Origin of the sequence: Maribacter algarum (ex Zhang et al. 2020), assembly GCF_005885635.1 — a bacterium.
Lineage (GTDB): Bacteria > Bacteroidota > Bacteroidia > Flavobacteriales > Flavobacteriaceae > Maribacter_C > Maribacter_C algarum.
In genome coordinates this window covers 1671203-1901888 of record NZ_VATY01000001.1, presented here as the reverse complement: position 1 = coordinate 1901888, position 230686 = coordinate 1671203, and the positions used below count along the sequence as shown (strand labels likewise).

Genomic DNA, 230686 nt, shown 5'->3' with positions numbered 1-230686 from the left:
GAAGAATGAAAAATAAAATTGTCATATGGCAAAGCAGCCACTTTTATTTCATTGTTCCCTAAAATATCTGAAAAGGTATCTTCTAAAATGATGTCTATAACTTCCCTACGTTTTTCTAACAAAGATAAATCTGTAAAACCATCTCGGAGTTCAGGATAAGGCGCTTGTGCGTCAAGCACACGTTTAGCCTTAGCAACCATGAATGGGTCTTCACTTTTGGCCAACTCATCATAATATTCCATAAATTTATTGAAACTTATGACACGCTGAATAGGCATGTTTTCGTAGTTGTTTAAAGACATAGTATCCATTGGTCTACTTTTACCTCATAAAATTACAAAACGAGGTATAAAATTTTGTTAAGGAAATCTTAGTAAACCACCTCGAGGCAAACCCGCAAGTGATTAAAAGGAACTTAATTTCAGTTTTGGCGCTAGCATCAAGGTTTTAAATCTCGATTATCAAGCAAAAATGTTAAGGTATGGCGTGTTTTTCGGATATTTATAAAAAAATCGTCAATGTCATCAAGGTTTCGGTTATCTAGAGCGTATGAGCGGGCAAAAGTGATTCCTTTTGACGATAGCTCAAAATTCATTCTATTTAGTGATTGTCATAGAGGTGACAACAGTTTTGCCGATGATTTTGCGAACAATCGAAACATCTATTTTCACGCCCTAACCCATTATTTTAGAGATGGTTTTGAGTATTGTGAATTGGGCGACGGAGACGAACTTTGGGAAAACATACGATTTGAATCTATCTTTCAAGCGCATAAAAATGTCTTCAAACTTCTCAAACAATTTCATTTAGAAAAACGCTTGCACATGATTTGGGGAAACCATGACATGGTGTACAAAGACCCAAAATATGTGGAAAAACATTTATTCCAGTATTTTGAACCGGTAGAAGATTGCGAAAAAGACCTTCTTGAGGGTATTCAGTACCACGAAGCCATTGTCTTGAAACATAAAGAAACCCAACAAGAACTTTTTCTGGCTCATGGTCATCAAGCGGATTGGTGGAATTACACTTTTTGGCGTTGGGGCCGATTTTTAGTTCGAATACTCTGGAAACCCCTGCAAGTATGGGGAATTGCCGACCCTACGAGTCCCGCAAAAAACTATATCGAGCTTAAAAAAGTAGAGCGTCGCATTAAAAAATGGATTCTTGAAAAAAACCTCTTGATTACTATTGTTGGACATACCCATCGCCCACGTTTTCCAGAACCTGGGGAGATTCCTCTGTTCAACGATGGTAGCTGTGTACATCCCAGAAGCATCACGGGTATCGAAATAGTTAAAGGAACTATTGCGCTCATCAAATGGCAAATCGCGACCAAAGATGATGGTACACTTCAAATTGTTCGTGTGTTACTAGAAGGACCTCAGAGTCTGGCAGACTACCAGAAAGCAAAACAATAGATTTGTGGATGTTCTAGAACAACTTATAGAGCAAATTCCTATACGGCATAATCTTACTTCTAGTATTATGCTCATCGGCATAATTCAAAGCTTCTTCATAAGCATCGTAATTTTTGCCCGTTCCAAAAAAAATTATGCTATTAAGTATTTGGGGTGGTCCTTTTTCTTTAGTTCAATCGTCTTCTTCGATACTTACCTGTGTTACACAGGTCTCATGAAAAAGGTGCTATTTCTAAATGATTCTACGGAATTTTTGGTCCTTTTGGTTTTTCCATTTTCCTATTTCTCCGTTTACGGGCTTATTAAAAGAGCCCCGATTACACTCAAGAAACATTGGTGGCATTTTATATTGCCCACTGTATACTTTTTAACTCAAGTGCCTTTTTTCCTCGCTCCCCTGGCTGTGAAATACAATGCGTATTTAGGAGCTTATTTCCCAAGTTTTGAAACGGCAGAAGTTTCCGAATCTTTTAGCTACGGTTATCATGTCATCAAAGATATTTTTGACTGGTTGATTCTATTTAGCATACTTTTCTATACGCTAATGTCATTAAAATTAGTGCTTGCCGAAAGAAGCAAACATGATCCCAACAAAATCAAACCTAAATCTGGAAAATACATCTTCACAAGAAACACAGTGGTGGTTCTCCTACTTTTATTGATTTTCATTTTCGCAGTTTTTTATTCGTATGAAGATGATGGAGGCGACCATTACATTGTATTTTTTCAAACGCTTATCGCCTTTTCCACCACGTATTTGATAATGGCGGAATCTCGGTTTTTTGAAAAATCATGGATTGCGGATAAGTATGAAACTATCAGCAATTTGAAGAGTGATTTAGACTTTGAAAAAATTCAAAACTATGTTGATACAGAAGACTACTTCTTATCACAGCAAGCCTCTTTACACAATTTGGCCTCAATTTTAAAAGTACATCCAAACCAAATCTCCAAAATAATCAATCTTGAAAACGATTCTAATTTCAATGATTACATTAACCAAAAAAGAGTTGAAAAGGCTAAGGCCAGATTAGTAGATACCACATACGCCCATTTAACAATTGAAGCTATTGGAACATCGGTCGGATTTAAATCAAAATCGGCTTTTTACAGTGCTTTCAAAAAACATACAGGAACTTCTCCATCCGCTTTTACAAAGGAATCTTCTCCAAAATTGTAATTCAGGACATATAGCAGCTTCAAGAAATTTGTGCTCTAAAGGAAACTACAAACCTTTGACACAAACAAATACAATATGGATTCTAAAATAAGACGCTACGACATAGATTGGTTACGAGTAATCGTATTTGCACTACTCATTTTTTATCATGTGGGTATGTTCTTTGTGCCCTGGGGGTGGCACATTAAAAATGACATTACCTACGATTGGCTCCGTTGGCCTATGCGGTTTTTGAATCAGTGGCGATTACCTATTCTATTCGTTATTTCGGGAATGGGCACCTATTATGCCCTTTCCAAAAGGAATATCGGAACCTTTAGTTGGGAACGTATCAAAAGACTTGGCATTCCGTTAATTTTTGGCATGTTACTTATTGTACCTCTTCAAGTTTATTTTGAACGTTTGGATAAAGGTCAATTTATCGGTTCGTATTGGGAATTCTTCTCCACTATCGCCCATGAAGGCATTTATCCTGAAGGTAACCTAAGTTGGCATCACCTTTGGTTTTTGCCTTATTTGTTACTGTTCTCTTTACTCCTGGGACCGCTATTCGTTTATTTGAAAAAGAATAACACCGTATTGGTGGATTGGATTAAAAAGCAAATACAAAAACCTTTCGGATTTTATCTTTTTATAATTCCATTATATCTGCTTGAGGCATTCATGGAACCCTTTTTTGATATTACCCATGCCCTGATTGATGATTGGTTCAATTTTAGTTCCAGTATCGTATTGTTCTTTTACGGTTTTCTATTGATTTCTGCGGGAGATACCTTCTGGGAAAGTTTGAAAAAAACAAAAAGTAAAGCCTTGAAAATTGGGATACTCGCTTTTCTAAGCCAAGTATTTATTTGGTTTTTTTTAGAAGATGGCTATGTCGTTCATTTTACCGAAGCCCTATTAAAAGTCACTAATATTTGGTCATGGATTTTAGTGCTTTTTGGTTTCGCAGCAGAGCATCTAAACAAAAAAAGCAAATTACTTGCCTATTGCAATCGTGCGGTATATCCATTTTATATTTTACATCAGACCGTTACCATAAGTATTGCATTCCACTTGATGAACCTCGATTGGGGCTTCCTCCCAAAGTTCTGTGTACTAACTTTAGGTACCTTTCTAATTAGTTGGTTTATTTATCATGTCATCATTTTGCAAATTCCTTTGTTACATCCTTTATTCGGATTAAAACCAAAAAAGAAAGCAGATAAATAGTAAAATTTAAGAATACATTTAAATCACTATTTTTAGCACTAGATAAAACACAAAACCATGCTAAAAAAAGTAACCCTGATTACCCTTGTTTCTCTTCTATTTGTTTCTTGTTGGAAAGATAAAAGTCCTGAAGATTTAATTCGTCTGAAAGAACGCTTCAAATCGACCGTTTCCTCTTTTGAAAAAAAGAAAGAAAACGCGAACAAGAATGTCAATAAGGGACTCGAAACCTTAAATGCTTTGCAAAAGGCTTTGGAAGACACCAAGAACGAAGACAAAGAATTCGCGAAAGTCTATGGCGACTGGGAAAACGTAAACAAACGCGTAGAAAACCTGAACAAAGAGTATGAGGACTTAAAAAAACACGCTTCAAACCTCTTTACCGCTATGGAAACCCAAACCAACAGCTTAAGTGACGAAACCAGTAAAAAAACACTTTTAGGCGCCATTGAAAAAGCGCGCACCAAGTACAATGGTACTTTAGCCAATACCTCAAAAGCAATCGACAAACTTCGTTTGCTTCACGGCGATGCCGTTGAAGTGGTGAAAGCACTTGAAGTTGCCGCTGCGCTTAACTCTTTTGACAACATCAACGACCAAATGAAAAGCATTGAAGGGCGTGTTGATGGCATTATGAAAGAGTTGAATGTCGCCGTTGTAGAGAGCAAGAAGTTGTATGAAAAGAAGATTACGGAGTTGGGGGAGTAAAGTATCCCGCAAAAGCAACACCAAAAGTTTCTTTAGCAAGGCATATTGATAGATAAATGACAAAATTAGTTGTCATATAACAAGTTGTAAGTAAGGCGAAAAACGAAATATGAAAATAGTATTTATCATAATAGGAATAATTGTACTGCTAATCGTAATCTTTATGATTTACAGGTATTTTGCATTTAAAAGAGAAAGTGCAGAAACCAATAAATTGAGATTTGAACGGATTCAACCTCTTTATGAAAAATTGGAAAGTGGGAATGAAATAAGCAAAGAAGAAGTTTTAAAATACGCAAAGGACAATAAGACAAGAGAAATGACTTATCAAATTCTTTCGGAACATAAAAAAACGGAATTGTTTCCAAAGGAATATCTGACAATAGAAAGTGGAGCGGAAAGTAATTTAGTGAACTGGCTTGAATTTCCAACTGAATTAGATAAAGTGCCAGATGACATTGAACACTTGAAAAGAGTAACAATCAAATTTGACGGAAACGATGTTTTTTATCACGTTTTTAAATATATGACAAATGAACCTCATTGGGCTGCAGAAAACGGTTGGATGTTAGGAGTTGTTGGACCTTATTTCGATGATAGTAAACCTTATGACTTTCCTGCTGCGACATTTAGTAGATGTAGCAGTAAAGTTGGAGAAATTGAACCCGAAAATGAAGCAAAATGGGTTCATGAAAACATTGCTCTGAAAAGATAAAGCCCTACTTACAACATTGTATAAAAATAATAGCGGCTTAATCGCAAAAACGAAAGTAAGTAAATATATAAAAGGTCTGTGTTTAACCGAAAAGTTAGTGTGTGAAAATCCGCTACTATTCTTATACGAGACCGTTAAGAATCATCCCCTACTCGCCATAGTCTTTATCGCACTAACAAAAGTATCCAGCTCCTCTGTTGTGGTATATACATTCGGCGTAATTCTGCATCCTAAAACATTTTCACGATTAATACCTACGGTGAATATCTTGAACTCGTCTAGTAAGGTTTTGGCCAAATCATTGGGTTTCATATGACGAATTCCCACATTGGCTATTCCACAACTACGATGTTCTTCTTTAGGTGTATTGATAACCACATTTTTCATATCGCGTAATTGGTCGCTCCAGTAGCGCTGCAGATAGCGCATGCGCTTTTCTTTCCGCTCTAGTCCAATCATTTCCAAATAATCAATGGCATCGTTAATGGCCAAATCGGTATGTACAGGGTGTGTACCCGTATGATTCAATCGACTGATATCATCGGGTTCACGGTCATGTTCCGCCAACAAAGGCCATATTTTAGAGATTTTATCCTTTTTTACAAATAAGAGTCCCGCACCCAAAGGTGTACTCAACCATTTATGAAGACTGCTTCCGTAGTAATCGCAGTCGAGTTCTTTGATATTTACATCAATGTGACCCACACAATGTGCCCCATCGACCATCACCTCAACTCCGTGACCGTGCGCCATGTCACAAATCTTGCGAATGGGTAAAATATGGCCGGTGATATTGACCATATGGCAAACCATTATTAGTCTCGTTTTGGATGTTATCTGACTTTCGTAAAGAGATACAATTTCCTCATCCGATATGGGATGGTTCGGAATCGAAACCAATTTATTTACAATTCCGTAGCGCTTTGCCATCAATTTAAAATGTTCTTGCATGGCACCATAGTCCTGTTCAGCAAAAATAGCTACGTCCCCTTCCTGCCATGGAAAACCTCCTGTTATCAAATCGAGGGATTCTGTGGTATTTCGTGTGATTACCAATTCGTCAGACTCGCAATTCACCAGTTTGGCCAAACGATTAGCCACATTTTTTTTATTATCCCATTGTACGGTGCGCATGTAGTAAGAAGCTTCATAATTCACCATTTTCACATGCTCAATAAACTTCTCTAAGGTAGGTTTAGGCGCAAAATTATAGTAGCCATTCTCGAGGTTGATGTAATTCGGTTTTAAGGCATAATCTTCTCGAATGCGTTTCCAAAATTCTTCATCATTAACCGGATAGGGTTCCCATTCAGACTTTGTACTGGCCTGAGCAGTAAATGGCAAAAAGGGTGTTACCATTGCCGTCTGGCCCATACGTTTTAGAAAATCTCTTTTCAACATAACAAACGAGTTTTAGTCCCAACAAGATAACAAGAATAGCAACTGTAAACGTATGGTTGATTCATTAATTTATTGAAAACCTGTCTATTAGGTATTCATAATAAAATAATAATGCCTAAATTAAAGCTGAATTTAAATAATCATTAACTAAACCCTCGAAAAAATGAAAAAACTAATCGCAGAATTTATCGGAACCCTATGGCTTGTGCTTGGCGGGTGTGGAAGTGCTGTGCTCGCAGCAGGATTTCCGGAATTAGGAATAGGCTTTGTTGGCGTTTCCCTAGCCTTCGGTCTTACCGTTGTTACCATGGCCTATGCCATTGGGCATATCTCAGGCTGCCATCTCAATCCCGCAGTTTCTATCGGATTATGGATGGGCGGTCGTTTTGACGCCAAAGATTTGATTCCCTACATCATTGCCCAGGTTATGGGTGGTATTGCCGGCGCAGGAATTTTATATTTAATCGTAACGAATCAAGCTGGTTTTGAAGGTGTAGGTGGTTTCGCTGCCAATGGCTATGGAGAACATTCTCCTGGTGGATTTAATATGACGGCGGCCTTGATTACAGAAATAGTCATGACCTTTATCTTTCTTTTTGTGATTCTGGGAAGCACGCATTCCAAAGCGCCAAAATATTTAGCTGGTTTGGCTATAGGTCTTTGTCTCACCCTGATTCACTTGATAAGTATTCCCGTTACAAATACTTCTGTGAATCCTGCAAGAAGTACCAGTCAGGCGCTTTTTGCTGAAGGTGGCTGGGCAACCGGGCAATTATGGTTATTCTGGGTCGCACCTATTGTTGGTGCTATTTTAGCTGGTCTGGCCTATAAGTTTCTTTCCCCGGAAACAGATGACTAAAGGCATGTTATAATTTTGAAAATGCATTCTAGCCCAAGGTTAGGGTGCATTTTTTATTTGGTATATTTAGGCCTTACTTTTCAAAAACTCAACTAATGCCAATTGTTATTGTTATCACAGGAATTCTAATTTTATTCCTCCTAATTGCCCGTTTTAAACTCAACGCCTTTATCTCTTTTATTTTGGTTTCCTTATTTGTGGGGGTCGGCAACCAAATGGAAATACTCCAAGTGGTCAAGTCGATAGAGACCGGACTAGGTAAAACACTTGGTGGACTCATTTTAATTCTAGGTCTGGGTGCCATGCTCGGAAAGCTGGTGGCCGATAGTGGAGCCGCTCAAAAAATTACCACGCAACTGGTTGAAAAATTTGGCAAAAAGAATGTTCAGTGGGCTGTTGTGCTTACTGGTTTTATGGTGGGAATTCCCATGTTTTACACTGTCGGATTTGTGATATTAATACCATTGGTTTTCACGGTAGCTGCAGCTACAGGATTACCCTTGATTTATGTGGGATTACCGATGCTTGCTTCACTATCTGTAACGCACGGATACCTTCCACCCCATCCTGCTCCTACTGGAATTGCCGTGATGTTTAAAGCAGATATCGGTAAAACTTTGCTCTACGGAATTATCGTTGCCATACCGGCAATTATAGTTGCGGGACCATTGTTTTCTAGAACCATCAAAAATATTAAAGCAACTCCCCTGAAAGAATTCTTAAACCCTAAAGTGCTAACTGATGATGAAATGCCCAGTACGTTCACAAGTATTTTCACGGCTTTATTGCCCGTCATATTAATAGGGTTTGCAGCGATAATTGATGCAGTAACTCCAGACGGAAGTATGGTGAAAGAAGTTGCTTCAGTACTCGGCAACCCGGTTCTAGCGATGCTGATTTCCGTCTTAGTTGCAATTTACACTCTTGGTCTCGCGCGAGGTCGAAAAATGACAGAAGTAATGAATTCTGTTGCGAGCGGTGTTACAGGTATTACTATGGTTTTGCTGATAATTGCGGGCGCAGGTGCATTAAAAGAAGTTTTGATTGATAGTGGTGTTAGCGATTATATAGGCGACATGCTCAAAGGCTCTGCTATTTCACCTTTGATTTTGGCATGGCTTATTGCAACAGTCATTCGTGTTTGTGTGGGTTCTGCGACAGTTGCAGGTTTAACTGCTGCGGGTATTGCACTCCCCCTTTTAGGTGATTCAGGGGCGAGTCCTGAATTGATGGTTTTGGCCATTGGATCAGGCAGTTTGATGCTTTCACATGTGAATGATGGAGGTTTTTGGCTGTATAAAGAGTACTTTAACCTATCCGTAAAAGACACCTTAAAAACATGGACGGTAATGGAAACTACTGTGGGAGTTATGGGGTTACTTGGCGTTTTGGTATTAGATATATTTATATAAATTAGAGAGTTATGAGCATAGCTTCAGAAAGAATTAAAGAATTAGGATTGGTTTTACCACCAGCCCCACCTCCAGCAGGTTTATATAAACCTGTACTGGTTATAGACAATTTTTTATATGTATCAGGGCAAGGACCAATGTTACCTGATGGCTCACTATATAAAGGACGAGTTGGAGACAATTTAAGCTTGGAAGAAGGGAAGATTGGCGCCCGTCATGTCGGCTTGACCATGTTGTCTACCATCACAACCCACTTCGGAGATGTTGACCGTATTAAACGTTTGATAAAGACTTTGGGTATGGTGAACTGTCATCCTGATTTTGGGGACCAGCCTTTGGTCATTAATGGTTTTAGCGAATTGATGGCGGATGTTTTTGGTGCTGATAATGGAGTTGGTGTTCGAAGTGCTGTTGGTATGATGCTTCCTGGTGGAATTTCCGTTGAGATTGAAGCCATGTTTGAACTTCATAAATAAAATAGATGTCTGAAAATACATGGTATGCTTTAAAAGATACAAGTGGGGTCAACTCACCTTCACTTCTGGTTTATCCTGAACGTATTGAAGAAAACATCCGTGCCATGGTTGCCATTTCTGGGAGTGTCTCCAATCTACGCCCGCATATCAAGACACATAAAATGGCCGAAATTGTGCAGATGCAACAGCGGCATGGTATTCAAAAATTTAAATGTGCGACCATAGCCGAAGCGGAATTACTGGGGCAATGCGGGGCCCAGGATATCTTATTGGCCATGCAGCCGGTCGGAGCCAATATAAGTCGCTTTTTTACTTTGATGGATGCTTTTCCTCAATCTCGCTTTTCGACTTTGGTTGATAACGAAACTACCCTTTCCCAAATTGTTCAAAAAGCATCTGAAGCAAATAGAATTGCTTCACTTTATTTGGATATTAATTCGGGTATGAATCGAACAGGATGTATTCCTGATGAACGAGCTGTTTCATTATATGGTTCCATGGAAAACAATCCGAATATTGCAGCTCGGGGATTTCATGCCTATGACGGACATATTCATATTTCCGACCTCCATGAACGAACAGAAGCCTGTAATATCGCCTTTCAAAAGGTTCTGGATTTGAAGGATGCTATTAAAAAAGAAGGTATTATTGTTCCAGATATTATTGCAGGTGGCTCTCCTTCTTTTCCCATACATGGAAAACGAACGGGAGTTGATGCTAGTCCGGGTACCACCTTACTTTGGGATGCACGCTACTCGGAACTTTTCCCTGACATGCCCTTTCTTCATGCGGCCGTATTATTTATTAGAATTATAAGCAAGCCTGAGGAAAATATCATTTGTTTTGATTTAGGTCATAAGTCCGTAGCACCTGAAATGGGATTCCCAAGGGTACAAATATTAGGATTAGAAGATAGCGAGCAGATTGGTCAAAGCGAAGAACATTTAGTAGTACGAACCCAACGAGCTGATGAATTTGAAGTGGGAGATGGGTTTTACGCCATTCCTGTTCATATTTGCCCAACGGTAGCTAAGTATGAAGAAGTACTAACTATTTCAGATGGAGCAGTATCAGGAACTTGGAAAGTTGCCGCCAGAAACCAAAAAATCACCCTTTAGTTATGTTCATATTCGATGCCCATCTCGACCTTTCTATGAATGCCATGGAATGGAATCGGGATCTTACTTGGTCAGTAGAAGAAATCCGTGAAAGCGAAAAAGGGATGACCGACAAACTTGATCGGGGTAATAATACCGTTTCTTTTGAGGCAATGCGAAAAGGGAATATCGGACTTTGCATGGCCACACAAATTGCGCGGTACGTTCATAAAGATAATAAGCTTCCAGGATGGAATTCACCTCAACAAGCTTGGGCACAAACGCAAGCACAACTGGCTTGGTACAGAACTATGGAGGAGGCCGGTGAACTTGTACAAATTCGAAACAAGAAACAACTCAACACGCATTTGGAACGTTGGAAAACATCCGAAGGGAAAAAGCCCATTGGCTATATTCTGAGCTTGGAAGGAGCAGATTCCATAATTTCCATCGATTATTTGGAAAGAAGTTATGAGCAAGGATTACGAGCTATTGGCCCCGCACATTATGGCCCTGGAACTTATGCACATGGTACTAATTCCATTGGGGGAATTGGCACAAAAGGAAAAGCACTTCTAAAAGAAATTGAACGTCTAGGTCTTATTTTAGACGCAACCCATTTATGCGATCAAAGCTTTTGGGAAACGATGGATAATTACGGCGGTCCGGTTTGGGCAAGTCATAATAACTGCAGAGCACTGGTGGACCACAATCGCCAATTTGCAGATGAACAAATTAAAGAACTTATCGGTAGAAATGGAGTAATCGGAATGGCTTTGGATGCGTGGATGATGGTACCGAATTGGGTTCGCGGCGAATCCAACCCCAAAACTATGGGAGTGACCTTACAACAAATGGCCAATAACATTGACCATATTTGCCAATTGGCCGGAAACAGTTTACACGTTGGTATTGGCACTGATTTGGATGGTGGTTTTGGAAAAGAACAATCTCCGTCAGATTTGGACACCATAGCGGACCTTCAAAAGGTCCCTCAAATTTTGTCTGAAAGGGGATATTCCTCCTCGGATATCGAAAATATCATGTATGGAAATTTTCTTCGTTTTTTACAAAATGCTTTGTGATGAATAGAAGGGAGTTTACCATAACATCGGCATTAGGAATAACCGGAAGTCTATTGTTATGCTGTACTGAGAAAAATAAAATTCCCTTTAAAAAGAATCAGGTCATTGCATGTATTGGTGATAGTGTGACCTTCGGTGGAGGTAATGGCTATGTAGAACTCTTACAACAATTGTCGGATAAGAAAAGGCCCGACTTGAATCTCACCTTTTTGAACTGGGGTAAAAGTAGTGAAACCATTACCGGATTAACGGAAGCAGGTCACCCAGGCCCAAGACCTTATCTTTTCGAAAGATTAGATGAACTTTTAGAAATCAAATCGATTGACATACTTATCTTTTGTTACGGAATCAACTGTGGCATTTATGGTAAGCCCTCTCAAAAACTATTTGACAGCTATAAAATAGGTGTTCTTTCATTTCTTGAAAAAGCAAGGGCAAAAAATATCAAAACGATACTCTTAACGCCACCTCCCTTGGCTTTGGAAACGGTTCCCGTGGAAGTTGATTTGACCGCTAAATTCACTTGGTTAAATCCATATCCCAACTACGATAAAGAAGTTTTACAAGAATTTAAAAAGACCATTCTATCCTTAAAACATGATTCATTGTTAGCAAGCATTGATATTCATACCCCTCTTTCTAAAAGTCAGGCGACTTGTTATGATAAAGACCCAATTCACCCAAACATGCAAGGGCATCAGTTAATTGCCAATACGATTATCGAAAATTTGGCATTTTAACAGGGATTTAAGCCCCTCTGGCAGGGTATTTGTTATTTTTGAAGGGATTTAACGACCTTTATCGTGCTATGAAATTACTTTTTACATCCTTGCTTATTTTGATTCCATTCCTAGGGTGGTCGCAAGTTGGCGACCTACCAGATCAAAAGCCGCTGAAAATAGAGGCCGCCAATAAGCTAGATAAAGATGGAAAAAAAGATAAGGGCACTGCCCTTCGTATTCCCGATGTAATCAAAGAGCAACCTAAAATTAATTTCAAGGATTCAATGGGTCGCAAACCTGTCAAAATGTTAGATGACCGGAAGTTAGTACAAGCAGGTGCTGGTATGAAAATAGACCCCAAAGTTGGACCAAGAACAGCGAAAGAAGGTTCAAGAGACCATTTTCCAGATCAAAATTTAGGAGAAATTAAAAGTAATGGCGAATTCGTTGGTGTCGTAGCCCGCGACCATGAGTTCGTTGATGGTGATAGAGTGAAAATATATCTCAATGAAACTGTTGTAGATCCCAACATGCTATTGACAGGTGCTTTTAAGGGCGTAAATATTGATTTGAACAAAGGATTTAATAGAATAACGTTCGAAGCTTTAAATGAGGGTTCTTCATCGCCCAATACCGCGCAAGTCGATGTCTACGATGACAAGGGGCAATTAATTTATTCAAACAAGTGGTTGTTATCAGGAGGTTCTAGAGCTTCTTTAGTGATTACGAAGGAGTGATTAAATTCAAATTAGTCCAAACAAATCTAAATTATCAATCTGAGCTTGGTGAAGACCTTTTCCCAGGCACATAGGTTTCTTTAGCTCTTTTCAAAACATCTTCTTTGTAGTAGGGCACATCTTTCCATTTTACATCTGCATACAATTGAATTTGATCATCAAAGTGAGGCGAGTTCGGGTCTCCGCTCTGACCTCCCGCCAAAATACTTTTGGCTTTGACCTTATCACCAAACTCAACTGCTGCTACAAAACTATTGCCACGTGTTCCATATAGTTTTTTAGCTCCCTTAGTAGTATATCTTGCTCCATATGCGGCTAAGGCTCCCCAACGACCAGAAGCAAAACCAATAGGAATACTGGGCTTATTATCATTAAAGGCTTGTCGAACATCACCATTCAAACGTTGGTAGCGGTTTATTTCGCCCCAAGGGATGTTCCAAGAGCCGAAATCGTTTGTTAATTCATCAATTGTTTTTTCAAATATTTTTAGTTGTTCCCCTGGTTTATTGCCCCAAAAGTTAACGCGTTCCATTGGTGTCATTCCTGCAGGGTATTTTCCTTCTTGATAATACTTCGTTCCATAGAAATGTGCTAAAGTCATTGCAACAGATTCCTTTGATGTTTTATAATCCCATTCTCCCAAAATCTCGATAGCTTCTTGCAATTTTGGGTTTTTATCGTCATAACGATTATAGGCCTCCACCAATCCAGGGATCAAAGTTTCGAATGCTGGTAAATAGGAATCATGCGCCAGTTCAATCAATCCTTCCAAAGTATGATCCTGCCTATCCTTCAGTAAACCAATAGCATGAATTCCTCGAAAATTCTCCCTATCGATGGACATGTAATTCGGATAATCTTCTTTCTTCGGACTAAATTCCAAAGCCGAAGTAAATGGTGTAGAATTGCAATTTTGCAACCAGCCATTTTCTGGGTTCAACAGTTGAATATTCTCTGATTGCGGATGTAGGCCTTGCCAATCCGTTTTTGGATTCTTACCATCAACTGGTTTGGTATAGTCAAAAGATACATCGCGTTTAGGTACAAAATTGCCATGAAAATAAGCGATATTCCCTTCAGCGTCTGCATATACCGTATTATTGGAGGAGTTGGCCCGAATATTCATCATCTTCTGAAACTCTTCATAGCCGTCTTTTTTTGTTCTAGTAAAAGACTGGTCTAAAGCTTTTACTGGTTCCCACATCATTGCCGAGGCAGTCCATTGATTATCAATCATATGGGTAATCGGGCCGTGGTGCGTCCGATAAAAAGGAAACTTCTTTTCTTTTAAACCCTGTTCATCTTTATACTTTAAAGTCACTTCTTGCTTTTCAACTTTTCGCAATTCTTCTCCATACTCATAAAACAGTTTTCCGTCTATATTCACAACTTTTTCCTTGAACTCATCAATCACATCGGTATCGCCAGAAGTATGCATCCAACCTGTTTTTTCGTTGAAGCCCTGGTAGACAAAAAATTGTCCCCAAGTGACAGCACCATAAGCGTTTAATCCCTCCTCGGAAACCACATGTACTTCTCCTCTGAAATAGAAGGAAGTATGCGGATTAATAAGCAGCAAGGTATTTCCGGATTTCGTTAATTCTCCTGAAATTGCAATGCCATTCGACCCTTGGGGTTCTGCCTCCAGTTCTTTTTTCTCCAATTCTTGAAACTTCATTTCAGGAATTTCCATTCCGCCTTCATAAAAAGCACGAATCTTATTGGTTCGAATGCGTTCGATATCTCCCCCAATAGAACCTTCACTGAAGTACATAGGCATCCAGGGTTCAAAGCGATACAATAATTTGGGTGTTACTTCAGGATGGGTTTCTAAATAATAATTAATCCCATCCGAGAAAGCGACGCAAAGTTTTTTCAACCATTCAGGACTCTTCTCATAAGCGGCCTTGGCTTCTTCCTCGGTCATAAAAAGTTTGGCTCGTAAATCACTGTATAAAGCATCTTCACCTTCGACTTCCGCCAATCTTCCAGTAGCCCAAATGTAATTCTGCTCTACCCTATTAAAGTCGTCTTCACATTGCGCATAAAGTAACCCGAAGACCGCATCAGCATCTGTTTTTCCGTATATATGTGGCACGCCAAAATCATCTCGAATAATGGTAACGTTCTCCGCTTTCTCTGCCAAAGTAGGTCCCCCCTGGGTATTGGTCGATTCTGAATCTGTTTTGCAAGAAAATAATAAAAGAAATATTACAAATAATAGAGCTCTCATAAGGATGAAATTAGTATCCGTTAAATTAAGAGACTTGCTACTGAAATACTAATTTTTGCTTAAAAAACCGATGCCGGACAGTACTAGAATAGAATCGATGCTTTTTTGAACTACCTTGCATCCTTAAATAAATTTCTAACACCTATGGCTGAGAAAAAAGTCAGTATACTTACCGCATTTAAAACCATTATTTGGCCAAGACGGAATCTAGTTTTCATTGGTTTGTTATTGATAGTGATTAGTAAAGCGGCAAGTTTTGTAGCACCGTTGTCTCTTAAATATTTGATGGATGATATCATTCCGAACAAAGATGTTGACTTTTTAAAACTGTTGGTTGGTGCTGTTATTTTGGCCATTACTGTTCAAGCCACAACCTCTTTTTTGCTTACCAAAATACTAAGTGTACAAGCGCAGTTTTTGATTTCTGAATTACGGGCACAAGTGCAGAAAAAAGTGCTTTCACTGCCGATTAGCTTTTTTGATAATGCCAAATCTGGGGCATTGGTTTCACGTATCATGAGTGATGTTGAGGGTGTTCGAAATCTTATTGGTACTGGACTAGTTCAATTAGTCGGCGGTTCAATTACAGCTATTGTTTCTCTGATTCTATTGCTACAAATAAGTTGGCAGATGACTCTTTTCACGCTGATTCCGCTGGCCATTTTTGCTGTAGTTGCTTTAAAAGCTTTCAAAATCATACGTCCTATTTTTAGAAACCGAGGTAAGATTAATGCCGAGGTCACGGGAAGACTTACCGAAACTTTGGGTGGTGTTCGTGTCATAAAAGGTTTCAATGCAGAAGCCCAAGAAAATAGAGTATTTGAAATAGGAGTTGCCAAGTTGTTTGAAAATGTAAAAAAAAGTTTGACAGCGACCGCCTTTATGACAAGTTCTTCGACTTTTTTATTGGGAGTGGCAACTACCGGAGTTATGGGTCTTGGAGGTTACGAAATAATGAATGATAGTTTATCCATAGGGGAATTCTTAACCTTTACTTTCTTACTAGGATTAATGATAGCACCCATTGTACAAATGAGCAATATCGGAAGTCAACTGACGGAAGCATTAGCAGGACTAGACCGCACAGAGGAGCTCATGAACATGACTCCCGAATCGGATGAAGAAAATCGTACAATTGTTTTAGAAAATATCAAAGGGGATATTGTTTTTGATAATGTTTCCTTTGCCTATGAGGAAGATAAAGAGGTGTTACACAATATCAGTTTTAAAGCGAATTCTGGAGATGTTATTGCGCTAGTGGGAAGTTCTGGTTCTGGAAAATCTACCATTGCTGGATTAGCAGCCACTTTTTTGAATCCGCAATCAGGTATCATATCCATTGACGGAAACGATGTCTCCAAAGTAAACCTGAATAGTTTTAGAAAAAACCTTGGTGTGGTTTTGCAAGATGAATTTTTATTCGAAGGATCCATTCGAGATAATATTCTTTTTCCAAGACCCAATGCTGCTGAGGAAGAATTACAAGCTGCTGTGAGAGCCGCCTATGTGGATGAATTTACTGACCGTTTTGAAGATGGTTTGGATACTCTTATTGGTGAACGCGGTGTTAAGCTATCTGGTGGACAAAGACAACGTATTGCTATTGCAAGGGCTGTTCTGGCAAACCCGAAAATCTTGATTTTAGATGAAGCTACTTCCAATTTAGACACGGAAAGTGAAGCCTTAATTCAAAAAAGTTTAGCCACTTTGACAAAAGGCCGGACTACCTTTGTTATTGCACACCGTCTAAGTACAATTCGAAAGGCGAATCAGATTTTGGTTATTGAAAATGGTAAAATCGCTGAGCAAGGTACTCATGATGAATTAATTGCCAAAGAAGGAAGGTACTATAACCTGTTTACCTATCAGGCTAGGATTTAGAGTTCTTCTGGCGCTAATTGAACTTCCAATCCATCCATATCATCAGTAATGTGGAGCTGACAGCCCAAACGCGAGTTGTCTTCAACGTTAAAAGCTTCTGCTAACATAGCTTCTTCATCATCGGATTTTTCAGGAAGTACATGTTCGGAATTTACATAGCATTGGCAAGAGGCGCACATGGCCATTCCTCCGCAGATGCCAATCGTTCCTTCAGGAGCAAGTTCGTATGAGCGAACCACTTCCATAAGGTTCATATTCATATCGGTTGGTGCATCGACTTCGTGGGTTACCCCATCTCTATCTATAATGGTAATCCTTATATCAGTCATTTATTATTCTATCGCCTTTACTACTGCTTTAGGAGCTTCTTTTTTACTTCCGTCAAAACCAGTTACACCACCTACTGTGGTATATTTCATAACATACTTTTTATCTGGGAAAATTCTTTGATAGGCACTTTGGCACATTAAAGTTGCCTCATGAAATCCGCAAAGAATCAATTTTAATTTCCCGGGATAGGTATTCACGTCCCCGATTGCATAGATACCCGGAATGTTAGTTTGATAATCTAATGTATTATCTACTTTGATGGCGTTCTTTTCGATTTCAAGTCCCCAATCGCCGATAGGACCAAGTTTGGGAGATAACCCAAATAATGGAATAAAATTATCAACTTCAAAATTTATAGCACTATCATCACCAGTTTTTCGAATCACTACAGATTCTAAATGGTCTTTGCCGTTCAGTCCAACAATCTCTGCGGGAGTCATAAGGTTGATTTTTCCGGCATCCTTCAAATGCTGAACTTTTTCTACGGAATCTAAAGCGCCACGAAATTCATTTCTACGATGCACCAAAGTCACTTCGGAAGCAACATCCGCTAGGAAGATACTCCAGTCTAAAGCCGAATCACCACCTCCAGCAATCACCACCTTTTTATTGCGATATACTTCTGGGTCCTTGATGATATAAGCAACCCCTTTATCTTCAAATTTTGCCAAGTTTTCAAGCAAGGGTTTTCTAGGCTCAAAGCTTCCCAAACCACCAGCTATAGCTACTATAGGAGCATTATGCCTTGTGCCTTTATTTGTCGTTACAACAAAAGAGTCGTCCTCTAATTTTACTATGGTTTCAGCCCTTTCTCCTAAAGTAAACCCCGGTTGAAAAGGTTTTATCTGTTCCATCAAATTATCGACTAGCTCGCCTGCTAAAACTTCTGGAAAACCTGGGATATCATAAATCGGTTTCTTGGGGTAAATTTCAGAGCATTGACCTCCGGCTTGCGGCAAAGCATCTATGAGATGACATTTTAATTTCAACAACCCCGCCTCAAAAACAGCAAAAAGACCCGTAGGGCCTGCACCGATTATCAGTATATCTGTCTTAATCATTTAAAAATCTGGTTTGTAATGTCCGCAAAGTTATGGTACGAGCGTGTGAAAAAAGATGAGATTTATCAGGAAATTAATCGAGGTTTACAACTTCTTCTATTTGAGGCGCATACTTCTTAATCGTCATTTCTACTCCACTCTTCAAGGTCATTTGGTTTACAGAACAACCCACGCAAGCACCTTCCAAACGAACTTTTACCGAGTTCTCATTGTCGATTGATACAAGGGTAATATCTCCACCATCACTTTGTAAAAAAGGGCGGATTTCCTCTAGAGCCTTTTCTACGTTCATTTTTAGTTCTTCAGATGTCATTGTCGTCATAACTACTATTTTTTAACAGCAGAGCAACCAGCCATTGTTGTTATTTTAATTGCTTCCGTAGGTGGTATATTTTTATTTCTTGCAACTACTTCTTGCACCACATTCTTGGTCAACTCTTCAAAAGCCGCTTCAATCGAAGTTGCTGTTTGCAATGCTGCAGGTCTACCTACATCTCCCGCTTCACGGATACTTTGTACTAATGGAATCTCTCCTAAAAATGGAACCTTTAAATCTTCAGCAAGATGCTTCGCACCCTCTTTTCCGAAGATATAATACTTATTGTCAGGAAGTTCCTCCGGTGTAAAATACGCCATATTCTCAACAATTCCCAAAACGGGAACGTTGATAGAATCTTGCTGGAACATAGCCACCCCTTTCTTTGCATCTGCCAAGGCTACTTCTTGTGGGGTACTAACGATTACCGCACCGGTCACCGGCATAGCCTGCATAATACTTAAATGAATATCTCCAGTTCCTGGAGGTAAGTCCAATAACATGAAATCCAACTCGCCCCAGTGTGCATCAAAAATCATTTGATTCAATGCTTTGGAAGCCATAGGTCCTCTCCAAATTACAGCTTGGTTCGGTTGGGTAAAGAATCCGATAGAAAGCATTTTTACACCATAACTTTCAACTGGTTTCATTTTTGATTTACCATTCACGTTGACGGCCAAAGGTTTTTCTTGCGCCACATCAAACATGATCGGCATTGACGGACCATAGATATCAGCATCGAGCAAACCTACTTTAAAGCCCATTTTGGCCAAAGTGACTGCCAAATTAGCCGTAACTGTAGATTTTCCAACACCTCCTTTTCCAGAAGCGACAGCGATGATATTTTGAATTCCGGGAATTGGTTTCCCTTTAATTTCATTAGTTTTTGGTTTTGCAGCAGCAGCTTCAACCTTTATATTCACTTTGATTTTCGCTTTTTCGTAAACATCCTTGTGAATAATCTTGAGGATTTCAACCTCGGTCTTCTTTCGAGCTTGCAAACTGGGATTTGAAATCGTTATATCTACTTCAACCTCATCACCAAAAATCTGTATGTTTTTTACAGCACCACTTTCAACCATATTTTGGCCTTCTCCTGGAACTGTAATTTGTTCTAAAGCTTTAAGGACTTCCTTTTTATCAATCTTCATTATGTATATTCATTCTAAACAACAAAGATAGGGTATAGCCCGGAAAGGCTAAAGGGTTTGGATTGAAATGTAGTATGATGAAATAGGTTGAGCTGATGGTTGAATCTCGAGAGAATCATAATTTACTTCAAAGGGAGTTCTTTAAAAGGATCCCAAAAGTGTTTTTCTAAATTTTGGATTTGATTCTCAACAACTTTTATCCCTTCACTTTCCAAAAGCTGTTGCATAAGGTTTGTGCCATCGAAATGATGTTTTCCCGTAAGAAGTCCTGCCTTATTGACTACACGATGCGCTGGAACACTTTCCATGCTCCCGGCCCCGTTCATTGCCCATCCTACCATTCGGGCACTTCTAGCTGCGCCTAAATATTTGGCTATTGCCCCATAAGAAGTCACTCTACCATAAGGAATTTGCTCAGCTACTTCATAGACTTTTCGAAAGAAGTTTTTGTTTTCTGATTTCATGTGTTAAAAATATAGACGTAACAAGGTAATAGCAAATAGAAGAATCATCAATCCACTTAAAATGTAGTTTGCGTTTTTCGAAAACCGATTTGTTCTTTGCTCCATCTTATCAAAGTAAAACACATATACGTACATGGCCAAAAAAGTTCCGCAGCCGGCAGAAATTATAAAAATAATTTCATCCATTAGCGTATAATTCATAAAGCCTTGACCATTGAAAAAAGTATTTATCCCAGCGTAATATGGTATTGTCAGTAAATTAAGAGCTGCCAAAAAAGCTCCTTTGGAGAAACTTCCCCTTTTCTTACCTTCTACAAATTCGACCGTATCAGTTGTCTGCTTTTTACCCTTAACGAAAAAGAAGATAGCTAGCACTCCGAAAATCACCAATGCAAGTTGCATCAGTATTTCTATGATTTCGGGATTTTGGGATAATAACTTCGCAATTCTAACGGCCAAATAAGCTTGAATCATCACTGTAAAACCAACACCAAGGCCAAAAGTAATTCCGTTCTTTTTACCTTTCTCAACGCTCGTTTTAGCAGCATTCATATTCAACAAACCTGGTGGCAATGAGGCAACAAAAGCAGCACTAAACGTTGCTACACTTAAAAGCAATAGTTGTTGCATTTCTGGTTGATTTTCGACTAATGAATTCTAAATTGAATATAGGTAATTGGTTTTCCTTTTTGAAGGTACTGATTTTCATAGAAAGTTTGAATTTTTAACACCTCTTCAGGACTTCCTTCATTTTTATAAACATCGTGATTTGCGTAAATGACTTCCAGTCCTAGTCCATGAAGCAAACCAAGAGTGTAGCCGTGCATAAATTCACTATCTGTTTTAAGGTGCATGAGTCCTTTTGGATTAAGAATTTTCCTGTATTTCTCGAGAAAATCCTGATTGGTCATCCGATGTTTGGTTCGTTTATATTTGATTTGAGGGTCAGGAAAAGTAATCCATATTTCAGAAACTTCATTTTCGGCAAACATCCAATCTACCAGCTCAATTTGAGTTCGTAGAAAAGCAACATTATCTAAATTTTCTTCAATAGCCGTTTTAGCACCTCGCCAAAATCGAGCACCTTTGATATCAATTCCGATAAAGTTTTTATTTGGATTCTTTTGGGCAAGTCCGACCGTATATTCTCCTTTACCACAACCCAACTCTAGCACAATTGGATTGTCATTTTTGAAGTGCTCGGCCCATTTTCCTTTCAGAACTAAAGAACCATCTTCAATAGCCTTTCTCTCGGGCTGAATAACATTTATGAACGTCTCGTTCTCCTTAAATCGTTTGAGCTTGTTTTTACTCCCCACCACAATCAAAATTTAGTGATTTGCAAAGCTAAGCAAATCTTTACTCAGGAAAGTTCAATCAGACCGACTCTTCTTCAGTAGCAATCTCTTTTTCAAGTGTAAATGAGAATTCAGAACCAATTCCCTCTTCACTTTCCACATAAATACGTTCCTCGTGGGCTTCAATAATGTGTTTTACAATGGCTAGACCTAATCCTGAGCCACCTTCGTTTCTATTTCTACTCTGGTCAATACGATAAAAACGTTCAAAGAGCCGTGGAATATGCTGCTCAGGAATACCTTCTCCATTATCCGTAACACGGACAATAACTTTATTTTGGATTAGATTCTCAACACTTATTTCGGTTGTACCATTTTCATGTCCATATTTTATGGAATTTACCAACAGATTAGTTATCACCTGTTGTATTTTTTCGGCATCTGCGCGAACATAAATTGGGGCCTCGTATTCCATATCGAAGGTCAATGCAATTTTCTTTTTTGCTGCCTTCATTTCCAAGAGTTCAAAATTGGTCTTAATTAGTTCAATGATATCGAATACTTCCCAGTTTACATTCAATTCTCCTGCCTCCAATTTGGTGATAAGATCCAAATCCTTAACGATATATATTAATCTATCAACGGCTTTATTTGCTCGGTTTAGATATTTTTTTCGCACATTCTTGTCTTCCAATGCCCCATCCAAAAGTGTTTCAAGATAGCCTTGCACCGTAAAGAGGGGTGTTTTTAATTCATGCGAAACATTGCCCAAAAAGTCCTTTCGATATTCCTCTCGGATTTTTAAAGTGTCTATTTCTACTTTCTTATCCTGTGCAAATTTTTCAATCTCTTGTGTCAGCGTTGTCATATCAGTTGTAACAGTTCTTGAAGACAAAGAGGACGATTCCAAAAGCGAAACATCATCATAAATTCTCTTAATTCTACGGTAGATAAATTTCTCTATGCGAAGTTGAACTACAAAAAATGAAATACCGAACGAAAGCAAAGCAAACACCACTAGAAAAAGCCAGTCGGATACCTCTTTGTACCACATAAAAAATCCCAATAGGGAGGTGAGAAAGGTAACAATGAAGATGGCGGTGCGAAAAGCGAATTTATAAGATCTCTTTAATCGAATTGCCATTTAAAAAAGTTTGAGCAGATTATGACCCTGTACAATAGGCATCGTACAAATATCATATTTTAGTCAGGGAAATAACAAAAAAACATTGAAATTAGAGTACAAATTTATACCCAACCCCTTTTATGGTTTTGAAATGATCTTCGCCGATTTTTTCCCGAAGTTTTCGAATATGTACATCTATTGTTCGACCTCCAACAACCACTTCATTACCCCAAACACGATCTAAAATAACCTCTCTTTTAAAAACTTTATTGGGTTTGGAAGTTAAAAGGGACAATAGTTCGAACTCCTTTCTAGGAAGAACTAGTTCCACCCCATTATTCACAATTTTATATTCCTCGCGGTTGATAACAATATTGCCCACTTTTACAATATCTTCCGCACTGCTATCTTCTTCTTTCAATCTTCTCAACAAACCTTTAATCTTACTAACTAAAACCTTAGGCTTTATGGGTTTGGTAATATAATCATCAGCGCCAGCATCAAAACCTGCCACCTGGGAGTAATCTTCTCCACGTGCGGTAAGAAATGTGATAATCGTATTCTCCAAGCCTTTCGTATTTCGAATAATTTCGCATGCTTCGATACCATCCATTTCGGGCATCATAACATCCAAAATAATTAAATGAGGCTGTTTTTTCTTTGCTTTTGCAACTCCTTCGGCCCCATTTTTTGCTGTAAAAACATTGTATCCTTCTGAAGACAAGTTATAACTTAGAATCTCCAAAATATCGGGTTCGTCGTCTACTAATAGTATTCTAATGTCCTTTTTTTTCATCGAATGTTGAAGTTATTCCCTCAAATGTAAATATAAAACCTTTATCAAATCTGCTCTTAACGTTGATTTAATGTCATAACAATTTGATAACATTGGCAAATTCGTTGAAACCTATTAAGAATCAATAAAAAGGTGACAAAACCGGAAAGGAAACCTGTATTTCGTCGAAAAATTCCGCTATTAAGGGCACTCAAACCGTCTTAGCCAACCTATTATTCTTATATTTGTGGTATACATTTTGTTGACAATACTGCATGAAGCACCTTTACCTAATTGTTTTTTTCTTGTTTGTTACTTTTAGCTATGCCCAAAGTGGTGGAGGTAAAGGAGACATTGACGGGTTTAAACTTTACCCAAATCCAGTTACCAATGGTAAGGTATATATTAGTACTAATGAAAATGCAGCAAAGAAAATTTTAATCTTCGATGTATTGGGGACTCAAGTTTTAGAAACTACTATTTTAGGTAAAGAACTGAACCTTTCCGACTTAGATGCAGGCGTTTACGTACTTCGGGTCTATGAGAAAGACAAAGTAGCTACAAGAAAGCTGATTATTAAATAGTTAAGCACCTATTTTTTATCTCTGGTATATTTTCTTTTTCGTTTATTGGTCAAAAAAATCGATAAACAGTAATAGAAATTTTGTTTACCTACAATTTGACGAATTTCACAACAATATTTAGTTTTAGCCGTACCCCTGTCCTATATTTATAATCCCAAATGTTTTAACCTATGAAAAAATGCTACTTCGGCTTACTGCTGCTGTTGACTTTATCTGCCCATGGGCAAGATACTATAAGCTTCAACCAGACCTTACCAGCAACAGAGTCATCCATTAAAATTTATCCCAATCCGGTAACTAATGATGTAGTGTATATCACTACGTCAAAAAATGGCATCAAGGATATCATAGTATACGATGTTTTCGGAGAAATGGTACTGACCGATAGAATATCATCAAAATCATTAAATATATCGCGACTTGTACCTGGTGTTTACGTATTGCAGGTTACCGAAGGTAATGAAACAATGACCCGCAAGTTGGTAGTCAAATAATATTCTTAACTCAAATTCTTAAAGGCCCTTGTTTGTTAGCAAGGGCTTTTTGTTTTATTAGAGCTGTGGTATGTTTACTTTTACGGCAGACAATATTATGAACAGCTCAACAGTATTTAAAATCAAAAATGAATCGGAATTTGAAGCGAAAGCTTTGGAGGTTTTCGAATTTCAATATCGAGAGAATACGGTCTATCGAGAATTTTGCAATTACTTAGGAAGAAACCCTAAAAACGTTAGTCAAATTCTACTAATTCCTTTTTTGCCTATCGAGTTCTTCAAATCCAAAACTGTACTGACCGGTCACAACCCATCTCAAATCGCATTTTCTAGCAGCGGTACAACCGGAAACCAAACAAGTCTGCATCATGTAACCGATTTAGGTATTTATAAACAAAGCTATCTGAAAGCTTTTGAGCATTTCTATGGAGATATTCAAGACTATTGTATTCTAGCATTGCTCCCTTCTTATCTAGAAAGAGAAGGCTCCTCTCTCATTTATATGGTTGATGACCTCATTAAAAAAAGTGGACATCACGATAGTGGGTTTTATTTGGATGAATTCGATTCCCTTAAGAACAAATTATTGCAATTAGAAGTGTCGGGTAACAAAGTACTATTAATAGGGGTTTCATTTGCATTGCTAGATTTTGCAGAAAAGTATTCCCTCGAATTAAAGAATACAATAGTAATGGAAACGGGTGGAATGAAAGGAAAGCGAAAAGAAATGATTCGTAGTGAACTCCATCAAACTTTAAAGCAAGGATTCGGAGTTGACGAAATCCATTCTGAATACGGAATGACCGAACTACTCTCTCAAGCCTATTCCAAAGGAAATGGAATATTTAAAACGCCCCGTTGGATGAAAGTCTTCATACGCGACACAGAAGACCCGCTTACGTTTCAAAAAAATGGAAAAACGGGGGGAATCAATATTATTGACTTGGCTAATATTAATTCCTGCTCCTTTATTGCTACTCAAGATTTAGGAAAAAAGTATGCCGATGGTAGCTTTGCAATTTTAGGTCGTTTTGACCACTCCGATGTTCGCGGTTGTAATTTGATGGTACTCTAGTCTATTTTTTTATAAGTGAGAGTTATCTCGTCATCAGCAATCTCAGGATTGTCCACAAAAGACATTATAAGGAGGTCTCCTTTTATTTCATAAGTGAACTCCCAAGTGTTATTAATGACGACCTTATCATTTTGAATTTGAAAATCATACCGTCCTGCGCCAGTAATAAAGAAAGTTTCGGATGAGTTCTCAATTGTCAAGGTGCCTTCATCGTTATTAAAAATGATTTTATGAGCACTAAAATCAAAATCCTCAGGATAAAAACAAAAGCAACTCGCGCTTTGAAGTTCCCATTTTCCATTTAAATCTGCTGGGGTCGGCGTACTATCATCTGAATTTTCACAAGAAAATAATATGCCTACAAATAGCAGACAAAAGGCTAACTTTTTCATATCTCTACTTTTGAGTAGAACAATTTCGAAATAAAAAACCCTAACTGAATTCGAAAAAATTATTTGACCACTCTTTTATTCGACAGTTTAGTTTATTGGTTCTTTAATCACCCACCACCGCCATGATTCAAGTTTGAGCTGAAATAAAAATACAACACTATTAATCCTATTATCAAAAGAACGAAGAGTACAAAACTGAAATAAAAGATTACCCTACTACGCGTTTTTGAAGAAAAACGTGCCAACCCATAAAACAAAATTCCAAAAAGTAAGGCAAGAATACTATTGCTAATAAAAAGAGGTTTCACCGCATGTTCGAATTCAGTCAAGTGTCCGTCAGGAAAACCCATCGAAACAGTACTCATATAGCTCAAAATAGCTGAAAACAATGAGATCACTAAGAGTATATAAGCGAGTGTCTTAATCTTGGAATTACCTATTGCTTGCACATCGCATTAGTTCACCACTAAAACAAAATAATTTTTCTTTCCACGTTGCAAAAGCACAAATTTGTCATTTATCAAATCAGAAGATGTAATCTTATGATCTTCTTTTACCTTTTCTTTATTCACCGAAATGGAGTTCTGTTTGAGCTCTCGCCGCGCTTCTCCGTTAGAAGCTAAAAATCCTGTTTGGGCAGCTAAGGCTCCAATCATATCTAAGCCTTCACCCTCTAATTCAGATTTTGAAATTTCCGATTGAGGAACACCGTCAAATACATCTAAAAAGGTTTTTTCATCTAGCTTTTTCAAATCTTCCGAAGTAGATTTCCCAAAGAGAATTGCACTTGCAGCAATAGCATTATTCAAATCCTCTTTTGAATGCACTGCAGTTGTAATTTCTTCCGCCAATTTCTTCTGAAGTGCCCGCTGATGGGGAGCTTCAACATGCTCGGCAACAAGAGCTTCAATCTGTTCTTTTGAAAGAAACGTAAATATTTTAATATACTTTTCGGCATCGGCATCTGAGGTATTTAGCCAATGCTGATAGAATTTATATGGAGATGTTCTTCCCGCATCTAACCAGACATTGCCACTTTCTGTTTTACCGAATTTGGTGCCGTCGGCTTTCGTAATTAACGGACAGGTAAGTGCATAGCCTTTTCCGCCGCCGATTCTACGAATTAGTTCCGTTCCTGTTGTAATATTCCCCCATTGATCACTACCCCCCATTTGTAAGGTACAGTTGTGTTCCTTGTAGAGATGCAAGAAATCATAGCCTTGCACCAATTGGTAGGTGAATTCGGTAAATGACATGCCTTCTTTTGCTTCCGCGGACAATCTTTTTTTCACCGAATCTTTAGCCATCATATAGTTTACAGTAATATGTTTGCCTACATCACGAATAAAATCCAAAAATGAGAAATCCTTCATCCAGTCATAATTATTAACTAGAATCGCCGCATTTTCAGCATCACTACTAAAATCTAAAAAGCGAGAAAGTTGTTCCTTTAATGCCACTTGATTATGACGCAAAGTAGCTTCGTCCAATAGGTTGCGTTCTGAAGATTTTCCAGAAGGGTCACCAATCATTCCGGTTGCGCCTCCAATCAAAGCAAAAGGTTTATGGCCAGCAATTTGAAAGTGACTTAACATCATCACCCCTACTAAATGCCCAATATGAAGTGAATCTGCCGTAGGGTCGATACCCAAATAGGCAGACTGCATACCACTTAACAGATGTTCTTCAGTACCCGGCATCGCATCATGCAACATTCCCCGCCATTTTAATTCTTCAACAAAGTTGGAAGTCATTTTAATTCAAGTTTAGCATTTGGTGCAAATATAAAAGGAAATATCGCGCTTTTCCTGAAGTATCAAGAGGAAATTATCCGGGGGTATTCGCTAACTTTGGACTATGATTTTAGTCACGGGGGGAACGGGTTTAGTTGGAGCACATCTCCTTTTGCATTTGCTTCAAAAAGGAATGCCAGTTCGAGCCATCCATAGAAAAGGAAGCGACCTGAAACGGGTGGAAAAGGTTTTTGGATATTATTCTGAAAACGCTTCTGAGCTCTTTGCAAAAATTGAATGGGTTGTAGCTGACCTCAACGATATTCCTGATTTACAACTTGCTTTTAATGATATTCAATACGTATATCATGCCGCTGCGCTAATTTCATTCAATCCCAGTGATTATAAAAAATTATTGAAAATAAATGCTGAAGGCACTGCCAATATTGTAAACTTATGTGTTGCAAATGACATCAAAAAACTGTGCTATGTAAGTACTATAGGCACCATCGGAAAAAGCATAGGCGACGCTCCGGCTACCGAGGAAAACGAATGGAACGATTTGAATGTAAATGTATACGCTCTTTCCAAGTACGAAGCAGAAATGGAAGTCTGGCGTGGGTCTCAGGAAGGTCTTTCAGTAGTCATGTTAAACCCAGGAGTCATTCTTGGACCCGGTTTTTGGGAGACTGGCACTGGCGCACTCTTTACTGCTGCGAATAAAGGCTATTCGTTTTATCCACCGGGAGGCACAGGGTTTATAACAGTTCACGACGTCATAAAAATGATGACTTTGCTTATGGAGTCTCAGATTGAAAATGAACGATTTATCGCCGTTGCCGAGAATCTCACTTTTCAGGAAATTTTGACTCGATTGACTACCTCATTAGGGAAATCGGCACCTAAGAAAAAGTTGAAATACTGGCAATTGGAAATGGGTAGGATAGGTGATTTGATATGGAGTACCCTAACTGGAAATCCTCGTAAAATCACAAAAAGCTCGATCCACTCTCTGAAACACCGAGATTTCTATGAAAATCAAAAAATACGGGAAGCTTTGGATTTCACCTTCGAATCTTTAGACCCTACCCTTACTTTTTCTTGTCGTCTTTTTTTGGAAGAGAATCCTTAGTCACAAGTCCTTTTCGTGTTGCTTTCATCTCGGTCGCCTTAAGGCTATCCCGAATTTTTTTTGCGGTAACAATCCGTTCCTTCTCCGCTTCTAATTTTGCTTCTACTGCAGTGTAAATTTCTTCATGTTCCTCTGGAACCGATGCATAGTAGCGATCACTTTCAACGAACTGAACACTATCAATACCATATTTTGTAAAAATATATTCGGTAGGTTCGATTTTGTGATCTCTCAAAACTTGTGCATTGGTTACTTTGGCGGCATTTACGATTGCCAGATCGTTTAATATCAAAATCATCTTTTCTTTAGGAATAAGGTTCTCGGGCTTATCCATGAGCTTTTCAGCACAGGCAGAAAAAAGAATTATCACCAGAAAAAGAAGTGTTTTTTGCATAGCTATCGATCAAATGTCAACCTTCTTGCATTTCGCTCTACTGAAAAGTTTCCGTTTTCATAGGCCACATGACCATTCACAAAAGTATGGGTTATTTTAGAGGCAAAGGTGAATCCGTCAAAAGGAGACCATCCACATTTATAATGTGCATTTTCTCGTGTCACCTCCCAAGGATTATCCAAATCTACTAGAACTAAATCAGCAAAATAGCCTTCCCTTATAAAACCACGCTTTTCTATATCAAAAAGTTTTGCTGGATTATGAGACATCTTCTCCACCAATTTTTCCAGCGAAATCGTTCCCTCCTTATGCTTTTGCAACATCGCCGGTAAAGCATGTTGAACCAAAGGTCCACCAGATGGAGCTTTCGTATAGACATTGTCTTTTTCCTCAAGAAGATGCGGCGCATGATCTGTTGCAATTACATCAATACGGTCATCTAGCAAAGCTTCCCAAAGTTTAGTTCGATCCGCCGCTGTTTTAACCGCCGGGTTCCACTTAATTAAAGTGCCCTTGGTATCATAATCTACATCTGAAAACCACAGATGATGAATACATACTTCTGAAGTAATCTTTTTCTCTTCTATCGGAATATCATTGCGAAACAAATCCATTTCCTTTCCTGTAGATAGATGAAAAACATGCAATCGTGCTCCGGTTTTCTTTGCCAGGTTTATCGCCTTAGATGAAGAAAGATAACAGGCTTCTTCACTTCGAATTAATGGATGATATTTTACTGGAATATCATCTTCATATTCTTCCTTATATTTTGCCAGATTACGTCGAATGGTACCCTCATCCTCACAATGAGCGGAAATAACCATTTCAGTACTCTGAAAAATCTTTTCAAGCACCTCCTCATCATCTACCAACATGTTTCCGGTGGAAGAACCTAAGAACAGCTTCACTCCTGAACAGGCATTCCTATCTAAACGCTTTAGCTCCTCCAAATTATCGTTGGTACCACCAAACAAAAAAGAATAATTGGCAAAGGAAGATGCAGCTGCCATAGCGAACTTTTCTTCTAATTTTTCAATCGTAGTTGTCTGCGGATTCGTATTCGGCTGCTCCATAAAAGTAGTAATGCCTCCGGCAATGGCAGCTTTGCTTTCCGAAGCAATATTTCCTTTATGAGTTAAACCGGGCTCTCTAAAATGAACTTGATCATCGATTACACCTGGCAATAAATGCTTTCCAGTAGCATCAATAACTTTAGCTTCTGGGTCTGAAATGTCTTTCTCAATTTTTTGAATGCGGTCATCTTGCAGCAACACATCCGCCTCATAAGTCCTATTTTCATTTACTATCGTTGCATTTTTAATCAGATGCTTGGCCATTCTCAATATCTGTTTTTTTGAAACATACTGTTCCATTTGATTTTTAAAACCCCAAAAATGGCCTCACTTACAATAGAAGAACTCATTTTCGATTTCCCTTTTTCCCGGTCTCTAAAAATAATAGAAACTTCCTGTATTTTGTAATTCATAATATAGGCCCTAAATTTCATTTCAATCTGAAAGGCGTAACCAACAAAACGAATGGAATCTAAATTAATTTTCTCTAAAACTTCTCTTTTGTAGCAAACGAAACCCGCGGTTGGATCGTGCACCCGCATTCCAGTAATCATTTTCACATAAAACGACGCTCCATAAGACAGCAGTACACGATATAAAGGCCAGTTAACTACATTAACACCTTTCTTATATCTTGAACCTACGGCAACATCAGCACCATTCTTGCAGGCAGTGTGTAAACGCAATAGATCAGAAGGGGTATGGGAAAAATCGGCATCCATCTCAAAAATATAATCATATTCTCGTTCTATAGCCCATTTAAAACCATGAATATAGGCAGTCCCAAGTCCAGATTTTTCCTTACGAACTTCTAAATGCAATCTATCTCCGAATTCTTTTTGTAATTGACGTACCGTAGTGGAAGTGCCATCTGGAGAATTATCATCAACAATAAGAACATGAAAATTCGTTCGTAGTTCAAAAACAGCCCGAATAATCGCCTCAATGTTTTCGATTTCGTTGTAGGTGGGAATAATTACTAAGCTATCAGACATTGAACTGGTTTGAGTTCGACAAAAATAGTGTTTTCAAAAGTGCTGAAAAGTGACTTTAGCCGTTTTATGATTTTTTTAAATAGACGTTTAAACACAAGAATTTGTAATTTTGATGCCGAACAACCTCAACACATGCTTAAAAATCTGCCTAGGCTTTTTTTATTCCTCTTAGGAACAATTTTAGTAATTAATTTACTTCAGGCCCATTTTACCGAACTCATTTTCGACGAAGCATATTATTGGTATTATTCCAAAAAACTTGCCTGGGGTTACTTTGACCATCCCCCCATGGTTGCTTGGATGATTAAAGGCAGTAGCCTTTTTTTTGAAGGAGAATTGGGAGTTCGTTTTATGAGTTGTCTGCTTTCGGCATCCACCCTGATTATTTTATGGATGACCATCGACCACCCAAAGAAGAAAGAGTATGTGCCACACTTTTTTGTAGTTGCATTTTCGATGAGTCTCTTAAATGCCTATGGTTTCTTTACACTGCCTGATACACCACTTTTATTTTTTACTGCTCTTTTTCTTTATGTTTACAAGCGATTTATAGCTGCGCCATCCGTCATTCTGAGTATAGTTTTAGGAGTAGTTATGGCAGCTTTAATGTACAGTAAGTATCACGCTGTATTAGTAATTGTATTTGTTTTATTTTCCAACTTAAAATTAATTCGAGACAAATATGCTATACTGGCAGTGACTATATCTTTAGCATGCTATGCTCCCCATTTTTTATGGCTATACGAACATGATTTTGTTTCTATTAAATACCATTTGTTCGAACGACCAAATCAGGCTTATGATTTTAATAAATTCACCTTGGGATATTTGGTAAATCTGCTTGCCATATTCGGACTTACTTTTCCTTTCGCCTATTATATTTTATACAAATCGAAACCGAAAGACATTTTTAGCAAAGCACTTACTTTTCTAACCTACGGCGTACTCATTTTCTTTTTTATCTCCAGTTTTTCAAAACGTGTTCAGACTCAATGGATTATTGTTGTTTCAATTCCGATGGTATTACTAATCTTTAATTACATCATAGAAAATGAGAAGACTAGAAAATGGATTTATGGATTGGGCATTGCCAATATAATAATATTACTTTACCTAAGGGTAGGACTTATTTATGAGCCCTTGTTTCCGATAGTCTTCGAAACCCATGGTAATAAAAAATGGGTTGATCGCTTGGAGTATGATGTCTGGGATATTCCAGTTGTTTTCGAGAATTCCTATAGAAATGCCCCGATGTATGAATTCTATTCTGGCCGCAAGGCCATTTCGCTAAATAACATTCAATATCGGCAAAACCAGTATTCGATAGATGGTTCTGAGGCAAGTGTGCAACACAAAAGAGTATTCTACGTCACGCCATATACCCGTATCGCAGGTTTTGCTTATCCGCTTCCAAACGGCGATCTATTTTATGGTGAGTATATTGACCATTTTGAATCTTATCGCAGATTGAAAGTTATTTTAGAGAAAGATGAATTGGATAATAATTTAGACAAGACCTTTAAAATGAAGGTTTTTAATCCGTATGAAGTTGACATTCCTTTGGATAAACTCAAATTCGGACTCGCCTATTTAAACGACTATAAGGAGGTGCGAGATATCAGAAAAGTAGCCGCATCTCCTATTGACGCCACTATTTTAGTCTTAAAATCAAATGATACTGTAAATTTTACGTTTAAACTACCAAAAACTAAAATGGAGGAACCGGGTTACTTTAGAATAGGTATATCAGAGAACGATCTTCCGTACGGACTCAATGGTAACAACATCAAACTCAAATAGTGGAGCCACTACTTCGAAACATAGAAAACATTGATTGGATTACTCTTCTGATTTTTGGAAGTTTACTATTGATTGTAGTTGCTAAAAGTACTTTTTACAATCGATTTTTAAATTTTATCATCTTGCCTTTTAATAATAAGTACATCTTTATGTATAACAAAAAGGAAAAGTTGATGAACTGGTTTCATATTTTCTTTACAGTTTTTTTAATAGTCAATTTTTCATTGTTTATATATTTATCATGGAAGACTTTTTTCGGTTCCTTAAAGGACCCAGACCTAAACCTTTATGTATATCCAATCATATTAGGGTCTTTGCTGATTTTTTTAATCTTGAAAGTATTTCTTCAGCTGGGAAACGGTTTCATTTTCAATTCTAACAAAATCATAAGCGAGTTAATCTTTAAGAAGCTTTCCTACCTAAATCATAGTGGTTTGATTATGTTTTTGGCCAACATAGTTTTATGTTATGTTTTCAAGGATTCAAAAGCTGTTGTTTTTGTAACTTTTTTCTTGATTCTTTTAATAAATGGTATAGGATGGGTCACCTTGTTAAGGAATCATCAAAAATTTATCGCGAACAATTTTTTCTATTTTATTTTGTACCTTTGCGCACTCGAAATTGCCCCCTGGGTAATTATGGGAAGTTATTTAAAAGATTGATGCAGAGGAAAATAAACTTATAACAATTTTAGCGTAAGCGATTTTGAAAAAGTTTTACAACAGTTCACAGACGCTTTGTCTGACCAAGGAACCAAAAAATAGTACTAGATGAAAGTAAAAACGATTTTGGTGTCTCAACCAGAACCGAAGATGGAAAACTCCCCTTATTCCAAATTGATTGATAAGGAAAAAGTTAAAGTCGATTTTAGACCTTTCATTCATGTTGAAGGGGTTGATGCAAAAGAAGTACGTCAACAGAAAATTGACCTTAAAAATTTCACAGCCATTATTCTTACGAGCCGCAATGCCGTAGACCATTTTTTTAGAATTGCTGAAGAAATGCGTTTCAAAGTTCCTGATAGCATGAAGTATTTCTGTCAATCGGAAGCCGTTGCTTACTACTTGCAGAAATACGTAGTTTATCGTAAGCGTAAGATATATGTTGGTAAAATGAACTTTCCTGATTTAGTGGTATTGTTTAAAAAATATAAGGAAGAAAAATTTCTTCTGCCTTCTTCTGATTCTTTGAAAACCATCGTCCCTGAAACTTTGGATAAATTGGAAATAGATTGGACAAGAGGCATCTTTTACAGAACCGTCATTAGTGACTTATCAGATTTGAAGGAAGTTTATTATGATGTTTTGGTATTCTTTAGTCCATCAGGAATTGAATCATTATTGAAGAATTTCCCTGACTTTGAACAAAATGACACGAGAATAGCCGTTTTCGGAAATTCAACCGTCAAAGCGGCGACAGAGGCTGGGTTACGGTGTGATATCAAAGCACCAACACCTGAAACACCTTCAATGACCATGGCTCTTCGAAAATATATTCAAACAGCGAATAAAAAATAGGTCCCAAAAAGACTGGTAATAAAAAATCCCTGAAATATCAATTTCAGGGATTTTTTTGTTTTGATTTTTTTGGCTATAATCTCCTTTCTTATTTAAAAAGCATAGCGTTGAGGACCTCCTCGGCGTATTTCTTCGCTCGCATATTCCTCAAATTGTTCAAAATTTTCACGGAAAGCATTCGATAATTTAAATGCCGTTTTGTAGTAAGCATCATCATCATTCCAAGTCGTTCGTGGAGACAAAACTTCTGTTGGAACACCAGGACATGAGCGCGGTTGTGCAACACCAAAAACAGAGTGAATATGGTAATCATTATAGTTATATAATCCTAAATCACCATTCAGGACCGCATTAATCATTGCTCGCGTATATTTTAGCTTCATACGTGTCCCAACTCCGTAAGGTCCGCCTGTCCAGCCCGTATTTACCAGCCAAACATTTACTCCGGCATCTTGCATTTTCTTACTCAACATCTCGGCATATTTCGTCGGATGCAAAGGCATAAACGGCGCTCCAAAACAAGCTGAAAAAGAAGGAATTGGTTCTTTCACCCCAGCTTCAGTTCCTGCAACTTTTGCAGTGTAGCCAGATATAAAGTGATAAGCTGCTTGGCTTGGTGTCAATTTCGATATCGGGGGCAAAACGCCGAAAGCGTCGGCAGTCAAGAAGAAAATATTTTTTGGGTTTTCACCAAGTGAGGGCTGCTTGATATTCTCGATATGGTAGATGGGATAACTTACTCTGGTATTCTGAGTTATCGAAGTATTTTCAAAATCTACCATTCCAGCATCATTCATGATAACATTTTCAAGGATAGCTCCTTTTTTGATCGCCCCATAAATTTCAGGTTCTTGTTCTGCTGACAGGTTAATCACCTTTGCATAACATCCTCCCTCAAAATTGAACACCGCATTTTCATTATTCCATCCGTGTTCATCATCCCCGATTAATTTTCTATTCGCATCAGTCGACAAGGTGGTTTTTCCTGTACCTGATAGACCAAAAAATATGGCGGTATCTCCTTTTTTACCCACATTGGCCGAGCAATGCATAGGCAATGTATTTTTTTGAACAGGAAGAATAAAGTTCAAGGCTGAAAAGATTCCCTTTTTTATTTCCCCCGTATAACCAGTACCTCCTATTAAAGCAATTTTTCTGGTAAAGTTGAGTATTGCGAAATTGTGTTGGCGTGTACCGTCAATTTCAGCATCTGCCATAAAACCTGGGGCATTGATTACGGTCCACTCAGGTTCAAAATTCTTGAGTTCCTCATTCGTTGGGCGAATGAACATATTGTAAGCGAACATATTTGACCAAGGATATTCATTTATAACACGAATGTTCATTCTGTAATTCGCATCTGCACATGCATAACAGTCGCGTACATATAGCTCCTTATCACTAACATATCCAATTACTTTATCGTACAAGGCATCGAACTTTGAAGGTTCAAATGGAATATTGATATCACCCCACCAAACCTGATTTTCAGTGATTTTATCCCGTACTATAAAGCGATCCATCGGCGATCTTCCCGTAAATTCTCCAGTATTCACGGCTAAAGCTCCAGAAGAAGCTTCCTTGCCCATATTCTTCTCTAAAGTGATTTCATGGAGTCTTGATGGAGAGAGCTGGTAATGAATAGTATTATGCTTGATTCCATAATTTTCAAGAGAAACGGTTGTTGGCACTTTTTTCGAATTATTCATTCAATGTCTGTTTTGATAGGTCAAAATTATTGAAAATTTATTTTTTAAGTGTGTAAAATGAGAATATATTAGCTAAAATGCCTGTGTGCTCGATAACCCATAAGAAGCCATCCCAAAATAAGTAGCAATCCGCCTATTGGAGTGACGAATCCTATCGTTTTAAAATCGAAAGAAGTCAAACTATTTGTTGCCAAAAGGTAGATTGAAAAGGAAAATAAAAAAACCCCACCCAAAATAAAATAGTAGATGAATTTTTTACTGTTCTCGGGTATTCTTGCAGTACTACCAAGAACTAGAAGAAGAAGGGCATGATACATTTGATATTTTACTCCGGTTTCAAATGTTTGTATCGCATCAGTTTCGATCAAGTTCTCTAATCCGTGGGCACCAAAGGCTCCAAGCATTACTGCTAGGACTCCGAGCACGGTTCCTGTTAAAAATATTGTTTTGTTCATAACTTAAAAATCAATTTTTTTTATAAATGTAACAATTTGATACCTTAGTATTCCGTTTACAAAAGTAACCAAACAGAAAGCCAATGCGTAAGATACTAGTGGTCGGAGCCGGAAAATCTACTTCATATCTAATTGACTATTTTCTAGAAAAGGCAGTGCCGGAAAATCTGCACTTGACCATTGGTGATATTAATCCTGATGCCATGCCATCTGAAATCAAAGACCATGAAGCCTGCACTGTTATTCATCTCGATATTTTCGAGGATGAGGAACGTAAAAAAGTTATTCAAGAAAGTGACATTGTAGTTTCGATGCTTCCGGCACGAATGCACATGCAAGTTGCAGAAGACTGTATTGCTTTTGGAAAGCATCTGGTTACGGCGTCTTATGTAAGCGAAGAGATTAAGACCTTAGATGATCAGGCCAAGGAAAAAGGTTTGGTGTTCATGAATGAGATTGGACTAGATCCTGGTATCGACCATATGAGTGCGATGCAAGTCATTGACCGTATTCGTGATAAGGGTGGGAAAATGATTCTTTTTGAATCATTTACTGGAGGTTTAGTCGCACCAGAAAGCGATAACAACTTATGGAACTATAAATTTACTTGGAACCCCAGAAATGTGGTGGTAGCAGGTCAAGGTGGAGCTGCTAAATTTATTCAGGAAGGAACTTACAAGTACATTCCATACAACAAGTTATTTCGTCGAACGGAATTTTTTGAGATTGAAGGATACGGTAGGTTTGAAGGTTATGCCAATAGAGATTCTTTAAACTACAGGGAAGCTTACGGACTGCAAGATGTGCTCACCTTATACAGAGGTACCATGCGTCGCGTAGGTTTTTCTAGAGCTTGGGATATTTTTGTCCAACTTGGTATGACTGACGATAGTTATACCATAGAAAATTCCGAAGGCATGAGTTATCGTGACTTTGTTAATTTGTTTCTTCCCTATTCGCCAACTGATTCAGTTGAACTTAAACTCAGGCATTACCTTAAAATCGCCCAAGACGATATCAAATGGTTGAAGCTGCAAGAATTGAATCTATTTGACTCTCAAAAAACAATTCCTTTAATAAATGCCACTCCTGCACATATTCTGCAATTCATTCTTGAAGATAGTTGGTCTCTTGATGAGGAAGACAAGGATATGATTGTGATGTACCATAAATTCGGATATGAATTAGATGGAAAACAGTATCAAATTGATGCGAATACCGTAGTTAAAGGAGAAAGTCGAACACATACGGCAATGGCCAAAACAGTCGGACTACCTGTGGCTATAGCAGCATTGGCCATATTGAATAAAAAAATCACTACACCAGGAGTTCAAATCCCGATTCAAAAAGAGGTTTACGGACCTATACTTGAGGAGTTAAAGAATTACGGGGTCGTTTTCAAAGAGTACGATGTTACCTATAAAGGATATAACCCTGAATCGGTTTACGATAAGTAAACTATTGATTCCGTTTAAATTCTATACTTTTACTACAAATCTGAAACTGTATAGATGAAATCCAATTCCAAAAGTGTAAAAATTGACGGAATCGACAAAAAGATTCTAAGATTTTTAATGGCAGATGCTAGGAAACCCGTGCTTGAAATTGCTCGAAATATAGGCATCTCGGGAGCCGCCATTCATCAACGCTTGAGAAAGTTAGAGGCATCAGGGTTATTGGCCGGTTCAAAGTTTATCATTAACCCGAAAGTGATGGGCTATACTACAATGGCGTATATCGGAATCTATTTGGACAAGGCTATGAGCAACCCAAAAGCAGTGAAGTTATTGGGAGAAATTCCTGAGGTTTTGGAATGTCATTATACTACCGGAAACTGGTCTATTCTTATCAAAGTACTCTGTAAAGACAATGAGCACTTAATGCATGTTTTAAATAAAGAAATTCAGCAAATTGAAGGAGTTTCGCGAACAGAAACTTTTATTTCTTTAGCGCAGCAAATTGATCGGCAAATAACGATATAAATGCTCTCATTCAAATTCATATAGTATGAATGGCTCGTCGTCTGGCGTACCACCCGAAGCCTTATAGCACTTTTGCGCAGCGATATTTGACTTTTCAGTGCCAATCCAAGCTTCCTTACAACCCAATTCTTGGGCGTATTCCCAAAGTCTCTTAACTAAAGTTCTGCCGATTCCTTGATTTTGAAAAGCCGCTATCACGCCAACCTCATTCATAAAAAGTTCCGGGTCCTTATCAGGGTGCACATAATGAAAGGCCGAAGCCATTCCAACCACTTCCTTACTATTGAATGCCAAGAATAAATGATGTCTCGGATCTTCAAAAAACTCTATTGCACGATTTCTTTTAATCGGATTATCAAACAAAGTATCGCCCACTTTTTCAATAGCAGGCAAATCCTCTATTGTAGCCAGTCTTATTTCGATTTCATTTTTCATAATTAAATTCATAAAAAAACCTGCTCAGTATACATCTGAACAGGTTCCATATTTTTTCAATTCAGATTAATCCCTACTGGCCACCCGCATAGCGAAATATAACAATGTTGCCAAGGCTCCTATAGCTGCAACCAAATAAGTTCTAGCGGCCCATTTCAAAGCATCTTCTGCACCCGCGTATTCTTCTTGACTAACCATGTTTTTGTTCTTCAACCAAGCTAACGCACGGTTACTGGCGTCATACTCAACTGGTAGAGTCACAAAACTAAATAAGGTTCCTATTCCGTAAAGACCGACACCTACCCAGGCAACGGTGCCTCCGATAGCAGTGGTTTGCATTAGGGCCAATCCTCCAATTATTACCCACATTGAAAATCGAGAAGTGACATTCAAAATAGGCACAAGCTTCGACCGCATTTGCAACCAATCGTAAGCCGTCGCATGTTGTACCGCATGCCCCACTTCGTGCGCTGCTACAGCTGCCGCTGCTGCATTTCGCTGTGAGTAAACACCCTCACTTAAATTTACCGTTTTATTCGCTGGATTGTAATGGTCAGTTAACATTCCTGGAGTCGAAATCACTTTCACATCACGAATACCATGATCTGCCAACATTTTTTCTGCAATCTCAGCACCACTCATTCCGTTGCGCAATTGCACTTTGGAATACTGTTTAAATTTACTTTTAAGTCGGCTACTTACCAACATGCTGAACAGTCCGAAAACAGCAGCTATAATGATGTAGCCCATATCAAATCCTAACATACTTTTTATCTTTAGTTAATGTGTATTAAAATTACAACATAAAAAGCAAAAACCCCGCCATTTTAAAGCGAGGTCCAATTTCTGACAAATTGTCTATTATTATACTGCTTCAGCTTCCCAATCAAAAGCTTCAATAATTTCTCTGTAAACCACTTCTCCTTTAATAATATTCAATCCTTTTTGTAAAGACTCATCGTTATCCGTTGCTTCTTCCCATCCTAAATTGGCAAGTTTCAGCACATAGGGTAATGTTACATTAGTCAAGGCTACGGTCGAGGTGTATGGAACCGCTCCCGGCATATTGGCTACAGAATAATGTACCACATCATCGATGATATAAACGGGGTCTTCATGGGTAGTTGGTCTTGTTGTCTCAACACAGCCTCCTTGGTCAACGGCTACATCAACAATTACAGTTCCCGGACGCATACTTTTAAGCATATCCCTAGTTATCAATTTCGGTGCTTTTGCACCCTTCAACAGAACACCACCTATAATTAAATCGTGGGTTTTTATATGTTTACGGATATTGAACTCATTTGAAAATTCCGTTATCACATGAGAAGGCATAACATCATTGACATAACGCAGTCTTTTCATATTGACATCCATTATGGTAACATGTGCGCCGAGGCCTGCAGCCATTTTCGCTGCTTGAATACCTACAACACCTGCACCAAGAACTAAAACCTTACCAGGTTGTACCCCAGGAACACCCCCTAATAAAACCCCGCGACCTTTTACCGGTTTCTCAAGATATCGAGCGCCCTGTTGAATAGACATCCGCCCCGCCACTTCAGACATCGGAGTCAATAAAGGAAGAGCGCCATCCTCATCTTCAACAGTTTCATATGCAATACAAATCGACTCACTCTTTATCATGGCCTTAGTCAAAGGCTCACTAGATGCGAAATGGAAATACGTGAAAACAATTTGGTCTTTTTGAACTAAGTCGTATTCCTCTTCAATGGGTTCTTTTACCTTAACTATCATCTCGCTCATTGCGTAAACAAGACCTATCGTATCTAACAATATTGCTCCAGCACTTTTGTAATCTCCATCGAAAAAACCGCTTCCTTCTCCTGCGCCAGATTGCACATAGACGGTATGACCATTCTTAACCAATTCGAAAACCCCAGCCGGCGTCATACCAACGCGGCTTTCATTATTCTTAATTTCTTTTGGGACACCTATTTTCATTGCACATGATTTTAAAATTCTTGACAAAAATGTGACATTTCCTATTCAGATAAAAATAAAATCGACAAAAAATAGGGGTAATCAGTTCAAAAATAACTTTTAATTTTATTTACCCCCAAATTTTAAGGGGGTAATATTATTAAATATGTATATTTACACATTCAATACCTATAATTTTATAGGGTATGAATAAAATGTTTAGCAAAACCCCCTTAATGATTTCATCAAGGGGGTTTATTATGTAGTAGTAGTAGTAAGGAATAGTTACCCTACAATATTAACAATCTTACCAGGAACCACAATTACTTTTTTAGGCGTGCGCCCAGCCAATTGCTGCTGCGTTTTTTCATGGGCCATCACTGCCGCTTCAATATCTTCTTTGGACATATCAGCCGGAAGCTCCATTTTAAAACGCATTTTACCATTAAAGGAAATCGGGTATTCTTTACTACTTTCTACCAAATATTTAGGTTCAAAAGTTGGAAAAGGTGCCGTTGAAATTGATTCGGAATGCCCCAATTTCTCCCAAAGTTCTTCTGCAATATGCGGTGCATAAGGCGAAACCAAAATTGCTAAAGGCTCTAAGATGGCTTTACAGGTACATTTCTGAGCCGTCAATTCATTCACACAAATCATAAAGGTAGACACTGAAGTATTGAAACTAAAGTTTTCAATGTCTTCTTCTACCTTTTTGATGGTTTTATGTAAGGTCTTTAGGTTCTCTGCGGATGCTTCAGCATCAGTTATTTTAGAACCGTTTTCGTTGAAATACAATTTCCAAAGTTTCTTTAGAAAGGAATGTACTCCAGTAATACCTGCAGTATTCCAAGGTTTGGATTGCTCTAAAGGACCTAAGAACATTTCATACAAACGCAAACTATCTGCGCCATACTCCTTTACAATATCATCTGGATTGACGACATTGTATTTGGATTTGGACATTTTTTCAATTTCTCTATGAGTTAGGTACTCACTTTTATTATTTAGAAGATACTTTTTATCAGGATAATCTTTAAAAAAGTCACTTTTTTCAAACTTTTCAATGTCCAAATTGTCCGAAACCCCCTTTAATAAGTTAGTAGGTAGTCTCCTTGGCAATAGCTTAAAGTTGAGACTAAACTTTTCACCACCTTCCTCAAAATAAAAGTCATCTAAATTCTTAATATGACTTTTTACAAACTTAAAAACCCCCTTGGATTTATCATTTTCAAGAACTCCAAGTTTTCCAGGAATATATTCAACAAGTTCATATGCTTCTTTTGTTATGAACATACTTGGCATCAAATGGCCTTTACCAATAAAAGTTTCAGCATCTTCTGACAAACCTCCAGGTACTACCCAATAAACAAAAGCACTAGTCCCGGTAATCATTCCCTGGTTAATCAGCTTTTTCGCAAACTCATCTTTAGGCACATAGCCCCTATCGAACATAAACTTCTGCCAAAAACGGGCATATAATAAATGCCCAGTAGCGTGTTCGCTGCCGCCAATGTACAAGTCCACATCTTGCCAATAGTCAATCGCCTCCTTTGAAAAGATCGCCTCATCATTATGCGGGTCCATGTAACGGTTGAAGTATTGCGAGCTTCCCGCCCAACCTGGCATAGTGTTTAGTTCTAGGGGGTAGACACCGTTCTCGCCCTCTTGGTCTCCCCCGGAGGGGGAGATAAATTCGTTACTTACAATCTGATTCGTTTTCGTGTCCCAAGCCCAAACGGTGGCATTTCCTAAAGGTGGTTCGCCTGTCTCTGTTGGTAAATATTTTTCTACTTCAGGAAGCACTATCGGCAAATGTTCCGCTGCAATCATCTGCGGCATTCCATCGACGTAATAGACTGGAAAGGGTTCACCCCAATAGCGTTGTCTACTAAAAACGGCATCGCGCAAACGGTAATTGATTTTTCCTTTGCCCTGGCCTAATTTTTCCAATTCGTAAATGGCTGTTTTTACTGCTTTTTTATAGGGGAGTCCGTCCAAGAAATCGGAATTGGCAATGACGGTTTTTTCTTTATCAGCAAACGCTTCTTCTGAAATATCAACACCTTCAAAAATATTCGGAATCGGAATGTCAAAATGTTTTGCAAAATCCCAATCCCGTTGATCACCGCAGGGAACGGACATTACCGCACCTGTTCCATAACCCGCTAAAACATAATCCCCAATCCATATCGGAATCGGTTTTTTTGAGAATGGATGTTCCGCATATGCACCAGTAAAAGCACCAGAAATCGTTTTTACATCGGCCATTCGGTCACGCTCCGAACGTTTTGCTGTTGCTTCTATGTAAGCATCAACTTCAGCTTTTTGCTCGGGAGTTGTGATTTTGGCTACCAACTCATGTTCGGGGGCTAAAGTCATAAAACTTACTCCGAAGATGGTGTCGGGTCTAGTTGTGAAGACTTCTATGGCATGTTTGTTCTCGACTCCGCTCGAAGTAACTGTGTAGAAGGTAACAGAAGCTCCTTGTGACCTGCCAATCCAATTTGTTTGTGAGTCTTTTAATGGTTGTGGCCAATCAATCGTATTTAAGCCATCTAACAAACGCTGCGCATACGCGCTGATACGCATGCTCCATTGGGTCATTTTTTTACGGATTACGGGGTGACCACCCCTTTCCGAAACTCCGTTTACGATTTCGTCATTTGCCAAAACTGTTCCTAGTGCAGGACACCAGTTTACCTCGGTATCCGCCAAATAGGTCAATCTATATTTTAAAAGGATTTCCTGTTGTTCTTTGCTAGAAAAGCCATTCCATTCTACAGCTGAAAATTCAGGTGTATCCTCATCACAAACCGCATTTACATTTGCGTTTCCATCCGAAGAAAAGGTAGCAACTAGAGTTTCAATGTCCTCCGCTTTATCCGAATCCTTGTTATACCATGAATTGAACAATTGAATGAAAACCCACTGGGTCCATTTGTAATACTTAGGGTCAGAAGTACGCACTTCGCGACTCCAATCGAATGAGAATCCGATTTGGTCTAACTGTCGGCGGTAGGTTTTTATATTTTCTGCTGTGGTTATTGCAGGATGTTGTCCGGTCTGAATTGCATATTGCTCTGCGGGCAATCCGAAGGAATCATAGCCTTGCGGGTGCAACACATTAAATCCTTTATGCCTTTTGTAACGCGCATAAATATCACTTGCAATATAGCCGAGTGGGTGTCCGACATGTAATCCAGCTCCCGAGGGATAAGGAAACATATCCAGTACATAAAACTTCTCCTTTTCGGAGTTGTTTTCTGCTCTAAAGGTTTGATTTTTGGCCCAATAGTCTTGCCACTTCTTCTCAATTTCATTGAAATTGTATTGCATGATGCTCGCTTCTTAAAAGTAAAGGGCAAAAATAGGTTTATTCTATTAAATGGGGAAAGCTTAGCTAAAGAGGAGTTTACCACTATACAACACCCAAACCATCGAAAGAATGGCGGATAAATTGATTGCATACCCAAACAGTTTCATTTGTGGTATAGTATAAGGTTTATCTTTAAAGAAGATAAATACATCGAGCACCAGCCATATCGAAAACACCAGTAAGAAAAGAGCCAGAACGAGGTCTTTGAACCAGTACCAAACTAAAAAGGATTCAAGCAATAAAAGTACCAGCATCAAAAGTTTAGAATTTCTTCTTTTCAATAGAGTTGCTGTTGTTCGTTTCCCGGATTTTAAGTCGGGTTCAATATCCATAATCTCACCTGCGATATGAGCTTGAAAAGCAAAAAGCGATAAATAGGTCAATGTTTGCCAAGGTAGCGTTTCCAAACTGTTCAATTCGGTGCCAAAAAAAGCTGTTGTTACATATCCAATTTGAATTAAAATTTCAAATGGTGGTCTTTCTTTAATCCGAAAGGGCTTGAAATTATAGAGGATATTTACAAGCACCATAAAGACTAAAAGCAGAAACATCTTGAATCCAGAGAGGTAGGTGAAAATCACCACAAATGGAAGTATTACCCAAGTAATCTTCTTCAGTACCCCATCTAAATGTTTTCTTGGAGCCTTTGCCCCGAACAAGAAGTTTCCTTTTCGTTCGTTTACCGCATCAGCTTGTTCATCATTATAGTCGTTTAGCCCGTAGACCAAATAATTTAGGGGAAAAGTGACGAAAAAGAGACCCAACCAAAATAAAGATGACTTCCAGAAACCTTCTTGATTTCCGAAGGGCACCAAGTAAATCCATATAGTGGGAAACCATAATCCTGGTCTTGAGATTTTGAGATCGAGTAGGTTCATTTAGTTTTGATTCGTAGTTCTAACGAAGATATCTTTCAAATATTAGAAACCGAAACTATATACAGGTGTGATTCAATTTACTTTCCTAACTTTACCTACTCAACACCTACTATGGGCAAATCTTTCGAGCAATATCAAAAGCGAAAGCTAGTATCATCCTACTTCTCAGTAGTTTTGAGTATTGCCCTAGTGCTTTTTTTATTGGGAATTCTTGGGCTGCTAGTGCTGAACACCAAAAAAATGGCTGACCACTTTAAAGAACAGATCACCATATCGGTCTATTTAAAGGAAAGTGCCAAGGAGGTAGAAATCGACCAGCTTCAGAAGAGTCTCGCCATGGCGGAGTATACCAAAACAGCCACATACGTGTCTAAAGAAGAGGCCGCTGAAAAACATACAGAGGAAATCGGGGAGAACTTTATTGAGTTTTTAGGGTATAATCCACTAAAAAATTCCATTGATGTGAATCTGAATGCTGATTTTGTATCCCCAGAAAAAATAGAAGAAATCGCTGCTGAAATCACCGCTAAAGGATATGTTGAAGAAGTCAGCTACGACCAACCTCTAGTAGGTTTGCTAAATGATAATGTCAAAAAAATAAGCCTTTGGATTCTTATCGCTAGTGGTATATTCACTTTTATTGCTGTCCTCTTGATTAATAGTTCCATTCGATTGTCGATTTATTCAAAACGCTTTATCATAAAAACAATGCAAATGGTGGGCGCCACCAAAACCTTTATCAGAAGGCCTTTTATTTGGACGAATCTCAAGCTTGGTATGCTAGGTGCCCTTGTTGCTCTATTAGCTTTAGGAGCGGTGCTGTACTATATAAACGAGAACTATCCTGAGTTGGGCTTATTTGACGACCCTACAATTCTAATTATTCTTTTCGTTGGAGTTTTTGTTTTAGGAGCCCTAATATCATGGTTAAGCACCTATTTTGCAGCACAGCGTTTTCTAAATCTTCGTACTGACGAATTGTATTACTAAAAAAATCTTGACCATTGCCCTGCCAGATATGAGACGATAGACTAGAAAATAAGTCGTGACTTAGATCAATACTCAAAAACGAATAACTTTTACTTAAATTTGCGATATGGGCAAGAATCAAAAAAATAATATTGAACAGCCAAGACAGGAGTTTATATTCCAAAAAAAGAACTACATGTTCATGTTTGTTGGCATTGCGTTTATCGCGTTGGGCTTTATTTTAATGAGCGGTGGTGGTAGTGACGACCCGAATGTCTTTAGTGAAGATATCTACAATTTTCAGCGCATTAGATTGGCGCCGACTTTAGTGCTTATAGGTCTTGGCATCGAGGTCTATGCTATTTTGTTGAATCCCCATAAGAAGAAAAAGTAATTGGATATTCTTGACGCAATCATCCTTGGCATCATTCAAGGATTAACCGAATTTCTACCAGTATCATCTAGCGGACACTTAGAATTGGGAAAAGCAATTTTAGGGGATAATTCCGTTCCCGAAGAAAGTTTGCTATTCACAGTTGTACTTCATTTTGCTACGGCGTTAAGTACCATTGTGGTTTTTAGAAAGGATGTTTGGGAAATACTCCGCGGACTCTTTAGTTTCAAATGGAATGAAGAAACACAGTTTTCATTAAAAATTATAGTTTCTATGCTGCCCGCGGTCTTTGTTGGCCTGTTTTTCGAGGAACAATTGGAAGCTTTTTTTGGAGGTAATATTCGATTCGTTGGCTTTATGCTATTGATTACTGCGGTACTATTATATTTTGCGGATAAAGCAAAAGACACTGACAAGAAAGTGAGTTTTAAAAATGCGTTTATTGTTGGTGTATCCCAAGCCATTGCAATGCTCCCGGGTATTTCAAGAAGTGGTGCTACAATATCAACTTCGGTACTTTTGGGTGTTGATAAAACAAAGGCCGCTCGTTTTTCTTTCTTAATGGTTGTTCCACTGATTTTCGGAAAAATAGGAAAAGACCTTTTAAGTGGCGACCTCACTTTTACTGGAGAAAACAATGTTGCCATGGGCGCAGGATTTATTGCTGCTTTCGTCGCTGGGTTGGCCGCCTGCACTTGGATGATTCAATTGGTTAAAAAGAGTAAACTTTCTTACTTTGCTATTTACTGCTTGATTGTAGGTTTAATTGCAATTGGGTATGGTTTTTGGGGATAATTAACTGACCCCGTAATTTTCTTCAAAATGGATACGAGAACCAAAGAAGATTTCCTAAACGGACAGTTACTGCTTATTGACAAACCGCTCGGCTGGTCATCATTTCAGGCTGTAAACAAGCTAAAATGGGCCATTCGAAAGAAATTCAGTCTAAAAAAAATCAAAATTGGTCACGCTGGAACCCTCGACCCATTAGCTACTGGTTTGCTTTTGATATGCACGGGAAAGTTTACAAAAACTATAAATGAGCTGCAAGGACAAATCAAAGAGTATACGGGCACCATTACTTTAGGAGCCACGACACCTTCATATGATTTAGAAACCGCGGTAGATAAAAATTACCCTACGCAGCACATATCAGAGGAAAAGATTCATAAAGTCGTTGCTAAGTTTATCGGCGAAATCGAGCAACTTCCTCCAATTTTTTCTGCTCTAAAGAAAGATGGTAGACGGCTCTATGAATATGCACGTGAAGGAAAAGAGGTTGAAATCAAAAAAAGGAAGATTACCATTTCAGAGTTTGAGATTACATCTATCAATATGCCTAAGGTAGATTTCAGAGTAGTCTGCACTAAAGGCACTTATATACGGTCTTTAGCACATGACTTTGGAAAAATGCTGGATTCAGGTGGACATTTATCTGAACTGAGAAGAACCAAAATAGGGGATTACAACGTAAATAAAGCCCTCGATCCAACCATTTTTGCGGACGATTTACTAGGAAAACAAGAGGATTCACAACAAATTGAGTCTTAAGTTTTCCGTTCAACGAAAAAATTAAATAATTTTTAGATATTAGAGTTCTAGAAGTATGCATCTAAATCGCAAACAGTTATCATTTTTAATTACCTTTTTCTCGATGGGGATTGTGGTGTTGATTTTATTCAACATTACCTTGGGGGAAGTTGGGAGTCAAGATGATGAATACATTGTAGAGATGATGCTGGCCGAAGAAGATATCGAAGAGCTTTTGAAGGAGAAGGAGATGCTTGAAAAAATGGCAGAAGCGGACCCAGTCAAAAGCCATATGGCCTATAACGAAACTGCAAAGCCTACCTACGGAGAACCTGAACCCCTGCAAACTTTAGAGGAATTAATGGCTGAACAGGCCGCGGCAGAAGATAGTGACCCTAACGACTTAATGGATGATGGAGAATACTCAGAACGTGTTAAGGAACTCAAGAAAAAAAGGGAAGAAGCCAAACAGAAATTAGGTGAAAAGGAAGCAGAAAAAAAAGAGTTTACAAATAATCTTGCTGCACGAAGAACTTCAGTTTCCTATTCTTTGGTAGATCGAAATAACTATAGATTACCGCCTCCAATTTACACATGTATCGAAGGTGGTAAAGTTGTTATCAACATCAAAGTAGATGCGCTTGGGAATGTAGCTGAAGCTGATTTTAACGAAAAAAGTTCAGGTACTTCAAATGGTTGTCTAGTTGACAATGCTATTGCATACGCTTTGAAAGCAAAGTTTAGCGGAGATTCAGGAAAACCTTCGCAGAAAGGTACAATCACCTATTTATTTCAGGGGAAGGCTCGCTAACAAATCTTCCAACACACTTTGCCCTTTATCTTTATTATACCAAACTTGAAGGTCTTGTTTGAACTCTGCGGTAAGCGTTCCGTGCTGTTCTTTATAATCTTCAACAAGTTGTGTTGCAGCTTTTGAACGTGGACCCCAACCTCCAATTACTTCTTTAGTAGCATCATCGATTGCAATTAACTTCGGAATAGACATACCCCCGTTGGTCAAAAATCGATTCATTAAATCAACATTTTCATCCCGAAGAATAATCTTCAAAGATATATTCGGATTCAACTGTGTTATTTTATGCATTACAGGAAGTGCTGGTGAAGCATCACCACACCAACTCTCGGTCAATACCAACCATGTAATTTTAGAATCGATTTTTGAAATCTTCTCTAGGGCTTCTTCACTGAACTTCAACGTCTTGTCCCAACGCTTCATGCGGCGGTCATTCAATTGAGTGTAGTTGGTCAGCGCTTCTGTTTGTTCTGGGCCTGTTGACTTTCCTTTTTCGGCCAATTGCTTTACCAACGTTCTATATTCAGTATATGAAACTGCCTTTGAAGTACTTTCTTGTATCAGCAATTCTGTTGTTTTTTCTACTATATTATTTTCCATAATTTTTTACAAAATTCAAAACTAACCCACAATATGATATCCTTTCATGAGATAAGTCATATTAGTAGATTTTATTCAAAAAACTTACAGGTTCTCAGGATTTACCGCCAAACTGTTGAATAGTTTCGCCTTGGTGTAATAGAATTTGTTTTGAACCGCTATTTGCTTCAGCTCGGCATCGATTAATTTACTTTCTCGAGAGTTGATCAAGAATAGGGAGCTTTCGCCAAAGCTGAATTTTCGCTCCTCTGCTGTTAAAAGCGTGCTGTAATTAGATACGATTTCATCAATCAATATATTTTGAGTTTCAAATGATTCCAATTCACGATATATCGCTACGATTTTATTCTGTAGGGCCACTTGGGCATTATCGAAATCAAACTTGGCATCTTTTAATTTGAACTTGGCCAATTTAAGGTCGCCCCTCTCCTTTCTCAAGAAAAGTGGGAATCGAAAACTTATTCCCCCCTTATATTCTTGTGTTTCAAAGGAGTTGATAAGCTCTGGGGTTTCCGTCAAGAAGTTATACTCCAAATCTATCTTGGGTAAAAGTTTATTCGCTTTCAGATTTTTTTCAACTCGGAGTCCGTCAATTTTATATCCCAAGGACTTTAATTTCGGATGGTTTTCTAGTGTAAAGCTATCCAAAGGTTTCCCGAGAATTTCCAAAGTAGTATCGATATCTCCATCAATATTGGTGTCTGGAATGACATTTGCCTGCACCTCCACTGGAATCTCATCATTCATCCATAGAAAATTCGATAACTCCAAAGAACGCTTCATCAGTTTCACTTTAGCTTGTTCTAAACTCAAAGCCCTATTTTGAAAAGCAATTTTAGCTTCGACCGTATCAATAGCGGCAATATCACCAGATAATGCTCGTTTTTTCGTGCCATCAAAACGAATGCCGGCATTTTCCAAGAAATTCTGGTAAATCGTAGCTTCGTTATAGGCCTGCAACCAATCAAAATAGGCTAATGATGCATCATATAGAATCTGGTTGACCAACAAATCACGGTCTGCTTTGGATTGCTCTCTGAAGTATTTGGCTTGCTTTAAAGTAGCCATACGCTCATTAATCCATAGACCTTGTCCTAGGGACATAGAAACACCAGCACTGTACAAACCATCTGTTGGAACAGACTCTGCAGGATTCAAAAAGTCACCATCGTTCTGTTCAAAATTTCCCTTAAGTTCAATTCCATACCAAGTGGGAATTTTGAAAGTTGCATTTAAACGGTCGTAATATTTCGTTCCCTTGAAATCTTTACGATTGTAGTCAACTTCAATTTTCGGGTCAAAACCACCTCGCGCCTTCATCAAATTCGCTTGACCCATGCCCAAAGTCAACTCTGCCTGCTTCGCAATTGGGTGAAACTTTTTTACATAACCCAAATACTCATTAAAGCCCAAAACTATAGAATCTTGTGCCTGAACTTTAAGCAAAGTGATAAAAAGAAGCAATATGAATGTGAAATAGTTTCGCATTTTATTTTTTTGCAGTTTTCATAGTTTCACCTTCCGGTTGATAGTAATTTGGTGGGAACCCATTCAATTGCCTCCATAGTTCATACCAAATCGGTACATCCTCAAGCAACGCGATAGTATAGGCTCCAGATCCTGCTCGTATATCCTTAGGCCAATCATGATCTTCGGGATCAGGAGCAAGTAACACTCTATATTTACCGTTGTCACTAATAAATCTTTCAACAGCTACCACTTCTCCCCCATACGTACCATAAGATACATTGGGCCATCCGCTAAAAACAATAGCGGGCCATCCATCAAATTGAATTCGTACTTTCTCTCCTAAGTGAATTAAGGGTAAGTCAAGCGGCTCAACGAAGGTCTCTACAGCCATATCAATATCCGAAGGCATAATACCTAAGAGGGCTTCCCCTTCCTTGAAGGTTTGACCAATACCACCTTGAAGGGCCTTATTGATGAATCCATTTTGAGGTGCCTGAATGTAGTACATCTTATTTCGTATCTCATAGTTGGCAAACTCATTTTCTAGCTTTGTCACTTGTGCTTCAGAATCAAATTGACTCGATTGTGCCGTGAACATATCGCTTTCTGCTTTTGAAATCTTGTTGTTATATTCATTTTGCACGCGGCTGATTTCTACCTGGGCATTAATGACTTCATTTTTAGCTGCAAGCAACTTATTCTCCTGAGATATCAATTTCGCCTGAGTCTCTTGTAATTTTAAACGTTTTTCTTCAACATCAGTTACTGCTTTTAGGCCTTCTGACTGCAACTGCGCTATCCGGTCATATTGCTTTTGAGCAATACTGATATTGGTCTTTGCAGCCTCTAAATCGATACTGTCGCTTTGCACCTTTAGATTTGACTGCATTAATTTGTTCTTAGCTTGTTCTAATTTCAACTTTCGCTCATTCGACAAAGATGCCATTTGATTGCGTAATGCTTTTACCTTGCCCTCATATGAGCTAACCGAGGCGCTTTTAGCCTTAATCTGATCGCCGGTACGCTCTACCAAATTTGGGTCAAAATATTCGTTTTTGACTTCAGAAATGAACAAGATGGTGTCGCCCTTCTTGACGTAATCACCTTCTTGCACATACCACTTTTCAATTCTACCCGGAATTGGTGATTGTATCGTCTGAGGCCTCTGGTCGGGCTTCAAGGTGGTCAAGTAGCCATTGCCTCGAATGTTCTGCGTCCATGGTAAGAAAAGGACAATAAGCCCGAAGATGGCAGACCCCAGCAAAAAACGATTAAAGTGCTTGTAATGCCTTTGATGAAATACCTTGTCCGTTGATTTGAAACCTGTTAGATGGACTGTTTTGTTTAATGGATTTTTAGAGATGTTCAGCATAACTTTTAGTTTACGGAAACGATTTTTCCATGATCCATAGTGATGATTTTTTCGCAGCGACCAATCCATTTTTGATCCTGACTAACTACTACCAATGACCATGGATTGCTTTTATCAATTAAGAAATTCATTATACTCAGGGCATCAATTTCATCGAACTGATTTAAAGGATCTTTGAGTAACAATAATTTCGGTTTATGTACTACACTTCTAGCCAAAACAATTTTTTTAGCTACCGTATTGGGTATTTGCTTGCCTTCCGGATAAATTATGGTATTTAATCCTTTAGGCTGTTTTTTAACGAACTCTTGCAAACCAACAGATTCTATGGCCCATTGTAAGTCCTTCTGTGGAATAGTCTTATCGCCAAAAGTTATGTTCTCAAGAATAGTTCCTTCAAACGGACTTTCTTCTAACAATGATTGCCCTATGAAGGAACGATAATGATTCGGGTTGATGCCCCTTAATGAGGTATTATTAATATAAATATCCCCGTCACTAGGTTCTAGAATACCGGCAATCAATCGAAGAAGCGTAGACTTGCCCGAACCGTTTGAACCAACAATTAGTTGCGTGCTTTTTGGCTCGATTTTCATCGAAATATCCGTCAAAATATTCTCATTCCCGTTAACACCAAATGAAACATCTTCCAACTCCACATTAAATTCATCAGTTTCCGATAATGGAAATTCTCCTTGTTGATACTCTAAATCTTTATCTACAACTTGGCCCAGTTTTTCTAAAGAAGTTAACAAATCATAAAAAGTTTCTAGGCCTCGAATGAGTTTCTCAACCGAGCTTATTACTAAAAGAATAATAATTTCTGCTGCTACAAACTGACCAATGTTCATTTCTTGGTTCAATACTAAAAGCCCTCCTATCAACAATAGTCCACCTGTAACCAAAACCTTAAACCCAATCATTTGAATAAATTGAATGACCAGAATACGAAAATGACTCTCCCGAGCTTCTAAATAATCAGTCACTAGCAAATCATTCTTGTCCACTGCTAAGCTGGTTTTGCCCGATAGTTTAAAACTAACAAGAGACCTTGCTACTTCCTGAATCCAATGGGCAACCTTATACTTTTGTTGTGATTCGTTCAAACTGGTATCCATTCCCTTTTGTACGGTGAACTTAAAAACCACATAAATAAGAAGTAGTAATAGTATCCCGTAGATTATAAAAAAAGGATGATAGAAGGATAACAATAATAGTCCGAAAATAATCTGTAGCACCGAAGCAGGAACGTCTAATAAAACTTTAGATAACCCTTTCTGTACATTCAAGGTGTCAAAAAAGCGATTTGCTAGCTCTGGCGGATAGTAATCGCGGAGCTCGCTCATCTTAATTTTTGGGAATCTGTACGTAAACTCAAATGATGCCCGGGTAAAAATCTTTTGTTGTAAATTTTCAATAATACGTATTTGCATCAATTGCAGAATACCTCCAAAGGCAACTCCCCCTGTCACTAAAATAACCAGGATAACCCATGAAGTGCTTATTTGAGCACCCTGAATTAAGTTGATAATGGCTTGAATTCCCAAGGGCAATGAAAGGTTGACAAACCCTGCGAAAATAGCATAGTAAAAGGTCTGTAAAACATCCCTCTTGTCCAGTTTCAACATACCTATTAGCCTCTGCCAAGAGGTTAAAACATTTTTAGCCATATGCTTTGATTATTTAAGTAGGGTTGTTACCAAATGAAGAAAGTATTTGGTAGGATCATCATTTTTATGACAGTCAGTTAAAGAGCTAAAGTGGTCTTTCAAAAAATGTTGGTGCAGAGACCCTTCTAAAATAGTGCTGGCCAAACTACTTGGATAGGCATAATCTTTATTTACAGCATTTACCATTTCACTAATTCGCGACACCAATCTTTTATATATCACAAAATAGCCTTCCTTATTTTCTGTATCGACTTCCTTCGTCAAATATGATTTTGAATACTCATTGATTACGATTTTATTCAACAAGACTTCATTGATATGAGAAAAAGCGGAATCTTCCACTGTGGATTTAGTAACGATTTCTATTGCTTTTTCTAACTTTTTAAAAGGGTCAGTAATGCTATTGGTTGAAAAAACCAATTGATATTCCAACCATCCCCAATACCATGAAGCTAGGTACAAAAGCAGTTTGTGTTTATTCTCGAAATAACGATATATCGAACTCTCATTCGAACCAATTTTTAACCCTAACTTTTTGAACGTGAAACTTTCAAAACCTATTTCATCAATCATTAATATGCTCTGCTCAACAATACGTTTGCCTAAATCTGAAGACTCAGGATCTTTAAGGTATATTTTTTCATTAATTCCGATTTTAACAGATTGTAAAAGCCTTTCCATATGCACTTAGGTTTGAATCGAATTGCAAATATAATAGTATTACTATTATATTATAATAGTTTAACAATCATTTAACGAAAGTAAAACTGTTGTAGTATTTGAGTTCTTTTATTTTGTTTTTCACTTCTTTTTTCTGCTATCTTTATTTCAATAACTAAATACATGGAAAAACATAGATGCGGATGGTGCGAAGGCGATAAACTTTACGAAGCCTACCATGACCTAGAATGGGGTGTACCGGTAAAAGACGATGACACATTGTTCGAATTTTTGATTTTAGAGACTTTTCAAGCGGGTTTAAGCTGGATTACTGTTCTAAAAAAAAGAGAGAATTTCAGAAAGGCATTTGATCGCTTCGATTATAAGAAAATTGCTAAATACGATCAAAAGAAAAAAGAAACGCTTTTACAGGATGCGGGTATCATTCGCAATAAACTAAAAGTAAATGCAACAGTTACCAATGCCCAAGCCTTTATGGAAGTTCAAAAAGAATTTGGAAGTTTTAGCAAATACATTTGGGGGTTTGTTAATGGAAAACCCATCAAAAATAAAATCAAGAATTACAAAGATGCACCGGCAAATACGGAGCTTTCTGATGCACTGAGCAAAGATTTAAAAAAAAGAGGATTTAAATTTGTTGGAAGCACAGTTGTATACGCGCACATGCAGGCTACGGGAATGGTAAACGATCATGAGCTTAGTTGTTTTCGATATAATGAAGTTTAAAAAACGATAATGAGAAGCCAAATTCCTATGGGCATATTACTTCCCCTATTTCTATTATGGGGATTGTTCGCTTCTGCCCAATACAAGTACGAACGTGAGTACCGTATTCGTAAAGTTCAATTTCCTGAAAAAGCACTGGACTATATTCAAGAGAAATTGATAGATGCAAAACGCATAAGATTTTACAAAGAAACCGATAGTATCAAAGTAAGTTATGAGGCGAAATTCAAAAAAGACCGGCTTTGGTATAGTATTGAATTTGATAAAGAGGGCATGCTTGAAGACATCGAAATTCTTATAAATCCTCCTGATATCCCGAATGATTCCTTCAACAAAATACAGGAGTATTTATCTGGTAATTTCAAGAAATACCGTATTAAAAAAATACAGCAGCAATATGCGTTTTCGGAATCAGAATCACCTGAAACTACAATCAAGAACGCATTTCAAAACCTAATGCTTCCTTCAATCAACTATGAATTGATTGTCTCCGGAAAAAAGGAAAAGACTACAGAGCAGTTCGAAGTGCTGTTTGATGCCGAAGGCAAATTCAAATCCATCCGACAATCACTTCCGCCTAATTATGACCATGTACTTTATTAGAGGTGCGTGTTTATGCTTCGCATTTCTGGGCTTTCAACACATGATGGCGCAGGAAAATTTCACTGGACTATTTCAACCTAAAATTGCTGTCAATTACGAAGTATCCGATAATTACAAACACAACTTCTCGATAGCCCAACGCAACTACTTCTATCAAAACGAAGTCTTTGGTATTACCACAAGACAGATAGATTTGGTTCATTTCTCCAATCTAAAGGTAAAAGACGACCAAAGTATTGCCCTTGGAATTCAATACCGCATTAGAGAAAATTTCGAGGTTGATAAATTGAATGAACTACGGTTTACGCAGCAGTATAATATCACCCATAAGCCTCGAAATGTACGTTTCGGACATCGTTTTCGTGCACAGCAACGAATCACTTCAGCCTTGACCGTTCATCGTTTTAGATACCGATTTGCCATTGATTTTCCTTTAAGCGGAGAACAGTTAGACGTGGGAGAACCCTATTTGATTGTAAATACCGAAGCTTTGTTGAGTGTTGCCCGAACTAAACTACCACAATATGACCAACGCATTAGTGCGAACATCGGCTGGTTGGTGGCACCAAAAACTAAACTACAGGCAGGGTTACAATATCGAATTGAGGATTATACGCATCAAACCCGTTTCGAATTTTTTATACACACCAATTTAATTGTGGCTTTGTAAAATTTCAATAAACGCTGCACGCTGAATCTCTTCCGCTCCCAAACTTTCAAGATGCTTTGTGTAGAGTTGGCAATCGATAAGTCCGTCCTTCTCTTGATATTCTTGAGCAAGTCTTACGAAAGCAAATTTTGAAGCGTTGCTCGATGAGCTGAACATACTTTCCCCACAAAAAACATTGCCCATAGCAACTCCGTATAAGCCGCCAACAAGTTTTTCATCTTCCCATACCTCATAAGACTTTGCATATCCCTTTTCATGTAATTTCAGATATGCCTTTTTCATTTCATCTGTAATCCAAGTGCCTTCTTGACCTACTCTTTTAATCGTGGAACATGACTCCAAAACTTTTTCAAAACAGGTATTTTTTGTCAAGCGGAACTTATTCCCATTTAGTACTTGTTGCATACTCTTGGAAATTTTTATTTTATCAGGGAACAAGACCATTCTAGGATCGGGGCTCCACCAAAGGATCAAGGAATCTTCATTAAACCACGGAAAGATTCCATTTTGATATGCCAGCACCAGACGCTCAGGAGATAAGTCGCCTCCAACTGCCAACAGTCCTTCCGCATTGGCTTTCTCAACAGATGGAAATTCCAAACGTTCAGAAAGGAAGAACATCGGATTATGTTGCGAATCTTTTCGCATAGGTACTTTTATTTTTCTTTAAATGTACTGAAAACGAGCTAGAAGACCATTAGACCTAGGAGATAAATACAACTTCCCACTAACATGAACAGTAATGAATACGGTAAGATTTCTTTTGCTTTCAATTTGGTAATGCCGAGTAAAGGTAAAGCCCAAAAAGGTTGTAGCATATTGGTGATTTGGTCGCCGTAGGCCAAAGCCATGACCGCCTTGTTCAATGGAACATTCAATTGTAATGCAGATTCTAAAATCATCGGCCCTTGTACGGCCCATTGCCCTCCTCCACTTGGCACAAAGATATTTACTAGACCAGCGCTAAAAAAGGTGAAAATCGGCAATGTTGTTTCACTAGATATGGATACAAAAAAATCTGAAATGCCATTAATCATGCCACTGTTCGACATGACTCCCATAATTCCAAAGTACAAGGGGAACTGAATCAAAATTCCGGCCGTATCGCCTATAGCCTCCTCAACGGCATGAAGAAAGCGCTTTATACTTCCGTGCATTATCAGGGCGAGTCCTAACATAAACAAATTCAGCATATTTGGAACGATATTCATGGTCTTCATAAGAGGACTATACTGCAACACGAAGGCAGCTAAAATCAAAAATCCGAAACCTACTGACAACCAAGGCGATCTATCTAAACGTTCAGCACCTTTGGGTCTATCTTCATTATCTGAATCAAAACGATAGGTTGCTAAATTTGTAGAAGTGGTTTTCGTTTTCTTCCCCAATCGAAAAGCCAACAAAGAAATGGCTATCAGAACAACTAAAAATATAAGGAGGTTGTTCATGCTTAACACGGTTTCAGCGGTAGGAATCGTATCAGGAAGCTGACTGAGAGCCTCCGAAGAAAGCACATCATTCATTAAACTCTGTATATGTCCACTCTCCGAAACTTTAAGCGGAGCTGATCCACTAATACCCCCATGCCAAACCATCAAACCCACATAACCACAAGCACCGATTAATGGATAGTTGATGGGAATAGTATTCTTCTGGGCATATTCACCAACTTTACGGGCCAAAATGGCCCCAAATACGAGTCCCAGCCCCCAATTGAAAAAGGAAACCAGCATCGTTGGTAGGGCAACTAAAAGTGCGGCGTTTGCCGAGCTTGTCACCAAGCTAGTTAAGCGTAAAATCAGCTTTTCAAAAGGCCGACTCAATACCAAGACATGACCTAATACTAGAATCAACATCATCTGATAGGCAAAAACAAGCAGATCATTGTTCCAAATTCCATTCTCCCAATACGATAAAATGGTAAACAAATGATTATCGTCAGAAGTGTTCTCAGTCAAAATCAAAGCAAAGCCAAAAGTTGTTAAGGTTAGCAATACTGCCAAAGTAAAGGGTGAGGGTAAAAACCTCCGGAATATATTTTCTATGAATCGAGTTACCTTCATTTGAACAAGGTAACTAGAAAGATGAGAAAATAAAAAACCCTAGCTGAAATATCAGCTAGGGCTATATTGTAAAGATTCCCGCCTTTACTGAAATGAATTCAGCACAGACGCGGGAATAACAAAGAGTTTATTTAGAACGGTAAATCGTCGTGCTCCTCCTCGTTTAAGTTATCTGCCGGAGCAAATGCTTCTGCTGGCGGCACTGGTGGCATTCCTTCCGCAGGCTGATCCGCTTGTAAACTTTCAATACGCCAACCTTGAATAGAGTTGAAATATTTTACCTCACCTTGAGGGTTCGTCCATTCACGACCTCTTAAGTTAATACTTATTTTAACTGATTGACCAACAGCATAGTTGTTCAAAAGGTCAGTTTTGTCTTGTACAAACTCGACCATAATATGTTGTGGATATTGCTCTTCTGTAGTTACTACAATTTCGCGTTTTCTGAATCCGTTATTACCAAATGTTTGGGTCTCTCCGACCATTTTTACCTTTCCTTGAATTTCCATGATTATGAATTATATGTGAACTAATTATTTCGAGCTAAATGTACTTTTATTCATATAATTCACCTAGAAAAAATTCAACAAGTTATTAAAGATTATGAGCGGCTATATTTTGTAGTAAAACTTGATTCCTAAGGATGGGTTTGGAAGAAAATCTCTTCCTTCATTATCGTAGGGTCCAGCAAACCATTCCCTGAAAATATCATCGGCTTGCGGATTGATAACATTTGAATATTGCTTATTTGCAATGCGAAAGCCAATTCCACCAAAGAAATTAAAACCAAAATGTTTCCCAATATCTAAGAAAAGGCCAAATTTAAAATGCATTCCATATTTCTGACGCGTAAAATCTGCTCTATCAAAACGAATGTCTCCATTATTTTCAGAACTATAATTTCCATTTATAAAAACATGGTCTTGGTCAATATAGAAGAGTTCTGCAGCTATATACTTTAAGGTTTTAGCTTCCGGATTAAATATGTAATGGATCTCGGGGCGCACTTCCCAAAGGGAATAGTCTACTCCGATATTGGCATCTGAAGCAAATGAAGTTCCCTTGGCACCAAAACCAACATCTAAACCAGCCTTCCAGTGCGGTGCAATATGTTGTGTATAACCAAAACGCAAACGGGGGGCATAAAGGTCTGCAATCGGCCAAAGGCTAGCGGTTATGTAAGAATTTGTATTTGACGAGAGTTTACTTTCGCTTTTTTGAGCGAACAAACCAGTGCCCATAAGAAACAAAAGACAAACCAATTTAAAAGACTTCATATGGGGTTATTTATGCATTAATATATTGCATAAACAACAGCTAACTTTTGGGATACCCTACTATGTATGTCCCTAATTTTTTTCCATTTGCCTTTTTTGCTGGGCCATGCTCCCAATAAAAATTGTTCTTGCCTAGGCCTTCCAAAAGTTCATCTATATCTTTTAAAGCATACATTCTTGGAAGTGATGCCTGCCCGTCCCAAGCATAGCAAATTGGAATGATTGGTATCAAATAGGTAAACACAATTTGTCGCCAAGTCAAAGGTCTTACAAAGGGAGTCATAAACCAGGTCATGACCATTATAATCACTAAAGAAATAGGAAGTAAAATAGCCCAGATTAGCACCGGAATTTTATTTTCTGCCATTTCATAAATTAGTATCGGTTGTTGGTGCTCTTCTGCAGATTCTAAAATTTTACGTGCCTTATGAGGAGGCATATGATGAAAACTATTAATCAGCGTTTTGAGTCCGTTTGGAACAGAGCTCATTTCAGTCGCATCAACTGGAGTTTCCAAATAGGTAATATTATCAGCTGTATTTTCATTGAACCTTCTTGCGACCTCTTTGTTCGGGTATAAATCCGTCATAACTAGTTCGAGATGTCGCAGACTATCCAATTCACGCAGCGCTTTCATTGTATCTGGCATAGCGCCACTTGAACCCGAACCTAAATCAACTATTTTAGTGAGGTTTTTTTCCTTTATGACTCGATATATCAGATAAGCAAGTACTTCACTTATGCCCATCATTTTATGAAGCACCATAATCAAATTGGTCATGCAGGTTCGTAACCATACCGGAAACCAATCATAATCTTCAAACTCAAATAATTGTATACGTTTCATCCGTCCTTTTTTATAAAAAGTTACTTTATGAGCAAATGTATTTGTCCTATCGGGGGATGTTCCTACTTCATATTTGACCTAATGGGCCAATAACACTTTCCAAGCGGAAAGCACATCATTATTTTTTAGATATTCTTGTGCTTTCAATTCAATCTGATCACGTTCTCCACCACTTAAAAGAGTTCGAATCTCAATTTGAGAAGATACAAAATTTGCTACCTCATCGTTCGTAGGAATCTGTTCTACATTACCCAACATACCCAAATCATTCCCGGTTAAAATCTTGCTTATTCGAATGCGCTCAGGAATCTGGTCTATTCCAATACCCAATGAAGAAAGGGGTTTAGGCACCTCGAACATGCCTAAATTGGCGCGGCTATACCAATTACCTCCCATTCTTGCAACTTGGTCGATTTTATGCTGGTCAATACTTCCCTTTTCATCCAAAATAGAATTGTGAATGTGTATTTTCACAACCTCGGAAAAGACTAGATTTCCTGCACCACCATCTTCTCCCAAAGCCTCAACCTTCGTTACTTTACATTCAAATTGCACAGGTGATTCTGCCACACGATACGGTGTAACCTTATCAGATTTCAGCATGGTTAATCCCGCTTTTTTAAACTCATTGATGCCTTCCCCGTATTCTGTACTAGACAATGACATCTGTTGTACGATGTCATAATTTACAATATTGATAACCACTTCTTTGGTGGCCAAAACATTTTCTAGCGTATGCTTTGTGGTTTTATTTCTAACACGTAGTGCAGGTGAAAAAATGAGAATTGGTGGATTTGCACTAAATACATTAAAGAAACTAAAAGGCGATAAATTCGGATTTCCATTTGTATCTATCGTACTTGCAAAAGCAATGGGTCTAGGTCCTACAGCACCCAAAAGATAGCCATGCAATTTAGGTGTAGTCAACTCTTCTGGAAGAAAAGAAATCATGTCTGTCATAGTGGTATAAAGGTACATAAATTGTAAGGATAGAAAATGGTCTTAAAATAGGTTTACGAACGATTTTCTGCTTTTTCCACTATCTTTGAAAGTAGACCGCTATCTGATGAAATTTAATCCTAAAAATAAGACTTCAAACGTTGTTTTATTGATATCTGCATTTGTCGTTGTAAGCCTGATTTTATGGAATACTCTTAGCTTTTTCACGAAATTTAAGGAAGAAGAGCGTCAGAAAATGGAGATATGGGCCACTGCTCACTCTGAATTGTTACAAGCATCTCTAGACGACGACCCTGGCGAATTGCCTCTTAAAGTATTTCAGAACAACACTTCAACCCCGATGATACTTGTCAACAAAGATGGGTCTATCAAAACAAACAACATGCCCAAAGAAGTTGTTGAAGACACCGCTTATATCAAAGAAAAAATCTTAAAATTTAGCAGTGAAAACACCCCAATAAATATTGACCAACAAGGTGAACATCTGGCAACGCTATATTACGGAAATTCTGAGGTGTTGAATAAATTGAAATACTATCCCATAGCCCTTCTTTTGATTATTTTACTTTTTGGAGCTGTTATCTTCTTTTTCTTCAAGACGAATAAAGCCTCTGAGCAAAACAAATTGTGGGCGGGTATGGCGAAAGAGACCGCGCATCAGATTGGCACACCATTGTCTTCACTGCTTGGCTGGAATGAGCTTTTGAAAACAGAAAATATCAATCCCGATATAACCAAGGAGATTGAAAAAGATATTTCGCGATTGGAAATGATAACGGATCGGTTTTCAAAAATTGGCTCCTTGCCTAAACTTGATGAGTACGATATCGTGCAAGAAACCAAAGAAGCTTATGAATATTTGAAACTAAGAAGTTCAAAACTCATTCATTTTTCTTTTGATTCAAAAATAGATGCGCAACAGGTGATGCTGAATCATTCACTTTACAATTGGACAATTGAAAATTTAGTAAAGAATGGAATTGATGCTATGAAAGGTCGTGGGAGTATTGGAATTCAAATCGTTCCTGACGGTAATTATGTGAATATTTTAGTTTCAGATACCGGTCATGGTATTGCAAAAAGCGATTATAAAGCTATCTTTAACCCAGGAGTAACCTCTAAAAAAAGAGGTTGGGGTCTCGGACTCTCATTGGTAAAAAGAATTGTCGAAGAATATCACCAAGGAAAAATTAAAGTGCTCTCATCAAGCAAAGAAGGCACAATAATGCAAATTTCCTTAAAAGTAAATACTTAGAATATGGCAACCGGAAAATTGGTAGTTATAAAAGATTTTGATTTAAGTAATAATTGCCCAGAGTGTTTCAACCAAGATTTGAAGCTTACCTTTTATCAAAAGCATGTCTACGGAAAACTTTTTCATCGCACGACAAATCAAGTTACGAATCAGATAATTTGTAATAAGTGTGGGTCTGATATTTATCCTGCGAAATGGACAGATGATATTGAACGTATTTTTAATTATTATCAGAAAATGGCGGTGCCAGAAAAGTCTTCTTTAAAGTTCACAACACTTTTCTACGTTTTGATTTTAGTAATAATTGCCCTTGCGGGCGCAGCGTCCTATCTTTTCTATGAAGGAATTCTTACAATTTAAATCGAATCCTTTCTGCTATCGCCTCAAATTCATTCTTTTCGAGACTGACTTTACTTTGAAAAGTAGCATCTTTCATTTGATTTAACGGTATTAAATGTACATGAGCATGTGGGACTTCTAATCCAATTACAGATATTCCAACACGTTCGCAAACCATTGAAGATTCAATGGCTTTTGCCACTTTTCTCGAAAATTTCATTAATCCCATAAACGTCTCCTCATCCAAATCGGTAATTTTATCCACTTCTTTTTTAGGAATACAAAGCGTATGCCCTTTTGCATTCGGATTGATATCAAGAAAAGCAAAGAAGTTTTCATCTTCGGCAATTTTATAGCAGGGTATGTCTCCGTTTATGATTTTTGTGAAAATGGTTGGCATGTCGTACGTATATTTTTACGAACTCAAATATACATAAAAGCCTTCTTCATATTTCTAGCTTTTTAGGCCTTTATATTTTCTATACGAAAAAACCAAAGGTACCAGGGTCAATACTGCCATCCCAACAAGAAAAACAATAAAACTGGACTCTACTGGAAGTATTAAAACCAATAAAGTTAGCAAGGCGCCTCCAAAAAACCATAGTTTACCAGCCATTTGATGCGTTTCCTTCCATACTGTCTCGTTTTCTAAAGTCCATGGTGTTTTGATTCCTATAAAGTAATTATGCTTTACGGCAGGAAAATAATTCCCTAATCCCACAATCATGAATCCAAATAAAGCCAAAAGAGCTTTGATACTTGATTCAGACTGATTTTGAGCTGAATACAATGCAAAAACAGCCAAAAGAGACATTATCAAAATCATGAAAAACTTTATGCGATAAAACTTCTTTCCCATTTTTTGAAGTTTTTTCTTAGGATCAATCATTGGTAGAACTAAAAAAAGAATATAAATAAAGACCGGTATTGTTATGAAAAAAATGATAAATGGTTCTTTGCTTCCCCAACCATCAATTTCACCTTTAAGATTCCAATGAGTCGGTATTTTCTCCGGTAAAGAATTCCATAGATACAGTGCATAAACAATTGGCAAAGCAGTAGTTGCTAAAAGCGGAATTTCTTGTTTCAAATCGTATTTCATTTGATTAATTTTTTAAGGTTAAAATCCACTGAAAAATATCATCAACAATAGTTGTGTTGATACTATAGGAGACAAATTGCCCTTTTTTTTCACTAGTGACTAAATCCGCTCTTTTCAAAATATCTAAGTGATGCGATATACTCGGTTTTGAAATATTGAACCGGTCTGCTATCTCTCCTGCTGTCAAGTCTTTTTCCTTTAACATCATTAGTATTTCTCTTCGGGTACCGTCGTTTAGTGCTTTGAAAATATTATTCACTTTATTTATATATTTAGACAAATATCTAAATATTATTTCAATAAACAAAAAAACCAGCTACTAAGGCTGGTTTAAACTATAATTTACGCTATTTCTATGCTCTTGTAATCTCTAAAATATCAAATTTAATCGTCCCGTTAGGCACTGTGATTTCAGCTATATCACCGACTTCTTTACCCAATAAACCTTTACCAATAGGAGAGTTTACTGAAATTTTTCCTGATTTTAAATCCGCTTCACTTTCGGCTACCAAAGTGTACTTCATTTCCATGCCATTGTTCTGGTTTTTCAATTTTACCGTCGACAATACCAAAACTTTTGAAGTGTCTAACTGCGATTCATCAATTAAACGAGCGTTCGCCAAAGTATCTTCCATTTTCGAAATACGCATTTCCAACAAGCCTTGGGCTTCTTTGGCCGCATCATACTCCGCATTCTCAGATAAATCACCTTTATCCCTTGCCTCTGCAATTGCTTGAGATGCCTTTGGTCGTTCAACGTCTCGAAGATGGTTCAATTCATCTTTCAAATTTTTTAAGCCCTCTGCTGTATAATAAGATACGTTACTCATAACTTCTGCGTTTAATAGGTGAACTCATTTCTAATTTTCAATTGGGGACTGAGCTCAATAAGAAAATCCTCTAAATTGAACCGTGCCTGCACGATTATTAGAGAGGATTTACGGCAAATATACATTTTTTTTGCTCAATTTTGTAGCAGACATCCTACGAAAAGACACTACTATATGAAACGAATTTGGGGCCTTATACTAATTATTTGCTTGCTTTCTTGCGACAAAGAAAGAACCAATCGGAATCCGTTTTTGCAAGAAATCGGTTTTCAGTTTGAGCTCAATCTCAACCTTCCCTTGTATAGTCCGTTGACTAACTCCGGTAGCTCCATTTATGTTGGGAATACCCAAGTAGGTACTCGCGGTGCATTTGTTACAAATACCGGTTTTGATGTTTTTCGCGTTTTTGAGGCCAGTTGCCCTAATCATGCACCCAATGAATGTTCAACAATGACTTTAAATGGAATTGTAGCCACTTGTTCTTGCGAAGATTTCGAATACAGTACGATTACTGGGCAACTATTGAACAACCCTGACGACGGAACTAGATATTTTGACATGTTAGAATATCGAGCCTCTTTTAATGGGTCTAATCTTGTTATTATTTCGAATTAGTGGAAGCATAGGCGATTTTCAAGTGAAATTTGAAAAGCGCCCAAATTGTATCCCTGAATTCTAATTTTCTATAATTTTCGAAGATTCAACAGAGCTAAAGTCCCCATTATAACGACAATGAATAATGTTGGCATCAATATGTAAACCCAGTTAACATAAGAGGTCGGCTTATAAAACTTGGCCGCATGATTTTGCCAATCAACGGAATCTGCAGGGTTATTGTCAAAGACTTTCGGATAAAAATTTACCCGTAAACCTTCGTGAAATTCCTTTAGTCCTTTCAAAAATTCCAAATGACCTATCATATCAGTGCCCGCCACGCTATTGAAACTTAGTTGTGCGTGCATCGTTGGGATAAAAAGAGCCACTTTTTCACTCACTGTATTGCGCAGCATGACTTTTTCCATCATTTCATTGCTGGTTTCTTCAGCAGCTAAGTCGCCCATATGCTGCATTCCGTAATACCAAATCCAGCTGAATTCTTCTTCTGGAACTGTATACCCTTTATATTGGGGATAGGCTTCAAAAAAACCAGTCATCGTGGCATCCTTCTCCATGTCCCATTTTTCATGATATCCATCACGTTGTTCAACCATAGCTTCAAGCGCTTCAGGAACTTGATAGGTATTGAGTACATAATTATTCACCATTGCAGGTATCAAAACCGTCAAAACAACCCAAATCGAAATTAATGCCAAAGCATTAAAACTAGAGTTTTTTCGAAATGACACTACAAATAAGCATAAGGAACTCCAAAAGAATACATACAAGATACTTTGAAGGAATATTGCCCAAAAATTTTCGTTCATTGGAATACTAAGAACACCATTGGCCAATAGAAGTAAGAAAATCAATATAGCAAACACAAAAAGTATACGTATACCGAGTTTTTTAAGTAAGAATTTAGCTTTACCTGAGGTTTGAGCAGTTAAAATTCGCCAAGTTCCTAGTTCTTTTTCTTCAGAATACAAGTTAAAGGTCATGGCGATAAGCACCAATGGAAAAAGATAGATGATGACAAAGCCTAAGTCTAGATTTCCCGACATCAATAGCGATGGATTTTCAAAATCCGTATCGTATTTCTGCCCTTCCAATCCACGAATGGTTACCGCTTGCAATAGCGGGTTCACATCACTTTGACCAATTGAAATGGCACCAATGTTACTGGGTTGTTTTATCAAGGTAAAGCGCAGATAATACAGCAATAAACCCAAGTCGTCATTGTGGTAATCAAGATTTCTTTCAATGCTCTTCTGTTGAAATTCCTGAGCAGCGAGAATTGCTTTTTCTTGTTTTACTAAATACTGCTTGCCAATTAGAATGCTAATTACTCCAACGGTAATCAGTAAGACTAGGCTTATCAGGAATATTCTTGTTCGAAAAAACGATTTAAACAATAAACTATACATCTAAATGGCCTTAAGGTTAGTGGATATTCTTAAAAGTCCGTAAAATGCCACCACTCCCCATAATAACAAGGCGAAGATGGAAATTTTCTCGTTCTGAAAAACTTTGGAAACCGATAGTAAATCATATTTAAAAGGTGGAAATTCCTTCCAATAATTATTGGAAATAACGTTAGGTCCTTCTTTTCCCTTATTGGGAATCAAATCCATCTGTAATTGGTTCATTTCTTGCGCCAAATTATAGCGATACGTTTCCGCCTTTGATTTGAAGTACAGAAACGATTTAAAATCTGTTCCCGAAAAAGCCATCGACAAATTCTTAATAGCCGTGTACGGATTTACAAAGGCGGAATAGCGTTCCAAATTGTTTTGTTGTTGGTAGACTTGATATAAACGCTCTTGATGGTCTTTGTAAATCTCAGTGCTTAATTTTTCACCTTGAGCCATAATAAATCCACTGTAGCTAAAAGGCAAGTCTTCTACCTTTTCTACCTTGTAAACCAGCAGCACGGAATCTTTTAACGCCTTAAAATGTGGGTCATCCGGATTATGGCTATCGCCCTGTTGAATCAAATCATGTTCAACAGCTGTCTCCATTTCAATTTTAGAGGGAGTAGGATATAGGTAATACCCCATGGCCTGTAGCGATTTAGGTACGATGATTACAAATAACAACCAAATACCCAAAAGTTTTACCAATGCTCCTTTAGCTGTTATACTAAAAGCCGACACCAAAATGGTAATGGTACTGAGAATGGCAAAAAACAATACATAAGAAATGAGGAGAACCGCATATCTTGATACGTTATCCTGAAACATGCCATTATGCGATTCTATGAGTACAAAAAACAGTACCAAAAGAAAAATCGAAAAAAGAAAGATTAGGGATAAGCCAAATAGCCCTAACCACTTTCCAAAAACAATTTCTTTTCGGCGAATACCTTGGCCAATCAAGAGTTTCAGAGTGCCATTTTCCCGTTCACGGGCTATGGCTGCAAAACCCAAATAAAAGATTAGTAGAGGAACAATAACTTTTAAAAGCATTGCTAAACTCACTTCACCAAATCGCAGAAGCCCTGTTGACATGCTAGCTTCTGAAAAGTTAACTGTGTTCTGCTTGTGCGCCTCTAAGAAGATGGCATTCCCCACAAAATTTTCCATTCCCAAATCAAAAACACTTAGCACATGTTTTAGCCGAAGGGCAAAAGAACCATAGTGCGCCATACGATGCGGGTGCTTATCGGGATTATTTTCCCAACTTTCCTGCACCTCTTCTTGAATTCCTGTTCTTGTGAAGTTCTGGTCGTGATAATTTTCCCAGCCTGTATAAGCAGAAAAAACCAATAAGAATACCATCAGACCCAAAGCTACATGCATAACTTTGGACCTAAAAGCATCTTTCCATAGTTGTCGTGCCAACAAATAGATAACATTTTTTCGCATTACTAAAATTTGTAAGTGGCGTTAAGTAAAACATTTCTTGGCGCACCTGGACCTAACCTAGAAGGGTTAAGACCACCCAACCAATAGGTCTCATCAAATAAATTGTTCAACTTCAAAGTCAATTGAATACCTGTATTATTAGGCCTATAATATACAGCAGCGTCAAAAATCGTGTAGGATGGTAGTAGTACCCTATCGGTGGCGTAAGTTGGATTGTACCATGTAAATCTTTCAGCTACATGCTGAGCACCAAAACCAATGCCAATGCCTTTTAGGGTAGTATTCATAAAATCATAGCGTCCCCAAAAATTGGCAGTGTGCTTTGGCGCTCCTCCGATTGGTTCTCCAATAAACTCTTCTATGGCATCTTCTACAATTTCAGCATTTGCAAAACCATAAGACGCGGTAAGATTAAAGTTTGGTGCTACGTAACCTGAAATATCCATCTCAAAACCTGTACTTCTCTGCTCACCTCGTGTTGTCAGGTTATCTAAATCATAGGTATCCCCCAATAAGAGATTTTTTTGAGTGATATTAAAAATGGAAAGGTTGGCAAATATTTTCCCGTTTAAGAATTCTCCTTTTGCACCTACTTCCGTTAAGCTACTTTCTAAAGGGTCAAATCTGGCAGGTGAAGCAGCCCAAAAGAAACCTTCCGCAGTTGGTGACAATGAAACTGTATTGGTATGCGGTTGAAACCCTTCCAGGTAGGTTGCATACGCACTAATACTATTCGAAACTTCATAGGTTACACCTATTCGAGGTACAAAAGCATTAGTTTTAAATTCTTCTTCATCCCCTTTATAATCAAAAATATCAGTGAACGATTCATAGCGCAAGTTCAATAAAGCTGAAAATTTGCCTACTTTAAATTGGTTTTGAATATAAAAACCGCCTGAAGTATTCAAATTAGCAGGTATTGATAATTCAGAAAGATTATAATCGCTGACATCTCTAGCACCATTAAAAGGATTAGCTAAATTAAAAAATGCTGCTGCTGGTTGCGGAATGGTAACACCATCAACAACAATTTGTTCAAAATTAGCTGCATTGGCTGGGTCAAAATTAGACTGCCCACCACCGACGGTTAAATATCTTCTGGCACGCAAGAAGCCAGCTCCGATTTTTCGTTCCCAACGCGTAGCATCATAGCCCACTAATAGTTTATTGGTAACCTTATTACTTTTTATATCATAGGTAAAATACGCACTGAAATTATCGGTTTCCCAATATTGTTGCCGTTCATCATATCGCAATCTTGCTAGGGTAGGAATCACAGTGCCATCAATATCAACAATACTGCCACCAACTCTATGCTCGGCTAAATCTTCATCCCAAGTTTGCTTCATAAACTGTGCATTAAAACCAAAGTTGTCCGTAAACTTCTTACTAAAGCTGGTCATAAAAATGAACTCTTTGTTTTTATAATGGTCACTTGATGCACCAACATTCATAGTAACAGGGGTGCTATTCAAATCAAATTCACCATTAAAAGCACCAAAAATTGGCTGACCTCTATCGAGATTGCCTTCGGCATCACTGTAAATCATTTCTACATTTAAGGACGTAGTTTCGTTGGGGATATAACTTAAAGATGGTGCAAACAAAATTGCATTATTATTGACAACATCTCTAAACGAATCTGCCTCTTGAATAGCAGCATTAAATCGATAAAGTAATGTCTTTGATTCATTTAAAGGTCCGGTAAAATCGGCTGTAGCTCTTAAGGTTCCAAAACTTCCCGTCGTTAAAGACACTTCACTGCGCTTTTCGGTCAACGGCTTTTTAGTCACCATATTTACAGTACCTCCTGGATCTGCACTTGAAAAAGTTACAGATGATGGCCCTTTTATTACCTCAACCCGCTCTAAATGCGAGGTGATTGGCTGTAGAAAATAATATTGGCGGGTTCGCATTCCATTGAGTACTTGACCATCATCTGCCTGTGTTATACCACGAATATTATAGTGATTATATAGGCCCGTAGCGGTAACATTACTTACCGTTTTAACCGCATCCGGCAATTGAAACGCAAGTCGATCTGCGATCAATTCCTTGGTAACAGACGTTATCGCTTGTGGCAATTCCTTATTGGCAATGGCCACTTTTGTTGCCGAAAAAGAATAGTCACTATTGTAATCTGTTCGAGCGCGACCTATTACTTCGACGGATTGTAATTGCTCGACACCCTCCTCCAATACAAGTGTTCCTAAGTCATAGGTTTGATTTTGTTCGAACGATTGTTGTAAACGCAACGACATCATTCCAACGTAGCTAATATCGATTTGATAGTTGCCGGCTTGGGAGAGTTCAAACGTAAAACTTCCATCGTCTTGGGATACGGTGCCGTTCTTTGTTCCTGAATTTTGATTTGTGAATGAAATGGTAGCTCCTAAAATCGGTTGACTATTTGCGTCAGCAATTTTCCCCTCAACGGAGATTTGGGCGAAAGCCATGTTTAGGGTAAATAATACTATTAATGTGATGATATAATTTTTCATAATTTTATATTGTTTCTAAGTAAAGTTGATTTAATTGACCTGCATCTATTTCATTTGCATTTAACTGTTGTACCAGCGAGCCTTCTTTCATAATGCCTATGGTAGTTGCTAGTTCTACCGCGTTGAATATGTCATGGGTAGCCATAAAAATCACTTTACCCATTTGTGCTAATTCTTTACAGATTTTTGTGAATTCAGAAGTTGCTTTTGGATCTAAGCCTGAAGTAGGTTCATCCATGAAAATTACTTCTGCATTCTTGGCGAGTGCCACAGCTATACCTACTTTCTGTCGCATTCCCTTAGAGTAAGATGATAGTCTTTTGTGCTGTGCATCTGACTGTAAACCTGTCTTGGTTAGAAAGTTTTCTAACTCAGATGTGGTGTATTTGAATCCGGCCAAGCGGCTAAAAAAGTCAAGGTTCTCCGCGCCGGTGAGGTTTCCATATAGTTGTACTGTTTCCGGTATATATGCCGTAAGGTGATTGGTGTCGTCTACGCCCACCTCCTTATCACCAATAAACGCCTGGCCATTATCCATTTTAATAAAACCCAAAAAGATATTGATGGTAGTTGTTTTGCCTGCGCCATTTTGACCTAAGAGGCAAAATATTTCACCTTTGGCAACTTCAAAGGAAACAATTCTCAATGCCAGTTTTCCTTGATAAGACTTTGTGATATTTATTGCTTTTAGCATACTATTTATTGAATTAATAGAAATTGCAAATTGTACAAACACCAAGACTTACTATCGCTAGTAATCATTGGCAGTCTGAATTTGTTGAAGATGAATCTTATAGAAAGAGATGTAGCCCATGGTATACGCCATATTTTTGAAAGTCTTGTTAGACCAGCAAAAAGTGGTAGATGCCAACCATCTAAATAATTAACTGGGTATACCTATCCCATAAATTGGGATATTATTTCAATAAAAATGGACTATGAGAGTTGTGGGGGAGGACGGGTAAAATGATAACCGGATAAATATTTGTTGTTAAAAACAACATTGGGAGCTGTACCGTTCTGTTTTTGCTCCGATAAGAAGTATTCCGTTTGAGGTACTACAGCGATGTCCGCTTCAAGCAGCGGAGTAAAACTAACCGCTGTAGTGATATGACAGATTTCGCAATGCTGCACATCGGCCTCATCAGTATGCGGGGCCAGTGCATGCAATCCAACCACCTTGAAGAACAAAATCAAGGCAATATAAAACAGAGCGATATTCGACTTACTGCTTTTCTTCACAAGATAAAAATATGTATTATTTTGAACTATCTATAAAATTTAAGGCTTTTTCAATCAATAAATTGCCCTGATGACGTTACTAAATACTACGACATATGCAATATCAACTCTTTTAATGGTCCAAATGTTTTTATTATTTCGAACTAAGCTAATAGTCACTCGAAATGGTTGGAAGCTTCCTAATCAAAGTGTCATCTTCCAAAGTATTGACCATAAACTCTCCTACTGACCTTCTACTGATTGTCAATTTTGGTTTCGGCTTATGTCCGTAACTAACTAATATTTTCTGTGGTTTTATTTTATTGATTAGTCCAACGGGTCTGACTATTGTCCAATCCAAATTAGATTGTAACAATATTTTCTCTTGTCTTTCATGATCGGTATAAGCGGCTCCAATATTGCTATGACCTATCATCCAACGAAACCAAAAAGGAAGATCTGAATTGGTCGCATCAACTCCCCATGCGGAACAAACAACAACTCTGCCAATTTGATGTTTTTCCGAAACTTGAATAATATGATGCATCACATCGGATAAAAAGGAAGCAGGGGTTCGCAATTTCGCCCATGGAAAATCAGAAGTTCTTGAAATATTTAAAACACTAATAATTGCTTTGCAGTTTTCGGCAGCCTTTGACAGCATCGACTTATCGGCAGGAGTTCCGTGAAAAATGGTAAGATTTTCCTCTGCTGTAATTTTGGTACAATCCCGAACTAAAATATGAACATTGTAACCTTTTTTCAAAGCTAGTTTGAGCACCCATTTACCAGTTCTTCCCGTTGCGCCAAGGATTAGTATTCTCATAGAATTTCCCTCCACCTTTCTGATTCTGCAAACTCTTTAATAGCAGCATTTCTCTTCTCTAAGAATTTGGTCATGTACTTTTTGAGAAACAGAGCATCAGCAAGATTCCCCAAAACACCAAAAGGGGCATGATAATCAAAAAGGTCTTTCATGGATACTACGCCATTTTCCTCCGAAAAAAAATGCTCATGTCGAAAACGTTTAAAGGCACCTTTCACCATTTCATCAGCAAAATATGTAGGACTTTCTACTGCGGTAATATGCGACGTCAAATTTTGTGTTATTCCCAAATGTTTAGCCCTCCACGTAATAGTATCATTGACTTCTACCAAACCGGAAGTTCTACCTGCTATAGCTTCCTCATTCGTATGGGCCGTAGAAATCTTGTGTAGGTCAACACTTCGGGATAAATCAAAAACAATATGGATATCTGCTTTTATCTTAGTTTCTAGATGAATCTTGGGCATGTTACAAATGTACCCGATAGCCAACTGATAGTCAAGAAAACACTTTCCTTATTCCCGCCTTATTCGGAGGGAAACTCTTGTCTTAAAAACTAATTGTTGCTCCTAATAAAAAGTTTGTTCCCGCCTGCGGATAATAGCCTGCACCTTCAACTGTTGTTATCGTTCCAGGATTCGAAAAATCATCATCAAACGTAAAGAAATACCCATTGGTGACATTAAGTTGATTAAATACATTATTGACTAATCCCGATAAGGTGATGCTTTTTACAATTGAATTGAATTCGATAACATACTGTATGTTCAAATCGGTTTGCGAATAGGCATCCAAGGTCGAACCTTCCGAATCGATGTTTCCCATATATTGTTTACCAACATATTTGGTCAATGCAGAAACTTGAAAACTTTCGGCGGGACTATAAGTCAACCGATTTCCTAAAACAATATTTGGTGAAAAGGCAATATTGGTGTCACCCAAATTCTGTAATACACCATCACGTTCAAACTTGAAATCTCTGTTCTTATTAGTACTCAATGCAATATTGGGGCTCCACTGAAGCTGCTCTCCCAAATTCAAATTAGCATCAATTTCCAAACCTAAACGATAGCTGTCACCCACATTTTCACGAAGCGGTGCGCCAACCTCATTTAACTGACCCGTAAGTACCAATTGATTTTTGTAGTTCATGTAATACAGGTTTGTACTCACCTGAACATCAGAAGAAACATAACGCCAGCCCAGCTCTAAATCATTCAATTTTTCTGGTTCAGGATTTCCATTTTCATAGTCATTACGATTTGGCTCTCTATTGGCAACCGCAAAAGAAAGATATAGGTTGTTATTCTGATTTAGGTCATACGTAACACCGGCCTTGGGGTTGAAGAAATTGAAGGTATCATCAACTAATCCTGTATCATCTCCATTAGCCTCATAGCCAACAGTACGGTATTGTAAATCTCCGAAAAGGCTCCATTTTTCATCCAATTTATAGTTAGCTTTTGTGTAGATATTGAAATCAGTTTTGGTAGAACTGTCATCGTAATAGCGGTCACGAATATTACTATTGCCTGCAAAACGTGCCCAAATTACCTCACCGAAATGGTCTCCTTCATACTTGTTATACCCTCCACCAACAATGAAATTTACTTTGTCATTGATATAGTTTGCTGAAAATACGGTCCCATAGAAGTTATTATCTAACCATCTTCTTCGAATAACATCCGTGGTATTTACTTCCTCCCCATCAACTGTAATTGGGGTAAATCCGTAGGTTGAAAAATCATCATCCTCTTTGAATTGTTCGAAATATCCTCTACCCCTCGTGTAGTGTAGGGCGATATTTGTGCTCCAATTTTCATTTAGCTTCTCATTCCACAAGAGTTGGGCATGGTCTTGCTTGTAATTATCCTCTTCCTTATCGTAGAATTGTGTGTTTCCGTTTTCGTCGGTATAAATTCCTGCAGGATTAAAAGTTCTGTCCGATTCTAAGGTAGCAGCATCAATTCCGAACCAAGATTGATAGGTAATTTCATGTCCGCCAAAAAGTAATGCTTTTATCAAAGTGTTATCGTCTTTATAGCTTCCCTGAAGAAAATAAGATTCCAACTCTGAGGATGCTCTGTCAATATATCCGTCTGAAGTAATTCTTGATAAGCGACCTGCGATTTCGACATGGTCTCCTAGAAGTCCCGTACTGAATTTTAAGTTATTGCGAAGGGTATTAAAACTGCCAATGGAAGAAGAAATTTGCCCATATGCTTCTTCGGAAACTCCATCCGTCAACAAATTCAAACTTGCTCCAAAAGCTCCAGCTCCATTCGTAGAAGTTCCTACACCACGTTGCAATTGCAAACTTTCTGTTGAAGATGCAAAATCGGGCATGTTCACCCAAAAGGTACCTTGCGATTCGGCGTCATTATATGGAATTCCGTTAATCGTAACATTTACTCGTGTCGCATCACTACCTCGCACTCGAATACCTGTATAACCAACACCCGCCCCTGCATCGGAAGTAGTAACTACAGAGGGTAAGAAATTCATCAGAATAGGAATATCTTGCCCTAAATTGCGAGGCTTGATTTGTTCTTTTGTTAAGTTAGAAAAGGTAATCGGAGTTTGATTGGTTACTCGAATTGCCGATACAAATACTTCGTCTAAAAAGACTTTTTTACCTACTAAAGTATCTGTTTGCTGTTCTTGGGCCTGTGAGGCCATCGTTAACCCAACTAAGGCTAAAATTGTGACAATAGGTTTCATTCGTACTAATTATTTAGTGACGAATAAAAGGGGCTATTATTCTAGTTAAAATTGATTTTGTCCATTTAAGGACTTTTGATTCCAAATTAGGCTAGCCATCGCATCGGCTGGCCCCTCGCTAAAAATGTCTACTAGACATTTTGTTAACGCTCGGTCCCTTAGCGGCATTACCCGCCCAGGTTCATTGGGTATAATCTCAGCCTGATTTAACAAGCACCCCTTTGAGATGAAACAAAGGTACTGCCGAAATTCAACTTTTCAAGGCAAAATCAACAAATAATTAACTTTTCACAAAAAACAAAATAGCTGTTACATACGTATATAAAAGCAAGGGTATTGAGACACACCGTATGAACGACAAGTCAAAGAACAAATTCACTTTCAAGATTATATTTAGCTATTTGGTTTTGGCCATTCTTGCCTTGGCCTCTGGTTACTTTATTTATACAGAAATAAACACCTATTTATCTTCTGAAACTGCCGAAGAAAACGACGCCAAACTACTAAAAACAGGCTCTTTCCTTACACATCTTTATGAAGCGGAAAGCCTTTCGAAATTAGCACTACAGAGTAAAACGAAGCGGAATTTTAATGCATATTCACAGAAAATCGATTCCATTTTTATAGAAATCGAAAGTCTGAAACAGCTTACCAATAGTGTTAATCAAAAGGGACTTTTAGATAGTGTTCATATCCTGCTTGAGCAAAAGGTTGCTAACAGCAATGAGCTGCTAAACCTTAAAGTAAAAAATGACGCTAATAGTTCCATAGACAAGGCGTTAAAGGAGTTTTCTAAAATGGAAGCTTCTTTAGGTAAAATTACGGCGGAGGGACTTGCACCAAATATCAACGAATTGTCGCCAAAAGCGCAAAAGGTAATCCGTGATGTGGCAGCATATTTGAATGCCAATGTGCCCGAGAACAATGATAAGATTGCCAATTCAAAGCAAGTTGATTCAATTATCAACGCATCTAAACTTTTGTTGGCCAAAGCAAAACGGACCGATTCGAAGACGCAACGTTTCCTTGCGCAGAAAGAAATGCAACTCAATCAAAATGACCTGGAACTTTCACAACAATTGCGGACTATAATTTCTGCCTTTGAACAGGAAGTTTTGGCAAGTACTTTTAACGACAATCTAAAAAAGAAATCCGCACTAAAAAGAAGTATCCGTTTAGCAGGCTTTGCCGCTTTATTAGGCCTAATTGTAGTAGGCTTGTTTGCCTTTTTAATCAATAGGGATTTCTGGCGTATACAAACCTACCGACAGAAACTAGAGAAAGAAAAAAAGTATTCCGAATCCTTATTAAAAAGTAGAGAGCAACTTATCTCAACCGTTAGTCACGACCTTCGTTCTCCTTTGAGCACTATCACTGGATACACTGAGTTGATGGAAGGTACGGAACTCACGCACAAGCAGGAACGTTATTTGGGTAATGTAAAATCAGCCTCGGACTATGTGGGTAATCTGGTGAATGATTTATTGGATTTTTCTAAACTCGAAGGTGGTAAATTGAATATAGAGAGCGTTCCTTTTATAGCGGCGAACCTCATTCAAGAAACCGCTGAATCACTGCAAGCCACTTATAACAGTAAAAAGTTGAAACTGTTTTTAGAGATAGACCCGAAACTGCAAAAAACAGTTTTAGGTGACCCGTTTCGTATACGTCAAATATTGACCAATTTAGTTGGAAACGCCTTTAAATTTACCGAAGAAGGACACATCACTATAAAGGCCAAAGCCTCTTCTTCTCGAGGAAAATCATTACTTGCCAAAATAGAGGTCTCCGATACTGGCATTGGGATTGCAAAAGAAAAGCAGCACCTTATTTTTAACGAATTCACACAAGCAGATTCCGCAACAGAAAAGAAATTTGGGGGCTACGGACTTGGTCTAACTATTTCAAAAAAATTAACGGAACTGCTAAAAGGTACTTTGACTTTGGAAAGTAAGTTGAGTAAAGGAAGCACTTTTACACTTCAACTACCCTTGCAAATTACAAATAAATCAGTAGAGCAGAATACAGAAGTTTCCTATCTGGTTCCAAAATTACGTTTACTTATTATTGATGACGATACCGCCCTATTGGGAATGTTACAAGAACTTACGGAAAGCATGGGTATGACAGCCCATACCTTTACGAATTTTTTACAAATTGAAAAGGATTCCCATTTAGGATATGATTTGGTATTGACAGATATTCAAATGCCGCAAATAACAGGGTTTGAGGTCTTGGAAAGATTGCGGTCTGGGGAATTCAAACATTACAAAAAGCAGCCTATTATCGCTATGACTGGCAGAAGGGATTTGGAATCAGAGGCCTATACCTCCATTGGTTTTGACCAAGTACTTCAAAAGCCTTTTTCTAAAAGAGAACTTATCGGTATGCTAAAGCTACTTGGTTTTCAAGCCAAAGAAGTAGAAGAAGTTCTACCTACTGCTTCCACAGCAACGGACGCTTCGAAAGAGAAAGTTTATGAGCATTACGATTTGGGCATAATACATTCTTTTTTAGGCACAAATGAAGATGCTATTCACGAAGTGTTGCAAACCTTTTTACGGGACACGAGAACAAATATGAAACTTCTAGAGGATGGTATTTCTACATTAGACTATAACCAAGTCAATCAAGTGGCGCATCGCATGCTTCCTATGTTTCGGCAATTGAAAATATCCATCGTTCCCACCTTAGAACGTTTAGAGCTGGCCAAATCAAAAACTATGAATAAAGGGCAATTGGCGGATGCTTTGCATCTTGTAAAAAAGAAGACATCAGTACTTACGTTAGAAATTGAAAGTAAATGGTCTACAAGTCCAAATTATAGTGATTGATTTTATTGTAGAGTGTTTTGCGGGTAACTTGTAGTAGTTTCGCAGCCTTGGATTTATTGAAATTTGTCTTTTTCAATGCCTTGATTATACGGTCTTTTTCAAATTCGGATTTTGAAAAATTCTCATGTTTTATAGGTCGCCCATCTGACTCGATTATCTCTCGTGGAAGTACAGCTAACTCCACCTCGTCCCCTGTGGTTAATAAAACAGCTCTTTTTACCACATTTTGTAATTCCCGAAGGTTACCAGGCCAATGGTACTGTCGAAAAGCATCCCAAACTTCGTTTGAAAAACCATGCACATTTTTATCCAAATTCATATTCGCTTTTTCGAGAAAATGCTCTACAAATAAGATCAAATCATCGAAACGCTCTTCTAAAGAGGGAATATGAATCGAGAATTCGTTCAAACGATGATAAAGGTCTTCACGGAAAGTTCCTTTTTCAACCGCGTTATTTAAGTCCTCATTGGTAGCCGTAATAATTCGTAGGTCTACTTCTATTTCTTTGGTGCTTCCAACACGCTTTATCTTTCGTTCTTGAAGGGCGCGCAAAAGTTGAATTTGATTTTCGTAGGATAGATTTCCTACCTCATCTAGAAATAATGTTCCTCCATTGGCAGCTTCAAAATTTCCGACTTTGTCTTCAACAGCTCCCGTAAAACTTCCTTTGATATGACCAAAAAACTCACTTGTTGCCAATTCTTTCGGAATTGCTCCACAGTCAACCGCAATAAATTTAAAATCCTTTCGAGAACTGTTATCATGAATCGCCTTTGCCGTAACCTCCTTTCCGGTACCACTTTCTCCCGTTATCAAAACCGACATATCGGTAGGTGCTACTAAACGCACATATTCATCAAGCTTTTTAGAAGCTTCGCTGATACCCTTTACAACTTTCGAAGATTTAGAGACATATACTTCTTCTATGGAATCGGTAGCCTTTGGCTTTTCACTTCGAATTTCTTTTTCTTCGGATTTTCCCTCCAAAGCTTTCGCAATTAGTTTGACTATTTCATCAGGGGTAAAAGGCTTTGCGATATAATCAAAAGCTCCTTTTTTCATTGCGGAAACCGCGCTTCCAACCTCCGCATAACCCGTCATTACAATCACCGGAGTGTCTTCATTTATCCGCTTAATATCTTCAAGCAATTGTATGCCATCATAATCAGGAAGACGCAAATCAGTCAGCACCAAATCAAAATCAGTCTCTTCGAGCTTTGATTTCGCCTCTGGCGCGGTGAAACTAACCGCTGTGGTATAACCATGTTTTGTTAAGAACTTCTGCAACATTTGACAAAATGCGGCATCGTCCTCAATAATCAAGATGTTTGGCATAAAAACTTTCTCGTTTTAGGTATGTACGTAAAAATAGGGCTTGAAAGCTCTTTCTTTTTTAAAATAATACTAAAGTTTGGTGTAAAACCCCTCTATCTAAGACAGATACGGAAAGAAAAAACCCTTTGAATAGTATAGAACAAAAAGGCCTCACCGTGAAAGTGAAGCCTTTTTTGACCATTTTGATTGAAGGGCAAAAGCAATCAATGATCCATGATTATTAGCATTGGTAGGGAGCTAATTGAATCAACATTTTGGTAGTTTTATTAAACCCTGCCTTTGGCAGGTTTGGTTCGACTTGTTGAATTAAGAAGCATGATACACTCCTTTATTCAGAGTCTCACCAAAAAGAAAGGGTTCGTGCATACACGAACCCTTTCAGACCAAACCAACTTGATACAAAACAAATAACTCAAGTTTTCTTTTTAAGCCTTCCTGCCGATGGCAGGTCTTATAGTTCTATCCAATTACCTTCAGCGTCTGCGTATAAGGTGCCAGCAGTTCCATCTTCTAAGGAAACTTCTAGTTTATACTGTGATGCTTCGTTTACATAAGCTTTATCGATTTTTGCTGTAGGATAATTTTTAGTAACTGCTGCTGTAACTGCTGCTGGCAATTCGTCAACGGCTACTTCGGAAAAATCATCTTGAGCTGCTACTGCTTCAGTTGCTACTTCTTCAACAGCTGCTTCAGCTTCCTGGGCGAATGCCGTCATAGTTCCAAAAGCCATAAGTGCTACTAACATTAATTTTTTCATGATTCTCAATTTTATGTTCATAATTAAATTCACAAGAAGTATTGAAAATATGATACCAATGTTGGATTAAATTATAAATTATTGATAATCAATTATGTATAAAATTGAATGCTAAACTAAAGTGTATAATAGTGGGTATTTACACAGGATAATGTATAAAAAGTAGGCACACTAGGTGGTACTAAAAGAAGCTACAAAGCCAGTTTGCACACGTTCTGTTCATATCTCAATCCTAGTATGGAACCACACCCAATATTGAGGAATATTTAAACAACGAAAATGTACCCTTAAAATTTAATATTAATAATGCTAGCAGATAATAATGTATGTGAAAATATTTGTTTCTATATTTATTTTAATGATAATCAAATAAGTATCCACGTTAAGCCAAAAAAATTGCAGCTAAAAATTTGCTGCTTTTCGGATACTAAACATTGTACAATTATGAAAAACTACTGGAAATACATTTTAGTAAGCTTCTTGATTTCAAATTCATTCAACTCCTATGCACAAAAATTAGAAACAAAATCAACGCTTGATAAAATAATTGAACACGCAGAAAATAATTCACTCTATCGAAAAAATGTTGATTGGACTTCCTTAAAAAACGAGATGTATGCTCTAGCAAAAGATGCTGATTCAGTGCCGCAATTAAAACCAGTCCTTGATTTAATGTTAAAAAAAATGAATGATAGTCATGGCCGTGTTTTTCATAAAAACCAATATCTGTCCTACTATACCGGAGAAAAAAAAGAACATCGAAAAAACATGAATTCAGAGACGTACAATGAAATACAGTCTATTCAAGTTTATAAATTCAAAGCCACATATTTAGAGGACAACATTGGATACGTTAGAATTATCGGATTGCCAGTGGGCGACAACCAAAAAATGTCAAATGACATTCAAAATGCCGTTTGTGAATTAGTAGAAAAAGGGGCAAAAAAATGGATTATAGATTTAAGATTTAATGGTGGTGGAAATATGTTTCCTATGGTTGAGGGAATAGCTCCAATCATTGGAGACGGAATAGTTGGAGGTACCAAAGGGGCCACGGAAGATGAGAGTTCAATTTGGCAAATTAAGGATGGAGACTTTTACTATGATGAACAAAATGTCGCAATAGAAAATAAGTGTCCTATTACGGAAGTTCAAAAAATTGCAGTATTGACCAGCGTCTATACGGCAAGTTCAGGAGAAGCTTTAGCCGTTATCTTAAAGCACAGACCAAAAACAAGGTTTTTTGGTAATAAAACGTTGGGCATGACTACAGCAACCGACTATACACAAATTGATAGCTTAACTGCAATGATGATTTCAGTTAGTTATTATAAAGACCGAGAATCGAATGTTTACCGTGATTATGTTGATGTGGATGAAGTGGTTACGTTCAAGCCTGAGACAGCTTTGAACAAAGATGAGGGAGTAAATCAAGCAATTGAATGGCTTAAACTGAAAAATTAGTGAGTAGAAATCCGCTACTATTCATACACAAGACCGTTAGGTGTAATTGAACAAGCTTAAGAAACACCAAATCACTTGAAGTATATCTTAATTTGAAAATCATTTTATTAAACTTATATTTTCTGAATTAATATCCTCTCATGACATGACTTATAAAGCATTCATATCTTACAAGCATGGGAAAAGTACTGAGTTTGCTAGAAACTTGGAGTTGGCATTAAAAAACTATGCAAAACCACTATTTGCTCGACCAATCAAAATATTCAGAGATGAAAATCATCTCGTCCCCGGCAGCGATTTAGGCAAGTTAATAGTTCAAGCTCTCGAACAATCATCTTATTTTATTTTATTGGCTTCTCCTTCCGCCGCAAACTCAGAATGGGTTAAGGATGAAATAGAAAAATGGTGCGATAAAAAATCTAGAATAGACAACTTGATTATTATACTAACTGATGGAAATATTGAAATTAATTCCTTAGACAAAACTATTGATTGGAATAATACCAATGCACTACCCCTTAATTTGAAACAATATTTACCAAATGTACCTTTGTTTATCGATTTAAGATGGGCAGAGTCAATTGAAAACCAAAGTTTACAAAATCCAGACTTTAAGAAAGAAATTAACAGAATTTCTGCGAAGTTGAATAATAAAGACCCTAACGAATTGATGGGAATCGAAATTATTGAGCATCGTAGGACGATTCGGATCCGTCGTATAACTATTTGGGTCTTATCCTTTTTACTACTAGTTTCAGGGGTTCTAGGTGTTACGGCTTATTTGGGAGGTGAAGCTGCTAAAAAAAGTCGCACACTTTCGCTTGAAAATTTACAAACATCCATTTTAGAACAATCAAACAGAGCTTGGGATAATCGTCAAACTCTTCAGGCTGATCACTATATCTCTCAAGCTGTAGCACTTGGGAAAAATAGAGAAGCACAGGAACTCTATTTAGAGGTAATGTCCAGAGGAGTTGAATACGTCAGGAAATTACCCAATTCGAATTCAAAACTAGCACCTGTCATCATGAACGATTCAACCATTTTAGCTCTAAGCCGTGATGGACGCATACGTACTTATTCTATTGATTCACTAGTTCAACAAAATGAATTTGAATACCCGATAAATAAAATTATGTCTATGGGTGTTGATGTACGAACGGGTAAAATAGGAATTGGTGGAAGAGGAGGGGAAATCGGATACGGGTCGTTAGACAATTTAGATTTGTTAATTCCAAATGCACACGTAGGCTCAATCCTAGAAATAGCATTGACTTCTGAACCTCACCAAATTATTTCAGTAGGTAGTGACAACACAATTAAAATTTGGAATGTAAAAACAAGATCCCCAGAATTTCAATTCAAAATACCGTTACCTGGAATCAAAACAGCTAAAGTATTAAATGAAAATAAGATTATTGTAGGTGATAAAGAGGGGTTTCTAAGACTTTACAATTCCAAGACCGGAATACTAATTAATCAGAAAAAGGTAAGTAATCTTGAAATCGAGGCTATTTCTGCTAGGAAAAATAATTCATTATTTGCTGTTATTACACTTGATGAGTCATTTCGAGAAGCACGTGGTCGTGGTCATAGAGCTATTTTGTGGAATCCCTTATCTGATTCCCTAATTAAGTTGCCAACAAATTTGACATTTGAAGCCATTGCTGGTTTATCTTTTACTCAAAATGGAGATACTTTAATAATTCCTGATAAAGAAAAAAGATTCTTTATTTACGAAATCGATGAACATGGGAATTTTTTAAAACTTCATGAAAAAAAGCACGACTTGAAAGGAGGTTTGTGTTTTACTAACGATGGTAAATATATAATTTCAAGCAATGAAGGAATTAAAAAAAGATTAATCAGTTCCTGGAATGTTGTCGCGGAAGCAAAAGGTCACTCCTCCGGTATTTGGTATTCAGAATCTTCTCCTACCGGAAATTATTTTGTAACAAGTGATGGGGATAAAAAATTAATTCTATGGCATGCAACTACAGGTGATCAAGTATGGAAAATCACACTTCCCGAAATCGGTCATACGCTTGACTATTCGTTTGATGGAAAAAGTATTCTAGTTGATATGAAGGGTAATAGCACACTTGTAGTTGATGCTCTGAGCGGAGAGATAAGAAATGTAATTTACACTGAAAATAATTACACAAGCACTAGAAAGACCTCATACAACCCAACCAAAGACGAAATTGCAATACTACAAAATGAACACACTATTAGATTCATAAATTCGTATGGAAATGAAACCAGAGGACCTCTAAATATTTCAGACTCAGTTAATACAATTATGTTTAGACAGGATGGAAATTCTTTATTTTTCATTACGGATAAAGTTCGATTAAATGAAATAGGGAAAAACAATGTTATTAAATCTTATGCCCCAATAATGAATGAATCTTATTCTTCAGATATTGCCTCATCAGATGATGGTAAAATAGTAGCTGTAAATACGAAGGGAATTATTTACGTCTGGTCAACTGACAAAATAGGCAGCACCAAGTATACAAAGAATTTGGATTGTACAGCAATAGAATTTTCACCTGATAGATCAAGAATAATGGCTTCTTGTTATGGCTATTTTGAAGAATGGGATGTAAATGAAAACCTTACACTAAATAAGCTACAGTTTTCAGAGGGAAATCTCGGATGGATGGGTAAACCTACTTATTTAATGTCTGGCAATAAGGTGATATTACCAGATGAAGAAGGAAATGTTTCACTTTGGAATTTAGGTTATGGAGGATACGTAAAAAGCATCTTTTTTTCAGACCGAAACCATAGTACTTACAATTTTTCTCCCCAGGAAGAATTTCTGCCAAATCAAAATCTAGCTATTAGTGGAAGAGATAATAAAGTTCGAATTTATGATATCAACACCACAAATTTAGTAGCTATTTCTGCTAATTTAGGAAGTACTATTATAGAAATAAAGTATGATTCAAACTCGCAAAAACTCCTTGTTACGACTGAAAATGGTCTGGTTTTCGAAAGCAATATTGATACATATGAATTTCAAATAAAACTTGTAGCTAATCCAAAATCAGTTAGTGAAATGACCATAATAGGAAAAAACAGATTTGCAGTTGCATATGATTACATTGACAGTACAAAAACCCCATATATAACTACAGGTCATATTCAAGTATTTGAAGGCAAAATACCAGGCACAAATTTCAAAGCGCATGAACATAAAATTACTAATTTAAATTATCTCCAAGACCTTGGCGTATTGTTATCCTGCTCAAACCGTAAAATTAAAATATGGGATGATTCCTTTAAATTAATTCGGACGATTGACGACTTTTTAGGTACCGTAATCCATACAAAACTATCACCAGATAATTCTTTATTGTTTGTTGTCGCACGTGATGGAGTTTTAAGGGTTTACGATACAAATAGTTGGCGTTTATTGAAAAGTATGACTTTGTCTAACTCGACAAACCCATATTTAGAACAAATAGATATAAGCCCTAACAACCAGTTTGCTGCAGTAGCGACCTATGGTGGAAGTTGCAAAATTATTTGTTTAAAAAATTGGAAGACTATACTAGATTTACATGGACATGAAGATGCGTGGATGAGGACAAGTAAGTTTAGTCCAGATGGTAAATGGTTAGTGACGGCTTCATCTGATAATTGGCTTAGAATATGGGATTTTCAGAAGATTAACGCACTCATAGAAGGACGAAATTCAGATTTATTAAAGGATTCAAAAGAGCGTACACTTATTCCACTCAATACATCTGTTCAAGATTTGCTTACTGAAATTGAGCGAGATAATTCTATTTTCAGTCTAGTTTTAAAAAGCTTCGAAGATTAGCAAAGAAGGTCTAAAAATACATGAAACAATGTATGTAAAAAATAACTGCTGCCAGCCAAAAGGCCTTCCCATTTTTAAGAAACAATAAAACAACCTAAAAAGGCGGAACATAAAATCGTTAGGGAATTTATGATAAAAATTAGGTAGTTATAGACCCTTTTTTTTAATACTTTAACCACTAGAACAAGATTGTATTTACTAATAATATTTTCGTTTTACCTACTTAGCCAAGACGACTGTAAAAAAGAGAAATAAGTTATTAACTGGCAAACAAAAAAGTCTCACCATGGGTGAGACTTTTCAATAACTAATCTAACTAACTTGATGTTCTGAGAGAACTACGTTACATTTCAATCCAATTGCCTTCGGCATCAGCATAAAGTTCAGCTGTTTCACCATCTTCTTTGGCAACTTCTAATTTGTACTGTGCAGCTTCATTTACATAAGCCTTAGAAATGGTAGCACCTGGGTGAGCCACCTCTAGAGCTGCAGTAATAGCTTCAGGTACTTCTTCAAGAGCGATTTCAGCGAAAGCATCTTGAGCTTCCATTACTTCAGTTGCTACTTCTTGAACTGCTGTTTCTTCTTCTTGTGCGAATGCTGTCATTGTTCCTAATGATAACGCCGCTACTAAAAATAATTTTTTCATTTTAATGTGTTTTAAAAATTAATATGTATCTGTTTTGTTATCTAGTATAGAGGGAAAATGATGCCATGACAAAATTGTAACCTCATTTAATTATAATTATTTGATTTTAAGTCAATTACATATTTTTCATTTCGATTGGATGATGTATAGGGGTGTGTAAGAAACCTAAAAAGTGTGTAACAATTACACACTTTTTAGGTTCAATCCTTGCTTCTGCAAAGTTTAAAGAAACTATCTTACTTGGTGAGAAGGTTTTAGCAAATCATTGACGGTTTTAACAGGGTTAAATGTCAATAAGGGCACCTCAACAAAGATAGTATTCCAGTAGGCCATTGCTCCATTCCATAGTCCAGGCAACTCTAGCGCTTTTAACTCCTTGCCATCTTTGGTCTTTCCTGTTATAAAACCTTGTCTGGGATCTATAAAATTCATAAGGTCATACTTTTCTCCCTTGTAATTTCGCACACCACAAACCAAGTCTACTGGATTAAAATGAGTTGCCTGAGCTACAATTTCATTTTGATCTTCATTTGAAGCGTCCATCTGGGCAGATTCAACTATCTGCAAAGAGACCCTATTCTTCGCATCTTTAACCCAAAACGGACCACCACCGGGCTCGCCTTCATTTTTGACCATTCCACAAACACGGATAGGCCGGTTAATTTTATCCTGAAGTATTTTTACTTGCTCTTCAGGACTAAACGAATCGTATGAATCAGTAAATCGAACATTTAACTCTTCCTCCAAAAATTCTTTGATAGTAATGAGCTGTTCATCTTTGACTTTATGTTCATCTAAAAGTTTTGCATATATAAAAGCTTTTTGCTGCAATCGAATCAAAAACCCGGCAAGCACCTTTTTACTATTGGTAACAACCTGGGCATTTTCTGGAACAACTACATTATCAATATTCTTGATAAAAATGATATCGGCATTCTGCTCATTCAAATTTTCAATCAGGGCACCATGGCCACCAGGTCTGAAAAGAAGAGACCCATCCGAATTTCGGAAAAGAGTATTGTCTAAATTAACGGCAATCGTATCTGTAGAAGATTTTTGGTACGAATAACTAATATCAAAGCTCGTCTTGGTCATCTGAGAAACTCTTGTATTAATGGTTTCGTATTCTTTATTAAAGAGCTCGGTATGCTGTTCTGAAATCGTAAAATGTAATTTTGCCACACTACCGGTTTTTGCATAGACAGAACCTTCAATCAAATGTTCTTCAAATGGAGTGGCGGTATGTCTTACATGTTTATGAAACGGAAGGAGTCCCTTTGGGTAAAAACCATAGTTTAAACCTTTTTCAGAGAGCATTTCCTTTACAAATTGATGTAGCTCTTCTCCTTCTGAATCAAAACTACTCCCTATACGTTCAATAACAGGAAGAAGAAATGGAAAAGATTCCATCTGTTCATGAAACAGTTTTAGGTCCTTATCACCCGTTCTTTCGAAATAGTCTTTTAGTTTCTCTTCCGATGGATGATAGGCGTCAAGAAAATTAAAAAGCGCCTTGAACATGCGTGATGCAGCTCCAGAAGCTGGCACAAATTTCAATAAAGTTAATCCGGTTTTTGCCTTATCGAATTCCGTTATTAAGGACTTTTCTTCCGTAGGTGAAAATTTTGAAATGCCATCCCCAATAATTGCCGCTTTTTCTAGATTGACATAGGGAATTCCTTCTCTAAATGTCTCTAACTGATCTCGTATTTTGTCTTTTGTAATCCCTTTCGAATGAAGATATTCTAAATCACTTTCTAAAAGTAAACTCATTTGCTTAGCAGTTTGTCAATATGTTCTATGGCCGTATTTAGTCTGGTCTTTTTATCTCCGGTTAAAGTAATAAAATTTCGATTGTATTTTTCCAAAGTCTCCTTGAAATATATGAACATTCGTTCGCGCTCATTAGGCTTATCACGCAAATCATCACCGACCCAGGGCACGTCAATGTTAGTAAGCAAATACAAGTCATACGTATTCTGAAGAGCATACTTCTCTAAAGTAGGATCGCAATGACCTACATAATATGCCTCTGAATACACTTTAGTTTCCAACAAATCGGTATCGCAAATCAGGACATCGGTTGCCTTTTTAGCCAGGCTATTTTCCAAACGCATTTGTCCCTCTGCTATGGGCAACAAATCATGCGGCTCACAAGTCTTTCGTTCATTGTTCCATTTATTTTGAAGATATTCTCTGGCATACTCCGGCACCCAAACTGTATGGTAATGCCTTGCCAATTGTTCAGAAATTGTAGTTTTCCCTGTAGATTCAGGACCGAACAAAACTATTTTTATGATGTCTGTAGGCTCTTGTTTAAACTTTTTCTCCATGCAAAATAGGCTTGTACCGCTATTATCGTAAATATAACATATTGAAATGATAGCATTCCCCATCCGCGATACGCATACAGTGGAATCGTTATAATATCAGCAATTATCCATAAGGTCCAGTTTTCTATCTTCTTAAGCGCCATATACCACATTGCGGTAAAGAACATTCCAGAAGTGAAAATATCAATATAATTTGATGGTTCGATTTCGTTGCCAAAAACCTTATAGACGCCAAAATTGATTAGCATGGTTGCCAAAAAAAGCCCAAGGCCGATTCCTTTTTCTCGTGTCGATGTTCTTGAAATTTGAACTACAGGTTCATTATCTCTTTTTCGAGACCAATTCCACCAGCCATAAATACTCATCGCCGACCAGTAAAAATTCATCATCATATCACCGAGCAATCCATCTTTAAAAAACAAATACACTGTGATTACGGTCGCAATGAGTCCGGTGGGATAAACAAGAATGTTTTCTTTCTTTGCATACCAAACACTAAGAATTCCTGTAACCAAAACAATAGCTTCGAAAACTATTACATAGGTCTCTTTATCACGGTAGCCGTCGAGAAAAAAATCAAAAATGGGGTTCATAGGCGCTTCGGTCAGATTTGACAATTTTCATAAACAACAAGCCTTTATCCATTAATTCAAAAGCAGTTTTCACCTCTGTTTGAAGTACATTCATGACTTCGTCGTATTCTCCAAAAAGCTGGGTGCTCAAAGGGTTTTCTAAAATTGTAAGTCCAGATGCCCGTAGTTTTTTAATAAAACCAATGATGTGCTCCTCAAAGTCATCTTGCAAAGGAGAAAAAGTAAGTTCTACGGATATTTTCATTTTTTAATTTGTTGATTGTAAAAAAACTATTAACTGTCAAGTAAGCGAAGTGCATAGACACAAGTGAAGCCTTCAAATTCCAGAAATCGAATATCAAAACTGGTACGTTTTCCTTTGTATAAAACCTCTCCTGTTGTGGTATCATCTGAAAGCGAAAAGTCTTTGATATCGATATGATTTATGAAGCTTAAGCCTTTTTCAGCATAAATTTTATAGAGAGATTCTTTACACCCCCATACAATAGTGAGTTTCCGAACAAGGGCCTCTGAATTGGCAATAGTTCTATATTCCTCGATTGGAGTGAATTTGTGAGCAATGCGTAAAATCTTATCGCGCTGCATTTCAATATCAATACCAACCTCATCAGTTTCACTGACAATAATACCAGTAAATTGATTAGAATGCGTTATGGAAATATGATTGCCGTCTTTTAAATGTGGTTTTCCCACTTCGTCATAATAGAGGTCTTTGTCCACATATCCAGCTTCGGCCATCAAATGCCGAATACTTAAAAAACCCCTGCGATGCATTTCCGATTTCATTCCGTACATACGATTCTGACAATGAGGTGTTAATTCAATGCCTTCGGCAAGTTCGTTTTCAGATTCCTCAATCTTCCAAATGTAGACTTTTATCGACGGACCGACCTTTAGTGAGTTGTAAAGAGGCATTTATTAATATGGTATTTTGTACCTTTGGGGCCGCGATATTCGCGAGTGAATTGCTATATAACGAAAGTAAAAAATAAAATAGAATTATGAACGCAGAAACTATTCCATTCGTTCCCTACAAAGTAAAAGACATATCCCTTGCGGATTGGGGCCGAAAAGAAATCAATTTGGCTGAAGCCGAAATGCCTGGATTAATGGCATTACGCGAAGAGTATGGAGCTGAACAACCACTCAAAGGAGCAAGAATTGCCGGATGTCTTCACATGACCATTCAGACAGCTGTGTTGATCGAGACCTTGGTTGCCTTAGGCGCTGATGTAACATGGAGTTCATGTAATATTTTCTCTACACAAGACCATGCAGCAGCAGCAATTGCTGCGGCAGGAATACCAGTTTACGCTTGGAAGGGCATGAACGAAGAGGAATTTGATTGGTGCATTGAACAAACTTTATTTTTCGGAGAAAATCGGGAACCCTTAAATATGATTTTGGATGATGGAGGCGATTTGACCAATATGGTTTTAGATAGATATCCTGCACTTACCAATGCTATTAAAGGGCTTTCAGAAGAAACTACAACTGGCGTTCACCGTTTATACGAGCGTGTGAAAAATGGAACTCTTCCGATGCCAGCCATCAATGTGAATGATTCGGTTACGAAATCAAAATTCGATAACAAATATGGTTGTCGCGAAAGTGCGGTGGATGCAATCCGCAGAGCTACAGATACTATGTTAGCTGGGAAAAAAGTTGTCGTTGCAGGTTATGGTGATGTTGGTAAAGGTACTGCTGCCTCTTTTAAAGGGGCTGGTGCAATCGTAACAGTTACTGAAATCGACCCTATATGTGCTTTACAAGCTTGTATGGATGGTTTTGAAGTTAAAAGATTAGAAAATGTTGTCGGAAATGCTGACGTGGTTATCACTACTACAGGTAACAAAGACATCATTCAAGGCGAGCACTTTAAGGCAATGCGTGATAAAGTAATCGTGTGTAATATCGGTCACTTTGACAATGAAATCGATATGGCTTGGTTGAATGACAACTACGGAAGTACCAAAGATGAAATAAAACCTCAGGTTGATAAATATACAATAGACGGTAAGGATATCATCGTATTAGCAGAAGGTCGTTTGGTCAACTTAGGTTGTGCTACCGGGCACCCTAGTTTTGTAATGAGTAATTCATTTACGAACCAGACCCTAGCGCAAATCGAACTTTGGAAAAATAGTGACAACTACAAAAATGAGGTATATATGCTACCTAAGCATTTGGATGAGAAAGTAGCCAAATTGCACTTATCTCGCTTAGGAGCTGAGCTTACTGAGTTACGTAAAGATCAAGCCGATTATATCGGAGTTACTGTAGAAGGGCCATTTAAGCCAGAGTACTACAGGTACTAATCGGTATTTAAAATGAAATACAAGGACCTCTTCCATTTTTGGAAGGGGTCTTTTCAATTTAAGGGTTTAGCAGGACAAGTACTTTTTGTACTTAAATCGTTAAAGTCTTGTTATTTTGTTTAAGATATTTAACAAAAGTCTAAACATTTTGTATTTTTATAATCTGACTGGATTTAAACCGTATATAGCATCCTTAAATACTACTATGTTTACACTATTCAAAAAGAAATCAGAAAAAGAAATTCTTCAAAAGAAGTATGAGAAACTGATGAAAGAGGCACATAGTTTATCGACGACAAATCGTAAACTAAGTGATACCAAAGTCTTTGAAGCTGAAGAAGTATTAAAACAAATGGATAAAATCACATGATTTTCCATATTTTTTAGCTTTATTTAGGGCGTATTTAAAATTTTTAGAAAACTAGTATATGGATTTAATGGAACGTGTTGCTGAATTCGAAGCAAGAAAAATGTCTGGAATTACAACGAGCGACAGAGTAACCTATTCAAGAGAAGTGAAAGCCTTAATCTTAGAAATTAATGAAATTTATAAGGAAACTAAGGAGGTCGAATTGATGGATATCATGAAAAGGCTTACGGTTAAAAAGAAAAAGATTGAGAAACGTTTGAAAGGAAATCCTATTAATTAGAAGGTTTCCTCAAAACGTTGTAATTAAAATTTGAAGATGAAGTTTTTAGAAAAATTAAAATTTACCCCATCTTCAAATACACAAAAAACTGAAAGTCTCACTAATAGGTCTTCTATTTATTCTATTGTTATCAATGGATTAGATGGAAGACCTATTGATTTATCCAATTTTAAGGGAAAGTATATTTTATTTGTTAATGTCGCCTCAAAATGCGGCTTCACCCCCCAATACAAAGACCTTCAACAACTTCAAAATCAATTTGAAGACCAATTAGTGGTTATTGGTTCTCCATGCAATCAATTTGCAGGTCAGGAGCCAGGTCAAGCAGAAAATATTCAATCGTTTTGTGAACGAAATTTTGGTGTTACTTTTCCACTTACAGAAAAATTGAAGGTCAAAGGTTCTGAAAAACATCCATTGTACTCTTGGTTAACTAAGAAGGAATACAATGGAAAAAAGAATAGTTCCGTCAAATGGAATTTTCAAAAGTACCTCGTTAATCCCGAAGGGGAATTGGTCGACTTTTTCTATTCGACAACCAAACCCAACAGTTCAAAAATTACAAAACATATCAACTAAAGTTCGAAGGCGATGAACAAGAAGAAGAAACCTGACAACGTTGTCTTTGATGAGGAAACTCAGCAATATACTGCCTCCTTAAAACCGTATGCCACCGATGTTGGCGCTCCGGCTATTACCACCACAGACACGGTTGCCTGGAAAAATCGAAATATTCATGCGGTCAATAAGCAAATTAGCGCGAAATACCTCGAACTGAAAGCAGAATACGACGCCATGATGGACCAGTTTGAATACAACAATTTGGTCTACAGTGCCAAATTCAATTTCGAACCTGTAATCGGCTATACCTACCATTTGTATCGCAATAAAAATGAAGAGGCTTTCTTATCTGTAATTGCCCCTCATGAATGCAATTTTGACTACTTAGGAACTTTCAAATTGAATGCGGATAAAATGTGGGAACAACTAAAAGATTAACATGGCGCACGATTTCACAGAAAGAGAGTTGGATAGAATTATCGAAATGGCTTGGGAAGACAGAACAGCCTTTGAAGCCATTGAATATCAATTCGGATTGCCTGAAAAAGAAGTCATCAAAGTGATGCGAACAAATTTGAAACGCAGTAGTTTCAATCGCTGGCGAAAACGTGTGAATAGTGGTGTAAGCCAAAAGCATTTGAAAAAACGGAATCCTGAAATTGACCGTTTTAAATGCTCGCGTCAACGACAAATAACAGGTAATAAAATAAGTAAGCGGTGATATGGCTTTGTTTGAAAATGAAGTGCCGCTATTCCCAACAGATTACAAGGAGATAATACAACGTATCCATAACATTGACCCTGTAAAATATGGTAGCTCACGAAATTTTATAGATGGGGCTGTAACCTATCTTTCTCCTTATATTTCCCGTGGAGTCATCTCAACAAAACAAGTTTTAGAAAGTGTTTTAGAGCGTGGTTATCGGCCTGCTCAATTCGAAAAATTTATTCAAGAATTAGCCTGGCGCGACTATTGGCAACAAGTATGGATTGCCAAGGGGGACGCTATCAATTCGGACTTAAAAAATACGCAAACCCCAGTTTCCAATCATGAGATACCTGCCGCCATTGTAAGCATCAAAACGGGCATAGAAGCGATTGACAAAGCAATTCAAGAGTTTTACCAAACCGGTTATTTCCACAATCATGTTCGAATGTATATTGCAGCAATCACCACCAATATGGGGCAAAGTCATTGGAAGTATCCCGCGCAATGGATGTACTACCATCTTCTTGATGGTGATTGGGCCAGCAATGCCTTAAGTTGGCAATGGGTGGCAGGAGCCAACAGCAATAAGAAATACCTTGCTAATCAAGACTACATTAATAAATACTGTCATACGCAACAAAAAAACACCTTCTTAGATGTGGATTATTCGGCGTTTTCAAAGATGGAAATTCCTGAAATTCTAAGTGAGACTACTTTTGAAAAATTTACCACTCCCCTACCATCGAAATCGGCAGTTCGTGTAAACCCACAATGTTCGACTTTCATATATAATTTTTACAATTTAGACCCTAACTGGAAACAAGAAACCGAAGCCAATCGTATTCTCCTGTTAGAACCCAGTATTTTTGAGCAGTATCCAATTTCAAAAAAAAGTGTCGATTTCATGCTTGACTTGTCTCAAAACATCGAAGGCATTCAAGTTTATGTGGGCGAATTTGACGAATTGGTTCGGGAATACGATTTGGATGAAATCTGTTATAAAGAACATCCTTTGAATACAAATTACAAGGGTATTGAAGAAAGCCGAGATTGGATGTTCGACGTACAAGGCTACTTTTCTTCTTTCTTCGGATTTTGGAAAAAATGTAAAAAACAATTGAAATACTAGCTATGCATTATACGAAAAAGGACATTGAACAAATGAACCGCATTCAAAAAATTAAATTCATCAATTCGGTTTCAGGAATCAAACCCGCTAACTTAATAGGTACTATTTCAAATTCAGGGCAATCGAATCTTGCTATTTTCAGTTCGGTTTTTCATTTGGGAAGTAATCCTGCCTTGCTCGGTTTCATCACTAGACCCGCAGGTGAAGTGCCTAGACATACCTATGAAAACATACTTGATAATAAACAGTATACTATAAATCATGTAAGCGCGTCCTTCACGGAAAAGGCCCATTACACCTCAGCCAAAATTGATAGAACCGTATCTGAATTTGAAACCTGTGGTTTGACAGAAGAATTTGTTGAAGACTTCAAAGCTCCATTTGTGAAAGAAAGTATACTTAAAATGGGAATGGAATTCAAACAAGCCATAGATATTGAACTCAACGGAACGATTCTGGTTATTGGTGAAATTCAACATTTGATTATTCCTGATGCGGCTATTGGTGAGGATGAAGACATTGATTTGGCAAATATTGATGGCGTCGGAATTTCCGGATTGAATACCTATTATTCCTTAGAAAAAATTGGGCGGTATCCTTATGCTAGAGCGAGTGAAATTCCTGATTTTAAGAAATGAAAAAACAACATATTCCTGAAAAAATGTGTCCGGTTTGCGAACGTCCATTTTCCTGGCGAAAGAAGTGGGAGAAAAACTGGCATGAAGTAAAGTACTGTAGCGAAAAATGTAGACGAAATAAGTAAACTAGACTATCGAGCAAATGAAAGCCGTAAACCTCATATTCCCACATCAATTATTTGAAGTAAATCCGCTTTTCGAAAATGGACATGCTTTTTATCTCATTGAAGAATTTCTCTTTTTCATGCAGTATCCTTTCCACAAACAAAAGATTGCTTTTCATAGAGCGACAATGCAGTTTTATTTGGATTTCCTAAGGAAAAAAGGTCATCAGGTCAACTATGTAGAAGCAACGGATGAGACATCCGACATTCGAAAATTAATTCCTGTTTTGACAAAAGAAGGTATTCAAGAAATCCATTACCTCGACCCTGCAGATTATTGGTTAGAAAAGAGAATTGCTGAAGGATGTGCATCCGAGGGAATACGATATAATGTTCACGATTCACCGATGTATCTCAATTCCAAAGAAGATTTAAAAAATTTCTTTAGGGAAGACAAAAAGAAATTTTATCAAACCAAATTCTACACGGGCCAACGAAAAGCTCGGAATATATTACTAGATGAAAACGGAAAACCGAAGGGTGGCAAATGGACATACGATACGGAGAATCGAAAAAAATATCCAGCGAAGAAAGTCCCGCCATCTGTTCAATATCCTGATAATGATTCCTACTTTGAGGAAGCGAAATCGTATGTTGAAGCCAATTTTGAAAATCATTACGGTGAACTAACGGAGCAATTACTGTATCCGAACACTTTTGAAAAAACACAGACTTGGTTTACCAACTTCCTAGAAACACGATTTTCAGAATTCGGTGTGTATGAAGATGCTATTGTCGCTGAGAATTCCATATTAAACCATAGTGTTTTGACGCCGATGTTGAATGTGGGACTTATCACACCTCAAGAAATTGTAGATAAGAGTTTGGCCCATGCCGAACAAAATGATATTCCCATAAATTCCACAGAAGGTTTTATTCGTCAAATTATCGGGTGGCGCGAGTTTATTCGAGGAGTTTATGTGGCCAAGGGGAGTTATGAGCGTACGAAACATTTCTGGAAATTTCACAAGAAGATTCCGAAGTCATTCTATGATGGTACGACGGGCATACCCCCTATTGACCTAACCATTAAGAAAGTTTCAAAAACTGGTTATTGTCATCATATTGAACGCTTGATGGTATTAGGGAATTTTATGGTGCTCTGTGAGTTCGACCCTGACGAAGTTTATCAATGGTTTATGGAACTTTTTATCGATGCTTATGATTGGGTGATGGTACCGAATGTATACGGTATGAGTCAGTTTGCCGATGGCGGATTGATGTCGACAAAGCCATATATCAGCAGCAGTAATTACTTGATGAAAATGAGCAATTACAAAAAAGGCAAATGGCAAGAAACTTGGGATGGGCTTTTCTGGCGATTTATGAATAAACATCGTGATTTCTTTTTATCGAATCCGAGATTGGGAATGTTGATTCGCACCTTCGATAAGATGAGTGAAGAAAAGAAACAAGCACATTTGAAAAATGGAGAGTTATTTTTAAACCAACTAGAAGGGAAATGATGTCACTAGGATTGTTTCGATTAGTTTTTGATTCTGGACTACTCATACTTATTTGGATGGTGCAATTAATCGTATATCCAAGTATTCAGTATTACACGAGCCAAAACCTTTTGAATTGGCATCAAAAATATACGGTAGCAATTTCATTTGTGGTTATTCCTTTAATGTTCGGGCAGTTAATAACGGCATCATTGCAGCTGATTAGTGAACGAAATCTATTTACTTTGGGAAGTCTTATATTGATAGGTCTAGTTTGGGCAAGTACTTTTATTCAGTTTGTACCCATGCACAGTGCTATTGCCTCAGGAAATACATCCCCTAAATTATTACAAAAATTGGTCTCTAAAAACTGGATTCGAACTATTCTATGGACACTTATTTTCGTGTGGACGGTAATCAAATCCCTTTAAAATCTCGTATCTTACATAGGCTTATGAAAAAGAATATAACACCCCACTGAAAAATGAAAATTATACTAACCGGAGCAACAGGAACCCTAGGTTCGCGAATACTATTTTCCATATTTGAACAGAAATTTGAAAAGCTGGAAAAAGTCTACTTACTCGTTCGCCCCAAAGCAGCGAATTCACCTCAGCAGCGAATTCAAAATATGTTGGCAAGTGAAAGCATTCCGGAGTTTATTCATAAGAATAGCAGTTCAATTTTGGACAAAATAGAAGTGATTGATGCTAAGAAAATGCTTGAGCCGACTTCTTATTTACAAGGTGAAAACATTGACTACTTTATTCATTCGGCTGGCTATGTGAATCTGTCTACAAATCCTTCGGCTAAAAAAGAAGTATTTCAAGAGAACTTTGACTTTACCAAAGACATTTTCAACTCCTACAGCGACCGTATTGACAAATTTGTGTATATCAGCACTGCATTTTCTTTTGGAGACGTGGGTGGAGTTCTAAAAAACAACTATACCGAGAATCATACTGGAAATTATCGAAATTATTACGAAGCATCGAAACACGCTTCTGAAGAATTCTTATTAGAGCAAGGCAAGGTAAAAAACATTCCCGTTCAAATATTACGCCCAAGTGTTTTAGGAGGAAATATTGAAGAAGCTCCCAATTTCTTTATCTCGAAATACATGGTCTTCTACCTTTTTGCTAAGTTTTTCAATAACAATACTTCGGATGAAAGCATACGTATTTCCACAAATACATTTACCGGGCTCAACATTATCCCCACGGATTATGCTGCCAATGTCATTGTAAAAGTACTGGAAACCGACATTGAACAATTGAATATTGTGCATGCGGAAGAAACCAATATGATGAAAGGAATTTCGAAAGTTTTGGATGCCGTAGGATTTTCAAATTTTAGCTTTACGGATGAGCAAATTACCGCAGCAACCGGATTCGCTTCAAAATTAGAAGAATTCTATTATGAGACCATCGGAGTGCATCTTCACCCCTACCTGAATTCAAAACCTAGCGAGTGGGATACAAAACTTTTAGAAAGTATTTTACCCATGCCCAGCTATAATTTGGAAGACTATCTTTTACAAACCGTCTCCTTTGCCAAAGCAGCGAATTTTCGAAATCAGAAGTGGTAAGCCATGGATAAAAAGTCATATCAAATTCATATTGTTGGGGCAGGATTAAGTGGTTTAATTGCCGCACGTGTTCTTGAGGAAAAAGGATATCACCCAACCCTAATAGAAGCATCAGACCGTGTTGGGGGAAGAGTAAAAACAGACCTTGTCGACGGATATCAATTGGACCACGGTTTTCAAGTTTTATTGACGGATTATCCTTTAGCTAAAAAGTATCTAGATTATAAGGCTCTAGAACTCCAAGAATATTATTCAGGCGCTGTTCTTTTTCAAGGAGGAAAACAAAAGACCATTGCCGACCCGCTGCGTAATCCTTCTTTACTTTTCAAAACACTAATGGCCAATGTGGGAAGCTTTTCTGATAAGTTAAAAGTCTTAAAACTGAACAATTCGCTAAAAAAGAAATCACTTACCAACATCTTTGACACCAGAGAAACATCAACATTGCAGTACTTGCAGGCGTTAGGTTTCAGTGAAAATATGATTCAAAGATTTTTCAGACCTTTCTTTAGCGGTATTTTTCTAGAACCAAATCTTGACACCTCTAGCCGCATGTTCGAGTTCGTTTATAAAATGTTCGGTTCAGGTACTGCTGCCCTTCCAAAATCGGGTATTGAAGCCATACCCAAGCAACTTAAGGCTAGCTTGAAAAATACCTCCTTTCATTTCAAAACAGCTGTTTCAGAAATTCATGATAATAAAATTGTTTTATCCAATGGAGAAGAAATTCCAAGTCATTTTACAATTGTCGCAACCGACCCAGGTCAAATGATTTCCAACTTAAAAAATCAAAGGATTCCCTGGAAGAAATGTGTAACACTATATTATGAAGTAGCAGAACGTAATATTGATAAGCCTCTAATCGGACTAGTATCTGATTCGAATACCTTAGTAAATAATATTTTTTATCATACTAGTGTATCGACAACAGAGAAAGCAAAAAAAGAACTTCTTTCCGTAACCGTTGTCAAGAATACAAAGATGAGTGACGAACTGTTACAAGTACGGGTAAAGGAAGAACTTCAAAGGTATTGTGATATTAGAGATGCTCAATTTTTAAAGCAGTATACCATCAACAGAGCTTTACCTAATCTCACCAATATTCAATACGATTTGGCTCCTTCGGAAACCAAAATAAAAGACCGAATATTTCTTGCAGGAGACCATATGTTGAATGGCTCCTTAAACGCAGCCATGTTATCTGGTGAGCGTGCCGCTCAAGGACTTATAGAAGTTTTGGAAGAAAGTCCGAATCTTGCCAGTTTTACTTCGGAATATCGATAATCTAATTTCTTAAAAACCTGAAACCAGAAGATTTCTAGCGCCGCGAATTCCACATTTTTGATATTCGTTGTAGGCTTGGGCTGCTCTTTCACATACCTCGGCGTCACTTTCACCTAGTATCCAACCGTCAATGGCCCACTTAAGGGTGTATGCCTCAGGAGACATAAGACCAGTTGACCAAACTAAAGTGTTAGCCCCGGTTTTTTTTAAATACGGCTTAAAGTAGTTTTTACTAATACAGGCTAATATAATGGCATCTCGCTTTTCAGCGTTTTGTGGTTCAAAATTTTCATCTAAACTAAATTCCATTAGTCCGTCATGACCCATGTAGGTTAACAAATCTGCGCCGCCACCAAAGCATAATTCTTGATTTTCATACTTCAACTTTTGCTCATCTGAACCACTTGACGCATTTAAAAAATCTATGGTTGTTTGCTTGATGTATTTACCATCATAGGCATCGGCCAGCAGATAGGTGTTTGTAGTTTTATGCTTGAATAGAACTCGCTCTAATATTTGGGTATTTTCTGTTTTCAAAACTTTTAGAAATGTCCAGTCCTTACTCTTTTTGAAATGCGTTTTTAGACCGTAAAGTGCACCCCAATACAAATTGGTTTTAGGGTTCTGCCCATCCCCCAAAGTTCTTGGAACTGGAACAATTCCTTGATTTACATTATCGCAAAGCGCTACAAATACATGAATTGTTCTCGACTCTTCAACCTTCTGGGCGTTCGTGACCGATAGGAAAAGTAAAAAGCAAATGATTAAGCATCTCATACTAATTATAACGGGTTTACAAACTAAATCGTTTATCTTCTCAAAACTTTACCTGCGCCCTGACAGACATCGCATTTATCTTTTTCGCCTTTAGTAGCTCTCCAATAGCCTTTGCCATCGCACTTTTGGCATTTTTTGTATTCAGAGGTATTAGAGACCATTCGAATAAGGAAAATAGCCAAACCTATTATTAGAAGAAGCATTAATATTCTAAATATCATAGTAATAATAATTTGAATTGAAATGGTATAGTCTTACCTACTAAACTATCCTTTATTTTAACTTTAGGTTTTAATACCTCTAGATTAGTCATTCCAAAACGTTCGAATTAATAAGGATTTCACTTTTATGATAAAAATTTGAATTTTCTTCAAATCTATTTTTGGACCAAAAAGTCTTCAATTTCATAAATCTTTCGGCTGGGTCGATTTTCAAGTTCCAGCAAACCTTCTTCAAATCGATAGGACAAAAGTACACAGGTTTTGAATCACTTTCGATCAAACTGTTGCTTCCATTCATTATGCACCTATAGTCAATACAATGCTTAACGCCGAATATATGCCCCAATTCATGGGAAGCAATCTTAAACGTTCTAGAAACAAACATCTTGTAAGCTAAATCACTATTATCAGGATTCCCGAACCTAGCCATCGAATAAACTCCCGAGCGGTTAACAAGATTGCCTAGTCCCAAAACAAAATTTTTCTTGGCTTCATTATATAAATCAATCTTTGTGAATGCAATATAAGCGGCGGCATCATTGGGTATATTTGACGCAAGTAAATTGTTTAGAATGTATTTTGCGCTTGTTTGTCGATTACCTTGATGAATTCTAAAAGAGGTTTTAGGAATCAGTGCTATGGATATTGAATCCAATATTTCAACTGGGAGTTCATAAAAGTTCTCTAAATATTCTGAAGTCGATTTCAGTACTTTTTTCTCAGTGTATGAGAAGTTGCCAATAGGTCTTATATAAATCTTATTCCTGTTCTTGGTTTTCCCGTTAGGATTACTGTTAGAATATTGCTCAAAAGTTTGACCCGGTTCTTTCACAATACTCAGCCACTCTCCAGGCAATGCCTTTTTTAGAGGTTGATGAAGAGATTCGATTTCATTGTCACTACCATACTTCGTTAATCCGGGAACTACTTTTGGCGATAAATAAGCAATTAAGAACCCTATCGACGTAACGATTATGAGTTTTAGGATGATTAATTTCCTTTTCATTTACCTATTTTCTTATAACATAATTGAATTATCCTTATTTATAGTTTATTTTCTAGGCTTCTTAAAATACGTCCCACTATGATTAAACCAAGGGCCAAACTACCAAATAAGATGGCAAATGAAATCCAGTTAGAAATTAAACTGTCCAAACCATATCCAAAGCATAAACCCAATAATGTAAGCAGGCCAAATGCCAACATTACTACTAAAAGAGAATAACAATATTTTACAAATTTTATCATCTTTTATTTGAGTCTTGTGATTAGTTATTTACTGTTTTTTCAACGACAACAATCGGTTCCTCAACATTTTCACCCACAACCGAAATATTATTATATATCCATTTATCATTATTCCAATCCGCAAAAACTCTCATTCTACCTTTCCCCTTGGAACCCTTGACATGAACGTAAATATCAATTGTCATATCATTATTTGAATAGTTCACGATTCCTCGCATCATATCCAATCCACTTACCGGTTCTAAGCTACCGAAAAGCCCTACTACATCTTCATTTGCTTGGGCTTTCAATATGGCGGTTCTCATTAGATTTGGGTCCAGATAAGCTTTTGCAACATCGGATATTCTACCTACAATTGGTGAAGATGCAATCGAAATAACAAAGACGAAAAGTACGCCAACTAGAGGAACAAACCATTTCCTATTCCGCTTCCACCAACTTTTATGCACAATTAATTCGTCCACTTTTAATATTACAATATCTATCCTTTCTTTAAACTTTATAAAACCCACTTTTTTCTAATGGATGTGATTGTATTGATGATTAACACCAATAATCCAACCATGGACAATGAAAAGTGCAGGTACAAATCATGCAAATGATTCTGAACTACAAATAATAAAACTAGTAACAGAATTAATTGAATGCTAGATAAGATTAAGTTAGTCGAAATCTTGAAAATTGCAAGCAAACTATAAATCAACATTAACGCCACCCAAAAAATTATTGGTATCAAAAAAAGTAAATTAGTTATATCCCATATCCAATTTACCGTTTTGTTGATACCCCAGGTGGGAGTTAGTTCAACAGTAAAAAGTCCATAGGTAATAAGAATTAAAACAATGATGATGATTAATCTATCTTCGATCCATTTTCTCATCCTTTTTAAACTTTTGAAATAATTGTCCGAATGTATTTTATAAAACAAGATGTTTGACACATGTCAATTTTTCTTCAACCTTTCCTTAAAGGATACATTTTCTGCCAGGATTTTTTTCTGTGAATAACCTCTAATTAAGAATGAAATACCAGTTATTAAGATCATTGCACCGAATAAAATTGACAAAAATAGTAGAACAATAATTCCAGCTACAGCGAGAAAAGCACCATAATTTATATTTTTTGATGGCTTCAAAGAACCTTTTTGGCTTCTGGAAGGTCCAGCTGCATCAAGGCTAAGATTCAATTTTCTTTCAGCTTCTTTCTCGTCAATGACAAAATATTCACACTCATTTTCAAATTCGGGTTTTTGATTTGTTAAACTACATACAAGTCCGGTTTTAAAATCAATTTTTCGGTTTGCGCATATTTTACAAAAAACTAGTCTTTCATCAAGTGTCATTTTTTAATTTAGATTTTCATTTAGCGGTTAATATTGTCATTCGCCACTTGGAGACCAACCACAATAATTTATTTAAAACAAAATATTATTCATTATTTGAACTTTATTCTGGTATGGGTTCTTAATTCAACTCTGGATTCATTCAACTTTTTTATCTCCAATATATTTTACAGCAAGAGAATCTGTTTTTTCAAAATAACCGTTTTGGTCAATTTTAATAAATGACCAAGTTGTGTCAACCTCCGTATTGTTATTGCTTTCAATTAAATCTTCATCATAATCAGACGTTGTAGTCGTTTCAATTATTGCTTCGCTTGTCCAACTCCCATACTGCTTCCCTACCCAACCACCATCACCTCCTTCGTATCCAATGACACCTATGTTTATTGTGTTGTTATTTTCTTTTCCAATTGTTACTGCGTAAAGAGTTCTGCAACAAGTTTCGTTATCATGTACGAAAGTATAGAGGTTAAAATTCTCGAACACTTTAAATTCAAGAAATACATATTCATCGGGATAATCATCTGTTAGGTGTTCTGGATAACCAATTTCAATTTTATAAGGAGAAAGATGTTCGCTGATAAACTTTTTTGGCAATTTTTCCAACAGGGCAACATTGATTTTTTCTATATCGATTGTTTTTGATAATGGAGAAGTTTTCGATCTTATATAATTACTATCAAACTCTACTGAATCCAAAATCGAGTTATTCTTCAAGTTTGACCCTGCTATAATGCCTTCAGTAGCTTTCGTCACCAACTCCTTAATTTCAGATAGAGTCCTTATTTGGTCATCAGAATCTAAATTTTGAGCATTGTTAATCCCCGCAAAGAACTCATTAATTTCAACCTTGAAATCGGTTCCAGCAAAGTAGAATTCATAGGCCATAAAATCAATAAACCGCATTTTTTCTTCAAATTCGAAATCTGTGTACCTTTCAATAAAGTAATTAGGGTAAGACCTCAGAAAAGTGACAATATATTGTCCAATCACCTCAGATAGAGCTCCATCTGATTTCTTGACTATCACTCGGAAAACTTCAAAATAGAAGTTCAAATCTTTCTTATTTTCTTGGAATAGTTGATCTAGACATTCGAAAGTCTCATTGTTATCTGAGGGGCTAACTTTGTTTTCAAGAATCAACTGAGCATATTTTTGTATTGCAGTAGTATTTAATTTGGGCTTTTCAACCTGTGCTTCTTCATTACCTTTAGGTAATTCATTCTCATCTGAAACTTGGATTGAATCCCTCTCGTATTTTGTTTTTTTAGTACCTCTCGAATTGCAAGAAACCAAACTTAAAATCAAGACTAAATAAACTATTCTTTTCATTTCAACTACTCTTATCTAGTTCGATTTGTTTAACAATTCTTTATTCGAACTTTCCCTATTTAGTATTTTAGGTATCCTAAGATTCAATAAATAATTCTAATTCGATTCGACCATTTTCTTTTTCCTTAACAACAATAGAGCTGAGGTCAAGGTCATCAATATCATGGCCCCAAATACCATACTTTCCATCCGTTTTATTCCGGTTTATTAAGCCTTGTCGTTCGCTAATAGGAACAGTTTTGGTTTGAGCAGAATCTTCCTCTTCCTGATAAATTCGGTGATATACCTTGCTAATGATTTCAACTAACTCCTTTCTTGTAAAGCCAGAAGCATTTGCAGATTTGATTTCAATCAGAACGGGTTTTTCCAATGGATAGTCTATAACTAAACTCGCTTTAGCTGTTTTTAGTACGATATCATTTTTTCCTATTAAATTTTTAATTTCTAATTCAGGCTTTTTAATCGAAATCCAAGGGATTATTCCATCTTCAAAAATCTCTAAGTCTTCTTTCTCAACGGCCTTAACTTGAAAGGTGATTTCACTGCTAACTTTATTCGTAACATCAGCTTCTGAACCAGATGTCTTTTGGGAAGTATTGGTCTTGCAACTACTGAAAAGAAAAGTTACGATGATTGCAATTAGTTGGGTTTTCATTTAATTTTTATCCTTGGGTTATTTTAAACTTGATTTTTAAAACTACTAATTACAACAGACTTAAATGACATGCTTAAACAAAAAACCCCTCTCCATATCTGGAGAGGGGTTTTTCAATATGATAAAGAAAGAATTTCTTAAGCTTCAAAAGGCTCAATAGAAACAAAGGACTTTCCGCCAGCTTTCTTTGTAAATTGTACAATTCCGTCAACCTTAGCATGTAATGTATGGTCTTTACCAGCATATACGTTCTCACCAGGGTTGTGCTTGGTACCACGTTGTCTTACGATGATATTACCTGCAATCGCAGCCTGACCACCAAAAATCTTAACTCCTAATCGTTTCGATTCTGACTCTCTACCGTTTTTCGAACTACCTACACCTTTTTTGTGTGCCATGATATATTGTTTACACCCTGAACCTTTTTCAGGGTCTGGTTATTAATTCTAAAATTACGCTTTTCCGCCGTCTAATTCGTCTTGCCATTTCTTCAACTCATCCCATTTGCCATCAGCAGCTAGTTTCGCTTGTGCTGGCCATGTGTCTGTAACGTGGTTTCCACGGACATCTGCAATGATTTCAGAAATTTTAGCTGGTTTTGCTTTTGCTAAGTCAGCGAAAGTTGCAATACCTGCTTCTACTAAAGTTGAAGCGATTTTTGGGCCAATACCTTCAATCTTTTTCAAATCGTCGGCTTTTGCCTTTTTAGGAGCTGCTGCCTTTTTTGGCTCAGCTGCTTTTGCCTTTGGGGCTGCTTTAGCTTTAGTTTCTGCCTTTGGCGCTGCTTCTTTTTTAGGAGCGGCTTTCTTTGGGGCTTCTGCTTTGGCTTTTTTAGCACCTTTAGCAACGATGCTTTCGATTACGATTTCAGTCAACGACTGGCGGTGTCCGTTTTTCTTACGGTACCCTTTACGCCTTTTCTTATGAAAGACGATTACTTTGTCACCTCTTAGGTGCTTAATGACTTTGGCCTCAACAGCGGCTCCGTCTATAGCCGGGGCGCCAATAGTTATGTTCTTTCCGTCGTCTAAAAGAAGTACATTGTTAAAAGTTACCTTTTTACCTTCTTCTGTTTGCAAACGGTGAACATATACTTTTTGGTCTTTTGCAACTTTAAATTGCTGCCCTGCCATCTCTACAATTGCGTACATAGCGTGTATATGATTTAAATTTACTCGATAATCGAGATTAATCGCTCAAATTTTCTTTAAGCGGATGCAAATATACATGTAAATAGGTAATCTGCAAGAGATTTAGCTAGAATTTAAGCTGTTTTTTTAGCTAGGTTGTTCGAAGTCTTAAAAAGCTGCATAAATGACAGCGTAAGTACTAAGGTTGTTGCAAAACCCATAATGGCTACCGTAAAGAAAACAATGGCCTCAAAGGACTGATATTGCTGAAACCATGTGGTCGATAAGTTGGCCAAAAATTCAGCATTCAATTCTGTCGCATATAAGGTGAAGAACATAGTGAAAATTAGCGTGGCGGTTCCACCTGTTACCATCCCGGCAATAAAGCCCTCTCCGTAATTAAAATCATGTTCTATTCGTTCACGAAACATCTTTATGGCAAAGAAAATGCCAACTCCGGTAATTACCGCATTGAACAGACTAAAGAAGACATTAGTATGTAGCCCGAATAGAGAGAGCATCAAAAAATAAATAATAAGGCAACCACTTGTGGCTATCCCAAAACGAATAGGTAAAGCGTAAAGTCCCATAGCAATTGATTTTCAGATTCTCCTTAAGTTACAAAATATTCGAATTGAACTGAATGAAAACGGCTACTTTAACACAAAAAAATCCTGATGGTTTCGCATCAGGATTTGGATTGTTTTTTGTTCAGTCGGTCTATCCGATTTTTCGTATCCTGGCTTCCCCAATTACAATTCCTTTGTCAACATCAGCATCACCTTTATAATTGATTTTGGTTTCTCCATAACAAGTTACCTTCAAACGGTCTGAAACATTGACCCTGAAATTACTTTCTCCGTAAGCCGTTATTTTTGTGGATGTGTTTTCCATATCCAAGGTGTTTACTTCACTTTCTCCATAAGCACGATACACTTGTCGACCGACATCGCCTCCCTGAATCTCTAAATAGCTTTCTCCATAAATAGAAACTGTTAATTCTTCTGTAGTAATTGAATTAAAATACACTTTTGATTCACCATAGATGGTAAGTTTAAGTTCTTGCTGTTCAATGGGACTTTCACATTTCACGATTTCCTCACCTCGGATAGAAAGTGCTCTTAAATTTTTATAGGTGATTGTAGCTCTTGCCATTGTACCTTGATAAATGTCACGCTTTCCTTTCCACTTATCGGTACTAACCCGTTCTTGCTTGGTAACGGTTTTCGCTCCATCCAAATACAGTCGCAGCGTTTTTCCTTCTACTTTGATATTGATTTTATCTTCGGAAACTTTCGCGTTTTCAATCTTTACAGATTCCTCGTTACCTTCTACCAAAACAACTTCGATATGCGGACTTACGATTACTTTGTCAAAAGATTTTACATTGGTTATTTCTTGCGCACTACTGCTTTTAGGAAGTAATAAAAATGCGCATAATACTATTGTCAATAAAATTGATTTTTTCATGATTGTTCGTTTTTTAGTTACTTCAATGAGTATATTAAAAGAGAATTGTTACAGTTAATTGGTCACTTTCTTCTTTTTATTCACTAGCCAAACTCCAAAAAGAATAATAGCACCGCCTAAAAGTTGGTAAATATTAATACGCTCTCCATCCCAAACTCCCCATAAAACAGCAACTAATGGAATCGTATAGGTAACCGATGCTGCAAAAACCGCACTCGATATATGAATCAACTTATTAAAAAGAATGTTTGCCCATGCAGTACCTAAAATAGCGAGTGCCAACAAGTACCAAATGGTATCGTGCATTTGTACATTGTTTGTAATCTCCCCAAAAAAGCCCGAATAGCTTACCAGAAATATGGCAGGCACAAAGGCAACTGCAAAACTAGCCGTGGTAATTGACAATGGACCTAAGTGTGCTAGATGCCTCTTTATGATATTGATGTTAAAAGCGTAGCCAAGGGCTGATAACAAAATGAAAATAGCATACCAATAATTTTGGTCTGGTGTGAATTCCATTCCCGCTAATATCAAGGCAACCGTGCCAAAAAGTCCAATGAAAACTCCTAATACTTGTCGTTTAGAAATAATTGCTCCAAAAAGGGCGATTCCAACTAGAGTTGTCATTAAGGGTACTATGGAATTGAAAATAGAGGTAATTCCACTATCTAATTGTGTTTGGGCCAATGCAAACAAAAAAGGTGGAAAAAAGGAACTCGTAAATCCTGCGATTATTAACCATTTCCAATCCGCTGATTTAATTTGAGACATACTCCGAAAACCAAACGCGAATAAGGTTAATGAAGCAAACACAATCCTCAAACCTCCAAGTTGAAGAGGAGTAAAACCTATAAGCGCCTTTTTAATCAGTATGAAGGAAGACCCCCAAATAAAGGAAAGCAATACGAGATAAAACCACTTTTTTTGATAGTCACTCAAGGGATGAAAAATTTTAGCAAAAATGGTACTTTTTTATGACTATTCTCATTTCACTTTGCACTCCAGGTTGTAAATTTGTTTCAAATCAAATTTTCTATAACATGAGAATAAAAACTAGTTGGCTATTACTTTTTATGGCTTTTTCAAGTGCTATTTTAGCAGCGCAACATAGGGAAGAAAGCATTAAAATATCAGTAACCATCGAAGGAATGGCTTGTCAAGAGGGTTGTGCTGATACCATTGCTGAAAATCTAAGAAAGGTAGAAGGCATTAATACTGCTGAAGTGAGTTATAAAAACGGAGAAGCTTTAATTGAATATGATAACCGTTTGATTTCAATTGACGGTTTGAAAAAGATAATTACAGATACCAAAGTAAAAAACTATGTGTACATAGTAAAAGAAGTACGCGCCATTACTAATGAAATTGAAGAATGAAAAAATATATCCTAATTCTAGCAACCATAGTTTTTGCAGTTTCCATATCATGTAAGGAAGAAAAAAAGGAATCTCCTGAATCAAAGCAAATGGAACAGGTTATGGCCGTGCATGATGAAGTAATGCCTAAAATGGGCAAAATAGGAAGCTTGGTAACCCAATTGAGAAAGAAAATTGATTCTGACCAGGGAGGAATTGAAGAAAAAAAGGCCATGGAAGCGTTACAAGACGCCAATAAAAGCATGATGGATTGGATGCAAGGATTTAACAAACGTTTTGATTATGAAGAAATTGCGAATGGCAAAGAACTGACCGAAGAGAAAAAACAGTGGCTGAATGAAGAGGAGGAAAAAGTAAAGATTGTGGCTGAGAAGATGAATTCAAGTATTGCCAACGCCGAGGCGCTACTTGTGGAATAAAAGTTAAAATTCTTCCCACCAGCGTTCATTTGAAATTTGGTCCGCTTCCAAATAAATATATTCCCCAATTTTCGGAGTTGTAGTTGCAATTCCCAATGCTGTAGCTTTTTTAGAAACTCTTTCCACAGGTTCTGTCCAAGGATGCATCGCTAGTTTGAAAGCACCCCAATGGATTGGCATTATCTTATTTGCTTTCACATCCAAACCCGCTTGTGCGGTTTCCTCAGGCATCATGTGAATTTCACTCCAAAGTTCATTGTACTGTCCACATTCTAGCATTGCAAAATCGAAAGGCCCGAGTTTTTTGCCTATTTCCTTGAAATGGGAGCCGTATCCGCTGTCACCGCTAAAGAAAATGTTCTCGGTCGAAGATTGAATTGCCCAAGAGCTCCATAGGGTTTTCCCCCGGTCGGTAAATCCCCTTCCTGAAAAGTGTTGTGCTGGAGTACATGTAAAGCGCAATCCATGAAATTGAGTTTCCTCCCACCAATCCATTTCAACTATTTGCGCTTCGGCGACACCCCATTCTGAAAGATGAACGCCAACACCTAGTGGTGTATAAAACATATCCACTTTTCCTTTCAATAATTGAATAGAACCATAATCAAGATGGTCGTAATGGTCATGAGAAAATAGGACGGCATCTATTTTTGGTAACTTCTTGATTTCAATAGGCAGGCTTCCACTAAATCGTTTCACCCCAAGCAGTGGATGTGGAGCAGGAACCGCCCCGAACATTGGGTCTATCAATATATTTTTACCTTCCATTTGCAGCAGAAAAGAAGAATGTCCGAACCAAACCAACCGACTTGCCCCTTGATAATCTGCTACGCTTATTGAATCAATTTTTTCAACAGCTATTCTTTTTTCAGGCTTTGAATTGGGTTGAGCACCTAGGGATTGACCAATAATCTTCATCATCTTACCAAAACCCATGCTCATTTTTATGTCTCCTTTATTGATAAAAACACCATCCTTGTAGTTCTTGGATTGGGCATATCGCAACTTTTGTTCTTTTGTTATAGTGCCACCAAACTCAGGACTTATATTTACAAATAGGGCAACAAAAATGACTAGAATCAATAACAATCCACCAAGGAGTAATCCCATTTTCTTGAGTACTTTTTTAAATTTTCGCATGTATTGAGGAATCTCAAAGGGCAATTATAAGGTAATCGAAGAGAAATTGAAAGTTATTTCGAATTGTCTTAAAAAGGAAGTTTACTCAAGTCGACATTCCCACCCGAAATAATAATACCTACTTTTTGGTTTTTGAAGTTTTCTTTGTCAGTTAAAAGAGCTGCCAAGGTCACTGCACTAGAGGGTTCTACGATGATTTTCATTCGTTCCCAAATGAGTTGCATGGCGGAGACAATTTCTTCTTCGGTTACTCGAATGATTCCGCTAACATGTTCTTTTATGATAGGGAAATTGTTACTCCCCAAAGTAGTTTTGAGTCCGTCAGCTAGAGTGTTAGTGCTTTCGTTTCCCTCAATTTTTCCACTTTGTAATGAGCGGTAGGCATCGTCGGCTTCAAAGGGTTCTCCGCCAAATACTTTGCAATCATTCCCAAAATAATGAGCCGCCAATGCTGAGCCTGCGATTAACCCCCCACCCCCAACAGGGCAAAATATTGCATTTAAATCAGGATAATCTTCAAGTAGCTCCATTGCCGCTGTACCTTGACCTATGATAACATCAATATCATTTGATGGGTGTAATAAGGTTGCGCCTGTATCTTGTGCAATTTTATTCGCATTGTATTCACGAGCATCTAATGTAGGTTCACATTCATAGATTATTCCCTCGTATTCTTTTACTCCCGTTTTCTTTACTTCAGGAGCTGAAGTGGGCATCACAATATGTGCAGTAACTCCCAAACTTTTTGCGCCTAAGGAAACTGCCTGTGCAAAATTGCCAGAGGAATGTGTAACAACCCCGTTACCCCTTTGTTCATCGCTTAGCTGCAAGATGGCATTGGTAGCACCTCGCATTTTGTAAGCACCTCCTCTTTGAAAATTCTCACATTTGAAGAATACCTCAGCGCCTGCAATCTTATTGATCAATTTAGAAGACAATACAGTCGTTCTATGGATAAAGGGTTTTATTCTTCTATGACAATCTAGTAGTTCTTGTTTTTGTATCATACGGACTACAAAATACAAGATTAATTTTTCTAAATGCTTAGTGCAAACTCCTTTTTAAAGAGTAAAAGTTACTTCCCATGAATTTTTAGCTTGATATAATCTGACAATTCATTTGAATTATGACCATCGGCCTGAGCACTCTTGATATATCGAGCTGTTAATCCATGAATTTTAGCCTTCTTGTAGCTATTTGGATTTACATCACTGATGCCAGTATCTTGTAAGGATTTAATATATTTTGGGCTTATGTCATGAACGGCAAAATTCTTTAACATTCTTGGTTCTAAATTTGCAAACCCCACTCTAGATAAGTCTTGAATATAATCAAGTGTAATATCATGAACGGCGAAGTTTTTAATCATGTTGGGGTCTAAATTACTATAGCCGGCACGAGTGAGGCCGTTAATATAATCAATACTTACATCGTGAATTGCAAATTTCTTGAGCATATTGGCATCGATATTACCATAACCAGCTTTCTCCAAGTCTTTGATATAATCTATTGATATGTCATGAATTGCAAATTTCAAGAGCATGTCCAATTCTAAACCTTTGTAATTCGTATTGGCAATCGAATTTATATACTCTATCTCCACATCATGGATTCCAAGTCTGCCAAGTTGCTTCAACGTTGGTTTGTACCCATGTCTTTTCAATCCAAGAACATATTCTTTTGAGACATCACCCAAAAACAATTTAAAATATTTGTAACGGTCATCATTGTTAGTGCTAATCCCCTCTTTATTTAAGAAAGCTTCAAACTCGCGATTTTTTGCAAAAGTGAAATCCCCATTTCCTTTATCATTCGGGAATGCGCCTTGAAATTTTATGCTGCCTGAAGGTTTATTCAACTCAAAACCTTCAGCTGTATTCAAGGTAAATTCCTCAACCGGAATACATAGACTAATCATAAAAGAAGGATTGCTCCTATTCTTAGAATCCATCAATTGGATGCAGACTTTTTCCTCCTCGATGGTACCAAACCAAATTCCCTTATCGATTTCGGCTCTATGATTAAATGAAGAAAATGAAATAGTATGTTCTTCTTTTTCTTCTTTTTGCCCAAAAGAGGCTTGGCACACAAATAAAAATGCAAATAAAAGACTAGCGTAAAGATTGATTGTAGTTTTCATGATATCGTTTTTTGATGTATACCATGGTAAACTCCGCTTTTTGAAAATGGTTACGGATTAGGCATAAAAAACAATCCAAGTTGGATTCAGGAAATTTTTACTTTGAGGTTGTCATACCAGGAATTTTTTCAAATACTAGATTATGTATTCCATCTGTTACCATTGAAAATCCTTTTAATACGTTCGAGTTATCCCGAAGAAATTCTAGCGCATTAAAGAACAGGGAAGTACTTGTAAATATATCTTTTTTCACCGGCCTAAATATAATGTCTGGGTGATTCAAATTCTTTGCAACCAACTGACCCTCTTCTACACGAAAAGAGAATAGTGTTGCATACTCCTTATTATAGTATGCTCCGGCATATGCCTGCAAATCCTGTACAGATAGTTGTACTGGTTCATACCGTTCCATAACATCAGGTCTACTTTCATTGTAGGTAAAATAGAGTGTCATACCATCATCTCCTTCTTTAAATTCAAAAAGTCGTGTGTCTTCCATTTTTGCATATTGCTGAAATATATTGTCAGATAGTGGTACCAAAGTTTGATGCCCTTTTCCAAACAACCATTTAGTTCGCAGTGTATCGTTTTCAACAAATATCTGAGAGGCATAGCCTTCTTTAAACCAATAGTTCCCTTCAAAAGTCTTAAGTTTCCTAACACTTAAATTCTTTATTCTCTTAGCCTTGAAATCTATGTTTGCTGGCAACGGGTATAAATCCTTTACAAGTGGAACAATGGCACCCTGAGCCAAAGCTCCATTATATTGATTGTTATTTCCTAAAGCAAAGGAAATGATGTTTTGATCAAGGTATCGAAATACGTTAGTACCATAACCTCCTTGTAGGCCATAATTCCAAAAAATGGGAAGCCCTCTTTCTGGGTGCGTAAACTCGCGACCGATTGCCATTTCTCCCCAATAATAAACGAACTTCTTGCCGTTGGATAGTTGAACTGGCGTATCTAATTTTTGAATCAGGTTTCCAAGCTTACCTTGAGGTTTTGAGTAATTCAAATACCACTTTGCAAGATCTTCAGCGGAGCAATATGCATTGATAGCACCTATAACACCGCTACGAACTTCAAGTTTCATATAACCCTTATCTTCTTCTTTTTGATACGGTTGAGCAACCTTGGTAAGCATGGAATTGCTATCATCTCTTATGATGGAACTATTCATTCCTAGAGGTTCAAAAATATTAGATTTAACAAATTCTGCAAATGACAAACCTGAACTTCTAGTAACAATTTCGGCCATTAGCACTGATTCCGTAACAGATTCATGAAACGAAAAATCGGTGCCTGGTTCAAAAGAAAGTGATTTTTGAGAAGCAATCAATTTTAAAGCCTCCGCTTGGGTTCTTACTTCTCCAGAACCATTAATCACAGTATGTATTTTGTTTATATCATAAAGACCACTTGAATGGTTCAACAAATGCCCTATTGTCACTGTATGAACATACGTAGGCAATTCTGGCAAATACTTGCATATATCTTCATTCCGAGCAATTTTTCCTTGCTCTTCTAAAAGGAGAATAGCCAGTGTAGTAAATTGCTTGGACATTTCGCCCAGTTGAAACTTAGTTTGTGGCGTAATTAATTCGTTTGTTTCCAAATTAGCAACACCGAATCCTTTTAAGTATAAAATTTTTCCATCTTTAAGTATCCCTGCCGCTCCGCCAGGCTGGCTTTTGGTATTCCAGGCTTTAAAAATAGAATCCGTTTTCTTTTCAAAACTACTAGGCAGTTGAGCGGAGCAAACATTAAATAAAAGTGATGTTAAGAGTATATGAATTAATTGTCTGTTCATTTTTTGATGATTTGTTCTAGTTTTCACTCTGGATAATTCACATACGTGTAACTCTTATGAATAATTTTCCAGCTCCCTTGATATTTTAAGAGCATTAGATAGTCCGTATAAATTCTTTTTGGCCCTGGCATGATAATTTCAATCTTACCTACTGCAGCGTCGTTTTCATAATCAATTGACACAATCCTGCCAATACGATTGCTTTTTTTTCCTTGTTTTATTCCTCCAACATAATCCTGACCGTTCCAAACTTTTAGGCTGTCGTTTGCCACACTATATAGGTTGAGTTCAGGGTGAAAAGCTCTTTTTACACGTTCTGGTTCTCCATTGGCGGTTCCTTCCAGATAATCGTTTAGAGTACTGGTAATCAATTCTAAATCTGTTTGTGCACTGACCGCATGAATTCCTATAAAGAAAAAAGTCATCAATAAGATTATGTTCATTTTCATGATTTCAATTGTTTAATTTCTGTTCGTGTTTTTATTTAGTTTTTTCCAAATTCTGGCTTGAGGATTCTTCCTTTTGAAACCAAATATCGGAAACTCCATTGGTCGCTAAGCGAAACCCTTTGACAATTCCGTTTAAATCCCTTTCAAATGCTAGAGATGAAAAATGTCTTTGATTTCCTGCAAACAAATCTTGTACTCTTGGACTCAATTGAACCGGCTCTAACCTTGGATGAATTAATGCGAGCTTTCCTTGATCAATAGTTAGGGAATATGAAGTATCCAAGGTGTTTGCATAATAATTTCCTGTAAACATATCAAGGTTTTTGGCCCAACTCGCATTCGCATCAAATGCAACTAAATGAAAACTGTCATCACCAACAGTTACATTCATAGTTTTGGGTACAGCTCTTGTATCAAAATTAACCGATACCTCTACCGGGGAAATCATTTTGAAGGAGTTCTTGGTCAAGGGCACTAGGGCACTTTCATTACCAGGGCCTCTGGAATATCTCAAGGTATCGTTGACGATATGAATTTTTCGGGTGGAGTAGTTTGTAACGTCCCAATAATCACCCTCAAAGTTAGCAAGTTGCTTTTTTGACAATACTTTGGAGTTGATACTGGCAGACGCTTCACCAGATGATGAATCCAAAAAATCTTCAATATATAGCGCACTGGCTCCTGTGCCCGCATATCCGTTATAGGCACCATCATTTCCCATAATAACAACAGCAAGGTAATAATCGGGATAGCGAATCAATTTACTGGCATATCCCCCAGCAACCTCGACATGGTATAGTTTTTTAGCTCCTCTAAAATTCCAATACCGGTGGCCTCCTGTATACAATGAAGTATTGACTTCCTCAAGCGTTCTTCCGTCAACAACTGAAAGTCTATCAAATTTTTCAACCATTTGGGTCGTACCAATTTTAGGATCTCCCAGCTCCTTTGCCCAAAGGCACATATCTCCCACGGTGGTGTAGACATCTGATAAAAGCGTGTGACTATGGCTCATGTTTGAACTGATAAAACCATCGTTTTGGGCAAAATACCCCTGGGCCTTGTTTGCGATTACGGCACCTTGAGTATCATATATTGAATTCTTCATTCCTAGTGGTTCAAAAATCTCCTTGGTCACAAAATCAGTATATGACATTTTAGAAATCTTAGCAATAAGGTCTTCGAGTATCAAAAAACCAGCATCCGAAAAGCGTTGTACACTCCCACTATTGGGTACTGATCTTGCCTGGTTCTGAATCATGGTATATGCCTGTTCCTTGGTGAAAACATCTTCAGCTCTCCATCCTGCGAGGGCTTTGAAAACCTCATCGTTGTTTAATCCACCGGTGTGATGTGTCAATTGTTCAATACTTATGGAGTTGGGAAAGGACTTTAATTTGGGCATATGCATCCGTATATCATCTTTCAATGAAAGTTGACCACGTTGTTCTAAAAGTAAAAGTGAATAAACAGTGAACTCCTTGGCTATGTCACCAATATGAAATCTAGTTTCCGCACTTATGGGAATCTTGTGTTCCAAATTGGCGAGACCGTACCCCTTAGTGTAGACAATCTCTCCATCGTTAAGAACCCCCACAGCAATTCCGGGTCTATCAGCTGTATCCCATTGGGAAAAAACGTCATCTATTTGAGCTGGTGTAATTTGTCTTTTTTTTACCTCCTGAGAAAAAGAGATCGTAATTGCAAATAATAATAATGCCGTGAATAAACTTTTCATGTCCTGTTCGTTTTTTGATGATTTATGATTGTTGTAATGTTTCAATAACTTTTTCTGCAACAGTAGCTGCTGCAGATGGATCTTGACCCGTAATCAAACGTCCATCCACCTGATAAAAACCGTCCCAACCTTTTTCGGAAAATTGAAAATCGCCACCTCTTTTATTGATGGTTTCTTGAATTGAAAAAGGGAAGGTCTTGTAATATTCAGCATCTTTATTTTCGAAAATATCAGGGAACCCGTTTACTTTTTTCCCAGTAAATAGGTAAGAACCATACTGAGTCTTGAGGTTTACTATACCAGCGGTGCCATGGCAAATGGCTGAGACTATTCCATTGTGCTGCTCGTACAATTCCATTACTATTTTTTGGATGGCCTCGTTTTCAGCCACTCCGAACATTGCAGCTCCACCTCCTCCGTAATACACCGCCTTATAATCAGATGCCACAATTTCAGTTGGTTTTTTTGTTGTCTCCAAATCATCCATAAACTCATTATCATAAATGTATTTCTTTTGAAGCGGATCTGAAGTACTGATATAACCAATGGGAATTGCCCCACCCTGAGGGCTAACAAAATCGATTGAATAACCTTTCTTTTTAAAGACTTCATAAGCTTGAACTATTTCAGAAAAGTGATTCGAAGCAGCGATATCAGAATCTCCATAAAAATGGGCATTCGAAACAATAAACAAAATTCGTTCTGCTTGCTGGGTAATTTCAGTTTTGCTAGTTAATTTTTCTGGATTTTGCTTACATCCTACAAGTAGAAAAAGGATAGCAAAAAGTGCGTACATAGTATTTTTCATGCTAAGGCTATTTTGATTCAATAACAATACTATATTGAATCAAAATGAAAGTAGGTCTTACTTATAAATCTGGAGTACGGATTTATAAATTGGGAAGGGATTTAAGGAATTTTTAGGAAATGCTTTCCTTGTATTTCGCGGGTGTAGTCTTCGTCATCTTTTTGAAAACTGAATAAAAGGTTGATTTAGAATTGAAGCCACAATCATAACCTACGGCCTCCAATTTAATATGAGTATTTGATTGAATCAAGTTTTTGGCCTCCTGAACACGATACTCATTGACCAAGGAGGTAAAGCTTTTCCCCAAATTATCATTAATCAATTGAGAGAGTGTATGAGGTAGAATATTCATTTTACTTGCTACATCGGAAAGCTTAAGATCCGCATCAGTATAAATTTTCTCGTTCACCATTAGATGGTTCAATTGTTCTACGAGGTTTTCAGCTTCAGCTGCTTCTATTTTCTTATTGGAGTACTTATGGTTCTTATCAAAAATAGCACCTTTAGTTCTTCGAAAATGAATCAAAAGAAATAGTAAATAAAAAATGAAGGAGAATGATAATGCCCCCACTATATAGGAAGTATAAGAACAGGTTTTGTAGGCAACCCAAATGATTACATTACCTATAAAAACGCTCAACACCCAAAAGTCAAAATCAGACAGTTTCTCGTTCTTATTGAATAATTTATTGATTGTACTCCTAATAACCCAACCCGATGCAAGGATATAGCCTAACCAAACCAAATAGATTATTTCAACCCAACTAAGGCTGCGGCCGATAACCCATGGGTCATGCGTTTCTGGGAACGAAACGCCTACTAAAATAGATAAGGTCAGCAATACCAAAAAGTGAAGTGTCCAGAAGCGCGTTTTAGAATCTGACCGTACACAAGATTTCATATAAAAATAGAGCGCTGGGCCGATTAATATACAAGCCGCGAGACCAACCTTAATAAATATTTGCGCAAGGTCATCATTGAAATAGTAAAATACCGATTTCCCTACTCTAATTGCAAGCATTAAGAGTAAGAGCCCTAAAAAGAAGTTGGAAACATTCTTGGGCTTTTTAAAAAAGAAAAAATAAAAACTGATTAGCAAGGCATTGAAAACACCTAAGGCGCTAAAAAAGAACAATAGCTCATCAGATACGTTCATAATCAATCAAAGATTTCCATAAAAATAGGAAAATTCATAGCGATGAAAGTTAGTTAGTTTGTATTGTCTCTAAAATAGTATTCCCTAATTCTCTTAATCACTCCGCTTTGGGGCGCTCTAAAACAGATTCACCCAAAAATTCAATATCAAAATAATAAAAAGGATTTGCCTTTTCATCAAGTTCATATGATTTGCCATCTTCAAATATAAATCGCTCTTCTTCCCTTTCATCAATATAGATTGTAGTTTCTTTTTGCTGATACAACTTATACCTGAGGTTAATCAATTCCATATAGAGAGTAGGAGATTCGTAAAGAATGGGTAAGTCATTTTCAAGGACAACGTACTTAATTTTACATTCTGAATATCGGACTATTATTCTCTCTTGATAGCGCGTATCCTTTCGCAATATTATTTCTTTTTCATATTCATGATGATCAATATCGCAGTCTTCAAAATTTACCTTTATTGCTCGTGATTGAGATTTAAAATCCTTAATGAATTCACGTCTATCTGACTTTCGATTAGCTTTATCCGTGTCCATGAAAGAGTTTAAACTGTAGATAATGATACAAATTACAAAAGGGGTTATAATATACAGCCAGAATTCAACGTATGTATAAATTGGCGCAGTATACTTCTCATCAAAAAAGAATTCCATTAACCAGGTGCTCCCCAATACGAGAACGACAAGTACTACAATTACTTTTTTGAGGTATTTTAAATCTAATCTTTGTCTTTCCATCTAAGTGATTCCATAATCCGTCCCATATCGTTTTGAAGATATTTTGCCGCAGGATAAATAGAATCATAATTCGGCTTTGTTTTGAAGTACAAGGCCCCTGTCACGAAATGGTTAAGGCTATCAGTTACAAAAAACTGGGCCTGCGAAGCGGCATCACCACTCACTTCGTAAAAAGCCCCATAAACTTTGTTTTCAGTGTTTTCAAAGATCTTTTGCTGAATCCCATCCGCTTTTGCAGCGTGCTCTCCGCTCAATTTATGTGCATCTCTAATTAATTTATTTAAATCATTTCGAACATTTCGATAACTCAAAAATATTGCAGCCTTCATCTCAGGATATTCAACAATTATCGACCTGCGGTTTTTCTTAACAACTTGCGCCGCTAAATTCGAATCAAAGGTGAAATATTCTGTGTCTACGGGTTCCGAAGTTGGTCTTTGATATTCCAAACGTAACATTGCCTTAGGTTTTGGCAAAACGTTCTCTTCACCACATCCATTGAAAAAAAAGGCGCATCCTAAGAAAGCAAGTATTATTTTAGTTCTCATTTGGCAACGTTACTTTTATTTGCTTCAATCTCTTTTTATCTAAGCTTTCTACTTTAAACTGGTAGTCATTAAATTGTACTTTTTCGCCTTTTTTTGGAAAGCTTCCGGCTATTTCGAGAACGAATCCGGCAATGGTCTCTGACTCTCCTTTTTGGTCTTCAAACTCTTCTTGATTTTCAATTTTGACGACACGATAAAAATCCTTTAACGCCGTCTTTCCTTCAAAAACGTAATTCAAATCATCCAATTTTGAGAATACCAGATCTTCATCATCAAATTCATCGCTAATATCGCCGACAATTTCTTCTATGATATCTTCTAAGGTAACAATTCCCGATGTACCTCCATATTCATCCACAACAACAGCAAGGTGATTTTTCTTCTCTTGGAATTCCGACAACAAATCATCCAATTTTTTGTTCTCCGGAACAAAATAAGGTTCACGAATCAAAGACATCCAATTAAACGTTTTTCGGTCAATGTAGGGCAAGATATCTTTAACGTAAAGAACTCCTTGAACAGTATCAATACTTTCGGTGAAAACAGGTATTCTAGAGTAACCGTGTTTTTTTATTTCTTCCAAAACATCAAGAAATTTCATTCCTTCGTTCAAGGCAAAAATGTCGATACGAGGGCGCATCACCTGTTTGGTATCCGTATTTCCAAAAGAAACGATGCCCTCTAAAATTTTTTGTTCTTCTTTGGTCGTATCTCCTTCAGTTGTTAGCTCTAAGGCCTGTGAAAGATGGTCAACACTTAGGCTGGATTTCTCTTTTCCCAATTTGTTATATATAAAAGTCGTACCTGAACGCATCGGTAGACTCAACGGGGAAAAAACAAAATCCAATACTTTGAGAGGGTACCCCATGAATTGTGAAAAGCTTACTCGATTTCTATTAGCGTATACTTTAGGAAGTATTTCTCCAAACATCAGAATCATGAAGGTAATAAGCACCACCTCAAGCAAGAACCGAACAGAAACAAAGTCAAAAAGCTTATAAGTAATGTCTGAAAATAGAGTGTCGCCAATAGCGTTAAATAGTAAAACAATACCGATATTAATTGCATTATTAGCTATTAAAATTGTGGCCAATAACTTTTTCGGTCGTTCTAAAAGCTTGACAATAATAGAACCTCTTGTCGTTTTTTGGTTATCCATTTCGTTCACATCAGTAGGCGAAAGTCCGAATAAGGCAACCTCTGCTCCAGAAATCAATGCGGAGCAAAAAAGCAGTAGTACTAAAACAGCTACTTTTAGTGCAAAAGCACCATCAAAAACTACATAAGCTGGAAGAAAACTAAGGGGGTCAGGGTCCAATAGTTATTATTTAAAATTCAATTAATTAGAATGGCAAATCATCCTCCTCAGTAGGGGTCGCCTGAGGAATTTCATTAGTCGCAGCAGGCTTTTGTACCTGAGTCTGTTGTGGCTGAGCATTTGTTTGGGCATTGGCCATGCTCTCTTTCTTTGTCGATAAAAAAGTAAATTCTTGCACCTGTACTTCAGTGGAATAACGGGTGTTACCGTCTTCACCCTGCCATTGTCGGTTTTTCAAACGCCCTTCAACATAGATTTTATCTCCTTTACTAAGGTATTTCTCGCAAATTTCAGCAGCTTTGTTACGTACCACAATATTATGCCAGTCAGTGTTCGTAACCCGTTCACCGGTTTGCTTGTTCGTATAGCTCTCATTAGTGGCAATAGGAAAGCGGCCAATACTACCTCCACCATCAAAATAGTGCATTTTCACTTCGTCGCCCAAATGCCCTATCAACATTACTTTATTTAGAGTTCCGCTCATGGTTAATATTGTTTTTCAATTAAGAAGAATACCTTTATCTAACCGCTCCATAGAAGACATATCTAGTCTTCCAAAAAGAACAATAATATAGTTCAAAAATACGAATTTTTAAGTCTTTCTATAAAATCGGCAATCAGGACGGGAACAGGGTAATCTTCAAGATTTTTGATTGGAATAGAATTGGTCAAATCTGTTTTGGTCTTTACTTTCCAAAAACGGGTATGTAAATGCTGATGAGACAATTTATGAACGATTAATTGCTCATTTAAAGGAGTCACTTCGGGTATATCTTTCAATTCCAAAATCTCCGGCAAAAACTGCTTTACCTTCTCTAAATTCGCTTCTGCCTGACATTCTAAAAGAGGAAATTCCCATAGGTTTTGCCAAATCCCTTTGCCCTTTCGTTGGGCTAGTACTGTTCTCAGATCGCCGTCTTTAGCTTCAATAACTGGCACCAAATAGTTGAAGTATCGATTTCGTACTTTGGTTTTGTTCAATTTCACCGGAAGTTTCTCGATTTTATTTCCTTGCAAAGCAACACAACTTTCATTTAAAGGACAATGCAGACAGTATGGCTTTTTCGGAGCACATTGAATTGCACCAAACTCCATGATACCCTGATTGTAGTCCCTAATATTTTCTGTATCCATCACTTCACGTGCCAGTTCTTTAAAATACTTGACCCCCTCAGTACTATTGATCGCTATATCAACGCCAAAGTAACGAGCTAGAACACGATAAACGTTTCCGTCTACTACCGGTTGTGCTTCATCAAAACAAATCGAGGCAATGGCACTGGCCGTATAATCCCCTACACCCTTTAGTTTTAAAAGTCCTTCATAGGTATTTGGAAAGTTTCCTTCATACTCTTCAACTACCATTTTTGCGGTAGCATGCAAGTTACGTGCTCTTGAATAATAACCAAGACCTTGCCAAAGCTTTAAGACTTCCTCTTCTGATGAGGCTGCCAAATCGTATACCGTGGGAAAATTAGCAACAAACTTTAAGTAGTAAGGAGTTCCTTGTACCACTCGAGTTTGTTGTAGCATAATTTCTGAAAGCCAAATCTTGTATGGGTCTCTAGTTCGGCGCCAGGGTAAAGTGCGCTTATTTTGTGCGTACCAGATAAGAATATTTTGGGAAAAAGTCATTAACGCGAAATCGTTCTGTCAAAAGTAAGGGATTATTAATAGAATTCTTTTCAGACTTCTCAATTTCACTAGAATTTTGAAAATTTAACTTTAACACCAAAAGCCTAATGAATTCACTTAAAATTAGTTGTTTAAGACTAAAAGAATAAATTAAATTTATATATTTGCACGCCAAAATTTTATACCTAAAACTTAATTTAAAAGATGACGAAAGCGGAAATTGTATCGAAAATCTCAGATAAACTGGGAATTGAAAAAGGTGATGTACAAGCAACAGTAGAATCATTTATGGAAGAAGTGAAATCTTCTTTAGAAAGTGGAGATAATGTTTACCTCAGAGGTTTTGGAAGTTTTATTATTAAAACTAGAGCCGAAAAAACAGGAAGAAACATTTCGAAAAACACAACAATTAAAATACCTGCACACAACATACCGGCATTTAAACCTGCGAAGGTTTTTGTTGAAGGTGTTAAGAGCAACGTTCAAGTTAAATAAAATACTAATCATAAAAAGTAACCCTTTATGCCGAGTGGTAAGAAAAGAAAAAGACATAAGGTAGCTACTCACAAACGCAAGAAGCGTAGAAGAGCTAACCGTCACAAGAAAAAGTAGTTGTTATAACTACTTTTTCACTTTATACGTTCATTGACATAGAAATTCCAAAAGTGGATTTCGGCAGGTGAATACGCCTGTTTATGTATTGTTTAATCCATTTATCCGTCAACTGACGGATGAGTATAAATAAATTCAGGTGAATAGAGAATTAATCGTAAGATCTAGTTCTGATGCCGTAGATTTTGCCTTACTAAAAGATGGGAAACTTACTGAATTACATAAAGAAGAGGACAATAACGATTTCTCAGTTGGTGATATATTTCTCGCCAAAGTCAGAAAACCGGTTACCGGCCTGAATGCAGCTTTCGTTAATGTGGGTTATGAAAAAGATGCTTTTTTGCATTATCATGACCTTGGGCCGCAATTATCTTCAATGCTAAAATTCATTAAGCAAGTGAGTACAGGAAAATTAAGAGATTATTCCCTGAAAAACTTCCCAACTGAAAAAGATATCGATAAGCATGGTGTAATAACTGATGTTATTAAAGCCAACCAATCTTTATTAGTGCAAATTGTTAAAGAACCCATATCAACCAAAGGACCAAGAATAAGCTCCGAACTTTCATTAGCCGGGCGCTATTTGGTCATGGTACCTTTTTCTGATCGCGTATCAGTCTCTCAAAAGATTGCTAGTAGACAAGAAAAAGACAGATTAAAAAGGCTTGTAAAAAGTATTAAGCCAAAAGGTTTTGGAGTAATTATCCGAACAGTTGCAGAAGGCAAGAAAGTAGCAGAACTGGACAAAGATCTAGAAAACTTGCTTGACAAATGGTCAGCAATGTGCAAGAAATTATATAAAGCGCCAACCCCTTCTAAAGTACTTGTAGAACTCAATAGGGCTTCAAGTATTTTAAGAGACGTTTTTAACGATTCCTATACAGGAATACATGTAGACGACAAAACGCTTTATAACCAAATTAAAGATTACGTGCTGGAAATTGCACCAGCCAAAGAATCAATAGTAAAACTGTATAGTTCGTCTATTCCTATTTTTGAAAAATTTGGAATAGAAAGACAAATTAAAACCTCTTTTGGCCGTACTGCCACTATGAGTAAGGGTGCTTACCTTATTATAGAGCATACCGAAGCTTTGCACGTTATAGACGTAAACAGTGGTAACCGTTCAAACAAAGCCAAAAATCAAGAGGATACTGCCTTAGAAGTAAATTTATTGGCAGCTTCTGAAATCGCAAGACAATTGCGCTTGCGTGATATGGGAGGAATTATAGTAGTAGATTTTATCGATATGGTAAAAGCACCGCATCGAAGAAAACTTTTTGATCATCTTCGTGATGAAATGAAAGATGATCGCGCCAAACACAAAATACTACCTCCGAGTAAATTTGGACTTATACAGATTACTAGACAAAGGGTTCGGCCCGAAATGAATATTAAAACAACAGAGGAAAATCCAAATGGTAACGGCCAGGAGGTTGAAGCTCCAATTGTTTTAGTAGACAAGATTAATGCCGACCTAGAACGCCTTTTAAAGGGTCCTAAAGCAAATAATGGTATTACGCTAAATATACATCCGTTTATTGCTGCCTATATTACGAAAGGCTTCCCATCTATGCGTTCCAAGTGGTTTATGGAACACAAAAAGTGGATCAAAATACAACCTAGAGATGCCTACACGTATCTCGAATATCGTTTTAAGGATAAAGACGGTAAAACCATTTATTAAGCCTCAACGGCTATTTAAAATTTAAGCGACCTCAAATGAATGGGGTCGCTTTTTTTATTTCCTTACTTTTGAGAAATGCAATTTCAAAACACAGAAACCTACACCCTAAAAGAAGCTACAAGAAAGCTAGAAGGGTATTGCACCTATCAAGAGCGTTGCCACAAGGACGTGTTGCACAAACTTAGGAGCATGAATATGATTCCTGAGGCCATAGATGAAATCGTTACACATTTAATTCAAGAGAATTACCTTAACGAAGAACGTTTTGCGCAAAGCTATGCCAGAGGTAAATTCAATATTAAAAAGTGGGGTAGAAATAGAATTGTCAATGAATTGAAGTTTCGGGGGATTTCAAAATACAATATTAAAACAGCTTTGAAGGAAATTGAAGATGGAGCATACTTAAGCGCTTTGGATGCACTTTCTTTAAAACGCCTAGAAGCCATTAAAGAAACTAACCTGCAAAAAAGAAGAAAAAAACTTGCCGATTACTTACTATATCGAGGTTGGGAAAGTCATTTGGTGTACAAAAAGGTAAAGGAACTTATTCCCTGAAAAACTTAGGTGAGGGCTCGATTCGTTCGCTCTATGGCCCTTCTATTCTTTCGCTCTATCCATTTTTGGCCTTGTAATTTTCGCATTAAAACATCGAAATGTCGCATCAAGAAAATGTTATAGGCAGCTTCTAAAAAGTTCAAAGGATTCCTTGCCAAAGCCCTTAAACTCATCGAAAAACCTGGAGTTAAATATTTCATATAATGCCAATACCCTTCTGGCATATAGAGTACTTCACCATGCTTTAAGATTGATTTGAAGCCTTTTGCTTTTCGCAAAGCCGGCCACTTCTCAAAATCCGGATTCGAAAAGTCAATACTTTCATGCGTAATAATCGAATGCGGTACGCGATACAAATATTTGTTCTCAGATTGCGGAAACAGAATACAGAGTTTTTCTCCTTCAAAGTGAAAGTGAAAAATATTCGCAAAATCAATATCGTGGTGCATGAAGGTATGGGAATCTTTCCCTCCAAAGAATAACATTGGTACACCTTTTAAAAGTCGAATTCCAAAATCAGGATACGAGAAGTCTTTCTGTAGAACGGGAACTTCCTTTAAAACATTCCATAGAAAAATTCTGAATTTGGTAGGCTCTCTCTTTAACAAATCGATGTAGTCGGACATCTTCATTTCAGCATGCGGTTCGTTAAAACCATCATCATGATGAACGGGTCTATCATCATAAAGGGGAACCAGCTTATCCCCTGCTACTTGCTTGATGTAGTCCAAATTCCATTTGGAATGGGCATCCCAACCACCATCAAATTCCTCTATAATAACAGGTTTTTGCGGCTTCAGATAAAAGCGTACGAAATCTTCTTTGGAAATGGTTTTTACCCTAGGAATATCAACTAGTTGCAATGGAATTGGGTTATTTTAAAGACCAAATTTAAGTATCCCTGATGGATTATTTTCTTAAAATAAAGCTAATGTAAAAGGTCTATTTCAAGACTTTTGATTTTTCTTTAGCCTCCTCGTTTCGTTCAATTTTATGATTTGGTCTTGTCCATTTTGGCTTTTCACCTAAAGGTTGTAATTGTGAGTCTTCGGCTTCTACCGTTTTTGGCTGCGATACCTTGGTAAAAGGTTTTTGAGGATTTAAACCTAAGAGTTTAAACATTTCCATATCCTCATTCACATCGGGATTTGGAGTAGTCAATAATTTATCTCCGGCAAAAATGGAATTCGCGCCTGCAAAGAAGCACATGGCTTGCCCTTCTCTACTCATTTCAGTACGGCCGGCCGAAAGACGGACTTGTGTTTCAGGCATTACAATACGTGTGGTTGCCACCATGCGAATCATATCCCAAATGGCAATAGGCTCCATGTCTTCCATAGGTGTACCTTCAATGGCAACCAAAGCATTAATCGGAACTGATTCGGGCTGAGGGTTCAAAGAAGTAAGTGCAACTAACATTCCGGCGCGATCTTCCAATTCCTCACCCATGCCTATTATTCCACCACTACAAACGGTTACATTACTTTTTCGAACATTGTCAATAGTTTCCAAACGATCTTCAAAAGCACGTGTGGAAATCACATCTTTATAGTAATCTTCAGATGTATCTAGATTGTGGTTATAAGCATATAGACCTGCTTCTGCCAGACGGTTCGCTTGGTTTTCGGTAATCATACCCAATGTACAACAAACTTCCATATCAAGTTTGTTGATGGTTCGTACCATCTCTAGCACTTGGTCAAACTCCGGTCCGTCTTTTACATTACGCCAGGCCGCACCCATACAAACCCGAGAACTTCCAGAAGCTTTAGCGCGTAACGCTTGGGCTTTCACATGTGAAACGGTCATCAAATCATTGCCTTCGATATCGGTATGATAACGAGCTGCTTGAGGACAATACCCACAATCTTCAGGGCAACCTCCGGTTTTGATAGACAAAAGTGTAGAAACTTGAACCGTATTTGGATCGTGATTTTCCCTATGGATGGTTGCTGCTTCGTAAAGCAATTCCATTAAAGGTTTGTTATAAATATCTAGGATTTCCTGTTTCGTCCAATTGTGTCTCATTTCACTCATATGCTCGAATATATTAGGTCAAAAATAAGCTATTCGGAATCAAAAGCCAATGAAAGAAAAGTACAAATTCTAAACTGCTGCTAAGGAAAAATGCTTAGGTTTTAGAAAGTAGTATACTAACAGCATTTCCTCCAAAACCTACGGCATTGACCATAACTTTTCGAATGCGATTTAATTCAGGTGGCTGCTCATTATAGATCACACCAATAAATTCTTGGTACTTTAGCATGAGAATGGCCAATTCCACACTTAGCATACCAGATGCACCAAAAGTGTGACCCACTTGCCATTTATTTGATGTTAATGCTGGATGATTATCTCCAAAAACCTTCTGAATGGCCTTATACTCTGATAAATCTCCTTTAATTGTTCCGGGAGCATGCATAACGATAGTATCTACTTCGTCTGAATCCACTTCACCCAAAGCCATTTGCATGGAACGTTGAAAACATTCCGCATCTGAAGAAATGGAAATGTTGTGTTTTAAGATTTCCGTTGCATATCCTACCCCTATGATTTGCGCTAATGCACTTTTAGGATTTCCTTTTTCAAGACAGGCGACCGCAGCACCTTCTCCCAAAACCATGGTGTTTTGTTTTTTGTCTAGGTTTAGAGCTTGGCAGGGATAGTTTTCAAGGCTATCGCTTCTCGACTCCGCTCGAAGTGACAGTTTAGGTGAAGCATATATCTTCAATGCCCTCATTTGGGCAATCGTAAATGGTGTTAGTGGTGCTTCACTTCCACCGACCAAGAAAGTTTCTGCCATGCCTGATTGCAGCCAAGCTATTCCGTTTATCATGGCATGTAGTGCTGTAGAACAGGTAATGGAATGCGATATTTCAGGGCCCTGGGAATTTAAATCGTGCGCTACCCAAGAGGAAATATTTCCCAGGGTTGTAGTTGGAGATGTTAAAGTGGCCGCCTTTTTGTTTTTCACATATTCTGAGTGATAGGACTCAAAAAGAGCCGTTGCCCCACGGGAAGACCCAATATTTATTCCAAAGTTTTCATTTTTCCAGTTAGCATTTTTGATTGCATTTCTGGAAACATAGATAGCAAACAATACCGAATCATCAAGCTTCTTGTATTTGGAATCAGAATTTCGAAGTTGTTCAATCTCTTTTTTAGCATTTGTATTCAAAGGCGCAACCCACTCTTGATTTTCATCAAATTTTCTTCGCTCAAAAAGATGTATTGCTTTCTTGTAGTTCGCCCATACCTCTTCATTGGAAGTGCCCAAAGCAGAAATAGAACTAATAGCTGTTATGGAAATCGGTTGCGTCACTCAAAATGAATTATTTGACAAATGTAAAAGTTCTTATCTTCATCTTACACAAGAAAATCAAGAAAGCATGAACAATGAATTGGTAGAATACCCCAGTTGGTGGAAACGAAATTGGAAATGGGTGGTTCCGGTAGCGGGCTGCCTGAGCCTAATCATAATTTTTGTCCTATTTATCGGCTCAATTTTCTGGGGAGTCACTTCGGCCCTGGAGGGTTCCCAACCTTATGAATATGCTTTAGAGAAAATAAATCAAGACGAAGAAATTACTGGTGTTTTAGGTTCTCCCATTGAAAAAGATGGCATGATTCAAGGGAGTTACAATTATACCAATGGTAAGAAATCAGCCGATATGAAAATTCCCATTTCAGGACCAAATGGCTCAGGTACCTTGTTCGTTGAAGCTACCGGCGAAGATGACGATTGGACCTATAATGTCATTCGTGTAAAGATTACTGATGACGAGAGTATTGATTTGTTGGAGGAGGAATCAGAAGAGTTTTAATCCAACCTGAAATAAGCGTCCATTTTATTCTTATCCGCTTTTCTATATTTGATTTGATGCTTCACGCCCTTTTCAATTAATACACTTTTCTTATACCCGTAAATTTGTTCTCCTTTTATTCCAAATGCGATAATAGTAAAACGCTTACCTAGAGGGGCGTCGAAAGAAATATTTCCTTTTTCATCTGAATACAAATTAAGTAAGGCATTATTTTCATTATTGGCAGCATACAATTGGGCGAAATCCAGCTCAGTATCAGACACCAATTCAAACGTAACTCTATCCGTAATTTCTGGATAAAAACGGTCTACATTAATCCAACCCAATTTATTAATACTTATTGATTGATATAAATCATTAACTAAGGTTGTAACCTTTGACCTTAACATATGGTGATACTTTGGATGTTTATTAACCCAAGCGGTATCAATTATTCCCGTTTCAAATAAAATATAATCAAACTTAAATGCTTTAATAGTATCAGATACTATTGCTAAAGAATCAATCCCTTGGTATTTCTGTTTAAAATCACCTACAGTAAATTTTTTATCCAATGTTTTCAAAATAACTGAATCCACAGGCATATCAATCGCAAAAGTAATATTATACCTCATGAAACTAGTGTCCTTTTGAATCAAGACAGGATACTTTCGGTTTTGCAAAACTTCTTTTGACTTTTCCCAATTCATATTTCCTTGAGCATCTCTATTTCCCTCAAATAGCTGCATTTCCTCAGAAGAGATCTTAGGAAAACTCACGTCTATACTTTCCCCTTCGTCTATTTTCAATTCTTTATTTTCCGAAAAGATTTGAATTTTATAAGCACCACCGGATATTAACCATTTTTCATCAGAAACAGTTTGAGCGTTTGCTCTTAATAAATCTTCTGTGGAGGTCAATTCTAATAAATGTATTTCAAGTTCTCCCTTTGGAATACTACCATCTTGATGTTGTAGAACACCAGGGTCAATTTTTAAAACAGTTCCCTTTTTTCCTGTTAATTCAACTGTAGAATCTGAATTAATTTTGAAAATCTGCGTTTCGGGCTCGTGCTCCTTTAAAAAAATCCGTAAATCTTCTTTAGAGTTATCAAGTTTACATCCAAGACTACATAAAAGTGCAAGTGATACAAGTAAAAATTTTTCCATAACGAGTGGTGGTTTTTACTTTGTAGAACAAAAAGCGTACCTAAATAATTTCTAATATACTTTTTATCGAATTGTAGACCTTTTCTAACTGCTCATCCGTTATCACATAAGGTGGCAAAGTATACACAGTGTTTCCAAGCGGACGAAGATTTACACCTTGCTCCATAAAATACTTGTACAATTTATCTCTTAGAGCACCATATCTATCGGTTTGCACTTTTAAATCAACGGCTAGAATTACTCCCATACAACGGACTTCTTGAACCGAATTATGATTTTTGATTTCTGCAGCAAAGTCTTGATGCGCCTTTTCAATATAATTGCGTCGTTCTAGAATTTCAGGGGAATTCAGAAGTGCTATTCCCGCTAAAGCGGCCGCACAACCTATGGGATGTGCACTAAACGTATGTGCATGAAAAAAACCTTTTGAAACCTCATCACTTAAAAAAGCATTATACACTTCTAAGGAACAACTGGTAATACTCAATGGAAACATTCCCGCAGTTAAGGCCTTACTGAGGCATATAATATCTGGTTTGTTCTCCAAATAATCGCAAGCAAAGTCTTTTCCTGTTTTCCCGAAGCTGGTCATGATTTCATCAGCAATGGTCAATACATCGTATTGCCTGCACTTCTCTATCAGCCTATCGAGTCCATTTGCTGAGTGAAATTTCATACCGGCAGCACCTTGTACTAGAGGTTCAAAAACAAAGGCTGCGCATGAATTATTCTTTAGGATGGATTCCAATTGCTGAATCACCTCATCAATGGTATCGTCTTTTGGAACAGGAATACGCTCCACCTTCAAAAGAAAATCTTCAAATGGTCCATTGTAAGATGAAAGTCCCGAAGCGCTCATAGCACCAAAAGTATCGCCATGAAATCCATCTTCAAAAGCAATCAAGGTATCTCTTTTATCACCTTGATTATAATAGTACTGCAATGCCATTTTAATACCAGCCTCAATGGCTGTAGACCCGTTATCATTAAAGAAAATCTTTTCTTGATTATCTGGTAAAATGGCAATTAATTGTTCGGAAAGTTCTATGGCCGGGCGATGGGTAAAACCACTGAACATCACAAAGTCCAGCTCTTTCATTTGTTTTGTTATAGCATCCGAAATAACAGGATTGCAATGCCCATACATGGCGGTGTACCATGATGCGATTCCATCTATATACTGATTGCCATCTTCATCATATAAAACAGCTCCTTTGGCCTTTACAATAGGCAACATTTCAGGATTCAATTTGTGCTGTGTCAGCGGATGCCACAAGTGCTTTTTATCTCTTTCAGAAAGATTTTTCAAGGCAGAAGAATTAATTGAACAACGGATTTCTTTATCTTGCAAAGATGAGGAATTCATCCTAAATCAAAGTATGCTCAATCGGCTTTTAGACAAACTTATTCCCAAATACAATGACCTAAAACTTAGAACAGTTTTCGGCATTTTATTCGCAATATCTCTCTTTGTCCGCCTTCCTTTTTTCTTTAGAGACTATATCGACCGCGATGAAAGTACATTTATTTTAATGGCGCAATCTTGGGTTGATGGAAACCTACCTTACACAGAGTTATGGGATTTAAAACCACCTATTGCCTTTCTCTTCTTTGCGGTTATTATCTACCTATTTGGAAAGAGCTTTATAGCCATTCGTTTAGCAGGCGTTGTCATCGTAGCATTGACCGCTTTTTTTTCATATCGAATAACAGAAAATCTAGCTGCAAAAAAAACAGCTTTCTGGGTTGGGATAATTTGTGTCGCATTTCAAAGTATGTTCGGCAGTATACAGGGTGTAATGTCAGAGCATATTTGTATGGTGTTTTTGGTACCTGCTATTTATATAATGATGACGAAAAAGGAGTGGCATTGGTTAGGGCTAGCTGGAGTATTAATGGGTATTTCGATAATGGTCAAGTTGAATATGGCCTACACCCTTCTATTCGTTGGAATTTATTTAATCTACTTTTTTATTAGAGAGAAGAAATATAAAAATGGAATCGTTGGCGCTACAGCCTATGGATTAGGGATTATTGGTATTGTACTGCTTACCTGGTTACCGTATTACCTTTCTGGAATTCAGGAGCTCTGGTGGAAATCGGTGGTCATTGCACCGTTAGATTATGCCGGCGCAAGTCAGAATTCTATCTTGAATTTAATGCCAACCTTTATTTTAATTGGTGCTTTCTTCTTTTTCGCATGGAAGAAAAACTATCTGGATTTTAAAAATTCATCTGTGCGATTACTATTGATTGCCATTCTAGGGATATTGTACGCTTTCTACAAAGGAGGAAGAATCAATAGCCATTATTTGATTCAACTTTATCCTATTCTGGTTGTTTTAGTAGGGATTGTCTTTAGCAGGCTTTTTGCTACTTCGAAACTTAAAATATCCAAAGGTTTTCTATTGTTATTACTAATAATTCCCGCGGAAAGCTATTTGGAATATTATCGAATTGTAAAACATAAAATCGAAAGAGGAAGCTTTCCTAATGGGGAAGGAATTACCGTTCCCCAATATCTTCTAAAAAACAAAATTGACACACACAACATCCTATTTCTTGAATATCATATCGGGTATTGGGTATTGAATGAAAAACCACCAACGAAAGCTGCTACCCACCCAAGCAATATATGCAAACCAGAGATGTTTGCCGCCTACGACAATCCACGAAAGACTCCGATGGAAGAACTTCGATTTATCATGGAAGACTTGAAACCAAATACCCTAGTTAGACGAAAAGACAGGCTGGTTTTTGATGCAAAACAGACTGAACCCAATGCCTATATCGATACCTTTATCGAAAAGCACTATCAGCTCTTGACAACAGTCGATGAAGCAGAAATATATAGGCGTTTAGAGTGATAGTAAGCTACCTCGAAACTTCTCCGCATATTTTTGAATCACGACCTTATTAAAAATTGCCTCTTCGTCAATTCTTCCTATTAAAGGAACTCCTGTTTTATGAAGTATGATTTGTTCGGTAGTCGGATGTTCATCTCCACTAAATAATAGAGACACATCATAGCCTTTTTGTTTCAACCAATTTACGGTTAATAAGGTATGATTTATACTCCCTAAATAGTGTCTTGAAACGACGATTACTTTATAATTAGGCATTATAATATCTAGAATAGTATCATCTTCATTCAGGGGAACCAGCAAGCCTCCTGCTCCTTCAATAACCAAATGATTTTCGGTTAAGGGAGCAACTATTTTTTGAGTATCTATACGAATACCATCAATATCCGCTGCTGCATGAGGACTCATAGGAGTTTGAAGTTCGTAACTGCTCTGGTGGATTTTGCTCTTTGAATTGGTAATTAAATCAGCCACTTTATGGCTGTCCGAATTGTCTAAATCACCTGCTTGAATTGGTTTCCAGTAATCGGCTTCAAGCGATTCCGTTATAATTGCCGAAGCAATTGTCTTTCCAACTTCTGTAGATATTCCGGTTATGAAAATTTGCTGCATCTTATTCAGGTTTTGTTATGATTCCACAATGTAAACATTTGTATTTTCTAGGTTCTAAAAAGGGAAAAAGTTTATGAAATAGGCTTTTTCGTTCGTAATAAGCTTCCGATTTTGCTGCCCTACAGTTAGGGCAAATGACAGGGTTTCCATCTTCGTCTAGGGCATAGGCCCTTATTTCATTGTAAATTTCAATTGCTCTGTCTTTGTCTTTTGAATATACTTGTAGTTTAACACCTCCAATAGCATTACTAATTAAAGGGTCAGCGTTTAAGGTGTTTTCATCACGTAGGAAAACAGGAATACCTTCAGATTCCAATTTGCTTTTGATAATTTGAACATCTGCCGCATACTCAAAAGAACTTATCTGATAAAATTTTTCTTCCATGAATTCAAAGATACCTTTTCAACAACTGAAGTGCCAACCCAATTTCTTCTTCGGAATTATAACTATGTAGACAAAATCGAAGACGTTCTTGTCCTTCAGGAACTGTTGGTGATAAAATAGCCTTTATCTCAAAACTTTTGTCATATAATTTCTTAGAAATGGATTTTACCTTCTCATTTCCTGAAATCAAACAACACTGTATCGCCGAATCGCTTGGTGTAAAAAACGAAGAAAGACCTAATTTTAAAAGTTTTGACTTAAAGTGTTGTATGTTCCTAAGTAGTTGTTGAATTTCCTCTTCGCCAATGGCGGCATTCCAGTACCGATAGGCACTCAATATCGATGCCACATTATGTGGCGGTAGTCCGGTAGTATAAATAAAACTTCGGGCAAAATTCACCAAATAGTCAATTAGTGATTTCTCACCTAAAATAGCAGCACCATGACATCCCAAGGCTTTGCCAAAAGTAATAATACGCGCAAAAATTTGTTTTTCGATTTTTAAATCTTGCACTAAGCCCTTTCCATTTTTACCCAGAACTCCCATAGCATGTGCCTCATCAACAATTAGATGTATATTTTGCTTAGCACAGAATTTGGCCAGGCTTTTTAAGTCTGGGGAATCACCGTCCATTGAAAAAACCGACTCAGTCACGACATAAATATCAGTGTCCGACGTTCTAGACTCCGCTCGAACTGATAGCTCTATTTTTGATTTTAGATCCTCTATATCATTGTGCTTGAACTTGTAGTTTCTGGCATTTCCCATTTTTATACCATCACGAATGCTGGCATGAATATATTCATCATAAAAAACCACATCACCCCGCTGTGGAACGGCACTAAAAAAGCCAATATTGGCATCATAACCAGAGTTAAAAACCAATGCCCTTTCGACATTATGAAATTCGGTTATCAGCTCCTCTAGTTCCCGATACAGCTTATGATTTCCGGTTAATAGCCTCGAGCCTGTGGCTCCATTCTGGGTTATTTCAGTTTTTAATAAATACTGAAATGTATCCGCATAAATGGTTTCGTTTTTTGCAAAACCCAGATAATCGTTGCTCGAAAAATCAACCAAATTTGTTGGGAAAGGTAAGCTCCTTAATGCTTTTGAATGCTCTCGTTCTACAAGTTTTTGCTGTAGTTTTTTTGGGAAATTTGGCATGGGTTAAAGGTAAGGCATCCAAAGAAAAAAGGGAAGTAATCATCCATACAAAGTGGTCCATTTGACTAGGTTAAGAACAATCGATTTTCATTCTTGTCGAGGTCTTCTACCCCATGCTATTAAAATAGGTAGAATTGGTATCTTCGTTGACAAAGTATTTCAACAATGAAAACATCCTTTTTAATTCTTTTCTTTTACCTCTCACTAATCGGGTTTTCTCAAACAAATAGTTATGAGATTTTCTTTGAAAATGCTGTACACCATGAAGCAGAAATTAAGGTTACCTTTCCTGAAATTATAGAAGACACCCTGTTGGTCCGAATGAGTAGAACCTCCCCTGGTCGTTATGCACTTCATGAGTTTGCCAAGAATATATATGCAATAAGAGCTACCGATGGTACAGGAAAAAAATTGAAAATTACACGTCCTAACCCCTATGAGTGGAGTATAACGGGCCACAATGGAACAATTCATTTGAATTACACTCTATTTGCCAATCGCGGTGATGGTACCTATTCGCAGATTGACGAGACCCATGCGCACTTGAACATTCCTGCTACGTTTATGTACGCGCCAACTCTAAGTAATCGACCTGTTGAAGTGAATTTCAAGCCCCGTGAAGACTTGAATTGGAAAGTAGCCACACAACTTCACTTGGTGTCAGGAACAACCTATAGCGCTCCTAACCTATCCTATTTTATGGATTCCCCAACAGAATTGAGCAATTTTCAACTACGCGAATTTCAAGTTGGTTCCAAAGATAATAACCAGACCATTCAATTGGTATTACATCACAAGGGAACAGAGCAAGAAACGGATGAATACTTTGATAAAGTGAAAAAAGTAGTCTTAGCTGAAAAAGAAGTATATGGAGAACTTCCCGTTTTCGATTATGAAAAATATACTTTTTTAGCCTGCTACATTCCAAATGCTTCAGGAGATGGAATGGAGCACCGGAACTCTACCATTTTAACTAGCACTAGAAGCTTAGCAGATGGAGGGATGGAACGGAATATTGGTACCGTATCCCATGAATTCTTTCATGCATGGAATGTAGAGCGTATACGTCCAAAGTCCTTAAAACCTTTTGATTTTGAAGAAGCTAATATGAGCGGAGAGCTTTGGTTTGCAGAAGGATTTACTAGTTACTATACCAATCTTATTCTCTGTAGAGCAGGACTCATTACTCCCGAAAAATACGTAGAAGGACTAACTGGAACATTTAACTACGTTTGGAATTCTCCTGCAAGACAGTTTTTCAATCCTATTGAAATGAGTTATCAAGCGCCTTTCGTTGATGCCTCAACTTCGGTTGATCCGGTTAATCGAGAAAATACTTTTATATCGTATTACTCATACGGGAGTGTTTTAGGATTGGCACTTGATCTATCACTTAGGGTAAAAGGACTCAACCTTGATGATTACATGAAACTCGTTTGGGAAATATACGGTAAAAATGAAGTGCCGTACACAATAGAAGACCTCCATAAAACACTTAATGCCTTTGCTGGGAAATCTTTTGGAGATAGCTTTTTCAACAGTTTCATTTATAAAAGCGGAATGCCAGACTACGAAACTTTACTGGGTTCTGTTGGTGTTGCTTTACGGCAATATAAGGAAAATCCATATTTTGGGGCAAGTGTTAAAGTCCATGATTCTAAAGGAAATATTCAACGAAACGTGAAAATAGGGAGTCCGGCATACAAAGCTGGATTAGCGAAAGGAGATGTCATAACTGCAATCAATAACAAGGAATTTGAAGAAGGCCAAAAGTTTGATGACGTAATCAAACAGTATGCAGTTGGTGACACGCTTTCCTTTAATTATATACGGTTTGACGTTGAAAAAACAACTGTAGTAACTCTAGAACCTAATCCGTCATACAAAATATTACTTTCAGAAAAGGAGGGCATTATTCCTTCAAAGGAAGTACTATCAAAAAGAAAAAGTTGGCTTAAAGTAGACTAAATGGAAGTTACCTTTTCTCGAGTATCATGTGAAGGTGAACTGCTCCAAATTTTAGCACTACAGAAAAAAAACGCTTTAGATGTCGTATCATCTATTGAAAAACAAAACGAAGGCTTTGTTACCGTATCGCATTCCTTTGGGGTTCTAAAGCAAATGAATGATGCTTGTGCGCATGTCATTGCCAAAGATGCCAACAAAGTTGTCGGCTATGCCCTGGTAATGTTAAAAGAGTTTAGAGATGAGATATCAGTTCTATCAGCTATGTTTGAAACCGCTGAAGAATTGCTTGGTGACAAACATTTTTTAGCCATGGGCCAAATATGTATTTCTAAAGCATATCGCAAACGTGGCATTTTTAGGGGAATGTATACTTTCTACAAAGAAGAGCTACAAGATGAATTCGATTGTTTACTTACCGAAGTGGCAACAGAAAACAAACGTTCTTTAGAAGCACACAAAAGCATAGGGTTTAAAGTGCTTAAAACGCAAGTTACCGATGGCATTTCTTGGGAGCTGATTAGTTGGGATTGGAAATAGTAATCAAGGGATTGATTAAAAATTAAAAGAGCCATACAAATTGTATGGCTCTTTTAATTCTATTCAATTGCCTCAGCTATTCAATCCGCCAACACAATCACCTTATTATCTTTCATTTCAATAGTCCCACTTGAGATAGGCAAAATGGTCTTCCCATTAGCATCCGTAGAAAACTTACTTTCATAAGCTTCATCAATAGAAACGTTTCCGTCAATCTGAACGTTACCTTCTTGAAGTAAGGAAACAATTGGTGCGTGATCTGATAACATTTGAAACTCACCATTAATTCCTGGGACGGTTACCGAAGTTACTTCTCCTGCGAACAATGTGGCCTCTGGTGATACTATTTCTAAATACATCTTTATGGGTATTAAGCTTCAGCAAGCATTTTTTCTCCAGCCTCGATAGCTTCTTCTATAGTTCCTTTCAAGTTAAAAGCAGATTCTGGTAGGTGGTCTAACTCACCATCCATAATCATGTTAAAACCTTTAATGGTTTCCTTGATATCCACCAATACTCCTGGTATACCTGTAAACTGCTCCGCAACGTGGAAAGGTTGCGATAAGAAACGTTGTACACGTCTTGCTCGACCTACCGCTAGTTTATCCTCTTCAGATAATTCTTCCATTCCAAGGATGGCAATAATATCTTGAAGCTCTTTATAACGTTGCAACAACTCTTTTACTCGTTGCGCACAGTTGTAGTGATCGTTTCCTAAAATATCAGCAGTTAAGATTCGAGAGGTCGAATCTAATGGATCTACCGCTGGGTAAATACCAAGCTCCGCAATCTTACGAGACAATACCGTGGTTGCGTCCAAGTGAGCAAAGGTTGTCGCTGGTGCTGGATCCGTTAAATCATCCGCAGGTACATAAACTGCTTGTACCGATGTAATAGAACCTCTTTTTGTTGATGTAATACGCTCTTGCATGGCACCCATCTCTGTTGCCAAAGTTGGTTGATACCCTACCGCAGATGGCATACGACCTAAAAGTGCCGATACCTCTGAACCTGCTTGTGTAAAACGGAAAATGTTATCTACGAAAAAAAGTACATCTTTACCTTGCCCTTCTCCCGCTCCATCACGGAAGTATTCCGCTATCGTCAATCCTGAAAGTGCCACACGAGCACGTGCTCCAGGAGGTTCGTTCATCTGACCAAAAACGAAAGTTGCTTTTGAATCTTTCATGGCCTTCTTATCTACTTTGGATAAATCCCATCCACCATCTTCCATGGAGTGCAAGAAATCGTCTCCGTATTTAATAATACCAGACTCTAACATCTCACGAAGTAAATCGTTTCCTTCACGTGTTCTTTCCCCTACTCCTGCGAATACAGAAAGTCCACCGTGACCTTTCGCAATATTGTTAATCAACTCTTGAATCAATACGGTCTTACCAACACCTGCTCCACCGAATAAACCAATTTTACCACCTTTTGCATAAGGCTCAATCAAATCAATTACTTTGATACCTGTGAACAATACTTCGGTAGTAGTGGTAAGGTCTTCGAATTTTGGCGCATCTCGGTGAATTGGAAGTCCATCTTTACCAGCTTTAGGCAAATCTCCTAATCCATCAATTGCATCTCCAATTACATTAAATAAACGTCCGTAAACATCATCGCCAACTGGCATTTGAATTGCAGCTCCCGTAGCTACAACATCTGTTCCCCTGCTCAATCCATCCGTAGAATCCATAGAGATAGTTCTTACGGTGTTCTCACCAACGTGTGATTGTACCTCTAAAACTAGTTTTGAACCATCTTGTTTTGCTATTTCTAGCGAATCATAGATTTTTGGAAGCTCATCACCTGATTGAAATTCAACATCAACAACCGGCCCGATAATCTGAGAAACTTTACCTGTAACTTTTGACATTACTATCGTATTTATGTATTAGGATTACTATTTAGTGAAAAACAACCCTAAACAAGGCTGATTTTCAGGCTGCAAAGATATGGTATTACTCTTAAATTGAAAACTACTTTTCGTTCTTTTTTAGCATAAAAAAAGGCGCCCTAATTGGACGCCTTTGAATTTTATTTAAATCCTAATTTTTTAATTATTTATTGTCCATGACAGGTAATACATCGAACCAATAAGACCAGTACCGACAGCAGTGAAATACTCTTCCCCTAAAAGGTTAGACCCTCCAAGTTTAAATACTGATTTGATGCTTGGCACACTATAATTCAATTGTGCATCTAAGACGCTAAAAGAGGGGATTGGGCCGTTTTGGAAGGTAGATTGCCATTCATAATCATCACTCCATCTATAATTCACATTGAACCCAAAATTTTTGAATAACTCTGTATTTCCAAAAGAAGCTTTGACCTTATGTCTAGGTGTATTGAATTGCGTTTGAAAATCAGGGAAAGCAGCTTGATTGAAGTCAATTTCTGCATAAGTGTAATTTGCTCCAATATCGAAATTTCCGAAAATCTTAGCATCTATACCTAGAGTACCTCCATAAGCACCAATATCGGCCGGAGAATTTGTATATGCCTGATATACTTTTCTATCACCATTTTGAAGTGCCAGTAAAGATAATCCTCCATCACCTACCTCACCATAAAGAGGCACTAGTACTCTTTGGATGGACAAGAAATCAGTATAGGCATTGTAATAAGCACTTAAATCTATGGCCACTTTTCCGAACTGGGCTCGATATCCTAATTCATAGGCTGTGATTTCCTCCGGTTTTACAATAGGAACATCTGCAGCTGTAGGGGCTCCGGCTAAAACTGAACTTAGAGAATAACCACCCTCATAGGCTGCCCTGCCAACAATAGTACTTGTTTGCAGTCCAGTCAATGCCTGACCTTCCGCTGAAATATCAAAGGTTCTCACATCTCTATCTAAGTTGTTTGGAGCTGAACCAACTAGAATAGCAGCTCCCGCATCCAAACCAATAAATAAATCTTGTGTTGTTGGGTTTCTAAAACCTCTCTGAATAGATGCTCTAAAATTCTGATTTCTTTTTTCACCTGCGGTGAAAACAGCTGACAACCTCGGTGAAAAGAAGCCATCAAAAAACTCATTCTTATCATAACGTACTGAACCTGTTAGTTTCAAACGGTCATCCACTAATTTCTTTTGAACCTGGAGATACGCGCCGTATTCTCCATATGTAATAGGTTTGTCAAAATCCGTGAAAATTGTTCCACCAGAGTTTAAAACATATTCCCTAAAAGACCCTCCCACCTGAATTTCAGCGATATCTTTCGTAAGATGGGTAAAATTGTAATTCGCATCTACATGGCGTAATTTCGTATTATCGATAAACTTAGCACCAGTGGCTAAGTCTCCATCAGAGATAACTTGATTAAAAGCAGATTCGAACCCAGGCGTACCTGGAACCAACCTACCTGAATCAGCAGCTTGGCGAGCATATGCATGTGCAGCAGTATCATCCAAACGCGTTGTTATACCTGGCAAAGCTGTATTGCCTAATCGAGATCCAATGTAAGCTCCTGTATATTCAGTAAACCATTGTACGTCTCCTTTCCATGCTCTGTTTACATTAATCGCAGCAAATCGAGTATCATAGGAGTCACCCGAGTTTTCCGTTGTAATATAACCTCTTAAAAAGAAGTTATCGTTTCTAAACTCTAACTTATGCTGTTGCATAATAAAATTGGTGATTGCATAACGGTTAGCGCCAGGATAAATCGTATTTCCCCTACCTACTCTACCATTATATACAATCTCAAAATCATTTGCAAAAGGTCTGTAATGAATAGAACCATCAAATTTTACACTTTCGGCATCATAGGTTGTCAAATCAGACTCATCATAACCAGTTCTTGACACAAAGGCCGAACCAAGAGTGCCTGGGGCAAGGTTCAGGGGAGTATCAAAATTTAAAACAATGCCTACCTCATCACCATATACATTTAAACCATCATAGCTTGGGTCTGCTCGTGTAAAGGTTGGATTGTCAAAATCTCCCCTATCCACAGCATGCCAATCTTCACCCTTTAAGATTGAAAAATTTGCCTTCACTGCAAACTTATCACTAAAAGCATGTGCAGCTCGAATGCCAATATCATAATATTGATTTGAGCCAGCAGCTTCTTGAGAGGTAACACCTCCTCTTAAATAAGTACTAATACCTTGGAAATCAAAAGGGTTTTTACTATTCATGTAAAGTAGGCCATTGAAGGCACCTGCACCATAAAGGGCTGAAGATGCACCCGGTAAAATCTCTACGCTTTGTACTTCGAGTTCGTTCATACCCACCAAGTTTCCAAGAACAAAGTTTAATCCTGGCGCAGAGTTGTCCATACCATCAATTAACTGTAAGAACCTAGTGTTGGCAAAAGTTGCAAAACCTCTTGTATTCAATGATTGAAAAGTTAAACTAGCTTTGTTGATATCTACTCCCTTTAGATTTTCTAGACCACTGTAAAAAGAAGCAGAAGATGTATTCTTAATTTCCTTTAGCCCAAAACGTTCAACCGAAACAGGAGATTCAAATATACGTTCTGGTGTTCTAGAAGCAGAAATAACAACCTCATCTAAAAAGGTCTGTGCCTCATTCAGCACAACTGTAAAGGTTTGGTTATTTTCTGTTACATTTTCAGTAGCCTCTGAATAACCTACGCTTGTTATTTTTAACTGAAAGGGGGGCACTTCAGAAGTTTCCAGGTTAAACAAACCATCAAAATCAGCAGTAGTACCGATTGCTTTTCCTACAATCACAACATTCGCTCCGGGGATGGGTTCATTGTTCTGGTCAACAACTTTTCCGTTTACTGTGGTTTGCGAAATCCCAATAAATCCGCTTAACAGCAACGCTAAAAACAGTATTTTTTTCATTCTGTGTTTATTAAGTTAAGTTAGTTACTTAGTCACCGGCAAGATACCGATTTTTTTAAATCGATAATCATAAAATGAAAAAAATTATGCATGCATAGTACTTTTTTAGCAAAATGCCCCTCTCAATTTTAAAGATTCACTAAATATCGCCAAAAAACAAGGCCTTGGAGCGTTTCCAAGGCCTTAAAATTAATTTCAAGAAGTTGTTGCTATTCTACTGTAACCGATTTTGCCAAATTTCTTGGTTGATCTACATTACATCCTCGCATTACCGCAATGTGATAGGATAACAATTGCAAAGGTATCGTTGTCAATAACGGTGTAAGGCTCTCTAAAGTTTCGGGAACTTCAATAACGTGATCTGCTAATTCGGTAACCTGTTCATCACCTTCCGTGACAATTGCGATGATTTTTCCCTTACGAGATTTGATTTCCTGAATGTTACTTACTACCTTTTCATAATGTCCTTTTTTAGTCGCAATTACAAAAACAGGCATTTGCTCATCGATTAGGGCAATGGGGCCGTGCTTCATTTCAGCAGCCGGATATCCTTCCGCATGAATGTAACTGATTTCCTTTAATTTCAAAGCGCCCTCAAGAGCGACTGGGAAATTATATCCCCTACCTAAATACAAACAATTTGTAGAGTCCTTATAAACTTCAGAGATAATTTCAATTAATGGGTTCGACTCAAGTGCCTTCTCCACTTTTCCGGGAATTGTCTCCAATTCCGTTAAATATTCATGGAATTTCGATTCTGAAAATTTACCCTTCTCTTTTGCAAGCTTTAAGGCAATCAATGTCAATACGGTTATCTGGGTGGTAAACGCTTTTGTAGAAGCTACCCCGATTTCTGGTCCTGCATGTGTGTAGGCCCCAGCATGTGTTTCACGTGCAATAGAAGAACCAACTACATTACAAACTCCGAAAACAAAAGCTCCGTTTTCTTTAGCCAATTTTATTGCGGCTAATGTATCAGCCGTTTCACCAGATTGTGAAATAGCAATTAAAACATCCTTGTTTGTTATTACTGGATTTCGATATCTAAATTCCGATGCATATTCTACTTCAACCGGTATACGCGCTAAATCTTCAAAAATATATTCAGCTACCAAACCTGCATGCCAAGAAGTACCACAAGCCACGATTATGATGCGATCCGCATTTATGAATTTTTCAAGGTGCTCATCAATTCCAGCCATCTTCACTATACCTTGATCAACTCTTAATCTACCTCTATAAGTATCTAATATTGCTCTTGGTTGCTCATAGATTTCCTTAAGCATAAAGTGATCATAACCTCCTTTTTCTATTTCCTCCAAATTCATTTGAAGCTCTAGAATATTTGGATAAGCTATTGCATCATCTTTTATCTTACGAAGCTTGATTTCTTTTCCTAAACGGATGATTGCCATTTCTTCATCCTCCAAGTAAACTGCATTATTTGTGAATTCTATAAATGGAGAAGCATCAGAAGCAATGAAAAACTCATTTTCTCCAACACCTATCGCTAAAGGACTACCTAACTTAGCAACAACAATTTCATCAGGTTTTCTTTTATCGAAAACCGCTATTGCATAGGCGCCCACTACCTGGTTTAGGGCAATTTGAACGGCCTTTCCAAGCTTTACATCTTCTGTTTTTTGAACTTCCTCAATTAGATTAACAAGAACTTCTGTATCAGTATCAGAATGGAATATATATCCCCTTTTGGTCAACTCCTTTTTTACTGATTCATAATTTTCAATAATTCCATTATGAATAATAACCAGATTGCCGGAGTTAGAATAATGCGGGTGCGAATTTACATCATTGGGCACACCATGAGTTGCCCATCTAGTATGGCCTATTCCGAGGTTTCCTCCAACCGAAATAGAACTTTCAGCCTTCTTTTTTAGGTCCTCGACCTTACCCTTGGTTTTCGCAAGGTTTATTTCGTTACCATCAAAAATGGCAACACCTGCACTATCATAACCTCTATATTCAAGTCGTTGAAGTCCCTTAACAATTATCGGATAGGCATCTCTATGGCCAATATATCCTACAATTCCGCACATAAGTTTTAGTTTTTTATTGGGGTATATTCGTAATTATAGTGCAAATTTAATCACACTTTTAATGTTAATCCACTAGTATAGGTGTAGAACGTAAAATATCTATAAGTGGTATAATCCGTCACTGAATTTTCATGTAACTGGATTGGATTCCTAGATAAACTGTTTCAAAATGTCGGCTAAAGCTAGGAATCAGTTCGTTTCAGTATAAGATATTTCAAGTTTCAATTTGTTAGCATCTCCTTCAGGTAAATCACTTCCAAAGAGAACTGTACCTAATGGACTCAAAATTGAAGCCGCTGGAAGTTCTTTTTCAATATTTCCTGATAGCATAACATTGTTCGCTCCCTCCAATCTTATATCAGCCGTAATCGCGAGGCCAAGTGTAGCGTTCGTAGAATCTCGTACAATAATATCATTGAGATATTCTGTTATTTTCACAGTATACCTGATTCCGCGACCACCATCTTCTTCTAAAAGGCCATCATAATTAAGATAGACCCCCAATGGTGTATTTGCTGCGTTATCTTCAGTAAAAACATTATATAAAGGCGCATTGGTTTCCGCGTTGTAAAGATACAACCTAGGGGGCTCAATTGCGTTCATCGGAAGCGCATCCGTGTCGATATTAAAGACCAAATTCGCCTCATTAATTATCCAATTATTGGCTTTGATTTCATTAATTAATATCTCCGCTTCACTATCAATTTCGTCAAAAAGTTTTATCTCCGCATATGAGCCAGCACCTCCCTTAAGATATACTCTATCGGTGTCTTCTCCTGAATCCATGGTACTTGTTATATCAACCGGATAGTCTGCATTAATAAATGTGTTCACTGCATTCCCAACAATAGGATTGGTTCCTACTTGAGTAATTAATCTCATCTCAAGTGTTTTTTGTACGACCTCAGTAACTCCATCATTATCCTTATCATGTGAATAGTACATAATAATTTTAGCGTCTGTAATATCCATTAGAAACATTAGCTCCTGATTCATTTCTGGCATTACAGAAATGTGTATTCCCCTTAAAAATTCTTTAAAATTTGATGCGCTCAATAACTCCGTACCTCCCTCTTTATCAAGAATACTTTGTTGAAAAAACTCCTTCCCATCTCTATTCAGCCTAACATAAATACCTGGACTTTCTCTACTCGTAATGGTTCCTTTTTCATCAACATCTTCGGTGTCAGGATCATCTTCCTGCACTGTATTTAGAATCTCATAATCATTAATTGTTATTACCGTATCAACCAATGTTCCTTGTGTAAAAGCAGGTGAAAACTCTTGTGAAGAAAAATATTCTTGTGATTCTTGAAAATTTGAGTTCGGGTCTAAATCTCTTAGAAAAAACGTAGAACGTTCAACTTTAAAATTAAAAGGCCTTGTGCGGTCACCGTAAATACTGTCTAGTCTAAAACGTTTTGCAAAACGATCTCCTAAAGTAGAATCATCAACATTATCATTTATACCATCTCCGTCTGTGTCAGGGTTTAATGGGTCTGTATTGTTAGCTGCTTCTTCATTATTGGGCACCGTGTCTCCATCATCATCATTTGTAGCATCATCAGGATCTGAATCTAATGCATCGACAACTCCATCATTATCGGTATCTGTCTGATTGTTCTGATATGGTATATAGATAAAGATACTGTCAATTCTTTCTTTTTCGTCAAAGGCATTACTCAGCTCATTAGAGGCTGATAAATCCCCAAAAGTCGGATTATAAACACTTAACTGAACCTGAGAAGTAATACTGGCTTCAGTTTTACCATAAACGGGATCATTAAAGACTCCCAGTTGATAAACAGGAAGTTGATTCGTTTGTACGGCCTCTATCTTCTTATTGAAGGCAAAAACATTATATACACGTTTGTTGGTAATAAAAGGCTCACCACCTATAACCCCTTCACCTATGGATGTTAATTCTTGCTCACAAGATGACATAAAGCCCACAACAAGTAAAATTCCCGCTATTGCAGGAAGTTTAAATCGATTCAATAAGTTCATTTAGATTATTTTAAAACTTCGGTGTCATAAAAATTAGAATAGGCTTCTTCAAATTCTTGCAAAGAAACATAAGGCAACACTGGTTTTTCTAGGCTGGAAATATGGTTTTTTAAATCTTCAGGAATTTCTTCTGAGGCTAAAATAACTGCATCTGAAAAATCTACCGCTACTTTTAACAAATTATTATAGTTGGGGTTTACAAGAGGAGCTATACTCTCTTCTTCAACACCATCAAATGCTATTTTATTGACCATGTCTTTATCAAGCTCACCATCAAAAGCTTTTCCGTATACCGATGTAACAATCTTGCTATCTCCAAAAAGGGGTTCATCCGCATAGAACTTTTTAAGATATAATGGAAGAAGTGAAGCTAACCATCCATGAACATGAATAATATCAGGTGACCAATTCAACTTTTTGACCGTTTCTACAACGCCTTTGGCAAAGAAAATAGCACGTTGGTCATTATCAGCGTACAAATTTCCATTTTCATCTGTGAAGGTTGACTTTCTTTTAAAATATTCGTCATTATCTATAAAATAAACCTGAATTCGCTCGCGCGGAATGGAAGCTACTTTGATAATCAATGGCATATCCATATCATTGATTACAAGGTTCATCCCCGATAAACGAATTACCTCATGAAGCTGATGTCTACGCTCGTTGATATTGCCGTAGCGAGGCATAAAGATTCGTATTTGACCTCCTTTGCTGTTGACCATACGAGGGGTCTCATACGACATTAGGGAAACTTCATTCTCTGGCAAGTAAGGGACTAATTCTGAAGATACAAATAATATCTTTTTACCGTTCATAAAAGCTGTGTTTGATTTAGTGTCCTCTCAAAATCTGAGCGCAGCTGCAAAATTACAAAAATTATGTAGATTAGCCTTATTTATAGTAAGTTTGCTCGCTTTTAAATCAATTACATGGTACTAGTACGAACAAAAAAAGAGCTAGCATCACTTCTTTCGTCATTTAGAAAAACCAAAGGTTTAGGTTTGGTACCAACCATGGGAGCCCTACATCAAGGGCATATGACCTTAGTCAAGGAGGCTATATCTCAAAATGAAAATGTTATTGTTAGCATTTTTGTCAACCCCACCCAATTTAACAATAAGGAAGATTTGGAGAAGTATCCACAAACCCTTCAAGCTGACATTGCTCTTTTAAAGGAGGTGTCAGATAAAATTTGTGTATTCGCCCCAAATGTTGAAGAAATTTATGCAGATAAGGTAAAAACCAAAGTGTATGATTTTGAGGGATTGGACAAAGTCATGGAGGGCGAATTTCGAGATGATCACTTCAACGGAGTAGGTACCATAGTAGAAGCCTTACTCATTTTGGTTAAACCTGATAAGGCGTATTTCGGTGAAAAAGACTTTCAGCAATTACAGATTATTAAAAAATTAGTCGCAGTAGAGAACATTGATGTAGAAATTATTGGTTGCCCAATTGTTAGAGAACCAAGTGGTCTTGCCATGAGTTCTCGAAATGAGAGACTCTCATCTAAAATGCGCAAAGAAGCTTCATTTATTTATAAAACTTTAACTACTGCCAAAAATAAATTTGGCATAGAAAGTGCTAAAGATGTTTTGGAATGGGTAGAAAGTGAATTTCTCAAACATCCTGATTTAGATTTGGAATATATCGCAATCACCGATGTAGATACCCTCACACCCATACAGAAAAAACAGAAAAACAGAAAATACAGGGCTTTTGTTGCGGTTTACACGGAAGACATACGACTCATCGACAACATAGCGCTTAACTGAACACAATTAATTAACTTTGCCTCATGCAAATTGAAGTTGTAAAATCTAAAATACATCGCGTAAAAGTTACCGGAGCGGACCTAAATTACATAGGCAGTATTACCATTGACGAGGACTTGATGGATGCCGCTAATATAATTCAAGGTGAAAAGGTGCAAATCGTCAATAATAATAACGGTGAACGTCTTGAAACCTACGCTATTCCCGGGCCCCGTGGAAGCGGTGAAATCACTTTAAACGGTGCTGCATCTCGAAGAGTTGCCGTGGGCGATATTTTGATATTAATCACCTATGCTCGCATGGATATTGAAAAAGCCAAAACATTCAATCCCTCATTAGTTTTCCCAAACGAGGAGAATAATCTGCTCAACTAAAATGAGCAATTCGGCCAAAAAAGCCTTAAAAATTTTACTCCCAATTCTATTGGGAGTTTTTTTGCTTTGGTATCTCTACTATTCTACAACCTCAGATCAACGTAGTATGATTTGGAACTATATTAAGGATGCAAATCCTTATTGGGTGAGCCTTTCTGTTTTGATTGGAGTTTCAAGTCATGTTTCAAGAGCCATTAGATGGAACTATCTATTAGAGCCATTAGGCTATACGCCATCTATATTGAATAACAGCATGATGATTTTCACAACCTATTTGTCAAATTTAGGCATTCCTCGTTCCGGTGAATTCTTGCGCCCCACTGAGTTAGCCACCTATGAAAATGTTCCTTTTGAAATAGGTTTTGGCACCATAGTTACGGAACGAATTGTAGACGTAATTATGCTATTATTGATAATTTTTATTTCAGTGCTTTTTCAAGCGGACCTAATTCTGGGTTTTCTAAATGAAGCTGGTTTTGGCATATATGCAGGTCTTGGTATTTTGATTGCAGGCGTTGTCGGATTAGTGATTTCAATTCAGGTTATAAAAAAATCATCTCATCCTTTTGCTGAAAAAATAAAGACGTTCTTAAACAACATGCTTGCAGGTATTACCAGTATTTTTAAGATGAAGCGAAAAGGGGCATTTCTATTTCATACCCTTTATATCTGGTTCGCTTATATCGCCATGTTTTATGTTATAAAATATACAGTACCAGAAATGACTGAAGTAGATCTGGGTCCCATGCTTTTGGCATTTGTAGGTGGAGCCATCGCCATGACAACAACCAACGGGGGGTTTCTTGCTTATCCGATATTCGTTGGTACGGCCTTGCAGGTTTATGGAATTAACTTTGAAGCTGCCCAGGGATTTGGTTGGATTATGTGGATAGCGCAAACCCTTATGGTAGTGGTTTTTGGGGCAATATCTTTTCTCTTATTACCGTTATTAAATCGAAACCGATAGCGACAGCTATCCAAGCCAAAACACCATGAAACTTTCATTTACCATTTTCACACTTTTTTTGTGCATTAACTTAGGAGCTCAAGTAACGCAAGAAATTTTTGAGTCTTTTAAATTACAAGAGCGCAGAGAAGTACAATACTATATTCCGGAAAATTATGATGAAGAGAAGAAACATCCCTTAATCATAGTTCTTGATGGGGAATATTTATTTGATCAAGTAGTAGCAACATCAAAGGTATATAGCAGATTTCATGGTATGCCCGAAATGATTGTTGTTGGAATAAATCAAAGTGAGAATAGTATCCGATTAGATGATTGTGCATGGGATGAAGAAAATGGTTTGCCAAGTGAAAAGGGGAAAAAGTTTTTTGAATTTTTAGGAATGGAACTAATTCCATATTTAGACCTAACTTATAACACTGCCCCATTTAAAATGATTGTAGGTTATGACATTACGGCAAACTTCCAAAACTATTGGCTTTTCAAGGAAAACTCGCTCTTCAATGCTTATGTAAGTATTTCTCCTACTTTGGCTCCTCAAATGGAAACAAGAGTTCCATCTCGTTTGGGTGCTTTTGATAAACAGATTTTCTACCAATTAATTTTGGAAGAAGAGAAAACTAGGGATACACCTAGAATCAAAGAAATGAATAAGGCTATTGAAGCCATCGATAAAGAATCGTTGCACTACTTTTTTGACGAATACGCTGATGCTGATCATATCTCGATTTCTACGTATGGAATAGGTAAATCCTTTGATAATATCTTCGGAATTTTTAAGCCAATTAGTCCGAAAGAATATAAAACTCAAATCCTGACCTCCGAAGAACCCGTAATGCAGTATTTGACTACCAAATATAAAACCATAGAAGATTTATTCGGATTCACAAAAACTGTAGACCTTAACGACATAATGGCAATCTACGCAGCAAGTCGCAAAAAAGAAGACTTCGAATCTTTAAAGCCACTTTCTGATATGTGTAAGTTAGAATTTCCCGGTACTATGCTAGGCTTTTATTTTGAGGGGGAATATTACGAACAAGCTGGAGAACCTAAAAAAGCACTTAAAACTTTTGAAAAAGCTTTCATTATGGATGAGATTGATTTCTTGACCAAAGAAATGGCTTTGGAAAAAATCGATGCTTTAAAAGCTGATTTCGGTTTTTAAGGAAACTTAAAGTTCTCGCCTTTTCAAACTTCTTATTACCTTTAACGCCAACCTTCAAATGAAGCAATGGCGAAAACAAAAACAGCATTTTTCTGTCAAAACTGCGGTACTCAATATGCCAAATGGGTAGGGCAGTGTTCAGCCTGTAAAGAATGGAATACTGTTGTAGAAGAAGTTGTTCAGAAAGAACAAAAAAAGAGTTGGAAGCCTGCCTCGAATAGCAAACGAAAAGTTGCTAAACCCCTCCGTGTAAATGAAATAAGTACTGAAAAAGAACTACGCCTAAACACTTTCGACTTGGAATTCAATCGTGTTCTGGGTGGTGGCTTAGTACCAGGTGCGTTGGTTCTTTTAGGTGGTGAACCAGGTGTTGGAAAGAGTACATTGCTGCTTCAAATTGCATTAAAGCTTCCGTATAAAACGCTTTATGTTTCAGGGGAAGAAAGCCAGAAACAAATCAAGATGCGCGCAGATCGTATTCATCCGAATAGTGAAACTTGCCTTATCCTAACGGAAACAAAAACCCAAAACATCTTTCAACAGATAGAAGCTACAGAACCCGATATTGTGGTCATAGATTCAATCCAGACTTTGCATTCAGATTATATTGAATCGGCGGCCGGAAGCATTTCACAAGTCCGCGAATGTACTGCTGAGCTGATAAAATTTGCAAAAGAAACTAATACTCCTGTGATACTAATTGGCCATATTACCAAAGATGGCTCAATTGCCGGCCCAAAGATCTTAGAGCATATGGTCGATACGGTTTTACAATTCGAAGGGGACCGGAATTATGTATACCGCATCTTACGCGCTTTGAAAAATCGTTTCGGTTCTACGGCCGAATTAGGTATTTACGAAATGCAAGGGGGAGGATTGCGACAAGTGAATAATCCATCCGAAATACTAATCTCAAAAAGCGACGAAGGATTAAGTGGTACGGCAATTGCGTCTACGGTCGAAGGAATGCGACCGTTAATGATTGAAATTCAAGCCTTGGTAAGTACTGCTGTATACGGAACTCCACAAAGATCTACAACCGGTTATAATGCAAAAAGGCTCAACATGCTTTTAGCGGTATTGGAAAAACGGGCGGGTTTTAAATTGGGCGCAAAAGATGTATTCTTAAATATTACAGGTGGAATTTCTGTAGATGATCCCGCTATCGATTTGGCCGTTATTGCGGCCATACTTTCGAGCAACGAAGATATTCCGATTGAAAAAGGAGTATGTTTTGCAGCTGAAGTCGGACTCGCAGGTGAAATCAGGCCTGTTCAACGTATAGAACAGCGCATATTAGAAGCTGAAAAATTAGGTTTCAAAACCATTTACGTATCTAAAAACAATAAAATTGGTCTTCATAACTCCAAGATACATATTGAACCGGCTTCAAGAATTGAAGATGTAGTGAGTGGTTTATTCGGTTAACGCTTATCTCTCATAATTCTAGCCAAAATCATAAATATTACAATTACGACTAAAATTAGTCCAATTTGCCAAATACCTATTTTCAGAAATTGAGTAGTCATTATGGTGCTGGGTTAGGTATTTCATTGTGAATTGCATCAATACCATCTAAAACTTCAGTGCTCAACTTGACATTGATACTCGCAATGTTTTGCTCAAGTTGTTTCATAGTGGTTGCACCAATAATATTACTAGTCAAAAAAGGTCTGGTATTCACAAAGGCCAAGGCCATATGTGTCAATGACAAATCGTTAGACTGCGCCAATTCATAATACTTTTGAGTGGCTACAACTGAGTTGCCTTGAATGTATCTATTGTAATTAGGGAAAAGTGCAAGTCGCGAATTCTCAGGTAGTCTACCCCCCAAATATTTGCCGGTTAGCGCTCCAAATCCTAATGGCGAATAGGCCAAAAGTTTGATATCCTCGCGCATTGCAATCTCTGATGAGCCAATTTCAAATTGCCGATTTAATAAACTATATGGGTTTTGTACAGTAATCATTCTGGGTAAACTTGCGTGCACCTTACTTTCTTCAAGAAAGCGCATAATGCCCCACGGATTTTCATTACTCAATCCTACTTGACGGATTTTACCTTCTCGAATCAAATCTCTCAGGGTTTCCAAGACTTGGTGAATATTGTCTTTCCAGTGATCAGAAACATCGTGCTTATAACCTCGTTTACCAAAATAGTTAGTATTGCGCTCTGGCCAATGTAGCTGATACAAGTCAATATAATCGGTCTGCAATCGCTGTAAACTTCCTTCAACCGCCTCAATAATTGAATCTCTTGAAAAACCGGTAGTACGAATATATTTAGTGAAAGGTGCTTTCCCAACAATCTTAGATGCTAAAACCACCTTGTCACGATTCCCATTTTTCTTAAACCAGGTACCAATAATCTTTTCGGTCAAAGAATGGCGATCTGGATGTGCAGGAATCGGATATAACTCGGCGGTATCAAAAAAATTAACCCCTTTATCAAGGGCATAGTCCATTTGTTCATGACCTTCGGCCTCAGTATTCTGGTTACCCCATGTCATGGTGCCCAAGCATATTTTACTGACCTCGATATCAGTATGGGGCAAGTTGGTATATTCCATAGAAATTGTCGGTTCTCACTTTTATAGAAAAGCAAATTTATCAAATTTTTAGGCAGTTTTAAGCAGAATATCATACGCATTGATAATACTCTGTTTATCAAATAATTATGATTTTCAAAGAAAAAATTATACGCCTGTTGTCCTATATTATCAGGCAGACATCGAAAAACCGTTTTATTCTCAATTTTTGGGATACTAAGGCCCTGTTTTGAAACGTTATTTAAAAAGCCTTTTGTCGATAGCATCCCCAATTTATTGACAAAAATAACTGCCAACTAAAAACCTACATATGACTACTTTTAGGTATTCATTTCGACCAAAACAATTTGCTATTTTTTCGATGCTTATTCTTACAGCTTCGTCATTATTTGCATTTTTCGTTCCTGAAATATTCGTAATTGAAGAAAAAAATGAGATTGAAATAGAGTCAGCATTTCTTTTTGCGCATCCTCTTTCCGGCATTTCTGACAATGTTCTTATTTGTAGCGATGATGGTAGTGAACTCCATGAAATATTTTTGTGCGGAGCAAATGCCCAACGGTTGTTGACAACGAATATTCCTAACTTAAAACAAATTATTTGGTCCAAATTGCAAGAAGGAAGTTGTTCTCCCGCCCAGTTAAATTGCGCTAACACTTCTCCTACATGTACGTGGAATCAAGTTAGTACCAATACACAATACAATATTAGCGCTGGGGGGCAGTACCGTATCTATGTGCAATACAATGATAATTCGTCTGAAAGATTTTATTTCAATGTCTACGCAAACGGACTCGATCCAAGTGCAGTAGTAACAAATATTGATTGTGGTACTTCAGGAAGCATCACAATCAACAATGTGCCTTCCACTTATGAATATAGTATCAATAGTGGCGCTACTTGGCAAGATTCAAATGTATTTTCAATAAGTAGTGTAAGCGATTATGATGTTCAAATACGTCGAAAAAATGATACAGATGGATGCGTATTCATTCTAGATAACCTAGCCGTTGGAAATAATAGTATAGATGCAACAACAACCGTCTTACCCATTAGCTGTAACGCAGCTCAAGGCGGTATTCAAGTGGATATTAACAATGCATCTTCAACTTATGTATTTAAGATTAGTCAGGGTGGAAGTTTAATAAACTCTTCAGGGCCTGTGACCAGTAACTCCTACACTTTCCCAAATTTAGGAGCTGGAACTTACGATATTGAAGTCACCCTAGCCAGCGTATCAAATTGCACCTACAATGCAATTGAAACTATTCCTGGGTTTGTAAATATTCAACCCAATGTGGTGGTTACTAAAAATATTGATTGTACTGATGGAATTATTACCGTATCTCCTACTGGAGGAAATCCGCCCTTCGAATATAGTCTAGATAACGGGGGAAGTTACCTGCCTTTTAATTCAGGTAATCAAACCACAATTGCCGCGGGAACAGCAGGTGCTTATACCATTAACCTAAGAGATGCAAACGGATGCGAAGTAGATGCAAGTCCAGTGAACATAACAACGGAAACGGAAATCACTTACACCGTAATTCCGAAGGATATAAGCTGTAACGGTACCGATGATGGAAGTCTAACCGTTGATGTTACTGATACGCAAGGCTATTCAATCACATACAGTATTGATGGAGGAGGTAGTTTTCAAACTTCAAATGTTTTTAGTAATCTAACTGCCGGAAGCTACACAGCAATTATCAGAAAAGAAAAAGCTGGGGGTACATGCGACATAACAGCCAACCCTGTTGATATAAATACCGGTCCAGCATTTACAGCAAGTGCGGCAGTAACGCAGCAAATTGACTGTACTAATGGCTCGGCTACTATCACAGCTTCAGTTACCGCAGGTGGAACAGCTCCGTTTGAATACAGTTTAAATGGTGTTGATTTTCAAAGCAGTGCAGCTTTAACAGGATTAGGAGCCGGTGATTACACCATAACTATAAAAGATGCTCTCGGTTGTACCACCACAGTAGACCAAGCTGTTAGCGCTGGGTCAAATCCATCAGACTTGACTTTTATAACAAGTAATGTCGATTGTTCTACTGGTGCAACCGATGTTCAAGTTGCCGTTCAAAACGGAGAAGCTCCATTCACATTTAGAATCACAGCTCCTACTGTTATTAATGCACCCGGAGACACGTTCAATGGACTTCTACCAAACACCTACACCTTTGAAGTTACGGCCGATGACGGATGTAAGATAGTCCGGAATTTTATTGTTCCAAATCCGATTCAGTTTACCACAAACGTACTAGTTAAAAATAACGTAAGTTGTGCTGCGGCAGGAACATCCGATGGAAGCATTGAAGTCTCCGTAAACAATTTTGATACTTCATTCAGTATAGATGTCGTAGATGGTGCTGGATTGCCGACAGGTTATGGGGTTTATGGAGCAACAAGCTCACCAGCGACCATCTCCAACTTATGGGCCGACACCTATACCCTGTACATCACCGATATATCGGGAACTTGTCAAAAAGTAGAAACTGTAACGGTAAGTGGCCCACCGTCCCCATTGACTGTAGATTCTTTTTCCATAGGCAGTATGAATTGCGGAATGCCCGGTTCGGTTACCATTGAGGCCTCCGGTGGCTGGGGAAGTTACACCTATGCCGTTCAACAACCGGACAACACGATAACTCCTTCTCAAAGCAACAAAACCATAACTGGTCTGAGTCAACCTGGCACACATACGATTCGGGTAACGGATGTCAATGGTTGTCTGCTTGACACAACCACTTTCAATCTAACTGACCAAGGAGGTCCAACCTCAACTGTAGACATCGCAAGCTCTAACTACTGCTATTCAACAGCAACGAAAGGAGAACTTAAAATTGATGTTACAGCTGGCGAAGCTCCATACTTCTACTCTGTGAATAATGGCACTCCTCTACCGATTACCGGCGGAACATTTACACTTTCAAACCTTACTCCCGATGAGTATATCGTTAAGGTTATTGGTAATAATGGTTGTGAAACGATTGTAGCCGATACAAAAATTTCGGGTCAACTGTTCGCTTTGGCTCAGATTACTAAACCCTTGGGCTGTGGTGCTACACCTGATGCTATAATTGAAGTAACTCCTGAAGAAGGTTATCCTCCATATACCTATAGAGTTGATAGTGGAAGTGGTTACTCCACAGCTACGGTGCCTTTTAACGCAGGTGCTGCCGGATCATATACTTTCGAAGTTACTGATGCCAAAGGATGCATTTTTACCACTGACCCTGTCAATGTGGTTTTATCTCCAGCCTTGACTTCAAGTCATAGTGTTTCTGATACAGCTTGTGGAAAGGACGGTACAGGTTCTATTGAATTAATAGCAAATGGCGGTACTCCACCTTATTTATATAGTTTCGATGGAAGTCCATTTACGTCAAAAACAATCTATAGTAATTTAGACGCTACAACATACAATTATAGTATTCGAGATGCCTTAGGTTGCGAGCTTACGGGAGTTCAAGCAATAATCGGTGCAGAATCAGCGATAACGGCTGAAATCGAAAAAACTGATATCCAATGTGATCCCGTAGCAGGTGGGAACGTTTGGGGAAATATCAAAGTGAAGAACATTCAAAACTCAACTAGTCCAGTAACCATTTCATTGGTTCGTGTACGAGACAGAGTAAAATACGAAGCAGGTGATGAGACCAGAACTTGGACCTACCGGCGTTATGAAAATATTGACTTAGCGACGAACTCCAATTATAACAGCGCTAGCAAGCCAGCACTTTATGGCACAAATACAGGTTTTGATATTAGAATGTACTGGGCGCATCATTTTGTTGTTCGAATCGAAGATGATAAAGGTTGTTTATGGGAGTCAGCTGTATATACCATTGATTCACCTCCTATTCCCTCCGGAGTTACAAGTCCCGTAGCATTACAGACCTGCGCGAACGGAGCTACCTATGATTTTTCGATTACGAATATAGATAGTGATAATGATGGCACACCAGATTTGGAAGGGCCTTTCGAAGTACGGCTTTACCCATATCAGCTTATCGATGATGATGGCGATGGTATTGAAGATGACGTAAACAGTGGATGGAGACCTTTCGACGATGCCGAAAATCCGCTTTATGATCCCCTAGACCCTGAAAATGAACGTGATTATCGATTCACCAATAGCGCACTATATGGTAAACTTTTATTTGGGGTAGCCTACTCGGTTGCCATTAGAGATTTAAACACTGGTTGTGTGAGATGGAGATCGCTTCGTCCTATCGTTCAACCGCCTACAGGATTTATAACCGTAGATGCCGTTCCACAAAGTGAAACCTGTAGAAATGCTCAAGACGGTGAGGTTCAATTAACGATTGAGAACTACGCCCCAGGAAATGTGGATATTAAAATCTATAACGCCGGTCGACCAGCTAACACAGCTTTTCACTATAATCAAAGTGTTTCAGGAACAGGGGCACCTCTCACTTTGAATATTCCAAACATGAGGGTAGCTTGGTATGTCGTAGAAGTTGAGGATAGCTCGGGATGTACCGCAGGTGAAAGGTTTTTGATTTATCGCCCGAAAGCAAAGCTACAAATTGAATTGGAGCAATATGTTCCGGCTAACTGTCACGTAGGTGCGCAAATAGCAGTTAATGCTACCGGAGGTTGGGACAATCAAACCTATTTCAATAGAAGAAATAAACTAGACCAAACCAGCTGGCATCCTTATGAGTACGCTTATGTAGTTGATGGCACGGATCCAGCAACTTTACCTGCATCAGCTTGGAGTGCAGATACGTACCAAGAAATCACACCATCGGCATATGATGGCACTAACAACATTTATCAAGTTTATGTACGTGATGGAAGCGGATGTATTGCCGAATTGGGAACTCCTGTTACCATAACTCAAGATGCTATTCCAGCAATTGACAAAGTTGATGTTACCAATAGATGTACTTCGACCAATGAGATTTATGATGTGGTTGCGACTCTTACAAACCCAGGAACCAATCCAGTAGATGGGGCACCAAAATACATTTGGGACGGGGAAGTTACGACAACGCCAAACAAACAATTAGGCCCAGGGAACCATACCTTGGAGATTCGTGACGAAAACGGATGTTCCGTATCTCAAAACATCTTTATCTATCCTCAATTGGTAGCGCAATCAAAGATTACTAAAACGGTAGATTGCGATACGTCTAATACTGATAATGGAGAAATGTTGGCCTCAGCATATGGCGGTTCAGGAACTTTCCAATTTACGATTAACCCTATTCCAGCCTCTTATGCTCCTGGCGAGGAAACCAACACCACTGGTATATTTGACCGTTTGGCGGCTGGAGTAAACTATGTGTATACGGTTACCGATATCGACCCTCAAATATTACCTGCTGAAAGATGTCCAACACAAGATACTCCTCCACTTCAATTGACAGTTCCTGTGGCTCCTGATTTTATCGTGGAATCAAAGGAATCTGTTACCTGTAATGGAGCGAATGATGGTAAGATTATTATTGGTCGCAACCCAACAGCGGACAATCTTGATGTGGCCTATGAATACAGAATTGACGGAGGAGCCTATCAATCTTCAAATGTTTTTGAAGGGCTAACCCCTGGTTTACATGATGTTGATATTCGTTCTTCCAAAAACTGTATTCAATCCTTAACGGGAATAGCTATTAGTGAACCCACACTTTTACAATTATCAACTCCAACCGTATCTCTTTTTACTTGTACAAGTGACAATAATTTAGGAATGGCCACAATTACGGTATCTGCTGGGGCAACTGGTAAAGCACCTTATGTATATAGTTTTAATGGGAGTAGTTTTACAAATAGCACTACCTACGATATTCCATACTTAACAACTGCACGCATTGTTACCATAGATGTAATTGACGCTAACAATTGTACGGACCAAACAACAGTTAATGTACCTGCTGCTACAAAAGTAACTGCCTCAATAGTTCGAGTGAGTTCTGGTCCAATGAATTGCGTTGACAATGAAATTATCAATGTTGTTGGCGCCGATGGTACTGGAATTCCAAATTATGAAGTTAGAGAGCTTCCTTCCGGCAATTTGATTAACGGAACTGGTCATGGTTCTATTGATTTGGGTGCTGGAAATCCGGGTACTTATGTTTTTGAACTAACCGATACGGTCACACGTTGCACGGCTCAAGTAGTTCATACCATTGCACCTTTTGACACTATTGAAGTCGTTGGTGCCAAATTAAACGACATTTATTGTTTTGGAGGTTCAGATGGAGGAATTGAATTCACGGTTTCAGGATATTCAGGAGCCTTCGACTATGAAATTTATAACACCAATGCGCCAACCGTTTCGGTTGTAAATGGTTCTGACAATACATCTTCAGGAAGTACTTCGGTTACAACTCTTCCGGTAGGCACGTATTTCGTGGAAGTAAGGGCAACCGACGTACCTAAATGTGCTGCTGTAACAGACCATATTACCATACAATCTCCGGTGAAAGTAATGGACTTCACCTTTGGGCAAACGCAGGAATTAACATGTATTCCAGGAAACGATGCTCAAATTACGGCAACTCCTGATGGTGGTTGGGGTGGATACGAATTCCGATTGATAGATACGGCTAGTCCTGGTACTCCGATTCAAGATTTTGACCCGAACAATGTTTTCAGCGGACTTACTTCTGGAATAAACTATGAGATTACACTTCGCGACTTACGCGGATGCGCAAATGTCACAAAACCTTTTACCATTTCCCCAATAGATCTTATTACTATAGACCCAGCAACTATATCTGTTACCAATACGGATTGTCCAGGTGCAGACAACGGAAGTATTTCGGTTGTCGCTACAAGATTGAACGGTCCAACGGCATATCAATTTATCTTAGACAATGTCACAACTGGAATTAGTAGCGTACCTCAAACTTCCAATACATTTACTGGTTTAGTGCAAGGTGATTATACGGTTACAGTAATTGACGGATACGGTTGTGACGCCACCACGGCTACCCTCTCAATAACCGATCCTCCTATTCTAGAAATAGATGCGGCGATTACGCAAGAGCCTAATTGTACTCCCAACTCTGGTGAGATTACAGTTTCGGCGACCGGCGGGTCTGGCGCTTATGAATTTAGTATTGTTTCTCCAGCAGCACATGTTACGGGATGGAGCACACAAACGGTTTACCCAGCTCTGGCATCAGCTAAGTACGAATTCTCAGTTAGGGATTTAGCAACACCAACTTGTATATCTCCGCTAACCGTTATTCGCACAATAAATGTGGTAGAGCCTTTAGAAGTAACTGTAGACGATAATAATACCATTATTAATTGCAATGGTGAATCTGATGCTGTACTAATAGCAACTGCCATAGGAGGTCTTGGTGAATATCAGTATCAACTAGAGTTAAATGGAACCCTTACAGGAGCTGTACAAAATTCGGGAATCTTCGAAAATTTAGGCCCTGGAACTTATAGAATCCGAGCAACTGGAGCTGGAAACTGTGAAGATTACAATGATACGCCAATAATCATTGATGAACCCCCAGTATTGTCAGCAACACTAGGAACAGTTCAAAATGTACAATGTTTTGGAGAACTCAATGGTAGCATTACCGTTAATTCTCAAGGTGGTGTAGCACCTCACCAATATATTATCTCTTCACAACCTCAAAAAGCACAAAATTCGAATGTTTTTGAGGGACTTGATGGCGGAACGTATTCGGTTATTGTGCAAGATGCCAACGGATGCGAATTCCTTTTGGATAATATTACTGTTGTTGTACCAACTGCCGCATTGGCGATTAACGTAGCACGAGTTGATGATGAAGAATGTTCAACGGATGATAATGGATTGATTGAACTAAATATATCTGGAGGAACAACTCCATACGAATACAACCTCACTGGACTGAATGATCCGTCTACAACAATATCAGGAAGCAATTTACTTTTGGATAATTTAGATGGTGGTTTCTACAATATCTATATAACAGATGCCAACGGCTGTTATGATGTATTAGTCCAAGAAGTAAAAGTAGGGGTCGATTTAACAGCATCGTACGAAACTTTATACGAGTGTAAAGATGGAGTACCATATCAGACCACAACTGTTACACTTGAAAATGAGGAACTCAATAGTGAAGTACTTTACGCGCTTGATTCTGAAAATCCCGCGGCTGCTCAAACGAGTCCTGTATTTGAGAACATCGCTCCGGGCATGCATTACATCAGTATTATTCATCAAGGCGGCTGTATTGAAAAATTAAATACTATTGAAGTTGAGGCTATTATTCCATTGACCCTAACAAGTCTTGATGGAACTTTCAATGAAATATTAGTGGAGGCAAATGGAGGTGATGGTAATTATACCTACTACTTCGAAGATACACCAAGTCGTACTGGCTCTTACTTCATTAATAAAGATGGAAATTACCTGGTCCGCGTTGTCGATGGAAAAGGATGTGAAGCAAGTGTTCAAGTACCGATGGAATTCATCGATATCGAAATACCAAATTTCTTTACGCCTGATGGGGACGGTTATAAAGACAAATGGATTATCAAAAACACTGAAGCATTCCCTGACATCTATGTTCGCATCTACGATCGCTATGGTCGAACAATAAAAGAGTTTATCGGACAAGGCGAATGGGATGGCTCATATAACAAGGTTGACTTACCGACCGGTGATTACTGGTACGTCATTAAACTAAACGGGCCTAATGACAGGCGCGAGTTTGTTGGCAATGTTACTGTCTACAGATAAGATATTGGTTCTTGCAAAATAAAAAGCACCGAATATCGGTGCTTTTTATTGATTTAAAATTTTAATCTACTTCTACCAAAATCGGACAATGATCACTATGCTTTGCTTCTGATAAAATTACGGAACGCTTAAGTCGGTCTTTCAAAGAATCAGCGACCATGGCATAATCCAAACGCCATCCTTTGTTATTATTTCTAGCATTCGCACGGTAACTCCACCAAGTATAATTATCAGGTTCTTTATTGAAGTGTCTAAAACTGTCAATAAATCCACTTTTTATTAAATTACCAATCCATTCTCGCTCCACGGGTAAAAAGCCAGATACGTTTTTGAGTCCTACAGGATTATGAATATCAATGGCCTCATGACAGATATTATAATCTCCAAGAACAACAAGATTTGGTCTTTCTTTTCTTAGTTCATTAAAATATTCTTGAATTTCCGCCATATAGTTTAGCTTGAAGTCTAACCTTTCCATGTTGCTTCCTGATGGCAAATACATACTCATAATAGAAAGGTCTCCAAAATCTGCCCTTAGATTTCTTCCCTCAAAATCCATAGTTTCTATTCCTGTCCCGAACTCGATATGATCAGGTTTGGTTTTTGATAGAATAGCAACTCCACTATATCCTTTCTTTTGGGCACTATACCAGTAATTGTACCCATACCCCGCATCTTTAAAAACTGACAAATCAAGTTGATCTTCTTGTGCCTTAATCTCTTGCAAACAAATTACATCAGGGTCTACAGATTGTAGCCATTCTATAAAACCTTTTTTCAATGCGGCTCGAATACCGTTTACATTATAGGATACTATTTTCATCTATAAATATTTTACTCGAAAATAGACAATGCTCCTTTCACGTGAAAATTAACTACAACTTTAAATCAATAGGAAAGACCATGACCGAATTTGTATAGCGGATTTTTAGAATCATAGGGCACATCTTCCATTTGATTTTCCACAGCTTCAACCGATGATGGTATTTCAATGGGCAACTTACCTGAAGGATTAAATTTTCCAAAAATCAACTCCAAAATAATTTCATCTTGACAGTCAAAATCGGCAATTACAGCTTTACTTGCTACATTGATATCTGGCACAATAGGCGGACGTTGCATCTCCAATACAGTTATCGTTGGTTTGGAGGAAATAAGTTCTAAAATCTCAGTCTTTTCCTCCTCAGGAAAATCAAGTCTTCCTTGAGGAAAAAAACGTTCCAGCAAATTATCTCCTATTGGGGGCGAAGATGGAGTATTCAATTTCTTAATAATGATGTCAGCATCCGAAACATTGCTAACAATCTGGGGATACAACTTTTCCAGGCCCTCGACCATACCTTCGATGTACACTTTTTTATCAGAGGCAAGTGGGAGAAGATTATTCTCATTTTTCAGTAAAACTAGGGCCTTTCGTTGGGCCTCTTTACCTTTTTCCACAAAATCAGGATTTCCAACAACATCCAAATTTTTGGTGTCAACATACGGATTGTCAAAAAGTCCTAATCGGAATTTATCGCGAAAAATGCGTCGTAAGGAAACATCTAAACGATCTTCAGTAATCGCACCCTCTTCCAGCAATTGCAATACCAAATCTGGCCGCGATTCACCGCCCAACATATCGCAACCGGCGTCCAAGATTTTCTTGACCCGCTCTTTTTCCGACAGATGTTCGACCCCCCATGCCGATGCTTCTTTTACAGGCATATCGCTCACTAAGCCCCAATCAGTACATATTACACCCTGAAAGTTCAATGAATCTCGCAGTAGACCGGTAATTATTTCTTTGTTGAAAGCGAAAGCAACCTCTTCACCTGTTTGACCTTTCGGAATACCATAATATGGCATAATTTGAGCGGTTTTGGCTTTGAGGGCGCCCTCTATAAATGGTATCAAATGGTAATCAAAATTACTCCCGGGATAAGTCTGCCCCTTGCCAGAAGAAAAATGTGCATCCCAACCATCTTCCTGTGGTCCACCGCCCGAGAAATGCTTAGTCATACAAGCCACACTAGAATTTGTCAGGCTGTCACCTTGAAATCCTAAAACGTATGCTTCGGTAAGTCTTGCGGCAAGTTCTGCATCTTCACTAAAACAGCCATTCACCCTTGTCCACCTTGGTTCTGTTGCCAAATCAGCCATGGGGTGTAGGGCCAAACGCAGGCCGAGCGTACCGTATTCTTGACGAGCAATATTTCCAAATTCATGCACCAAGGCCGAATCTCTTGTTGCTCCCATGCCCAATTGCGATGGCCATCGCGAATAAAAACTCGAAGCCACCCCAGTACCAGCGTCAAAACCTGCCCCATGCCTTGGATCTGTCGCAATTGTAACGGGAATGCCTAAACGCGTACGCTCGGCCAATTTTTGAAGGTTGTTGTTCCAAGTAGCAGTTTCAAAAGCTGAAGGAGTCTCCATTATATTAAAATGGTTCATTCTTTTTTTTAGTACCTGTTCAGGGGTTATTTCCAACAGTAAAGAAAATGGATTGGTAATAGAAGGAACTTTATTCAATTCACCCCCATCACGCATAATCGTCATGTTAATGAACAGAGTACCTGCTTTTTCCTCTAAATTCATTTGCGATAACAGGTCGTCAATACGCAATTCTATGTCGGAATTGTCATCCTCATAGGGGTCCAATTTACCGTTCTTGTTCAAGTCACGAAATTTTTTTCCATTCAAGATTAAGGTTGGAGCCTCTTCTCCTGCCAATTTCATATTTGATGAAGACTGCACTTTCCATTTAATCCAAAATATTAGATAAGTCAACAATAAAAGAACGATAAGTAAGCCAAGGATTTTTCCCGTAATTCTTAAAAACTTTTTCATAATTCGTTATTGGATTTTAAAGCTACTAAAATATGCTTTGTCACAGTACAAAACTCAACTTGATAGGAAATTTTAAATTTTGGTATAAGATTTGATTTCATCACATAGAAATGCCATATATCATGAAAAAATCACTTGTTTTACTAACTCTCTTTACCGGTTTTTTATTGAATGCTCAGGCCTATCGCGATGGGTATAACGACCATGAAATTAGATTCAATATGGGTCGCTTTCTAGCCACCACAGCAATCGAGGGTTCTTATGAATATTACTTTACTCCTGAGACAAGTATCGGCGGAACGGTTTTCTTCAATGGAGATGGATTGGGAAGAACAGGTAATTTTGGTATAGGGCCAAATGTAAGAGCATACTTTGGTTACAATCCGAAAAGCGGCCTCTTCGCCGAGGCATTCGGACTATATTATACTGGAGAAACAGATATCGAAAACAATCTAGGCAATCGAAATAACGATTACAGTACTACTGCACTAGGCCTTGGTTTGGGTAGAAAATGGTCTACCTATGGTCAAAAACTAACAATGGAAGTTTATGCTGGCTTAGGGCGCAATATAAATCAGCATGAATTTCAAGATGCTTTTATGTACCGCGCTGGTTTGTCTCTTGGTTTTCGATTTTAAATTCTATTTTAGTGCTTCATTAAAAATACATGAGGCACTTTATCTTGATTTTCCTTTGCAGTATTCAGCTAATTGATGCTCAAGACCCTGTAAAAAAGGATAGTATTACACAACTCGACGAGGTTATTCTCTTAGATGCCTTAAAAAAGAAAAACGCAACAGGAATAACACCTTCAGAAGTTATTTCAGCCAAAGTATTTCAGAACTACAGTCCGGTTTCAATGGTTTCTGCCATTAATCAGGTGCCTGGTGTATTCATATTTTCTGGAGCTTTAAATACCAATCGCATTACCGTAAGAGGAATTGGCGCCAGAACCCTTTTTGGTACGGATAAGCTTCGTATGTACTATGAGGATATTCCGGTTACGGATGGTTCCGGATTTTCTTCCATAGAACAATATGATCTTGAAAACCTAAGTCAAATTGAAATTATAAAAGGCCCAAAAGGAACTTCCTATGGTTCGAATTTAGGGGGAGCAATCATTTTATCTCCAAAAAAGGCCTTGGGTAGATCGACTAACTTTTCGAACAATTTTACAGCCGGTTCTTTCGGACTTTTAAAAAACAATCTCTCTTTCAATCATTATGATGGGAAGCTTCGTCTAGGACTACAATACGGCCATATGGAAACGGATGGCTATCGCCAAAACAGTAATTTTGAGCGAGATGGCATGCTTTTGAATGCTTCCTATCAACTGAATGCTAGAGGCAAAATATCCTTTCTTGTAAATCATATTGATTTTACTGCTCAAATACCTAGTTCGCTTGGGGAGACAGCTTTTTCCGAAGACCCGCAACAAGCAACTTTTACTTGGCGAGTTTCTCAAGGGTTTGAAGACAATAATTCAACTTTAGTTGGATTTTCTTATGCCCATAAATTCAATGAAAAGTTCAAAAACACCACTAGTATATTTTATAACTATCTGGATAAAACCGAAGCGGCACCTTTTGGTATTTTGGATGAAATCACAAAAGGCTTCGGGTTTCGCACACGATTTTCAGGAGCATTCAACTTCTTGGAAAACAATGCAGATTATTCCTTTGGAGCTGAACTTTTCAAAGATGAATACGATTGGGACAGGTTCGATAATCTATGGGAAGATAACAATGGTAATGGAAGTTTAAAGGGAGTATATACAGGTCGTAATAAAGAATTTCGAAGTCAATGGAATGCTTTTGGAACGCTCGTTCTTCCTTTCTCTTCAAAGTTTTCTGCTCAATTCGGACTCAACATAAACAAAACCCAATACGATTACCGTGACCTTTTTAACTCGGGAATTGAAAACAAAAGCGCTGAAAGAAATTTCAAGGCTATTCTACTACCCAGCTTAAATCTCGAATATGTTTTTTCTGAAAACCAGAAAGTCTATGCGAATGTTAGTCGAGGATTTTCAAACCCAACTTTAGAAGAAACGCTTACTCCAGATGGAGTCGTCAATCCAGATATAGCCCAAGAAACTGGAACAAATTATGAACTGGGCACAAGTTTTTCTTTGGATGACAGAAGGTTCAATGTCAATCTTTCCATCTATCAAATGAACATTAAAAATCTTTTGGTTGGTGAACGGATTGACGAAGATCAGTTTGTCGGAAAAAACGCTGGCAAAACCCGACATAGAGGATTGGAAATCGGATTGAATTATACCTGGACTATCTCAAAAAACTTTCAACTATCGCCTTTCGTCAACTACACATTAACTGATCATAGTTTTGTAGAATTCATTGATGAGGAAGATGATTTTTCGGGAAATCAACTCACTGGTGTTCCCAAGCAGCGAAGAACTTCGGGCATTCAAATGCGCTTATTTGAAAACTTCTATTGGAATACCACCCATGCACATGTGAGTGAGATTCCCTTGACTGACGCCGGTAATTTGTTCAGTGAGCCTTACACAGTTTTTAACACAAGAATGGGCTATCTAAAGAAACTTTCCGATAAGTTCACAATTGGAGTTGACTTCGGTATTAATAATCTCCTCGACACAGTCTATGCTCAATCTGTACTTATCAATACCCAAGGTTTTGGAGGTAGGGAACCTCGTTATTTCTACCCAGGTGATAAACGTAACTTTTATGGGAGTATTCGACTAGGATATCAATTATAAGATTACTTCATCTTCATCAACCAAGACTTCATATCCACCTCTTTGTGAATAATCGCTTTTAGTTCAGAAATGGCAACACGTTGTTGCTCCATTGTATCACGGTGACGAATCGTAACCGTTTTGTCCTCCAATGATTGATGATCAACTGTAATACAAAATGGTGTTCCGTTGGCATCTTGTCTTCTGTAACGACGACCTACGGCATCTTTTTGGTCATATAGCACATTGAAATCCCATTTTAAATCGTCAATGATTTCATGGGCCAATTCTGGTAATCCGTCCTTTTTTACTAATGGGAAAACAGCAGCTTTTGTCGGTGCTAAAACAGCTGGTAATTTTAGAACCGTCCGTGTCGTTCCATTTTCCAATTCTTCTTCTTGCAATGAATTTGAAAAGACAGCCAGGAACATGCGGTCAAGACCAATGGAAGTCTCGACAACATAGGGCACGTAATTCTTGTTCTCATCCGTATCGAAATATTGTAATTTTTTACCAGAGAATTCTTGATGTTTTGAAAGGTCAAAATCCGTTCGTGAATGTATTCCTTCTAACTCCTTAAATCCAAAGGGAAAACGGAATTCAATATCCGCCGCGGCGTCAGCATAATGCGCTAATTTTTCATGGTCATGAAAACGATAGTTATCCTCTCCCATTCCTAAAGACAAATGCCACCTCAACCGATGTGCTTTCCAATGCTCATACCATTCCTTTTGAGAACCGGGCTTGATAAAAAACTGCATTTCCATCTGTTCGAACTCCCTCATTCTGAAGATAAACTGACGTGCTACAATTTCGTTTCGAAACGCTTTTCCCGTTTGAGCAATTCCAAAGGGAATCTTCATGCGACTCGTCTTCTGTACATTCAGGAAGTTTACGAAAATACCTTGTGCAGTTTCAGGACGCAGGTATAAGTCCATTGCCGTCTCTGTAGAAGCCCCCAACTTCGTTCCGAACATCAAATTGAATTGCTTGACGTCTGTCCAGTTTTTAGACCCTGACATTGGGCAAGCGATTTCAAGTTCCTCGATGAGCTTTTTCACATCGGCCAAATCTTCGTTCTCCAAAGACTTTCCAAGACGTTTTAAAATTGTAGTTGCTTTTTCTTGGTAATCAACTACGCGTTGGTTGGTCGACAAAAACTGTTCCTTGTCAAAAGCCTCTCCAAATCTTTTGGTGGCTTTTTTTACTTCTTTCTCAATCTTACCTTCAATTTTGGCAACATAATCTTCAACCAAAACATCGGCGCGGTATCTTTTTTTGGAATCTTTATTATCAATTAACGGATCGCTAAACGCGTCAACATGGCCCGAAGCTTTCCAAGTTGTGGGATGCATGAAAATAGCAGCATCTAACCCAACAATGTTATCATTAAGTTGTACCATGGCTCTCCACCAATATTCCCGTATGTTCTTTTTGAGTTCGGCCCCATTTTGAGCATAATCATAAACTGCGCTCAATCCGTCATAGATTTCACTTGATTGAAATACGTAGCCATATTCCTTAGCATGTGAAATTACTTTCTTAAAATCGTCTTCTTGTTTTGCCATTTGGCAAAAATAGAATTTTATCCGATTTTAACCTTCTATTTTAATTGGAATTCGGAAGTCTGAAGTAATCGTTGGTCTTCGAAAACATTTAAGATATAATCGCCAGACTCTAGGGAACCTTCAGGTATAGACACATAGTCGACTACTTCAGTTTGAGAGCCAGTAAAATTAACTACAACACGTTTGCTATAAACATTGCCATTTACGTTAATGGTATTCGCATTATCCTCGATTATACCCATATTTGGACCTAAAAACTGAAAATAAATTACCCGTTCTTGGTTTGCCAAAGAATTATCAGGGGCTATAATCACTCGCCCTTTAAGTCTTTTGACGGTTGAAGCCTTATTCGTTTGAATTGGTCTTCCCCCTCTAATTCTATATCCACTTCCTTCGGTGGTTTCGAGCGCCAAATATTTCTTAGTTTTCAACTCTTTATTAAGGTCTTGGATTTTATCACGTTTCAATGCCTCCGCTTCAGCTAATGCTATATTCGCTCTTCGTATTTTCTCTATTTCCTTTTGAGAAGCTTCATACTTTTCAGCAAGCTGCATGTTGTTGTAGTTGAGGAAATCATTTTTAAGCTTTAGGCTATCATTTTTCGCTTCAAGCCTTCGAAGCTCTGTCTTAAATTCACGTAGCCTTTCAATTGTAAAGCTTAGTTTTCCTACAGAATCTAATAATTGCTGAACCTTGTATCTTGAAGTTTGTAGTTCAATATCGTTGACCTCATCAAGTGCTGAAAGACGATCTACATCTGCTTTCATAAGAGTTAGGTCTTTGACCAAGAGATCTTTCTCGTGCTCTAGATAGTTTATTTGTGTTCTTGACTGAGCATAACTGTAATAAAAGGCAATAAGAACCCCTATGATGACAGCCGCCATGGCTGCAAGGATTATCTTGTAATTGAATTTAGTATCTTGACTGTTCTCCATTGGTTAATGGTGGGGGTTAAATAAGTAGGTTTTTAATATCGCTAGATTTGAATAAAATTCGGTTTTCAAAGATAATAAATGATATCAATACAGTGCTCCTGCCTACGGTATGTTTTGGATGTAACACCCATTTAAATAGAGGAGAACAACACCTATGTACCGTTTGTCGAAATCATTTGCCGATTACCGATTATACCTTTAACGAAGAAAACCCCATTGACCGTATTTTTTATGGTCGAATTCGTGTAAAAAAAGCCAGTTCTTTCCTTTTTTTTATTGAAAATGGTATTGTACAGCAACTAATTCATCATTTAAAGTATAAAAATCAGGAGCAGATTGGTACTTTTTTAGGTGATTGGTATGGTCAAATATTAAGGGGAAATCAGTTTCTAGATAAAATTGATGTTGTTATTCCCGTTCCTCTTCACAAGAAGAAACTAAAAAAAAGAGGTTACAATCAAGTGGCACTATTCGCATCTCGCTTGGCTCATTTTATTAACGCCGAGTATAATGATGAAATTCTCATAAAAACGGCGAATACCAAAACGCAAACCACAAAAGGAAGAATAGGCCGCTGGCAAGAAAACAGAGCACTTTATACACTTTCTGATGCTTCGAAACTTAATAACAAAAACATCTTATTGGTTGATGATGTAATTACAAGTGGAGCAACAATGGAAATATGTGTAAAAGCCTTGCAAGAAGCTCAAGAAACTACCATTTATGTTACAAGTATGGCAGTGGTACCGCAATTTCAATAATCTGCAAATTAGTCGTTTCTTTGTTGTAGATTCATTATTATGTTACAACGTATTTTAGCTTGTATATTTTTCTTTTTAATAGTTGTTTCTGTTGTGCAATGTGGTCGGCGTGGAGGCACGTTGACTGGTGGCCCCAAAGATGAAGACCCACCTGTTTTGATTAAAGCGGAACCCGAAAATCTATCGACAAATTTCAAATCGGATAAAATTCGATTGACTTTTGATGAATATATCAAACTGCAAGATATTCAGGATCAACTTATTGTTTCACCTCCGTTAAAATATAGGCCTGAGATTACACCCCAAGGGGGAGTTCAGAAATATCTTGAAATCAAAATCAAAGATACCTTACTCTCAAATACTACTTACACCTTAAATTTTGGTCAAAGTGTTCAAGACAATAATGAAGGAAATCCTCTGAGCTTTTTGAATTATGTTTTTTCTACAGGAGATTATATTGATTCTTTAGAAGTTTTGGGCGTTGTCAAGGATGCTTTTAACAAGGAAGCTGATGAATTTATTAGTGTTATGCTCTATGAAATAGACACCGCTTACACAGATTCTACTATTTATAAAAGACCTCCTAATTATATCACAAATACTTTAGATAGTACCGTACTCTTTTCATTAAAAAATTTAAAGGAAGGAAAATACGCTCTGTTCGGTTTAAAGGATGAGGCAAAAAACAACACTTTTGACCAAAACTCTGATAAAATCGCTTTTTTAAGAGATACTATTACATTGCCTACAGACTCAACATACCTATTAACTCTCTTTAAAGAAATTCCAGACTACAGCGCTACTGTCCCTAGTTTCGCGGCCAAAAATAAAATTGTATTCGGGTATTACGGGGGTGAGGAAGATATTGAGATCAAACCGCTAAGCACCATTCCTGATACCGTCAAAACAAAAGTCTTAAGGGAAGGGGATAAAGACACTTTAAACTTTTGGTTTACTCCATATGAAGTCGATTCTCTAATCTTTACGGTTACCAATAAAACAAGAATGGAAGTAGACACTTTTGTCGTTAAAAGTCGAAAGGTCGATATTGACTCCTTGCGACTAGAGCCAAACCAAAATAGTTCACTAGATTTCAATAACTCTTACCATATTGCTGCTAACACCCCAATTGTAAATATTGATACTTCAAAAATACAGATGACCGTAAAGGATTCTTTGCCTATGGAATTCAAAGTTGTTTTTGATAGTGTAGCCAATAAATTGAATTTTGATTTCAATATGGAGCCAAATGAAAATTACACCTTAGATTTACTGCCTGGAGCAATAATTGATTTTTTCAATCAAACTAACGATACCACAAATTATCGATTGTCCACGAGAAGTTTTGCCGATTTTGGTAATCTAAGGTTAAATTTGGCCGGAGCGGTAGAATACCCTGTCATTGTTCAATTAACAGATGAAAAGGGCAAGACCAAGCTGGAGACTTATGCAACTGAACCCAAACTTTTCGAATTCAATAATATAGAACCTTCCAAATATCTACTTCGAGTTATTTTTGATAAAAACAAGAACGGTAAATGGGATACTGGTTCTTTTCTAAAAAACATCCAACCCGAAAGAGTAAGTTACTTTCCTGAAGAAATTGAAGTGCGCCCCAACTGGGATTTAGAACAAACTTTTACTCTGAAAAATTAAAGGTATCTCTGTCTTCTAAAAACTTTAATTGGTTTCTTGTCGAGGTGATATGTTCTTTGGAAAGGACCGTATAAACAACTTCTTCTTTCTCGGAAAAAGCTTCCTGTTTTCCTAAACAATCATAAACTGCCGAGTGCCCCGGATATTCATGCCCAGATTCATCTATTCCAATTCGATTCACTCCGATACAATAGGTCATATTTTCAATAGCACGAGCTTTCAGTAATGTATCCCAAGCCGCAATTCTTGGTTTAGGCCAATTTGCCGCATAAATCAATACGTCGTAGTTTTCCGTATTTCTTGCCCAGACCGGGAATCTTAAATCGTAACATACCATCGGGCAGATTCGAAAACCTCTGTACTCAACAATTAGTCTTTCAGAGCCAGCTTTGTATACTTTATCTTCGCCAGCCAAAGTGAAAGTGTGACGCTTATCGTAGTGATGGTAATTTCCATCAGATTTTACAAAAAAGAGGCGATTGGTATAACTTCCGTTTTCATAGAATGGAAGACTTCCTGTCAATGCAGCTTTTTTTTCTCTCGATATTTTTTGCATCCATTCCAAAGTAAGTGGTCCCTGTTCTTTACCGAGATTTTCAGGATTCATAGTAAATCCTGTGGTAAACATTTCTGGAAGGATTATCAAATCGACATCAGAAGATATTGAAGAAATTTTTTTCGAAAAATTAGTTCTATTCTGCTCTGGATTTTCCCAAATCAGTGATGATTGTATCAGAGCAACTTTGAGTTCTTTTGCCATAGCGTAAAATTAGTCAAAATATACATCAGCTTTATTCTTTGATAACTCAAATAGATGCTGAAGCTGAGATTTCAAAATACGGTCCTCAGAGAGTTCAGGAAGCTTATCCAGTGAGAAGAAATCAGCACCAAGCATATCAAATCCTCGGGCCAGTTCACCTCCCGTAATTTTGCATAGGAACATCAGTTTATAAATGTAATATTGCTCAGGCGGATGCGGATGACAGCGCTTGTCGTAAATGGCCAACAAACGCACTATTTTGGCATCAAAACCAGTTTCCTCTTTAATTTCTTTGAGAACTGCCTCTGAAGGGGTATCGCCAATATCGGCCCAGCCCCCAGGAATCGTCCATTTTCCATCTACACTTTCCTTAGCCATTAAGACCTCATCCTTTTCATTCAGGACAAAACCACGAACATCAACCTTTACGGTGGGATATTCTTCAACAGGTGCAAAGGAACCCATCAATTTTTCAACTGGTGTATCAGTTATCTCTGCCATTAAATCCAAAACAATCCGCTTGATTTGACCATAGCGTTCTTTGTCATATCCATTCTCCGAATAAACCAAGCCCGTATCCGCCAAAGCCTTCAATTTTTTAAGTTGTTCTAAAGTAGATTTTGCCATTTTGTAAATTCAATTAGTTAATAAGACGCAAAGCTTCTCTCTTACTCAAATTGTTTAAAGATGTATCGTTCACATAATCCCAAACCCAATCCGGATTTACCCTACTATAGTCCCGTAACACCCAACCAATGGCCTTGTTGATAAAAAATTCCTTAGACTCTAATAATCCTTCAATGGCGATTGACAAAATTTGTGTATCCAATTCTTCCTTGTACTTCAGTTGAAATAATAGAGCTGAACGCTGCAACCAAGTGTTACCCGACTTCAGCCATTTTTCCACGTAATTTTTTCTTTTTTCTGGATACTTCTTAAAGTAGGTGCCCATTAATTTAGTTGCAATAAAATCAACAGTATCCCACCATGATTTATGGGTAACCATAAACTCAAAAACGGTTATGTCATCCTCAGTCATTTGACGCGAATATTTCAACATCAGTTCTTGAGCCACATAGTGGTAATCACGCTGGGGTTTACTCCACAAAAGTTTTACTATTTGTATGGCTTCCTTCTTCTCGGGTAAAAACTGTTTGACTAAAAAAGGTTTCTGTATTTTTCGCCTTTGGGGTGTTTTGATGCCATAATAGTCAAACTGACCGCGCATGTAAGCTTTTTGTTCGGAAGCAATTTTGCGGTTGGCGTTTTTTTGGAATTCTATTGTAAGAGTTGTGATAAAATCATCTACCATTTTTAATTGGCATTTAATAAATCGATGGATTCTGGGTTGCCCTGAAGTTTTGCATGGTCTAAGGCCGTATTACCTCTTCCATCTTTAATCGAAACGTCAGCACCATTTTCTAAAAGTAGCTTAGCAATGTCAAGATGCTTGAAGTTCACTGCATATATAAGACTTGTTGCCCCCATGGCATTCTGCTCGTTTACATTTGCCCCTTTTTCAATGAGCAGTTTTGTCAACTTATAAAAGCCCTTAAAGCATACGCCCATTAAAGCAGAATTTCCAGAGGCATCTTTCTCATCGATTTTTGCCCCATACTTCAAAAGCACATCTGTAATATCAGCTTGATTGTAATAGGTTGCTAAAATTAATGGCGTGGAACCCCGCTCATCTTTGACTTCCGTGTAACCCGAATTTTCGACTAGCATTTTTTCAACCGCTCCCGTATTTCCGTTTCGTATTTCCTCAAAGAAAGTTTTGCTATTTTCCATAGATTTAAAAGTATAAAAAAAGTGTTATATCGAGACTTAAAACTGACAAACATCAGTAAGATATTTCTTTTTTTGAATTACTTTGTAGTACAGATTTGCTATGAACCCGCACAATAGATATTATCAATACTAAAATAGCACAAAACAAGATTCTCGCTATCGAGAACAAAGAACAATTCGATAACTTTACGTTTCTACTTTAAAAACAATCGTTTAATAAATAAAATACAAACAATGGGAACAGGAGATGCAAACAAATGTCCTTATTTAGGTGGGACATTAAAAGAAGCTGCAGGTGGTGGAACCACGAATCAAGACTGGTGGCCTAATCAGCTAAGACTAAATGTACTTCGTCAGAATTCGGAGTTATCTAACCCCATGGAGGAAGACTTTGATTATGCCAAAGAATTCAAGTCTTTGGATCTGACAGCTGTGAAAAAAGATATCGTTGAAGCTTTGACGACGTCTCAAGATTGGTGGCCGGCCGATTACGGGCATTACGGTCCGTTCATGATTCGTATGGCTTGGCATAGTGCGGGAACGTATAGAATAGGAGATGGCCGTGGTGGTGCCGGTTCAGGTTCGCAACGTTTTGCACCTTTGAATAGCTGGCCTGATAACGGCAACTTAGATAAGGCGCGTTTGCTTCTATGGCCTATTAAAAAGAAATATGGCAAGAAGCTTTCTTGGGCCGATTTGATGATTCTTACTGGAAATTGTGCGTTGGAATCGATGGGTTTCAAAACTTTTGGTTTTGCAGGAGGACGTGAAGACATTTGGCAACCAGAAGAAGATATCTACTGGGGTTCCGAAAATGAATGGATGGGTAATGATGAGCGTTTCTCTGACGGCGAATATGTCTTGGAAGCAAATCTTGGAGCTTCTCATATGGGATTGATTTATGTAAACCCAGAGGGACCGAACGGGGTTTCCAATCCTTTAGGAACTGCAAAATTGATGAAGGAGACTTTTGGGCGTATGGCAATGAACGATGAAGAAACTGTTGCTCTAACAATTGGCGGACATACTTTTGGGAAGGCGCATGGTGCTGCGAACCCAGATGAGTATGTTGGTGCAGAACCTGCTGGTGCAAGTATTGTGGAGCAAAGTATGGGATGGAAAAACTCTTTCGGAACTGGTGTATTAGACGATACCATTACCAGTGGAATAGAAGGTGCTTGGACGCCAAACCCAACCCAATGGGACCATGATTATTTGAAAGTACTACTGGATTACGATTGGGAACCTACGAAAAGTCCTGCTGGTGCAAACCAATGGAGACCAACTGCTGAATCGGCTGCAAAACAAGCGCCGCGTGCCGGTGATGCTTCCCAGACACAATCGTTGATGATGACTGATGCCGATATGGCATTGAAAATAGACCCTGATTACCTGAAAATCTCTCAACGTTTCCGTGAAAACCCCGCAGAGCTTGAAGATGCTTTTGCAAGAGCTTGGTTTAAACTAACGCACAGAGATATGGGGCCTAAAAATCGTTACTTAGGTTCTGAAGTTCCTGCAGAGGATTTAATCTGGCAAGATCCAATACCAAATGTAGACCACGAATTGGTAAATGATGCAGACATCGCTGAATTGAAAAAGCGACTTTTGGCTTCTGGACTTTCTATTTCTCAATTGGTAACTACAGCTTGGGCTTCGGCTTCTACCTATCGCGATTCAGATAAAAGAGGAGGTGCTAACGGAGCACGTATTCGACTGGAGCCACAAAAGAATTGGGAAGTAAACAACCCTACTGAACTTTCAAAAGTTCTTGAGATTTTAGAGGGAATTCAAAACGAATTCAATTCGGCACAGTCAGGAAGCAAGAAAATTTCATTAGCTGATTTAATTGTTCTTGGTGGAAGTGCAGGAATAGAAGAGGCCGCAAAAAATGGCGGTCACAATATTGAAGTTCCATTCACAGCAGGTCGTACGGATGCGTCTCAAGAACAAACGGATGCCTATTCCTTTGAAGCACTTGAGCCAGCTGCTGACGGATTCAGAAATTATAAAAATTCCGATTATAAAGCATCTGCAGAGGCATTGTTGGTAGACCGTGCACAATTGATGAAACTTACCGCTCCTGAAATGACTGTATTAATGGGTGGCATGCGTGTTCTTGATACGAATTTCGATAAATCTAGACATGGTGTTTTAACAGACCGTCGTGAAGTTTTAACGAATGATTTCTTTACGAACCTTCTTGACTTAACTGTGAAGTGGGAAGACACTTCTGATGATGAAACCCTATTTGCAGGTCGTAATCGTATGACTGGTGATATCAAATGGACTGGCACTCGTGCTGATCTTATTTTTGGTTCAAATACAGAACTACGTTCTTATTGCGAGGTTTATGCATGTGATGATTCTGGTGATAAATTTGTAAAAGATTTTGTTGCCGCATGGACAAAGGTGATGAACGCTGATCGTTTTGATTTGAAGTAGCTTAAATAGACAAATTGGTATTTAAAAGAGGTGGCTATGTAATTGGTCACCTCTATTTGTTTTGATAAAACTGAGGGAATTGGAACCCAAATTCTTCTAATTTAATACACAAACCTAATTCTTCAAAGCCCTTGTAAATGTCAGAGTTGTCATGAATTTGTTAATAGTCACGTAAAAAATTGTTGATAAATACCTTTCCTTTATCGAAAATCCTATTCCATATTTTGTGTAATTTCCTGATATGGAAATAGTCTCTAATACCAAAAAAAGTGCCAAAAAGACAAAGATTTCCCCCAAAACTCAAAAGTGCTCCTTCTCAGGAAGCACAGCAGATTTCTACATTGGTCTCTCGGGAATAAACAATAGTAATTCCAATGTGCGCATTGTTGGTGCTGTGCGTAGTGACTTAGTGGAAACTGCAATCAATAAGCTCTTAGGACAAGGCTCCGACGGAATTAAATGGCCAGTTGTGCTTGATATGAAGAAGAGAATTCTTTTTCATTCTCATGAAGCGTATCAAAAAGGCACTTCTGCTGTACTAGGTTGGAAAGAATACTTTTCTAAAGTTTCCTAAACCGCGCTAATTTCGAATTCCTGGAGTAAAGTCTTCCGGTGCATTTTTGGTTTCTTTCATCGTTCCTCCGTCACCTGTATCATTAAAAATGCGCCACTCGTCAAAAGTGTAAATGGGATTGGCTTTCTTGACTTTTACATTACGGACGGCTCGACCATCTTCAAATTCATGATTGGTATTAGAGCCATCTTCACCTATTACTCCAAAGACATCAATTACATTCTTAAAAGGGTCAATTAATTGTATATTATCATCTCCATTTGAATCTGCAGCACTATTCCCCCCGACAGCCATGTCTGGTGGAAAACCATATACTTTTTCGAATTCGGTAGAATTGGGCGAAATTATAAAGGTACTTTCCCCTTCAATGGTAAATCCGGATAGATCAATTGTTGAACTGACTTCGATATTATCGTTTGTATAACGAAGTAGCTTCCAACCATTCAAAAGCAGAGGTTCACTTGCGGAATTGTACAACTCCACAAATCTGGCTTTTGAATTGTTATTTGGATCCGCAAGTTCACTTATAAATAACTGGTTCGATGTGAACTCTAAGATAGTTTGAATACATCGTTCTTCGTTGAAATTTAAATCATTCATAGCTCTAATAACCAATCTGAAGTCATCCTTCTCCCTTAAGAGAACCCCAGTTATTGTTCCGTTTCCTAATGGTAGAGGTTCAGATTGAAAATCAGAAAAACCGCTATTCACCAGTTTTAAAGTATTTCCATTACAATCTATAAGTGTACGTTCTGTTTCTTCTCTTTCTATGGCGAAAATCATCCCTAATTCTTCATCAACAATCTCTACCCCCTTAATTTCAACCAACGTATTTGTTAAACTTTGATTTAGATTTTCAATCGATACGGCAGTAGGTTGTATTGCTATTTTCTCTTTGGAAAGAAAAATATGTTTGTCAACAACCGTAGCTGGAAGTCGGCCAACAGAAACATTTCCAAAAGATGTAAAAACTCCTCCAATCTTAAAAACTTCTTTGCTTTTTCCTAGATAAAGCCCTTTTAATTTAATGTAGATTTTACTCTCAGATGGAAAGAACAAATGCGAATCTCTGGTATCAATTTCGATTTGAAATCCTTCGGAAGGGTTCACAGGACTATCTTGAAAATGAAGTACGCTAAAAAAGTTCCCCATTTCATCTGAAGAAGTTACATAACCCTCAATTATCAAGTCTTCTTGTATTTGAAAGGTTTCTTCTTGAAAGCGGTTTTTTACTTCTGAGTAAGTGGCATTTGGCACTAATTCTGAAACTTCAGTATTTTCTGGCAGGTTAAAATTTCGGTCTTTGACACAAGCATATAATACTAAGCTTGTACATACTAAAACTAGAATTCGTTTGTATTTAAAATTTAGAATCATAATTGGACTTTTTTACACCTCCCTTAATCCCTCCTTATTAGGAGGGAAACTCAATTTAAAAATTGAACAGAACATTTTCCCCAATAGAAAGAGGGGATTAAGGGGTGTGTTCTTTTAAAAACTAAATGCCAAATTCAAAAAATACGTCCGTCCATAGCCATACCAATATTTAGGGGCAAAAGAGGGCGTACCACTTAGATTGTCTTGAGCCAATTGGCCATAATTTCCATTTCTACTTTGCTCGTAACCCCCTGTTCGGAAACTTGCATCAAATAGATTATTGACACTAGCAAAAATGCTGATGTACTTCCCTTTTTTTAACCAAGATTTACCTCCTACTAAATTGAGCAAATAGAAATTGTCTAAAGGACTTTGGGCCAATAATTTATTTGCATTTTCTTCAGTAGCCTCGGGAAACGGATTGCCAGTTTCGGGGTTCAAAAAGAAACTTTTGGTTCTGGTAATCGTTGAGATATTGGCATAGTTGTCTGCCAAATAGTTTGCTGTTGCTCCAATCCACCAGTATTTTGGATCTCTGTAACTTATTCCTAAGGCAAAGGCCTTTTGAGGGCCTTGAGCTAGTTTATATCTCTTAATATCCGCTGTTCCTAAATCAACGCTCCCCTCGGGGTTTATAAAATTTTCTTCTGCCCCAGCAGTATCGAAATTGATGGCTACTGAGGGATTACTGGCATAGGTGTAGTTTCCAACAGCAGCAACTGCTGTGACCTTTACCGCAGACGATAGTTCATACTCTAAGCCCAGCTCTATTCCCTTGTGCAACTTGTCTAAATCAGTTAAAACCTCTTGGACAAAATCGGAACCTACTCCTGAATCAACGAAGAAGAAGTTGATATCAGTGCTATTCTGAAATCGGGTATGAAAGGCAGTTATTCTTCCTATTAATTTCGGAAGGCGGATGTAATAGTTAATATCTGCGGCGTTTATCTTTTCATTTTGAAGGTTAGGTACTATCTCATTGTTCTCCCTTGGATTAATAAAAATGTTCTGGGTTATTGGAGGTTTATTTAATAGTGCTTCATTAAGCACCAATTGATGCCTTCCATTGAAGCGATATGTAAATCCCGCTTTGAAACCTAGATTTGTAAATGAAATAGGGCTGCTTTTTCCTAAGGAATTTTCAGGGAATCGTTCGTTTTGAAATTTGCCTTTCCTTTGATAATTTATTGAATTACAATCCACGGACAAAAATGCTTCCCATTTATTTCTGTCATATCTCAGCTGAGCGAACCCATCAAAATGAGAAACATCAAGAGCATAGTTATAATTAAAAATGTCTTTCTCCTTTTTTGAAGTATTTCCATTTATATCATTCAGGGTATTTGAAAAAGGGTCAATGTCCTCATGAAATTCTGAACCAAACAAATCGTGAATTTTTGCAAAATACTTAGACTTCAGTTTGCGATAGGTTAGTCCGAAATCGAATTGAAAAGCTTCCACTAGTTTTATATTGCCAATCGAATTCGCTGTAAACTGATTGTCATTTGTAACGTCATCATATAGTACATAACTAGCCTTATCATTAGTTCCATTTGCTTGATATACTTTAGTCCAATCCAATTGCGGATTTTCTAGAAAACCTTCTTTTGCCGCATTAGCACTTATAAAATTTGCGCCGATGGGCGAATTGATGTAAAAACTAGGAAGATATCGATAATAGCTAGGGTCAGGGTTTGGAGCATTGTAATACCCGAGCCGACTTCTATAATTCGTTCCAAACTGATATGAAACTCCAGTATTCAGATTGAACTTCTTAGATTCATAAAAATGGTTCAACATCAAAATAGGCTCTGCTATTTTCCGCTCACGGGAATTTCGAATCTCGCCATTTTGAAATCCCCAGTAGGGATTATATTTCTTGCCAACGAGTTCAAAAACCTCTTCCGTTATTGCAGATGAACGTCCTCTTCTATTGGATGCCAAAATGCCTGTAAAGTTGATTGAATTTGGTTTGTCAAACTTGTATTCTAAGGCTGCTGAAACCGAATATGCATCATACAACGTTCCATCAATATAGCCTTGTTTTGCCCATCTTCTTGAAGCCGAAATACTATAAGTAAGTCCTTTTTCTTTGGATTTCGACGTATGAGTAACCATCAATCTTCCAGCATAGGTTCTGTTGGACACCGAAGAAGATAGTCTTGTCCCAGGTCTTAATCCGGAAGGTCTTGTGTCAATATTAGTTGTACCTAGTATACCTCCAAAATCATATGTGGAGGGTTGTAAACCATGCGTAAATTGTTGGTTTCGTGTTGCATCATTCAATCCTCCCCAATTGTTCCACTGGGGTCGACCATCATAGAATTTATTCATGGGAATTCCGTTCAGCAAAACCTTGCCATACTGGGAATCATATCCGCGAACGCGAAAAAAGGCCTGCCCGAAGTCAAAAGCAGCTCTACTTAAAAATATATCTCTGGTTGCTTGTAGCAGTCCTGAAGTATCAGAACTTATGGCATCATCCAAAACCTCCGAGTCCGTAAGCGTAATCAAATTATCTGTTTGTTCTGTGGAGATATCCCTTTCCAAAAAGATAATACCCACATCTAAATGTTGACCTTCCGATTCAATAGGAATTCTTTTTGTAACATAGTCTGGATAGGAAATATTTAGAATAAAGTCCTCATTTGCAGGTACATTCATTTGAAAATAACCATCGGTCTTTGTCAATCCCTCCGACTTAATCCCCTCCAAGGAAATATTGACCTCCGCCATAACACTCTTATCTTGCTTATTCAAAACCTGCCCAGATAGCATCACGGTATTTTGAGCACTACACGATACACTTATCAAAAAGACAACAAATAGTAGAGGTTGGTTGGACATTTGAGTTGGTTGAATTTCTAAAAGCAGGATAACAATATATTAAAAAGTAAATAAAAATGTAGGAATTTTCTTTATTTTAAATATATTTAGTTCTATGGATTCGTCTAAAAGTGAATTGCTTATATTTCTTTTGTTCATAGCTTGCTCTTTTGAAGTATATGCCCAAGAGGATTCAACTTACGAGGTCAAAACCATAGCCTTTTATAATATTGAAAACCTTTTTGATACGGAAAATGATTCCTTAACCTATGACGATGAACGTACTCCCAAAGGCAAAGACAATTGGACTCTGGAACGCTATCAGCAGAAGATTAAAAACATTTCGCAAGTGCTCTCTGAAATTGGATCAAAAATCACCAAAACTTCCCCAGATATTATCGGCATCTGTGAAATTGAAAATAAAAGTGTTCTTGAGGATTTGGTGAATCATGAAAACCTGAGCGACAAAGAATATGGAATAGTTCATCTTGATTCACCGGACGAAAGAGGCATCGATGTAGCTTTACTCTATAAAAAGAAATCTTTTATTGTAAATACTTTTAAAAGTCATCGTCTTTTGCTTAATGATGCAGAAGGTTTTCGCGATTATACCCGTGACCAACTTGTAGTGAGTGGCTATTTAGATAATGAAAAGTTTCATTTCATTGTTAACCATTGGCCCTCAAGAAGTGGAGGTGAAGCTCGAAGTAAACCCAACCGCATAGCAGCAGCCAAACTGAATAAAAGAATCATCGATTCAATTCAGCGTTTAGATATCGATTCAAAAATAATCAGCATGGGTGACCTTAATGACGACCCCATAGATGAGAGTTTGAAAAAAGTATTGAAAACAAAAGGAAAGAAAAAGAATTTGGAACCAACAGATTTGTTCAATCCATTTGAAAAACTCTTTAGAAAAGGAGTAGGCTCTTTGGCTTATCGTGATAAATGGAATCTTTTCGACCAAATGTTTTTCACCAGTAATTTAATCAATGAAACAAAAGATAGTTATAGCTTTTGGAAGGCTAGTGTTTTTATCCCCTCATATCTCTTAGACCCTCGCGGAAGGTATAAAGGGTATCCGTTACGCACCTATACTGGCGGGATTTATATTGGCGGGTATTCAGACCATTTTCCTGTTTTTATATATTTAATAAGAAAAGCATCTTAAAAGCAACCTTATATCAAAAATGTATCTTACTATTAAAAACATTATGAAGGCTATTTTTACCTTACTGGTACTATATACTCTTTTCTCTTGCAACAATGATGACCGTGTAATAGAAGAAGAGGAAGCTTGTGTTGGTATTGTTGATTTTGCACCATCTACAGTATTTCTTATTGAACTGGTAGATGAAAATGGAACCAACCTAATTGAAAATGGTTCTTACGCAGACGATCAATTTAGGCTTCAACTTAATGGGTCATATTGGAACGACGGCTTAGGCGAATCTGACGAAAAATTCATTAGACTATACCCCGCTGGTAGTGCGGGAGACAACCGGTATCTAATTCATTTATCTGAAAGTGAAACCGACACACTCGATTATAATATCTCTTTTCTAGAAGTAAGGTCAAGAAGTGATAGCGGCCTTTTTTGTGGAGAAAAAATTGTGCTTAATTCAGTAAGCTATAATCAAATTGCCGTGGATACTACCAAAGTGGAGCAAGTTTCCCCTAATCTAATATCAGTAATACCAATAACTGTTGTAAAAGACACGAATTAAAACTGGTTAAAAAACTAACTATTTGAAGTTTAAAGCTCCGTTATTTGCAGATTACGCCACCTAACCTTAATACCTCCCCCATCATGTATTTGAAGTGCTACAGAACCTTCGCCTGCGCCGATCTTTTCATCGGTAAGAGTAATCATTTCGGTACCATTTAACCATGAAGTTATCGTATCGCCATTAACACGAATTTTCATTGTATTCCATTCGCCCATTTTTAAGGCTTTGTCTTTTTCAGGATCTGGTTTTATCAACCAACCACGACCGTAAGATTCATATACTCCTCCTGAATCGTTACCGGGAGGTGCTACTTCAACCTGCCAACCGCTTATTTTGGTACCATCAATTGTTGATCTAATGAATATGCCACTATTGCCGTTGGCTTCTTGTTTGAAATCAACGCTCAGTTCGAAATTTTTATAATGATCATTTGTTCCTAAATAACCGTATCCTTTATCAGGTCCGCTTTCACAAACTAAAAGTCCGTCTTCTACATACCATTTTTCCGTGCCGTAGATTGTCCAGCCATCTAAGTTTTCGCCGTTAAAAAGGGATTTTTGAGCCGATAGACTTATCGCGAATAGTAGTGTTGCAAGTAATAATAATTTTTTCATTTCTTGATAGTATTAGTTGAACCATTGGCCATATGGAATTCGGCTAAGAATTAATAACAATCCCAGTCCATAGAAAATGGCGATACTTTTGAATTTCTTCTTGCCTTCCATAAATTTCTTATGACGTGACCATCCAACTGTTATTAAAATAATGGCCAGAATATTTGTAAACGGATGCTCTACAGCTAGTAAACGTGATTCAGAGTTCATACCTCCCATGCCTAACTCTTGGATGGCATTCAATCCACTAGGAGAGACAAAAAATAATATCAGACCTATCACCAGCATAATATGAGACAAAATTAGAGCAAAGAGACTGAGGCGAAAATCTTTCTCAGGCGTAAACATTTTGTTGCCTACCAATCCCGATACGGCATTGATTACTGCTAAAATCAATATTGCCAATGCGGCATAAGCGATATAAGAATGTATGACTTGAATAGTTTCGTACATGGTATAAATTATTTAGTATTTAAAAGTACTGAATTTTGGGCATAAAAAAACCCTGCTAAAAGCAGGGTTTTTATGAAATAAAGCATTTGTTTGATTAGAAGTTAAATCGAACACTTGCGTTCCAAGTTCTTCCAAAACCAAAGAATACTCTGTTGCTCACATTGATGCCATCGTAAGTTTCATCACCGGCTTCAACGAAATCGTTCGTATCTGATTCTGCGATGTACGTAGTATCGAATACGTTATTTACGTTCAATCTAAGATTCAATCTTGATTCTCCAATTGGTAATCCGAATGAAATACCAGCATCAGCTAAACCAAAAGATGGTAACTGTAACGAACCATTTTCATCGATACGTGTGATGTCGAAATCTGCATATAGATTATCTGCAAAACGGTATCCTGCATCAATGCTCAGATTATCGAGAATATTGTAATCTGCACCAATGTAGGCAGTAAACTGAGCAGCATCGCCAACCTTTACACCATCTAGACTCAAAGTTTGAGTTTGTTCTACTCCATCGATAACGATTGGTGCCTGATCATTATCAAAAAAGGTTGCAGTAACATCATCTTGATACTCCCAGTTACCAATAGAAATCATACCTGTGAAAGCCAATTTATCGCTGGCCTGAAATCTTGCGTCAATTTCAAGACCTGAATGCACCTGGGTAATACCCAAAAGGTTTGCATTTCCTCGCACCTCATCAGGCTCCCCAAAATTAAAAGTTGCTCCTACGGTATCAAATCTATCTTTCCAACTAGTTCTATACAAGTTTACATTAGCCCTGAAATTTGAGCTTCTGTATCCATAACCTATCTCTAAACCAACTATTTTCTCATTGGTTAAGTTTGGGTTCAAATTGTTGCCAAAGTTTAAGTAAACCGCGTCAAACAAAGGTTGTTTTTCATAATAACCGCCATTTGCAAAAAGGTTGTGATGCTCATCGATATTCCAGTTCAAACCACCTTTTATATTTCCTCCTAAGATGTTTTCAAAGTCTGTCTTTTCCGGAGGTGTTACTCCAAATAATTCTTCCCTAGCAAAACCTTGATTTGACAATGCTCCTTGTAGAAAACCAGTAATATCTTCAGTAAAGTTATACTCCACTTGACCGAACAAGCCTAACCATCTAACGAAACCTATATTGTAATAATCAATCTTTTCTTCATCGTCAATATTTCCGAAAACCCACCAAGGTTGATTTGATTCATAAGTTTCACTGAATAATGGATTGGGTACATTGTTGCGATTATCGGTTTGTTGATATACATCCCCTCCTAAAAGGTTATCAACTCTACGATAGTGATACCCTGTGTATTGTCTTATGTCAACTCCAAAATCGATAGTTAACTTTTCACTTATTCGATTATTGAGGTTCGCCAGCAGTCCATACCAGTTATGCGAGTTTACTGAAGCCCTTCTCGAGATACCATTAGTATTCAACTCATTGTCATTCAAATCACTATTATTCACGAAAAGACCATTTATCTGCTCTCTTGGATTGCCACTATTGAAATCTGCTATGGTCTGACCACTATTATAAGCAACAATATCATCAACTCGTATTAAACCGTCAGCAGTTCTGGGCAAGGCAAATTGCCTTCTTCCACCAATCTCACCGATTTCACCGGTACCACCACCACGACCAAATGAGGCATAAGCATTGGTTTGTAAAGTAGTTTTACTACCAACATCCCACGTCCAACTCAAACTTATAACTGGCTTATGGTAGAAATTTCTTCTAAAACTAAACTCCTCACCATTAAGGAAACCCCAGTCTTCATTGTATCTTCTGTTTGGTTCACCATCTCCATCGCCAAATTGAATTTGATTTTCTATGGATACGGCTCTACTCCTTTGATGGTGCCATTGTGGTGCTCCTGTTACCATAAATTCTAGATTATGATCTCCACTGGTATACCCAAGGCCTAAAAAGAAGTTGTATCCTTCGAAATTCGTGCCATCAGCGTACATATTACCCCCAGTTCTACTTAAAAGCAAAGAGGTAGAAAAACCATTATCTAATATTCCAGAAGAGTAAGAAGCCAATGTTTTTACATAGCCATCATTACCAACTGTGGCACCGATTGAACCTCCTTGAGGATTCTGAGATGTCTTTGTAACTACATTTATAGTACCCCCGACAGAAGATACTGCAAGTTTAGAAGAACCTAAACCTCTTTGTACTTGAATTGCCGATGTAACGTCTGAAAGTCCGGCCCAGTTACTCCAGAAAACACGACCATTCTCCATATCATTTACCGGAACACCGTTAATCATTACCGCAGAGTTGTTCGTGTCAAAACCACGAATATTTACTCGCCCATCACCAAAACCACCACCTGACTTAGTGGCGTAAATCGACGGGGTAGTATTAAGTATCTCAGGAAGCTCTTGCGAGCCCAATTTTTCCTGAATCTCTGCAGCCTTAATTGTAGATACTGCAACAGGCGTTTTACGATCTTTGGCGATATCTTGAACACCAGTTACAATTACCCCTTCTAATTCTTCAGCATCGGACTGTAAGGTAATTTGACCTATTGAACCTGCACTGGTAAATGGCACTTTCATGTTCAAATAACCGATGTAAGAAACCACTAAATTTCCAGTGCTTTCTGCAACTTCAATTGTGAAGTTTCCATCAAAATCGGTAGAAGTTCCATTTGTTGTTCCTTCTACTACGACACTTGCTCCTGGTAGAGGATCGCCTGAGTCACCGTCTAATACTGTACCAGTAATTGTTCCTTGGGAAAATGCAATGGCGGTCATGAAAAACGCAACCATTGCGAAGTACTTTTGTTTCATCTGTCTCGTGTTTATTTAGTGTTCAATTTTGCTGCAAAAGTGTGGCTTTTCTTTTACACCGACATTAAGCTAGTGTTAATTTTGTAGCATGCAAATTTAACACAATTTTAGCATTGTCCGTTATAAATCGAACGAAGTTATTAGACTTTATCAAGAATTAATGAAATCTCGATTTAGCCCTTAAAAGATTGCAGAAGTTGCATTGTAGAACTGTCGTGTTTGCTGATTTCTGAGCTTTCTATGTCACTCAAGGTGGTTCCCGCTAGTTGTTTACCTAACTCAACGCCCCATTGGTCATAGCTAAAGATATTCCACAGTACTCCTTGAACGAAAATCTTATGTTCGTAAAGTGCTATTAAAGCACCTAAACTTCTGGGGGTGAGCTTATCAATAAGAATTGTATTTGTTGGATTATTACCTTCAAATACTTTAAAAGGAAGTAGTTTTTGAATTTCACTTTCAGCCATATTCTTTGCTTCCAGTTCAACTCTTACCTCTTCTCCTGTTTTACCATTCATTAGGGCTTCTGTTTGCGCAAAGAAGTTTGCCATCAATTTGTTGTGATGGTCGGTATTTCCATAAAGGGATTTCTTAAAGCCAATAAAATCTGCTGGAATTAACTTTGTTCCCTGATGTATCAATTGAAAGAAAGCATGTTGAGAATTGGTACCCGGTTCACCCCAGATAATAGTACCAGTTTCGTAGTTAACGTGATTTCCACCTCTATCCACACTTTTACCATTACTTTCCATAATACCCTGTTGCAGGTATGCTGAAAATCTGCTTAAATATTGCGTATATGGAATTACCGCTTCTGTCTCGGCGCCATAAAAGTTATTATACCAAATGCTTAATAAGGCTAATACAACAGGGATGTTTTTATCAAAATCTTCGTTCTTAAAATGTTCATCCATTTCGTTTGCCCCTTTAAGCAAAGCATCGAAATTTTCAAAACCTACGGCCAAAGCTATGGATAGACCAACAGCACTCCAAAGTGAGAATCGGCCTCCGACCCAGTCCCACATCGGGAAAACATTTTCTTTGGCAATTCCGAATTCTGCTATTTTCTTAGCATTCGTGGAAACCGCAGCAAAATGTTTCGCTACATCCATCTGGCTTCCACTTCTTAAAAACCATTCCTTTATGGTGGTTGCATTGCTTAAGGTTTCTTGAGTTGTAAAGGTCTTTGAAACCACAACGAATAATGTTGTCTCAGGATTCAATTCTTTTAAAACCTCTTGTACATGATCTCCGTCCACATTGCTTACAAAATGTACTTTTAAGTGATTCTTATAAAATTTCAGGGCTTCGGTAACCATTGCCGGACCCAAATCTGAACCGCCTATTCCTATGTTCACCACATCGGTAAAAGATTTTCCTGTATATCCTTTACTTTCCCCAGAAATTATGGAATCTGTAAATTTTTTGATGTGCTGCTTAACTTCGAATACCTCAGGAACGACATTTTCACCATCAACTTTGATTATATCAGATTCCTTTGCCCGCAGCGCAGTATGAAGAACTGCACGACTTTCGGTCTCATTTATAGCATCTCCTTTAAAGTAACTGTTGATAGCATCATTAAGTTTTACCTCATTTGCTAATTGCAACAACAACTGCATGGTTTCGTCGGTGATTCTATTCTTAGAAAAGTCTACAAGAAAATCGTTCCATGTAATGGAAAAATCAGTTGCCCGATTGGCATTTTCGCTAAAAAGGTTCTTTATATGGTCTTCTTTAGAGTTATTAAAGTGACTCTCTAGATTTTTCCAGGCTTTAGTAGTAGTAGGGTTAAAGTTGGGTAATGACATTTCAGGTATTTAAGATTTACGGCTTCTGTTTTCCTCATCAAGTTATGAAGTACGAAGACGCAAAAATAAGTTATAATACCGAAACTTCTGAATTGCTAACCAATCCTAATATATTACTGATTTAAAGTAACCAGATCTTCCTCTTCCTCCTCAACCGGTTTTTCAGGATAAAGCATACAATCTAGCTGGTCTTTAATAGGCTCGATAAAGGCAAAGTACTCGGGTTGCAGACTTTCGGCTAGAGGTTCGGCTTTTGGAAGTTCCTCTTTTCTTGGATCTACCTGCCTGCCATTCCTCCAGAAACGATAACAAACATGTGGACCACTTGTATTTCCAGTCATACCAATCCACCCGATGACATCACCTTGCCGAACAAACTCGCCCCTTTTCACATTTTGCTTGCTCATATGCAGATACTGGGTACTATACTTTCCATTGTGGCGAATTTTTACATATTTACCATTACCTCCTCTTCGCGTAGATTCTGTAACTGTACCATCGGCAGTTGCCAAAATAGGAGTACCTCTAGGAGCTGCATAGTCGGTACCTCTATGAGGTCGAATCCTATTTCCGTAATATCTTATTCTTCTCTTAAGATTATAAACAGATGATATACGCCCAAATTTTAAGGGTGCCCTTAAGAAGGTACGGCGAAGATTATTAGCTTCTTCATCAAAGTAATCAACAATACTTTTAAGAGAATCGTTCTCATAGGCAAATGCATAAATTGGTTTCCCTCGATGCTCAAAATATGCAGCTTCTATCGGCTCAGCTCCGGCATAAATTGAATCATTGATATACTTTTCCTTGTAGATTACCTTAAACTTATCACCTGCTTCTAACTTAAAGAAATCAATCGTCCAAGCATAAACATCTGCTAGATTATGGGTAACACTATAATCTATGCCTTGTTCCTGAATAACCTGGGAAATTGAAGAGCCTTGTTCAATTATTCCTGAAGCTTCACGTTCTACGTATTTTACTTCTTTCTTATCTGTATAGGCCGAAACACTATCTCTAAAGTCTACAACGGTATAGTTGATTCTGTCGTTTTCATAAATAAAAACCTGCGCGGTCTCAGTAGTATCTTTTGATGTTAAAATCGTATAAGGCTTTCCCACACGTATTCTTCGAACATCAAAAGTGTCTTTGAACTCCAATGATAATTTAGCAATCTTTGGATAATCTACTTTATGAGCTGTCATTAGCTCCCCAAAGCTATCTCCATTTCTGATGGTATCGTATTTTACAGTAAACTCATCTAGATTAAAGCCAAACTTTGTAACTGGCTTCTCCATAACAGGAATTGTTGCTACTTCTTTTTCGGCGTCTTCATTTTTAACCTCATTTTCTTCTTTACAAGAAAATAGTAGGATTGAGAATAAAAGAATGCCCCAGAATTTTTTCATTTTGGTTTTGATACTTTTTCAGGATTAAAGATATGGTCTACCCACTCTTTACCCCAATTATTTAACTCTTCTTTGGTATATAGGTTTGGAAAAAACACGACTTTTTGAAAACTGGGTGGCAAATATTCTTTCCAGTTTGTACCACCTGTGGCATTGATGTTTTTCTTGTCTTTAGCAAGATAACGATGGGCAGAACCAAAGTGCATCAAGGGCCAGTTTACGTTCGCATTTAGATCCAATGTCTTTAACGCTTTTATAAGCGCTTTATTATCTTGTTTTTCTTGGGTTAATTGTAAGTATTTATCCCATATAGTACTGCCTTCAACTTGCTTTGCTATTCGAATGAATCTAGGTGTATATCTGTATTCGAATTGTTTTAAGGTCAGGGTTTTTTCACCTGTATCGGCATCAGTAGCTCCTCTCTTCCAATATATATTCTCGTAGAGCTCTTCAATACTATCTTCGGATGAAAATTGGCCGCGTTCTGTATGGTGCACCAAGTTCTCCATCGATGTAGCATAAATCTCGATCATTCGATACTGCGCGGATTGAAAACCACTTGCAGGAAGCAATGCCATTCGATATTGCAGAAACTGCTCGCGTTCCATTCCTTTTATCATTATGCTAAAGGAAGAAATCAACGCTTGAAAGTAACTATTTATGCGGCGTGCTTTTTCGATAAAGAAATCGACGTTTTGTGATTTATCATCAACCAATTGTTTCTGCTCGTGCAAAATAAGCTTGAAGTAGAGCTCGGTAATTTGATGGTACATGATGAAAATCTCCTCATCAGGAAAGTAGGTTCTCGGAACCTGTAAGCTCAAAAGTGTATCTAAATGGATGTAGTCCCAATAGGTGAGATAACGTTGATAAAGCAGACCATCAAGGTAAGAGCTCAAATCTTGTCCTGAATCTTTGTATTTCTCTTGAAGTTTCGAAATCTGTGATTCAATCTGCTCCTTATTCTTCATTTTCATGTAGTTTCAGCCGTACTTCTCTGTTCTATGAGAATAACAACTTCTATACGCTTTGCCAAAGCTACATAAAGATTTTTAAAAATGAACTAAAGGGATAAATAGCCTAATCCATGATAATCTTGAACTGATGCTTAAGCCCATTGTAGCCATCTAAATCAGCCTTAATTGCTCCAACAGCCAAATCAGCACTGATACGAATTGGTATTTTATTATCATCTGCCGAAACCCATAAGGAAAGACTTTCTTGTTCCTTAAAAACTCGACCTGACTGAACATACGGCCTGAACTTATGACACTTTACTTTGCCATATTTGGTTTTCAATACTTCTGGACCCATATACTTTAACTTAAAGTTGAAAATACCATCGTCGTCATAAAGCATTTTCATTTTTATGGATTTTCCAACTTCTAAGCTGTCCGCATCATAATTATTTCGCAAATAGTAAAAAGCAGAAATCAAATCTTGAACGCTATCCTGCAATTTGATGTCTTGCTTTTTCTTGTTCTTTTTGTCATTTAGAACAGCCTTTTGTTCTTCATGGTCAAAATCTATTTCTATATCCTTTGTATATCCGCCTTCATTGATATTTCGAACAAATTTATACGGCTTACCATCTTCTTTATCAAAATAACTTTCGTAAGTATCATCAACCTTAAAAAAGATACTTGCAAAACCTGAGGTTTCTCCATGCCCGACAACATGGTAAACTGGAATTCCATTTATCTTATCGGATTTTACTTGGAGTGTCGCATAGCTAGCATTCAAAAAACCATAATGCATTCTGAATTTCAGCCACTCTCCGGGTTCGAAAGCAGATTCCTTTTTTTCTGCTCGCTTACGACTAGATTTTTTGACCATAGTATTTACGGCCAAATCACCCGATTCCTGAGCGTTGATACAGAAACAAAAAGGCAAAAAGAGTAAGAGAAAAAATTTCTTCATAGCTTGAAGGGTTATTGTAAAAATAGTGAATGCTTAATAGAACAATTAAAATCTACTATTACATAAACAAAATTTATTCCAAAGTATTGTATATCCATTAGTGTCAAATTGTATTGTTTGGTTAACAATTAAGAAGATAAATACCCTACACCATATATTTAGATAACAATTGTTGTGCCAATTACAAAGCATTGTATCGACAAAAAAAGCCCAGTTTAAAAACTGGGCTTTTCCTAAATAACCAACCAAACTTTAAATTATGAAAAACCAATACTTAAAGTTGTAAGGGAACCACCCCTTACTGATGTAAATTTAATACATAACTCTCAGGTTCAAATTGGTTTTAACTTACTTTAACTTATCTCTTAACACTAATTTATATTTCGTATTAAAAAATTGGGAATTTATTAAGAAAAAGCCCTGTCTAAAGGGTTCCTCGCGCTTCTTGCTCCCTTTCAATTGCCTCAAAAAGTGCTTTGAAATTTCCAACTCCGAAGGACTGTGCACCTTTGCGCTGAATGATTTCTACAAATAGTGTTGGCCGATCTACAATTGTCTTTGTGAACAACTGTAATAGGTATCCCTCTTCATCTCTATCAATAAGAATTCCGTGTTTTTTAAGGACCTCAACATCTTCGTCTATTTCGCCAACACGTTCCAATAAATCGTCATAATACTCATCGGGCACGTACAAAAATTCCACACCTCTATCACGCATGGCCGAAACTGTCGTTACAATATCATCAGTTGCCAATGCCATATGCTGAACCCCTGGGCCGTTGTAAAAATCCAAATACTCCTCTATTTGAGACTTCTTTTTCCCTTCTGCAGGTTCATTGATTGGAAACTTCACTCGACCATTACCATTACTCATTACCTTACTCATAAGTGCGGTATATTCTGTGGCGATATCATCATCAACGAAAGAAACAATCTGTGCAAAGCCCATTACTTCTCCATAAAATTTGCACCATTGGTTCATTTCACCCCAACCAACATTTCCTACCATATGGTCAATGAATTTCAGTCCTACTGGTTCTGGATTATAATGTGATTCCCATTTTCGATACCCTGGCAAGAAGATACCCTTGTAGTATTTACGCTCAACGAACATATGAACCGTTTCCCCGTAGGTATAAATTCCAGAACGAATCACATGGCCATTTTCATCTTCCTCTTTGGTGGGTTTTAGATAGGGTTTTGCGCCTCTTTTTGTGGTTTCCTCAAATGCCTTAGTTGCATCCTCAACCCATAGTGCTACAACTTTTACACCATCACCATGCTCATCAATGTGACGATTGATTTCGCCTCCTTTTTGTAAGGGAGTGGTTAGTACCAACCTGATTTTATCTTGTTTTAAAACATAAGAAACCCGGTCTTTTACCCCTGTTTCCAGACCTGCATAGGCTTCCGACTGAAAGCCAAAGGCTGTTTTATAAAAATGTGCTGATTGCTTAGCATTCCCTACGTAAAGTTCTACATAATCGGTACCTATTAGAGGAAGAAAATCCTCTGCTTCCTTAAATAGTTTTTTAAGGGAGTACTCGGTATTCTTTAAATCCTTAAGATTTTTTATTTCTGCTGCCATAAGATTAGTTTTAGTGAATTGAAAAGGCTCTCGATGCTATTGTAATCAAGAAATATTTTCGCACCTTATTGAATTTATTCCAGTAAAAGAGGAAATCTAATTAATGGCCGTAATTACCACATTGCCCTAAGATGGGCGGTTATATCAATTCTAAATTTCATCATGTCGTTCTTCCTGTAAAAGGTCTACAAATATCGGAAAAAAGAAATCAACCTGCTTATAATTATCGGACAAGCTTTAGAATGGGAAGTCAGACACCTAGAACCAATAGCCTACGCTAAAAAAGAAGTTGCCCTTATCAACTTGAGGAGACCAGGAATACAGCACTTGTACAGGCCCTAAAAATGATTCTAAACCATACCCGAATGCAAAGCCTGAATATGTTGGTTCGGTAAACCATTCTCCGGTTCGAAAAAGGTCATCTTCAACATTGGCGAAATTGGCGGCAAAAAGAAGATGGTTTTTGGGAGCAATTTCCAAATCCAGTCTACCATACGCTTTTACATAACTGTTGCCGGGTAGCGAAAGAAAATCGTATCCGAAAAACGGAACAAAATTGTTTATCAAATTTGTACCATATCCTCCGAGCACAAAATCAAAGGTTGTAACATTTGAGGTACCTAATTTAAACCCCCCTTCCGTCTCTAGGTTTATTGCCAGATTGTCAAAAATTGAAAATGCACCACCTATTCTCGCTTTACTAACAGAAAATTCCTTGAAATTATTATTGAAATCTGATGAGAGTACATAAAAATGGAAGTCCCCATTAAAATAGAAACCTTTTGTCGGGAAATATTTATCGTCATAACTATCTAGAGTGAGCTGTCCAAAAGCGCTATAAAAATTGCTTTTTTCAAATAAGGTTCGCCCATTTCGGTCCATTCTAGTTTGCGCTAATGCCGTCTCATTGGTATTCTCTAGTTCAGCTAAGGTTCTTGTACTGTACTTAAGAAACTTATATTCTATACCTGTTGTAAAAGCAAATTCTTCTTGCCATACAGTTTGAACATAAGCCTGATTCGTAAAATCTTGCACGCCTAAATTAATAGTGTTTACATTACCCACATTCGGCACTTCGTAGTTGCTACGAATAACGTCAAAATCAATTTCTTTTTCGAAATCATTAAAACGTGAATTAAACCCAAATGACCAATACGAACCTTTATCAATATAGTATTGAAGGTTATACCTCACATTATCACCTAGAATAAAATCAAAAGAAGCCACATCATCTTTCGCCAAAAAGTTCTTTCTCGTAAGGTTTATCATTGCAGCGCTTTTATACAGATCATCATAATGCGCTCCTAGTCGTAAGAAGGTTTTAGTTGGCTTTTCCTCTAAACCAATAATTAGGTCCTCTCCTATTCCATTTGAAACCAATTTATATCGAATCGTTTGAAAATTTCCGGTTGCGGAAAGGTTACTAATTCCCTGTTGTAATTTTCGAAAACTAATTTTCTTGCCTAATTCAAAACGGAGTTTTCCCTTAACATACCCTCTAGTGTAATTCGAATTTTTACCAGATAACACCAAACGATTAATACGCAAAGAGTCATTAGCCGCACTAGTCTTTACGGCTTTAAGTTCTTTGTTTTGCTTAATGGAAAGTTCTTTTAATGTGACATACTCTTTTCGCGCAGCTTCTTCTCCCATTCTAACAATAGCTTTACCTTGATTAAAATCTAAAACGGTATAATCCTCCATATTTGGTCGAATATAAATATTCGTCTCTTGCGATTTTTCCTCCATATCCTCAGCTGAACGAAAGTTGTTAATCTGAAGAAGAATTTCTGTTGCGGACAGCAACTCTTCACGGCTAGAAAGACCATGTTGTACATCTACCCCAATGATAACATCCGCTCCGAGCGCTTTGACTTTATGAATTGGATAGTTGTTTACAACTCCCCCATCAATCAGCACTTTGTCATCAACAGTTGAAGGTTCGAAAAGGGATGGGAGGGTACCACTGGCCATTATCGCCTGCGGGAGGTATCCTTTATTTAGTACAACCTCTTCACCCGTCTCCACATTGGTGCCAATACATACAAAAGGAATAGGCAATTGATTAAAATCACTTACATCTTTCACATGGTAAAGTAGTCTTACCAATTCGTGGTATATATTTTGACCTCCAGAATATGCCTGCGGTATTGCTATTTTGAACTTGTTGAACGGAAGTGTTACAGCATATCTTTCGGAATCTTCTTTTTCATAAAAGGTCTTTGCACTTCTTGGTAGGTTATCTTGAATAAGACTGCTGAAATTAGTACTTCTAAATATGGAGTCTAATTCCGCCGCTGAATATCCTGACGCATACAAGGCACCAACAATTGCCCCCATACTGGTACCGCCTATGTAATCTATTTTTACTCCAGCTTCTTCAATGACCTTTAATGCACCTATATGAGCTAAGCCCTTGGCACCACCTCCGCTTAAGACAAGGCCTACTTTGATGTCTTCCTTACTATTTGATTCCTGCGCACAGATACTCCATGAAAGAAATACAGTAAGAACGAAAAGTAAAATTTTCTGCATGCTGCCTATACGACGTTATTTTTGATGAAATGTTTCATAAATTTTCTTCGCTTTTGCTAATCCAACAGTTTTTGCAAGGATTTCTAAGGATGCCTCTTTGATACGCTTAACAGATTTAAATGTTTTTAAAAGGTCTTCTGCTGTTTTCTCACCTACACCCTCGATACTTTCCAACTCAGAATTAATAGCGGCTTTGCTTCTTTTGTTTCTATGGAAAGTAATGCCAAAACGGTGCGCTTCATTTCGAAGTTGCTGAATGATTTTTAGGCTTTCGGACTTCTTATCTAAGTATAATGGAATAGGGTCATCAGGAAAGTAAATTTCCTCAAGACGTTTGGCAATTCCAATTATGGCAATCTTACCACGTAATCCTAAAATATCTAGACTCTTTAATGCTGATGATAATTGCCCCTTTCCACCGTCAATAACGATTAATTGTGGCAATGGTTCATCTTCTGCCAATAGTCTTTTATAACGCCTGAAAACTACTTCTTCCATAGAGGCAAAGTCATCGGGGCCTTCTACTGTTTTAATATTATAATGTCGATACTCCTTTTTGGAGGGCTTTCCATCTTTAAAGACAACACAAGCAGCCACAGGGTTGCTTCCTTGTATATTACTATTATCAAAACACTCAATATGACGTGGTTCAGCCGACAATCGGATGTCTTTCTTCATTTGGGCCATGATACGATTCGTATGCCTATCAGGGTCAATAATACTTATTTGCTTAAAGCGCTCCTGTCTGAAGAATTTAGCATTCCGTTCAGAGAGATCTAGAATTTTCTTTTTATCTCCCAATTGTGGAATTGTAACTTTTAGGTGAGGTTCGACGATTACCTTGAAAGGTAGATATACTTCTTTGGATTCAGATTTGAATCGGTCACGAATTTCAACTATGGCTAGTTGGAGTAAATCTTCATCCTTTTCTTCAAGCTTCTTTTTAATCTCTATCGTATGTGAACCGACAATAGAACCATGGGAAAGCTGTAAAAAGTTCACATAAGCAAATGCCTCATCTGAAATTATGGAAAAGACATCTACATTATTTATCTTGGGGTTGACGATTGTACTTTTGACCTGATAATTTTCTAGAACATCTATCTTCTCTTTAATCTGCTGCGCTTCTTCGAATTTCATTTCAGAAGCGAGGGTTTTCATTTGTCCTTTAAAATAGTGTAAGGAAGATTTGAAATTACCTTTTAAGATTTCTCGAATATCTACAACTTGTTGGTCATATTCTTCAACCGTTTGAAAGCCTTCACAAGGACCTTTGCAATTTCCCAAATGATATTCTAAACAAACTTTATACTTCCCTGCTTTTATTTTTTCCTCGGATAGATCATAATTACATGTTCTTAGAGGATATACACTTTTAACAAGGTCCAATAATGTACGAACAGTTCTCATACTAGTATATGGGCCGAAATATTCAGACCCATCCTTAATCAATTTTCTTGTCGGAAAAATTCTAGGGAAACGCTCATTTTTAACACATATCCAAGGGTATGACTTATCATCTTTTAAAAGCACATTGTACCTAGGGCGATACTTTTTGATTAGATTATTCTCAAGTAAAAGCGCATCTGACTCTGTTGGCACCACAATATGTTCAATTCGAACAATCTTCTTCACCATTACTCGAGTCTTACCATACTCATGATTTTTATTAAAATAAGAAGAGACCCGTTTTTTTAAATTTTTCGCCTTACCAACATATAAAATTTTATCGGTAGCATCATAAAACTGATATACACCAGGGTTACTAGGTAAGGTTTGCAACTGTATTTCTATAGATACTTTAGACATGAAAAGGCATTGGTGCAATTCTGCTTGGTATAGGACGTTAAATTACCACGTTTTTAGAAAACCGCATTCGATTTTGGGTTTATTTAACTTTGTGAAAAGCAAGGTTTTTCTGCGATAACGGTATCCTTATTTTCAGATAAAATCTTTAGTGACAAACATGTTACCCACTTCATTTCCACCAACCCCGTTAAAGTTTATATACCAGACCACATTTCGAGTAAAATTAGCATAAATCATAACTCTCTCTTTTTCAAATATTTAAATAAAAATTCGTCTGAATTCAACTACAAGCACATCAAATTAAATGTTAAAATTTAAAGCAAAACGTGCAGTTCATCGATTAAAAAGTACACTTAATAGGTTTTTTTTGTATATATTTAGCCATCAAAATCAACCAACGCATGGACAAGTACCTCATCACTATCGGCACCTATTTAATACTAATGCTTTTCTGCAAAGTGTATTATGCCGTAGCTATTAAAGATTAATATCAAAGGCATTTTTCATTTCGTAAGAATTTAACGATCCTTGATGTTAAAGAAAGATTTACGACTACAATATACCGTATTACGAAAAGAAGTTTCCCCGCAATCCCTACTAAATTCTAGCCTTGCTATTTCAAACAAGTTGCTTGAACTTCCTATTTGGGATTTTGAATACTATCATATTTTTTTACCCATTATCTCTAAAAATGAGGTAGACACTTCATTTATCTTATCAATATTACAAGGAAAGGATAAGAATATTGTGCTTCCAAAAATACGATCTAAAGATAGACTTCAAAATATTTTGTTAACCGATAGTACAAGGCTAAAAGCCAATTCATGGGGAGTGCCTGAACCTATTGAGGGTGTTGAAGTGCCTTCACATAAAATCGATGTGGTTTTTGTTCCCTTATTAGCATTTGATGAGAATGGAAATCGAGTAGGGTACGGAAAAGGGTTCTATGATAATTTCTTAAATGGCTGCAAAAAAAATGTCATAAAAGTAGGACTATCCTTGTTTCCCGCAATAGCTAAAATTAGTGATTTAAATGAGAATGATATTCCTCTAGACTATTGTGTTACCCCTGAAAAAGTCTATTCGTTTTCCAGTACTTGATTTATCGTTTCGCCTAAAACAGTTTCTTCTATTTCTGATTCCTCTTCCTTATTAGGAAATGCTTTTTTGTTAAATACCAATAGGATTCCAACCCCTGTACTTATAGCAGTATCGGCTACATTAAAGACAGGTTCAAAAAAACGAAAACTCTTGCCTCCAAAATAAGGCACCCATTCGGGCCATACCGTGTCAACCATTGGAAAATAAAGCATATCAACTACCTTACCATAAAATACACCTCCATAGGGTTCATCTGAAAATAGTGTTGCGACTTGGCCAGTACTATGGTCAAAAATAAGTCCAAAAAAAACAGAATCGATAATGTTTCCTAAAGCTCCAGCAAAAATCAGAGAGACTGCTAGAATAAGTACTTTAGGCGATTTTTTTCTTATGGTTTCAAATAACCAGTAACCAATTCCCGCGACTGCGAACAATCTAAAAACAGTTAAAATCAACTTTCCTGATGATTCTGAAATCGGCAAGAAATCACTCAATTTAGCACCCCAGGCAGCACCTGAATTTTCTATAAAATGAATTTTAAACCAACTTAAAACCTCAACAGATTCCCCTAATTGAAAATGAGTCTTTATATAGACTTTACTAATCTGGTCTAATAACAATATAACCGCAATCAGCAGCAGCGACTTCTTTAAATTCATTCCGTAGTTATAATTGTGGCAAAAATAGACATATTATTCGATTCTCTTGAAGCGGATGTCTCCAGTAACGGAGTTAAGTAGATACTTATTATCTCCTGAAGGAATTTGATTTTCATCCACCTGTCCATATTTGCTATGGGGAAGAATTTCAGCCGACTTACTTTCAACAAAAATATCACCACTTTGTGAAGTTATTTCAGCCAAACCTTCAACTTTATACAAACGACTAACACCATCGTTCAAAGTCATTTTTAGTTTTTCAAAATACCCAGTTGCGTTGACATTACAGTTTGAGCCGAAAACCCGAACATTCATATTTTGAGGAATTTTAATATTCAGGGCGATTGACACTACCTTGTGTGCACTGAGTTTATCGTTGGGGTTTTCGAAATTGGGTCTAAACCCTGCACTTACCAAAACCGTTGTCCCCTCTTCAGTCATATTAAGTACCAGGTCTTTTCTATATTCTCCATCAATATTTGCTTCCACAACTATGGCTTGAGTATCAAACGTTTCAATTTTTACTTCGAAACAGTTGGAAACATCTATTTGAATTGAAGAAACAGCACTATCTATAATTGATTTTCTAACCACCTTTTGGGCGGATAGAAAATTTAAGGTGAAAAATAAAACTATAAATACTTTCACGAGATTCTTAAAACAAAAAGCCCACAAGTTTTTAAATCTTGTGGGCCCATAAATTATAAATCAATAGTTTATTTCTGCATATTTTTTGCCTCAATACTTAAGGTAGCGTGAGGAACAAGCTTCAAACGTTCTTTATTAATGAGCTTTCCCGTTACACGGCAAATTCCGTACGTTTTGTTCTCGATACGTAACAAGGCATTTTTCAAATCGCGAATAAATTTCTCTTGACGAATTGCTAACTGAGTATTAGCCTCTTTACTCATCGTTTGTGAACCTTCTTCGAAAGCTTTGAACGTTGGCGACGTATCATCCGTACCGTTATTACCATCATTCATATATGCACTTTTCAACAGTTCTAAATGACTTTTTGCTTTTTCTATTTTTTCTTCTATGAGCTCTTTAAACTCAGCCAAATCTTTGTCGGCATATCTAACTTTTAAATCTTGTGCCATTTTTCTAGTGTTTTGTAATAAATAGTTTCGTATTCACTTCATCAAAGGCAATTTCCGTGCCTATATCTAGTTTTTCTTCAAAATTTAGTTCTGCAGTAAGCGTTTCCGTTTTAATATAGTTCAAATTATCGGAAACTGCTTGTTCTACAAATCCATCTTTTAATATTTTAATGTCAATTTTATCAGTTACTTCAAACCCAGAATCTTTTCTCATATTCTGAATTCGGTTGACCAATTCCCTCGCAACACCTTCTTTTCTTAGAGCTTCATTGATAGTGACATCTAATGCAACCGTAAGCGGACCAGAGGAGGCAACTAGCCATCCTTCGATGTCTTGAGAGCTTATCTCTACATCTTGTAACTGTAATTTAATACTATTATTTTCTATTTGGATGGTTATTTCGCCCTCCTGTTCGATTTTTTGGATGTCCTCCTGCCCAAGTTTCGAAACTTCAGCCGCAATTTGCTTCATTTCCTTGCCATACTTCGGACCTAAAACCTTGAAATTTGGCTTTATCTGCTTCACCAAAATACCAGAAGCATCATCTAATAGCTCAATCTCTTTTACATTTACCTCAGACTTAATCAAATCTGCAACTGCTTCTATCGCATGCTTTTGTTCATCATCTGAAACCGGAATCATAATCTTCTGCAACGGTTGTCGTACTTTGATTTTTTCTTTCTGACGAATAGATAATACCAAAGAAGAAATCGTTTGTGCCTTTTGCATCTTTCCTTCTAATTCGGTATCAACCATGGCGTCATCATACTCTGGAAAATTAGCCAAATGTACACTTTCAAAAGTTTCCTTTTCTGTAGTATTTGTTAAATCTTTATATAGCCTATCCATAAAAAATGGAGCTACTGGTGCAGAAAGTTTTGCCACAGTTTCCAAACAAGTATACAAGGTTTGATATGCGGATATTTTATCTTGTTGGTAGTCACCTTTCCAAAAACGTCTTCGGCACAAACGCACGTACCAGTTGCTCAGATTTTCCTGAACAAATTCAGAAATGGCCCTTGTTGCTCTAGTGGGCTCATAATCTGCATAGGCCTCATCTACTTTTTTGACAAGGGTATGTAATTCAGATAGAATCCATCGGTCTATTTCTGGGCGTTCGCTTAAAGCTACATCTGCCTCTGTATATTTGAATTCGTCAATATTGGCATAGAGCGAAAAGAAAGAATAGGTATTATAAAGGGTTCCGAAGAATTTTCTTTTTACCTCAACGATTCCATCGATATCAAACTTTAGATTATCCCATGGGTTTGCATTTGAAATCATGTACCAACGCGTAGCATCTGCTCCATGCGCATCCATTGTTTCAAAGGGGTCGACTGCATTACCCAAACGCTTTGACATTTTCTTGCCTTCCTTGTCTAAAACAAGTCCGTTAGAAACTACATTTTTATAGGCAACCGAATCAAAAACCATAGTGCCGATAGCGTGCAGGGTATAAAACCATCCTCTAGTTTGGTCAACTCCTTCCGCAATAAAATCCGCTGGAAAAGTCTCTCCTCTATCAATCAAATCTTGATTTTCAAACGGATAGTGCCACTGTGCATAGGGCATTGAACCACTATCAAACCAAACATCAATCAAATCACTTTCGCGTTTCATAGGTTTTCCTGAGGGGGAAATAAGTGTGATTTGGTCAACTATATTTTTATGCAAATCGATTTTGTCATAGTTCTCTTCGGACATATCGCCAACCACAAAATCTTCAAAAATGTCTTTTTCCAGGACTCCGGCTTCTAGTGCTTTCGTCATTTCAGACTTTAATTCAGCCACAGAGCCAATCATCATTTCCTCCGTTCCATCCTCTGTTCTCCAAATAGGAAGTGGAATTCCCCAATATCTTGAGCGAGATAAATTCCAGTCATTTGCATTTGCCAACCAATTCCCAAAACGACCTTCACCAGTAGATTTGGGCTTCCAGTTGATAGTTTGGTTCAAGGAAAACATTTTATCTTTCACATCGGAAATCTTAATGAACCAAGAATCTAAAGGATAATATAAAATTGGCTTATCGGTACGCCAACAGTTAGGATAACTGTGTACATACTTCTCAACTTTAAAAGCTTTATTCTCTTCTTTTAGTTTAATCGCGATCTCAACATCAATTGAACGCTCAGGTGCTTTTCCATCATCATAATATTCATTCTTGACGTACTTTCCACCCCATTCTTTTAGTTCGGGCCTAAACTTTCCTTGTAAGTCTACCAAGGGAACTGGATTTTTATTTTCATCTAAAACCAATAATGGCGGAACCTCAGGAACAGCTTGTTTTGCCACCAAGGCATCGTCCGCGCCAAAAGTAGGCGCAGTGTGAACAATTCCTGTACCATCTTCTGTGGTTACGAAATCACCAGAAATGACACGAAAAGCATTCTCAGGATTTTGATTAGGTTTCGCATAGTCAATGAGTTGTTCGTACTTGATCCCGACTAAGTCCTTCCCCTTAAATTCTTTTACGACATAAAAAGGAATTTTTTTATCTCCAGATCTATAGTTTATTAATTCAGGTTTTGTTTCAACCTCATTAAACTTCCCTGCAAACTGTTTTGTCACCAAGTTCTTGGCCAAAACGACATTCATTGGTTTGAATGTGTATTGGTTATAGGTTTCTACTAAAACATAATCAATCTTTGGCCCAACGGTCAGCGCCGTATTCGATGGAAGCGTCCAAGGCGTAGTCGTCCATGCCAAGAAGTATACATCTCCTTCATTTTGCAAGAAATCGGGCAGTGTACTTTCGATTGCCTTGAATTGTGCAGTTACCGTAGTATCGGTAACATCTTGATAGGTTCCTGGCTGATTTAATTCGTGTGAACTTAGACCAGTCCCTGCTTTTGGAGAATAGGGTTGAATGGTATATCCCTTATAAATTAATCCCTTATCATAAATCTGTTTCAGCAGCCACCAAACGGTTTCCATGTATTTGGACTTGTACGTAATGTATGGGTCATCCATATCTACCCAATAGCCTACCTGTTCGGTCATTCTATTCCAAACATCAGTATAGCGCATTACAGCCTTCTTACAAGCTGCATTATACTCTTCCACAGAAATTTTCTTTCCGATATCTTCCTTGGTAATACCCAATTCTTTTTCAACACCAAGCTCGATTGGGAGTCCGTGAGTATCCCAACCTGCTTTTCGCTTTACTTGAAAGCCTTTCATGGTTTTGTACCGTGGGAAGATATCTTTGATAGTTCGCGCCATGACATGGTGAATACCTGGCATTCCATTAGCTGATGGTGGTCCTTCATAAAAAACGTAGTTCGGTTTGGCTTCACGAGTGGAAACACTCTTTTCGAAAATCTGGTTTTCCTTCCAGTAGGCCAGAATCTCCTCTGCTACTTTTGGTAAATCCAATCCTTTATATTCTGCGAACTTCATAAGAAATGCTTCTGATACTGCGTTTTAAGGCTGCAAAATTAGGGATTTTGGTTCATATAATTGGCATCACAAACACTAAACAGTAGAAATAGAGAAAGAAAACAATTCCGCAAAAAGTCCTTAAAATCAAGGTATTTGTTCACTACTTCCCTTAAAATGTTAACAAATTGCATCTAAATACTGAAAGCATCCGTATATCTTTGCAGTTAGAAACAAAACACTAAAACTAAAAAACATGAAAAAAGTAATTTTAAGTTCAATTATGGTACTTGCACTATGTGTGTCATTTGTATCATGTAGAGAAGCAGCTGACAAGGCAAAAGACGCTACCGAAGCAGCTGCCGATGCAGCTGAAGATGCAGGTGATGCCGTTAAGGAAGCTGGTGAAGACGCAATGGATGCTGCTGGTGATGCAGTAGACTCTGCGAAAGAGGCCGGTTCTGATGCTGTTGATGCTGCCGGTGACGCAGTAGACTCTGCGAAAGAGGCTGGTTCTGATGCTGTTGATGCTGTTAAAGAAGCTGGCTCAGACGCTGCCGACAAAGTAAAAGATGCTGCTGGGGACGTTAAGGATGCGGCCAATGATGCTGCCGATAAAGCAAAAGACGCTGCTAAGGAGGTAAAGGATAAGGTGAAAAACTAATTATCTTCTTGCTAAAATAAATAGCCCTGATGTTTACATCAGGGTTTTTTTTGACTAAAACCGATATCCCAAGCCTAAAACAAGATTTATACCTGGTGCCGCAATCCCTGACGAATACGAGCGATATCTTTGATTGGTAATATTTTCAAGGCTTAATGTTGCTTTTAAAGCATTGGAAATAGCATATTGCGAACGCAGATTCAAAGTATGCCATGAAGGAGAATAGGGATTTCCATTCGTATCAACTGCGTAAATATAGGCTTTGCTTATTTCTGAGGGAGCTAAGTCCTCAAAATCAATTTTTCCATTATAGTTTAGGAAGGCATCTACCTTAAGTTTTTGATTTTTCCATACTATATGAAAATCTCCAAATGTTGGAGAAACGTGTCTTCCCGGAGAATCCGTTCCATCAGCTTCTTCTTCGATCCCCTTGGTAATCGTTAGGTTTGAAGTGATTGACAAGTTATCGGTCAAAAAGGCTTCTAGACCTAGCTCGAACCCATATACGTATGCCTTTGCAGCATTTTGCACCGCCTGTACATTACTTAGTTCACCGTAATATTCAATCTGTGATTGACCATTGAATTGAAAATCCCTACGTACTAAGGCATCTACCAAATAGGTATAAAAGGTGGCGCCTTTCAATACTACTTTATCCGCAAAATTCTTTTGTATACCGAGTTCTGTATTGTAGGCATATTCAGGTTCTAAATCAGGGTTCGGCACTACCACTGAACCAGGCTCTGAATCAAATACTTTACCTACATCATCTATATTCGGAGACCGAAAGGCTGTAGAGCCGTTCCATGTGATTTGCAAATCCGCTTTTGGAAACCAACTTAAACCAATGCTTCCGGTTAGTGCGCCATTGTCCAGTTTTGCATCATCAAAAGGAAACGGAAAGAAGGTTTTATCAAAAACCGCATCAATCCAAACATGACTGTATCGAAGGCCCGATAATAATGTGAAATTCGGTTTGGCTTTGTATTCAGCTTTTATATAACCTGCAACAGTTTGCCAGGTGGCTCCATCGGGATACCTGGAAGCTGCGTTTGAAATGATATTGGTTTCTATATTTTGTTGGTTTCCTTTTGAGCCTACTCTATTGAAAATGTATTCTGTTCCGTAATACAGTCTTAAATCACCAATACGTTTGTTTTCAAAATCTATGTTTGCTGAAATGGCATCGACATTTTCTTTTGTTCTATTGCGAATAAGGTCTTGAAAATCTCTGTTATTTCTACTTTCTTCAAATCTTTGGTAGGCTGCCGTGATTTTTAAACCATCATAAAACAAGCCCTTGCCTTTTTTATTAATTTGGAGCTTACTCATGAACCATTTCTGCGGGCCATAAAACCATTCAGCTGAAAGCAGACCTGTATTATCGGTATTTGGACGTATCAATCTGTCGTACCTTGAATAATCTGATGTTTCGGAAAAATGCAACCCCAAATCATAACGCCAGTTATTATTGGGTTTGTAGGCGATTTTTTGCAGAAGATTAATTTGATTGTATCCCGTTGAAATTTGTTTTTCGGGAGTGTTATTTACAACTAATTCATCTTGTCCATTTCTTTGGGTGACGTAGGTATTTCGCAAATAAGTATCTGGACCATCTTGTCCCATTTTCAAATCGCTGAAATTATTATAAGATGCACTTGTAAAAAATGCCCATTTTCTCTTTCCGACATTAAAATCGAAATGCAAAGTGTTTTCAGTATTTGCTGAGGCAAATCTATAGTTTGCATTTCCAGAAAAAGCGAGACTGTCAGAAGTTGTGAACTCCGCCTTTTTGGTATAAAAGTTCATTACCCCACCAATAGCATCACTTCCATAAATAACCGAACCCGGTCCGAAAATGACTTCGGTGTTTTTTATGGTATATGGGTCAATTGAAATTACGTTTTGGATATTCCCTCCCCTAAAAATGGCATTATTCATACGAATTCCATCTACAGAAAGTAAAAGTCGGTTTGTAGCAAAGCCTCGTATCATTGGGCTTCCTCCACCTAGTTGACTTTTTTGAACGAAAACCTTGCCGCTATTTTGAAGTAAATCCGCAGAAGTTTGCGGATTGGTAAAAGCTATTTCCCTTGCGTCAATAGAAGCAATTTTATTCGGAATATCCTTTTTCTGCTGCTCCCATTTGGAAACCGACATTATCACTTCATCTAATTGTTCGGCCTTCAATGTTAAATATATTTTCCTTTTTTGCCGCTGAATTTGGGCCTTAGTAGACTTCCGAATTTCGTAGCTTATATGCTGAAAGGTAATACGTTCATTTCGGTCAAAAATGGATAAATCACATTTGCCATCAAAATCTGAAACCACTGTTTTCGATTTATCCAAATTAAATACAGCAACGTTGAGAATAGGCTCACGGGAATCTTGGTCAAGCACAGAAATTTCTTGTGCAGAAATCAACTGTAGACCTAATAGAAAGAGCAAGAAAAATATCCTTGTCGTCATAATCACCCTAGCTAAAAACTTCATTTAAAATAGCAAGAGACTTGGGTTTTCGAAATCCCTGTAGATGCAATTCAAAATACATTACAATGGATTTGAGAAGTTCTTGTCGGTTTGTCTTCGTCATTTTGATGGTATGTATGGCATCAAAATTTGTGCCCAAAACGGTTTTAAAAAAATTAAGATTCTCTCCTGTTAAAATTGGATTCAATGAGGGAGTATTGGTAAACTCTCCTTCCAGTAAGTCAAAGTAGTTTGCATCTAAGGCATTTGTATCAGGATAAAATCCTAAATATCGCGTCAGGTTTATCAAAAACCCAAGATGAAAGTTTGAGATTTCGTTGTGCGCATCTAACCATTGCAATGATGCTTCTAGAAAATCGAAAAGCCCTTGATTACGCTCCTCTTCATGAATACTATTACTCAACATTTCTGCCAAGAATTGGGTCATTGCACTTTTGGCAATATCTGTATGCAAGGTTTGGTAATGGTAAATGACCTTTGCCTCTCGAATACTTTCTAAATTCCCCTTATTCTTATGATTGGCTACAAGTTCCAATTGGGTCAAAGGTTGAAAATAGGCAGTTTTGAGTTTCCCCTTTTTGGATGCTAAAACGCCTTTTAGGAGATAGGATTTCAAGCCATCAGAAGCCGTAAAAGCCCGAGTGATTAGGCTAGTATCCCCATACTTCAAAGAAGTAAGAATGATGGCTTTAGTAGTGACTTGCATTCGGGTGGTTGGGTTTTTGGCAAAGATAACTTTTAAATGTTCGAAATACGAAGTGTGAAATACGAGGTTTAAGTTCCAAAACAAAAAAAGTGCGAAGCGTTTCAAAAGAAACCTTCGCACTTTAATACTTTGTATTTTGTACTTCTAACTTCGTACCTTCAAAAGGCAGGCAAGCCTTAAATAACTCCTTGAGCCAACATGGCATCTGCAACTTTTACAAAGCCAGCAATGTTAGCCCCTTTAACGTAGTTGCAATAGCCGCCCTTCTCCTTACCGTATTCGATACAAGAGTCATGAATGTCTTCCATAATATCTTTCAAACGCTCATCAACTTCTTCACGAGTCCAACTGATTCGAAGTGAGTTTTGAGACATTTCCAGTCCAGAAGTTGCAACTCCACCAGCATTGGAAGCTTTTCCTGGGGCAAATAATATTTGAGCTTTCTGAAATTCGTGAATCGCTTCTGGAGTAGACGGCATGTTTGCACCTTCAGCAACACAAATACATTTGTTCTTTATCAGTTTCTTTGCACTTTTACCATCTAATTCGTTTTGGGTTGCACAAGGCAATGCAATATCACATTTAACATCCCATACCTTACCATCTTTGGAGAATTTTGCGGACTTATATTTTTTTGCATATTCTGAAATACGCCCTCTTTTGTTATTTTTCAAGTCCATTACGTAAGCGAGCTTCTTTTTATCGATACCCTCTTCGTCATAGATGTATCCTCCAGAGTCAGAAAGTGTTACCACCTTACCTCCTAATTGAATCACTTTTTCAGCTGCATATTGCGCGACATTTCCTGAACCGGAAATTGCTACTACTTTACCTTCAAAGCTATCATCTTTAGTTTTCAACATACTTTGGGCAAAATATACGGTACCGTAACCGGTAGCTTCAGGTCGTATTTTAGAGCCACCCCAAGAAAGTCCCTTACCTGTAAGTACGCCGGTAAATTCATTTCTCATTTTTTTATACATTCCGAATAGAAAGCCAATTTCTCGCGCACCTACTCCTATATCACCAGCAGGTACATCAGTATTCGGACCAATATGTCTTGCCAATTCCGCCATAAATGCATGGCAAAAACGCATCACTTCTTCATCAGATTTTCCTTTCGGGTCAAAATCAGAACCTCCTTTTCCGCCACCCATAGGTAGGGTAGTCAAACTGTTTTTAAAGACCTGCTCAAAAGCCAAAAACTTTAGGATACTGGCATTTACCGAGGGGTGAAAACGTAATCCACCTTTATACGGACCGATTGCGGAATTCATTTGAATACGATATCCACGATTTACGTGTATTTCTCCGTTATCATCAATCCATGATACCCTAAAAGAGATTAGTCTTTCAGGCTCAACCATTCTTAAAAGAATATTTTTGCCACTGTAAATCTTTTTACGGGCGATATACGGAATAACAGTTTCCGCCACTTCCTGTACAGCTTGAATGAATTCTGGTTCGTGACCATTTCTGATTCTAACCTCATCCATAAATCCATCAATCTTTTTTTGCATTTTTGCGTCCATAAATTCTTTGGTAATACGTTGTTTTTTATTGAATTTAGAATATAGCGGCAAAATTATGCTATTATTATAATTTAGCCCCTATTTTTTTAAAAATTTGATAAATTTTTATCTTATAGCTTGTTCCAAATCAGCAATCAAATCCGCTTTGTCCTCTATACCTACACTTAGACGAATCAAAGCATCGACTACACCGCTTTTCTCTCTTTCTTCCTTTGGAATACTTCCATGGGTCATACTAGCGGGGTGACCTGCCAAACTTTCCACGCCACCCAAGGATTCCGCCAAGGTGAAGATTTGAAGTTTTTCTACAATTTGAATAGCTTCTTGATAACTACTTCCTTTAGGGACGAAAGAAATCATTCCACCAAAATCATTCATTTGACTTTTAGCAATTTCGTGGTTTGGATGGTCTTCTAATCCCGGCCAATATACTTTTTCGATTTTCGGATGCTTTGCCAAATACTCGGCAATTGCCTTTCCGTTTTCACAATGGCGTTGCATACGTACATGAAGGGTCTTAATTCCTCGAAGCGTTAGAAAGCTGTCCATCGGTCCACATACTGCACCACTGGCATTTTGAATAAAGTATAGTTTATCGGCTAGTTCTTTATCATTTACTACCAAAGCTCCGACAACTACATCACTATGGCCCCCTAAGTATTTTGTTGCGGAATGCATAACGATGTCAGCCCCTAAATCTAGCGGCAATTGTAAATAGGGCGTGGCGAATGTATTGTCCACAGCTACGAGGATATCATGTTTTTTTGCTAATTGAGAAATTGCTTTGATATCCAAAATATTCATCATGGGGTTAGTTGGTGTCTCTACCCAAATCAATTTAGTCTTAACCGTAATATGCTCTTCGATACTATCGGCATTTTGCATCCCAATAAAACGAAATGTAATTCCGAACCGTTCAAATACTTGTTTAAACAAACGGTAACTTCCCCCGTACAAATCGTCAGTTGACAAGACCTCATCCCCAGGATTCAATAATTTTATAACCGTATCAATAGCCGCCATACCGCTGGCAAATGCTATTCCAAAATTTCCATTTTCTATGCTTGCCAAGGATTTTTCTAAAGCATTTCGGGTTGGGTTTGCACTTCGCGAATAGGCATAGCCCCTATGACCTCCTGGAGTAGTTTGCGCATAAGTGGAGGTTTGATAAATAGGAGGCATCACAGCACCATACCCTGCGTCCGGTTTTTGACCTCCATGAATCGTCTTGCTATTGAATTTTAACTTTTTTTCGCTCATGAGATGTAATTATACCTATAAATGTATCGTTATCTTTGGAAGCATACAATCATACCCCTTTTTTTACATACCCTCAAATGAAATCTATACTTTACTATTTACTGGTATTTTTACTGCTTTATGGTTGTCAAAGTGAATCTAAACTTACATTTGAACCCCATACCTTTAAGAGTGATTCTTGTGCGGAATGCCCTGAAGTTTCAATTGCAATTCCGAAAGCTTTGGGACCAGCAAAAATTTCAAAAACCATTAATGTTGCTTTAGAAGAAGAAATAATTTCTCTACTTTCCTTTGACGATGAATTGGAAGTGACTTCACTCGAGGATGCTCTAAAATCGTTCAAAAGTGGCTACTTAGAATTGCAACAGTTATACGATGACGAGCCCACCGGTTGGGAGGCAAAAATAGAAGGTTCAATATCCTATGAAGACGCTAATTTTATTACTATAATTTTGGATTCTTATTTATTTACAGGAGGAGCTCACGGATATACTTCAAAACAATTCCTGAATTTTGATAAGAAAAAAGGCATTGAATTGGATAACGACGAACTATTTAAGAACACCGATGATTTTCGAATGTTTGCTGAGGAAATGTTCCGGGAAAAAGAAAAAATTCCGAAGGACAAGTCAATTAACCATACCGGCTTTATGTTTGAGCAAGATTCTTTTTATCTACCAGAAAATATAGGTTTTACTCAAAAGGGAATGACTTTACTGTATAATCCTTATGAAGTTGCTTCTTATGCCGATGGGGCAATTGAATTGGTACTGCCACATGAAGATATTAAGAAATATCTAGCTAAAAAGCCGAAGTCCTAAATATTCATAATTTTACAGCGCGTCGCAGGGCAAAAACACTTCCCATGTGCAATCCTTCATGAAATTGGTTGAAGGATATAGATTCATCTACACTTTTTAAAGTAACTCCTGCACTAGTCGGATATTTTTTAAAGTTCTTGAAAAGTCCAGCATCATAATCTTCCATAGTTTTCTCCACGGTTGTGAAAAGCAATTTTTTTACCGATTCTATTTCTTCGTCAGTAGCCGTTCCATCAGGAGTAGTTCCTTTTTTGAATTTATCTACAAACTCTTGGGGAATCTCCATTGGAACACCACTTAATTTATAAACCAATATTTGTTGGGTAACAACGATGTGGGCTATATTCCACCATATATTGTTGTTAAATCCCGTTGGAATTTCCAACAATTCTTCCTTAGGCATTGTTTTTAAAATATGGTAAAATCCCTTGCGCAATTGTAAGGCTTGTTCGAATACATTTTTCATAGTCTTATTTTTCTTGAGCGGATGTCAAAAATAGCACAATTGAACGGAATTAGGTTTCTTTGTATCGAACTTTAAAAAGAGCTAAGGTGTCTGAATTCGACTTCAATAACAAAACTTTTTCGCTTGTTGAAAATACCGATAATGGAAATGCAACTTCAGAGACCATTTTCAAATACAAACAAGAAGGGAATTTGATTACAGCCGAATACAATGGTGGAGGAATTAAGTACGGCAAAATTATCGCCAAACTAGAAAATAATACGCTACACATGTTGTATCAATGTCTAACAGATAAGGAAGAACTGAAAGCGGGAAAGGCGACAGCCAAAATCAATTTAAATGAAAAAAGTAAAATCAGATTGACTCTAAATTGGGAGTGGTTAGACAAAAACGAAGAAAGAGGAACCTCAGAATATATTGAAAATTAAAAATAGTTTTCCACCTCGGTGGAAATGAAATATCACTACGAATGAAAAAAATATATCACTTAAGCACTTGCGACACCTGCCAGCGTATTATTAAAGAACTGCAATTGCCCGATGGTTTTGAACTTCAAGACATTAAAACGGAAGCTATGACCGAAAAGCAAGTTGAGCAAATGAAAACGCTAGCCGGTAGCTACGAAGCACTTTTCAGCAAACGTGCACGCCTATTCCGTCAGCAAGGATTGCATGAAAAACAGCTTTCTGAAGCTGATTTCAAGAAATTGATTTTGGAACATTACACCTTTTTAAAACGACCAGTAATTTTTGTTGATGACCAAATTTATGTGGGAAACAGTAAAAAGGTGGTTGAAGCTGGAAAAGAAGCAATTCATTCTTGAGCAAGCGCACACTTGCCATATTAGCCGCCCTTGGTGCAACTACGATTTATGGTTTCACACATACTATTGCTAAAGGAGTGATGCCAGATTATGTTCAGCCTTATGGCTTGGTTATGCTCCGTGTTATTGGGGCATCTATCTTGTTTTGGGTAGCATCATTTTTTGGTCCCAAAGAAAAAATCGATAAAAAAGACTATCGACGGATTTTGATTTGCGCCATTTTCGGAATGGGCTTTAATATGCTTGTATTTCTAAAGGGATTGTCCTTCTCAACACCTATCAATAGTGCGGTACTCGTGACCTCAACACCAATTTTTGTCTTGATTTTATCGGTCATACTGATCAAAGAAAAAACAACTTCCCGAAAAATAATCGGGATTTTAGTCGGCCTTGTCGGAGCTCTCGGACTTATCCTTTTTGGCAATGAAATACGACAAGATGCGCCTGATATTCCCTTTGGTAATTTCTTTCTTTTACTAAACGCTCTTTTCTATGGCGCCTATTTGATTCTTGCTAAGATTCTTATCGAAAAATATCACCCATTCACTTTTATGAAGTGGTTGTTTTCTCTTGGAATTTTGATTTGCCTTCCTTTTGGCTATCAAGAATTGATTGCAATCGACTGGCCCAACCTACCTTTTGAAGCACTTTGGAAAATTGCCTTTGTCATTCTTGGAACTACTTTCTGCACCTACCTTTTCAACATCTTTGCTTTGACGCAGCTCAAGGCATCTACGGTAAGTGCTTTTATTTATGTACAACCGCTCATTGGTATTCTGTTTGCGTTGATAACTGGTCAAGACAGTCTTACAACAGTTAAGATTATAGCAGCTTGTTTGGTGTTACTGGGTGTTTATTTGGCGAGTAGGAAGCCTAAAACTCAGTAGTGGACAATTCAGTTAAATCTTCAAGAACTTGGTAGGTCTTTGAGAAGACACATTTCTACTTGCCGGTTTTCTATCGCAAGCCCTATTTGTTTAGAATTTCTATCTTGTATCGGTTAACTGTAATTTTAAATCTCAAATTTGACAATGAAAAATCTTCCTATACTATTCATCCTTCTTGCCTCCTTATCTATAAATGCTCAAAGTTCAGAGTACCAGGTAAGCTCCTATTTAAGTGATGGTGTAAAAGCCCCAAATACGCATCATATCGGTGAAGCTTGGTTAAACTTCTTGGTGGAAGCAAATGCCGATTTTGACAAGAACATCACACAGGCAACTTTTAGCGCGAATTCTACACTAGATTGGCACAAGCACGCCACAGCGCAAGTTATTATTGTTGTAGATGGTGAGGGTTATTATCAAGAAAGAGGTAAAAATCCTGTTGTCATAAAAAAGGGTGATGTGATTACTTGCTTTAAGGAAACCGAACATTGGCATACTTCATCAGCAGATAGTGCTGTTTCATATATTGCCATTTACGGTAAAGAACCTACCGTTTGGACAGAGAAGCTGACTCAAGAATACTATCATAGTGTAGCTGAGGAACTCAAGGGTAAATAAACACCTACCTATTTATCTACCAATTTCAATTGTTCATGATAGGATACAATCCGGGTATTGGCATTACTATCCAAAAGTAAAATTACCGTCATCATGGCAATAGTCGTGATGCATATTGCTCTCCAAAGAGGTTTGTCTATAAAAACAATGAGCAAGGCAGCAGATATAATGATAAACGGTATGACTTTAAAAACAATGGTCTTATATTCTCCCATCGACTTTTCGGTGCGTACAATTTCCGATTTTACAAAAGTCGTCGCATCACTTTCATAATCATTTGCGAAACTTGTTATTCTTGAAGTATTGGCAATTAAAATTCCGACTCCTACCGCCAATAAAAGAACACCCGCAACTAGTGTTGGCCAAATATAGGCTCTCGCCGTTTCTGTTTTACCAAGTTGCCAAAATCCTATGCTGGCTATGAGGAATAATAAGGCAAAAAAGATGAAGAATTTGGATGAAAAGACTTCAGCTTTGGCCCATTCAATTGCGATTTTTGAGATTTCCATAGTTAGTTCATTTTATATTTTTCTCTGTATGCTGTTGGACTAATGCCTTCCTTCTTTTTAAATACCCTTGAAAAATAGGGAGGATATTCAAAGCCTAAAGCATAGGCCACTTCGGCAATAGTTTTATTGGGGTTTAATAATAAATTCTTTGCTTCATCAACTAGAAATAATTGCAAATGTTCCGTAGTGGTTTTTCCCGTTTCTTTTTTAAGGGTATCGCTCAGATAGCGTTGTGACACCGACATTTTATTCGCTATTTGTACTATGCTTGGCATTCCTTTTTCCTGCAATTGTTCAGAATTGAAATGGTCTTCTAATTGCTGGTTAAACTGCTCTAGTAAATCATTCGAAATCTCTTTTCTGTTTAAAAACTGCCTTTCGTAAAACCGATTGGCATATTTGAAAAGAGTGCTTAACTGAGATATGATAATATCTTTGCTGTACTCATCTTGATTATTCTGATATTCAATTTCAATATTTTCAACTAGTGTTTCTATTTGTCTTTCTTCTTTAGGAGAAAGATGAAGTGCCTCATTAACGGAGTACGAAAAGAACCCGTATTTCTTAATTTGTTGCCCCAATTCTGTTCCTTTCAAAAAATCTTCATGAAAGAGTATTGAAAAGCCTCTTTGCTCAAAAACCACGCTATCATCCCATTGCAGGACTTGTCTCGGGGCAACGAAAATTAGGGCCCCATTTGTAAAATCATATTTTGTTCGCCCGTAGTTTAAATTTCCCTTCACAAATTTTTTCATACTAATGGAATAGCAATCGTTTATAATGGGTGGAGAACTTTCTCTGTGGCAAGGCAGATATCCATTGCCTTTTGAGGTAAATACACTCAACATAGGATGCTCAGGACGCTGTAATCCCAAATAATCTAAATATGACGACAGTGTTTTGAAGTGTTGCATTGCAATAAATTTATAAATTCCACTTCAAACCAACAGCTTTTTCTGATACTTCCCACAACTTCTCTGCCACAGCTTTATCTTTTGCGTGTGGTTCTAATTTATGCGCTCTTACAGGACCTACCGTATTCATTCTTTTCGTTGGCCCATAAAACTCATTCTGGTCAAGAATTGGCTCCGTGGCACACATCAATTGAGAATAAGCGCCTTTTTCAGCCGACTGTACCAATGGAGACCATTTCATTAATTGCCAAACGAAGCGGGTCAGTAAACTGCCACTGGTCTTAATTAATGATGTTCGAGAAGCGCCTGGATGACAAGCATATGCTTTTATATCCATTTTACCAACCTTTTTCAGTCGGTCTTGTAATTCGTAAACACACATAATCTGCGCCAATTTGCTTTGGCTATATACTCCATTGGGACTGTAGTTCTTATCCCAGTTCATATTTTCAAACTGAATGGTTTTAATACCCAAATTATAACCCATACTACCTACCACAACTATTCGTCCTTTCGATTCCTCAATTCGTCGGTAAAGCAGGGCTTGTAGTAAAAAGTTGCCATAATGATTTACACCAAGTTGACTTTCAAACCCATCTACGGTGAATGTTTGTTTTGGTACTTGGGCAATGGCAGCATTACAAATAAGCGAATCGATTTGAGGAACTGTTTCAAGCACCGACGATGCCGCTTTTTTTACAGAATCTAGTTCTGCCAAGTCCATTTTTATGGACGACACCTCTATACTATTACCTAGTTCTTGTTTCAAAGCTGCGATGGTGTCCTCCGATTTCTTTGGGTTACGATTGAGCATCACCACTTTTGCTCCTTTTGACAACAGTATTTTTGCAGCTTCAAATCCTGTGCCGCTCGTAGTGCCTGTTATAACATATGTTTTGTTATTTAAACTGTCAATTCTATCGGGCGTCCACCCATTTTTACCAAATTGATTTGTTTTCATTTTGTCTGTCATTAAGGAGTAAAAGAATAAGTCAAAGGTAGGACGAAAGTCGCCTTGACTCCTTATACAGATTTTCGAATGTTGTATACTTTTTGGTGCTTTTTAATTCGATACGAACGTTGAAGATATTACACCTTTCTAGATATTTTCCACAAACTCCAAAAAAATCTCCTTATGGCGTTCAAGGCCTAGATTTGGTGAAAGTGAAACACGTGCGATGTAATCTTTGTCCCCCTCTTTTGTTGTTCCCTGAGTGGAAGTTGCGGGTATCGTCCAGTAACAGCCCTTTAGTTGTCCGTAGCTTACGCAGTACTTGCTTTCTTCGGGAATCTTGGTAATCATCAAATGGATTAATTTGTGATTCAACTCCCGTTTGTAGGACTCTCTCTCCGCAGGAGTGTTCCCTTTGGTAGGCAGATCTAATGAAAATACTGATGGTGTAAAACCTTGATTTGCTAGTTCTTCAGATACAAAATTGATTTTTGCAGTGGGTAAAGTATCCTGTATAAAGTTTACAAATTCACGGGTATTCTGATACGCATCCTGAATGCGTTGATTCATGGAAGGCATTTGTTTGGCCAATATTTCATATTGAAGATTGGTCGCTTCATTATCGCAAATATGCAGATGGAGTTCAATTTTTTCCATCAAGTTCTCCGTTTTCTTATTTCCAACAACATAGCCCGCAGTACATTTTCCCCCACTCGGAAATTTAGACCCGCTTGCATAAGAAATCGTTCGAACCGACGAGAGTATTTCACCTTCTCTTAAAAAATGGTAATTCGGACAAAAAGTTTGGTCCAATATAAAAACAGGGGCGATAGCAGTTTTACCAGATGGTGATTTACGAACAGCGCTCAAAGCCTTTTCCAATTCTATAAGGTCTGGAACCTCAACTCTAGGGTTCGTGGGAATTTCAGCGATGATATAGGGTACCGCATCTTCGGCTGCCATTTGATTTAGAACCCTATCCACACTTTGCACCATATCATTATCCCCATCCACAGGTAAATCAACTACTTCCACATTATCGAGACAAGCAGCTACACGTCTAGCTTGGTCATTCGTTCCGCCATAACAATTTGGTGGAACCAAAAACCGAATCGCTTTTCCTTTGTGGTTTTCTTGCGCATCATGAATTAGTCCCATCATAATAGCATATTGAACGGACAATCCGCTAGAACCCACTAATGCTTTTGTTGGGGATTCGGTGACGGCTGCAATGGCATCAATTACTTTGTCCTTGTTTTCAGCACTTTCTTTAATATCAGAAGTAGCTACCCCTGTTAGTTGTTGCAGGGCAAGCAAACAATTGGCTGGCGTCATGGCGATGGTTTCCCTTCTTCTTACATGCTGGATTTCTGAGATGTAATTTTCATTGTGTTCACCTTTTACGATTAAAACACTTCCTAATTGGGAATGCGTATTTATAAAAAAGTCAACCGAAGTATTTCCATTTAAATTAGAAAGATTATCCTTTTGGGAAATAAAAATAGTACTGCCTTCAAAGGAAGATATAGCTGAAATATTTTCTACCTGCTCCAATTCAAAATGATATCCGTAAACCTGCTTTATAACTTCTACATTAAAGAATTGGGGGTTCTCGCCCATATAAAGAAACCGAGTATTTCTATTAGCTAAAAGATTCTTTCTAAGGATAGCTAAAATCGGAGTCGTCTTCGAGGAAAAACTGATAACCTGTTCCGCCTTAATATCATTCAACTTGGCAATAGCCCATTCCAAAACACAAGACAACGGATGTCCCAAGCGAACATAATCATATGCCGTTGGCAATTCGCTAAGCGCGGAAGAATCTGTATTGCCTGAATTAAATAGGCTTTCAAACTGTTCTACAAACTGAGTTTTTGCCAATTCTTCGTTGTAAATATCGAGCCGATGCGTGGTTAGATTTAACCAATCGGATGGCATGTTTTCTAATACCTCTTTTATATAGTTTAGCATTTTATTTCTCAGTCCAAATTGTTTCAAAGCTTTCGCAAACTATTAGCATCTCTTCAGTCGGTTTTTCTCCGCTTTCTTGCAGGGCACTAGAGAAAAAATCCCAATGGGCTTTTTTCCATTTTTTTAGTGGTTTTATATTTGTTCCCATATCCATTTCTGCAAAGGCTTCGGATATTTTGTTGAAGGGAATGGTATCTACTTTTTTGATTTCTATGATGGCTTGTGCTTTTCCATCAAAATCAGTGATGATATGTTTTGTACCAACCTTAGGTAAATCTGCATTGGCTTCTTTATACCAAGCATATAAACCTGAACTGGCTTTCTTTTTTCCCTTAACCACCAATGCTGCCAATCGATTTGCATCTTCTCGGTTGTTATGAAAAAACCAAGCTTCTGGTATTTTTTCGGTTTTGAGTTCGGGGTTTGAGCTTGTGTAACTTTCCCACAATTCAGAAACGGATTGATCAATGCCGTTTCCTGTTTTTACTTCAGTTTTTGGTTCACTTTTGCAACTGGCTAAAATTAAAAAAAGGATGATGAAAATGTGTTTCATAATTTCTTTGGATTACCTCTTCAATCGCTAAGATTCAATAGGAATACAAATATCTATGATATTTTTTTTCAAAGGGTGCTTATTTGAATTATTCTGGTATACCTCAAATGATTTTCCAGTAATTTTCAGATTATTGTCCCTAATCCATTGGTGCATTTCGACCCATGCATCTTTAAATTCAAAAAATGATATCTCAAATCTTCCAACGGCGCATTTTCCAGGTTTAAAATCTAACCGCGTGATTTCACCCGCTGATTCAATCTGTGTATCTACAATGATGCAAGCACTTTGTCTAACATTATTAATACCTACAACATTGGGGTCGTCATAATAAATCGTAAGTGTTTTATTTTTCGACGAATTTGTAAAGCCATGATGTCTCACCCAGTACATTAATTTTTGATATGCTTTTCCAATACCGTGAAAATTGCCCTGAAAATCGACTTTGGCAAGTGTTATCGGTCTTAAATCTAGGATTCTGATTTTTTTGGCTTTGGACATTAATGATGATACCTTACAGGTTAAATATATCCTAGTTTTAAAACAAAGACAATTGCCTACTCTTCGGAGGTTTGGCAAACCCATAAATACTGCGCCCGCCATATTTATAAGATTCTTCGTTTTCTTTTTTCACTAGAGCATCGAAATTTGTATTTGGTGTGAATCCTTTTTCTGCTTTCTGGGCTAGTTCGGTCAACTTTTTTATGGCTTTTAGTTTGTCCGTATTTCCAATTTTTGCTCGGTCAACGGCATTTCTCAGTGCCCCGATTGTCTCATCATAAACTTTGGTGGGTACCGGAAAAGGAGTTGCATCTTTTCCGCCATGGGCAAAAGCAAATCGAGCTGGGTCAGAAAAGCGTGAGGGCGTACCATGAATAATTTCACTTACCAAAGTTAGCGACTGTAGCGTTCTTGGTCCTAACCCCTTGAGTAATAATAAATCTTCAAACTTTTGGGTTTTGTTTTCTTGAGCTAACCATAGAATACTTCCCAAACGTTTCATGTCCACATCTTTGGGTTTGATATGATGGTAAACCGGTACCAGAAGATGCGGGACTTCCTTTAAAATTTTATCGGGATGCTCATTCGCAATTTCTAAAATACCTTTCTTCGTAGACAACGCATCTTTATGAACCAGATTCAAAATCGCACCTTGATTTTTTCCACATACTGCCGAATGTGGTTCTTCGACAAAGGACTTAAAACTTTCAGAATGCCAATGGTAGCGACGCGCCATTCCGTTTGATTTGTGCATGCCCTGTTGTACAACAGACCATTTGCCCGAGTCGCTAACGACAAAACTATGAATGTAAAGGTTGAAACCATCCTGCAGCGCTGTATTGTCCACCTTGGCACTTAGCTTACTACATTTGGCCAAATGATTTCCATCGAGTCCAGTTTTATTTCCAACCTCAAGCAGTTCCTGAGGGGTTCTTGTCGATTGCTTCCCTTTTCCCCCGCAAACATAGAGTCCCAACTGTTTCGAAACGGGATTTATGGATTGTTTCAAAACATTTAAAACAGTCGTGGTCACTCCGGAGGAATTCCAATCCATGCCAATAACGGAGCCAAAACTTTGAAACCAAAACGGGTCGGATAGTCGTCCGAGAAAATCCTCCTTGCCATTGTTCTCGATGATGGCCTCAACAATTGGAAGTGCCAATTGTTTCATGCGATTGAACAGCCAAGGTGGCACGGCTCCGCCATGTAATAACAAATCTGCCGTACCTGAACGTTTCATTTTTAGGAATTTATCCAAATATATGGATTTTTTCCATTTTTTATCAACTCTTTTGGCCTATTCACAATGCTTTTTATTATGCGTGCATAATAATTTAAAAATCCGTAGTTTTGAAAGCAGGCTAAAGTTGCCTGATTTTTTATCCCTATTTTTAAGCTTCTAAAAATTAATATCGATGAGCGACAAACCTTCTTTTATCAAAGACCTATCACTGCCTGCGATGGCAGCACCCATGTTCCTTATTTCAGGACCAAAACTGGTTGTTGAATGCTGTAAAAATGGAATCGTCGGCACCTTTCCTGCACTCAATCAAAGAACGAGTGAAGGCTTTGAAGAATGGTTGATTGAAATCAAATCGGAGCTTCAAAAATTTGAGGAGGAAACAGGTAAGAAAGCAGCTCCGTTTGGAGTCAATTTAATTGTACACCCTTCCAACCCAAGATTGGAAGCCGATATTAAATTATGTGTCAAACATCAAGTACCGATTATTATTACATCTCTCGGAGCGGTATCGATGGTTGTTGATGCCATTCACAGTTATGGCGGATTGGTTTTTCACGATATTATTAAAAAACGCCATGCCGAAAAAGCTTCTGAAGCTGGTGTAGATGGGTTAATTCTTGTTGCTGCCGGAGCAGGTGGTCATGCGGGTACAATCAACCCAATGACCTTAGTGGCAGAGGTCAAAAAATTCTTTAAAAAGACGATTCTATTATCTGGGTGCATAAGTACTGGGCGCGATATTGCCTCCGCCATGCAAATGGGTGCTGACCTGGCCTATATGGGTACTCGTTTTATCAATACCGATGAAGCCAAAGCACCGGACGAGTATAAGCAAATGATTATTGACGCAGGAGCGAGTGATGTGACGTATACCGCTGCAATTTCGGGTGTACACGCGAACTTCTTAGGTGCTAGTTTAAAGGCTGCAGGAATTACAGAAGAAGACTTGAAAAAAGATAGAAAAATCGATTTTGGAAAAGAACTCGATACCGAAGCTAAAGCTTGGAAAACGATTTGGTCCGCTGGTCAAGGTTCGGCAATGATTGAAGATTCCGTTCCGGTTTCTGAATTGATTGACAATTTGAAATCTGAGTTTAAATCGGCTGTTGAAGCGCAATACAAAATGTTGGAGACGTATCCGAAATAATCTTGAAAAACCCAATTTCCTATGTATGTAAAAAGAAATATTAGTTGGGGAATTATCATCCGATATGCATGGAAAAATTTGCTTTTTTTCTCCATTTATGGGGCTGCTATTTTCAGTGCCTATCATTTTCTGGGGTGGACTCATATCAGTATTCCTTTTCAACCCCTGAGTGTTATTGGTATCGCTGTTGCTTTCTATATTGGATTTAAAAATAGCCAGAGCTATGACCGATTTTGGGAAGGGCGTAAAATTTGGGGCGGTATTGTGAACTACTCACGCACCTGGGCAAACAATGTACTTAGCTTTGTAGATGACCACCACGAGACCAAACGGATTTTAATCTATCGCCATCTTGCTTGGATCAATGCACTACGCATTCAATTACGTCAACCCACAAGTTTTTCTATAAAGGAAAATAGAGCTGTTGAAAGGTTATTTGATCGTCATGGAGAACGAAATCCTGTGTGTGCAGGGTTAGATTCTTTTCTTAGTCCGGAAGAGGATGCAGAATTGGAAAACAGAAAAAATGTAGCAACTCACATTGTGAAAAATCAAGGATTGCATTTAAAACAACTTTTAAAGGAAGATAAAATCACCGAATTTGACAAGCAGGTATTTCATAACGTTTTAGAGGAATTGTACAATCTTCAAGGAAAGTGTGAACGCATTAAAAATACACCTTTCCCGAGACAGTATGCCTATTTCAGTACTGTGTTTACATGGATTTTCACCCTTCTTCTTCCGTTTGGTTTACTAAGTGTTTTTGAAACTCAGCTATTGGAAATCACGGAAACAACCCAATGGTGGTTGCTGCCACTTATGATTTTCTTTTCAGTATTAATTTCCTGGATATTTACCACTATGGAAAAAGTGGGAAGCAATAGTGAAGATCCTTTTGAAGGTCGTATCAACGATGTGCCTATGACCGCTTTGTGTCGTACTATCGAAATCGATTTACGGGATATGTTAGATGAAAAAGATTTGCCTCCCAAAGTTAAGGCACAAGACAATATTCTGTATTAATGCCTATTATTTCTTCAAACTATAATCCGCCGATTTTATTCAAAAATGGGCATTTTTCAACGATTTATGCTGGAATCTGGCGAAAAATAGCTGATTTTGAGCAAAAACGTGAAAGAATCGAATTGCCTGATGCTGACTTTTTAGACCTTGATTGGAGTATCTCTTCTACGAAAACGAACAAGGTTGCTATCTTAATTCACGGACTTGAAGGCAATGCCCAACGCGCTTATATTTTAGGAAGTGCTAAAGCACTAAACAACAATGGTTATGATGTATGTGCCATCAATCTTCGAACTTGTAGCGGCGAACAAAATCGATTGTACCGTTCGTATCATTCCGGAGCAACCGAAGATTTGGATGCTGTCATTCAGCATATTTTAGAAAACAAAACATACAGTGAAATTTTTATAAAAGGGTTTAGCCTAGGCGGAAATCTAACTCTGAAATATTTAGGTGAAGGAAGAGAAGTACCAAAAGAAGTAACAGCTGCTATGGCCGTATCGGTACCTTGTAGTCTATATAGTTCATGTAAAGAATTGTTGAAGTCAAAAAACATTCCGTACGCTATTCGATTCAAAAAAAATTTAGTCGACAAACTGAAAGCGAAGCAAAAAATATTTCCCGAGAAAATTACGGATGCAGATATCAAAAATGTAATTACCCTAAAGGATTTTGATGACGTCTATACCAGTAAAGCCCATGGTTTTAATGATGCTTTAGACTATTACAAAAAATGTAGTTGCCTTCAATTCCTACCAAATATTAAAACACCAGCTCTTATTCTAAATGCTGAAAACGACTCCTTTTTAGGTCTGGAATGTTTTCCCGAGAAGGAAGCAAAAAGCAATCCCAAACTTTATTTGGAAGTTTCCAAACATGGAGGTCATGTCGGTTATTATGGGGCGAAGAATATCACGTACAATGAAAAAAGAGTGATAAAGTTCTTTAACGAGGTCCGATAATTTTAGCTATTCCTTATATTAGTGCTTCAATTAAACTTTTAGGATGAAAAAATTATTAAGCATGTTAGCAATTAGCGTATTAATTGCTAGTTGTGGTGAAAAGAAGGAAGAGAAAAAAGACGGTTTTGAAATGAACCGCGCCAAAAAAGAAGTTAAAGCTGAAACTGCCTCTGAAGGAGTACCAGTTGATCTGGATAATGATGGCGTTGGACCGTTTAAAGATATAACTTTTTCAAGCGATATCGATGCTGAGTTAGCTGCAGCTGGAGAAGCTAAATATAGTGCTATTTGCACTGCTTGCCATATGGCAGAACAAAGAATGATAGGCCCTGCGTTGAAAGGTGTTTATGAAAGAAGGAGTCCGGCATGGGTAATGAACATGATTAAAAACCCTGATGGCATGTTGAAAGAAGATCCAATAGCCAAGGCTTTATTGAAGGAATATAACAACGCTATTATGTTGAATCAGAATTTGTCTGATGATGAAACTAGAGCGGTTGCAGAGTATTTAAGAACGCTCTAAAGCTTAGAACTTTTATAAAAATGTCATTTCCTATCAATTAGGGAATGGCATTTTCAGTTTAATAGATTGGGATTTTAAGCACTAATAAAGATTAGATAAATTTTAACAAAATTTTATCCTCTTTCTAGCTACGTCATCGTCTTTATAATAAACAGACCTTAAATCAATCTATTATGGAAGACGTACAGAGTACCCTGAAAGATGGCAGCTTAGTAGAGAAAAAAACTACTGCGCTTCAAAAACGGATATCGCTACGCTATTGGATTGGATGGGGAAGTACTTATAGTCGCTCAAAAAAGAAATAAAACCCGTTTATTATAATTCCCAAATATTAAAGGGACGCGTGATTTCTGAATCGCCATCCTTTTTCACTTTATCAACAACTACCTTATAGGTTGGGTCTTCCAAAACATTTACTTCGATAATGTCATCTGCGTTTTCAAGTAAACGGATACAATCTTTACTTAGATGTTTTAAATGGATTTTCTTCTTCGCTTTCGCATAACGCTCAGTCAATTTATTCAATGCTTCGATACCTGACATATCTGCAACACGGCTTTCTTGAAAATCGATAATTACTTCTTCAGGGTCATTCTGAATATCAAATTTTTCAGCGAAGGCAGTAGTTGAACCAAAAAACAAAGGGCCATATATCTCATAGTGTTTGACACCATTATCATCAATATACTTTCTAGCACGAATACGTTTAGCATTCTCCCAAGAATAGGCTAAGGCTGAAATGATAACACCTAATAAAACCGCTATTGCTAGGTTATGTGTAATCGCTGTAATCAAGGTAACTAATACCATAACAATCACATCAGAATTCGGCATTTTTCGAAAAGTTTTAAAACTTGCCCATTCAAAGGTTCCGATAGCCACCATAAACATCAAACCGACCAATGCCGCCATAGGCAGACGTTCAATTAAACTTGAACCGAACATGATAAAAACAAGCAGCATGACTGCAGCTGTAATTCCGGAAAGACGAGCGCGCGCACCTGAAGAAGTGTTGATTAAACTTTGTCCAATCATAGCACAACCTCCCATTCCGGATAAGAACCCGGAAAGGATATTTGCTGTTCCTTGGGCTACGCATTCTTTGTTTCCACTACCTCTTGTTTCCGTAATCTCATCGATAATGTTCAAGGTTAAAAGGCTTTCAATCAAACCAACTCCAGCGACAATTCCTGCATAGGGAAGAATTATCCAAAGTGATTCCAATGTATATGGAATCTGCGGAATAGATAATGGTGGAAATCCTCCTTTTATAGATTCTCCCTCCGCCATGGTATCTGCAACTGTAAGTGTATCAACTCCAAAACCAATAACGATTGCAGAAACAACCACAATAGCCACCAAAGAGGATGGGACTGCTTTGGTCAATTTCGGAAGCCCCCAAATAATAACCATGGTTAACAAAGTGAGACCAAGCATAATTGCAAAAGGAGTTGTTTCCAACAAAGACTCCGTGCCTTTCTGATAAAAATTCGGAAACTGCGCCATGAAAATGATGATTGCCAATCCGTTAACAAACCCAAACATCACAGGATGTGGTACCAAACGGATAAACTTTCCTAAACGTAATAATCCAGCTCCTATCTGAAGTACTCCAGCAATGATAACCGTTGCAAAAACATAATTCAAAATCGTTTCAGGTTCTATTCCTGGAAAATTTCGTTTCAATTCTAAAATCAATCCAACGAAAATAACAGCTACAGCACCCGTTGCTCCTGAAATCATACCTGGTCGACCGCCAAGTATTGATGTTACCAAAGCCAAAATAAAGGCCGCATATAATCCCGTCAAAGGAGAAAACCCAGGAATCAAAGCGAAGGCAATCGCCTCAGGCACCAATGCCAGTGCCACTGTCAAGCCCGAAAGAATTTCCGTTTTATAGTCTACTTTTTGCTTAAAGTCGAAAAGATTGAGGTATTTTTTCATGCATCGCCAAATTAAGCTGGCAAAAATAGGGCTTATTGCCTTCTTAGCTAACGTATTACCCGAAAAATTAGGTTATTGACTTAGCCTTATGAGCTTTTTTGAATTGTCCGAAACGTCAAATTCACTCTTAATTTTGATACCAATTTGGTGGGAGGCAATCGATGTAACCAATGACTTTGGGTTGTACCTTTCATTAGTAACAAACTTCCGTGTTTAAGATACAAATCTACTCTTTCTTTGGTGTCTTTGTGTTTAAAGGAGAATTTGCGTTCGGCTCCAAAACTCAGTGACGCTATTGCCCCATGTTTCTTTAAATCTTTCTCGCCATCGCTATGCCAAGACATACCTTCGCTTCCATCATGGTAGAGGTTTAAAAGGCAAGAGTTAAAAGTATCTCCGGTTTTTTGTTCAATCATGGTCTTTAATTCGAGTAATTCCTTTGTCCAAGGCAATGCGCGTTTCGTTGTTTTGGAATAGGTATATTCAAAAGGTTCTTCAGCATACCAGGCTACCTTTCGTTTGGTGATAATCTTTTTGCCAAAAATAATCGCTTCATCATTTCTCCACTCTATGGTATTCAACAAAACTTCTAAATAGTGATTTGCCTCACTTTGATTGCATACTTTTCCAAAATAGTTAACGGTTCCATCCTTGGGAAGGAGGTTAATCGTTGAATCAATATCAAATAACTCCATCTTTCCATTTTTTATATTCCATCTTCATACAATGCCCACAAGGGCGATACTTATTTATTAAAGCTTCCTTTTCAGATATAAAGAAAACCCGATTTTCACGTTTCATTCTTAGACCCGATTTACAATCGAGCCTGCCATAAATTTTCAGCTTTTTATTGCCTCCAAATACTATTAAATCTGCTTTTAATTTTGTCCTTAGTTCGGTATCTGATATGTCTTCATGCTGTATCAT

At 37.7% G+C, this 230686-nt stretch carries 219 protein-coding genes (1 of these 219 only partly in view); 84 read left to right on the top strand and 135 right to left on the bottom strand.

Annotated features, from left to right (window positions below; translation table 11 throughout):
• On the bottom strand, positions 1-302 hold the start of the coding sequence (locus FEE95_RS08290) for a GAF domain-containing protein (protein WP_138657594.1). The gene continues 2074 nt to the left of window position 1, outside the view; the window shows 302 of its 2376 coding nt (coding positions 1-302); it begins with the start codon at positions 300-302; its stop codon lies beyond the left edge, outside the window.
• A 216-nt stretch (positions 303-518) separates the two neighbouring features.
• On the opposite strand from FEE95_RS08290, the gene FEE95_RS08285 reads away from it, so the two are divergent.
• The 5 genes from FEE95_RS08285 (at position 519) to FEE95_RS08265 (ending at position 5236) form a co-directional block, all read left to right on the top strand.
• Complete coding sequence (locus FEE95_RS08285; RefSeq protein WP_138657400.1) at positions 519-1421, top strand: metallophosphoesterase family protein; 903 nt, start codon at positions 519-521, stop codon at positions 1419-1421.
• A 214-nt stretch (positions 1422-1635) separates the two neighbouring features.
• On the top strand, positions 1636-2601 hold the full coding sequence (locus FEE95_RS08280) for a helix-turn-helix domain-containing protein (RefSeq protein WP_171037005.1): 966 nt from the start codon (positions 1636-1638) through the stop codon (positions 2599-2601).
• A gap of 75 nt (positions 2602-2676) precedes the next feature.
• The gene (locus FEE95_RS08275; RefSeq protein WP_171037004.1) at positions 2677-3813 is read left to right on the top strand and encodes an acyltransferase family protein; all 1137 of its coding nucleotides are present in this window, start codon (positions 2677-2679) and stop codon (positions 3811-3813) included.
• Positions 3814-3870: 57 nt separating this feature from the next.
• Complete coding sequence (locus tag FEE95_RS08270) at positions 3871-4521, top strand: hypothetical protein (protein WP_138657398.1); 651 nt, start codon at positions 3871-3873, stop codon at positions 4519-4521.
• Between the two features lie 109 nt (positions 4522-4630).
• Positions 4631-5236: a hypothetical protein gene (locus FEE95_RS08265; RefSeq protein ID WP_138657397.1), complete on the top strand. Its 606-nt coding sequence runs from the start codon at positions 4631-4633 to the stop codon at positions 5234-5236.
• Positions 5237-5377: 141 nt separating this feature from the next.
• On the opposite strand, the gene FEE95_RS08260 is transcribed toward FEE95_RS08265, so the two are convergent.
• Entirely contained in the window at positions 5378-6637 is a 1260-nt protein-coding gene (locus FEE95_RS08260) for an aminotransferase class V-fold PLP-dependent enzyme (protein ID WP_138657396.1), read from the bottom strand.
• Positions 6638-6800: 163 nt separating this feature from the next.
• On the opposite strand from FEE95_RS08260, the gene aqpZ reads away from it, so the two are divergent.
• The 7 genes from aqpZ to FEE95_RS08225 all read left to right on the top strand — a co-directional run bounded on the left by aqpZ (position 6801) and on the right by FEE95_RS08225 (position 13025).
• The gene (gene aqpZ, locus FEE95_RS08255) at positions 6801-7496 is read left to right on the top strand and encodes an aquaporin Z (protein ID WP_138657395.1); all 696 of its coding nucleotides are present in this window, start codon (positions 6801-6803) and stop codon (positions 7494-7496) included.
• 95 nt (positions 7497-7591) lie between these two features.
• On the top strand, positions 7592-8908 hold the full coding sequence (locus FEE95_RS08250; RefSeq protein ID WP_138657394.1) for a gluconate:H+ symporter: 1317 nt from the start codon (positions 7592-7594) through the stop codon (positions 8906-8908).
• Between the two features lie 11 nt (positions 8909-8919).
• Entirely contained in the window at positions 8920-9384 is a 465-nt protein-coding gene (locus FEE95_RS08245) for a RidA family protein (protein WP_138657393.1), read from the top strand.
• A 5-nt stretch (positions 9385-9389) separates the two neighbouring features.
• Positions 9390-10502, top strand: a complete 1113-nt coding sequence (locus tag FEE95_RS08240) for a D-TA family PLP-dependent enzyme (RefSeq protein ID WP_138657392.1) — start codon at positions 9390-9392, stop codon at positions 10500-10502.
• Positions 10503-10504: 2 nt separating this feature from the next.
• Entirely contained in the window at positions 10505-11566 is a 1062-nt protein-coding gene (locus FEE95_RS08235) for a dipeptidase (RefSeq protein WP_138657391.1), read from the top strand.
• Positions 11566-12306, top strand: coding sequence for an SGNH/GDSL hydrolase family protein (locus tag FEE95_RS08230; RefSeq protein ID WP_138657390.1), 741 nt, complete (start codon positions 11566-11568; stop codon positions 12304-12306). Before FEE95_RS08235 ends, FEE95_RS08230 begins: the two co-directional genes overlap by 1 nt.
• Before the next feature lie 68 nt (positions 12307-12374).
• Positions 12375-13025, top strand: coding sequence for a hypothetical protein (locus tag FEE95_RS08225; RefSeq protein ID WP_238474524.1), 651 nt, complete (start codon positions 12375-12377; stop codon positions 13023-13025).
• Between the two features lie 34 nt (positions 13026-13059).
• Here FEE95_RS08225 and FEE95_RS08220 read toward each other — a convergent pair whose 3' ends face one another.
• Positions 13060-15258, bottom strand: a complete 2199-nt coding sequence (locus tag FEE95_RS08220; protein WP_138657389.1) for an acylase — start codon at positions 15256-15258, stop codon at positions 13060-13062.
• Between the two features lie 144 nt (positions 15259-15402).
• Here FEE95_RS08220 and FEE95_RS08215 point away from each other — a divergent pair, with 144 nt between their 5' ends.
• On the top strand, positions 15403-17139 hold the full coding sequence (locus FEE95_RS08215) for an ABC transporter ATP-binding protein (RefSeq protein WP_138657388.1): 1737 nt from the start codon (positions 15403-15405) through the stop codon (positions 17137-17139).
• Here the strand turns inward: FEE95_RS08215 and FEE95_RS08210 are convergent.
• The 9 genes from FEE95_RS08210 to FEE95_RS08170 all read right to left on the bottom strand — a co-directional run bounded on the left by FEE95_RS08210 (position 17136) and on the right by FEE95_RS08170 (position 23681).
• The gene (locus tag FEE95_RS08210; RefSeq protein WP_138657387.1) at positions 17136-17468 is read right to left on the bottom strand and encodes a 2Fe-2S iron-sulfur cluster-binding protein; all 333 of its coding nucleotides are present in this window, start codon (positions 17466-17468) and stop codon (positions 17136-17138) included. The genes FEE95_RS08215 and FEE95_RS08210 overlap by 4 nt on opposite strands.
• A 3-nt stretch (positions 17469-17471) precedes the next feature.
• Positions 17472-18530: an NAD(P)/FAD-dependent oxidoreductase gene (locus tag FEE95_RS08205; RefSeq protein ID WP_138657386.1), complete on the bottom strand. Its 1059-nt coding sequence runs from the start codon at positions 18528-18530 to the stop codon at positions 17472-17474.
• Positions 18531-18603: 73 nt separating this feature from the next.
• Positions 18604-18843 (bottom strand): NifU family protein, encoded by a 240-nt coding sequence (locus FEE95_RS08200; protein ID WP_138657591.1) that lies wholly within the window; start codon positions 18841-18843, stop codon positions 18604-18606.
• 14 nt (positions 18844-18857) lie between these two features.
• Positions 18858-19997, bottom strand: a complete 1140-nt coding sequence (locus FEE95_RS08195; protein WP_138657385.1) for an Mrp/NBP35 family ATP-binding protein — start codon at positions 19995-19997, stop codon at positions 18858-18860.
• A 122-nt stretch (positions 19998-20119) separates the two neighbouring features.
• Positions 20120-20461 (bottom strand): MGMT family protein, encoded by a 342-nt coding sequence (locus FEE95_RS08190; RefSeq protein WP_138657384.1) that lies wholly within the window; start codon positions 20459-20461, stop codon positions 20120-20122.
• 3 nt (positions 20462-20464) lie between these two features.
• Positions 20465-21091 carry a LysE family transporter gene (locus tag FEE95_RS08185; protein WP_138657383.1) on the bottom strand — a complete coding sequence of 209 codons (627 nt, stop codon included), beginning with the start codon at positions 21089-21091 and terminating at the stop codon, positions 20465-20467.
• A gap of 17 nt (positions 21092-21108) precedes the next feature.
• Entirely contained in the window at positions 21109-21780 is a 672-nt protein-coding gene (gene trmB, locus FEE95_RS08180; protein WP_138657382.1) for a tRNA (guanosine(46)-N7)-methyltransferase TrmB, read from the bottom strand.
• Between the two features lie 58 nt (positions 21781-21838).
• Complete coding sequence (locus tag FEE95_RS08175; protein ID WP_138657381.1) at positions 21839-22903, bottom strand: sensor histidine kinase; 1065 nt, start codon at positions 22901-22903, stop codon at positions 21839-21841.
• Positions 22904-22994: 91 nt separating this feature from the next.
• A complete protein-coding gene (locus FEE95_RS08170; protein ID WP_138657380.1) occupies positions 22995-23681 on the bottom strand; it encodes a response regulator transcription factor in 687 nt (228 codons plus the stop codon).
• Between the two features lie 254 nt (positions 23682-23935).
• Between FEE95_RS08170 and FEE95_RS08165 the strand changes: the two genes are divergently transcribed.
• From FEE95_RS08165 to FEE95_RS08155, 3 genes are all read left to right on the top strand, one after another.
• The gene (locus FEE95_RS08165; RefSeq protein ID WP_138657379.1) at positions 23936-24244 is read left to right on the top strand and encodes a T9SS type A sorting domain-containing protein; all 309 of its coding nucleotides are present in this window, start codon (positions 23936-23938) and stop codon (positions 24242-24244) included.
• 170 nt (positions 24245-24414) lie between these two features.
• Positions 24415-24738, top strand: coding sequence for a T9SS type A sorting domain-containing protein (locus FEE95_RS08160; RefSeq protein WP_138657378.1), 324 nt, complete (start codon positions 24415-24417; stop codon positions 24736-24738).
• A gap of 97 nt (positions 24739-24835) precedes the next feature.
• Positions 24836-25813 carry a LuxE/PaaK family acyltransferase gene (locus FEE95_RS08155; protein WP_138657590.1) on the top strand — a complete coding sequence of 326 codons (978 nt, stop codon included), beginning with the start codon at positions 24836-24838 and terminating at the stop codon, positions 25811-25813.
• Here the strand turns inward: FEE95_RS08155 and FEE95_RS08150 are convergent.
• The 3 genes from FEE95_RS08150 to tyrS form a co-directional block, all read right to left on the bottom strand.
• The gene (locus FEE95_RS08150) at positions 25810-26205 is read right to left on the bottom strand and encodes a hypothetical protein (RefSeq protein WP_138657377.1); all 396 of its coding nucleotides are present in this window, start codon (positions 26203-26205) and stop codon (positions 25810-25812) included. The two genes, FEE95_RS08155 and FEE95_RS08150, sit on opposite strands and share 4 nt — an antisense overlap.
• Before the next feature lie 107 nt (positions 26206-26312).
• The gene (locus FEE95_RS08145; protein WP_138657376.1) at positions 26313-26570 is read right to left on the bottom strand and encodes a hypothetical protein; all 258 of its coding nucleotides are present in this window, start codon (positions 26568-26570) and stop codon (positions 26313-26315) included.
• Between the two features lie 90 nt (positions 26571-26660).
• Positions 26661-27959 (bottom strand): tyrosine--tRNA ligase, encoded by a 1299-nt coding sequence (gene tyrS, locus FEE95_RS08140; RefSeq protein WP_138657375.1) that lies wholly within the window; start codon positions 27957-27959, stop codon positions 26661-26663.
• 103 nt (positions 27960-28062) lie between these two features.
• Here tyrS and FEE95_RS08135 point away from each other — a divergent pair, with 103 nt between their 5' ends.
• Positions 28063-29070 (top strand): NAD-dependent epimerase/dehydratase family protein, encoded by a 1008-nt coding sequence (locus FEE95_RS08135; RefSeq protein WP_138657374.1) that lies wholly within the window; start codon positions 28063-28065, stop codon positions 29068-29070.
• On the opposite strand, the gene FEE95_RS08130 is transcribed toward FEE95_RS08135, so the two are convergent.
• The 3 genes from FEE95_RS08130 to FEE95_RS08120 are packed head-to-tail and all read right to left on the bottom strand — an operon-like array spanning position 29030 to position 31532.
• Entirely contained in the window at positions 29030-29464 is a 435-nt protein-coding gene (locus FEE95_RS08130) for a DUF4296 domain-containing protein (protein ID WP_138657373.1), read from the bottom strand. The genes FEE95_RS08135 and FEE95_RS08130 overlap by 41 nt on opposite strands.
• A 2-nt stretch (positions 29465-29466) precedes the next feature.
• Positions 29467-30801 (bottom strand): dihydroorotase, encoded by a 1335-nt coding sequence (locus tag FEE95_RS08125; RefSeq protein WP_138657589.1) that lies wholly within the window; start codon positions 30799-30801, stop codon positions 29467-29469.
• A gap of 2 nt (positions 30802-30803) precedes the next feature.
• Complete coding sequence (locus FEE95_RS08120; RefSeq protein ID WP_138657372.1) at positions 30804-31532, bottom strand: polyprenol monophosphomannose synthase; 729 nt, start codon at positions 31530-31532, stop codon at positions 30804-30806.
• Between the two features lie 132 nt (positions 31533-31664).
• On the opposite strand from FEE95_RS08120, the gene FEE95_RS08115 reads away from it, so the two are divergent.
• The 3 genes from FEE95_RS08115 (at position 31665) to FEE95_RS08105 (ending at position 34849) form a co-directional block, all read left to right on the top strand.
• On the top strand, positions 31665-33332 hold the full coding sequence (locus tag FEE95_RS08115; RefSeq protein ID WP_138657371.1) for an ArnT family glycosyltransferase: 1668 nt from the start codon (positions 31665-31667) through the stop codon (positions 33330-33332).
• The gene (locus FEE95_RS08110) at positions 33332-33994 is read left to right on the top strand and encodes a DUF4271 domain-containing protein (RefSeq protein WP_138657370.1); all 663 of its coding nucleotides are present in this window, start codon (positions 33332-33334) and stop codon (positions 33992-33994) included. Before FEE95_RS08115 ends, FEE95_RS08110 begins: the two co-directional genes overlap by 1 nt.
• Positions 33995-34102: 108 nt before the next feature.
• Complete coding sequence (locus FEE95_RS08105) at positions 34103-34849, top strand: uroporphyrinogen-III synthase (RefSeq protein ID WP_138657369.1); 747 nt, start codon at positions 34103-34105, stop codon at positions 34847-34849.
• A 92-nt stretch (positions 34850-34941) separates the two neighbouring features.
• Here FEE95_RS08105 and pckA read toward each other — a convergent pair whose 3' ends face one another.
• Both pckA and FEE95_RS08095 read right to left on the bottom strand, forming a co-directional pair.
• On the bottom strand, positions 34942-36558 hold the full coding sequence (gene pckA, locus FEE95_RS08100) for a phosphoenolpyruvate carboxykinase (ATP) (RefSeq protein WP_138657368.1): 1617 nt from the start codon (positions 36556-36558) through the stop codon (positions 34942-34944).
• Between the two features lie 68 nt (positions 36559-36626).
• The gene (locus tag FEE95_RS08095; protein ID WP_138657367.1) at positions 36627-37013 is read right to left on the bottom strand and encodes a DUF423 domain-containing protein; all 387 of its coding nucleotides are present in this window, start codon (positions 37011-37013) and stop codon (positions 36627-36629) included.
• An 83-nt stretch (positions 37014-37096) separates the two neighbouring features.
• On the opposite strand from FEE95_RS08095, the gene FEE95_RS08090 reads away from it, so the two are divergent.
• Together FEE95_RS08090 and FEE95_RS08085 are read left to right on the top strand one after the other, a co-directional pair.
• The gene (locus FEE95_RS08090; protein ID WP_138657366.1) at positions 37097-38470 is read left to right on the top strand and encodes a saccharopine dehydrogenase family protein; all 1374 of its coding nucleotides are present in this window, start codon (positions 37097-37099) and stop codon (positions 38468-38470) included.
• Positions 38471-38524: 54 nt separating this feature from the next.
• Complete coding sequence (locus FEE95_RS08085) at positions 38525-38995, top strand: Lrp/AsnC ligand binding domain-containing protein (RefSeq protein WP_138657365.1); 471 nt, start codon at positions 38525-38527, stop codon at positions 38993-38995.
• A gap of 6 nt (positions 38996-39001) precedes the next feature.
• Here FEE95_RS08085 and FEE95_RS08080 read toward each other — a convergent pair whose 3' ends face one another.
• The 5 genes from FEE95_RS08080 to FEE95_RS08060 form a co-directional block, all read right to left on the bottom strand.
• Positions 39002-39430, bottom strand: a complete 429-nt coding sequence (locus FEE95_RS08080; RefSeq protein ID WP_171037003.1) for a GNAT family N-acetyltransferase — start codon at positions 39428-39430, stop codon at positions 39002-39004.
• A gap of 66 nt (positions 39431-39496) precedes the next feature.
• The gene (locus tag FEE95_RS08075; RefSeq protein WP_171037002.1) at positions 39497-40195 is read right to left on the bottom strand and encodes a zinc metallopeptidase; all 699 of its coding nucleotides are present in this window, start codon (positions 40193-40195) and stop codon (positions 39497-39499) included.
• Positions 40196-40294: 99 nt separating this feature from the next.
• Positions 40295-41395 carry an alanine dehydrogenase gene (gene ald, locus FEE95_RS08070; RefSeq protein ID WP_138657363.1) on the bottom strand — a complete coding sequence of 367 codons (1101 nt, stop codon included), beginning with the start codon at positions 41393-41395 and terminating at the stop codon, positions 40295-40297.
• A gap of 264 nt (positions 41396-41659) precedes the next feature.
• The gene (locus tag FEE95_RS08065; protein ID WP_138657362.1) at positions 41660-44710 is read right to left on the bottom strand and encodes a leucine--tRNA ligase; all 3051 of its coding nucleotides are present in this window, start codon (positions 44708-44710) and stop codon (positions 41660-41662) included.
• A 60-nt stretch (positions 44711-44770) separates the two neighbouring features.
• A complete protein-coding gene (locus tag FEE95_RS08060; protein WP_138657361.1) occupies positions 44771-45628 on the bottom strand; it encodes a UbiA family prenyltransferase in 858 nt (285 codons plus the stop codon).
• 111 nt (positions 45629-45739) lie between these two features.
• Here FEE95_RS08060 and FEE95_RS08055 point away from each other — a divergent pair, with 111 nt between their 5' ends.
• The 5 genes from FEE95_RS08055 to FEE95_RS08035 all read left to right on the top strand — a co-directional run bounded on the left by FEE95_RS08055 (position 45740) and on the right by FEE95_RS08035 (position 49332).
• Positions 45740-46618: a cell division protein FtsX gene (locus tag FEE95_RS08055; RefSeq protein ID WP_138657360.1), complete on the top strand. Its 879-nt coding sequence runs from the start codon at positions 45740-45742 to the stop codon at positions 46616-46618.
• A gap of 106 nt (positions 46619-46724) precedes the next feature.
• Positions 46725-46991 carry a DUF3098 domain-containing protein gene (locus FEE95_RS08050; protein ID WP_138657359.1) on the top strand — a complete coding sequence of 89 codons (267 nt, stop codon included), beginning with the start codon at positions 46725-46727 and terminating at the stop codon, positions 46989-46991.
• Positions 46992-47786: an undecaprenyl-diphosphate phosphatase gene (locus FEE95_RS08045; protein ID WP_138657358.1), complete on the top strand. Its 795-nt coding sequence runs from the start codon at positions 46992-46994 to the stop codon at positions 47784-47786.
• A 27-nt stretch (positions 47787-47813) separates the two neighbouring features.
• Complete coding sequence (gene truB / locus FEE95_RS08040) at positions 47814-48542, top strand: tRNA pseudouridine(55) synthase TruB (RefSeq protein ID WP_138657357.1); 729 nt, start codon at positions 47814-47816, stop codon at positions 48540-48542.
• Between the two features lie 55 nt (positions 48543-48597).
• Positions 48598-49332, top strand: coding sequence for an energy transducer TonB family protein (locus FEE95_RS08035; protein WP_138657356.1), 735 nt, complete (start codon positions 48598-48600; stop codon positions 49330-49332).
• Here the strand turns inward: FEE95_RS08035 and FEE95_RS08030 are convergent.
• The 5 genes from FEE95_RS08030 to FEE95_RS08010 form a co-directional block, all read right to left on the bottom strand.
• Entirely contained in the window at positions 49309-49935 is a 627-nt protein-coding gene (locus tag FEE95_RS08030) for a thioredoxin family protein (RefSeq protein ID WP_138657355.1), read from the bottom strand. The genes FEE95_RS08035 and FEE95_RS08030 overlap by 24 nt on opposite strands.
• An 84-nt stretch (positions 49936-50019) precedes the next feature.
• A complete protein-coding gene (locus FEE95_RS08025) occupies positions 50020-51423 on the bottom strand; it encodes a TolC family protein (protein ID WP_138657354.1) in 1404 nt (467 codons plus the stop codon).
• 1 nt (position 51424) lies between these two features.
• Positions 51425-52777, bottom strand: a complete 1353-nt coding sequence (locus tag FEE95_RS08020; protein ID WP_138657353.1) for an HlyD family secretion protein — start codon at positions 52775-52777, stop codon at positions 51425-51427.
• Positions 52778-52782: 5 nt separating this feature from the next.
• Positions 52783-54447, bottom strand: coding sequence for a peptidase domain-containing ABC transporter (locus FEE95_RS08015; protein ID WP_138657352.1), 1665 nt, complete (start codon positions 54445-54447; stop codon positions 52783-52785).
• A gap of 9 nt (positions 54448-54456) precedes the next feature.
• On the bottom strand, positions 54457-55128 hold the full coding sequence (locus FEE95_RS08010; RefSeq protein WP_138657351.1) for a TetR/AcrR family transcriptional regulator: 672 nt from the start codon (positions 55126-55128) through the stop codon (positions 54457-54459).
• A gap of 162 nt (positions 55129-55290) precedes the next feature.
• Here FEE95_RS08010 and FEE95_RS08005 point away from each other — a divergent pair, with 162 nt between their 5' ends.
• From FEE95_RS08005 to FEE95_RS07995, 3 genes are read left to right on the top strand one after another with little or no spacing between them, the layout of a single operon-like run.
• Positions 55291-55854, top strand: a complete 564-nt coding sequence (locus tag FEE95_RS08005; protein WP_138657350.1) for a DNA-3-methyladenine glycosylase I — start codon at positions 55291-55293, stop codon at positions 55852-55854.
• A 9-nt stretch (positions 55855-55863) separates the two neighbouring features.
• Positions 55864-56457 carry a hypothetical protein gene (locus FEE95_RS08000; protein WP_238474523.1) on the top strand — a complete coding sequence of 198 codons (594 nt, stop codon included), beginning with the start codon at positions 55864-55866 and terminating at the stop codon, positions 56455-56457.
• A complete protein-coding gene (locus FEE95_RS07995; RefSeq protein WP_238474522.1) occupies positions 56444-57127 on the top strand; it encodes a DUF2490 domain-containing protein in 684 nt (227 codons plus the stop codon). The genes FEE95_RS08000 and FEE95_RS07995 overlap by 14 nt, the downstream gene beginning before the upstream one ends.
• Here the strand turns inward: FEE95_RS07995 and aat are convergent.
• The 6 genes from aat to FEE95_RS07965 form a co-directional block, all read right to left on the bottom strand.
• A complete protein-coding gene (gene aat / locus FEE95_RS07990; RefSeq protein WP_238474521.1) occupies positions 57110-57775 on the bottom strand; it encodes a leucyl/phenylalanyl-tRNA--protein transferase in 666 nt (221 codons plus the stop codon). The genes FEE95_RS07995 and aat overlap by 18 nt on opposite strands.
• Before the next feature lie 38 nt (positions 57776-57813).
• Positions 57814-59190 carry a short-chain fatty acid transporter gene (locus FEE95_RS07985; RefSeq protein ID WP_138657348.1) on the bottom strand — a complete coding sequence of 459 codons (1377 nt, stop codon included), beginning with the start codon at positions 59188-59190 and terminating at the stop codon, positions 57814-57816.
• A gap of 131 nt (positions 59191-59321) precedes the next feature.
• Positions 59322-59699, bottom strand: a complete 378-nt coding sequence (locus tag FEE95_RS07980) for a DUF3127 domain-containing protein (RefSeq protein ID WP_138657347.1) — start codon at positions 59697-59699, stop codon at positions 59322-59324.
• A gap of 102 nt (positions 59700-59801) precedes the next feature.
• Positions 59802-60467 carry a hypothetical protein gene (locus FEE95_RS07975; RefSeq protein WP_138657346.1) on the bottom strand — a complete coding sequence of 222 codons (666 nt, stop codon included), beginning with the start codon at positions 60465-60467 and terminating at the stop codon, positions 59802-59804.
• Positions 60468-60507: 40 nt separating this feature from the next.
• Entirely contained in the window at positions 60508-61314 is an 807-nt protein-coding gene (locus FEE95_RS07970) for a hypothetical protein (protein WP_138657345.1), read from the bottom strand.
• A 78-nt stretch (positions 61315-61392) separates the two neighbouring features.
• Complete coding sequence (locus FEE95_RS07965; protein ID WP_238474519.1) at positions 61393-62292, bottom strand: flavin reductase family protein; 900 nt, start codon at positions 62290-62292, stop codon at positions 61393-61395.
• An 88-nt stretch (positions 62293-62380) separates the two neighbouring features.
• Between FEE95_RS07965 and FEE95_RS07960 the strand changes: the two genes are divergently transcribed.
• Entirely contained in the window at positions 62381-63529 is a 1149-nt protein-coding gene (locus tag FEE95_RS07960; RefSeq protein WP_138657344.1) for a sensor histidine kinase, read from the top strand.
• Positions 63530-63532: 3 nt separating this feature from the next.
• A complete protein-coding gene (locus tag FEE95_RS07955) occupies positions 63533-63889 on the top strand; it encodes a hypothetical protein (protein ID WP_138657343.1) in 357 nt (118 codons plus the stop codon).
• On the opposite strand, the gene FEE95_RS07950 is transcribed toward FEE95_RS07955, so the two are convergent.
• From FEE95_RS07950 to greA, 4 genes are all read right to left on the bottom strand, one after another.
• Entirely contained in the window at positions 63879-64268 is a 390-nt protein-coding gene (locus tag FEE95_RS07950; protein ID WP_138657342.1) for an HIT family protein, read from the bottom strand. The two genes, FEE95_RS07955 and FEE95_RS07950, sit on opposite strands and share 11 nt — an antisense overlap.
• A gap of 54 nt (positions 64269-64322) precedes the next feature.
• Positions 64323-64970: an SdpI family protein gene (locus tag FEE95_RS07945; protein WP_138657341.1), complete on the bottom strand. Its 648-nt coding sequence runs from the start codon at positions 64968-64970 to the stop codon at positions 64323-64325.
• A 4-nt stretch (positions 64971-64974) separates the two neighbouring features.
• On the bottom strand, positions 64975-65229 hold the full coding sequence (locus tag FEE95_RS07940) for an autorepressor SdpR family transcription factor (protein ID WP_138657340.1): 255 nt from the start codon (positions 65227-65229) through the stop codon (positions 64975-64977).
• A 94-nt stretch (positions 65230-65323) separates the two neighbouring features.
• Entirely contained in the window at positions 65324-65800 is a 477-nt protein-coding gene (gene greA, locus FEE95_RS07935) for a transcription elongation factor GreA (protein ID WP_138657339.1), read from the bottom strand.
• Between the two features lie 174 nt (positions 65801-65974).
• Between greA and FEE95_RS07930 the strand changes: the two genes are divergently transcribed.
• On the top strand, positions 65975-66415 hold the full coding sequence (locus tag FEE95_RS07930; RefSeq protein ID WP_138657338.1) for a hypothetical protein: 441 nt from the start codon (positions 65975-65977) through the stop codon (positions 66413-66415).
• A gap of 68 nt (positions 66416-66483) precedes the next feature.
• Here FEE95_RS07930 and FEE95_RS07925 read toward each other — a convergent pair whose 3' ends face one another.
• From FEE95_RS07925 to FEE95_RS07890, 8 genes are all read right to left on the bottom strand, one after another.
• Positions 66484-67824, bottom strand: a complete 1341-nt coding sequence (locus FEE95_RS07925; RefSeq protein ID WP_138657337.1) for a DUF3526 domain-containing protein — start codon at positions 67822-67824, stop codon at positions 66484-66486.
• Positions 67825-69264 (bottom strand): ABC transporter permease, encoded by a 1440-nt coding sequence (locus FEE95_RS07920; protein ID WP_138657336.1) that lies wholly within the window; start codon positions 69262-69264, stop codon positions 67825-67827.
• 2 nt (positions 69265-69266) lie between these two features.
• On the bottom strand, positions 69267-71765 hold the full coding sequence (locus FEE95_RS07915) for a TonB-dependent receptor domain-containing protein (protein ID WP_138657335.1): 2499 nt from the start codon (positions 71763-71765) through the stop codon (positions 69267-69269).
• A gap of 4 nt (positions 71766-71769) precedes the next feature.
• Positions 71770-72459 (bottom strand): ABC transporter ATP-binding protein, encoded by a 690-nt coding sequence (locus FEE95_RS07910; RefSeq protein WP_138657334.1) that lies wholly within the window; start codon positions 72457-72459, stop codon positions 71770-71772.
• Between the two features lie 242 nt (positions 72460-72701).
• Positions 72702-72935, bottom strand: a complete 234-nt coding sequence (locus FEE95_RS07905) for a hypothetical protein (protein ID WP_138657333.1) — start codon at positions 72933-72935, stop codon at positions 72702-72704.
• Positions 72936-73155: 220 nt separating this feature from the next.
• Positions 73156-73812 carry an NAD(P)-dependent oxidoreductase gene (locus FEE95_RS07900; RefSeq protein ID WP_138657332.1) on the bottom strand — a complete coding sequence of 219 codons (657 nt, stop codon included), beginning with the start codon at positions 73810-73812 and terminating at the stop codon, positions 73156-73158.
• The gene (locus FEE95_RS07895) at positions 73809-74279 is read right to left on the bottom strand and encodes an SRPBCC family protein (protein WP_138657331.1); all 471 of its coding nucleotides are present in this window, start codon (positions 74277-74279) and stop codon (positions 73809-73811) included. The genes FEE95_RS07900 and FEE95_RS07895 overlap by 4 nt, the downstream gene beginning before the upstream one ends.
• Positions 74280-74361: 82 nt before the next feature.
• Positions 74362-76533 (bottom strand): TonB-dependent receptor, encoded by a 2172-nt coding sequence (locus tag FEE95_RS07890; protein WP_138657330.1) that lies wholly within the window; start codon positions 76531-76533, stop codon positions 74362-74364.
• Between the two features lie 350 nt (positions 76534-76883).
• Here FEE95_RS07890 and FEE95_RS07885 point away from each other — a divergent pair, with 350 nt between their 5' ends.
• Positions 76884-79367 carry a hybrid sensor histidine kinase/response regulator gene (locus FEE95_RS07885; RefSeq protein WP_138657329.1) on the top strand — a complete coding sequence of 828 codons (2484 nt, stop codon included), beginning with the start codon at positions 76884-76886 and terminating at the stop codon, positions 79365-79367.
• On the opposite strand, the gene FEE95_RS07880 is transcribed toward FEE95_RS07885, so the two are convergent.
• Complete coding sequence (locus tag FEE95_RS07880; RefSeq protein WP_138657328.1) at positions 79342-80703, bottom strand: sigma-54-dependent transcriptional regulator; 1362 nt, start codon at positions 80701-80703, stop codon at positions 79342-79344. The two genes, FEE95_RS07885 and FEE95_RS07880, sit on opposite strands and share 26 nt — an antisense overlap.
• 451 nt (positions 80704-81154) lie before the next feature.
• Positions 81155-81460, bottom strand: a complete 306-nt coding sequence (locus FEE95_RS07875; protein ID WP_138657327.1) for a hypothetical protein — start codon at positions 81458-81460, stop codon at positions 81155-81157.
• Positions 81461-81904: 444 nt separating this feature from the next.
• On the opposite strand from FEE95_RS07875, the gene FEE95_RS07870 reads away from it, so the two are divergent.
• Together FEE95_RS07870 and FEE95_RS07865 are read left to right on the top strand one after the other, a co-directional pair.
• Complete coding sequence (locus FEE95_RS07870) at positions 81905-82924, top strand: S41 family peptidase (RefSeq protein WP_171037001.1); 1020 nt, start codon at positions 81905-81907, stop codon at positions 82922-82924.
• A gap of 145 nt (positions 82925-83069) precedes the next feature.
• On the top strand, positions 83070-86759 hold the full coding sequence (locus tag FEE95_RS07865) for a TIR domain-containing protein (RefSeq protein WP_138657325.1): 3690 nt from the start codon (positions 83070-83072) through the stop codon (positions 86757-86759).
• Positions 86760-87102: 343 nt separating this feature from the next.
• Here the strand turns inward: FEE95_RS07865 and FEE95_RS07860 are convergent, their stop codons facing one another.
• The 6 genes from FEE95_RS07860 to FEE95_RS07835 form a co-directional block, all read right to left on the bottom strand.
• Positions 87103-87366 carry a hypothetical protein gene (locus FEE95_RS07860; protein WP_238474518.1) on the bottom strand — a complete coding sequence of 88 codons (264 nt, stop codon included), beginning with the start codon at positions 87364-87366 and terminating at the stop codon, positions 87103-87105.
• 273 nt (positions 87367-87639) lie between these two features.
• Complete coding sequence (locus FEE95_RS07855; RefSeq protein ID WP_138657323.1) at positions 87640-89181, bottom strand: DUF4301 family protein; 1542 nt, start codon at positions 89179-89181, stop codon at positions 87640-87642.
• Positions 89178-89741, bottom strand: coding sequence for an AAA family ATPase (locus FEE95_RS07850; RefSeq protein WP_138657322.1), 564 nt, complete (start codon positions 89739-89741; stop codon positions 89178-89180). The genes FEE95_RS07855 and FEE95_RS07850 overlap by 4 nt, the downstream gene beginning before the upstream one ends.
• Entirely contained in the window at positions 89702-90334 is a 633-nt protein-coding gene (gene pnuC / locus FEE95_RS07845; protein ID WP_138657321.1) for a nicotinamide riboside transporter PnuC, read from the bottom strand. The genes FEE95_RS07850 and pnuC overlap by 40 nt, the downstream gene beginning before the upstream one ends.
• Positions 90318-90578: a thiamine-binding protein gene (locus FEE95_RS07840; RefSeq protein ID WP_138657320.1), complete on the bottom strand. Its 261-nt coding sequence runs from the start codon at positions 90576-90578 to the stop codon at positions 90318-90320. The genes pnuC and FEE95_RS07840 overlap by 17 nt, the downstream gene beginning before the upstream one ends.
• A gap of 29 nt (positions 90579-90607) precedes the next feature.
• Positions 90608-91249 carry a 4'-phosphopantetheinyl transferase family protein gene (locus tag FEE95_RS07835; RefSeq protein ID WP_138657319.1) on the bottom strand — a complete coding sequence of 214 codons (642 nt, stop codon included), beginning with the start codon at positions 91247-91249 and terminating at the stop codon, positions 90608-90610.
• 86 nt (positions 91250-91335) lie between these two features.
• On the opposite strand from FEE95_RS07835, the gene ahcY reads away from it, so the two are divergent.
• The 13 genes from ahcY (at position 91336) to FEE95_RS07770 (ending at position 100820) form a co-directional block, all read left to right on the top strand.
• Positions 91336-92652 carry an adenosylhomocysteinase gene (gene ahcY, locus FEE95_RS07830; protein WP_138657318.1) on the top strand — a complete coding sequence of 439 codons (1317 nt, stop codon included), beginning with the start codon at positions 91336-91338 and terminating at the stop codon, positions 92650-92652.
• A gap of 205 nt (positions 92653-92857) precedes the next feature.
• A complete protein-coding gene (locus FEE95_RS07825; RefSeq protein WP_138657317.1) occupies positions 92858-93022 on the top strand; it encodes a Lacal_2735 family protein in 165 nt (54 codons plus the stop codon).
• Positions 93023-93080: 58 nt separating this feature from the next.
• A complete protein-coding gene (locus FEE95_RS07820; RefSeq protein WP_138657316.1) occupies positions 93081-93302 on the top strand; it encodes a hypothetical protein in 222 nt (73 codons plus the stop codon).
• A gap of 36 nt (positions 93303-93338) precedes the next feature.
• Positions 93339-93881, top strand: a complete 543-nt coding sequence (locus FEE95_RS07815; protein WP_138657315.1) for a glutathione peroxidase — start codon at positions 93339-93341, stop codon at positions 93879-93881.
• 12 nt (positions 93882-93893) lie between these two features.
• Positions 93894-94301 carry a DUF2452 domain-containing protein gene (locus FEE95_RS07810; protein ID WP_138657314.1) on the top strand — a complete coding sequence of 136 codons (408 nt, stop codon included), beginning with the start codon at positions 93894-93896 and terminating at the stop codon, positions 94299-94301.
• 1 nt (position 94302) lies between these two features.
• Entirely contained in the window at positions 94303-94584 is a 282-nt protein-coding gene (locus tag FEE95_RS07805) for a TIGR03643 family protein (RefSeq protein WP_138657313.1), read from the top strand.
• Position 94585: 1 nt separating this feature from the next.
• Positions 94586-95701: an FAD-binding domain-containing protein gene (locus tag FEE95_RS07800; RefSeq protein WP_138657312.1), complete on the top strand. Its 1116-nt coding sequence runs from the start codon at positions 94586-94588 to the stop codon at positions 95699-95701.
• A gap of 2 nt (positions 95702-95703) precedes the next feature.
• On the top strand, positions 95704-96339 hold the full coding sequence (locus tag FEE95_RS07795; protein WP_138657311.1) for a flavin reductase family protein: 636 nt from the start codon (positions 95704-95706) through the stop codon (positions 96337-96339).
• Positions 96336-96464 (top strand): DUF2256 domain-containing protein, encoded by a 129-nt coding sequence (locus FEE95_RS07790; protein ID WP_138657310.1) that lies wholly within the window; start codon positions 96336-96338, stop codon positions 96462-96464. Before FEE95_RS07795 ends, FEE95_RS07790 begins: the two co-directional genes overlap by 4 nt.
• Positions 96465-96481: 17 nt before the next feature.
• Positions 96482-97969 (top strand): cryptochrome/photolyase family protein, encoded by a 1488-nt coding sequence (locus FEE95_RS07785; protein ID WP_138657309.1) that lies wholly within the window; start codon positions 96482-96484, stop codon positions 97967-97969.
• Positions 97966-98379, top strand: coding sequence for a hypothetical protein (locus tag FEE95_RS07780; protein ID WP_238474517.1), 414 nt, complete (start codon positions 97966-97968; stop codon positions 98377-98379). Before FEE95_RS07785 ends, FEE95_RS07780 begins: the two co-directional genes overlap by 4 nt.
• Positions 98380-98432: 53 nt before the next feature.
• Entirely contained in the window at positions 98433-99536 is a 1104-nt protein-coding gene (locus FEE95_RS07775) for an SDR family oxidoreductase (protein ID WP_138657308.1), read from the top strand.
• A gap of 3 nt (positions 99537-99539) precedes the next feature.
• Positions 99540-100820, top strand: a complete 1281-nt coding sequence (locus FEE95_RS07770; RefSeq protein WP_138657307.1) for an NAD(P)/FAD-dependent oxidoreductase — start codon at positions 99540-99542, stop codon at positions 100818-100820.
• 9 nt (positions 100821-100829) lie between these two features.
• On the opposite strand, the gene FEE95_RS07765 is transcribed toward FEE95_RS07770, so the two are convergent.
• The 12 genes from FEE95_RS07765 to FEE95_RS07710 all read right to left on the bottom strand — a co-directional run bounded on the left by FEE95_RS07765 (position 100830) and on the right by FEE95_RS07710 (position 109898).
• A complete protein-coding gene (locus FEE95_RS07765) occupies positions 100830-101597 on the bottom strand; it encodes a hypothetical protein (protein ID WP_138657306.1) in 768 nt (255 codons plus the stop codon).
• Between the two features lie 32 nt (positions 101598-101629).
• Positions 101630-101818: a hypothetical protein gene (locus tag FEE95_RS07760; protein ID WP_138657305.1), complete on the bottom strand. Its 189-nt coding sequence runs from the start codon at positions 101816-101818 to the stop codon at positions 101630-101632.
• A gap of 88 nt (positions 101819-101906) precedes the next feature.
• Positions 101907-102824, bottom strand: a complete 918-nt coding sequence (locus tag FEE95_RS07755) for an archaemetzincin (protein WP_138657304.1) — start codon at positions 102822-102824, stop codon at positions 101907-101909.
• Positions 102825-103086: 262 nt separating this feature from the next.
• On the bottom strand, positions 103087-103530 hold the full coding sequence (locus FEE95_RS07750; protein WP_138657303.1) for a cytochrome c oxidase assembly factor Coa1 family protein: 444 nt from the start codon (positions 103528-103530) through the stop codon (positions 103087-103089).
• 479 nt (positions 103531-104009) lie between these two features.
• Entirely contained in the window at positions 104010-104408 is a 399-nt protein-coding gene (locus tag FEE95_RS07745) for a DUF308 domain-containing protein (protein WP_138657302.1), read from the bottom strand.
• A gap of 138 nt (positions 104409-104546) precedes the next feature.
• The gene (locus FEE95_RS07740; protein ID WP_138657301.1) at positions 104547-105740 is read right to left on the bottom strand and encodes a hypothetical protein; all 1194 of its coding nucleotides are present in this window, start codon (positions 105738-105740) and stop codon (positions 104547-104549) included.
• A 76-nt stretch (positions 105741-105816) separates the two neighbouring features.
• On the bottom strand, positions 105817-106395 hold the full coding sequence (locus tag FEE95_RS22115) for a hypothetical protein (RefSeq protein WP_171037000.1): 579 nt from the start codon (positions 106393-106395) through the stop codon (positions 105817-105819).
• A 137-nt stretch (positions 106396-106532) separates the two neighbouring features.
• Complete coding sequence (gene rpmA / locus FEE95_RS07730; RefSeq protein ID WP_138657299.1) at positions 106533-106793, bottom strand: 50S ribosomal protein L27; 261 nt, start codon at positions 106791-106793, stop codon at positions 106533-106535.
• Positions 106794-106847: 54 nt separating this feature from the next.
• Complete coding sequence (gene rplU, locus FEE95_RS07725) at positions 106848-107546, bottom strand: 50S ribosomal protein L21 (protein ID WP_138657298.1); 699 nt, start codon at positions 107544-107546, stop codon at positions 106848-106850.
• A 113-nt stretch (positions 107547-107659) separates the two neighbouring features.
• The gene (locus FEE95_RS07720; RefSeq protein WP_138657297.1) at positions 107660-108115 is read right to left on the bottom strand and encodes a DUF4199 domain-containing protein; all 456 of its coding nucleotides are present in this window, start codon (positions 108113-108115) and stop codon (positions 107660-107662) included.
• Positions 108116-108245: 130 nt separating this feature from the next.
• Complete coding sequence (locus FEE95_RS07715; protein WP_138657296.1) at positions 108246-108995, bottom strand: head GIN domain-containing protein; 750 nt, start codon at positions 108993-108995, stop codon at positions 108246-108248.
• A gap of 54 nt (positions 108996-109049) precedes the next feature.
• Positions 109050-109898 (bottom strand): EamA family transporter, encoded by an 849-nt coding sequence (locus FEE95_RS07710; RefSeq protein ID WP_238474541.1) that lies wholly within the window; start codon positions 109896-109898, stop codon positions 109050-109052.
• 137 nt (positions 109899-110035) lie between these two features.
• Between FEE95_RS07710 and FEE95_RS07705 the strand changes: the two genes are divergently transcribed.
• Both FEE95_RS07705 and FEE95_RS07700 read left to right on the top strand, forming a co-directional pair.
• A complete protein-coding gene (locus tag FEE95_RS07705; RefSeq protein ID WP_171036999.1) occupies positions 110036-110371 on the top strand; it encodes a heavy-metal-associated domain-containing protein in 336 nt (111 codons plus the stop codon).
• Positions 110368-110790, top strand: coding sequence for a hypothetical protein (locus FEE95_RS07700; RefSeq protein WP_138657293.1), 423 nt, complete (start codon positions 110368-110370; stop codon positions 110788-110790). Before FEE95_RS07705 ends, FEE95_RS07700 begins: the two co-directional genes overlap by 4 nt.
• 3 nt (positions 110791-110793) lie before the next feature.
• Here the strand turns inward: FEE95_RS07700 and FEE95_RS07695 are convergent, their stop codons facing one another.
• The 13 genes from FEE95_RS07695 to mutY all read right to left on the bottom strand — a co-directional run bounded on the left by FEE95_RS07695 (position 110794) and on the right by mutY (position 124277).
• On the bottom strand, positions 110794-111930 hold the full coding sequence (locus FEE95_RS07695; protein ID WP_238474516.1) for an MBL fold metallo-hydrolase: 1137 nt from the start codon (positions 111928-111930) through the stop codon (positions 110794-110796).
• 68 nt (positions 111931-111998) lie between these two features.
• Positions 111999-112937 carry a pyridoxal-phosphate dependent enzyme gene (locus FEE95_RS07690; protein WP_138657292.1) on the bottom strand — a complete coding sequence of 313 codons (939 nt, stop codon included), beginning with the start codon at positions 112935-112937 and terminating at the stop codon, positions 111999-112001.
• A 68-nt stretch (positions 112938-113005) separates the two neighbouring features.
• The gene (locus FEE95_RS07685) at positions 113006-114070 is read right to left on the bottom strand and encodes a hypothetical protein (RefSeq protein WP_138657291.1); all 1065 of its coding nucleotides are present in this window, start codon (positions 114068-114070) and stop codon (positions 113006-113008) included.
• A gap of 97 nt (positions 114071-114167) precedes the next feature.
• Positions 114168-115880: a serine hydrolase domain-containing protein gene (locus tag FEE95_RS07680; protein WP_138657290.1), complete on the bottom strand. Its 1713-nt coding sequence runs from the start codon at positions 115878-115880 to the stop codon at positions 114168-114170.
• A gap of 23 nt (positions 115881-115903) precedes the next feature.
• The gene (locus FEE95_RS07675) at positions 115904-116329 is read right to left on the bottom strand and encodes a nuclear transport factor 2 family protein (protein WP_238474515.1); all 426 of its coding nucleotides are present in this window, start codon (positions 116327-116329) and stop codon (positions 115904-115906) included.
• 31 nt (positions 116330-116360) lie between these two features.
• On the bottom strand, positions 116361-118067 hold the full coding sequence (locus FEE95_RS07670) for a serine hydrolase domain-containing protein (RefSeq protein WP_138657289.1): 1707 nt from the start codon (positions 118065-118067) through the stop codon (positions 116361-116363).
• A 22-nt stretch (positions 118068-118089) separates the two neighbouring features.
• Positions 118090-118875 carry a type 1 glutamine amidotransferase domain-containing protein gene (locus tag FEE95_RS07665; protein ID WP_138657288.1) on the bottom strand — a complete coding sequence of 262 codons (786 nt, stop codon included), beginning with the start codon at positions 118873-118875 and terminating at the stop codon, positions 118090-118092.
• A gap of 112 nt (positions 118876-118987) precedes the next feature.
• On the bottom strand, positions 118988-120031 hold the full coding sequence (locus tag FEE95_RS07660; protein WP_138657287.1) for a helix-turn-helix domain-containing protein: 1044 nt from the start codon (positions 120029-120031) through the stop codon (positions 118988-118990).
• A 97-nt stretch (positions 120032-120128) separates the two neighbouring features.
• Positions 120129-120575 carry a hypothetical protein gene (locus FEE95_RS07655; RefSeq protein ID WP_171036998.1) on the bottom strand — a complete coding sequence of 149 codons (447 nt, stop codon included), beginning with the start codon at positions 120573-120575 and terminating at the stop codon, positions 120129-120131.
• Positions 120576-120757: 182 nt separating this feature from the next.
• Positions 120758-121324 carry a gliding motility lipoprotein GldD gene (gene gldD / locus FEE95_RS07650; protein WP_138657285.1) on the bottom strand — a complete coding sequence of 189 codons (567 nt, stop codon included), beginning with the start codon at positions 121322-121324 and terminating at the stop codon, positions 120758-120760.
• Positions 121314-122642: a gliding motility-associated protein GldE gene (locus FEE95_RS07645; RefSeq protein WP_138657284.1), complete on the bottom strand. Its 1329-nt coding sequence runs from the start codon at positions 122640-122642 to the stop codon at positions 121314-121316. Before FEE95_RS07645 ends, gldD begins: the two co-directional genes overlap by 11 nt.
• Positions 122643-122667: 25 nt before the next feature.
• Positions 122668-123126: a single-stranded DNA-binding protein gene (locus FEE95_RS07640; protein ID WP_138657283.1), complete on the bottom strand. Its 459-nt coding sequence runs from the start codon at positions 123124-123126 to the stop codon at positions 122668-122670.
• A gap of 92 nt (positions 123127-123218) precedes the next feature.
• Complete coding sequence (gene mutY, locus FEE95_RS07635; RefSeq protein ID WP_138657282.1) at positions 123219-124277, bottom strand: A/G-specific adenine glycosylase; 1059 nt, start codon at positions 124275-124277, stop codon at positions 123219-123221.
• 204 nt (positions 124278-124481) lie between these two features.
• Between mutY and FEE95_RS07630 the strand changes: the two genes are divergently transcribed.
• The 3 genes from FEE95_RS07630 to FEE95_RS07620 all read left to right on the top strand — a co-directional run bounded on the left by FEE95_RS07630 (position 124482) and on the right by FEE95_RS07620 (position 127131).
• A complete protein-coding gene (locus FEE95_RS07630; protein ID WP_038236075.1) occupies positions 124482-124772 on the top strand; it encodes an HU family DNA-binding protein in 291 nt (96 codons plus the stop codon).
• A 256-nt stretch (positions 124773-125028) separates the two neighbouring features.
• A complete protein-coding gene (locus tag FEE95_RS07625) occupies positions 125029-126576 on the top strand; it encodes an Rne/Rng family ribonuclease (RefSeq protein WP_138657281.1) in 1548 nt (515 codons plus the stop codon).
• Between the two features lie 75 nt (positions 126577-126651).
• Positions 126652-127131: a regulatory protein RecX gene (locus FEE95_RS07620; RefSeq protein ID WP_138657280.1), complete on the top strand. Its 480-nt coding sequence runs from the start codon at positions 126652-126654 to the stop codon at positions 127129-127131.
• Positions 127132-127136: 5 nt separating this feature from the next.
• Here FEE95_RS07620 and FEE95_RS07615 read toward each other — a convergent pair whose 3' ends face one another.
• From FEE95_RS07615 to FEE95_RS07605, 3 genes are all read right to left on the bottom strand, one after another.
• Complete coding sequence (locus FEE95_RS07615) at positions 127137-127994, bottom strand: cupin-like domain-containing protein (protein WP_138657279.1); 858 nt, start codon at positions 127992-127994, stop codon at positions 127137-127139.
• Between the two features lie 79 nt (positions 127995-128073).
• On the bottom strand, positions 128074-129168 hold the full coding sequence (bioB, locus tag FEE95_RS07610) for a biotin synthase BioB (protein WP_138657278.1): 1095 nt from the start codon (positions 129166-129168) through the stop codon (positions 128074-128076).
• A gap of 94 nt (positions 129169-129262) precedes the next feature.
• Positions 129263-130453 carry a beta-ketoacyl synthase N-terminal-like domain-containing protein gene (locus tag FEE95_RS07605; RefSeq protein ID WP_138657277.1) on the bottom strand — a complete coding sequence of 397 codons (1191 nt, stop codon included), beginning with the start codon at positions 130451-130453 and terminating at the stop codon, positions 129263-129265.
• 67 nt (positions 130454-130520) lie between these two features.
• Between FEE95_RS07605 and FEE95_RS07600 the strand changes: the two genes are divergently transcribed.
• Complete coding sequence (locus FEE95_RS07600; RefSeq protein ID WP_171036997.1) at positions 130521-130955, top strand: cytochrome c oxidase assembly factor Coa1 family protein; 435 nt, start codon at positions 130521-130523, stop codon at positions 130953-130955.
• Here FEE95_RS07600 and FEE95_RS07595 read toward each other — a convergent pair.
• Both FEE95_RS07595 and bioA read right to left on the bottom strand, forming a co-directional pair.
• Complete coding sequence (locus tag FEE95_RS07595; RefSeq protein ID WP_138657275.1) at positions 130952-132103, bottom strand: hypothetical protein; 1152 nt, start codon at positions 132101-132103, stop codon at positions 130952-130954. The genes FEE95_RS07600 and FEE95_RS07595 overlap by 4 nt on opposite strands.
• A gap of 40 nt (positions 132104-132143) precedes the next feature.
• Complete coding sequence (gene bioA, locus FEE95_RS07590) at positions 132144-133469, bottom strand: adenosylmethionine--8-amino-7-oxononanoate transaminase (protein WP_138657274.1); 1326 nt, start codon at positions 133467-133469, stop codon at positions 132144-132146.
• Between the two features lie 13 nt (positions 133470-133482).
• On the opposite strand from bioA, the gene FEE95_RS07585 reads away from it, so the two are divergent.
• Positions 133483-134970 carry an ArnT family glycosyltransferase gene (locus FEE95_RS07585; RefSeq protein ID WP_138657273.1) on the top strand — a complete coding sequence of 496 codons (1488 nt, stop codon included), beginning with the start codon at positions 133483-133485 and terminating at the stop codon, positions 134968-134970.
• Here FEE95_RS07585 and bioD read toward each other — a convergent pair.
• Genes bioD through FEE95_RS07570 form a run of 3 tightly spaced genes read right to left on the bottom strand, consistent with a single transcriptional unit; the run spans position 134962 to position 137132 of the window.
• Positions 134962-135579: a dethiobiotin synthase gene (gene bioD / locus FEE95_RS07580; RefSeq protein WP_138657272.1), complete on the bottom strand. Its 618-nt coding sequence runs from the start codon at positions 135577-135579 to the stop codon at positions 134962-134964. The two genes, FEE95_RS07585 and bioD, sit on opposite strands and share 9 nt — an antisense overlap.
• Position 135580: 1 nt before the next feature.
• On the bottom strand, positions 135581-135964 hold the full coding sequence (locus tag FEE95_RS07575) for a putative signal transducing protein (protein ID WP_138657271.1): 384 nt from the start codon (positions 135962-135964) through the stop codon (positions 135581-135583).
• 4 nt (positions 135965-135968) lie between these two features.
• Positions 135969-137132 (bottom strand): aminotransferase class I/II-fold pyridoxal phosphate-dependent enzyme, encoded by a 1164-nt coding sequence (locus FEE95_RS07570; protein WP_138657270.1) that lies wholly within the window; start codon positions 137130-137132, stop codon positions 135969-135971.
• A gap of 165 nt (positions 137133-137297) precedes the next feature.
• Here FEE95_RS07570 and FEE95_RS07565 point away from each other — a divergent pair, with 165 nt between their 5' ends.
• Positions 137298-139100: a M61 family metallopeptidase gene (locus FEE95_RS07565; protein WP_138657269.1), complete on the top strand. Its 1803-nt coding sequence runs from the start codon at positions 137298-137300 to the stop codon at positions 139098-139100.
• A complete protein-coding gene (locus FEE95_RS07560) occupies positions 139101-139637 on the top strand; it encodes a GNAT family N-acetyltransferase (RefSeq protein WP_138657268.1) in 537 nt (178 codons plus the stop codon).
• An 80-nt stretch (positions 139638-139717) separates the two neighbouring features.
• Here FEE95_RS07560 and FEE95_RS07555 read toward each other — a convergent pair whose 3' ends face one another.
• The 6 genes from FEE95_RS07555 to FEE95_RS07530 all read right to left on the bottom strand — a co-directional run bounded on the left by FEE95_RS07555 (position 139718) and on the right by FEE95_RS07530 (position 149338).
• Positions 139718-139996 (bottom strand): F0F1 ATP synthase subunit delta/epsilon, encoded by a 279-nt coding sequence (locus tag FEE95_RS07555; RefSeq protein ID WP_138657267.1) that lies wholly within the window; start codon positions 139994-139996, stop codon positions 139718-139720.
• A gap of 11 nt (positions 139997-140007) precedes the next feature.
• Positions 140008-141516, bottom strand: a complete 1509-nt coding sequence (gene atpD, locus FEE95_RS07550; protein WP_138657266.1) for a F0F1 ATP synthase subunit beta — start codon at positions 141514-141516, stop codon at positions 140008-140010.
• Positions 141517-141696: 180 nt separating this feature from the next.
• Positions 141697-144459, bottom strand: a complete 2763-nt coding sequence (locus FEE95_RS07545) for a TonB-dependent receptor (protein ID WP_138657265.1) — start codon at positions 144457-144459, stop codon at positions 141697-141699.
• Positions 144460-144668: 209 nt separating this feature from the next.
• Complete coding sequence (glmS, locus tag FEE95_RS07540) at positions 144669-146516, bottom strand: glutamine--fructose-6-phosphate transaminase (isomerizing) (protein WP_138657264.1); 1848 nt, start codon at positions 146514-146516, stop codon at positions 144669-144671.
• Positions 146517-146705: 189 nt separating this feature from the next.
• A complete protein-coding gene (locus FEE95_RS07535; RefSeq protein ID WP_138657263.1) occupies positions 146706-148523 on the bottom strand; it encodes a DUF4270 domain-containing protein in 1818 nt (605 codons plus the stop codon).
• Positions 148524-148528: 5 nt separating this feature from the next.
• Positions 148529-149338, bottom strand: a complete 810-nt coding sequence (locus tag FEE95_RS07530) for a glycogen/starch synthase (RefSeq protein ID WP_138657262.1) — start codon at positions 149336-149338, stop codon at positions 148529-148531.
• 114 nt (positions 149339-149452) lie between these two features.
• Between FEE95_RS07530 and panC the strand changes: the two genes are divergently transcribed.
• The 5 genes from panC to radA all read left to right on the top strand — a co-directional run bounded on the left by panC (position 149453) and on the right by radA (position 154235).
• Complete coding sequence (gene panC / locus FEE95_RS07525) at positions 149453-150298, top strand: pantoate--beta-alanine ligase (protein ID WP_138657261.1); 846 nt, start codon at positions 149453-149455, stop codon at positions 150296-150298.
• Between the two features lie 23 nt (positions 150299-150321).
• Positions 150322-150672 carry an aspartate 1-decarboxylase gene (panD, locus tag FEE95_RS07520; protein ID WP_138657260.1) on the top strand — a complete coding sequence of 117 codons (351 nt, stop codon included), beginning with the start codon at positions 150322-150324 and terminating at the stop codon, positions 150670-150672.
• Position 150673: 1 nt separating this feature from the next.
• Positions 150674-151639, top strand: coding sequence for a lysylphosphatidylglycerol synthase transmembrane domain-containing protein (locus FEE95_RS07515; RefSeq protein ID WP_138657259.1), 966 nt, complete (start codon positions 150674-150676; stop codon positions 151637-151639).
• A gap of 25 nt (positions 151640-151664) precedes the next feature.
• Positions 151665-152807: an alpha/beta hydrolase gene (locus FEE95_RS07510; protein WP_138657258.1), complete on the top strand. Its 1143-nt coding sequence runs from the start codon at positions 151665-151667 to the stop codon at positions 152805-152807.
• A gap of 66 nt (positions 152808-152873) precedes the next feature.
• Positions 152874-154235 (top strand): DNA repair protein RadA, encoded by a 1362-nt coding sequence (radA, locus tag FEE95_RS07505; RefSeq protein WP_138657257.1) that lies wholly within the window; start codon positions 152874-152876, stop codon positions 154233-154235.
• 100 nt (positions 154236-154335) lie between these two features.
• On the opposite strand, the gene FEE95_RS07500 is transcribed toward radA, so the two are convergent.
• A complete protein-coding gene (locus tag FEE95_RS07500) occupies positions 154336-155376 on the bottom strand; it encodes an aldo/keto reductase (RefSeq protein WP_138657256.1) in 1041 nt (346 codons plus the stop codon).
• Positions 155377-155665: 289 nt separating this feature from the next.
• On the opposite strand from FEE95_RS07500, the gene FEE95_RS07495 reads away from it, so the two are divergent.
• A complete protein-coding gene (locus FEE95_RS07495; protein ID WP_138657255.1) occupies positions 155666-164083 on the top strand; it encodes a T9SS type B sorting domain-containing protein in 8418 nt (2805 codons plus the stop codon).
• Positions 164084-164144: 61 nt separating this feature from the next.
• Here FEE95_RS07495 and FEE95_RS07490 read toward each other — a convergent pair whose 3' ends face one another.
• Positions 164145-164906, bottom strand: a complete 762-nt coding sequence (locus FEE95_RS07490; protein ID WP_138657254.1) for an exodeoxyribonuclease III — start codon at positions 164904-164906, stop codon at positions 164145-164147.
• A 65-nt stretch (positions 164907-164971) separates the two neighbouring features.
• A complete protein-coding gene (locus FEE95_RS07485) occupies positions 164972-166915 on the bottom strand; it encodes a glycoside hydrolase family 3 protein (protein ID WP_138657253.1) in 1944 nt (647 codons plus the stop codon).
• Between the two features lie 122 nt (positions 166916-167037).
• On the opposite strand from FEE95_RS07485, the gene FEE95_RS07480 reads away from it, so the two are divergent.
• Both FEE95_RS07480 and FEE95_RS07475 read left to right on the top strand, forming a co-directional pair.
• Positions 167038-167553: a hypothetical protein gene (locus FEE95_RS07480; protein WP_138657252.1), complete on the top strand. Its 516-nt coding sequence runs from the start codon at positions 167038-167040 to the stop codon at positions 167551-167553.
• Positions 167554-167582: 29 nt separating this feature from the next.
• On the top strand, positions 167583-169658 hold the full coding sequence (locus FEE95_RS07475) for a TonB-dependent receptor family protein (RefSeq protein ID WP_138657251.1): 2076 nt from the start codon (positions 167583-167585) through the stop codon (positions 169656-169658).
• Positions 169659-169660: 2 nt separating this feature from the next.
• Here FEE95_RS07475 and FEE95_RS07470 read toward each other — a convergent pair whose 3' ends face one another.
• Positions 169661-171205, bottom strand: coding sequence for a glycine--tRNA ligase (locus FEE95_RS07470; protein WP_138657250.1), 1545 nt, complete (start codon positions 171203-171205; stop codon positions 169661-169663).
• Between the two features lie 35 nt (positions 171206-171240).
• Positions 171241-172140, bottom strand: a complete 900-nt coding sequence (locus FEE95_RS07465) for a coiled-coil domain-containing protein (RefSeq protein ID WP_138657249.1) — start codon at positions 172138-172140, stop codon at positions 171241-171243.
• A gap of 47 nt (positions 172141-172187) precedes the next feature.
• On the opposite strand from FEE95_RS07465, the gene FEE95_RS07460 reads away from it, so the two are divergent.
• Positions 172188-172901 carry a ComF family protein gene (locus tag FEE95_RS07460; RefSeq protein ID WP_238474514.1) on the top strand — a complete coding sequence of 238 codons (714 nt, stop codon included), beginning with the start codon at positions 172188-172190 and terminating at the stop codon, positions 172899-172901.
• 39 nt (positions 172902-172940) lie between these two features.
• Positions 172941-174557 (top strand): Ig-like domain-containing domain, encoded by a 1617-nt coding sequence (locus FEE95_RS07455; RefSeq protein WP_138657248.1) that lies wholly within the window; start codon positions 172941-172943, stop codon positions 174555-174557.
• On the opposite strand, the gene FEE95_RS07450 is transcribed toward FEE95_RS07455, so the two are convergent.
• The 4 genes from FEE95_RS07450 to FEE95_RS07435 are packed head-to-tail and all read right to left on the bottom strand — an operon-like array spanning position 174541 to position 177108.
• A complete protein-coding gene (locus tag FEE95_RS07450; RefSeq protein ID WP_138657247.1) occupies positions 174541-175317 on the bottom strand; it encodes a nitrilase family protein in 777 nt (258 codons plus the stop codon). The two genes, FEE95_RS07455 and FEE95_RS07450, sit on opposite strands and share 17 nt — an antisense overlap.
• 9 nt (positions 175318-175326) lie before the next feature.
• Positions 175327-175944 carry an NUDIX hydrolase gene (locus FEE95_RS07445; RefSeq protein WP_138657246.1) on the bottom strand — a complete coding sequence of 206 codons (618 nt, stop codon included), beginning with the start codon at positions 175942-175944 and terminating at the stop codon, positions 175327-175329.
• A gap of 13 nt (positions 175945-175957) precedes the next feature.
• Positions 175958-176629, bottom strand: a complete 672-nt coding sequence (locus FEE95_RS07440) for a DNA alkylation repair protein (RefSeq protein WP_138657245.1) — start codon at positions 176627-176629, stop codon at positions 175958-175960.
• Between the two features lie 2 nt (positions 176630-176631).
• A complete protein-coding gene (locus FEE95_RS07435) occupies positions 176632-177108 on the bottom strand; it encodes an ankyrin repeat domain-containing protein (protein WP_138657244.1) in 477 nt (158 codons plus the stop codon).
• Positions 177109-177342: 234 nt separating this feature from the next.
• On the opposite strand from FEE95_RS07435, the gene katG reads away from it, so the two are divergent.
• Both katG and FEE95_RS07425 read left to right on the top strand, forming a co-directional pair.
• Positions 177343-179553: a catalase/peroxidase HPI gene (gene katG, locus FEE95_RS07430; protein WP_138657243.1), complete on the top strand. Its 2211-nt coding sequence runs from the start codon at positions 177343-177345 to the stop codon at positions 179551-179553.
• A gap of 241 nt (positions 179554-179794) precedes the next feature.
• Positions 179795-180127 carry a hypothetical protein gene (locus FEE95_RS07425; protein ID WP_138657242.1) on the top strand — a complete coding sequence of 111 codons (333 nt, stop codon included), beginning with the start codon at positions 179795-179797 and terminating at the stop codon, positions 180125-180127.
• Positions 180128-180133: 6 nt separating this feature from the next.
• Here FEE95_RS07425 and FEE95_RS07420 read toward each other — a convergent pair whose 3' ends face one another.
• Together FEE95_RS07420 and FEE95_RS07415 are read right to left on the bottom strand one after the other, a co-directional pair.
• Positions 180134-181504: a DUF5689 domain-containing protein gene (locus tag FEE95_RS07420; protein ID WP_138657241.1), complete on the bottom strand. Its 1371-nt coding sequence runs from the start codon at positions 181502-181504 to the stop codon at positions 180134-180136.
• A gap of 114 nt (positions 181505-181618) precedes the next feature.
• Positions 181619-184351 carry a carboxypeptidase-like regulatory domain-containing protein gene (locus tag FEE95_RS07415; protein WP_212748422.1) on the bottom strand — a complete coding sequence of 911 codons (2733 nt, stop codon included), beginning with the start codon at positions 184349-184351 and terminating at the stop codon, positions 181619-181621.
• 94 nt (positions 184352-184445) lie between these two features.
• On the opposite strand from FEE95_RS07415, the gene FEE95_RS07410 reads away from it, so the two are divergent.
• Together FEE95_RS07410 and FEE95_RS07405 are read left to right on the top strand one after the other, a co-directional pair.
• The gene (locus FEE95_RS07410; protein ID WP_138657240.1) at positions 184446-185501 is read left to right on the top strand and encodes an endonuclease/exonuclease/phosphatase family protein; all 1056 of its coding nucleotides are present in this window, start codon (positions 184446-184448) and stop codon (positions 185499-185501) included.
• 19 nt (positions 185502-185520) lie between these two features.
• Complete coding sequence (locus FEE95_RS07405) at positions 185521-186057, top strand: hypothetical protein (protein ID WP_171036996.1); 537 nt, start codon at positions 185521-185523, stop codon at positions 186055-186057.
• A gap of 29 nt (positions 186058-186086) precedes the next feature.
• Here FEE95_RS07405 and FEE95_RS07400 read toward each other — a convergent pair whose 3' ends face one another.
• The 10 genes from FEE95_RS07400 to uvrC all read right to left on the bottom strand — a co-directional run bounded on the left by FEE95_RS07400 (position 186087) and on the right by uvrC (position 201008).
• Positions 186087-186674, bottom strand: a complete 588-nt coding sequence (locus FEE95_RS07400; RefSeq protein WP_138657238.1) for a 3-keto-disaccharide hydrolase — start codon at positions 186672-186674, stop codon at positions 186087-186089.
• A gap of 12 nt (positions 186675-186686) precedes the next feature.
• A complete protein-coding gene (locus tag FEE95_RS07395) occupies positions 186687-187127 on the bottom strand; it encodes a hypothetical protein (RefSeq protein WP_138657237.1) in 441 nt (146 codons plus the stop codon).
• A gap of 94 nt (positions 187128-187221) precedes the next feature.
• Positions 187222-189936 (bottom strand): TonB-dependent receptor, encoded by a 2715-nt coding sequence (locus FEE95_RS07390; RefSeq protein WP_138657236.1) that lies wholly within the window; start codon positions 189934-189936, stop codon positions 187222-187224.
• A gap of 173 nt (positions 189937-190109) precedes the next feature.
• Entirely contained in the window at positions 190110-191747 is a 1638-nt protein-coding gene (pgi, locus tag FEE95_RS07385) for a glucose-6-phosphate isomerase (protein WP_138657235.1), read from the bottom strand.
• A gap of 113 nt (positions 191748-191860) precedes the next feature.
• Positions 191861-193156 carry a peptidoglycan DD-metalloendopeptidase family protein gene (locus FEE95_RS07380; RefSeq protein ID WP_138657234.1) on the bottom strand — a complete coding sequence of 432 codons (1296 nt, stop codon included), beginning with the start codon at positions 193154-193156 and terminating at the stop codon, positions 191861-191863.
• Entirely contained in the window at positions 193153-194127 is a 975-nt protein-coding gene (locus FEE95_RS07375; protein ID WP_138657233.1) for a tryptophan 2,3-dioxygenase family protein, read from the bottom strand. Before FEE95_RS07375 ends, FEE95_RS07380 begins: the two co-directional genes overlap by 4 nt.
• A gap of 109 nt (positions 194128-194236) precedes the next feature.
• Positions 194237-195076, bottom strand: a complete 840-nt coding sequence (locus FEE95_RS07370) for a DUF3108 domain-containing protein (protein WP_138657232.1) — start codon at positions 195074-195076, stop codon at positions 194237-194239.
• A 424-nt stretch (positions 195077-195500) separates the two neighbouring features.
• Positions 195501-196664 (bottom strand): 4-hydroxyphenylpyruvate dioxygenase, encoded by a 1164-nt coding sequence (gene hppD, locus FEE95_RS07365; RefSeq protein ID WP_138657231.1) that lies wholly within the window; start codon positions 196662-196664, stop codon positions 195501-195503.
• Positions 196665-196922: 258 nt separating this feature from the next.
• The gene (locus FEE95_RS07360; RefSeq protein ID WP_138657230.1) at positions 196923-199199 is read right to left on the bottom strand and encodes a patatin-like phospholipase family protein; all 2277 of its coding nucleotides are present in this window, start codon (positions 199197-199199) and stop codon (positions 196923-196925) included.
• A gap of 15 nt (positions 199200-199214) precedes the next feature.
• Positions 199215-201008, bottom strand: coding sequence for an excinuclease ABC subunit UvrC (uvrC, locus tag FEE95_RS07355; protein ID WP_138657229.1), 1794 nt, complete (start codon positions 201006-201008; stop codon positions 199215-199217).
• Positions 201009-201539: 531 nt separating this feature from the next.
• On the opposite strand from uvrC, the gene FEE95_RS07350 reads away from it, so the two are divergent.
• A complete protein-coding gene (locus tag FEE95_RS07350; protein WP_138657228.1) occupies positions 201540-202109 on the top strand; it encodes a 5-formyltetrahydrofolate cyclo-ligase in 570 nt (189 codons plus the stop codon).
• On the opposite strand, the gene FEE95_RS07345 is transcribed toward FEE95_RS07350, so the two are convergent.
• The 4 genes from FEE95_RS07345 to ileS form a co-directional block, all read right to left on the bottom strand.
• Positions 202088-202768, bottom strand: a complete 681-nt coding sequence (locus tag FEE95_RS07345; RefSeq protein WP_138657227.1) for a lipoprotein signal peptidase — start codon at positions 202766-202768, stop codon at positions 202088-202090. The two genes, FEE95_RS07350 and FEE95_RS07345, sit on opposite strands and share 22 nt — an antisense overlap.
• A 33-nt stretch (positions 202769-202801) precedes the next feature.
• Positions 202802-203362: a hypothetical protein gene (locus FEE95_RS07340; protein WP_138657226.1), complete on the bottom strand. Its 561-nt coding sequence runs from the start codon at positions 203360-203362 to the stop codon at positions 202802-202804.
• Positions 203363-203484: 122 nt separating this feature from the next.
• Entirely contained in the window at positions 203485-203868 is a 384-nt protein-coding gene (locus tag FEE95_RS07335) for a TraR/DksA family transcriptional regulator (protein ID WP_138657225.1), read from the bottom strand.
• Between the two features lie 4 nt (positions 203869-203872).
• Entirely contained in the window at positions 203873-207271 is a 3399-nt protein-coding gene (gene ileS, locus FEE95_RS07330; protein WP_138657224.1) for an isoleucine--tRNA ligase, read from the bottom strand.
• A gap of 235 nt (positions 207272-207506) precedes the next feature.
• On the opposite strand from ileS, the gene FEE95_RS07325 reads away from it, so the two are divergent.
• Entirely contained in the window at positions 207507-207914 is a 408-nt protein-coding gene (locus FEE95_RS07325; RefSeq protein ID WP_138657223.1) for a hypothetical protein, read from the top strand.
• 54 nt (positions 207915-207968) lie between these two features.
• Here the strand turns inward: FEE95_RS07325 and FEE95_RS07320 are convergent, their stop codons facing one another.
• From FEE95_RS07320 to FEE95_RS07305, 4 genes are all read right to left on the bottom strand, one after another.
• Complete coding sequence (locus FEE95_RS07320) at positions 207969-210383, bottom strand: TonB-dependent receptor (RefSeq protein WP_238474513.1); 2415 nt, start codon at positions 210381-210383, stop codon at positions 207969-207971.
• Between the two features lie 7 nt (positions 210384-210390).
• Entirely contained in the window at positions 210391-211110 is a 720-nt protein-coding gene (gene recO / locus FEE95_RS07315; protein ID WP_138657221.1) for a DNA repair protein RecO, read from the bottom strand.
• A gap of 176 nt (positions 211111-211286) precedes the next feature.
• The gene (gene gdhA / locus FEE95_RS07310; protein ID WP_138657220.1) at positions 211287-212630 is read right to left on the bottom strand and encodes an NADP-specific glutamate dehydrogenase; all 1344 of its coding nucleotides are present in this window, start codon (positions 212628-212630) and stop codon (positions 211287-211289) included.
• A gap of 117 nt (positions 212631-212747) precedes the next feature.
• Positions 212748-213902 carry a cystathionine gamma-synthase gene (locus FEE95_RS07305; protein ID WP_138657219.1) on the bottom strand — a complete coding sequence of 385 codons (1155 nt, stop codon included), beginning with the start codon at positions 213900-213902 and terminating at the stop codon, positions 212748-212750.
• 77 nt (positions 213903-213979) lie between these two features.
• On the opposite strand from FEE95_RS07305, the gene FEE95_RS07300 reads away from it, so the two are divergent.
• Positions 213980-214723, top strand: coding sequence for a DUF3298 and DUF4163 domain-containing protein (locus FEE95_RS07300; protein ID WP_138657218.1), 744 nt, complete (start codon positions 213980-213982; stop codon positions 214721-214723).
• A gap of 4 nt (positions 214724-214727) precedes the next feature.
• On the opposite strand, the gene FEE95_RS07295 is transcribed toward FEE95_RS07300, so the two are convergent.
• Positions 214728-215189, bottom strand: a complete 462-nt coding sequence (locus FEE95_RS07295) for a DinB family protein (protein ID WP_138657217.1) — start codon at positions 215187-215189, stop codon at positions 214728-214730.
• 86 nt (positions 215190-215275) lie between these two features.
• Here FEE95_RS07295 and FEE95_RS07290 point away from each other — a divergent pair, with 86 nt between their 5' ends.
• From FEE95_RS07290 to FEE95_RS07275, 4 genes are all read left to right on the top strand, one after another.
• Positions 215276-215617 carry a hypothetical protein gene (locus FEE95_RS07290; RefSeq protein ID WP_171036995.1) on the top strand — a complete coding sequence of 114 codons (342 nt, stop codon included), beginning with the start codon at positions 215276-215278 and terminating at the stop codon, positions 215615-215617.
• A gap of 41 nt (positions 215618-215658) precedes the next feature.
• Positions 215659-216012, top strand: a complete 354-nt coding sequence (locus FEE95_RS07285; protein WP_138657215.1) for an arsenate reductase family protein — start codon at positions 215659-215661, stop codon at positions 216010-216012.
• On the top strand, positions 216009-216899 hold the full coding sequence (locus FEE95_RS07280) for a DMT family transporter (RefSeq protein ID WP_138657214.1): 891 nt from the start codon (positions 216009-216011) through the stop codon (positions 216897-216899). Before FEE95_RS07285 ends, FEE95_RS07280 begins: the two co-directional genes overlap by 4 nt.
• A 144-nt stretch (positions 216900-217043) precedes the next feature.
• Positions 217044-217517, top strand: a complete 474-nt coding sequence (locus tag FEE95_RS07275; RefSeq protein WP_138657213.1) for a cupin domain-containing protein — start codon at positions 217044-217046, stop codon at positions 217515-217517.
• Between the two features lie 8 nt (positions 217518-217525).
• On the opposite strand, the gene FEE95_RS07270 is transcribed toward FEE95_RS07275, so the two are convergent.
• From FEE95_RS07270 to FEE95_RS07240, 7 genes are all read right to left on the bottom strand, one after another.
• Positions 217526-218026, bottom strand: coding sequence for a hypothetical protein (locus FEE95_RS07270; protein WP_138657212.1), 501 nt, complete (start codon positions 218024-218026; stop codon positions 217526-217528).
• Positions 218027-218028: 2 nt separating this feature from the next.
• Positions 218029-218940, bottom strand: a complete 912-nt coding sequence (locus tag FEE95_RS07265) for a helix-turn-helix domain-containing protein (protein WP_138657211.1) — start codon at positions 218938-218940, stop codon at positions 218029-218031.
• 10 nt (positions 218941-218950) lie between these two features.
• The gene (locus FEE95_RS07260) at positions 218951-219901 is read right to left on the bottom strand and encodes an SDR family oxidoreductase (RefSeq protein WP_138657210.1); all 951 of its coding nucleotides are present in this window, start codon (positions 219899-219901) and stop codon (positions 218951-218953) included.
• A gap of 138 nt (positions 219902-220039) precedes the next feature.
• Positions 220040-221863 carry a PLP-dependent transferase gene (locus FEE95_RS07255; protein WP_138657209.1) on the bottom strand — a complete coding sequence of 608 codons (1824 nt, stop codon included), beginning with the start codon at positions 221861-221863 and terminating at the stop codon, positions 220040-220042.
• A gap of 1 nt (position 221864) precedes the next feature.
• The gene (locus tag FEE95_RS07250; protein ID WP_138657208.1) at positions 221865-222416 is read right to left on the bottom strand and encodes an ASCH domain-containing protein; all 552 of its coding nucleotides are present in this window, start codon (positions 222414-222416) and stop codon (positions 221865-221867) included.
• A 27-nt stretch (positions 222417-222443) separates the two neighbouring features.
• Entirely contained in the window at positions 222444-222917 is a 474-nt protein-coding gene (locus FEE95_RS07245) for an AraC family transcriptional regulator (protein WP_171036994.1), read from the bottom strand.
• A gap of 37 nt (positions 222918-222954) precedes the next feature.
• A complete protein-coding gene (locus FEE95_RS07240) occupies positions 222955-224157 on the bottom strand; it encodes a DUF763 domain-containing protein (protein ID WP_138657206.1) in 1203 nt (400 codons plus the stop codon).
• A gap of 175 nt (positions 224158-224332) precedes the next feature.
• Here FEE95_RS07240 and FEE95_RS07235 point away from each other — a divergent pair, with 175 nt between their 5' ends.
• The 5 genes from FEE95_RS07235 to FEE95_RS22425 all read left to right on the top strand — a co-directional run bounded on the left by FEE95_RS07235 (position 224333) and on the right by FEE95_RS22425 (position 228120).
• Complete coding sequence (locus FEE95_RS07235; RefSeq protein WP_138657205.1) at positions 224333-225307, top strand: NAD(P)H-dependent flavin oxidoreductase; 975 nt, start codon at positions 224333-224335, stop codon at positions 225305-225307.
• Between the two features lie 21 nt (positions 225308-225328).
• Entirely contained in the window at positions 225329-226330 is a 1002-nt protein-coding gene (locus tag FEE95_RS07230) for a bestrophin family protein (protein WP_138657204.1), read from the top strand.
• Positions 226330-227292, top strand: coding sequence for a YheT family hydrolase (locus tag FEE95_RS07225; RefSeq protein WP_138657203.1), 963 nt, complete (start codon positions 226330-226332; stop codon positions 227290-227292). The genes FEE95_RS07230 and FEE95_RS07225 overlap by 1 nt, the downstream gene beginning before the upstream one ends.
• Before the next feature lie 43 nt (positions 227293-227335).
• Positions 227336-227815, top strand: coding sequence for a c-type cytochrome (locus tag FEE95_RS07220; protein WP_138657202.1), 480 nt, complete (start codon positions 227336-227338; stop codon positions 227813-227815).
• A 173-nt stretch (positions 227816-227988) separates the two neighbouring features.
• Positions 227989-228120 carry a hypothetical protein gene (locus FEE95_RS22425; RefSeq protein ID WP_262710882.1) on the top strand — a complete coding sequence of 44 codons (132 nt, stop codon included), beginning with the start codon at positions 227989-227991 and terminating at the stop codon, positions 228118-228120.
• A 10-nt stretch (positions 228121-228130) separates the two neighbouring features.
• Here FEE95_RS22425 and FEE95_RS07215 read toward each other — a convergent pair whose 3' ends face one another.
• The 3 genes from FEE95_RS07215 to FEE95_RS07205 form a co-directional block, all read right to left on the bottom strand.
• A complete protein-coding gene (locus tag FEE95_RS07215) occupies positions 228131-229759 on the bottom strand; it encodes a SulP family inorganic anion transporter (RefSeq protein WP_138657201.1) in 1629 nt (542 codons plus the stop codon).
• An 86-nt stretch (positions 229760-229845) separates the two neighbouring features.
• Positions 229846-230454 carry an alpha-ketoglutarate-dependent dioxygenase AlkB family protein gene (locus tag FEE95_RS07210; protein ID WP_138657200.1) on the bottom strand — a complete coding sequence of 203 codons (609 nt, stop codon included), beginning with the start codon at positions 230452-230454 and terminating at the stop codon, positions 229846-229848.
• Entirely contained in the window at positions 230441-230686 is a 246-nt protein-coding gene (locus tag FEE95_RS07205) for an Ada metal-binding domain-containing protein (RefSeq protein ID WP_138657199.1), read from the bottom strand. The genes FEE95_RS07210 and FEE95_RS07205 overlap by 14 nt, the downstream gene beginning before the upstream one ends.

Excerpts from the sequence above, each read along its gene's own strand:
- FEE95_RS07640 (WP_138657283.1), bottom strand. The coding sequence starts at position 123,126 with ATGAGCGGAACTCTAAATAAAGTAATGTTGATAGGGCATTTGGGCGAC.
- pnuC (WP_138657321.1), bottom strand. The coding sequence starts at position 90,334 with ATGAACCCCATTTTTGATTTTTTTCTCGACGGCTACCGTGATAAAGAG.
- FEE95_RS07405 (WP_171036996.1), top strand. The coding sequence starts at position 185,521 with ATGTATCTTACTATTAAAAACATTATGAAGGCTATTTTTACCTTACTG.
- FEE95_RS07785 (WP_138657309.1), top strand. The coding sequence starts at position 96,482 with ATGAAAGCCGTAAACCTCATATTCCCACATCAATTATTTGAAGTAAAT.
- FEE95_RS08260 (WP_138657396.1), bottom strand. The coding sequence starts at position 6,637 with ATGTTGAAAAGAGATTTTCTAAAACGTATGGGCCAGACGGCAATGGTA.
- FEE95_RS07465 (WP_138657249.1), bottom strand. The coding sequence starts at position 172,140 with ATGGAGAACAGTCAAGATACTAAATTCAATTACAAGATAATCCTTGCA.
- FEE95_RS08120 (WP_138657372.1), bottom strand. The coding sequence starts at position 31,532 with ATGTCTGATAGCTTAGTAATTATTCCCACCTACAACGAAATCGAAAAC.
- FEE95_RS07875 (WP_138657327.1), bottom strand. The coding sequence starts at position 81,460 with ATGAAAAAATTAATGTTAGTAGCACTTATGGCTTTTGGAACTATGACG.
- FEE95_RS07955 (WP_138657343.1), top strand. The coding sequence starts at position 63,533 with ATGGCAACCGGAAAATTGGTAGTTATAAAAGATTTTGATTTAAGTAAT.
- atpD (WP_138657266.1), bottom strand. The coding sequence starts at position 141,516 with ATGTCAAAAGTTACAGGTAAAGTTTCTCAGATTATCGGGCCGGTTGTT.
- FEE95_RS07425 (WP_138657242.1), top strand. The coding sequence starts at position 179,795 with ATGGAAATAGTCTCTAATACCAAAAAAAGTGCCAAAAAGACAAAGATT.
- bioD (WP_138657272.1), bottom strand. The coding sequence starts at position 135,579 with ATGCAGCAAATTTTCATAACCGGAATATCTACAGAAGTTGGAAAGACA.
- FEE95_RS07815 (WP_138657315.1), top strand. The coding sequence starts at position 93,339 with ATGAAGTTTTTAGAAAAATTAAAATTTACCCCATCTTCAAATACACAA.
- FEE95_RS08225 (WP_238474524.1), top strand. The coding sequence starts at position 12,375 with ATGAAATTACTTTTTACATCCTTGCTTATTTTGATTCCATTCCTAGGG.
- FEE95_RS08020 (WP_138657353.1), bottom strand. The coding sequence starts at position 52,777 with ATGCTGAACATCTCTAAAAATCCATTAAACAAAACAGTCCATCTAACA.
- bioA (WP_138657274.1), bottom strand. The coding sequence starts at position 133,469 with ATGAATTCCTCATCTTTGCAAGATAAAGAAATCCGTTGTTCAATTAAT.
- FEE95_RS07515 (WP_138657259.1), top strand. The coding sequence starts at position 150,674 with ATGAGCAATTCGGCCAAAAAAGCCTTAAAAATTTTACTCCCAATTCTA.
- FEE95_RS07410 (WP_138657240.1), top strand. The coding sequence starts at position 184,446 with ATGGATTCGTCTAAAAGTGAATTGCTTATATTTCTTTTGTTCATAGCT.
- FEE95_RS07790 (WP_138657310.1), top strand. The coding sequence starts at position 96,336 with ATGAAAAAACAACATATTCCTGAAAAAATGTGTCCGGTTTGCGAACGT.
- FEE95_RS07980 (WP_138657347.1), bottom strand. The coding sequence starts at position 59,699 with ATGGAAATTCAAGGAAAGGTAAAAATGGTCGGAGAGACCCAAACATTT.
- FEE95_RS07800 (WP_138657312.1), top strand. The coding sequence starts at position 94,586 with ATGGCTTTGTTTGAAAATGAAGTGCCGCTATTCCCAACAGATTACAAG.
- FEE95_RS07210 (WP_138657200.1), bottom strand. The coding sequence starts at position 230,454 with ATGGAGTTATTTGATATTGATTCAACGATTAACCTCCTTCCCAAGGAT.
- recO (WP_138657221.1), bottom strand. The coding sequence starts at position 211,110 with ATGCAAGTCACTACTAAAGCCATCATTCTTACTTCTTTGAAGTATGGG.
- FEE95_RS07970 (WP_138657345.1), bottom strand. The coding sequence starts at position 61,314 with ATGAAACGTATACAATTATTTGAGTTTGAAGATTATGATTGGTTTCCG.
- FEE95_RS07765 (WP_138657306.1), bottom strand. The coding sequence starts at position 101,597 with ATGAGATGCTTAATCATTTGCTTTTTACTTTTCCTATCGGTCACGAAC.
- FEE95_RS07450 (WP_138657247.1), bottom strand. The coding sequence starts at position 175,317 with ATGGCAAAAGAACTCAAAGTTGCTCTGATACAATCATCACTGATTTGG.
- FEE95_RS08175 (WP_138657381.1), bottom strand. The coding sequence starts at position 22,903 with ATGGCAATTCGATTAAAGAGATCTTATAAATTCGCTTTTCGCACCGCC.
- FEE95_RS07500 (WP_138657256.1), bottom strand. The coding sequence starts at position 155,376 with ATGGAATATACCAACTTGCCCCATACTGATATCGAGGTCAGTAAAATA.
- FEE95_RS08060 (WP_138657361.1), bottom strand. The coding sequence starts at position 45,628 with ATGAACCTACTCGATCTCAAAATCTCAAGACCAGGATTATGGTTTCCC.
- FEE95_RS08130 (WP_138657373.1), bottom strand. The coding sequence starts at position 29,464 with ATGCAAAAAACACTTCTTTTTCTGGTGATAATTCTTTTTTCTGCCTGT.
- FEE95_RS08285 (WP_138657400.1), top strand. The coding sequence starts at position 519 with ATGTCATCAAGGTTTCGGTTATCTAGAGCGTATGAGCGGGCAAAAGTG.
- FEE95_RS08125 (WP_138657589.1), bottom strand. The coding sequence starts at position 30,801 with ATGGCCAAGCATCTGATTAAAAATGCAACGATAGTAAATGAAAATAGG.
- FEE95_RS08215 (WP_138657388.1), top strand. The coding sequence starts at position 15,403 with ATGGCTGAGAAAAAAGTCAGTATACTTACCGCATTTAAAACCATTATT.
- pckA (WP_138657368.1), bottom strand. The coding sequence starts at position 36,558 with ATGAATAATTCGAAAAAAGTGCCAACAACCGTTTCTCTTGAAAATTAT.
- FEE95_RS08240 (WP_138657392.1), top strand. The coding sequence starts at position 9,390 with ATGTCTGAAAATACATGGTATGCTTTAAAAGATACAAGTGGGGTCAAC.
- FEE95_RS07455 (WP_138657248.1), top strand. The coding sequence starts at position 172,941 with ATGTTACAACGTATTTTAGCTTGTATATTTTTCTTTTTAATAGTTGTT.
- FEE95_RS07600 (WP_171036997.1), top strand. The coding sequence starts at position 130,521 with ATGAACAATGAATTGGTAGAATACCCCAGTTGGTGGAAACGAAATTGG.
- FEE95_RS07720 (WP_138657297.1), bottom strand. The coding sequence starts at position 108,115 with ATGGGACTTTACGCTTTACCTATTCGTTTTGGGATAGCCACAAGTGGT.
- FEE95_RS08145 (WP_138657376.1), bottom strand. The coding sequence starts at position 26,570 with ATGAGTACTGTTTCGATGGGTTTTCCTGACGGACACTTGACTGAATTC.
- truB (WP_138657357.1), top strand. The coding sequence starts at position 47,814 with ATGGATACGAGAACCAAAGAAGATTTCCTAAACGGACAGTTACTGCTT.
- FEE95_RS07435 (WP_138657244.1), bottom strand. The coding sequence starts at position 177,108 with ATGGAAAATAGCAAAACTTTCTTTGAGGAAATACGAAACGGAAATACG.
- FEE95_RS08280 (WP_171037005.1), top strand. The coding sequence starts at position 1,636 with ATGAAAAAGGTGCTATTTCTAAATGATTCTACGGAATTTTTGGTCCTT.
- FEE95_RS07575 (WP_138657271.1), bottom strand. The coding sequence starts at position 135,964 with ATGGAAGAAAAATTTTATCAGATAAGTTCTTTTGAGTATGCGGCAGAT.
- rplU (WP_138657298.1), bottom strand. The coding sequence starts at position 107,546 with ATGTACGCAATTGTAGAGATGGCAGGGCAGCAATTTAAAGTTGCAAAA.
- FEE95_RS08075 (WP_171037002.1), bottom strand. The coding sequence starts at position 40,195 with ATGTTAGGATTTGATATGGGCTACATCATTATAGCTGCTGTTTTCGGA.
- FEE95_RS07265 (WP_138657211.1), bottom strand. The coding sequence starts at position 218,940 with ATGCAACACTTCAAAACACTGTCGTCATATTTAGATTATTTGGGATTA.
- FEE95_RS07775 (WP_138657308.1), top strand. The coding sequence starts at position 98,433 with ATGAAAATTATACTAACCGGAGCAACAGGAACCCTAGGTTCGCGAATA.
- FEE95_RS07850 (WP_138657322.1), bottom strand. The coding sequence starts at position 89,741 with ATGGAGAAAAAGTTTAAACAAGAGCCTACAGACATCATAAAAATAGTT.
- FEE95_RS07400 (WP_138657238.1), bottom strand. The coding sequence starts at position 186,674 with ATGAAAAAATTATTATTACTTGCAACACTACTATTCGCGATAAGTCTA.
- FEE95_RS07420 (WP_138657241.1), bottom strand. The coding sequence starts at position 181,504 with ATGATTCTAAATTTTAAATACAAACGAATTCTAGTTTTAGTATGTACA.
- FEE95_RS07255 (WP_138657209.1), bottom strand. The coding sequence starts at position 221,863 with ATGCTAAACTATATAAAAGAGGTATTAGAAAACATGCCATCCGATTGG.
- FEE95_RS07930 (WP_138657338.1), top strand. The coding sequence starts at position 65,975 with ATGAAACGAATTTGGGGCCTTATACTAATTATTTGCTTGCTTTCTTGC.
- FEE95_RS07895 (WP_138657331.1), bottom strand. The coding sequence starts at position 74,279 with ATGCCCAAGATTCATCTAGAAACTAAGATAAAAGCAGATATCCATATT.
- FEE95_RS07510 (WP_138657258.1), top strand. The coding sequence starts at position 151,665 with ATGAAACTTTCATTTACCATTTTCACACTTTTTTTGTGCATTAACTTA.
- FEE95_RS07545 (WP_138657265.1), bottom strand. The coding sequence starts at position 144,459 with ATGAAAAAAATACTGTTTTTAGCGTTGCTGTTAAGCGGATTTATTGGG.
- FEE95_RS07820 (WP_138657316.1), top strand. The coding sequence starts at position 93,081 with ATGGATTTAATGGAACGTGTTGCTGAATTCGAAGCAAGAAAAATGTCT.
- FEE95_RS07870 (WP_171037001.1), top strand. The coding sequence starts at position 81,905 with ATGAAAAACTACTGGAAATACATTTTAGTAAGCTTCTTGATTTCAAAT.
- FEE95_RS07835 (WP_138657319.1), bottom strand. The coding sequence starts at position 91,249 with ATGCCTCTTTACAACTCACTAAAGGTCGGTCCGTCGATAAAAGTCTAC.
- FEE95_RS08050 (WP_138657359.1), top strand. The coding sequence starts at position 46,725 with ATGGGCAAGAATCAAAAAAATAATATTGAACAGCCAAGACAGGAGTTT.
- gdhA (WP_138657220.1), bottom strand. The coding sequence starts at position 212,630 with ATGCAAAAAAAGATTGATGGATTTATGGATGAGGTTAGAATCAGAAAT.
- FEE95_RS07235 (WP_138657205.1), top strand. The coding sequence starts at position 224,333 with ATGAGCGACAAACCTTCTTTTATCAAAGACCTATCACTGCCTGCGATG.
- panD (WP_138657260.1), top strand. The coding sequence starts at position 150,322 with ATGCAAATTGAAGTTGTAAAATCTAAAATACATCGCGTAAAAGTTACC.
- glmS (WP_138657264.1), bottom strand. The coding sequence starts at position 146,516 with ATGTGCGGAATTGTAGGATATATTGGCCATAGAGATGCCTATCCGATA.
- FEE95_RS07470 (WP_138657250.1), bottom strand. The coding sequence starts at position 171,205 with ATGGCAAAACAAGAAGACGATTTTAAGAAAGTAATTTCACATGCTAAG.
- FEE95_RS07220 (WP_138657202.1), top strand. The coding sequence starts at position 227,336 with ATGAAAAAATTATTAAGCATGTTAGCAATTAGCGTATTAATTGCTAGT.
- FEE95_RS07495 (WP_138657255.1), top strand. The coding sequence starts at position 155,666 with ATGACTACTTTTAGGTATTCATTTCGACCAAAACAATTTGCTATTTTT.
- FEE95_RS07570 (WP_138657270.1), bottom strand. The coding sequence starts at position 137,132 with ATGCCAAATTTCCCAAAAAAACTACAGCAAAAACTTGTAGAACGAGAG.
- FEE95_RS07660 (WP_138657287.1), bottom strand. The coding sequence starts at position 120,031 with ATGAACGTATCTGATGAGCTATTGTTCTTTTTTAGCGCCTTAGGTGTT.
- FEE95_RS08200 (WP_138657591.1), bottom strand. The coding sequence starts at position 18,843 with ATGACATCTGAAGAACTAAAAATGAACGTAGAAAAGGCTCTAGAGGAA.
- FEE95_RS08275 (WP_171037004.1), top strand. The coding sequence starts at position 2,677 with ATGGATTCTAAAATAAGACGCTACGACATAGATTGGTTACGAGTAATC.
- FEE95_RS07760 (WP_138657305.1), bottom strand. The coding sequence starts at position 101,818 with ATGATATTTAGAATATTAATGCTTCTTCTAATAATAGGTTTGGCTATT.
- FEE95_RS08190 (WP_138657384.1), bottom strand. The coding sequence starts at position 20,461 with ATGAAATCAGAAAACAAAAACTTCTTTCGAAAAGTCTATGAAGTAGCT.
- FEE95_RS08195 (WP_138657385.1), bottom strand. The coding sequence starts at position 19,997 with ATGAAGATTGATAAAAAGGAAGTCCTTAAAGCTTTAGAACAAATTACA.
- FEE95_RS08235 (WP_138657391.1), top strand. The coding sequence starts at position 10,505 with ATGTTCATATTCGATGCCCATCTCGACCTTTCTATGAATGCCATGGAA.
- FEE95_RS07260 (WP_138657210.1), bottom strand. The coding sequence starts at position 219,901 with ATGAAAACAAATCAATTTGGTAAAAATGGGTGGACGCCCGATAGAATT.
- FEE95_RS07270 (WP_138657212.1), bottom strand. The coding sequence starts at position 218,026 with ATGGAAATCTCAAAAATCGCAATTGAATGGGCCAAAGCTGAAGTCTTT.
- FEE95_RS07795 (WP_138657311.1), top strand. The coding sequence starts at position 95,704 with ATGCATTATACGAAAAAGGACATTGAACAAATGAACCGCATTCAAAAA.
- FEE95_RS22425 (WP_262710882.1), top strand. The coding sequence starts at position 227,989 with ATGGAAGACGTACAGAGTACCCTGAAAGATGGCAGCTTAGTAGAGAAA.
- FEE95_RS07630 (WP_038236075.1), top strand. The coding sequence starts at position 124,482 with ATGACGAAAGCGGAAATTGTATCGAAAATCTCAGATAAACTGGGAATT.
- FEE95_RS07985 (WP_138657348.1), bottom strand. The coding sequence starts at position 59,190 with ATGAAGGTAACTCGATTCATAGAAAATATATTCCGGAGGTTTTTACCC.
- FEE95_RS07880 (WP_138657328.1), bottom strand. The coding sequence starts at position 80,703 with ATGCCAAACATCTTGATTATTGAGGACGATGCCGCATTTTGTCAAATG.
- aat (WP_238474521.1), bottom strand. The coding sequence starts at position 57,775 with ATGCGAAAAGATTCGCAACATAATCCGATGTTCTTCCTTTCTGAACGT.
- FEE95_RS07560 (WP_138657268.1), top strand. The coding sequence starts at position 139,101 with ATGGAAGTTACCTTTTCTCGAGTATCATGTGAAGGTGAACTGCTCCAA.
- FEE95_RS07655 (WP_171036998.1), bottom strand. The coding sequence starts at position 120,575 with ATGGACACGGATAAAGCTAATCGAAAGTCAGATAGACGTGAATTCATT.
- hppD (WP_138657231.1), bottom strand. The coding sequence starts at position 196,664 with ATGGCAGCAGAAATAAAAAATCTTAAGGATTTAAAGAATACCGAGTAC.
- FEE95_RS08090 (WP_138657366.1), top strand. The coding sequence starts at position 37,097 with ATGCGTAAGATACTAGTGGTCGGAGCCGGAAAATCTACTTCATATCTA.
- FEE95_RS07285 (WP_138657215.1), top strand. The coding sequence starts at position 215,659 with ATGAAAAAAATATATCACTTAAGCACTTGCGACACCTGCCAGCGTATT.
- pgi (WP_138657235.1), bottom strand. The coding sequence starts at position 191,747 with ATGTCATTACCCAACTTTAACCCTACTACTACTAAAGCCTGGAAAAAT.
- uvrC (WP_138657229.1), bottom strand. The coding sequence starts at position 201,008 with ATGTCTAAAGTATCTATAGAAATACAGTTGCAAACCTTACCTAGTAAC.
- FEE95_RS07320 (WP_238474513.1), bottom strand. The coding sequence starts at position 210,383 with ATGACGACAAGGATATTTTTCTTGCTCTTTCTATTAGGTCTACAGTTG.
- FEE95_RS08030 (WP_138657355.1), bottom strand. The coding sequence starts at position 49,935 with ATGGAAAATAATATAGTAGAAAAAACAACAGAATTGCTGATACAAGAA.
- FEE95_RS07595 (WP_138657275.1), bottom strand. The coding sequence starts at position 132,103 with ATGGAAAAATTTTTACTTGTATCACTTGCACTTTTATGTAGTCTTGGA.
- FEE95_RS07740 (WP_138657301.1), bottom strand. The coding sequence starts at position 105,740 with ATGAAAAGAATAGTTTATTTAGTCTTGATTTTAAGTTTGGTTTCTTGC.
- FEE95_RS07250 (WP_138657208.1), bottom strand. The coding sequence starts at position 222,416 with ATGAAACACATTTTCATCATCCTTTTTTTAATTTTAGCCAGTTGCAAA.
- FEE95_RS07445 (WP_138657246.1), bottom strand. The coding sequence starts at position 175,944 with ATGGCAAAATCTACTTTAGAACAACTTAAAAAATTGAAGGCTTTGGCG.
- FEE95_RS07745 (WP_138657302.1), bottom strand. The coding sequence starts at position 104,408 with ATGACACTTGATGAAAGACTAGTTTTTTGTAAAATATGCGCAAACCGA.
- FEE95_RS08165 (WP_138657379.1), top strand. The coding sequence starts at position 23,936 with ATGAAGCACCTTTACCTAATTGTTTTTTTCTTGTTTGTTACTTTTAGC.
- FEE95_RS07855 (WP_138657323.1), bottom strand. The coding sequence starts at position 89,181 with ATGAGTTTACTTTTAGAAAGTGATTTAGAATATCTTCATTCGAAAGGG.
- FEE95_RS07475 (WP_138657251.1), top strand. The coding sequence starts at position 167,583 with ATGAGGCACTTTATCTTGATTTTCCTTTGCAGTATTCAGCTAATTGAT.
- FEE95_RS07915 (WP_138657335.1), bottom strand. The coding sequence starts at position 71,765 with ATGAAAAATTATATCATCACATTAATAGTATTATTTACCCTAAACATG.
- FEE95_RS08155 (WP_138657590.1), top strand. The coding sequence starts at position 24,836 with ATGAACAGCTCAACAGTATTTAAAATCAAAAATGAATCGGAATTTGAA.
- FEE95_RS07415 (WP_212748422.1), bottom strand. The coding sequence starts at position 184,351 with ATGTCCAACCAACCTCTACTATTTGTTGTCTTTTTGATAAGTGTATCG.
- FEE95_RS07335 (WP_138657225.1), bottom strand. The coding sequence starts at position 203,868 with ATGGCACAAGATTTAAAAGTTAGATATGCCGACAAAGATTTGGCTGAG.
- FEE95_RS07805 (WP_138657313.1), top strand. The coding sequence starts at position 94,303 with ATGGCGCACGATTTCACAGAAAGAGAGTTGGATAGAATTATCGAAATG.
- FEE95_RS07300 (WP_138657218.1), top strand. The coding sequence starts at position 213,980 with ATGAAATCTATACTTTACTATTTACTGGTATTTTTACTGCTTTATGGT.
- FEE95_RS07755 (WP_138657304.1), bottom strand. The coding sequence starts at position 102,824 with ATGAAAAGGAAATTAATCATCCTAAAACTCATAATCGTTACGTCGATA.
- FEE95_RS07715 (WP_138657296.1), bottom strand. The coding sequence starts at position 108,995 with ATGAAAAAATCAATTTTATTGACAATAGTATTATGCGCATTTTTATTA.
- FEE95_RS07945 (WP_138657341.1), bottom strand. The coding sequence starts at position 64,970 with ATGAAATACGATTTGAAACAAGAAATTCCGCTTTTAGCAACTACTGCT.
- FEE95_RS08160 (WP_138657378.1), top strand. The coding sequence starts at position 24,415 with ATGAAAAAATGCTACTTCGGCTTACTGCTGCTGTTGACTTTATCTGCC.
- bioB (WP_138657278.1), bottom strand. The coding sequence starts at position 129,168 with ATGAGTGAAATGAGACACAATTGGACGAAACAGGAAATCCTAGATATT.
- FEE95_RS07960 (WP_138657344.1), top strand. The coding sequence starts at position 62,381 with ATGAAATTTAATCCTAAAAATAAGACTTCAAACGTTGTTTTATTGATA.
- FEE95_RS22115 (WP_171037000.1), bottom strand. The coding sequence starts at position 106,395 with ATGAAAACCCAACTAATTGCAATCATCGTAACTTTTCTTTTCAGTAGT.
- FEE95_RS07535 (WP_138657263.1), bottom strand. The coding sequence starts at position 148,523 with ATGAACTTATTGAATCGATTTAAACTTCCTGCAATAGCGGGAATTTTA.
- FEE95_RS08005 (WP_138657350.1), top strand. The coding sequence starts at position 55,291 with ATGGAAAAACATAGATGCGGATGGTGCGAAGGCGATAAACTTTACGAA.
- FEE95_RS07485 (WP_138657253.1), bottom strand. The coding sequence starts at position 166,915 with ATGAAAAAGTTTTTAAGAATTACGGGAAAAATCCTTGGCTTACTTATC.
- FEE95_RS07205 (WP_138657199.1), bottom strand. The coding sequence starts at position 230,686 with ATGATACAGCATGAAGACATATCAGATACCGAACTAAGGACAAAATTA.
- FEE95_RS07565 (WP_138657269.1), top strand. The coding sequence starts at position 137,298 with ATGAAAACATCCTTTTTAATTCTTTTCTTTTACCTCTCACTAATCGGG.
- FEE95_RS07360 (WP_138657230.1), bottom strand. The coding sequence starts at position 199,199 with ATGCAGAAAATTTTACTTTTCGTTCTTACTGTATTTCTTTCATGGAGT.
- FEE95_RS07900 (WP_138657332.1), bottom strand. The coding sequence starts at position 73,812 with ATGAGAATACTAATCCTTGGCGCAACGGGAAGAACTGGTAAATGGGTG.
- FEE95_RS08205 (WP_138657386.1), bottom strand. The coding sequence starts at position 18,530 with ATGATTAAGACAGATATACTGATAATCGGTGCAGGCCCTACGGGTCTT.
- FEE95_RS08115 (WP_138657371.1), top strand. The coding sequence starts at position 31,665 with ATGCTTAAAAATCTGCCTAGGCTTTTTTTATTCCTCTTAGGAACAATT.
- FEE95_RS08015 (WP_138657352.1), bottom strand. The coding sequence starts at position 54,447 with ATGGCTAAAAATGTTTTAACCTCTTGGCAGAGGCTAATAGGTATGTTG.
- FEE95_RS07585 (WP_138657273.1), top strand. The coding sequence starts at position 133,483 with ATGCTCAATCGGCTTTTAGACAAACTTATTCCCAAATACAATGACCTA.
- FEE95_RS08010 (WP_138657351.1), bottom strand. The coding sequence starts at position 55,128 with ATGGAAAGGCTTTTACAATCTGTTAAAATCGGAATTAATGAAAAAATA.
- FEE95_RS07825 (WP_138657317.1), top strand. The coding sequence starts at position 92,858 with ATGTTTACACTATTCAAAAAGAAATCAGAAAAAGAAATTCTTCAAAAG.
- FEE95_RS07780 (WP_238474517.1), top strand. The coding sequence starts at position 97,966 with ATGATGTCACTAGGATTGTTTCGATTAGTTTTTGATTCTGGACTACTC.
- FEE95_RS07480 (WP_138657252.1), top strand. The coding sequence starts at position 167,038 with ATGAAAAAATCACTTGTTTTACTAACTCTCTTTACCGGTTTTTTATTG.
- FEE95_RS07705 (WP_171036999.1), top strand. The coding sequence starts at position 110,036 with ATGAGAATAAAAACTAGTTGGCTATTACTTTTTATGGCTTTTTCAAGT.
- FEE95_RS08265 (WP_138657397.1), top strand. The coding sequence starts at position 4,631 with ATGAAAATAGTATTTATCATAATAGGAATAATTGTACTGCTAATCGTA.
- FEE95_RS07305 (WP_138657219.1), bottom strand. The coding sequence starts at position 213,902 with ATGAGCGAAAAAAAGTTAAAATTCAATAGCAAGACGATTCATGGAGGT.
- FEE95_RS08105 (WP_138657369.1), top strand. The coding sequence starts at position 34,103 with ATGAAAGTAAAAACGATTTTGGTGTCTCAACCAGAACCGAAGATGGAA.
- FEE95_RS07620 (WP_138657280.1), top strand. The coding sequence starts at position 126,652 with ATGCAATTTCAAAACACAGAAACCTACACCCTAAAAGAAGCTACAAGA.
- FEE95_RS08080 (WP_171037003.1), bottom strand. The coding sequence starts at position 39,430 with ATGAAAAATGAAATCGAAATAAGACTGGCTACAATAGAGGATTTGCCT.
- FEE95_RS08035 (WP_138657356.1), top strand. The coding sequence starts at position 48,598 with ATGCATCTAAATCGCAAACAGTTATCATTTTTAATTACCTTTTTCTCG.
- FEE95_RS07245 (WP_171036994.1), bottom strand. The coding sequence starts at position 222,917 with ATGTCCAAAGCCAAAAAAATCAGAATCCTAGATTTAAGACCGATAACA.
- panC (WP_138657261.1), top strand. The coding sequence starts at position 149,453 with ATGGTACTAGTACGAACAAAAAAAGAGCTAGCATCACTTCTTTCGTCA.
- FEE95_RS07925 (WP_138657337.1), bottom strand. The coding sequence starts at position 67,824 with ATGTATAGTTTATTGTTTAAATCGTTTTTTCGAACAAGAATATTCCTG.
- FEE95_RS08135 (WP_138657374.1), top strand. The coding sequence starts at position 28,063 with ATGATTTTAGTCACGGGGGGAACGGGTTTAGTTGGAGCACATCTCCTT.
- FEE95_RS08065 (WP_138657362.1), bottom strand. The coding sequence starts at position 44,710 with ATGCAATACAATTTCAATGAAATTGAGAAGAAGTGGCAAGACTATTGG.
- FEE95_RS07440 (WP_138657245.1), bottom strand. The coding sequence starts at position 176,629 with ATGGTAGATGATTTTATCACAACTCTTACAATAGAATTCCAAAAAAAC.
- greA (WP_138657339.1), bottom strand. The coding sequence starts at position 65,800 with ATGAGTAACGTATCTTATTATACAGCAGAGGGCTTAAAAAATTTGAAA.
- aqpZ (WP_138657395.1), top strand. The coding sequence starts at position 6,801 with ATGAAAAAACTAATCGCAGAATTTATCGGAACCCTATGGCTTGTGCTT.
- FEE95_RS07670 (WP_138657289.1), bottom strand. The coding sequence starts at position 118,067 with ATGAAAAGTTTATTCACGGCATTATTATTATTTGCAATTACGATCTCT.
- FEE95_RS07770 (WP_138657307.1), top strand. The coding sequence starts at position 99,540 with ATGGATAAAAAGTCATATCAAATTCATATTGTTGGGGCAGGATTAAGT.
- FEE95_RS07700 (WP_138657293.1), top strand. The coding sequence starts at position 110,368 with ATGAAAAAATATATCCTAATTCTAGCAACCATAGTTTTTGCAGTTTCC.
- FEE95_RS07345 (WP_138657227.1), bottom strand. The coding sequence starts at position 202,768 with ATGAATTTAAAGAAGTCGCTGCTGCTGATTGCGGTTATATTGTTATTA.
- FEE95_RS07865 (WP_138657325.1), top strand. The coding sequence starts at position 83,070 with ATGACTTATAAAGCATTCATATCTTACAAGCATGGGAAAAGTACTGAG.
- radA (WP_138657257.1), top strand. The coding sequence starts at position 152,874 with ATGGCGAAAACAAAAACAGCATTTTTCTGTCAAAACTGCGGTACTCAA.
- FEE95_RS07840 (WP_138657320.1), bottom strand. The coding sequence starts at position 90,578 with ATGAAAATATCCGTAGAACTTACTTTTTCTCCTTTGCAAGATGACTTT.
- gldD (WP_138657285.1), bottom strand. The coding sequence starts at position 121,324 with ATGAGAACTAAAATAATACTTGCTTTCTTAGGATGCGCCTTTTTTTTC.
- FEE95_RS07390 (WP_138657236.1), bottom strand. The coding sequence starts at position 189,936 with ATGAAACAAAAGTACTTCGCAATGGTTGCGTTTTTCATGACCGCCATT.
- FEE95_RS07910 (WP_138657334.1), bottom strand. The coding sequence starts at position 72,459 with ATGCTAAAAGCAATAAATATCACAAAGTCTTATCAAGGAAAACTGGCA.
- ahcY (WP_138657318.1), top strand. The coding sequence starts at position 91,336 with ATGAACGCAGAAACTATTCCATTCGTTCCCTACAAAGTAAAAGACATA.
- katG (WP_138657243.1), top strand. The coding sequence starts at position 177,343 with ATGGGAACAGGAGATGCAAACAAATGTCCTTATTTAGGTGGGACATTA.
- FEE95_RS08095 (WP_138657367.1), bottom strand. The coding sequence starts at position 37,013 with ATGAACAAAACAATATTTTTAACAGGAACCGTGCTCGGAGTCCTAGCA.
- FEE95_RS08025 (WP_138657354.1), bottom strand. The coding sequence starts at position 51,423 with ATGCGAAACTATTTCACATTCATATTGCTTCTTTTTATCACTTTGCTT.
- FEE95_RS07920 (WP_138657336.1), bottom strand. The coding sequence starts at position 69,264 with ATGCGAAAAAATGTTATCTATTTGTTGGCACGACAACTATGGAAAGAT.
- FEE95_RS08085 (WP_138657365.1), top strand. The coding sequence starts at position 38,525 with ATGAAATCCAATTCCAAAAGTGTAAAAATTGACGGAATCGACAAAAAG.
- FEE95_RS07675 (WP_238474515.1), bottom strand. The coding sequence starts at position 116,329 with ATGAAAATGAACATAATCTTATTGATGACTTTTTTCTTTATAGGAATT.
- FEE95_RS07975 (WP_138657346.1), bottom strand. The coding sequence starts at position 60,467 with ATGAAGTCTTTTAAATTGGTTTGTCTTTTGTTTCTTATGGGCACTGGT.
- FEE95_RS07685 (WP_138657291.1), bottom strand. The coding sequence starts at position 114,070 with ATGAAAACTACAATCAATCTTTACGCTAGTCTTTTATTTGCATTTTTA.
- FEE95_RS07395 (WP_138657237.1), bottom strand. The coding sequence starts at position 187,127 with ATGTACGAAACTATTCAAGTCATACATTCTTATATCGCTTATGCCGCA.
- FEE95_RS08185 (WP_138657383.1), bottom strand. The coding sequence starts at position 21,091 with ATGCAACAACTATTGCTTTTAAGTGTAGCAACGTTTAGTGCTGCTTTT.
- FEE95_RS07950 (WP_138657342.1), bottom strand. The coding sequence starts at position 64,268 with ATGCCAACCATTTTCACAAAAATCATAAACGGAGACATACCCTGCTAT.
- FEE95_RS07275 (WP_138657213.1), top strand. The coding sequence starts at position 217,044 with ATGAAAAATCTTCCTATACTATTCATCCTTCTTGCCTCCTTATCTATA.
- FEE95_RS07375 (WP_138657233.1), bottom strand. The coding sequence starts at position 194,127 with ATGAAGAATAAGGAGCAGATTGAATCACAGATTTCGAAACTTCAAGAG.
- FEE95_RS07350 (WP_138657228.1), top strand. The coding sequence starts at position 201,540 with ATGTTAAAGAAAGATTTACGACTACAATATACCGTATTACGAAAAGAA.
- FEE95_RS07995 (WP_238474522.1), top strand. The coding sequence starts at position 56,444 with ATGTACTTTATTAGAGGTGCGTGTTTATGCTTCGCATTTCTGGGCTTT.
- FEE95_RS07680 (WP_138657290.1), bottom strand. The coding sequence starts at position 115,880 with ATGAACAGACAATTAATTCATATACTCTTAACATCACTTTTATTTAAT.
- FEE95_RS07230 (WP_138657204.1), top strand. The coding sequence starts at position 225,329 with ATGTATGTAAAAAGAAATATTAGTTGGGGAATTATCATCCGATATGCA.
- FEE95_RS07215 (WP_138657201.1), bottom strand. The coding sequence starts at position 229,759 with ATGAAAAAATACCTCAATCTTTTCGACTTTAAGCAAAAAGTAGACTAT.
- FEE95_RS08220 (WP_138657389.1), bottom strand. The coding sequence starts at position 15,258 with ATGAGAGCTCTATTATTTGTAATATTTCTTTTATTATTTTCTTGCAAA.
- FEE95_RS07690 (WP_138657292.1), bottom strand. The coding sequence starts at position 112,937 with ATGATACAAAAACAAGAACTACTAGATTGTCATAGAAGAATAAAACCC.
- FEE95_RS08170 (WP_138657380.1), bottom strand. The coding sequence starts at position 23,681 with ATGAAAAAAAAGGACATTAGAATACTATTAGTAGACGACGAACCCGAT.
- FEE95_RS08210 (WP_138657387.1), bottom strand. The coding sequence starts at position 17,468 with ATGACTGATATAAGGATTACCATTATAGATAGAGATGGGGTAACCCAC.
- FEE95_RS07325 (WP_138657223.1), top strand. The coding sequence starts at position 207,507 with ATGAAAAAAGTAATTTTAAGTTCAATTATGGTACTTGCACTATGTGTG.
- FEE95_RS08250 (WP_138657394.1), top strand. The coding sequence starts at position 7,592 with ATGCCAATTGTTATTGTTATCACAGGAATTCTAATTTTATTCCTCCTA.
- FEE95_RS08230 (WP_138657390.1), top strand. The coding sequence starts at position 11,566 with ATGAATAGAAGGGAGTTTACCATAACATCGGCATTAGGAATAACCGGA.
- FEE95_RS07295 (WP_138657217.1), bottom strand. The coding sequence starts at position 215,189 with ATGAAAAATGTATTCGAACAAGCCTTACAATTGCGCAAGGGATTTTAC.
- FEE95_RS07370 (WP_138657232.1), bottom strand. The coding sequence starts at position 195,076 with ATGAAGAAATTTTTTCTCTTACTCTTTTTGCCTTTTTGTTTCTGTATC.
- FEE95_RS07555 (WP_138657267.1), bottom strand. The coding sequence starts at position 139,996 with ATGTATTTAGAAATAGTATCACCAGAGGCCACATTGTTCGCAGGAGAA.
- FEE95_RS07810 (WP_138657314.1), top strand. The coding sequence starts at position 93,894 with ATGAACAAGAAGAAGAAACCTGACAACGTTGTCTTTGATGAGGAAACT.
- ileS (WP_138657224.1), bottom strand. The coding sequence starts at position 207,271 with ATGAAGTTCGCAGAATATAAAGGATTGGATTTACCAAAAGTAGCAGAG.
- FEE95_RS08245 (WP_138657393.1), top strand. The coding sequence starts at position 8,920 with ATGAGCATAGCTTCAGAAAGAATTAAAGAATTAGGATTGGTTTTACCA.
- FEE95_RS08000 (WP_238474523.1), top strand. The coding sequence starts at position 55,864 with ATGAGAAGCCAAATTCCTATGGGCATATTACTTCCCCTATTTCTATTA.
- FEE95_RS07695 (WP_238474516.1), bottom strand. The coding sequence starts at position 111,930 with ATGCGAAAATTTAAAAAAGTACTCAAGAAAATGGGATTACTCCTTGGT.
- FEE95_RS07490 (WP_138657254.1), bottom strand. The coding sequence starts at position 164,906 with ATGAAAATAGTATCCTATAATGTAAACGGTATTCGAGCCGCATTGAAA.
- FEE95_RS07965 (WP_238474519.1), bottom strand. The coding sequence starts at position 62,292 with ATGTACCTTTATACCACTATGACAGACATGATTTCTTTTCTTCCAGAA.
- FEE95_RS07860 (WP_238474518.1), bottom strand. The coding sequence starts at position 87,366 with ATGACAGCATTCGCACAAGAAGAAGAAACAGCAGTTCAAGAAGTAGCA.
- FEE95_RS08055 (WP_138657360.1), top strand. The coding sequence starts at position 45,740 with ATGGGCAAATCTTTCGAGCAATATCAAAAGCGAAAGCTAGTATCATCC.
- FEE95_RS08270 (WP_138657398.1), top strand. The coding sequence starts at position 3,871 with ATGCTAAAAAAAGTAACCCTGATTACCCTTGTTTCTCTTCTATTTGTT.
- FEE95_RS07890 (WP_138657330.1), bottom strand. The coding sequence starts at position 76,533 with ATGAAACCTATTGTCACAATTTTAGCCTTAGTTGGGTTAACGATGGCC.
- rpmA (WP_138657299.1), bottom strand. The coding sequence starts at position 106,793 with ATGGCACACAAAAAAGGTGTAGGTAGTTCGAAAAACGGTAGAGAGTCA.
- ald (WP_138657363.1), bottom strand. The coding sequence starts at position 41,395 with ATGAAAATAGGTGTCCCAAAAGAAATTAAGAATAATGAAAGCCGCGTT.
- FEE95_RS07885 (WP_138657329.1), top strand. The coding sequence starts at position 76,884 with ATGAACGACAAGTCAAAGAACAAATTCACTTTCAAGATTATATTTAGC.
- FEE95_RS07530 (WP_138657262.1), bottom strand. The coding sequence starts at position 149,338 with ATGAACGGTAAAAAGATATTATTTGTATCTTCAGAATTAGTCCCTTAC.
- tyrS (WP_138657375.1), bottom strand. The coding sequence starts at position 27,959 with ATGACTTCCAACTTTGTTGAAGAATTAAAATGGCGGGGAATGTTGCAT.
- FEE95_RS07380 (WP_138657234.1), bottom strand. The coding sequence starts at position 193,156 with ATGAAAAAATTCTGGGGCATTCTTTTATTCTCAATCCTACTATTTTCT.
- FEE95_RS07240 (WP_138657206.1), bottom strand. The coding sequence starts at position 224,157 with ATGAAACGTTCAGGTACGGCAGATTTGTTATTACATGGCGGAGCCGTG.
- mutY (WP_138657282.1), bottom strand. The coding sequence starts at position 124,277 with ATGACTTTTTCCCAAAATATTCTTATCTGGTACGCACAAAATAAGCGC.
- FEE95_RS08150 (WP_138657377.1), bottom strand. The coding sequence starts at position 26,205 with ATGAAAAAGTTAGCCTTTTGTCTGCTATTTGTAGGCATATTATTTTCT.
- FEE95_RS07225 (WP_138657203.1), top strand. The coding sequence starts at position 226,330 with ATGCCTATTATTTCTTCAAACTATAATCCGCCGATTTTATTCAAAAAT.
- FEE95_RS07665 (WP_138657288.1), bottom strand. The coding sequence starts at position 118,875 with ATGAAAAATACTATGTACGCACTTTTTGCTATCCTTTTTCTACTTGTA.